The organism is Dyella acidiphila (genome assembly GCF_014863405.1).
Classification (GTDB): Bacteria; Pseudomonadota; Gammaproteobacteria; order Xanthomonadales; family Rhodanobacteraceae; genus Dyella_B; species Dyella_B acidiphila.
Window position 1 is genome coordinate 1 of sequence record NZ_JACZZA010000013.1, and the last position, 203046, is coordinate 203046.

The following is a 203046-nucleotide window of genomic DNA, read 5'->3' on the forward strand; positions in this document are numbered from 1 at the left end:
ACACGGTTCGGCCGCATAGCGCGTTGAATTATCGGCCACCGGCTCCTGAAGCTGTCCTGCCAGCCATCCAGGATGTACATCTGAAGCTCGCTGCTTAAACTAACCCTACATCTGGACCAGTTAGTGCAGGCCACTCAATGCGGGTCGCGTCGCTGCTTCGCCCGTCGGCGATCAGTGCGGAAATGCTATTGAGCGTATTGAATAGAAAATGAGGCTGAAGCTGGTATTGCAGAGCGCGCAGCCCCGCCTCGCGCGCCAGCGCGTTGGCTTCCGCTTCGCGACGTCGCGAACGTTGCAAGGCGTCGTAGTGATGCAAGATCTCATGAATGGCGCAGTATGCGATCAACGCCAGCCAGCAGCCGTCCAAGCCCATAAAAATACGGCGAAACTGATACCCAGGAAGCAGGCCCCAATGAACCGCAACGATCTCGGATAGCGCATTGCTGGTGGCCGAAAAGGTATAGGTGATGAAGAGCAACACCAAGGCACTCGACCATGCGCCGGTTTCGCGACGCCACATCGCGCGCTGCACCAAACTTGTCGGCACGACCCACACAAGGAAGCACGCGGCATAGAAGGCGCGAAACGCGCCAGCGTAGACGTTACCGAGTTCCGGTAGCGCCATCACCCCCATGCATAGGGCGATCGGCAGACTCGCCATCAGCGACGCCCGCATCGGCAGGCCAGTTTGTGAGTCGCGAGAAGGGCTGGCTACCATTGTCTTAGAAAACTCCCCCTTTCCCGAGAGACTGCCCCGGCCAACCTCGCCAGGCATCAGCGCATGCGGTCCATCGTGACGGAATAGAGCATCGCGCTGATTTTCCATCCGTCTTGCGTATGCACCAGCTGCCAGGTTTCGACGCCATGGTTCTGGACCTTGTTGTCTTCCAGGAACTGGTAGTCAAAGTACACCATGCCCACCGTGCCGTCCGTCTCAATACGTACGTTATGAAAGACTTCCTCGATCGGTTTGGGCGCCTTGCTCACAAACTCGGCGAATCCCTCATAGGTTCCCGAAGAGAACTGCTTGAGATTGGCCATTTTGGTGCGCATGAGATCCAACGACGCCTTGTCCAATCCTTGAAGCCAGGAGCCACCCGGCAAAAACATACCACGCAAGGAGGCACCGTCCTTAGCGATGATGGCGGACTTAAAGTGTTCGATGAGCTGTTGTATCTCCGCACGATCCGCAGCGCCTCCAGCAGGCTCCGATGCACGAGCCTGCGGCGGTACCAGCAGTAAAAGGGAAATCGGCAGACATGCCAGTAAATGCTTCATAACACCGGACTCCATCGAGTGGTCGCCCGGACATTAGGCACGGCGAGGAATCCGGCGGCCATCGCTATGAGGCAGGCCGTGCCAAAAATGCGGTGAAATGCTTCAGTCTCTCGAAGTCCGGCTTCCCGAGGGTCTTCGCTCGACGGCTATCTCCTGAGAATGTCCGCCACAAGCTTGGGCTGCATACGGGCCATGACGTCACATCAAACTTCCCCGAGCACCAGTCACCCCATCTAAACAACTGATTTACAAAGATATGTACAAGCCATGCGGTCCGTTTGTACCCATAGCCAGTGCCAATAATCCAATCAGGCGGTAAAAGGTGCGGCCTGTGACGTGATGTCCATCTAAGCTTTTTTCGCTGATGGCGCATCTCAAAACGTGATCGGCGTGCCAACTATCTTTAGCCTGAAAAATCCCAGTTTTCGCGAGTGCCTATGAATCATCCACGCCGCCGCCACTTCTTGAGCCTCGTCGGTATTGCTGCCCTCTTCTGCACGACCGCGCTGTTCGCAAATACGCTCACGAACGATCAGCGCACTCTCGATATAACGCTGGCGCCTGTGCTCAATGCCGACAACACCGCTACCGGCATATCCGTTCATTACGTCCTATCCCCTTCAAAAGAACCGGCAAGCAGGCCAGCCCTGGCGCTCGACACGCTGGCGCCGTCGCTGCTTCGCACGAGCGATCAGGTCACGCAGTTACGCGTGACTGACGACAAGGGCGCCGTTGAACTTGCGCCGCCTGTCGCAAAGCAGACGAACGATGGAAACTTTCAAGTCTGGACTGCAGCACGACCGACAAGCGGATCGCTGCACATTGCCTACGTTGTTCCGGTGGCAGCTGCAAAGCCATCCAAACGCGGCCCGCATATCGATCTGCAGGCCGCTGGTGGCGGCCTTTCCGGCGCGTTCGTAGGCTTCTTGCTGTTGCCTGATAATCGCAGTGAAGCTTTTCGGGTTCATTTGCATTGGCAGTTGCCGTCAGGGCAGATGGCCGTTTCTTCGAACGGCATCGGCGACTTTTCCGGTGTGTTCAACGCCGGCAAATTGGATGACATGCTGTTTCTCGCCGGCCCGGTAAAAACCTATGCGCCGAGCGGCCATAGCGACGGCTTCCATGTTTATGCCTTGGGCTTGCCAGAGGAACAGTTGAAAACCGCGGCCAACTGGACTGCGCGCGCATACGAAGCCGAACGCAAGGCGTTTCGCATACCGCCATCGCAACCGTATCGCTTTCTTATTCGATCGTATGACGGCGGCCCGATCGATAGCGGCCGATCGTCGGACAGCTCTTTCATGCTTTATTTGCCCACCGGCTTCGATGCGGGACGGGTCGAGCTGCATAATCTGGTTGCGCACGAAATGGTGCACAGCTTGATGAAAGATCTTGACGACGCACCAGGCGATGAGGGCGATTGGTACACCGAGGGCACCGCGGATTATTTCTCTGAAATATTGCCCTGGGCGGCCGGGCTTTATACCCCGCGGCAATACCTTGACCTGGTGAATGAAGAGGCCGCCGAGTACTACACCAACGCCTTGCGGGATGTCTCCAACCAGCAGTTGGCCAAGGTGATGTGGTCAGGACGCAACGCGTGGATGCTGCCCTACGCGCGCGGCGCGCTTTATTTCGCCGATCTGGATGCAAAGCTACGGCTACATCATTCCACCTTGACCGTGCTTGATTTGGTCAATGCCACCAGCGAGCGGATCGAACACGGCGCCCCGGCCACGGATGCGACGTGGACTGCGGTACTTAAAGACCAAGTTGGCGCGTGGGCGCTGGCCGATTGGCAGCACATGATGGATGGGCAATTGATCATGCCCGCTGCGGGTGCCTTTGGTACTTGCCTGGCCGGTAGCGCCACCCAAGTCGGCATCTTCGACCTTGGCTTTGCCAAGCCAATACGCGTGATGGCGAATGAAGCAGTTTCGGGCGTCGTCAAAGGTTCAAACGCCGACAAGGCAGGCTTGCGGGACGGCGATGTCATTGCCGAAACCATCGACATCAATCCCATCGCAGGAAGTTTCGTCAGCCTGATTCATATCCCGATTCGGCGGGGCACGTCTCCGCTGATGGTCAGCTACAACCCGCGTTCCGGATCGGTGCCAGGGATGAATTGGCGCCTGTCGGGCGCGGGCGCGGAGCAAAGGTGTCCGCACCAAGGCACCGCCATCGCCGCATCTCGTGACCGGTGATTTAGTTGGCGAGGGCATAAAACCCGACACGAGAGCTCGCCCAGAGCTGACCGAGAACGCCAATGTCAGCCACCGCTTGTCCCCGGTGGGCCGCCTTTGGTCCCCGTATCAAGTCAATCCGGCCCCAAGCAGGTAGTCCGGCGGTCGCTGACCGGTGAATATCTGGATTCAACGACCCAGGGGAGCTGCACGTGCATAGCCGCAACTTGTCCAAACTTCCCAGCGAGACGTTGTCTACCACTACAAGCATCACCCCGGTACTCATCATTGCCCTGCTCTTTGGCATGGCCCACATGCTGACCAACGGGCTATACGGCTTCCATCGGGATGAACTCCAGTTCTTGAGCGACGCCCAGCATCTGGACTGGGGCTTCGTGCCCTACCCACCGCTGACGTCGGCGCTGGAGCATGTGGGGCTCAAGATGTTTGGCCTGTCGCTGGTGGGGCTGCGGCTGTTCTCGGTACTGGCCCAGTGCGTGGTGATTCTGGTCAGCGGCCTGATGGCGCGTGACCTGGGTGGTGGCCGCCTGGCCCAGGTCTTCGCGGCGATCGCCGTTGGGCTGTCACCGGCGCCCATGGGGAATGCCACCATGTTCCAGTACTCATCGTTCGATATGTTGTGGTGGGTGCTTATCGCCTGGAGCGTGATCCGCCTGCTGCGCGATGACGACCAACGCTGGTGGGTGGCGATCGGCGTGTTTGCCGGGCTTGGACTGCAGACGAAGTATTCGATCGCGTTTGAGCTGGCCGGCGTGCTGGCTGGCGTGCTGCTCACCGATGCGCGGCGGTACTTTGCCAGCCGCTGGCTTTGGGCCGGCGCAGGTGTTGCGCTGCTCGTGTTTGCGCCCAACCTCGTCTGGCTCGCCAGGCACGATTTCATTTCCTATCAGTTTCTGCAAAGTATCCACGCGCGCGACGTGAATGAGGGGCGCGCGGATGGCTTCCTGCGCGATCAATTCCTCATCAATGCCAACCTGTTTGCCGCGCCGGTCTGGATCGCAGGCTTGATCGGATACTGCCGGGCGCGCCGCTACCGCATGCTGGCCTGGATGTACATCGTCCCGCTGCTCTTGTTCCTGCTGCTGCGCGGTCGCTTCTACTACGTCAGCGCGGCGTATCCGATGCTGCTGGCCATGGGGTCCGTGATCGGCGAGCGGTGGTTGCTCAGCTTGCGCCCGGTATGGCGGGCGCTGATTTTCAGTGGCGTTGCAGCGATCGGTATCTATGCGGCGCTGATCATCATGCCGATGACGGAAAGCAGCCCACTACGGGACTTCGCGCTGAAAAGGAACAACGATTTGCGCGAGAAAGTCGGCTGGAACGAGCTCGTCGCGCGAGTCGCAGCCATTCGGAATGCGCTGCCCGCCGACCAGCAGGCCGATCTGGGCATCGTGGTGGGCAATTACGGGGAGCAAGGCGCCATCGCTCTGCTCGGGCAGGCCTATGGCCTGCCGGCACCGATCACCATGGTCAATTCGGGATGGCTGCGTGGCTATCCACAGACACCGCCACGCACCGTGATCGTGCTGGGAAGTTCACGCGAGCGCGTCGATGAACTCTTTATCGGCTGCCGCCTCGCGGGCCACTCCGGTAATGCATGGGGTGTCGTCAATGAAGAAAGCGAGGATCACCCCGACATCTTTGTCTGCGGCCCCATGCGCAAGCCATGGAGCGAGCTCTGGAGTCATGGGCCCGAATTTGGGTAATGCACGAGCGGGCACCCGCCGAAATTAACAAAATTTTCCTGGATATCGTGTCGAATTCCAGCGCCGCCATCCGTCATCTTCAGTGAGTAGGGCACTCGCACCACCACCGTCCTGAAGACCCACAAGGGGAGATTTCCCATGGCAAAGCTTGTGTTCGGATTGATGCAGTCGCTGGATGGCTATGTCGACCACATGGAATTAGGCCCGCCTGATCCGGCAGCCTCCCGTTACTTCGTGGAGCAAACGCGCGGTCTGGCCGGCATGCTGTACGGCCGCCGCATGTACGAGGTCATGCGGTATTGGGACCATGATCATCCGAATTGGGACGCGGAGGATCGCGCCTTCGCTGCAATGTGGCAAAGCAAACCGAAGTGGGTGGTGTCGCGCTCGCTGACGTCGGTCGGCCCGAATGCCACGCTTGTCGCCAATGACATCGAGGCGGCAATAAGAGGATTGAAGGCCGACCTCGCCGGGGAGATCGACGTCGCCGGACCAGAGCTGGCGCACAGCCTGGCCGAGCTCGGCCTGATCGATGAGTATCGACTCTACTTCCGCCCCATAGTGCTTGGTCGTGGCACGCCATTCTTCGCCGGCCCGCGGCCACCGCTCCGCTTCGTGGCCAGCGAGTTAATCGGCGAGGACATGATCAGGTTGACGTACGTGCCTGCTTAGCGGCGCGTCGGTCCGATCGACTCACTTGGTTAACGGCAGCACACGCTGGATCAGCAATCTGTATTGCGCATCGACCATGGCCACATTGGGATCATGTCCGGTGTGCGGCACGAGCACGTAGGCCTTTTGTGGTGCATGCAGCGTGTCGAAATAGTGCTTGGTCATTGGCGGCACGGTGTTGAGATCCTCCGCGCCCTGCACAAGGAATACGGGGATGCGAAATTCGCCGCCTAGTGCCGGCAGGTTGATCTGCCAGAACATGCCGTGACCATCCTTGCCCACATACTGCAAATAGGAATAGTCCTCCCCCGCATCTTCTTCCTGCTGCACGGATGTGCCGGTATAAGCTGGCGCAGGCTGCCACCAGTCGGCGGGCGCAGCCGTGCTGGCCGACGCTTCATAGCGACGGGTAATACGCCGCAGCGCACCGAAGCTGTGCGGATCGGTCCAAGGTGGCGCTCCGAGCGCGACAAGCTTCGTAACGCTGCCGGTGTCGCCGATACGGCGCGCCCGATCCAGGGCTTGTCGATACGCCGCCGACGCATTCTGCTCGCCATCCACCAACTGGCTGGATCCCACATAGGCATAGAACAGGTCCGGCCGCGCCATCGCCATATGCACGGCCAATACCGATCCCCACGAACTGCCCATCAAGATAATTTTCTTTTGACCCAGATGCGCGGTGAGGTACTGCGCCAAGGCGATGCCATCCTGACTCATCTGCTCGATGCTCAGCGACGCCTGCGCGCTGCCGGGATTGTGCCCAAAGGTCTTGCCGGCGCCGCGCTGATCCCATTGCACCAGGGTGAACCTGGATTCCCACGATCCGTAGACCTTGGCTGCGAATGGACTCAACGGATTGCCCGGGCCGCCGTGGATAAACAGCACCACGGGGCTGTCGCAGTGCGCGCCATGGATAGTCACCCACTGCTCGATGCCGCCGATCGGCACAAAACCTTCTTCGGCAATTGCAGTGTGGTGGCATAGCGCGGCAGCCGTTGGAAAAGGCGCTTCATTGGTGCCAGCAGATGCCAGTGGCACGCTAGCTAGCGACAGGACCAGTAATGCCGAAGCAATGCGAACAAGGGAAGGGCGGCTCATCGGCAGCTCACAGTGATGGTTCGACGACACAATCAGGGCTGACGCATAAGCTCGTTCAGCTGACTCAGTTGATCCTGATAGCCCTTATAGGTCTTTTGCTGTGCCTCAGACATCTGTGAGCGATCTTTGAAGATCGAATCCATGCCTTTGATGTGCAACTGAAGACCATTGACAACCACGCCGGCGCTGATCCTTGGCATAGGCGGATCAAAAACCATCCATCGGCCGGCAGCAAAAGCCATCTCATAGACTATTGTTTCATCTTCCTCGTGCGATGAGATGGAGCGAACCCCATTTTCTGAGGAGGCCAGGGCGAGCACATGAAATACCACATTGGCGCTTACGCCATGGGCGCCAACATTTACGCTTTCTACGGTGAAGCTCTTCACTATCTCGACAGGGTCAGCCGCAATGTCAACGATCTGCCCCGTAAGGGCCCCGGGATCCTGAAGAAAGGACTTTGCTTCGGCACTTGATGGGCCGAAGGCCGCATCTTTCTGCCTCGCATCTTCACTTCCATCAAATTCACTTTTAAGAAAGTCGCCGAGCACCCGTTTAATCACAGCCTGCTGGTTCTCAGCAGCATTCGGTTCACTTTGTGCATGCACGGAGCCCATGCATGCGCAAGCAAGCGACGCCACTGTAAGTAACCATTTGAAATTTTTCACACCTGTCTTATCAATGAGCAATGTTATATCCGCACTTCGAATGACTCCGAGTAACAAGGGCACCTCATAGTCTCTTGATGACGTAAGACGTGTACTAAAAACCCAACTCAAGCTTTTTTATTTCGTGTACCACCGCTCATCCTGAAATTCCAATGGAACAAGATCGACTCCTGGATTGAAACCTTGCGCTTGCAGGCGACTGAACCATTCATCTCTCAGACTTTCGGGAAGCTTATGCCCGCTCCAAGGGCAGAACGAAATGGCTATGGAGCTTGTTCCGCCATCTAATACTTTGATCCCATATTCACGGAACTTCGGCTTGAAAGTTACCGGTGAATCAGGATCGTCGCAAGCAAGTTTCAACGATTCACAGCAATGTAAAAAGGTGCTCATATATCGATATCTTTGCCGGGAACAGGAGGCTTTGTTGATTCGCCTGTTTGACCGTCCAATGGATCGCAACGGCGACCGTTGCCGTCATATTCCTCGATGTGGGTACGCGCGTAGCCCCACTCGTAGTACCGCCTTTTACCAGATTTGCCGTTCGTTCTGCGCCCCCGCGCCATGCCGTCAAAACCCGGGTCAACCGAAAAAGGAAAATGTACCTACCCTCTTCTCCCCCTGATCCCCGGTACGCTCAATGCTTGCAGAATGCCTTAAGTTACTGAACTAGCAACTCATTTATCGCCCCATCGGGAAGGCCCTTGAGGAAATCGCACTCATAGGCGGCATCCATCGATTTGAGCGGCCGTTTATAGGCAACAAGATACGCAATCGTCTTTTCCATCAACGCATGGTTGCCCTGCTGCTTGGCTACACGGCATAAATGGCTGGCGGCATTAATAACGAAGTGGCCGACGTCCTGGGCGACGCGCAATCCTGTTTCGGCCAAAGCTACGGCTTTGGCTGGATCCGGATTTTCAAACATATAAAAGCCGCTTGCCCCGATCCAGCTCAAAGGATCCTGCGGAAACAAAGCCATAATTTGCGACCAGGTTTTTTCCTGCTCATCGGTATGGCGATAAAGAGAGTGTTGATCGGCCATCCGGTGATACAGGAAAGAGAGATCCTCGCTCCCGTCCGCCGCTTCCATCTGACATTGCAAATAGGCGATCGCGCTGGAATGAGCCGTGGCGAGGCCCGCGCGTCCGTTCTTACGGATCTCGCTTAGCACTCTTCCAACTTCTCGGTAGTTAATAGACATTGACGCAACCATCATCACGGAAGCAAGGTCGCACTTTACGCCAACAAAAAAAGTGCCCTGATTTTTTGAGCCGGACCCCTCTCAATTCAATGATGCGCGCCGGAGCCCAAGCAGCCCTGCTTGAGACTTTCAAACTTCCCAGATGGGAAACAGTTTTGAAACTCTATCTTCGAGTATGGAAAGCCGCCTTGCGCAGATTTCTTTAGCCAATAAAAGGCGCGCCTTTTCACCAGAGGATCACTGCTGTCTGAAAGAATGTTGTACTCATCAAATTGGGACGCCACATCTCCATTTTCAGCAGCAACAAGCGCCCAATATTTCCATTTGGGGTCCATATTTCTTTCATATCTAAAATAGTCACTCAGCTTCGCGGCGGCCAAGGCATCTCCTAGCGCAGCAGCCTTGGACAAGTCGTCCACACTTGACCTCATCTCTACCGGCGCAGCACTCGTGCCAGGAACAGTGTTCATCTGCCCTGCATCAAAAAAGAGAAAGGCAAAACTCAAAATGAAGCTCGTAATCATGACTAATGTCCGCCAAATTGGGCGAAATGTCTGAGACATGAAAGATCGGGTGTTGCCACATTAGCTGCCCCACACCTATCGATCTTGATACCGGCAGCCTCATCATGCCACGCCAGCCTCGCCTCAATCTCACCGGCTTTTCGCAACATGTGGTTCAACGCGGAAATAATCGGCAACCCTGTTTCCCATCCGATCAAAACTATCGACGCTATTTGCGACTGTTGCATGAGGCCGCCAAACAAGAGAAATGCGCGCTCCACACTCCGATATCCACGCACACCTTCAACGACGGCGCGCACTGGAAACCAACCGCTTCCAGGCGGTCATTGAGGCAAAGCTCGGCTGTGTGGTGAAAGTTCGACCACAAGGCAGGTCTAGAAAAGTGTTCTGACCCGTTTGGTCGCAACCCCTTTGGTCGCAGTCAACCAACCCCGTCTTTCAGCGCGAGCTCCACTTTAAGCCCATGCTTTGCCGCGTAAAAATTCAGGCAATCCAGAAGCGCAGTCAGGTCCGTGGATTGATCGTTGAAATAGATCTTCCGTGTCTTCGAGCGTGCCGCAGATGATGGCAACGCCAGGATGTTGTAGGCGGTGACATTGCGGCTGGCTCCAGCGGCACGTACTGGATAGGCCACGATGCGTTGCACGTTCGCCCATGGAATCGACTGGATTTCCTTTCCCCCCAAAAAACGCGCCACACCTTGATCATCCATGACCAGGTCCAATTTGCCGATTAAGAACACCCTTCCCAAGGCCAGCAAAAGCACGGCGACACCAAGGCAGAAAACCACGCCACCCAAGCCTCCGCCCGCCTTGGGTATCACGCAGGCGAAAAAAATCCACAGTCCCGCGAAAAGCATCAGCGCCACGAAACCCGGGATGAAACCTTTGAACTTGAAGCGGTTCCGTGACGCGACACTCATCTGATTCGATCCTCTACTGCTGGCACTGACAATCGCTTTCATCACTAGACGGACCGAACCCGTGATCAGCCTTGGGATCCATGGCTGTACCAACGGCATTGACGGCACCGGTAAGTCCGGAAAAGACATTTGAAGCCGTTCCGCCGACAGCTTCTTCGCCGGCACCGGCGGCAAAAGCCTCGCCGCTCATCAATGGCGCCATGCCTCCCAGGATCGTACCGAAGGCCCAGTCATCATTCCAATCCTTGGCCTTTTTGCAAGGCGGCCGCGTTGCATCATAGAGCAGGTTTCCGGCGACGGTTGATGCGAAACCACTGCCAGCTCCAAGCCCGACGGTGGTGCCAGTAGCAGCAAACATCCCGGCAATGCCTTCACCCGCCCACGTGGCGGCGGCAGCGGACCATTGCGGCGCAAAGAATCCAACCGCTCCACCAATCAAGGCACCGGCCACGGCGCCTTGCCAGCCGCCAGCCTCATACCCGGCGACACCACCCGCTATGCCACCAATGATGGCGGTGACCCATTCCTGCCCATTGGGATCCCGGTACATAACCGGATTGCCATCGCCATAGGCATAGAAGCTGGTCTGCCCACCACCGAATGCGAGCGGATCTTCGCTGATAAACCCTTCCATCATCGGGCTGTAATAACGCGCACGATAGTAATAAAGGCCCGGCGAATCGGCTTCGCGCCCGGTGTATTGATAAGGGTTTGTAAACCCTGTCGTGGTGTCGGTCGGCGTTACATTGCCGTAGGTGTCGTAGCTGTATTGCTGTTTTATCGCACCGTTCGGATCGGTCAGCGCGATCGTGCTGTTGAGTGCGTCGGTCAGGAAATAAGTACGTCCCGTCACATCGTTTCGCGCAAACCGCTCATCCATGCCCGGCCCAATGAGGATCGGGTTAACGCCTGTTCCCTGCATTTCCTGCACGAGATTGGTGCCGTCATATAGAAACTGCGTTGCCGTTCCCTGCACGTTTTTTGCAATGCGGCGACCCATGGCATCGTAGCTATAGCTCAACTGCACATTGCCGTTCTGGCTGACCTGGGTCAGCTGGTTGCGCGCGTTCCATGTGTAGGTATTAGTACCGTCGCTGGTCAGGTTGCCATCGGCGTCATAACTGAGCGCCGCACCATTGAAGCTGGTCTGACGATCGTTGAGGTCGAAACTTGCTGGCTGCGTGGTCGGGGTAGGCAGTGTGTCCGTGGCAAAACTGCCCGTTTTACTGATTCGGCGCCCATCGATGTCATAGCCGTAAACCAGGCTTCCCAACTGTGTGCCATTGCTTTGCGTGTAGGTCAGCCCGGTCAACTCGCTAGCCACATCGTAGCCATAGTTGACGGTGATGCCATTGGGAAGCGTCATGATGGTGCGGCGGCTGTCGGCGTCGTACCCCAGCTGCACCGTTTCATTGCCCTGGCTTATGTTCGTCAGACGATCAGCATTGTCGTACGTATAGTTGGCCACAGCTTGCGACGCGGCAGTCATACTGATGCGCCGGCCATTGGCGTCGTAGGTATAGCTGACGCTGCCCTGCGGACCGCTTGCCGCGAGGACGTGATTGAGGCCGTCGTAGGTCCAGCCCAGAGTGCCGGAGACCGAATCGGCCAAACCCGTCAAGCGGTTGCCGGCGTCATAACTGGCCTGGATACCGGAACCGTCGGCAAAGGACACCAGGCTTCTTCGGTTCAACGCGTCGTAGCTGATGTCGGCAGCCTGTCCTTTGCGGTCCGTGTGAGTGATGACGTGTCCCATGCCGTCATAGGTCCACGACTCGCTTTGATTCATCGCGTCGATGTGTTTGATCAGACGATTGCGGGCATCGTAGGCATATTGGATCACACCGGTGTTGGGCAGCGTGACGGTGAGAATATTGCCGTTGCCGTCGTAAGTGATCGCAGTGGTCTGGTTGAGCGCATCCGTGCTGGAAACGACCCGATCGTTGCTGTCGTATTGGACCAGATTGACATTGCCCATGGGGTCACGCGTGGCGGTGCGGCGCCCAAGCGTGTCCACCGCATAGTTTACGGTGCGGTTCAGCGGATCGGTCACGCTCTGCAGGTCATAACCCTGATAGGAAAACACCGTAGTATTGCCGAGCGCGTCCTGCACCGAGGTCGGTTGGCCGGCGCCATTGCACTGGATGTTGCTGCTATGCCCCAAGGCATCGGTGATTTGCGTAAGGCATCCGTCGGTATAGCTAAAGCTGATGGCATGGCCGAGCGGATCAGTAACCGAAGCGATCTGGTTGTAGAGACTCGTATAGCTGAAATGCGTAGTCACCGCGCTGGACGTTCCCGACAACTGCGTCACCGACAATACATTGCCCGTGGCGTCGTAGGTGTACGCGGTTGTGCGACTCAATGCATCGGTTTTGCTGTCGATCAAACCCGACGGCTCACGTACATAGGTCATCGTTTGCGCCAGCGGCGTGCCGTAAGCATGCGTATCTGAACTGGCGTAGCCACTTACCGGATCGAATGCCACCTGTTCCTGGTTGCCGTTCAGATCCGTGATGGTGGTGGCCGTCACTACATTGCTGCTGTTGATGGTGTAAGCAAACTGGTAGTACGTGCTGTCGGCGTAGGTCTGCTTGGTGACGCGTCCGTTCGCATCGTATTGATTGGTGATCTTGGTATTTCCACGTCGGTCCTGGATGGCCAGCATGCGATTGCTGCTGTCATAGGTGTATTGCTCGGTGGTCTGGTCCGGATAGGTCACCGTGGCCAGGCCACCGGCGCTGTTATAGGCGTAGCCGACGGTGCGGCCGCTGTTGTCCACCGCACTCTTCACCCGGTTACTGCCATCGTAGTTCAAGGTGATTGTGCGACCGCTGGGCGATACGATCTGGTCGACCAGGCCGCCGTTGTAGTTGAACAGTGTCTGGTTGCCATAGCGATCCTGGACCCATTTCAACTGGTTGGGCACGTCGCTTTCGAAGCCGTACTCCGTGCCGTCCTTCATATTCAGCTGCCAGTACTCGCCGATCGGAGTGCCGGTGAAGAACTGCAGCGTGGCGCCGTAGAACGCCGAGTTGGTGGCGGTGTGCTCCCATACATCGCCGGTCAACGGCCAGTTCGTGGAAGTGCCCGTTACCAGGTTGAAGGCAATCGCCTGCCCGCACGGCAAAATGAGCTGCGGGGTGGTGAAGGAACCATCGCTGCTATACAGATGGATATTGAAATTGGCGTTGCCGCCGATGCCGAAGACATGCGAAGTGGTGTCGGCCGAATCATAGGCGCGCGTCAGCTTCAAAGGCAGCACATCGCTGATGGCCAGGTCGTTCCATTCGTGGAAGAACGTGCCCGTCTGCGTATCTACCGGATCGCCTTCGCACTTGTTGTCGTTCTTGACTCCATTACCGCTGCTAGCACTACTCAGCGACACACCGGCACCCATTGCCCACACCAGGGCTACGCCCGGATCGGGAGCAATCTGAGCAGCGTCGCGCGTCACATGGCCGCCGCCGTACATCTGCCAGCCGTCCTTGGCGCTGTAGACCCAGAAGTTGCTGGCCGTATTCGGCTTGTTGTGACCGTAATTCGGATACACCACCCGGATGCCCTTGGCCGCATCCGGCGTCAAGCCCTGCACCACCGCATCGCCAGGCTGGATGGTGAAGTACATCGGAAAGTTGTCGGGAAGCGGGAAGGGAGCATGGTCGACTGGCGTCGGCACGATGGCGATGTGATCAAGAACGTGGCCACTACGGTCCTTGAACACGGCACCGGCCGGAATGTGCAGTTCGAGACCGGGCAACTCCGGATGGCGCAACACTACCTCGCGATTGGTAGGTGTGGGCAGCGTAATCTCGTCACGCGGCAGGATACGTGGCAAGTACATCACGTACGGCATGTGCGTGATGGTTTTCGCTTTCACATCAGCGCCGACCAAGAAGCGGCCGTAATTTAAGTCCCCGTGGCTGGCGGGGCCGCCATCGACAAAGACTTCGTTGCGGCCTGCAGCAAGGCCCTTGAGGATAAACACGCCGTGGGCGTCGGTTTTCACGACCTGGCCGCTGACGCTCACTTCGACATTCGCGACAGGTGTTTCGTCGATCTGACGGATCTGCCCGATCAGAGCCGTAGTGCCCTTTGGAAGGCTCGCTTCGAGTACGTGCGTATCGGGAAGGCTTTGATGATTCGCATATAGACGCCAGTGCGGCCCGGTGTCATTGGGGGCATTGTTCTGACCGGGATAGAAGGCGCCATCGCGCACGAAACCGTGTTCGCGGCAGAGCTGGTCCTTGCTCGCGTCGCACGCAGAAGCCCGCGCACCGCCCGCCATTACATAGAGCGGCGGCTCATTCGATACCGGGACATCCGCAGCTGTAGAGCGCGGTGTCGGCAGCGCTCCCTGCCCGGCCATCACCACGCCCGTGGCTGTCGTATGGGCGGTATCGAAGCCCACGGCCGCATACGGCAACGCCGTACCGTCGGCAGCGCGCAATCCTTTAACGAACAAGGTATAGCGCGAACCCGGATAGAGATCATCCGGCAACTGCACAAACGCCTGGCGGCCTTCGTTGGTGCCGACCACCTGAATCGGCAACGCCCCTTCCGGACCCAGCAAGGTCACGGTCTTGGTGCTGAGCGAGCGCACATCCATGGGCGTGGTGAAGCGCAAGGTCAGCGGGCCTTGGATCGGCGCCGCATGCATGTCCACATCAGGCAGCGCAAGCATGCTTGGGGCAGCCGCGGCCGCGGCGATGCCATGCGACAGCGGGCTGAAACGCGCCTGCGCAGGATCGAAGCGCACCGCACTGGACATCGCCATGCCGCGCACATCCACGCCACCTTCGATACGCACGCTGCCATCGGCTTGCAGCACAGCCAGCGCATCCATGCGCGGCGACTGCACATCGCCCAGCACTGTGGACTGATGCGAGATAGGCGCCCATGCCATGGACTGCGTAGCAGGAGTGCCGTCACTGGACCAGCCGCCGGCCATCAGCAGCCGACCATCACTGAGCACCGTCAGCGTATGGCCTGCGCGCGCCGGCAAACCCAACACGCCGGTAGGCACGAAACGAGCAGTTGAAGGATTGAACCATTCACCCGACGCCAGCACCTCGCCCCGCGCATCGATACCGCCCCACAGCAGCACCTGGCCGCCGGGCATCACGGTGACGGATGCAAAGCGCCGAGGCTCTGGCAGCGCGAGTTGGCGGCGCTTATTGCCATCGATCAGATAAGCCACCCCATCGCCGCCATGCACCTCGAACGTGCGCCCGTCCGGCAGCAATATCTGGCCGACCTCGGCCGAAGGCGGCATGAAGTAGGTGTGCTGCGCACTGCTGACGCGCTCAGGCGAGGTGGCCTGTGGCAGCGCCAGCGCGAATGCGCTCAGCGTCGCGATGCCAAGCAGGCTGATCCATCCGGCACGTTCCATTACTGTCCTTTGCGCTTTCATCACCGAGTCCCCATCAAATGCTTCGGTTGGTTCCATGTGCAATGCGTGATCACGGTTGTGCCGCCCGCTACTGCGTGGTGTAACTCAGCTGCGCCGTCGCAGGCGTGCCGTAGCTGGTGTACACCACCGCCGTATAGGTACCGGTAGCCGGCAGGCCGGATAGCGTCAGCGTGCTGGACGTAGCCGTGCTGAACCAGTTGTAGTAGTTGCCCGTGGTGATCGCGCCGGTATCTGGCCGGTATACGTTGACGGCCACGGTCTGTCCGGTCGGCGAGGTGCTGCTTACCCCCGCCAGCGTGAGCACTACGTTCTGGCCGACGCTGGCATTGAAGGTGATGCGTTGAACGCTGCCGGCGCCCAGGTTGATGGTGGAAGGAACATTGGCGGTCAGCGCACCATCGGATCCATCCGGCTGTAGCTGGGCGGTGAAGTTCATGGTGCCGCCCCAGATGGGCTCCACCTCCACCGAATACGCGCCTGCCGGCAGATTCCATAGGGCGAGCCTGCAGGCCGCACCCGGACTGGAGGCATAGCAGTAGGTGCTGGATACGTCGTTGCCGCTGACGTTGTAGATATCGACGTGGAACCCGTTATTGCTGGCGCCCACCACATTGATGTTGCTGAGCGTCAGCTCCAGGTTGTCGCCCAGGTTGGCGTTGAAATTCAGGTAGGCATTTTCGCCCGGCGTGTACGCGGCGTAATTCTGTGTCACGCCATTGCTCAATACCGTCCCTGTCAAGCCGGGCAGCATGGTCAATTGCGCAGTGCCCGGCGTGCCGTAGTTGGTGTACACCACGGCGGTGTACGTACCGGTGGCAGGCAGGTTCTGCAGATTGATCGTGCTGGAACTGGTCGCACTGAACGAGGTGTAGTTGTTGCCGGTGGTAATTGCACCGGTATCCGGGCGGTAGATATTCACATACACACCCTGCCCGGTCGGCGAGGTTGTGCTCACCCCCGACAGATTCAGCGCAATCGTGTCGCCCACGTTCGCATTGAAGGTCAGACGCTGCACCTGGCCGGCGGCAAGATTGACTGTCGCCGGCGTACTCATGGCGAGCGCCGGTCCGACGCTGTCCGACTGCAACTGCGCCGTAAAGCCGATGACCCCGCCCCAGGTCGGGCTTACCACCACCGAGTACGTCCCTGCCGGCAGATTCCACAGTGCAAAGCGGCAGCTTGCATTGGGGTTGGAGGTATAGCAGTAGTTGCCGGCGACATCGGTACCGGTGCTGTTGTAGATATCGATGCGGAAGCCGTTGTTGCTGGCGCCGGTCGTGGCGATGTTGCTGAACTGCAGCTCCAGGTTGTCGCCCAGGTTGGCGTTGAAGTTGAAGTAGATGTTCTGGCTTGCCGCGGTGGCCTGGAAGCTTTGCGCCGGGCCATTGGTCGCCACGGTGCCGGTTACGCCAGGCACCAGCGTGAGCTGCGCGCTGCCCGGCGTGCCGTAGTTGGTGTAGACCACGGCCGTGTAGGTGCCGCTCGCTGGCAGGTTCTGCAGATTGATCGTGCTGGAACTGGTCGCACTGAACGAGGTGTAGTTGTTGCCGGTGGTAATCGCACCCGTATCCGGACGATACAGATTCACGTACACACCCTGCCCGGCGGGTGCGGTGGTACTGACGCCCGAGAGGTTCAAGGCCACCGTGTCGCCCACGTTCGCATTGAAGGTAAGGCGCTGCACCTGCCCAACCCCGAGGTTGATGCTTGCCGGCGTGCCCATCGTCAGGCCGGAACCGGTTACATCGGATTGCAGCTGCGCGGTGAAGCCGATAGTGCCGCCCCAGGTCGGGCTTACCACCACCGAATACGTACCCGCCGGCAGATTCCACAATGCGAAGCGGCAACTCGCACCCGGATTGGAGGTATAGCAATAAGTGCCCGAGACATCGTTGCCGACGCTGTTGTAGACATCCACGCGGAAGCCGTTGTTGCTGCCGCCGGTCACCGTGATGTTGCTGAGCTGCAGCTCCAGGTTGTCGCCCAGATTGGCATTGAAGTTGAAGTAGACGTTCTCGCCGGCAATGTTGGCGGCGAAATTCTGCGCTGCGCCGTTGTTGGTCACCGTTCCGGTGGCACCCGGCGCCAAGGTCAATTGCGCGGTCGCCGGCGTGCCGTAGTTCGTATACACCACGGCCGTGTAGGTGCCGCTGGCCGGCAGGTTCGGCAAGTTCAGCGTGCCGGAGCCCGTTTCGCTGAAGTAGGTGTAGTAGTTGCCGGTGGTAATCGCACCGGTGTCGGGGCGATACACGTTGACATACACGCCTTGCCCGGTGGGTGCCGTGCTGCTTACCGCAGAGAGGTTCAGGGCCACCGTGTCGCCGACATTGGCATTGAAGGTGAAGCGCTGAATCTGACCGCTGCCCAGGGTGACAGTGGCCGGCGTGTTGGCAGTGAGTGCCGGTCCCGCCACATCGCTCTGCAACTGGGCATTGAAGCCGATGGTGCCGCCCCAGGTCGGGCTCGCCACCACCGAGTAGCTGCCTGCCGGCAGATTCCACAGCGCAAAGCGGCAGCTTGCACCCGGATTGGACGTATAGCAGTAGGTGCCGGAAACATCGGTGCCGTTGGCGCTGTAGACATCGACACGGAAGCCGTTGTTGCTGCCGCCAGTCAGCGTGATGTTGCTGAGCTGCAGCTCCAGATTGTCGCCCTGGTTGGCGTTGAAGTTGAGATAAACGTTCTCGCCTGCCGTCTGCGCCGCAAAGCTCTGCGCCGCGGCGTTGGTGGTCACCGTGCCGGTCGCGCCCGGTGCCACAGTGAGCTGCGCGGTGCCTGGCGTGCCGTACGAGGTGTACACCACGGCCGTGTAGGTACCGCTGGCTGGCAGGTTTTGCAGATTGAGCGTGCCCGAACCGCTTTCGCTGAAATAGGTGTAGTAGTTGCCCGTGCTGATCAGGCCGGTATCGGGCCGGTATACATTCACGTACACCGTCTGGCCGGCCGGTGCGGTCGTGCTTACGCCCGACAGGTTCAGCGCAACGGTATCGCCCTGGTTGGCGCTGAAGGTCAGGCGCTCCACCTGGCCGGCGCCAAGCGTGACGGTCGCCGGCGTATTGGCGCTAAGTGCGGGGCCGACGATATCCGGCTGCAGCTGCGCACTGAAGCTGATGGTGCCGCCCCAGGTCGGCGTTGCCACGACCGAGTAGCTGCCGGCCCGCAGGTTCCACAGCGGGAAGCGGCAACTCGATGCCGGATTGGAGTTGTAGCAATACGCCCAGGTAACCTGCGCTCCGCTCGGATCGTAGACGTCGACGCGGAAGGCATTCACGTTGCCGCCCGGCACGTTGATGTCGGCGAACTGCAATTCCAGGTTGTCGCCGGAATTGGCGTTGAAAGTCATGTTGACGGTCTGACCGGACGCCGAGGCGGTTTCGCTTACCGACGAGCCGGCATCGGTAAGGGTCGGCGTGCTGTAGGTCGGCGGCGCCGCAGCCGTGTCCTGCATGTTCAGCTGCGCATCGGCCGGCAGGCCATAACTGGGCGACACGATGACCGTGTAGGTGCCGCTTACCGGCAGATTGGACAGCGTGAGCGTTTGCGCGCCGCTCGGCGTGAAAGACGAGTAGGCGGAGGAGTTGTTGGTGATAACGCCATTATCCGGGCGATAGACCGTAAAGTTCACGCCCTGGCCTACCGGCGTGGTGGCGATGGCGGAGGCGTTGAGCGTCACCGTATCGCCCGCATTCGCGCTGAAGGTGTAGCGTTCCACCTGGCCGGCATTCAAGGAAATGCTGACGTTGTCGCCCGCGCCGATCGACGCGCCGGTGATATCCGGCTCGATCAGCGCATTGAAGCTGATCACACCGCCGTAATACGGATTCACCACCACCGAATACTGGCCGGCGGCAAGGCTCCATAGATGCTGGCTGCAGCTGGCGGACGGATTGGACGCATAGCACCAGAACGTGGCCACCGAATTGCCGGCCGCGTTGTATACGTTGACGTAGATGTTGCTGTACTGGCCGCCCACCACGGCGACATTGTTCAAGGTCAGCTCAAGGTTCTGCCCTTGGGTGGCGTTGAACGACAGGTAGACATTCTCGCCAGCCGCATTGGCGCTGTAGTGCTGCGAGGTTCCCGTGCTCGGCAGGTTGCCGGTGGCGCCGGATACCAGGGTCAATTGCGCGCTTGCGGCCAGGCCGTAGTACGGCGTCACGATCACGGTGTAGGTACCGCTCACCGGCAGGTTCGGCAGGTTGACCAACTGCCCGCTGGTCGGTGCGAACGTCGTGTAGGCCGACGTGTTGGTGGTGATTACGCCGGCATCCGGACGGTAGACCTGGAAGTTCAACTGCTGGCCAGCGGGCGTGGTGGTCACGCCCGATACGTTGAGGGCGATCGTGTCGCCGGCGTTCGCATTGAAGGTGTAGCGCCCTACCTGGCCCGCGCTCAGCGAGATATTCGCCGGCGTGTTGGCGGCAAGTGCCGGTCCGACGAGGTCCGGCTGGAGCAGCGCATTGAAGCTCAGCACGCCGCCGTAGTAGGGCGAAGCCACCACCGAATACGTGCCGGCGGGCAGATCCCACAGATGCGCATTGCAGCTGGCGTTCGGATTGGACGCATAGCACCAGAACGACGTCACCTGGCCGCCGGCCGCGTTGTACACATACACGATGAACTGGTTGTACTGCGCACCCGCCGCATTGACGTTGTTGAGCGTCAGTTCCAGGTTCTGGCCCTGGGTCGCATTGAACGACAGATACACGTTCTGGCCGGTGGTATTGGCCGTATAACTGTGCACGGTGCCGTCGGTCGACAAGGTGCCGGTCGCGCCCGTCACCACGTTCAACTGCGCCGTGGCCGGCAGGGCGTAGTACGGCGTGACGATCACCGTATAGGCGCCACTGACCGGCAGGTTCTGCAGATTCACCACCTGCGAGCTGGTCGGATTGAACGAGGTATAGGCAGACGTGCTGGTGGTGATCACGCCCGCATCCGGACGGTACACCTGGAAATTCACCGGCTGGCCCGCCGGCGTGGTGGTGATGCCCGATACGTTCAGCGCAATGGTGTCGCCGGCGTTCGCATTGAACGTGTAGCGCTCGGACTGACCGGCGCCGAGCGAGATATTCACCGGCGTGTTGTCGGTGATCGCGCCACCATCCAGATCCGGCTGCAGCAGCGCGTTGAAGCTCAACACCCCGCCGTAATACGGCGACACCACCACCGAATACGTGCCCGCGGGCAGATCCCACAGATGCGCATTGCAGCTGGCGCCCGGATTGGAGGCGTAGCACCAGAACGACGTCACCTGGCCGCCGGCCGCGTTGTACACGTACACGATGAACTGGTTGTACTGCGCACCCGCCGCATTGACGTTGTTGAGCGCCAGCTCAAGGTTCTGGCCTTGCGTGGCGGTGAACGACAGATACACGTTCTGGCCGGCGGTATTGGCCGTATAGCTCTGCGCCGTGCCGCTGGTCTGCAGCGTGCCGGTCGCGCCGGATACCACCTCAAATTGCGCGCTTCCCGCCAGGCCGTAATTGGGCGTGACGATCACCGTGTAGGCACCGCTGATCGGCAGGTTCTGCAAGTTCACCGTCTGCGCACTGGTCGGACCGAATGAGGTATAGCTCGGCGTGCTGGTGGTGATGGCGCCCGCATCCGGACGATAGACCAGGAAGGTCACGCCCTGGCCGGCCGGCGTGGTGGTGATGCCCGAGACATTCAGCGCCACGGTGTCGCCGGCGTTCGCATTGAACGTGTAGCGCTCCACCTGGCCGGCCCCAAGCGCGATGTTTACCGGCGTGTTGTCGGCAATCGTTCCGCCGTCGATGTCTGGCTGGATCAGCGCGTTGAAACTCAGCACGCCACCGTAGTACGGCGATGCCACCACCGAGTACGTGCCCGCCGGCAGGTACCACAGATGCTGGTTGCAGCTGGCGCCCGGATTGGAGGCGTAGCACCAGAACGAGGCCACCTGGCCGCCGGCCGCGTTGTACACGTACACGATGAACTGGTTGTATTGCGCACCCGCCGCATTGACGTTGTTGAGCGCCAGCTCAAGGCTCTGGCCTTGCGTGGCGGTGAAGGTGAGATACACGTTCTCGCCGGTGACATTGGCGGTGTAGGTCTGCGAGCTGCCATTGGTCGGCAGCGTGGCGGTCGCGCCGCCCACCACGCTTATTTGCCCGCTGGCGGCCAGGCCGTAGCTGGGGGCCGCGATGATCGTGTACGTACCGCTTACCGGCAGGTTCGGCAGGTTCACGGTTTGCGAGCCGGTCGGCGTAAACGAGGTGTAGGCCGGCGTGCTGGTGGTAATCGCGCCCGCATCCGGGCGATACACCAGGAACGCCACACCCTGGCCGGTCGGCGCGGTGGTAATGCCCGAAACGTTCAGCGCCACGGTATCGCCCGCATTCGCGGTGAAGGTGTAGCGCTCTACCTGGCCCGCAGCCAGCGCCACGGCAGCCGTGCCGTTGACGGGAATATTGCCGCCCGACAGATCCTGCTCGAGCAAAGCGGTGAAACTGAGCACGCCACCGTAATACGGCGTAGCCACCACCGAATACGCACCTGCCGGCAGATACCACAAATGCTGGGTGCAGCTCTTGCCCGGATTGGACGCATAGCACCAGAACGACGCCACCTGCGCGCCGGCTGCGTTGTACACGTACACCGGGAACTGGTTGTAGGTAGCGCCGGCATCGTTGACGTTGTAAAGCGTCAGCTCAAGGCTCTCGCCTTGCGTGGCGGTAAACGACAGGTAGATGTTCTGCCCCGCCACATTGGCCACATAGTTTTGCGGCGTGCCATTCAAGGTGCCGGTGACGCCGGCGGCCACTTCCACCTGCATGCTGCCGGTAACGCCGCTGCCCGGCGCGACCACCACTTGATAGGTGCCGGCGGTGGGCAGGTTGCCCAGATTGATCACGCCGGTGCTGGCGGTGGTGCCGCTGGTATAGCTGGCGCCACTGGGCGAATACACCGTGTAGGTCACGGTGTGACCGGACGGATTGGTAGTGGTGCCGTTGATCTGGAACGCCAGGTTCTGCCCGGCCGTTGCATTGAACAGCACGCGCTCGCTGGCGCCCGCGACCGTGGTCACCACGGTCGCGGCATTGCCGATGGTGAGCAGCGAATTGCTTTCCACGCCCATCGTCAGCTGCGCACCGGCGCCGCTCGGCTGGACTACCACCAGGTAGACCGCACCCGGCAGCAAGTGCGGCAAGTGCACCGAGGGTGACGAACTGGAAATCGAACCCTGCTGCAGCACGCTGTTGCCCGGCGCATACACGGTGTAATAGAGGCCGCTGGCGGTGGTGGTGATCGCACTGGCCTGCAGGCTCACCCAGCCGCTTTGCGGTGCGGTGAACGTCACCGCGCCATATTGGCCGGACGCACCGATATTGAGGTTCACGCCGGCGCCGTTGACGGCGGCATTGCCGCTGCTGACGACATTCGCCGCGCTGATGCTGGACGGCAGCACCACCACCGGCGTCGGGCTGGTGGCCATGCCGTAAGGCGTGGCCACGGTGACATTGCCGCTGGTGCCATTGCTGGGCACCGTGTACTGCACCTGCGTATCGGTGATGGCCGCGAGGCTCGGAATCTCGCGATCGCCCATCTGCACCGAGGTATCGCCCGCCACCGGATCCAGATGTGCGCCGCTCAGGGTCACCGTATTGCCGACCGACACCACCACCGGACTGACCTGGGTGATGCTCGGCGGCAGGCCGGTGTCATCGATCACAAAAGGCGTAGCGCTCGCCACCGTCTGGCCGCCTACGGTAACGCTGATCGGGCCGCTGCTCGCACCATCGGGAACGGTGGTCACCAATTGATTGGCCGTGGCGGAAAGCACCGTCGCCACCGTCCCGTTAAAGCTCACCGTGTCGGCGGCCGCGTTGCTGCTGAAGCCCTGGCCCTCGATCGTGACCTGCGTGCCGGCCTCGCCATGGGTAGGCATGAAGGCAAAAATCGCCAATTGCCCGGCGGTCAGCGGTGCGCTGACCTGGCTGACGTGGCCCAGGCTGTTGTAGCTGTATTGGACGCTGCTGCCGTTGTTGACCGTGGTGGCGACCACGCGGCCATTGGCGTCGTAGACGTAACCGGTCGATTGCGCTTGGACGGCGCCGCTCCAAAGCAGCGCAGCGCACAGCAACCAGGTGGCCCAGGTGACCAGTCGTCGCCATGTTGCACGCCGTCGCGCAAGACTCCCTCGACGGGTGTGGTCCTTGACTGCTCCGCAGCTCTGCGACTCCATACGCACGTCCTTTGTACCGCTCGATCATGAGCGGTTTGGCTGGTCACACACGACGCCCTGGCGGGCTTCCCCTACCCCTAACTCCGCGCATGGTATGCAGTACGCGGCTAACGCTCTTTCTATCCCATCACAAATCGCCGTGAGGGCTTCGTGAAGGACGCGACAGTAGTCAGCCCGCCATGCTTGGGCTCTAATGTAGGCCGTCGTCGCAACGACAAGCGGCTCACCCGAGTCCGTTACAGGGGCAGCACCATCTTTTATTGAGGGAACACATGACACGGTCAGGATTGCTTGTATGCATGGGCGCAGCGGCCTTCGCGCTGGCGGGTTGCAATCATTCCGCCCCCGGCGGCAGCGCGGCAGATACGTCGGCCGCAGCGGGACCGGCCAAGCCGGCCGCGACAGCAGATGAAAACACCTGGGGCAATTACCTTTCCGAGCAGGGCAAACTGCACGGCAAGGATGTGGGCATGAAGCCCTACATCTATGTGATTCCCGGCGGCGACAGCGTGGCGGCGAACGATCGGCGCCAGAACGAAAGCGACTCGATCGTGCACAGCATCGGCCCGATCCTGATGCCCGGCGGCATGCTGATCGTCGGCGGTCCGGATGCGAAGCAGACCACGGTGTTTATCACCGGCCTGTCCAAGCAGCTGAAAGCCGATGCCATGAAAGGCATTGTGGTGATGGTGGTGAGCGACGCTTCCGAGCAGGCCGCCGATACGTCCGCATTGAAAGCCAGCGGCGCTAAGCTGCGCTTCGTCAACATGTAAAGCGGCGCATCTGCAGGGGCGGTGCCGTGCTGTCATGGCGCATATCACATAAGCTTCGCCTGCTTGGGCCGCTGGCCTTCGCAGGCGCCATCATGCTGGGCGTGTTCATGGCCCAGCAGAAGGCGCCCGCGCAGGTCGACGCGCATGCCTTGGCAGCGCAACGCATTGCGTTGGGCAAACAGCTTTTCAACGATGCGCACCTGAGTGCCGACGGCAGCATCCGCTGCGCGTCCTGCCATATGCCCGACAAGGATTACACCGACGGACGCCGCGTGGCGATCGGCATCGGCGGCCATGCCGGCACCCGCAACACACCCAGCCTGCTGACGCTGGCCATCTCCCAGGACACCTCGTTTTTCTGGGACGGTCGGCGCCAGGCCCTGCAGGAGGCCGTGCTCGACCCCCTGACCAATCCGGTTGAAATGGGCTTGCACGATCAAGCGGAGCTGCTGCAGCGGATACAGCAAAATCCGGCATACCAAATTGCCTTTGCGCAGGCGTTCCCGGAGTCGAAGCAGGCGCTTGTACCTGGAAATATCGCCATCGCGCTTGCCAGCTACGTGCAATCGTTACGGCCCGCGGAAAGCGCTTACGACCGTTACGCACTGCGTGGCGACAAGACGGCACTGAATCCGCGCGCCTTGCTTGGCCTTGGCATCTTCCAGGGCAAAGGACGCTGCGCCGAGTGCCATTTGCTTCAAGGCTCCCCCGCCACGCTCACCGATCATGCCTTCCATCGCACCGGCGTGGGCCTGGACGGCATCGCCCCGGATCTTCCGCGCCTGACGCAAGAGGTGATCCGGCGCTCGCTGCAAGGTGGCGCCATCGGCAATCGCGTGGCCACGCATGCGGACGAAGCACAACTCGGCCGCTTCAATGTGACGCAGGATCCGGCGGATATCGGCCTGTTTCGTACACCGTCACTACGCGACGTCGCCAACACCGCGCCTTACATGCACGACGGCAGCGTCGCCACGCTGGACGATGCGATCGATCGCGAAGTGTATTACCGCAGCCTGCAGGCCGGTCATCCACTGCAGCTGACGGTGGAAGAGCGGGAAGATCTGAAAGCATTTCTGCAGGAGCTGTGAAACTCCCGCGCAGCATCGAAAGCCCTGCTGATGAACGCCGAGACCGGCCATGAGAATTGCCATCCTGTCATGTCTATGCGCCAGCCTCGCGGGATTTTCTGGTGCTTACGCATCCGAGGCCACGCCGGACCCACGCCCAGTGGTCACTGTAAACGGGAAAGTCGTGAGTTTTCAGTGGCAACACTTGACCTGGCGCATCCCGAAAGATGCCTTCGACGGTTTTTTTCTCTACACAAATAATGACCGGGAATTTTCAGTACATCTCGGATACGACTTATCACGCACGGCAATCACCGATGCCCGCATAAACAGAAACGATGTTTTTATAACGGCGCATATTCGGAAAACTGACAACGAAGACCCCAAGACCGCGCTGCTTACCATCCACCGCGCAAAACTCCGATTCGGCAGAGTTCCGCTGTTTGACGCAGCGAGCTTTCCAGGCATGAGTTACATCGGCTCGTCGAGCTCGTTTCATTACTTCAAGCTGTCGAACGAAGACGCCGATGTCGTGTGCCGCCTGGTCGTTGCCGACCGGCTACGGCCACCTGCCGTAAGTCCGGATGTACTTGGCAAGGCATTCCAATGCAGTACCGCGATTGCACTGCCATCCGGACTGTATGCATGGATCATTGCAGACAGCGTGCATCTCCATGAGGCGGCCAAAGTTCTCGTTGCGGCGCAAGAGAAAGTGGCCTCGTTCATGCTTTAAATGGCGCCTGCGTCGCCATTCTCCGCAAGTGCCAGAGCGACGGCATCCGCCCCCGCGGGAAAATGCAGTTGCCCCGTTTCATCGCTTGCTGCGCGCCAGACTTCCAAGGCCACATCGGCCTCTGTCGTCACCGCCCGGTTGCCGGTCAGCCCGGAAACGACGCGGTGAGCAAAAGGTTCGTAGGCAGCAGGAATCAACCCCTGCATGCGCTGCTGGCCGTTGGAGGTAAAGCGGGTCGATGGCCCGTAGCCCGGCTCCACCAGCTTCACGCGGACGCCGAAAGCGCCAAGTTCGTGCGCAAGAGAGGCGGTGAATCCCGCGATCGCCGTCTTGCTGGCGGTATAGGCAGCCACCAGCGGAAAGGGCGCCAGGGTGACACTGGAAGTGACGTTGACGATGATGCCCGCTCCACGCGTTCTAAATTGCGGAATCACCGCCTGGCACATCGACATGACGCCAAACGTATTGGTCTCGAAGATCTCGCGCACCGTGGTCATCGGCGTAGCTTCGAACGCGCCGAACAAGCCGATGCCTGCGTTGTTGACCAGTACATCGATGGGACCGGCGTCGTGCAAGGCATGCGCAATGCTGTCGGGCCGGGTCACGTCCAGAGCCAGCACGCGCAGATTCGCCGAGGGCGCAAGCACGTCTTCGCGTGGCGTGCGCATGGTGGCAATAACCTTCCAGCCGAGCGCCAGGAAGTAGCGCGCCGTCTCCAGGCCATAGCCAGAGGAACAACCGGTGATAAGTACCGTTTTCATATTTTCTCTCCAGGGGTCGCGTTGACGTGGAAAGAACGATAGGGGAGTGTATCCGGACTATCGATAATTATAAGTCCTTATTTATTTCGCTATAGTCCAGACATGAGCGCCCCCCTTTCCGAAGTAGTGAGGCTTCTGCGCCCCCGCGCCGTGTTCGCCAACCTGATCAGCGGCAAGGGAAACTGGGCGGTGCGCTACTCCGAATTCGGCCAGCCGAGCTTTTGCATCGTGCTGGAGGGAGGTTGCGTTCTGTCCGTTGATGGCCATGCGCCTATCAACCTGGCGATCGGCGACTTCGTGCTGCTACCGACCACACCGGCGTTCAAGATTTCCAGCCATGCGCCGGCGCCTCCCATCGAGCTGGATCCGCAGCAGGTTGCAGGCGGTGTCGCTGAGCTTCGATATGGCGAACAACGCGGCCATCCCGACATGCGATCGCTGGGCGGCTCGTTCCAGTTCAACGAAGCCGGTCCGGCGATGCTGATCGCGCTGCTGCCGCGCGTTGTGCACGTTCAAGGTTCGCGGCGCCTGACCCAACTTGTGCAAATGGTTGGCGAGGAGGTGGCAGACAGAAAGCCGGGCAACGAGTTCATGCTCTCCCGGCTGGTCGAGCTCATGCTGGTGGAGGCCATGCGCGCGGCCTCGACGGAAAATGCGCCGCCAGGCATGCTGCGCGGCCTGGGCGATGAGCGATTGGTGCCTGCGCTCAAGCACATGCATGCGCGCATCGATCACGCGTGGAGCGTTGCGCAGCTGGCAAAAACCGTGGCCATGTCACGCTCTGCGTTCTTTGAGCGATTCACGCGACTTGTTGGCGCCGCCCCCATGGAATACCTGCTGGCGTGGCGCATGGAAATCGCCAAGGAATTACTTCGCAAAAACGACCTGACTGCCGCGCAGATTGCCGAGCGCGTGGGCTATGCCTCGGCCAGCGCGTTTAGCGTGGCTTTCAGCAGGCACGTGGGGACGCCTCCCGGCAGATACGCGCGATCCGGCGAGCCGGACTAGTCCTTGCCAACCCGCGGAAGGAGGCCGATGAACGGAAATGGTCAGCGGCCGATGTCCATACCGAGCCGTGCGCAAAGAAGCGCGAGCTCTCGAGCACCGTTTTCGGTAAATAACCGCGACACCTCCTTGTGTCGCGGCCGCTGGGAAACGGTTTAGAACTCCTTGGTGAAGCCCACGCTCAGCGCGTTGTCGCTGATGTGGTTGGCGAACTGTCCCTGGTAGTCCAGATACAGATTCCACGATGCGCCAGCCTTGGCGGTAATGCGCGCGCCCACGGTTGCAGCGCCACGGCCCAGCGAGTCGCCCGGCATCGCGAACACGGTGCCGTCCTGGGTGGTTTCCTGCACCACCGGGGTGTTGGCGTTGCGCGTGTCGTAGCGATAGCCCACGTCGAACTGCGGCACGTAGCTGACACCTTGCGCCACGAACGAGGTGGCGAAGGACACTTTCGCGTAGGGCTGCAAGGTGTTGTACGTGGTATGCGCGCCGCTCACCGCAAACGCGGAGGCCAGCGGACTGGTGCTCGGCACAACTTCGCCGAACGCATCCAGCGACTGGTGCTGATACAGCGCGCCTACGGCAGGCGTGATCTGCCACTGCGCTGCCGCCAGCGGCCATGCGGCCTGCAGCGCGGCCGAGGTGGCATCGCCATCCGGCGAGGCTACGCCATGGCCGATGCCGCTCTGACGATACACGCGGTAGCTGTCGTGCCCGACATCGAGCGTGCCCGACAACACCACCGGACCCACATTGCCGAAGGCGTACAAACCGCCATGCACGGTGTCGACGTTACCGTTGCCGCCATGGTGGTCACTGCCGTTGATGCGATTGAAGCCTGCTTCCACGCCAAGGTGCGCGACATCCGCCACCGCATGATCCCAGCCGCCCTGCAAACCGAACACAGAGCTGTTCAGGCCGTTGCTGCCGCTGAGCGAATCGCTGCTGCCGCTGTACTGCACCCACAAGCCGCTGTTGCAGGCGGAGGTAACAACATTGTTGTGGTTGGCATTGGCCGAACCGCAGCCCGTTTCCGGCGTACGCAAGGTGGCATCGAGCACGCTGGTCAGCGTTTGCTGGCCGACCAGGTTCACGCTGCGCATCAGGTTGGCGTACAGGCTGCCGTCGGCCGGTGCGACCACGGTACCGGTGGTGGTGGTAGTTGTCGTGGTTGTGGTGGTCGTGGTCGCAGCGCCGCCCAGGCTCAGGTCGGCCTGCGTCGCGCTGTAGGTCACCTTCGGATCAAGCGTCGTCGGCACCGAACCGGTGGCGTTGACGGTGGCAAATTGCCCGCTCAGCGCCTTGGCCTGCAACAGCGTGTAAGTCGTGCTCTTGTAGGTGCCCGGTGCGTAGATCAGGTTCAAGCTGCCGGCAATGCTGGCGTTGCCGTTCACCAGCAGCTCGGAGGCCACCGTCGGCGTGACGTCGATCTGCAGTGCGCCATCGCTGTTCTGCGTGTAATTGCCATTGACGGTAAGCACGCCGACCGAACCGCCCGGCCAGACGATGCCGTCGTTGATCACATCGCCATCGATGCTGCCGTGGCCGCGCAGCGTGCTGCCGTTTTGCACGATCACTTGCGTGGTGGTGAGTTTGGCGGTGCTGCCGGAATCGGCATCGCCCACTTCCAGCGTGCCGTTGCTCAGCGTGGTGGCGCCGGCGACGGTCTCGGCGCCATCAAGGATCTGCGTAGCACCACCCTGCACGGCCAGCGCGCCGGCGATAAGGGTACCCGTGAAGCTGCCGTTGCTGGCCGCGCTCAGCACCAGCGTATGACTGCCGGTGGTGATGGTGCCTGCGCCGGTCAGCGAGCCCAGCACCACATTGTTGGTGATCGCCGACAGATCCAGCGTGCCCTGCGCCACGTTCCAGTCCATGCCGCTCGGCAAGGTGCCGCTGATGGACCAGGTGCTGCTGCCGGTTTTCTCGTAACTGCTGAAGCCGTAGTACTGGTTGGTGCTGCCGTTGTAGCTGCTCGGTGCGCTGGCCACGATCTGCGAAGCGTTGAAGCTGGCGTTGTTGCTGCCGCCGAAAGCCAGCGTATCGCCGCCATGCGTGCTGCCGCTGGTGGAGATCACGTTGCCGGCGAAGCTGTAGCCGCTTTCCAGCATCAGCGTGTTGCCGCCGCCGGACAAATCCACCGCATCGGCCTGCGCGCCGCTGCCGCCATTGCCGCGGCCGCCGGCAATGCTGCCTGCGTTGATCACCGTGCTGTCGCCGGTGGCGATCACACCGACACCACCGAGGCCACCGACGCCAGCAGTGCCGCTGCTACCGACGGTGCCGGCGACACCAGCCTGGCCGCTGGTACCGGCGAAGCCGCTGGAGCCAGCGGCGCCATTGGGATCGCCCATGCCGCCAATGCCACCGGCGCCACCCGTACCCGCCGCGCCGCCCGCACCCGCTGCGCCAGCTGCACCGGCCGCGCCAGCCGTGCCGGCGAGACCGCCATTACCGCCGGCGATGCTGCCGGTGTTGGTCAGGGTGAAATTGCTTCCGCTGACGCCGGCGCCGCCATCGCCACCGTTGCCGCCGTTACCGCCATTGCCGCCAACGCCGCCGTTACCGCCGTTGCCGCCATTGCCACCGTCACCACCCGTGCCGCCATTGCCGCCCGGCGTGCCCGGCAACGTCATCGACGTACCGCCCGGGCCAGGGATGATTTGCGTGGGCAGCCCCTGGCTGCCCTGGGTGCCCATGCCGCCCGCGCCGCCAGTACCGCCGGCGCCACCGTTGCCGCCAGCACCACCCGCGCCACCATAACCACCGGCGGCGCCAGCGCCACCGACGACGCTGCCGTTATTGACCAAGGCGAAGTTGGTGCCGGTGACACCGACGCCGCCGGCACCACCGTTGGTGCCGTTGTTGCCGTTGTCACCAGCCGCACCATTGGCGCCGCTGGCGCCATTGCCGCCGGCACCGCCCACGCCGGTCGTGCCCGGCACACCCGTCACACCGGGAATGCCGTTGAGACCGGGTCCTGCGTAACCGCCGTTGATGCCCTTCCCACCAACACCACCGCTGATGGAACCGGCATTGGTGATCGTGGACTGGCTGGCGCCCGCCTCCACCACCACGCCAGCACCACCGGTGCCCACCGCGCCATTGACGATGTCGGCGCCGCCCTGGCCGCCGGTAATGGTGCCCGTGCTGCTATTGGTCAGGCTGAAACTGCTGCCGTCGACACCGGCACCGCCGGCGCCGCCCGTGGCGTTGGACGACAAGGTGTAGCCGCCATAGCCGCCAACAATGCTGCCGGCGTTGTTCACGGTAAAGCCGCTGCCCTGTACGCCGGCGCCGCCCGCAGCACCGTTCTTGCCGCTGCCCGGGTTATAGGAGTAACCGCCGTAGCCGCCCTTGATGAGCGCGCCCTGGGCATTGTTCACGCTGAAGCCGGTGCCGCTGATGCCTGCACCGCCCGCACCCGCATTGCCATAGGTGCCGACGCCACCGGTGCCACCCGTGATGCTGACACTGCCACCGTTGACCGGGGCATGGTTGTTCACGGTGAAACCGGTGCCGGCCACGCCGGCGGCGCCCGCACTGCCGCTGCCGGCATTGGTGTAACCGCCGCCGCCCTGGACATTGCCGCCGTTGTTCAGCGTGTTGGCGGTGCTGCTGGCGGCGAAATAAGCGCCCGCACCCGCGCTGCTGTTCGCCCCGGCGTTCCCGCCATAAAGCTGGCTGCCGTTGGCCACCGTGGCGGTAAAGCCCGCGCCGGTGACGCCTGCGCCGGTGAAGCTGGACACGAAGCCGTTGTCGATCACCAGGCTGGTGCCGGCGGCCATGCTGACCGTGGTTTGCAGAATGCCAACGAAGCTGGCGTTACCGATCTGCAAGGTACCGCCCTGCACGCTGATGCCACCCTGCAGCGGCTCGTAGTTGGCCAGCACCAGGGTGCCGGCGTCGGTCTTGGTGAAGCCGTTGCTGCCAGTGAGCTGGGTCTGGATGGTGGCGGTCATGCCCGCGCTGGCACTGCTGCCATCGCCGACACGGATGATCGGTGCGCTGGTGGTGCCGCCACTGGTGGTGGGATCCAGCGTGATGACGCCGTTGACGAGCATGTAGCCGTCCACCGCGAACTGCATGCCGGTGACGTTCACTCGATTGGTGTTGATGGTGCCCGCGGTGCCGCCGAAGATCGCGAAACTGTCTTGCGTCCACGCGCCGTTGGGAACGCTGGCATCGGCAGTCGTCCAGTTGCTGGTGCCGGCGCCGGACGTGCTCCAGGTACCGCTGCCGCCACCCATTTGGGTGGCGCTGGCCAGCCCGTTGGCATTCCAGTAATTGAGCGTGTAGCCGGCGCTGTCGACCAGGTTGACCTGGTTCTGCGCAGTAAGCACCTGCAGGGACAGGTTCTGCCCGGCCGGCGTGCTGCCCAGGGTAAGGCCGCCGTTGGTCTCCCCGATGGAGCCCGTGGACGTGAGCACGTTATAGATGCCCGGCCCCATGCCGCCGGCATCGGTCACGTTGAGCGTGGCGCCGTTCAATTGAACGGAACCGGTTACCTGGATGCTGTCGCCGGTGCCGGCGCTCTGACCGCTGCCGCTGGATGCGCCGAACGCGAGGTTGAGCGTGCTGGACGCATCGGCGATGAAGTTGCCGTTGACCGTGAGCGTGCCCAATGCGGTATCGCCCGCAATGCCGGCACCACCCAGCGTCAGGTTGCTGCCGCCATCCAGCGTCACGCTGCCGACGCTGCCGTGGCCACCCAGCGTGGCGCCGCTATTGGCTTCCACCGCACCGGCCACGCTGGCGCCGGTGTGCGAAGCATCGCCTACCAGCAAGGTGGCGCCGCTCTGCACCGTGGTCTGGCCGCTGTAGGTGTTGGCGCCATTGAGCGTTTCGGTGCCGCCGGCAACGGTCAGGCTGCCGTTCGTACCGCTGATGACGCCGTTGAATACGCCCTGGGCCGCGGTGAGCGTCAGTGCGTTGCCACTCAGGCTCACACTGCCGGCGCCATCCAATGACGTGATGGACGTAGTGCTCTGGGCAAGGTCGAAGGTGGCGCCGCTGGCCACGGTCACGCCGGACGAAGCGCCGATGCTGCCACCACTGCTCAACTCCAGCGTGCCGCTGTCGATGCTGGTGCTGCCGGTGTAGGTATTGACGCCGGTGAGCACTTGCGTGCCGCCGTCGATCGTCAATGAGCCGCCATTGCCGCCATCGGCGATCACGCCGGCGAACATGCCGTAGTTGGTGCCCGCGGCGGTGCCGATGGACAGGGTCTGCGCGCCCAGGGACACGCTGCCGCCATTACCGCCGAGCGCCTGGATCGTCGTGGAGCCACCGTTGCCGCTGATGTCGAACGTGGCGCCGCTGGACAGGATCACGCCGGACGAAGCGCCGATGCTGCCGCCGCTGGTCAACGCCAAGGTGCCGCTGTTGATAGTAGTGCCGCCGGTGTAGGTATTGGCGCCGCTGAGCACTTGCGTGCCGCCGTCGAGTGACACGGTGCCGCTACCGGCGATCACGCCGCTGAAGGTACCGTTGTTGGTGCCCAGGCCTCCGCCGATGTACAGCACCCCCGACCCCAGCGACACCTTGCCGCTGCCGTCGAGCTGGTTGATCGCCGCCAGGCCGCCGTTGCCGCTGATGTCGAAGTTGCCGCTGGCATTGACGATGATGTCGCTGGAATTGCCAATGCTGGCGTGGTTGCTCAAGGCAAGCGTGACGCCTTGGCCGGCTGCGCTGCCAATGATCGTGGTGCCGGCGTAGTCCTGCCCGCCCGTCATGGTCAGCGTGCCGCCGCCGGTGCTGTCGATGACGGTCAGGCTGCCGTTGCCGCTGCCGACGATGGCCGAGAGCGTGGCGGCCATACCGTTGACATCGAAGGTGCCGCCGTTAGTCCCCAGCATGATCTCGCGCGCGGCGGAGAGATTAAACGCGCTGGCGAATTGCAGCGTGCCGCCGTTGAGGGTAAGCACATCGTTGGTATTGCCCAGACTGGCGTCGGACGACACTGCCAGCGTGCCCTGGGTGATCGTCCAGGAGGTCAGGGCCGTAGTGGTGCCGGTCAGCGTCCAGGTACCAACGCCGGTTTTTGCATAAGAGTCGAAGCCGGTAATGGCATTGCCAATGGCAGACACATCGAAGTCGGCGCTGCCGATGCCACCGAGTGCGAGGACATTGCCGTGACCGGCCGAGGCAACCACCTGGCCGGTGAAGCTGTAGCCCGGGTCGAGCTCCAGCGTGTTGCCATTGCCGGTGATATACACCGCGTCGGCGAGATTGTTGCCCGCACCATCCAGGCCGCCGCTGATGCTGCCGCTGGTGGCAAACGTATTGCTGCTGCCCGAGATGCCGACGCCGACACCGCCAGCCCCCACGGTCGAGCCGGCACCGCCGGCGCCGCCCGTGATGTTGCCGCTGTTGCTTAGCGTGTTACCGCTGCCGGTCACGCCCAGGCCCGCACCGCCGGCGCCACCGCCGCCACTGCCGCTGCCGGCGCCGGTCAGTCCACCGACGATGAGTCCGGCGTCGCCGCCGCGCCCGCCCAGGATGCTGCCGCTATTGGATACCTGGTTGCTGGAGCCAGCCACCACCGCGCCCACGCCACCACCACCGCCGCCGCCGGTATAGAAGCTGTAGCCGCCGGCTCCGCCCCGGCCGCCGGAGATCGTGCCGGCATTGCTCAACGATGCGTTGGCGATCACGCCTGCCGCACCGCCACCGCCGCCACCGCCGTTGTTGTAGTTGAGACCGCTACCGTCTGTTTCGCGCAAGCCATCGCTGCCGGCGCCACCCGTGATCGTGCTGCCACTGCTGACGGACACGCTGCCCGTCGCCACGATCCCCGGGTTACCGCCGCTACCGCCGAAACCGGAGCCGCCGCTGCCGCCACCGCCGTAGGTGCCGCCGCCGCCGCCCGTACCGCCATTGCTGTTGGTGCCGCCACTGTTAGCGCCAACGCCACCACTGCCGCCGAAGGCGCCGCCCGCGCCTGGGTTATTGGTGCTGCCGCCCACTCCCGATCCCGTCGCAACCGGGCTTCCGCCTGCTTCATTGCCGGGAGCGCCGCCATTGGAACTGGTCGAACCGGTGCAGGAGCCCGTCACCGTGCCCGCGCTCTGCGTGCACGTCTGCGCCCATGCCGGCAAGCTCACCGTGGCCAGTGCCAGGCTGACCGCAACCGCCAGCAGGCGCGCGCTCACACCCAGCTTCGGCAGCGTGTCCACGGCACCGACCACCGCGCTGCCGGGCGCGCTTGCCAGCTCGGACACCACTTGCGGCACGCCAAGCGTGCGGTTGAAAACGATGCGGTAGATGCGGTTCATGGTGTAGCCCCTGTGGTATTGCGATGTCGTTGTTGGCGTTGGTGTGCTCGCTCGCGATGTCGGCGAACGCGAGATCGAGCGAAGCAAGTCGGGTGGTGCAGAAACGGGGAATGGCAAACGGGTGTCAGGGCGCGCTTACCTCGCGCGGATCCAGGTCCGGATCCGGGGAGTGGCGCTGCTCGAAGCCGTACACGGCAGCGATCGCACGGGTCGGATCGCGGGTCGGCGCGTTGGACGGGTAGGCCACCAAGCCATCGGCACGGGTGCCCGCGTACAGGCACCGTCGCTGGCGCAAAGAAAAGGCTGACAACAACGTCGATCCGGACCTGGGCAGGCCCGAAATTGGGTGAAACCGGCGGTCCATCAGCCCCCCTGAAGGCCTTGGCCAAGCTCCGGATACGCGCGGCATCTGCCGCGTCGCGCCGTTCATTTATGTGAAATCCATCACGGTTTTTAGACCGTGGCCACATGCTAGGCGATGGACTAAAGGGGGCACATGTCTGTGCGTCTCAGGTTTTAGACGCCTGGACAAGAGCATGCCAGGCAATCTAAACGGGAAACCCGGCGCATCCGTGCGCCGAATTCCTCCAACCCCGGTTTAGAACGCTTTGGTGAAGCCCACGCTCAGCGCGTTGTCGCTCAGGTGGCTGGAGAACTGCCCCTGGTAATCCAGGTACAGGCTCCACGACGTACCCGCCTTGGCCGTGACGCGCGCACCCACTGTGGCCATGCCGCGGCCCAGCGAATCGGCGGGCATCGCGAACACGGTGCCGTCCTGCGCCGTTTCCTGCACCAGCGGCGTATTGCCGTTGCGCGTGTCGTAGCGATAGCCCAGCTCGAACTGCGGTGCGTAGCTCACGCCTTGCGCCACGAACGAACTGGCGAACGACACCTGCGCATACGGCTGCATGGTGTTGTAGGTGCTGTGCGCACCGCTCACCACGAACGCGGAAGCCAGCGGGGACGTGCTCGGCACCGTTTCGCCGAACGCATCCAGACTCTGGTGCTGGTACAGCGCGCCCACCGCCGGTGTGATCTGCCATTGCGCCGCCGTCAGCGGCCATGCCGCCTGCAAGGCTGCCGCGGTGGTATTGCCGTCCGGATCGGCCATGCCATGGCCAATACCCGTCTGGCGATACACGCGATAGCTGCTGTGCGACTGATCCACAACGCCGGAAAGCACGACCGGTCCCGCATTGGCAAAGGCGTACAGGCCGCCATGCAGGTTATCGATATTGCCGTTGCCGCCCTGATGATCACTGCCGTTGATGCGATCGAAACCGGCTTCCACGCCCACGTGCGCCACATCCGCCAGCGCGTGATCCCAGCCGCCCTGCAGACCGAACGCCGTGCTGTTCATGCCGTTGCTGCCGGACAGCGAATTGCTGCTGCCGCTGTACTGCATCCATAGATCGCTATTGCACGAGGTGCTGATCGCATTGCCGTGACCGGCACTGCCCGCACCACAACTACCGTCGGCCGGACGCAGCGTGGCATCGACCACCGTCGCCAGCGTTTGCTGGCCGATCAGGTTTTCGCTGCGCATCAGATTGGCGTACACGCTGCCGTCGTTCGGCACCACCTTCACCTGCGTCGAGGGGCTCGTACCCGTCGACGGCGGCGTGCTGCCGGTCGAGGCGGCCTGGAACACCAGATCGGCCTGCGCCGTGTTGTAGTCCAGGCTCACCTGTGCGCCGGTGGGCACGGAGCCGTTGGCCGCGGTGCTGGCGAACTTGCCGGTGATCGACTTGGCATTCACCAGCGTGTAGCTGCTTTGCTTGTACGTACCCGGCGCATAGACCAGCACCAGCGTGCCGCCAAGCGTGGCGGTGCCGGTCACATCCAGCTCCGACGCCTGCGCCGGCGTCATGTCGATCTGCAGCGTGGCGCCGGCGTTCTGCGTGTAGTTGCCGTCGATCGTCAGCACGCCCACCGAACCGCCCGGCCACACCGTGCCGTTATTGACCACATCGCCGTCGATGCTGCCGTGACCGCGCAGCGTGGCGCCGGCATCCACCGTGACATTGCCGGCCACAGCAGCATTGGCGTGCGCGCTGTCGCCCACTTCCAGCGTACCCGCCGCCACCGTGGTGCCGCCGGTGTAGGTGTTCACGCCGTCCATGATCAAGGTGCCGCTGCCGGTCTTGATCACCGCACCGTTGCCGCTGATCACGCCGTTGAAGGTACCGTCGCTGGCTTGATCGAAGGTCAGCGCGGGGCTGGGGCCACTCAACGGCAGGAACATCACATTGCCGACGATGTTGCTGCTGTTGCCCACCAGCACGCCCTGGCCGATCAGCCACGACTGGCTGGCGCTGCCGGTGCCGGTCAACGTCCAGGTGCTGTTGCCCAGCTTGGCGAACGTGTTGAAGCCCTGGATCGCCGCGCTGCTGCCGACGGCGCCGATGCTGCTCATATCGAAGCTGGCATTGGTGTCGCCGCCGAGCGCGAACAGATCGCCGCCGTTGGTGCTGCCGCTGGTGCTGACGACATGGCCGACAAACTTGCCGCCGGCCTCAAGCATCAGCGCATTGCCGCCGCCGCTGAAATCCACCGCGTCCGCCTGCGCGCCGGTGGCGCTCTGGCCGCCGGCGATGGTGCCTGCATTGATCACCGTGCCGCCGCCCGTGGCCACCACGCCGGCGCCACCGGCACCGCCGGTACCGGCCACGCCGGCCGTCGCGCTGACGTACATGCCGCCAGCCGCGCCGGCGCTGCCGCCGTTGCCACCGGTAATCGTGCCCGTATTGGTAAGGATGAAGTGGCTGCCGCGGACACCGGCGCCGCCGACACCGCCATTGCCGCCGTTGCCAGCCACACCGCCAGCGTAGGCAGCCGGGCCACCGGCACCGCCGGCACCGCCGTTGCCACCGGTGATCGTACCGGCGTTGACCGCGGTAAAGCCCGAGCCATAGACGCCGGCACCGCCCACGCCACCCGTGCCGCCGTTGCCCGACGCGCCCGCGGTGCCAGGCGTGCCCGCACTGTTGCCCGCATGGCCGCCGCGGTAGCCTATCTGGCCCTGGCCGCCCGTGCCGCCGTCACCACCGGTGACCACGCCGGCCGCCTCGTTATTGAGCGAAAAACCGGTGCCACTGACGCCCGCGCCACCGACACCGCCGACACCACCCACGCCGCCGATGCCACCATTGCCGGCAACGCCGTTGAAGGTGTAACGCCCCACGTAGCCGCCGCCGCCGATGCCGCCGGCACCGCCCGTGCCACCGACGAGCGTGCCTGCGTTATTGAGTGTGAATTGGCTGCCGGCGACCGCGCTGCCGCCCGTACCGCCGACACCGCCCGCACCGCCCGCGCCATTGATGCCGTCTACACCGCCGGTGCCGCCGTAGGCGCCGTAGCCGCCGGCGCCGCCGGTACCGCCCGCGCCACCTGTGATCGAGCCGGCATTGGTCAAGGTAGACAGCGTGCCGTTCACGCCCGCACCGCCCGTGCCACCCACGCCACCGGCACCGCCGTTGCCGGACGTGCCGCCCACGGTGGCGCCGTTGCCAAAGTTATAGCCGGCACCGCCGATACCGCCCTGGCCGCCGTTGCCGCCAGCACCCGCGGTGATCTGGCCATAGTTGCCGAGGGTGGCGTTGCTGGCCATCGCCACGGCATCCGCGCCATTGCCGCCCTGGGTGCCAGCAAGACCGTCAGTGCCGTTCGGGTTGGCTGACGAGCTGCCCGCCGTGCCCATCTGACCGAAGACGCCGTCCGTGCCGGCACCGCTCGTCAGCGCAATGTTCGACACGCTGCTGCTGCCGAGCACCAGGCCGGTGCCCGACGCCAGCGCGAAGCTGCCGGTAAAGGCACTGGCACCCTGCACGCTGACCGTGCCGTCCTGGATGCTCACGTTGCCGGTGATGGCATTGCTGCCGGTAAGCGTCAGCGTGCCGGCGCCGGTCTTGGTCACCGCGCCTTCGCCGCTGATCACACCGGCGTAGGTGCCGTCGGTCGCCTGATCGAACGTGAGGTTCGCATTGCCGCCCATCGGCGCCAGCTTCACGTTGCCGACGAGGCTGCTGGTGTCGCCCACCAGCGAGCCGTCGACGATCTGCCAGTTCTCGCTCGCATTGCCCAGGCCGGTGAGGGTCCAGGTGCTGGTGCCCTGCTTGGCGTACTGGTTGAAGCCCTGGATCGACGTGCCGAGCTGGCCCAGGTCGAAGCTGGCATTGGTGGTGCCGCCGAGGACGAAGGTGTCGCCGCTGTTCGACGTGCCGCTGGTGCTGACCACGTTGCCGGTAAACACATAGCCGGCCTCGACCACCAGGGTGTTGTTGCCGCCGGACAGGTCGATCGCATCGGCCTGCGCGCCCGTGGTGGAAACGCCGCCGGCAATGATGCCGCTGTTGACGATGGTCGAGCCGCCCGTGGAGACCACGCCCGCGCCACCGGCGCCCACCGTGCCGCCGGTACCGGCGTTGCCGCCCGTGCCGCCAGATATGGAACCGGCATTGATCAGGGTGAAGTTGGCGCCGGTCACGCCCGCGCCACCATTCCCGCCATTGCCGCCATTCCCGTACGTTGCGCCGGCGCCGCCGTTGCCACCGAGAATCAGAGCCGAGGTGTTGTTGGTGATCGTGGCCTGCACACCGGCGCTGATGCCGGCGCCGCCATTGCCACCCGCGCCGCCGGCCATCGACACACCGGAGGCACCCGGACCCGCGTCACCGCCGTTGCCACCGGTGCCCCCGGTAACGCGTGCACCAAGGCCACTGCTGGTAAACGAGCCACCGCTGAGGATCACGCCCGCGCCACCCGCACCACCGTTGCCGCCGATGCCGCCGTTGCCGCTATTGGCGTGGGTACCCTGGCTCGAAGAACCACCTCCGCCACCGATGCCGCCGACCCCGCCCTGGCCGCCCTGGCCACCTTGCACGGCACCGTCATTGGTCACGGTCGAGCTGGTGGCGATGATCGCTGCGGCACCGTAGCCGCCGTTGCCGGCCCTGCCGCCCGTGCCGCCAACGCCGGGCAGCGCCGAGCCGCCACTGGTCGAGGAGGTGCCTTCCGCACCGTAACCACCGGCGCCGCCGTTACCACCGGAGCCGCCAATGGCGTTGCCCCAATTGGTAATCGTCATCGAGCTGCCGCTGATGGCCGCGCCGCCCGACCCGCCATGGCCGCCGGCACCGCCGGCGCCCATGGTGACCGCGCTCGTACCGGCGTATGCCGCGCCGCCGGAACCGGCGGCGCCGCCCATGCCACCGGCGCCGCCATTACCGCCAAGCAGGATCCCGCTCGCATTATTGGTCAGCGTGATGGTGTTGCCGGTGACGGCCGCGCCACCTGCCGCGCCAGCACCACCTGCACCGCCGCTGCCGGGGTTACCCAGCATGGAAATGTCGTCGCTGGCGGTGGCGGCGATGCTAACGTGGCTGCCATTCCCGCCGACGCCGCCGATGCCGCCCGAACCACCATAGCCGCCGGTGCCGCCGGTAAGCGACCCGTCGTTGGTCAACTTGAAGTTGCTGCCTTGCACGCCGGCGCCACCCGCACCGCCAGCACCACCGGTGCCGCCGTCGCCGCCAGCGCCGCCCTGGTCGTAGCCAATGCCGCCTTTGCCGGCATTACCGCCATTGCCGCCAGCGCCGCCCGCACCGCCAAACATCGAGCTGTAGTTGCCGGCGGTAAATCCGGAACCCGATACGGCGAAGCCGCCGGCGCCGCCTTGCCCACCGGCACCGCCGGCCAGAGCATTGCCGCCGGTGCCCTGAGGATTGGCACCGCCATTGCCGCTGGCGCCGCCGTTGCCGCCGGCCCCACCCTGGCCGCCGTCCAGCAGGGCCTGATTGGAAAGTGTGAAGTTGCTGCCGGTCACGCCGACGCCACCGGCGCCGCCCGCGCCGCCCGCACCCGCTGCGCCACCCGGAAGATTCGCGCCGATGCCGGCGTTGCTGCCACTGCCCCCGTTGCCGCCGGCACCGCCCGCACCACCGGCCATATGGCCGGCATAGGTGTTATTGGTCACCGTGCCCGAACCGCTGACCGCCGCGCCACCGGCCTGACCCGCAGCGCCCGCGTTGCCGCCCATGCCGGCGCCGCCTGTATAGGTGCCGTCGCTGCCGGTACTGCCGCCCGCACCGGTCGTACCCGTCACCACGACATTTGCGGTCATGTTCAGCGTGGTGCCGGCGGCCATGCTGATGCCGCCGCTCAGATCGGTGTTGTCTGAGCCCAGCACCAGGCCGCCACCCTGGATCGACCAGACTTCGCTGGTGTTGACCGCGCCATCGAGTGTCCAGGTGCCGGTGCCGGTTTTTTCCAGAACGGTGAAGCCCTGGTACTGCCCGCTGCTGTCGTCGCTGATCGCGCCGGTGAGCGTTTCATTGCCATTGCCATCCAGATCGAGCGTATTGCCGCCGGCGGCGTTCAAGACATTGCCCGTAATGCTCGAGCCGGGCTCCAGTACCAGCGTGCTGCCGCTGTAGCTGAAGACGATCGCGTTGTTATTGTTACCGGCGATGCTGCCGTAGTTGGTAATGGAGGAGCTACCCATCGCCAGGATACCGACCCCGCCCCCGGTACTGCCGCTGCCGCCTGTGATGCTGCCGTAGTTGGTGAGCTGGAAAGAGGTACCCGCCACGCCCGACCCGCCGCCGCCGTTGCCGCCGGTGTACTTACCGCTGCCGCCGACGCCACCGTTGCCGCCACTGACCCTCGCGCCCACACCAATCGAAAAGCTCGAACCCTGGGCCGCGTAGACACCGGCACCACCGCCGCCGCCGCCACCGCCACCGCCTTGGCCGCTACTGCCGTTGCCGCCGTTGCCAAGCACACTGTTGCCGCCCGCGCCGCCCGCCCCGCCGACAACGCTGATGCCCGCCGGCAGCGCAGCGCTGCCGCCGCTGCCGATCACCAAGCCCGCGCTACCGCCACCGCCGCCGCCGCCCGCGCCCGTGCCCGAGAAAGAGTCGCCGCCGCCACCGCCACCGCCAACCCCTTGCAGCACCGAGCCGCCGGCGCCACCGCCACCGGGGCTGCCGAAAAGGTAGCCGGCGCTGCCGCCGCTGCCACCCGCGCCTTGGCCCGCGCTGCCTTTCGCCTTGTAGCCGCCGTTGCCACCCGAGTTCGCGTAGGTGCCAGACGCCACCGAGCCCTGGCCGCCGGCACCGCCGCTGCTGCTGGAGCCATCGCCGCCGTTGCTGCCACTCGTGCCGCAAATCGTGGTCGGCCCCGGCACGCAGCTCTGCGCCATCACCGGCGCTGCCACCGTGGCCAGGGCCAGGCTTACCGCCAGCGCGAGCAGGCGCGTGCTCAGCTGCGGCGTAGACACGGCATCCGCGCCCCCGGACACGCCACCTTTGGGCGCGCTGACCAGCTCCGAGGCGACCTGCATGACGCCGAGCGTGCGATTGAAAACGATGCGATAGATGCGATTCACGACAGAGTCCCCTGTAGACGTCCGATGTATTCGATGTGTGGCGTAGCGGTCAGGCCTCGGCCCTGCGCGCACGTGGCGGCAGGCCGGCGGCCATGGATCCGAAAAGTGTTCAAACCACCCGCACCTGGCGCGGGTTCAAAGCGGGATCGAGCCAGAAGATGTCGTTCTCGAAACGACGAAACACATCCGGCGGCAGCACGCTGGTGCGCTCGCGCACAGCGACTTTCTTGCGCACCGTATGCAGCCCCGGCGTGCCGGCGCGCAGGTCGAATTCGTCGGCCTGATAGCTGATGTTGTCGAAGTCGTGCGCGTAGGCCGGCTCGCCGATGAAGTCGTAGACAGCGGCGATGGCGCGCGCCGGATCGCTGGTCAGCGTCTCGTAGCGCAGCAACAGCAAATGGCCGGTTTGATCGCCGTAGAACGCCTCTTTCAGCGCGTTGTAGGCGTAGCCCACCATGCCGTCGCCATTGGCCAGGCCTTCGGCGCGCGAGTACACCGTGCCGCCGGGCTGATAGCTGAAGATGGACGAAGGCTGAAACGCGTTCTTGCGCACCAGCTGCTCGACGCTGTCGATGATCCACGACACGTGCCGCACACAGGCGATCACCTTGCCCTGCGGAAACAGCTCGTTGAGCTGACCCATCTTGGAGCACCAGGCGCGGTTCGTATCGAACACCACCTCGGCGCCGTATTCGGGCCCGTAGTAGTTATCGAACAGGCCTTTGAGCAATCGGCGGCGCTGCGCGTCGGAGACGAACACCGAATATTCGTTACGGCCGCTGAGCTCGCCCAGCAGGGTGGTGAAGGCACCGCCGAGAGGCCCGCTCATGCCAGCATGAAAACGCGGGTTCTGGCTCAGGATGGCCGACAACAACGTCGAGCCGGACCTGGGCAGGCCCGAAATAAAGTGAAACCGCCGATCCATCCGCTCCCCTGAAGGCTCTGGTCAAACTCCGGACACAAGCGATCTCCGCCGCCTCGCGCCGTTCATTTATGTGAAATCGATCACGTTATTTGAAACTAGCCAGATGCTAGGCGAGAGGTCCGAGCGGGGACATGTCTGTGCGTCTCAGGTTTAAGACGCACGGACAAGAAATGCATCGCGCGTCAGCGCAGCGCGGTCAGGCTGTTGTTCCAGCGACGCGCCATCACGTCGACCGAGGGATCCTGCGCACCACGGATGCTGGCCGCCCGGTAGGCTCCCGGTGCCACCCCGAAAATCTGCTTGAACAACCGGCTGGCGTGGCTCTCATCAGCAAAGCCGAAGGTGGGCGCCAGTTCGGCCAGCGACAGATGGTCGAAGGCGCGGTTGTCGAGCCGGTCGCGCAGTTGCTGCAGCCGGCACAGCTGGATGAAACGATTGACCCCGCCGGAGGATTCGAACAGCCGATACAGGCCGGCCCGCGAGATGCCGGTGGCGCTGGTGATGTCCTGCACGGAAAAATCCTGCCGGGCGAGATTCGCCTCGATCAGCTTGCGCACGTTTTCGACCCGCACATGTTCGAGCCGGTGGAATTCCGCACGCGCACCGGAGCCGAACGGATTGATCGCTACCGACAGCAGGTCGATCAGCGTGCGCGTAATGGCCGCGTGCGCGGCCATCGGCAAATGCGGCATCTGTTCGATCAGCGCCCCCAACATCGCGCTGAGCAAACCGCTTTCGCGCGCGTCGACGCGATAGCCGTGCAGGCCTTCCACGTCGCCGACCGCGGCGCGCACGCTGTCGCGCGCCAGGCTCAAGGTGATCATGGTGACGCGGTCGGCGCCGGTTTCGGCGGCCTCGGTGGTGTCGATCAGCAAGCTTTCGCCCGGCTTGATCAGCATGGTCTTGCCACCGATCCGGGCAGTCAGTTCGCCGCCGATCACGTGGCTGAGCACGAAGTGGTCGAAACCGTCTTCGGCCACGCGCTCGCGCCGAATGTGGCGAATGCCGCCGTATTCGCGCGCAAACAGGATCGACCGGTCCAGGCGCCAGCTGCGCACGCAGGCAAAGAAAGGTTTATCGGTGCGCTCGACATCCGCGCCGCGCGCATACAGATCGCAATAGTGCGCGAAGGCCACATCCGGCTCGTAGGTCGTGCTGTCGAACACGAAAATCTCGCTCACCCGGCTTGCTCCATGGCCACGCGGTAAACCTTGCGGCCGGCAAAAAACGCCGCCAGGGTTCCGACCAGGGCAGCCACTACGCACACATTGCACAAGGCGGTCGACAGACCGTGGCCGCCCAGGCCCAGGCCATCGCTGACCTTGCCGGTCATGAAGGGGCCGAGCGCCACACCGGTCAAGGTGATGAAGGAAAGGAAGATCCGAAACCCTGCATCATGCAGCGACGTACCCAGCATCAGCGGCAAGCCGGCCAACGCCGCCAGTGCCGCCACGCCGCCCAGCAGCGACGCCAGCGCCAGCAAACCGCAGGCCATGGATGCCGAGCTTGCGTGCGGGATCAGACATAGCAGCGGCACAGCCAGCAACAGTCCCCAGGCGACGATCGCGGTGGGCGACATGGCGGCCTTGCGCCGATCGATCAGCGCACCCGCAGTGAAATGTCCCAGCGGCTGGGCCAGCAGCAGACAGATGCCGAAGACCAACGCCGCCATCGCCGGCGTAAGCGCGTGTTCGCGATGCAGGATCGACGGCGCCCACGCGCCGATGGTCTGCACCACCAGCACGCTGGCACCGGCGCCGCACAAATAAGCGCACATCACGCCTGGCCGTTCCCAGAAAGCCGCCTGTATCTGCCGGAAAACAGCGCCAGCCGACGGCAGGGTTCCGGGCGCCAGCTCCTGGCGACGCAGCAGCGCCACGATCAACAGCAGATTCGGTGCCACCATCACCAGGAACAGCAGGCGCCAATGCGCAAACGCGGTGCCCGGCACCCAGCGCGCAAACATGGCCAGCACCGCACCGCCCAGCAACAGCGAAAGGCCGCGGCCGATCGTCGCCGCCGCGGTGAACGTTGCGATGGAGCGCGCACGCCACTGCGGCGCTGCGTGCTCAACAATGAGATTCAAGGCCAGCGGCACGTAAGCGGCCTGGCCCAGGCCGACCATCGCGCGGGCCAGCACCAGCACCATGAACGCATGGCCGAAGGCAAACACCGCCATGCCCACCGCCCACGTGGCGATGCACAAGGCCAGTACCCGGAAGCGATGCCGCGAACGGGCCAGCGGCCAGCTGCCGAGCATGCCGGCCACGTAGAGCACTACGAATGCCGGCCCGTCGAGCAGACCCAGCTGCGCATCCGACAGACCCAGATCCGTCTTCAGCAGCGGCGCGGCGACGGCCGGCAGGTTGCGATCGATAAAGGCCAGGCAATGGCCCAGTGCCAGCAAAGCAAACAGCGGTAACGCCAGTTTTTGCGATTTCGAATGGACCCCTGACACCGCGCCCCCTTTCTGGGACACCGCTACCGTGCGCTGCCCGCAATACGGGAGAGCATGTAGCAAGCCTCATGCCAGGAAAAAAACCAGCGTGGCCGCAGCCGCCCGCGGAACACCCCACCACGGCTGGACGTGGCCGGTCACCTTGTGACCACCGGATGAGACACCCTGCCGCACGCCACTGTTTGCGTAAGCTTCCCGTAAGTATGCCGTCCGGTTTGCCCACGCAGCAAAACAAGCCGGCACACCCCTCCACGCAAGCACTAGTAAATCTCGACCCCGCTCACCTTCGGCCAGTCCGCCGCACCCTGCGCGAATTGCACGCTGATCGTCCCGCTGCCCGAGGCCACTGCGTGGAAGGTCTGGATGTTCGCCTTGAAGCCGGCACCGGCGGCGGCCACGATGTCGAAGTTGGTCAGCACGCGGGTGCCGTTGATGGAGACGTTGAACTTCCGTTTGCCGGCGGCGGTGTAGTAGGTCTCGGCGAAATGCAGCCTCACCGTGTACGACTTGCCGGGAGTGAGGTTCGGCAAGATGTAGCTGAAGCTGCTGCCGTAGCGCTCGCCCTGGTACACCGACAGCGGCGCCGGACTGGCGAACGCCACCGCGCTCATGTCGATCGCATGACTGACCGAATCGGTGCCCATGCCGGCACCGGTACTGGATTGATCGCTGGTATAGGCGCCGTTGGAACTCTTCTGCCCGGCGCCGAATGCATACCATTCGTCGGCGAACGCAGCGATGTCGCGCGGCATGTCGTCGGCGCCGCCGTTGAGGCGAGCGGCAAAGGCGCCGATGCCGGCGATGCCCCAGTTGAACGACGGCTCCGCATAGTTCAGCCAACCGCCGCAGCCCACGCATTGATGCTCATACCAGCCGTAGCCATGCGTATCCGGCACGCTGGATGCCTGCAGCCAGCTCGCCGCATTTTGGGCGGCGGTGTTGTACGCCGCGTTGGCGGTTTCCAGATACAGGTCGTTGAAGAAGTAGCCGATGCCCGACGTGCCCAGGTCTTCCGAGGTGTAGTAGTCGTTGGCATCCGCACCTGAGGTATAAGCCGCCCAGGCCGCGCCCGTGCCTTGCCGGGTTTGTACCGAGAGCAGCCAGTTGCCGGCGGCTTCGGCAGTCTGCAGATCGATCGCCGCATGCGTCAGCTTGTACGCCTGCAGTTCGGCCCAGCCGATGCCGGCGGCGCCTTCGGCGATTTCGGTGGATAGCGTCTTGTTGGCATGCGTGCCGGTGGAAATCGGCCACGCCTCGCCGCTGGCCTGGGCGATGGCCTTGCTGCGCACCCACGCCATGATCCGGTTGGCATCGTTGAACCAGCGCGTATTGCCGGTGTGCTGGTAGAGGCCGTAGAACGCCAGCGCCACGCCGGCACCGCCCTGGTACAAGCCGGTGTCGCTGGCGACACCGCCACCCGGCGCTTCCGGCACGCTGCCGTCTGCGGCGATCTGCGTTTCCTCATACGCTGCCGCGGCCAGCGCATAGCTCTCGTAGGTGCTGTTCTGGGTCAGCTGGGCGATCCGGTCCAGGCTGTAGAAGATGCCGGCCACACCCGAACCCAGGCCGAGATAAATCTGGCCTTGCCCGGACTGTCGCCAATTCCAGTAGCACTGTTGCGCAGGGCACGACGAACCGGCCGGCGCCTTGGCCACCAGCAGCAGCCAGCTGAGGCCTTTCACCGCGGCGGTTTGATAAGCCGCATTGCCGCTCTTCTGATACAGGTCGAACAAGAAAGACGCCTGGCCGGCCACGCCATCGTCGAGGCTGGTAAAGCCGTAGCTGGCTGCGCCGCTGCCGGGGTTGTCGTAGTCAGGCCACCAGCCGGCCGCGGTCTGGGTCGACACCAGCCAGTTGCCGGCTTGCTCGGCCCCATTCAAATAACTGCTGCTGCCGCCGGCGTCGTACATCTGCAGCAAGGCCGTGCCGACGCTGGCCGCGCCCACATCGCGATCGGTCTGGTAGTTCGGCGCCTGGATCACGCTTTGCCAGCTCCAGCCGCCCAGTTGGGCCTGCGCGCGACTGAGCAACGATTGCCCCGCTTCACCGAGCAGCGGATTCTGCTGCGCAACGCTGCTGCCGGGAAAACCAGCCAGCGTGGCACCCAGCACAAACAAACTGGCACGCAAGTACCGCTTATAGATTTTCGCGTCGCCGCGCATACGGTGTTTCTCGAATACTGAAGCCATCTATCCAGGCCAACTCCCTGGCATCGGCCGTGGCGATCCCGCCACCCGCAAAACCTGCCCGATCGCCCGTCCCGGCAGAGGGATCGGTCCGGTCGGTTACTGAGGGTTACGGCTGCAGCACGCGCACTTTGAGGGCCGCCCTGCCGTTTTGTGACGGCCATCGCATAAGCCGGGCGGTAGCTGGCGAGGTGTCGTTCGAACGATGAAAGCGCGCTATCGCAATGGGCAATCAGCGCGGATCGGGGGCCGTCATCGAGATCGCTCGTGCACGCCGATTGAAGGAGCACGTCGACACGTCGGATTCGCCGTGAAGCGAACGCCACATCCACTGCGACGCATTTACTTCAGCGTGGCGCGCTCGGCGTCTTTTGCATCGCCCCTCAATGCATCCACGGAGCTGACCATGCTCCGGAGCTTGCCGAGCTTCATGGCCGCGTGTTCCGACCACATGATTTCGGCACCGTCTTCCAGTGGCTCATAGATCGGAATGAGGTTGCTGATGCCTTCAAAAATCCAGCGAACGGGCACACCTTCTGGGCCACCCTCGTAAGTTTCCGTGTCCAGCATCGCTTTGGCTTCGACCTTTTTGTAGGCCTCGTCGAAACTTTCGGCCCGCACAATGATGGTGTTTTCCCAGACCAGGAATTCACCCTCGGCATCATCATTGCCGGTGGCATCCAGTTCGACAAAGCGAATCAGGTATGAGCCAACGTACCAGCCGACAGGCGACGTATCTCTGCAATACGGGCTGCTCGGCGTGCGCTGGTTTTCCGGCATATGTTTTCCTCCTTGCAGACGCTTTCGACGGCCGACGCGGCATACCGAAACCAGCCAACGCATGGCGCAAGAAAATTCGACCAGCGAATCTATTTCTCAATAAATCAGTCGCGCCGATCAGGAACAAACGAATTGGCTTGTTTGCCCCCCGTACCTGGCCCCGTTTTTCACCCTTCCCGCACGAACAGCATCCTACGCTCGCGCAGCCAATTGGCACCCCTGGGGAGGGGAGCACTTCGTCGGTTACCTCGCAATCTCTTCTTCGTTCTCATTGACTACCTTGGGAGTAGGTTCAGATGAATAGAACAGATTTGACGGGAACGCTTTCATCAAAGGGATTTTCCAGCCTGCGCCGCAAGACCTGCGGTCTGTCTTTGGCCATTGCGATGGCCTTCGGCGCAACCACCGCGGCACATGCAGCGCAGTTCTACACGCATCACGTGCGGGACGCGGTAAGCCAGGCCACCGCCCAGCAAGTGGGCAGCCTGCCCGCCAGCAAGCTGATGGCTATCGATGTGGTATTGCCGGTACGCGACCAGGCCAGCCTCGACCAGTTCGTGGCCGACGTGAGCAATCCGCTCAGCCTGCAGTACCGCCAGTACGTCACGCCGCAGGAGTTCACGGCACGCTTCGGTCCCGCGCAGAACGACTACAACGCGGTCGTGCAGTACCTGACGAGGAATGGCTTTACCGTCACCGGCGGTAGCCGCGACGGCATGGATGTGCAGGCGGTAGGTCCGGTGTCGGCGGTGGAAGCTGCCTTCAACGTGAAGATGCACACCTATCAGCATCCAACCGAGAACCGCGTGTTCTACGCACCGGATCGCGAGCCGACCACCTCGCTGGCCATTCCGCTGTGGCATGTGTCGGGCCTGGACAACTATTCGCTGCCGCATCCGCAGTTCGTCAAGAAGGGCGACTACGCCGCGGCGCATGGCATTTCGCCAGACGCAGTGGTGTCGCACGCCACCACCGGATCGGGTCCTTCCGCCTCCTTCCTGGGCAGCGACATGCGCGCGGCCTATTACGGTAGCGGTTCGCTCAACGGCGCGGGCCAGACCCTGGGTCTGTTCGAATACGAGGGTATCAACGCCTCCGACATCACCCTGTATTACAAGAACGCCAAGCAGACCAATCCGAACAACCTCACCGTCGTTTCCACGGACGGCACCGCCACCACCTGCACCGGCAGCTGCAGCGACGGCGAGCAGGCGCTCGACGTGACGCAGGCGCAGGGCATGGCGCCCGGGCTGGCACACGTGATCATGTATGTCGGCTCCACCGACACCGCGATCATCAGCGCCATGACCACCACCACCGATTCCAACGGCGTACTGCCGCTGACCATCGGCTGCTCGTGGGGCTGGACGCCGGAAGACGCCACCACGCTCGATCCGTATTTCGAGAAGATGGCCGCGCAGGGCCAGAGCTTCTTCGTCGCCTCCGGCGATTCGGGCGAGTGGACCAAGAGCGGCAATGCCGAATCGTGGCCGGCTGACGATGCACACATCATCAGCGTAGGCGGCACCGACCTCACCACCTCCAGCGCAGCCGGTCCGTGGAAGTCGGAGACGGCGTGGAGCGATTCCTCGGGCGGCATCTCGCCGAACGACATCGCCATTCCCACCTGGCAGCAGATCTCCGGCGTAATCACCAGCGGCAACAAGGGCTCGACGAAGTACCGCAATGGTCCGGACGTATCGGCCAATGCCAACTTCACCTTCTACACCTGCGCCATGGGCAGCTGCCAAGCCAACGAATACGGCGGCACCAGCTTCGCGGCACCGATGTGGGCAGGCTTTGTTGCGCTGGCCAACCAGCAGATCGCCAATGGCGGCGGCACCACGTATGTGGGCTTCCTCAACCCGACGATCTACGCCAACAACGCACCGGATGGCACGGCTTATACGTCGACCTTCCACGACATCACCAGCGGCAAGAACGAGAAGTACTCGGCCGGCAAGGCTTACGATCTGGTCACCGGCTGGGGCAGCCCGCAGGCGGCGTTGATCAATACGCTTGCTCAGTAATCGCTTTACAGATAGTGCAGCGTAAACAAGCGGGCCCGGTTACGCACCGGGCCCGCTTTCGTGTCAGCACCTATTGAATGTCATCGCGCACGGTACGCCGGCTCCATGGCAGAACAAGCTGCGAGCGTTCAGGCTGCACTTTCATGCCGAACACCAGGCGCAGCACGGCAAACCGCCGTACGCACCCCTCATAAAGCACAAGACACGCGCCCATGCTGAGCAACAGGATGACGACGTATTTGGTCCACGGCGCCCACGCGTACTGGATGATGTAATAGCCGATCATCACGATGATCGTCTGGTGCAGGATGTAGAACGGATAGCTCGCCTCCCGCGCCCACCTCAGCAAGGGATTGACGAACGAAAGGTAGCGATAGCCGTAGCCCAGAAACGCCATCACCCACAGCCAGGTGAAGATATTGGCGCCGATGCCATCGGCCACCGAACCATGCAGGATGAGGCCGGTATTGAACAGCGTGATCAGCAGCACCAGCGATGCCACGCCGGCGATCAGCGACCAGCGGCGACATTCGCATAGCCACTGCCACACCCCCGGCATCGATGCCATTACATAGCCGTACGCAGTCAGCAGCAAATAGTTATTGAACACATACCAGTCGCTGACGAAGTTATGCGTTTCCGGAAACAGGGACTTCAGCAATACCTCGTTGATACCCAGCGGAAGCCCCAGCAGCACCAGCCATGGCCCCGGCGCTACGCGCAGCCTGCTTTGCTTCCACCAGAGCATGGCGGGCAGCAGCAAAAGCACATAAAATCACTGCGACCATGAGAGCTCTCCATCCGTGGGCCACCATGGCCCATTCGTCTATGGAGTAACTACTCTTGGAATTTGGATAAAAGTTTAGGGCTGCACGCCATCATTTTTGGCACAGGTGAACGCAAGTTTCACGACAGGAAACATTTATTCTACTGTGCGCCGCAGCCGCCGACTTATTGGATTGCACCAGCCTTGGCGGCCTGCCGTGTGGATCCGTAGCGGGCGATCACGGCCTTTCCCGCGTTGACCAGCGGCAGCTCAACCGCCCGATGCATCGCCGCAGCGACAGCCAGCGTGGCCATGATGCCCAGCGCAGCCGTGGCAGTTCCGCCCAGCGTCGGCATCAGCTCCACGATGAGCTGGCGCATCGGCACATGGACCAGGTAAAGCGGATAACTGATGCTGCCCAGCCAGCGCAGCACCGGCGTGTCGAGGTTCAAGCGCATAAAGCCGATAAACAAACCGACGCCGACCAGATACGCCACGATAAAGCGCCGCGGCGTTTCACCGGCACCCCAGTCCGTACGATAGGCAAGCACGCAGCAGCACATGAGTATCGCCAGCGCACCCAGCAACAAAATTCTCAGTTGCCGCGTCGACAAATAGCCGCCGTGCCGATGGTGATACAACACAAAGCTGCCGAACATCACCACCAGGCTGAAGGCGGGCGCGACCGGCGTCTTCACCAGCAACACGGCGCGCGGTACCGCCAGGGCCACCGACAGTGCACAAGCGCCCAGCAGGCACCATAGGCTAGTGCGCGGATCGGCCAGCCTGCCGGTGAACAACAGCACCGCAATCAGCACGTAGAAAATAAGTTCGACCTGCAGAGTCCAATAGACACCGATGGCATCGGGCACGCCAATAAAGCGCTGGGCCATGCTGATATTCGCCAACAGCTGGTGCGTGGCGAGCGGAAATACCAGGGCGGCAAGCGCCAGCGAAACCCAGTAGGCCGGATACAGGCGGAAGCCGCGGCTCAACAGGAACTGCCCCACCGTGGTTGGCTTGCGCAGCACCGACCACGGAATGACGTAACCGCTGATGCAGAAAAAGGCGACCACACCCATGGTGCCCGGATCGATATAGGTCGCCACCGGCCCCAAGGCCGACAGATTGAAGTAGTGCCGAATCAAGACGAGGATGGCTGCGGCCCCACGCAGCGCATCCATCCACTCGATTCTCGGTTCCCTCGCAGAGGTCATCGCCCTGCACCTTTCGATACACGAATCGGCTGATTCTTGGCATGCCGGGGTGAACCTAACAGCAATGCGCGATGACTTCTCTTCACCCGCTTCTTCACGAAGTTCGAAACGCAGCTCAAAGTCGTCGGATGGATCGCGTCGATCGGCAACTGATACTTACGCCATTTCGCCATCTACGCAGGCGCCACCTTGTCGTCGTTCCCGCGAATACAGGAATCACGGCCGCACGATTTGAAGCGTCACGTGAAAAATCGATAGCCAGATGATTTCATTGACATCGCCGCGTGGAAATTCGCTGGGTCCCAGCCGCATTGGCATCGCTATAGGTGACCGTTTTTTTGCTACTGCAGGACAGGACATCCATATTGAGATGCCCTATGGGTTCTATTCGAACAATCAATTAGACGAATTCAAGCCACGCCTGTCCTAATAGCGCGGCTACAGGTTCTGAAGACAAACGCGCCGGCTGTTGCCGATGCGTACACATATTTGGCCGGTGCGAATCAATCTTTTAAATACGTCGATCGCATGTTCATGCGCTGATCGATCGTAAGCTGCTGCGTGCCATCCGGCGCTCGTCTTTGGCGGGTAGTCGCTGGCCTGCGGACGCTGTCACGGCGATAGGCGTAAGCCCTGCGACGGCTTCGCCTGCAGGACGCAACCGATGGCGATGCTGGAAGCACATAGCCTGGTAAATCTTCAAAAACCAATGCAAACGGGGGCATTGATGTCTACGATTCATCGAAGCGCGACGATGTTGCGTGCAGCACGCGGATGCGCCGGCCTGTTATGGGTGCTGATGTCGACCGCAGCGGTTGCGTCAGGCACGGCGGCGACGGGACATGCGAACGAAGTGAGCGGGCGCGTCGCGCTGTCAGCCGGCCCCGGCCAGAATGTAACGGCAACCGATATCGCCAATACCCTGGTGTACTTCGTTCCGGCCAAGGCGCCGGTGCACGTCAAGCCCGGCCACTTTACGGTCTACACGGTCAATCACGATTTCCGCCCCGCAGCGATGGTGGTGCCGGCAGGCAGCACGGTTACGTTTACCAATCTGGACGAATTGCTGCACAACCTCTATTCGGCCACGCCTAATTCGACCTTCGACTTTCAGTTCCAGGCGTCAGGGCAGTCGACCTCGCATTCGTTTACGCATGCCGGCCTGGTGCTGATCGGGTGCAGTGTGCACCGCTCGATGGAGCTGGACTTGCTGGTCGTGCCGACGCCCTATATCGCGCAGGTCAATGCCGACGGCCACTTTGTGCTGCGCGGCTTGCCCAAAGGTGCCGGCCAACTTTATTTCTGGAATCCACGCAGCGGCTTGGTGCAGTCCAGCGTGAGCGCACCTGCGGCGGACGTGACGCAGCAGCTGGTGGCAGTGAAGCCGGCCGTGGCCACCGAACTCAATGCGGGCCGGATGCGATGAAGCACTCAACGAATTTCCTGCTGCGCGGGCTGGCGATCGTCACCTTGCTGACCGTGGCCGCCGCACTGGGCGCCAGCGCACTGCTGAAAGATCAAGCCCTGTATCTGCAGACGCAGAAGATGCAGCAGGCCGGTTTGGTCGAGCAGCAGTTGCAAAAATCCGCCCTCGACCAGCTGGCACTGCGCGCGCAAATGCTGGCCGCGGATCGCGATTTCGTCGAATACGTGGTGCAGTCGCTGGCGCCCGATCCGGCGCGCGGCGGCACGATCGACAAGCTGTCGATTACCGACCTGCTGAGCGAGCGCCGCCAGGGCTACGACGTGGCGATGGTGCTGGATGCACAAGGCCACCTGGTCAGCCAGTCGGGCGTGCTGGCCCGCGGCAGCGACAGCATTGCGCACGATCCGCTGGTCGCCGCAGCCGTGCACGACGGCGCACCGGCCCGCGGCGCCTGGCTGCAGGATGGCGTGCTGTATTGGGTCGTGGTATCGCCGCTGCTGCAAAACCATGCGCTGAAAGGTTTGCTGGTCACGGCAAGCCAGGTCGAAAGCGCGTTTTTCCAGCCGGCCACCGCGATGTCGGACAGCGATGTGGTGCTGATGACGCCGGCCTCGATCGTGGCCGCCTCGGCCCGCGACGTGGATGTGTCGGTGCAAAACGTGTTGACCGCGCGCGATGCCGAGGTGATGGCGCTGGCACGCAACGGCGGCGGCCCGCTGCCGCTGCACGGCGAGCAGCGCGATCTTCGCAGCTGGGTTACGCCGGCCCGCGTGCCCGGCCTGGAGCTTGCGGTGGTGGCGATCTACAAGGGCGGCGATACAGCCGGATCGCCGGCGCCCCTGCTGATCGGCGGCTTCGTGCTGTTCGGCGCGGTGATCGCCTTGCTCTTGCTGTTGCAGTGGTGGTTTACCTGGCGACCGCTCGACGACGTGCTGGAGGTGCTTGACCGCGCCGCCAGCGGCGACCGCACGCTGGTGCTGCGCACGCGCGGCAGCGCGATCGTGATGCGCATCGGCGAAAGCTTCAATCACATCCTCAAGCTCAACCGCTCATGACACGATGGAGATCACTATGAAATCGCATCTTTCCGCTTTGTTGGTGCTTGCCGTGGCCGTCGCGCTGCCGCTGTCGGCGAATGCTGCCGAAAACGTTTCTGCCACCGACCAGGCCTTTGTCGCCATGGTCAGCCAGGGCGGCATGTTTGAAGTGAAGGCGGGCCAGCTTGCCGCCGATCAGGGAAGCACGCAGGACATCAAGGACCAGGGCAGCACCGAAGCGCATGACCATCAGCTGGTCGGCGACAAACTCAGCACGATTGCCAAGGGCGCAGGCATTCCGGTCGCCGATACGCTCAATGCGTCGTTCCAGAAGAAGCTGGATGATCTGAAGGCTTTATCGGGACCGGCCTTCGACACGGCTTATCTGAGCAGCATGAACGACATCCATAGCAAGGACGGCGCTGCGTTCGCGAAGGAAGCCGCCTCCGGCACCAATCCGGATCTGCGTGCCTTCGCTGCCGAAACGCACCGGATCGTTGTGCGTCATCAGGGCGAACTGCACGCCAAGCCCTGAGACACAGGACGGCGACCGCGGCGGCGCGCCTGTTCCGGCATTTTCCCCTGGTGATTTGAATTTGTCGGACTATTGAACAACACTTGGCCGGTCGCCCTGAGCCAAGAGCACGTGCATGCCGCCGCTTTCTCCGATGAGCCGCCGTTCGTTTCTGCAAGGCATGGCCCTGGCGGCCGGCATGAGCGCGATGACGTACCGGCCGCTGCGCGCCGCCGCATTGCCGGCGACGGCCGGCGGCACGCCACAGGTGCCGCTGTTTCCCACGGCACCCTTGATGCAACAACCCTTTGCGCTGCTGCCGGCCGGCTCGATCAAGGCCGGCGGCTGGTTGCGGCGGCAGCTGGCGATCCAGGCGGCCGGCCTGGGCGGTCATCTGGATGAGTTCTGGCCGATCGTAGGGCCGGACAGCGGCTGGCTGGGTGGCAGCGGCGAATCATGGGAAGACGGTCCGTATTTTCTCGATGGCCTGGTGCCGCTGGCATGGCAGCTGGATTCGCCACAGCTCAAGGCCAAGGCGATGCGCTTTATCGACTGGACGCTGGATCATCCGTGGGACAACGGCATGTTCGGTCCGCGCAGCAACGACGACTGGTGGCCGCGCATGGTCATGCTCAAGGTGCTGACGCAGTATCACGAGCTCACCGGCGATGCGCGCGTGATGCCGTTGATGACGCGCTATTTCCACTATCAGCTGCAGGCGCTGCCCACGCGCCCCTTGCGCGACTGGGCGCGCATGCGCTGGCAGGACGAGCTGATGTCCGTGCTGTGGCTTTACCAGCGCACGCAGGATCCTAAACTGCTTGAGCTTGCGCATCTGCTTCGCCAGCAGGGTTACGACTGGCAGGGCATGTTCGCGCATTTTCCGTTCACGCAGAAAACCGACGCCGATGCGCTGCGCAAACAGGCCGGCGGCTCCGACGCGTTCATGCAGGATCTCGGGTTGCAGGTGCACGGCGTCAACAACGCGCAAGCGCTGAAAGCTTCGCCGGTGTGGTCGACCGTGTCCGGTACCGCCGTCGACTGCAACGCCATCCAGCATCAGCTGCAGATGCTCGATACCTATCACGGCCTGCCCAATGGCATGTTCTCCGCGGACGAACATCTTGCCGGCCGCAGTCCGTCGCAAGGCACCGAACTGTGCACCGTGGTGGAAACCATGTTCTCGCTGGAAGTGGCGCTGGCCATTACCGGCGATGCCGCGTTGGGCGATCGCCTGGAGCGCATCGCCTTCAATGCATTGCCCGCCGCCTTGACCGACGACATGTGGGCGCACCAATACAACCAGCAACCCAACCAGGTCGAATGCAGCCTGCACCGCCAGCCGTGGACCACCGACGGACCGGAATCGAACCTGTTTGGACTGGAACCGAATTTCCGCTGCTGCACGGCGAATTTCCATCAAGGCTGGCCCAAATTCGCCAACAGCCTATGGATGGCCACCGCCGACCAGGGGCTGGCGGCGATGAGCTACGCGCCATGCACGGTGACGACCGTGGTGCGCGATGTGCCGGTGACGGTCGAGCAAGTGAGCGATTATCCCTTCCGGCAAAGCGTCAGCATCATGCTCAAGCCGCAACGCGCGCTGCGCTTTCCCTTGCGCCTGCGCATGCCGGCATGGTCGCAAAACACGCGTATGGCGGTGAATGGCAAGCCGGTCGCTGCGGTCGCCGGCTTTACCACCATCGAGCGCACCTGGGCCCCCGGCGATATCGTTGAAGTGCACTTCGATGCCGAAGTGAAGACTGAGCGCGGCTACAACGGTGCCCTCAGTTTCAGCCGCGGCGCACTGGTCTACGCCCTGCCAATCAAAGAGAACTGGCTGATCTGGCGCAAGCGCGGTCCGACCAACGACTGGCAGGTGTATCCCGGCTCGCGCTGGAACCTGGGCATCGATCCCGCGGCGTCTGTTGCGGTGAGTGAACATCCCATCGGCGATAAGCCGTTCGCAGGCGCAACGCCCGCCGTGCAATTGACGCTGCAGGGTCGTTACGTACCGGCATGGAAGGCGGAAGAAGGCAGTGCCGATCCGGTGCCGGCCAAGGCCGAACCCGCCACCGATGAAGCCGCGCAATCCGTCACGCTGGTGCCTTATGCCGGCGCCAAGCTGCGCATCACGGCGTTTCCGTCGCTGGGCTGAGTGCGCCGCCTGACGAAGCATGAATAGGTGTTGCCGCGCGGGATCTCGCTGCGGCAGCGCTTCATCAATCGAATACAACGTCGTGTTCCAACATCACCCAAAGCTCGGCCGGGCATAGCAGCCGGTTCTGTTGCAGCTGAAATTCCACCGCCAATGCCACCACCTGGCAGTTGTCCAGCGTCACCTCGCACAAATGACAGCGCAGGAAATCGAGCACAAAACGCTGCAGCTCCCACGGCAGGCGCGCAAAGGGCGTGTCGCCATCCCGCAGGTGCGAACGTCTGAGCCGTTTCCTGGCAGAGGCCGCCACGACCTCCTCCCTGATCGCTTGCTGTTACACAGGGATTTGCAAGATATGTTCCAGTCAGTGCTTTCAAGTGCTTGCATCGGTGCAGGCATGTCCGCGGACATATCGGCGGACATCCGCGCGGACAGATGGGGCTATCGATTTAGCTGGCCATTCGTCTGCCTTACCGGCTTCCTGGCCAACCGCTTCTGGGATATGGCTGGAGTCACGTGCTCCATGGCCATCAGCGGTTTTTTCAACATATCGCGCTGATCGACGGCTTTGTGCACGACTGCCAGTGCTTTGCAATGCTCCAACGAGGCAAGCGGCAGCACGTCTTCGCGCAGGTATTCAATTGGCCAGCCGCGCGACCACCATCTCCATCAAGGCACGCAGACGCGCCAACCGTCGCATATCGCGGTGGTAACCGACCCAGATGTCGCGCGTAGGCGGTTCTTCGCCCAGCTCGATGCGCTGCAGTTCCGCCATCGCGTCGCCGAGCGGGCGCGGCAGCACCGCCACGCCCGCACCTTTGGCACACATGCGCGCCTGCACCGAACGCGCATTGCTGCGAAACCCGACACGGGCACGCGGCAGCATGCGTTGCAGCCACGCCACTTCGGGCATGCCGCCGAAGGCAATGTTCATCACCAGCAAGGAGGCACCCTCGCCATCGCCTGCCGCGGGCACTGGATGATCCGTGGCGACATACACGCCGTAAGGCATGCGCAGCAGCTTGCGCGACACCACGTCGGGCTCGTCGAACGGCTGGATGCGAAAGGCCAGGTCGGCCTCCCGCCGCGACAGGCTGAAGAAGCGCGAGTCGGTCAGCAATTCGATCACTACGCGCGGATACTGTTTGGCGAAGTCGGCAATCAGCGGCGTCAACAGGTACTCGGCGAACCAATCCGACGAGGTGATGCGCAGCATGCCGTCCAGTTGCTGCTCCTGGCCGGTGAGCTGGCGCTGAAATGCCAGCGCCTCTTCCTCCATGCGCTCCACGTGGGCGAGCACGGCGCTGCCCTCATCGGTGAGTACGAAGCCATCCTTGGTGCGCTGGAAAAGCTGGTGCCCCAGGGCCTGTTCCAGCGCCTGCAGGCGGCGGCCCATGGTCGGCTGGGTCTGTCCGAGTCGGCGCGCGGCAGCGCCGAGCGTGCCCTCGCGCGCCACCGCCAGGAATACGCGCAGATCGCTCCATTCCATCGTTTGTCCCTCGCTTCTTGCTACGCCGGACCGTGCCCAAGCTCATGCAATTATGCATGGACTGAATACGGTAATTTTGATTTTCATGCAAAATTATTGGGCGTAGCTTAGCCGCCAGTTCCCTCTGACGCCTGAGTTCGCCATGTCCCAACCCGCCTCCATGAAAGCCGCCGTGCTGGAAAATTACGGCGCCCCCTTCCGCCTCGCCGATATCGCCCGGCCCGTGCCGCAGCCCGGCCAGGTGCTGGTGCGCATCCTCGCCAGCGGGGTCAATCCGCTCGACCTGAAGATTCGCCGCGGTGCCGCGGAGCACGCGCGGCATCCGCTGCCGGCCATTCTCGGCATGGACCTGGCCGGCGTGGTCGAAGCGGTGGGCGCCCAGGTGAGCGACTTCCGCGTTGGCGACGAGGTGTACGGCATGACCGGCGGCGTCGGCGGTGTGCAGGGTTCGCTGGCCGAATATGCCGCGGTGGATGCTGGCCTGCTGGCGCTCAAGCCGGCGCATTTCAGCATGCGCGAAGCGGCGTCGTTGCCGCTGGTATTTATTACCGCGTGGGAAGGGCTGGTCGATCGCGCCCATGTGCACGCCGGCCAGCACGTACTGGTGCAAGGCGGTGCCGGCGGTGTCGGCAGCATGGCGATCCAGATTGCGCGCGCCTTCGGCGCCACGGTGTTCGCCACCGGCGCCGCAGCCCGCGCCGACGTGATCGAGCGGCTGGGCGCCACGCCGATCGAGCATGCGCGCATGTCGGTCGAGGATTACGTCAATACGTACAGCGCCGGCCGCGGCTTCGATGTGGTGTACGACACCACCGGCGGCGCCAGTCTCGATGCGTCTTTTCGCGCGGTGGCACGCTTCGGTCACGTGGTGAGTTCGCTGGGCTGGGGCAGCCACGCACTGGCGCCGCTCTCCTTCCGCGCCGCCACCTATTCGGGCGTGTTCACCTTGCTGCCGCTGCTGACCGGCGAAGGCAAGGCGCATCACGGCGAGATTCTGCGCGAAGCCACCCGGCTGGCCGAAGCCGGCATGCTCCGGCCGCTGCTGGACGCACACGAGTTCGATTTGAACGACATCGATGCTGCGCACGCGCTGGTCGAACAGCAGCAGGCGCATGGCAAGGTCGTGATCCGCATTGCCCACTGAGGCAACCGTTGAGCAACACCCGCCCGGCTCGCCAGCCGCGCCGGCTACTACTGCAAATCCACCAAGGAGAAACCTCATGCTGAACTGGCTTGAATATCGCAAAGAACTGATGGGCCGCATCGGCGAAATCGGCAAGCTGAGCCCCGACACTGTGGCCGGCTATCAAACCCTGTCCAAGGCCGGCCAGAAAACCGGTCACCTGGATGCAAAAACGCGCGAGCTGATTGCGCTGGCGGTGGCCGTGACCACCCGCTGCGATGGCTGTATCACCGTACACACCGGCGAGGCGCTCAAGCACGGCGCAACCCGCGAAGAAATCAGCGAAGCCTTGGGCGTGGCGGTCGCACTCAATGCCGGCGCCGCCCTGGTCTATTCCGCCCGCGTGATGGATGCGGTGAGCGAACACAGCGCGGCCAGCTGAGCATCGGCGCGAGTCGCTGCGCGAGAGGCCCTGTTTCCTCGCGCAGCGGCAGCGCGCTCGGCCATCCATCCACGTCCCTGCACCACGACAGCGCAAGAGAATCCCCATGCATGTATCTGCAACTGAAATACCCGGCTACACCTATGGCACGCCGGCCGTCGGCAGTTCGTCCGCCAGCATGGACGATCTGCAGCGACTGAAAGTTGCCACTGGCTTCAACGCGGAAGACGAACGCTATCTGCAGCTTGCCGGCGCGGTGCTGGGCGACCAGGTGGAAGCTATCGTCAAGCATTGGCGCGCCGGGATCATTGCCGGCATTCCGCATCTGGCCAGGCATTCGCGCAAGCTGGACGGATCGCCGCTGCCCGATTACCTGGCACGCAGCAACCGCCGCTTCGAGCAATGGATCCTGGATACCTGCCTGCGTCCCTACGACCAGGACTGGCTCAACTATCAGCAGGAAATCGCCCTGCGCCATACCAGCGCCAAGAAGAACCAGACCGACCATGCCGACTCGACATCGCATGTGCCGTACAGCGATATCGTGGCCTTCGTGGCCGTGCTCAACGAGACCATTCGGCCTTATCTACAGGCCAAAGGGCACGCGGAAGCGGAGGTGACGCAGATGCACGCGGCCTGGTGCAAGTCGATGCATATGCAGATGGCGTTGTGGGCCAAGCCGTATATGGAGATGGAGCGCGCGGGCCGCGAGTGGTGATTCGCCAAGCGGAAGGCAGGCGTGTTCCGCGCTAGACCTCAACGAACGGCGCATGCCGCTGGCGACGATAGGCCTGATGAAAGCCCGCTGTGTGGTGCAACTGCTCGCCATCGGCCAGCTTCTCGTTCGCACTGACCCGCGCCAGAAAGAAAGTATGCGAGCCGATGCGCTCGCTGTGCACGATCTGCAGTTCGCGAATGTGCAAAGCCGCAGCAACGGCCGGAATCGCGTACTCGTGCGATGGCCGCAGCGGAAACGGCAGCGCCGCCCAATCCGACGGCGGCTGCTTGTGGTGTTCGCTGAGCTTGTACACCGTGGCCTTCATCGCCGCAGGCACGCTGGACAACACCACCTTGCGTGCTTCACGCATGACCGGCTCGGAAATATTCGTGCTGCGCAGCGCCAGCGAATACAGCCCGCTGCGTTGCAGCGGCCCGATCAGATCCATCGGAAAAATATTGCGATGGCCGGGCACGCTGACCGATACCAGCACCACCGGCCGCGGGCACAGGTACGCAATCATCAGCTGCTGCACTGCCTGCGGCTCCATGCCCAGGTGCTGCGGCTGGCGATTTTTCAGCATGCTGCGGTTCTGCAGCCAGGCATGCCACTGGCGCTGTGGCCACGCCAGGCAGTGATGCTCGCCTGCGCTCACCTGGTATAGCGCAATCGTATGCTGATCGGTCGCGACGGAACCGCAACGCTGCAATTGCAGGCGTCCCAGCAGGCTCCCGCTGACGCTGTCGCGATACTCCAGCACCGGCTGCTCGCCCGCATCCACACTGGTGGCGATCACCAGCGGCTTGAGCGCGGCCACCGTGTGATCGGCGGTGACATCGGCTTCTTGCCCATGCCAGCGCAACGTGGCGGTAACGATCGTCGACGGCGGCGCTGCCGCGATCGTCGACCATTGCGGTAGCGGACGCAGCAGCGGCCTGATCCAGTCCTTCAACATGTCAGACGCGCCGGAACAGCAGGAACATATACAGCTCGGTGGCCAGCCCCAAGCCGCGCGGCGTCAGCCGTTCCAGCCGGAAATGCGGTGCGGCGGCGCGGGCTACTACGCGTGGTGCGAAGCGATGGATACGGCTTTCGCTCTGGATCGCATAACGACCGGTGCGCAGCAGCGTGAGCAGATTGCTGCGCCACCAGCCATAGCGTGCATCGCCGAGGTAATACGGGTTAAGCATGCTGGCCAATACAAAACCACCCGGGCGCACCACCCGCGATAGATCGTCGAACAGCGCGCGGTGATCGTCGAAATGATTGAGCACGGCGAAGTTCGCCGTAACGCCTTGCACCTGGCAGGCCAGCGGCAATTCCACCCGCACCACGGCTGCGCCGCCGATCTCGTCGCGGCAGTGATGCAGCAAGTAGTCGCGCATGCTGTCCGACGGCTCGTATACGAAGGTGCGATGCCCGTGGGCTGCGTACACCTTGGCGTCGATGCCGGTGCCGGCGCCGAAATCGAGAAGATCGTCGCCCTGGCCCAGCAGCTTCAGCGCCAGAGACTGAAACCTGCTGCGTACCTGCAGGTCCTGCTGCGAAGAAGTGAACAGTGCGTGGTATTGCTCGCCGGTATGCATTGCGTCAGCAGTCTCAGTGGCCGTTTATCGCCGTTTTGAAGGCCGTGGCGGTGCGCTCTGCGCCGCCGCCGATGGTGAGGCCGTTGTCGGCGATGGCTTCCACGCTGCTGCGATGGGAAACCACCACCAGGATCGTATGCGGCAAACGCCGCCTGACCGCCGCGAGCACGGCCAGCTCGGAAACTTCGTCCAGCGCGCTGGTGGCTTCGTCCAGCAAGGCCATGAACGGCTGGCGCAGAATCACCTGCGCCAGCAGCAGGCGCTGCAATTCGCCACCGGAAAGACGGCTGGAGGCATCGCTCAAGGCGGTATCCAGCCCTTCGCTGGACGTGGCCAGGCGCCGGTCGAGGCCAACATCGGCCAAGGCGCGCCGCATCAATTCGTCGGTGGCTTCGGGCGCCGCCCACAGCAGGCATTCGCGTACCGAACGCTGCCACGGCCGCACACTCTGGCTGAGGTAGGCACCATGCCGCACCAACTCGCGGTATTCCTCGAACCCGACCGCACGGCCGCCGATCCGCGCGGCAAACGCAGCCGGTTGCACCATGCCGGCCAGAACATCGATCAGGCTGCTCTTGCCGATGCCCGAATCGCCGCATACCAGGGTCAATGCGCCGGGCAGCAGCGAGAAATCCTGGACGTCCACGCCGGACAGCGGCGGCGCCAGCCGCAGCTGCTCGATATGCAGCACGCCGGCCGCATGCGTCGCGCGCGCAGGTGCTGCCGGCGCACGGTCGGCATCGAGCTGCATATAGCGCTGCCACAGCTCGAACGCCGGCACCGCCGAGCGCAGCTGGTGAAAGCTCTGCCTGGTAAGCACCAGATACGGCAGCAGGCGCCCCAGCAACAAACACACTGCAATCAGCGATGCCTGGTCGGCGCCATGCACGCGATACGCCAGCAGGAAAATCAGCGCCAGTCCCGCCGCCGCCAGCAATTCCAGCATCAGGCGGCCGGAGGCGATCAGCTCGAGGTGCCGCCGGTAACCGTGCGCGATCCGCGCCGACACGGCGCCGTAGCCGGCCTTTTCCGCCGGCTCCTTGCCGAACGAACGCACATGGCGCAGGCGCTGCGGAAAATCTTCGCTCAGCCAGAACAGCTGCGTCATATCCACGATGTATTGGCGGCTGACCCGCTCCTGTTCGCGGCTGCTGACGCGCGAGGCAAGCATGGCGAGCAGCGCGAACGAGGGCATGGCCAGCACCAGCGTCGGCGAGATCCAGAACGCCAGCCCTAGGCTGACGATCGCGGTGACCATCGCCACCAGCAACTGCATCAGGGCGTTGAAGCCTTGCGTGATCAGCTCGGCGTTATGGGTCAGCACATTGGCGATTTCCGCCGAGGTCGCATTCGCCAGCGACGGCAGCGAGGCATCGACCAATCGCGCATGCACCTCGCGCCGCAGCCCCATGCCGTAATGGCCGGCCAGCCGCGCACCCAGCCGCGCCGCCTGCCAGCGCAGCAGGGCGAACACCGCGGTCACCGCGGCAAAGGCCGCCACCTGCACCGCCACCCCACCGCGCACATCGAAACTGTGCCCGGCCAGGACCAGCGCGTGTCCCGGCTGTACCAACGGCACCAGCCATACCGCCGCCAAGCCGCCCGCCAGCGCACCACCCAGCGACAAGGCCAGGTAGCTCAGCATCGTCAGCGGGCTGACGCCCGCGAGCATGTGCCTGAGCACAACCGGCAGATCGCGGCTGCGCCCGGGTGCTGTCGCTGGTTGGTCTGGCATCGGAAAAGACTCAATCACCCATTCGGGCAGGCTCCTGGGTTGGGTGCCCCGGATCGGCCAAAAGGTTGTGGAAATGGGCTTGGGGCGGGCTTTGCTGGCGGGAGTGAGCCTATTACCCCATCGAATGGGCTCACTCCCCTTCTTGGAGCCCGGTATGAGCGTTGAGTGGATATGGCAGCAACCCGGCTGGCCCCGCTTCGTCTGGAATGACGAAACTCTCGCCCCCTTGCTGGCGGACTGCCGCGTCGCCCAGGGCCGCTTGCTGGGCATGGCAAGCGCCATCAGCGAAGCGGAGCTCAAGCAAGGCGAACTCAATACGCTGCTGCAGAACATCGTCACCTCATCCAGGATCGAAGGCGAACAGCTCGACGAGACCGCCGTTCGTTCTTCGCTGGCCAAGCGCCTGGGGCTGGCAGCACCCGCACAGGGAAAACCTTCCAGCCGCAGCGAAGGTCTGGCCGAGATGATGCTCGACGCCACACAACACTATGACGCGCCGCTGGACCTGAAGCGGCTGAACTGGTGGCACACGCTGCTATTCCCCGAAGAGCAGACCCGGCTGCTATATCCGCGCCTGATCATCGGCGCCCTACGCGACGGCCCGATGGAAGTGATCTCCGGCCCGGACTATCGCCGCAAAGTGCATTTCGTGGCGCCGCCGGAAGACAGGCTGCAGCAGCAACTCGCATCGTTCCTGGAGTGGTTCGGGGACAGCAAGCATGCAGGCGCGATCGATTCCCTGCTGCGCGCCGGCATCGCACACTTCTGGTTTGTCACCATCCATCCGTATGAGGACGGAAACGGCCGCATCACCCGCGCCCTGACCGACCTCGCGCTAGCGCAGGCCGAAAGCCACGCCATCCGGCTGTATACGATGTCGGCCAGCATCCTCGACGATCGCAATGGCTATTACGACATCCTGGAGCACAGCCAGAAATCCGGCCTGGATATCACGCCATGGCTAAGCTGGTTTCTGCACACGCTGAAGACCAGCCTCGAGCAAGCGCTTGCACGCATCGGTGCCGTGCTGGTGCGTGCGCGCTACTGGGCCAGCAGGCAGGCCCTGGATCTGCTGCCCGAACAGCGCCGCTTTCTGTTCCGCATGCTCGAAGACCTGGACGGCGACCGAAGCCCCGCATTCAGCGCGAAAAACTATCGCGCGATCACCCACGTTACGAAACCCACTGCAACGCGCCATCTGCAGGATCTGGTCAAGAAGGGATGCATCGTCGGCGTCGATGTAGGACGCGGACCGGGGGCCAAATATGCACTGGCTCTATAGAGATATATAGCCTGCAGGTCATCCACGCGCCTTGGCAAAAGTCGCTCAAGTTATCCTCGCAGCGGCCGAGAGCCTTGGGGAGAACCGAACGCAAAGGAATGGCCGTGTCACTCCCCATCAATCCGCTCGGCTCTGCCACGCTCCTCACGTCATCCGCCTCGCTCAGTTCGATGGCGCTCAATCAGACGTCGTCCGCGAGCACGGCGACATCGAACGTGACGATGCAGCCAAGCGTGCCGCCCGAGCAAAGTGCGAGCTTGCAGGCAGCGCTCAAGGCACTGGGTGCGGAGGGCAAACTGGCGAACGATTTGCAGGATGTGGCCAGCGCTTTGGCGCCGAGCATGCAGAAAATCATCGAAGAACGGCCCGATCTCGCGCAAGCCAGCTTCGATTTCCAGTCCGACAACGGCTCGATCAAGGTCGTTTCCACTTCCTTGAACGACCACGACAAGGCCTGGCTGCAGCAAACGCTCAATGCCAATCCCAGCCTGGTCAAAGCGGTGCAGACCTTTCATGACGATGCCACCAGCAGCTATGCCCTGTGGGCCGACGCTGCCGGCCAGCCGCTGTCCTCGCCGGATACGCAGAAAGTGTCGCAGCTGGCCGACAGCACCTTCAACTTCATGGACATGCTCAACCGCGGCAGCCAAGCCATGGCGCACGTGATGGGCAATAACGGCAGCTACACGCAGCCGGACGGCGCGTCGATCAATTTCCACCAGAGCGTGAATTCGGCGCTGAGCTTCCTGGTGTTCCAGAAGAGCAACCAATCCATTCTGCAAGGCACCGACACGGACACGGACGGCAGCCATGTCTTGTATGGCGCGATGAAAGGCAATTTCTTTTCCAGCCCCGGAGTGATTCCGGGCTTCGTGCCCGAGACCGATTCCAACTCGATCGGCGTGAGCGCCACGGCCTGACCCCAGCACCCGGCATGCAAGGCATAATCGGGCAGGAACGAGGCCGCGCCTTCGTCTCGCCCTGCGCCGTGCGCGAATCGATCACTTCGCATCGATCACACGAGGAATTCGCCGATGAAGCTGTTCTGCCGGATCATCCTGGCCGCCGCCATGTTCAGCACCTGCGCATGGGCGCAGCCCGGACCCGCCGCCCAGGCCCAGCAACCGTGGTGGAAAGGCGCGCTGTTCTACGAGATCTATCCGCGCAGCTTCGGCGACAGCAATGGCGATGGCGTGGGCGATCTGAACGGCATCACCCAGCATCTGGATCATCTGCAACAGCTGGGCGTGGATGCGATCTGGATCACGCCGATGTATCCCTCGCCGCAGGTGGATTTCGGTTATGACATTGCCGACTATCAGGCGATCGACCCGCAATACGGCACGCTGGCCGATTTCGACCGGCTGCTGAGCACTGCGCACCAGAAGCACATCAAGGTGCTGCTGGACATGGTGCTCAACCACACCTCCGACAAGCATCCGTGGTTCGTGGCGTCGGCCGCATCGCGCAACAATCCCAAGGCCGACTGGTACGTGTGGAATGACGGCGTCGATGCGCATGCGCCCGGCGTGACCCCGTTCCAGCAGCGCTATGTACATGACGGCAAGGTGCCGCCGAATAATTGGGAATCGGTATTCGGCGGCTCGGCCTGGCAATGGGTGCCGGCGCGGCACCAGTTCTATTACCACCGCTTCTATGCGCAGCAGCCGGACCTCAACTGGCGCAATCCGGTGGTGGAACAGGCCATGTTCGCCGCGATCCGCTTCTGGCTCGACCGCGGCGTGGACGGCTTCCGCCTGGATGCGATCTCCACCTTGTTCGAAGATCCCAAACTGCACGACGATCCGCAGCTGCCCGGCACCAATGACCAGGGCGATCCGAACCTGCGTTCGCAATACAGCGACAACCTGCCGGAAGTGCACGATGTACTGCGCCGCATGCGCGCCATGGTGCAGAGCTATCCGGGCGACCGCGTGCTGATCGGCGAAACCTACACGCCCACCGTGGCCGAGCTGCAGAAATGGTATGGCCGCCAGCACGACGAGCTGCAGCTGCCGATGGATACCCAGCCCGGCTTCGGCGACGGCGCGAACTTCAGTGCCAGCTGGTTCCGCCGTGCGTTGCAGGACTCGCAGCAGATCCAGGGCGAGCCGCTGATCGTGTTCGACAACCACGACAACACCCGCTCGATCGACCGCTTCGGCGACGGCCAGCACAACCTTGCGCGCGCCAAGGTGATCGCGGCCGTGCTGCTCACCACCCGCGCCAGTGCGCTGACCTATTACGGCGCACCCATCGGCATGACTACCGCCACGCCCACGCGCAAGGACGATGTGCGCGATCCGATCGGCATCACTGGCTGGCCCAAGGAAAAAGGCCGCGACGGCGAACGCACGCCGATGCAATGGACGCCAGGCTTCCAGGCCGGCTTTTCCAGTGCCAAGACCACTTGGCTGCCGGTCAACCCGAACTATCCGGACGTCAATGTGCAAACCGAACTGGCGCAGCCCGATTCGCTGCTCAACTGGTATCGCCAGCTGATTGCGCTGCGCAAGAGCGAGCCGGCGCTGCACGACGGCGCGATGCAGTTCCTGGATAACGGCAATGCCAAGGTGCTGGTGTTCCGTCGCCAGGGTCCTGAGCCGGTGACTGTGGCGATGAATTTCAGCGATGCGGGACAGCCGCTCAGCGCGGCGATTGCGCCGGGTGCGGTGAGCACGCTGGCAAGCACCGCGCCGGAGCTGGCGCATGCGAGCTCGCTGCATGGCGTGAGCCTGCCGCCTTACGCGGTATGGGTGTTCAAGCCCGCGGCCCATCCCGCGGCGCCAGGCACTCCATAACACCGCCGCGACAATCATCAAGCATCGCGCGGTTTCAGCACGAGGTGGGTAACCACGCCCGCCAGCACGGTCAAGGGCAGCGCAATCGCGCTGCCCTCCGGCCCTGCACTGCCACCCGTCAGCCAGGCCGGTCCGTGAAAGCTGGAATGCATCAGCACATCTGACGCCGACATGCCGCTGTCGGCAACGCCGGCCAGATAGGTCTGCACAAAATCCCACGCCGCGTGAAAGCCGCAGGCGAACCATAGCCCGCCACTGCGTCGAAAGCTGTAGGCGAGCACCAACCCCACCATGCCGGCTTGCACAATGGCCATCGGCGTTTCGGTGGCATGGGTCAAATGCAGGGCGGCGAATACCACGCTGGTAACCGCCGCTGCCGGCCAGAAGGATATCGCGCGACTGAGTTGCACCAGCGCGTAGCCACGCAAAAAACCCTCCTCGGCGATCGCCGTGAGCGCAAATACCGCGGCGTAGCCCAGGCCATGCACCAACGCGTCGCGTGCAGACAGCAGCGGCGAACCCAGCGAGAAAACACCGAGCAAGGCCAGGATCGCCAGCAGCAAGATCATCATGCCTGCACCCACGGCCACGCCGATGCCGAGCTGCCGCAGCCGATGCGACCGTCCCCAGCCAAAACAGGTGGCAGGCTCACGCCCTGCACGAAGCAGGACGGCCGTGGGAACCACCACCATCACCACCGCCTGCAGCGCCTGGGCGACCAGCAATACCCGCATGCTCAACGCGTCCAGGTCGACCTGCACCTTCAATACATGCTTGATCACGAACAGCGCGATGAGCGTAAGGCCGATGCCAAGCGCCAGAAAGCCGCACAGCCGCCGCCATGCCGTGCGCCGCTCGCCGGATGTTGCCGCCATGTCCAGCGGATGGGTATAAGCATTCGCCGGCTGAATCGAAGCTCGCATGCAGTTCTCGCCATGACCTTAAGAAAAGGGATCGCCATGGCAACAGCAACACTTGTTTGCGACGCATCGCCGACGGCGATGGGCAAAGATGCCGCTCGTGCGCAAAAGGTTTAGTGCATTCGTGCGAACTGCAAATGCCAGACCCGGTCATCGGAAAGAACCACACTGTTTACACTGCCATCCGCGCCGCGCACCGGACGCAACAGCACATCGCCGCTGATAAAGGCATTGGCATAGGCAGGCACAAACAAGCGGCTTTTGCCGGGGCGCCCTTCGGCCACTACCTTGAGGCCGCCGGCTACGGCAGTAACCTGATAAGTCACCGGCACCTCGTCGCTGTGAAAGCGTCCCGCGATGCGGGCCAGCTCGGATGGTGTCGGCGCATACGGCGCCTGTCGATCGTAGAACGTGGCATCGCCTGCGTTATCGAGACGAAGACGCCCATCCGCCTGCACCGCGCCCGTCATGACGATGCCGGCGCCGGCACGCTCGAACGCCAGCGCGCCTTTGTCGTCGGCCAGCACGGTGAGACCGGTATCCGACTGCAATTGCTTGCCGTGCAGGCTCAAGCGCAGCGGTGCGCCGTCGCGCTCGCTCGCATAGATGCCGGCAAGGCTCACGGGCGGCGCCGCTGTATAAGCGGCCTGCTCAGGCTTTGCGGCAGGCAGATAGCGATCCGCCACGGCATGGGCCAGCTTGCTGGTGTTGGCATCGTCGGCATTGCACAGAATGGCGATCGATACGTGCTGGTCGGGAAAGCGCCCCAGCCATGCCCGATAGCCGGCAGTAGCGCCGTCATGGAAAACTTCGCGCATGCCGCGATAGTTGCGCTCGAACAGGCCGCGCGCATACACGGTGGGCTGTCCATGGGTCAGCTGGGTGCGCGTCTGCAAGGCCTTGGTGACGAAGGCGCCAAGCCGTCCCTCGTTCAATGCCCGGTTCCAGATCAGCAGATCACCTACGGTGGTCAGCAGCGCGCCATGTCCGTAGGTATTTTCGAATGGCATCATCTGTTCGTAGACGCCATCGGAAACATGCTGGTAGGCGATCGCCCGCCCCTGTACCACGCGGCGGAAATCGTCGCGCCATTGCGTATGCGTCATGCCCAGCGGCGCAAACAGATGCTGGTGGGTGAAATCGACGAAAGACATGCCACTAACCCGCTGCACGATGATCGCCAGCAAGTTGAAGCCGGTGTTGGTATACGACCATGCCGTGCCGGGTACGAAATTCAAGGCGCGCTGACGTGCCGTCACCTGCAGCACGTCGGCCATGTCATAGACACGCTCGGTGCGCGGCCAGCCCGCCATCGCTTCGATATCGCCCCAATCGCGCAGGCCGCTGGTATGGCCCATCAATTCGCCGACCGTCACCACATGTCCGTAGTCGGGCAATTCGGGCAGGTATTTGCGGATATCGTCATCCAGCGAAAGGCGGCCTTCGCCGACCAGGATCAGCGCCGCCGCCGCGGTGAATTGCTTGCTGACCGAGCCTGCCTCGAACACGCTGTCCACGCCGATCGGCACGGCATGTTCCAGGTCGGCCATGCCGAAAGCGCGCTGCACGGGCGCATTGTCGCCCAGCTGCACGCCCACCGCGCAGCCGGGCAGATCGGCCGAGCCCGGATGCGGAAGCGCCGCATCCAGTTGCGTCGCGGCATCCTGCGCCGACACCGTTCCCAGGCAGAGCGTCAGCGCAAGCGCCAGCATCATCGTCTTCATCGACATGCCCCATCCGCCATGCGCGGAATCATCCAGACAGTCGCTGACCTTAGGCGAATGCCGCGTACTTGCAAGTGTCTTTGTTCATGCGGGCAGATGTTCCGGTATACATAGCGGCTCGGGAAGTGCAGGTCAGCTACCTTGACGCTTGCGCGTACGCGCCGCCTTTTTCGCCGCAGTGGAACGGCCCGCCGCACCCTTCGTACGCGCGGCCTTTTTTGCAGCCGCCGAACGCGACGACGCCGAACGCTTGCGCGCCGCGCTGCGCGTTTGCTTGGACAAGGATTCGTGCGACGCCGCGCTGCTGCCTTCGCGCTTCAAGGCCTGCTTGGTGGCGTGCGCACGCTTGGCCGAGGTCTTGCGCGGATGACGCGCCGCTTGCTCATCTTGTGCCGCCTTGCGTTTGGTCGACTTCTTGGCCGTTTTGCTGACCGGCGCCTTCAACCCGGCCCGCCGCGCCTTCGACAAGCCGATGGCGATGGCCTGCTTGGCCGAGCGCGCACCGTGCTTGCCCTCTCGAATGTGCTCCATCTCTTCGCGTACGAATTCGCCAGCCTGCGTACTGGCCGACTTGCCCTGGCGTTTGTCTCTGGCCACAGCTCGTTTGGTCTTGGCTTCCGGCATCTCGCATACCTCGCTATGGGGTAATGGAGCTGTACAACCGCGCGCGTCCAGTCGCTGTCAAAGAGAACCAAGCAAATAATCAATGCCGTGCTGCTGCGTGGCACGACGTAGTGCGAATGCTTGCTGCGATGTTAAAACCGCGCAGCAGCACGCGCGATCCTGTGTAACGACGCTCCCCGCGCACCGATGCGGTTTGTGCATGCTCCGTCCACGCTTTCTGAAGGTTGGGGCGTGGATGGTGGTCGCTCCGACCCGCAACCTCTGCACGCAGCAATGTGGTGCATCGATCGTGATCGTGATGGAAGTAAAACGTAATAACCAAGGTCAGACGGCCAGCGCGCCGGGCTGGCTCGTGCTTCGCGGCCTGCTGAAGATTTCGCTATGGGTAATGATGGCCGCGGGGCTACTGTATGCCGCGCTCAACCTGGTACGAGGACTGGTGCTCGCCGCGCCGTCCTGACCTCGCGCCGGCCACATGCACCGGCCGGCTTCTCAAGCGTCTTTCCGGCCACTCGGCAATGCCAGGGTGTGGTGTGTGTGGCGCACTTTGGCTTCCAGATAGCGCAGATTGTGCTGGCCGGAGAAAACACCGGTGGAACGCATCGCCACCACCTCGATGCCCTGGGCTTCGAGCTGGGTGCGCTTGTCGGGGTTGTTGCTGATCAGCGTAATGCGCGTGATGCCGAGTGACTTGAGCATCTCGGCGGCGGCGGTGTAGTCGCGCTCGTCATCGCCGTGGCCGAGCGCGCGATTGGCCGCATACGTGTCGTGTCCCTGTTCCTGCAGGCGATACGCATCCAGCTTGGCGTAGAGACCGATGCCACGCCCCTCCTGGCGCATGTACAGCAGATAGCCGCCCTCTTCATGCAGGCGCAGCAGCGATTCCTGCAATTGCGGGCCGCAGTCGCAGCGCGCGGAACCGAGCACGTCGCCGGTCATGCACTCGGAGTGCAGCCGCACCAGCGGTGCATCGCTATCGCCGTGGCCGAAACGCAGCGCAAAATGTTCGCGGCCGTCGGACAAGCCGTGAAAGCTGTAGATGGTGCTCGCCGCCTCGCGGCCATCCGCCAGATGGATCGGCAGCTGCGCAGTGGTGCGAACACCCGGTTCGGCAGAAGGAACAGCTTGCAAGCAGGAAGAAGCCATGGGATCGATCTCGTGATGCAACAGTGGTCAGCGCGCGGGAACGGGCTGCGCGCGGCGCCCACTTGGAACGGAGACGGACCCACCGAGGTTGGCCCGCTTGGATACCGCCAGAAATATGCTGGCGCGGCCGGCAATATCAATCACATCCAGCCGCCGCGCCACTACGCCCGACGGCCGGGCAGGCCTGCTGCGCGGCATGCCCGGCTGGGTAGCCCACCGGCTCGATGTCACCAGGGCAGCCTTGGCCGAGGCAGCCCATAGTTTACCGATCAATGACTTGCCTGAGCCTGGGAAGGCGGCTCCAGCCGCGACTGGCATCGAATTTTCCTCGGTGACGGGCGAGATTTGCCCGCAGGGTGGAACAGTGAGTTCACCCTGGTCCGCCATTGGTTGCGGTCGCGGAGCAAAAAGTGCGTGCGCTTGGGGACCTGGTTACCGCGCAAGCGCCGGCGGCTGGCACAGATCCCCCGGCGGCGAGACGGCCTTACACCACCACGACGTTGCGCGGATTCAATGCCGGATCGAGCCAGAACATGTCATTTTCGAAGCGACGGAACACGTCCGGCGGCAACACGCTTTTGCGCTCCCGCGGGGTGACCTGCCGGTGCACCGTATGCAAACCGGGGGTACCCGCGCGCTGGTCGAACTCCTCAGCCTGATAGCTGACATTGGCATAGTCGTGCTGATAGGCGGGCTCGCCGATAAAGGCATACACCGCCGCCAGCGCGCGCGCCGGATCGTTCACCAAGGTCTCGTAGCGCAGCAGCATCAGATTGGCCGTGTCTTCGCCGTAGAACGCTTCCTTCAAGGCGTTATAGCTATAGCCCACCAGGCCATCGCCATTGGCAAGACCTTCGGCGCGCGAGTACACCGTGCCGCCGGGCTGATAATTGAAGATCGACGACGGCTGGAAGGCATTCTTGCGAACCAGTTGCTCGATGCTGTCGATAATCCACGACACATGCCGCACGCAGGCAATCACCTTGCCCTTCGGAAACAAGTCCTTCAGCTGATGCATCTTGCTGCACCAGGCGCGATTGGTGTCGAACACCACTTCGGCGCCGTATTCCGGCCCGTAATAGTTGTCGAACAAACCCATAAGCATGCGGCGGCGCTGCTCATCGGTGATGAACATCGAATACTCATTCCGCCCGCTCAGCTCACCCAACAAGGTGTTGAAAGCTCCGCCCATCGGGCCACTCATGCCCGCGTGAAAGCGCGGATTCTGGCCCAGGATCGCGGACAGCAGGGTGGAGCCGGAGCGTGGCAATCCCGAGATGAAGTGAATTGTTTTCCCCATGAGCCCTGAACCTGTCGCGACGAATGGCATTGATTAGGTCGGGAAGCTTATGGCCTACGGGGATATTCGTGTAGTGGCTGGCGATACGAGCCTGATCTATGCGGGTGCGGTATTGCCCTTTACGTGTTTTTGCTTCGTGGCAGGTTTTATCCAATCCTGGGGCCGCCGATATTCTCCCCAATCCGCCACAACACCCCCGTCGGATCGACCAGCACAAAATCGCGGATTGCCCATGGCCGGTCTTCCGGCGGTGCAGTTTTTACGCCGTAGCGCTGCGCCAATCCAGTCGCCTGCACATGCCGCCACCATGCTTCTACGTCGGCCACCAGCATATGCATCATGAAGTTGCCGGCGTGTTCCTGGTTGTAGAACTTCTGCAGCAGGAAGCTGGTGTTGCCGGCGTGCAGATAGGCCAGATCGTCCGAAGACCAGGCCACGGTGAAGCCGAGGTCGGTGTAGAAGCGTTTGGATAGCTCGAAGTCGCGTGCCGGGACGAAGGCTTTTATCTCGATCGTTTCCATACTCATAACGGCTCCCCTGTCAGCGCCGGCCTAGGCGGCTTCTTCGCTGCGATGGCCGATACCGATCAGCGCCGCGAGCGCCTTGCGCAGGATCAGCGTTGCATCCTTGCCGATGCGGCCGAGCAGTTCTTCATCGATGCGTTCGCGTGCGGCAGCCTGGGTGGCCGCGGCGGCGGCGCCGCGTTCGGTGAGGGTGACTACCAGCTTGCGGCGATCCTGCGCATCGACGGTGCGCTGCAAATAGCCGCGTGTGACCAGGGTGTCGACTAGCTGGCCGGCGGCCTGTTTGGAGATGCGCAGTTCCTGGATCAACTGGCTGAGGGGTACATCGCCGGCGCCGAGGGCCAGGCCACCGATGACGTAGAGGCCATTGCGGGGAATGTCGTCATAGCCGGCACCCTCCAGGGCGCGGCGCATGGCGACGCCATAGGTGGTGCGGGCGTGACGCAGCAGCGCGGGGACGGGAATGGTCTCGTACCAGGGGGCTTCGGTAGCCATGAAATAAGTACCGGTAGTTGATAGTCAAATAACAGTACTATTCAACTATTCGAATGCCAAGGCCTTTTTGCTCCTGCAAGGCTCGCAAGAACATACGCTCTGGCTGATTGCATGCCTCGTATTGCGCTTGCTCAACTATTACCTGCAGCGCTGCGCGCGGCTTGCGGCGCCCGCCCATCTGATGGCCATGGCGATGGGCTTTGGCGCGGACGATCCCATTCCTTGGAAATCGCAGCAGCTGTCTTTCCCGCCAATCAGCGGTTGGCCATGCATCGGCGCGTTGCTGGCCCATGCACTCAATCATTGGCCGCTGGGGCCGATAGTTGTCCTGGTAATCAGCCACGCGGCCGTATTCGCGCAGGCATGGTGCGCTTCGCAAATTCCGCCGCCTGAAGCTAGTCGGCCATGGTGAATTCGCGGCATTTTCCTCAGTCGAACAACCGCATCAAGGAGATCAAGATGACATGGAATCCGACTTCGAAATACACCCGTTTTCATTTATTCGACGAAGTCAGCGACTGCTTTAAATGGATACAGGATCGCTCGGTTGCACTGGGTGTGCTTGGACTGGCGCTAGCCAATCTATTCTGGTTCGACTTTTCCATTCAATATCACATACCGGTCAACCTGTTCTCGACTTCCACCTTAAGCGCCCTGCCGGCGCTCCTTGTATTCATCGCCTTTTTCATTGTTGTTTTCGCCGGTGCATTGCTCATGCCCACGGTGATTCTGGTTAGCCCTATTAATAAGGAAGGCATTGCTCTGATCGATCTCAGAGGCGAGATCGTTGCATCGCCGCTCGGCTCTGGATCCAAATTCAACGCATGGAAAAGATGGCTGATAGCCACCGTGATACTTCCCGGTGTATGGATGACCATCGTGGCGGCAGTGACCTTCTTACACGAAGAAGTCAACGGCTTTATCGTAATTTTCGCGCTGATGCTGACCATCCTGGTTGGTTTACGCATACTGACCGGCAGACTGAACATTCAATGGACTGCGGATATCGCCGTCAACTCGTTTTTCGGGCTTTTTCTGCAGAGCATCATCACGCTCGAAATGATTCTTGTGAGCTTGCATTTCGTCAAGGGAAACCAATGGATTGCATACGGCGGCCCAGCCTCAGGCTTTCTTTGCGCGCTGATTTTGCTCGTCGTAGGCCAGTCTGCTGTCGCTCATATAGTTCGGACAAAAGGCATGTACCGGGGGATCTTTACGCACCTGATTATTGTGGCGGGTTGCGTGTTTTTTGTTTTGGCCATAGCCATCCCGCTAGGCGGCGAAATTGCTTCTTTGCCGATCCGACTCGCAAGCTCCGGCGCTCGAAATTGCCTTGTGCTCAAACTTTCCGACAAAGCATCCACAGCCAAGACATCCGTTCCGGATGCCGCATTAATTGACGACCAGAACAAGAGCGAAACAAAACCTCTGAGCCTCGCACTTCCTATCGATGGCAATTACTACATCAAGCTCAGAGACGATGTAAGCGACGCGGTTTACAAATTGGCTCAGGACGACGTCAGCAAGTTTCAAACCTGCCCGTCCAAGTAGCTCATGCCATGCAGCACTTCTGCGCCTGCCAAACCCGTCGATGCATTTGGGTAGTGCGCTATGTCGGCGGCCAAGCAAAGGCAGAAATGATCAAGCTGCACATAGCAGCTTGGTCAATGCCACCTCTTACGCCAACTCAGCTCTTCTTCGCCACCTGCCACGGCGCGTACTCCCAGCACGCCTGGTAGTATTTCCTGAGAATGTGATCCAAACCGCCCAGCTCGAATTCGAAGCCGTAGCGCAACATGCTGTTGCGGTCGCGCACCCAGGCGCCGAGGGTGGTGGCGCTGATCAGGCTGCCGAGCTGCGCGCCTGGATACGTGCGGGCGATAACCACGGCGTCATCTTGCACGGTGGCGTAGTCCTGTTGCGGCGGATAGCTTTCCGCGTGATTGACTTCCACGAAGGAACGCGCGCCGTGCGCCACAATTTGCTTGGCGTGTTCGGCGCCGACGGCGTTGTAGGCGGTGAACAGCACGCCGTCGCGGCGGCATTCCAGGCTCATGCGATGCTGGCCGCCGCGCTTCACTTCGGCGAGGGTGAGATAAGGCTCGCCGTTCTGGACTTGATACGTGGCAGTGAGCGGCAGCCGCCCGTTGTTGGCGATGCGCGCGGCGATCAGCTGGTCAGCGGGAAGCCACGCGGGATCGGCGTGCGCGGCGGTCAGCAGTGGCGCGAGCGCGCTCTGGTCGATGTCCATCTCTTTCAGATACGCGCTGGTGTCGTCCGGATCGGCGGAGGCCTTCGGGTCGACGGCCATTTGCGCGGGGAAGCCGATGCGATCGGCACCGGTCGGCGCCCAGCGGTAGAGCCCGCCGAGATAGGCGTAGACGCAGGCATCAGTGCAGAGCGCAGGCTTGGCCGGCGCGCCGCGCTGGCGCCGTTGCGTGCCCAGGTGGGTCACCATCGAGCCCTGGCGGAACAGGCGGCCCAGTGCGATGCCCGCGTGAAGATCCGCGCCGGAAGCGTTCAAGTAGATATCCGAACCATTGGCGATCTTGCCGCTGCGCATCATGCTCTCGAAGCGCTGCGGCGCATCGGCATCGATCACGCCGGCAAGATAGATCTGCGGCGCCTTGGCCACGGCAAGCGTCAGGCGATCGTTGTTGACCTGAATGCTGAGCTGAGTGGGAGCGGGATCTTGCGACGTGCTGTGGCGCGTGGCCGCGGACGACTGGAGGGCCGGGAGGCCGGCCAGCAGCGCCAGCGCGCCACACAAGACATGACGAAACGGCGCTGTGCGGCCACGGGAACGGCGATCGGCATGACGGTACGGCACTGCAGCTCCTGGCCCGGGAAGCAACCGGCGTTGGCGGTCGCTCAGTGTGGTCAACGGCGGATGTCCCACAGGTGAATATGGCCTTGACGGTATAGCCGCAAGCTATTGCCTGCATCGAAACAATCGAATTCATTTGCTGGAAACAGGGGTCTAGAGTGATTCACAAGCGCGATCTCGCGCCGTTCTTCCTGTTGACCATGTCCGTTTTCCGAGCCCTGTCATGAACACCCGTGTGCTGGGCGGACGCCTGTCCGTCACCGACAACGCGATTGCCTCGGTTCGCGATGTGCTCGAGCAGCGCAGGCGCGGATGGAGCGCGCTGTTGAAGGTGGCGGGGCCGGCGGTGATCGTGTCGGTGGCCTATATCGACCCGGGCAATTTCGCCACCAATATCCAGGCCGGCGCCCGCTATGGCTACAGCCTGCTGTGGGTAACGCTGATCGCCAGCCTGGTGGCGATGCTGTTCCAGGCCTTGTCGGCCAAGCTGGGCATTGTCACCGGCCGCAATCTGGCCGAGCTGAGCCGCCTGCATTTCCCCTGGCCGATCGTGCTGGTGATGTGGGGCGTGAGCGAAGTGGCGGCGATGGCGACGGACCTGGCCGAATTTCTCGGCGGCGCGCTCGGGCTTTCGCTGTTGTTCCACCTGCCCTTGTTGCCGAGCATGGCGATCACCGGCCTCGCTACCTATGCGGTGCTGTCGCTGGAGAAGCGCGGATTTCGCCCGCTGGAAATTGTGGTGGGTGTGCTGGTGACCGTCATCGGCCTGTGTTACCTGGCGGAGCTGCTGATCGCCGATGTGCAATGGCCGCAGGTGATCAAAGGGTTGGTGGTGTATCAGTTGCCGGACGCGCAGGCGGCGAACCTGGCCGTAGGCATGGTCGGCGCCACGGTCATGCCGCATGCGCTGTTTCTGCATTCCGGGCTGACACAGTCGCGTGTGCCGCCGCGCAATGAAGGCGAACGCAGCAAGCTGTTGCGCTTTTCCAATCGCGAAGTAGGCATCACGCTGACCATCGCCGCGCTGATCAACATGGCGATGATCGTGATGGCCGCCGGCGCGTTCCACGGCGAGCATACGGATGTAGCGGAGATCGAGACCGCCTATCACACCCTGGCGCCGGTGCTCGGCGGCGCGGCCGCGGGCTTGTTCCTGCTGTCCCTGCTGGCATCGGGCCTGTCCAGCTCGGTGGTCGGCACCATGGCCGGCCAGATGATCACGCAGGGCTTTATCCGCCGGCAGATTCCGCTGTGGCTGCGGCGCGCGATCACCATGATCCCGAGCTTTGCCGTGGTGGCGATGGGCGTGAATGCGACGCAGGCGCTGGTCGATAGCCAGATCGTGCTCAGCTTCGCGCTGCCGCTGCCGATGATCGCGCTGGTGTGGTTTACCTGCCGGCGCGATGTGATGGGCGATTACCGCAACAGCGCGTGGATCCGCCTGCTGGCGATTGCCGGCGTGATTGTGGTGCTGGGATTGAATGCGCTGCTGCTGATCGAGGCATTCAAATAGACGTCCATCGACGTTCCTGTCATCCGCGCGAATGACAACAACGATCTTCATGCAGCTTTGACGTGGCGTGAAATCACTCTCACATACGCAAGAACCTCGCACATTGCGCCGATGATTCCGCAGGAAAATCCGCAGCAGCATGGCCTCTTTTGCTGTTTGCTCACGACGCAGATCAAAAATAGCAAATTGTCCTGATTTCCCCCCGCAAAACATGGGTGTTTTTCACCCGAGCACCACAAAAAGCATCCTACGCTCCCGCGGCCATTCGGCACCCCTGGGGAGGGGAGCACTCGTTAGTTTCCTCGCAATCTCTTCTTTCTCTTTCGACTACTTTGGGAGTAGCAAGCGATGAATAGAACAGATTCGACCGGAAAACATGCAAAGGGATTTGCCGCCCTCGCGCGCAAGACCTGCGGTCTTTCATTCGCAGTTGCGATGGCCATCGGTGCAGCCAGCGCGGCACACGCCGCACAGTTCTACACCACGCATGTACGCGACGCGGTGACGCAAGCCACCGCCAAACAAGTCGGGACTTTGCCCGCCAACCAGCTGATGAGCATCGATGTGGTGCTGCCGGTACGCGATCAGGCCGGCCTCGATCAGTTCGTGGCCGATGTAGGTAATCCGGCCAGCGCGCAATATCGCCAGTTCGTGACGCCGCAGCAGTTCACGGCACGCTTCGGCCCCACGCAGAGCGATTACAACACCGTGGTGCAGTACCTGACCAAGTACGGCTTCAGCATCGTCGGCGGCAGCCTCGATAGCATGGACGTGCAGGCGGTGGGCCCGGTGTCGGCGGTGGAAAAGGCCTTCAACGTGAAGATGCAGACCTATCAGCATCCGAGCGAAAACCGCACGTTCTTCAGCCCGGATCGTGAGCCGACCACGGCGCTGGCGATTCCGCTGTGGCATGTGTCGGGTCTGGACAACTTCTCGCAGCCGCATCCGCTGTACGTGAAGAAGAGCGACTACGCCGCGGCGCAGGGCATCTCGCCAGAACAAGTCGTTTCGCATGCCACCACCGGTTCGGGTCCGTCGGCCTCGTTCCTCGGTAGCGATATGCGCGCGGCTTATTACGGCGGCACGGCGCTGACCGGTTCGGGCGAGAATCTGGGCCTGTTCGAATACGAAGGCACCAATCTTTCCGACCTGACGCTGTATTTCAAGAATGCCAAGCAGACCAACAACGTGCCGGTATCGGTGATTTCCACCGACGGCACCGCCACCACCTGCAGCGGCAGCTGCACGGATATCGAGCAGACGCTGGATATGACGCAGGCGATCGGCATGGCGCCGGGGTTGGCCAGCCTGGTGATGTATGTCGGCTCCACCGACACCGCGATCATCAGCGCGATGACCACGCACAGCCCGCTGCCGACCACCATCGGCTGTTCCTGGGGCTGGACGCCGGCCGATCCGTCCACGCTCGATCCGTATTTCGAGAAGATGATCGCGCAAGGCCAGACCTTCTTCGCCGCTTCGGGCGACAGCTCGACCTGGTCCAGCAGCAACGAGGCATGGCCGGCTGACGACGCGTATGTGATCTCGGTCGGCGGCACGGATCTCACCACCAGCAGTGCGGCCGGTCCGTGGAAATCGGAAACCGCATGGACCGACAGCGGAGGCGGCATCTCGCCGGACAAGATCGCCATTCCGAGCTGGCAGCAGATCTCCGGCGTGATCAACAGCAGCAACAAGGGCTCGACCAAGTACCGCAACGGTCCTGACGTATCGGCCAACGCCAACTTCACCTTCTACAGCTGCGGCAATGGCACCTGCACCGCCAACGAATACGGCGGCACCAGCTTCGCCGCACCGATGTGGGCCGGCTTCATCGCACTGGTGAACCAGCAGCTGGTAGCGAACGGCAGTGCACGCGTGGGCAGTTTCAACGCCACGATTTATGCGCAGAACGAATCGGGCGGCAAGACCACCAGCACCTACACGACTGATTTCCACGACATCACCAGCGGCAAGTCCGGCAGCTATTCGGCCGTGGCCGGCTATGACCTGGTGACGGGCTGGGGCAGTCCGAAGGCTGGGTTGATTACGACGCTGACGCAGTAAGCAGCGTGGCGAGCCCGGTGCTGCACCGGGCTCGCATTCGCAGGTTGGGTTACCCCGGACGCGATCCGGGGGTAACCCGGCCCGCGGTGGTGCAACGCCACCATGCCTTTTCGTTACCATGACTGCTGATTCAGCGGCCAGGGGCGACGGGCGATGTTCAAGATGCGTGGATCCACTTACGCGATATGGCTTGCACTAGGCCTAGCCGCCAGCGCACATGCCGGTGACACCGAACACGCCCGCTGGCAGCGCGAAGCGCAGGCGGTGACCATTACGCGCGACGACTGGGGCATTGCGCACGTGCACGGCAAGACCGATGCCGATGCGGTGTTCGGCATGGCGTATGCGCAGGCCGAGGACGATTTCAACCGTGTCGAAACCAACTACCTCAATGCGCTGGGGCGGCTGGCGGAAGCGGAAGGCGAGTCGGCGCTCTGGCGCGACCTGCGCATGAAGCTGTTTATCGATCCGGCGCAATTGCAGCACGATTACGCGCAAAGCCCGGACTGGCTCAAGCAGCTGATGAATGCCTGGGCCGACGGCTTGAACGATTATCTGGCCACGCATCCGAATGTGCATCCGCGCGTGATCACCCATTTCGAGCCGTGGATGGCGCTGAGCTTCAGCGAGGGCAGCATCGGCGGCGATATCGAGCGCGTGTCGCTGGCGCAGTTGCAGGCGTTCTATGACGGCGGCGGCCCGGCGCTGGCAAGCGTCGATACGCCGGCAAGCTGGGCCGAACCTTCCGGCTCCAACGGTATTGCGATTGCGCCCAAACTCACTACCGGCGGCCATGCGCTGCTGCTGATCAATCCGCACACGTCGTTCTACTTCCGCTCCGAGCTGCAGATGAGCAGCGAGCAGGGGCTGGATGCCTATGGCGCGGTCACCTGGGGGCAGTTCTTTATCTACCAGGGCTTCAACCAGCATATCGGCTGGATGCATACCTCGACCACCGCCGACAACGTGGATCAGTTTGCCGAAACGATCGTGCACCAGGATGGCAAGCTGTTCTACCGCTATGGCAGCGCGCTGCGGCCGGTGACCACGCGCCAGCTCAGCGTGGCGTATCGGCGCGCGGATGGGTCGATGGCCACGCGCAGCTTCACCGTCTACGCCACCCATCACGGCCCGATCGTACGCGCGCAGAATGGCAAGTGGATCGCCGAGGCGCTGATGAATACGCCGCTGCAGGCACTGCAGCAAAGCTGGCTGCGCACCAAGGCCAGCGATTACGCCAGCTATATGAAAGTGGCGGAACTGAAGGCCAATTCGTCCAACAACACCTTGTTCGCCGACGACAAGGGCGAGATCGCCTATCTGCATCCGCAGTTCATGCCGCGCCGCGACGATCGCTTCGATTACACCAAGCCGGTGGATGGCAGCGATCCGGCCACCGACTGGCATGGCCTGATGCCGCTGGACGAGCTGCCGCACGTGCTCAATCCGCCGAACGGCTGGGTGATGAATACCAACGACTGGCCGTATTCCGCTGCCGGTGCGTATAGCCCCAAGCGGGCGGATTTTCCGCGCTATATGGATACGGTGGGCGAGAACCCGCGCGGTGTGCATGCCACCCTGCTGCTGAGCAAACAACAGGGTTTTACGCTGGCGTCGCTGATCACGCTGGCCTTCGATTCCTATCTGCCGGAATTTGCGCGCCAGCTGCCGATTCTGTTCCACGACTACGATGCATTGCCGGCGAGCGATCCGCTCAAGCAACAGCTGGCCGGGCAGATCGCGCTGCTGCGCAGCTGGGATTTTCGCTGGGGCATTGCCTCGATGCCGACCTCGCTGGCGGTGTTCTGGGGCGACATCCTGTGGGACAAGATGGACAAGGCCGACAATGCCGAAGGCTTGTCGGTGTATGACCGCATGGCCGAAACCGCGGGTGCAAAAGTGCGCCTGCAAGCGTTGCTGGAGGCCTCCGACCGTCTGCAGCAGGATTTCGGCAGCTGGGGCACGCCTTGGGGCGAAGTGAATCGCTATCAGCGCCTTACCGGCGACATCGTGCAACCGTTCAACGACGCCAGGCCGAGTATCCCGGTGCCGTTCACCTCATCGCGCTGGGGTTCGCTGGCCTCGTTCGGCGCGCATCGCTGGCCAGGAACGAAGCGCTATTACGGCACCAGCGGCAACAGCTTTGTGGCAGCGGTGGAATTTGGGCCGCGGGTGCATGCGCGGGCAATTACGGCCGGCGGTGAAAGCGGGCATGCGGATTCGCCGCATTTCAACGATGAAGCGGAGCGCTACACCACCGGGAATTTGCGCCAGGTGTATTTCTGGCCGGATGAGTTGCAGGGGCATGTAGAGCGGGTTTATCACCCCGGTGGGTGAAGTCCCACCCACCGTCATCCCGGCGCAGGCCGGGACCCAGCGTCTTGCACGGCACGAAGTCACTGGGTCCCGGCCTGCGCCGGGATGACGGTTTATAGGTTCCAGTGGGATGACAGCCTGGATGACGGCTTATAGGTAGAGGTCACCGGATTGGCCGGGCCTCACGCTTCGTCCAGACGAATCTCCAGCGGGCCGTCCTTGCCGGCGCAATGCGCACGCAGCGGAATCACCTTCGCCACCTGCATCACCACTTTCGGCAGCGTTTCGCCCAGCTGCTGCCAGCGCAGTACCGCACCGGCCAGCGAATCGCACCAGCCGGTGCGGCGCTCACAGCAGCATTCCAGTTGATGCCGTTCGCCCATCACCGAAAACGCCGGCCCTTCATCGCGCGCGCTGCCGTGCGCGGTGAAATGGCGCGGTTCCTTGCGGCAGCCGGCGCAGGCCGCAAAGCTGCCTTGGGGATGGGTGATCTGTCGCTGCATCATGGGATCACACGCTGCATGGGTGATCGCGAAGCAGATGTGAATCCTGCGTGGATTCAACCTGCAAGATCGCGCCAGGCGCCGGCCAGCTCGGTGGTGCTCATGCCATAGACCGCGTTGCGACCGGAAAGCTTGGCGGTATACAGGGCGCGGTCGGCCGCCTGCAGCAGGGCGTCGCATTGCTCCTCTACGCCGATTTGCGCGTGCGGCAGCACATCCAGCGTCGCCGCGCCGATGCTCAGCGTGATGTGGCCGTACTTGCTCTTGGCGTGCGGAATCGCGAGCGCATTGATGGCATGGACGATCGCGCCGGCCACCTTGAGGGCGCCGATCGCATCGGTGCCCGGCATGATCGCCACGAATTCCTCGCCGCCGTAGCGGCCCACCACATCGCCGTGGCGATGCAGCGCTTTGCGCAGCGCGGTGGCCACCGCACGCAAACATTCGTCGCCGCGCAGGTGGCCGTAATGATCGTTGTATTTCTTGAACGCATCCACATCGAGCATCAGCAGCGACAACGGATGCCCCGAGCGCGTCGCGCGATGCACTTCTTCGGCGAGCACTTCATCCACATGCCGGCGGTTGTACAAGCCGGTGAGGTGGTCGTTGCGGGCATAGTGCTGCAGCTTGCGATTGGTTTCCTCCAGCTTGCGCTCGGCCTGTTTGCGCTCGGTGATATCCATCAGCGCCGCGGTAATGCCGATCACCTGGCCCATCAGGTTGTGCACCGGATTGGCCAGCACTTCGTACCAGCGCTCGCCATGTGCCACTTCATGCGCGGGCACTTCCTTGCCGGCATCCAGCAACAGCAGGCTGCGGCGGATGCGCTCGCCCTCGCCGGGCATCAGCTCCTCCACCCTGCAACCGACCAGGGTCTGCGGATCGCGCGCATGGATCGCGGCATAGGCCGCGTTGGCGGCCAGATAGCGGCCGTCGCGGCCGATCAGGCAGAGCGCGCTGGGCGCCGTGTTGTAGATGGCCATCATGCGGTAGACGCTTTCGCTCTGCGCCATGTCGATATCTGTCACGCCTTGCGCGATGCCGCGATAGCCCTGCCATTGACCGCTCTCGTCCTGCAGCGGCACCGCATCGGCCTCCACTGCCACGGTGCTGCCGTCCGCGCGCAGATGGCGCGAGATCACGCAGGCGAACGGCTGGCCCGGACGCGCATCGAAAAAGCGGGCGGCGCGCGCGGCTTCGTCCGGCGCCATGAAGGCGTAGATCGGCTCGCCGAGCACGCTCTCGGAATCGCGCCCCAGCAGTTGCAACACGCCCTTGGCCACCTTGGTAAAGCGATGGCGCTTGTCGATTTCCCACTGCCATTGCGGGTGCTCGTGGATCGCCGCATGCAGCCGGTCGAGCGCTTCGCCATTCACTTCCAGAAACATCGCGGATACCTCATTGCGGATCGGGCCGGCGCGTGGCCGGGATCTTGGCGGTATCGCTGCACCGTCCTGCTGCGTCCACGGCCAATATCCGGATCTCGCGCTTCCATCCGGAACCTGGCCGTGCCACGCGCACGGCATGCCGGTCCCGGCGCTGCACCAGGGCGGCATGTCTTGAACAGCATGTCTTCCTTGCCGGGTCGCCGGAACGAAGCACGGCTTCGTCCGGTTACGCTCCCTGTGCTACGACATACAGCTTCCTGGCATGGCGCCGCCTTCCCCCTTCCCTTGCCGCAACAGGATCCCGACAGGCATTACTCACAGGGGGTAGTGCATACCTGTCGCCAACGTAAGCTCGCTGACACGCATCCTTCCGTAGACACGCGGGAAAGCTCGAACGCCCCAAATAGGCGTTGCCTTATGGGTGAGCAGGATGCGTTCCCGGCGCGCGGGCCTGTATCGGAGGATTCCTAAAATGCGCGGATTACATAGCCGCGCTGGGCGCCGGTCAGAGCAGACCGTAGGCGCGTGCGTACTCGAATAGCTGCGTATTGCTGGTGACGCCGAGCTTGCGCATGGCGTCGTTCTTCTGCTGGCTGACGGTTTTGACGCTGCGGTGCAATTGCTCGGCGATCTGCGTCACCGTCAGGCCCTGCGCATACAGGCGCACCACCTCGGCTTCGCGCTTGGACAGCACCGCCGGATCGGCGCCGTGCGTGGCGGCCTGCGGGGTGGCGGCATCGCTGACGTGGTCGCGCATGGACTCGCAAATATAGGTGCGTCCGTTGAGCACCGCGCCGATCGCCAGCAGCAGTTCCTTGGTCATCGCCATCTTGCCGACCAGGCCGTTGACGCCGGCGGCGAGCATGCCGCGAGTGAGCGCGGGATTATGCACCATGGTCAGCACGATGATCGGCAGTTTCGGATGATCGCGGCGCAGGCGGCGCAGCAACGGCAGGCCGTCGCCGGTGCCGTCTTCATAGGGCATGGAGAAGTCGGTAATCAGCAGGTCGCAGGGCTCGTCCGCCAGCAGGGCCAGCAGTTCACCACCGCTGCTCGCTTCGCCCACCACCTCGACCTGGCCGAAGCCTTTGAGCAAGGCGCGGATACCCAGGGCCACGACAGGATGATCATCGGCGATGACGATCCGGGTTGTCTCGCCAGGAGGGGACATAGGCAATGCGTACGTGCTCGGTGGGCGGCCCAATGTGGGCATTCTACCTAAAGCACCCAGGCATCCCCGACTGCGCATGTCGATTGATCTTACGTAACAAACAGGCATGATGACGGCTTCAGCGCGGATCCCGGCCCTTGCCCGAAGCCTTCGTCGTGACGTTAGCCTCCTTCATCAGCACTGCGGCCAGCGGCTGGTTCGATGCCGGCCCGGAGTCCCTGGCGATCGTGGTGCTGGCTGCCCTGCTCTGCCTCACTGCCCTGCTGGCGTTGGCAGTGCTGCGTATCGCGTTTGCGCAGCGGCAGAAGCTGGCCGAGGCGGATCAGGCCCTGCAACGGCAGGCCGCGCTGATGCAGGCGCAGCTGGACGCTATTCCGTTTCCGATCCTGCTCAAGGATGCCGCCGGCAGCTATCTGGCGCTCAACCTTGCCTGCCTGCGCCGGCTGGGTATCGATCCCGCGCACACCGTGGGCCGCAGCAGCCTGGAAATCGGCGAACACCGCTGGCTGCCGCAAGTCGACGGCATACCGGTGACCGAACGCATCCACCAGCTCGGGCTGGAAGCGGTGCGCAGCGGCAAGGTGCAGCGCTGCGAACTGGATTACCTCAGCAGCGACGGCCGCCAGCGCACTGGCCTGTTTCTGGAATCGCCCACGCAGGCCGCCGATGGCAGCGTGAACGGTTCGGTGGCGGTGCTGCTGGATATCACCGAATACCGCCAGATCGAATTGAGCGCACGCGCCACCGAGCAAAGCCTGCGCGATATCACCCAGCGCATTCCGGTGGTGGTGTTCGCCGTCCGCCGCGGTCACGACCGGCTGCAGCGGCTGGCCTTTATCGCCGGCAATCTGCGCGCGCTGTTCGGCCTGCAGCAGGACGAACTGGTGGAAAACGGCGACGTGCTGCGCGACTGGCCGTTCCACGACCGCATCCATCCGGAAGATGCGCCCGCCCTGCGCCGCGTGCTGCAGCGGGCCACCCGCCATCGCGGCACCGCCACGCTGGATTTTCGCGCCTACGGCAGCGACGGGCTGCGCTGGATCCACCTGGTGATGGGTACGCGCCGGCTGCCCGCGCGCGGGGTGGAATGGATCGGCTATTTCATCGACACCACCAGCATCAACGCACACAACGAAACCTTGCTGGCGGCACGCGATGCGGCCGAACGCGCATCCAAGGCCAAGGCGGATTTTCTGGCCACCATGAGCCACGAGATCCGCACGCCGATGAATGGCGTGATCGGCATGCTGGAACTGCTCGGCCGCACGCCACTGGATCAGGAACAGCACGAGCTGGTGCATGCGGTGGAAGATTCCGCCGGCGTGCTGATGCAGGTGCTCAACGATGTGCTGGATTTCTCCAAGCTGGAGGCCGGCAACCTGCGCCTGGACGATGCTCCGTTCGATCTGCGCACGCTGATCGACAACGTAGTCGGCATGATGACCGGCCCGATGCACAAGAAGGGTTTGCAGATCGAGGTGGGTGCGGATGCGACGCTGGCCGGCAAACTGCTGGGCGACAGCGTGCGGGTCCGGCAGATCCTGCTCAATCTGCTCAACAACGCCAGCAAGTTCACCGAGCGCGGCAGCGTGGCGGTGGACTTGCGCGTGCTCGGCGACGATGGCCACGCGCAGCGCCTGCGCATCAGCGTGACCGATACCGGCATCGGCATTGCCGCGGACAAGCAGGCCAACTTGTTTACGCCGTTCTCGCAGGCCGAATCGTGGACCACCCGCCGCTACGGCGGCACCGGCCTGGGGCTGGCGATCTGCCGCCATCTGGTGCAGCTGATGGACGGCAGCATCACGCTCAGCAGCCGCCTCGGCGAAGGCACCAAGGTGACCCTGGAATGGCGCCTGCCGGTGGCGCAGCGCGAGGTGGAACGCCCGGCCGAGCTGCCGGGCCGACATGCGATCGTGCGACTGGCTTCGCTGCCTGTCGCCCATGCGCTGGCGGCGCATCTCACCGCCCTGGGCCTGACGGTGGAACAGATGCCGCCGTCGCAGCCGATGCGCAGCGGCATCGCTGCGAATCTGCTGTTTATCGATGCCGACGATCAGGACAGCGCCGCACTGATCGCCGCGCAGGCGATCCTGGTCGACTACAGCGCCAACGGCGCCAGCGGCTACCGCGACGACGAACAGATCTGGCTGCATGCCAATCCGCTGAAATGGCAGACGGTGGCGCGCGTCTGCAGCCTGGCGCTCAAGCCGCTGGCGCCTCCGTCGCACGATCGTGCCGGCGCTGCCGCGACGCCCGCGCCGGCAAGTAAGCCGACGGGCATGCACGGGCGCATCCTGGTGGCGGAAGATCATCCGATCAGCCAGTCGCTGGTGCGGCGGCAGCTGGATCTGCTCGGCTGGTCCTGCGAGGTGGTCGGCGATGGCCGCAGCGCTTTCGATGCCTTGAGCCGCGGCCGCTACGCGCTGCTGATGACCGATTGCCAGATGCCGCAGATGAACGGCTACGAGCTGGCCACCGCCTGGCGCCGGCATGAAGCCGCCACCCGGCACGGTGCGCGCCTGCCGATCATCGCCATGACCGCCAATGCGCTGGACGGCGAAATCGAACGCTGCCGCGAAGCCGGCATGGACGATTACCTGAGCAAGCCGCTGCAATTGCGCCAGCTCGAAGAAAAACTGCGCGCCTGGATGCCGCAGGCCGATACCGACGCCGGTCATGCCGCTATGCCGCCATTCGAGCAGGACGCGTTTGCCGATCCCGGCCTGCAGGACATGCGCAACGAAATGCTGCGCGTGCTGATGCGCACCAGCGAAGCCGACCTGCAGCAACTGCAGCAGGCGCTCGACCAGGGCGACAGCCAGGGCGCCCAGCGCGGCCTGCACCGGATCCTCGGCGCGCTGCAGCTGTTTACCCAGGGCAGCGTGCTCAGCGACGGCCGCACTCTGCTCGATGGCCTGGCCGCCGACGATGGCGCGCCCGCGCTGCGGCAGGTGCCGGCCTATCTTGAGCGGCTGCGCGGCACGCTGGCCGAGCTGGCCGAGCTGGCCCGGCAGGCCGACCATACTTAAATGTATGGACAGCAGCCTTGGCATTCGCCGGGCGGCTGCCCCACAATCTGCCTACAAACTAATCGGTGTTGACTGACGACCCTAGGACCAAGGCCGTCAGCCAGGTTCCGATCCGTGACGTCGGGGGCGTTTCGTTGGTGCGGCCAGTCGTACCGCACAGGGATTTAGGGGGTTCCGACGATGCATCCCATCCGGAACAGGCTGCTGCCGCAGCTTGCCATCACGCTTCTCGCCTTGCTGGCGATGTCGACCGCCAGTGCTGCCGACTGGACCTACCGCGTACGTCCGCAGGACAACATCTGGGATCTTTCCGGCCGCTACCTGCGGCCTGACGTGCCCTGGCAGAAGCTGCAGGACTACAACAAGGTGGCCGATCCGCTGCATTTGCCGCCGGGCATGATGCTGCGCGTGCCGATTGCATGGCTGCGCGTGCAGCCGGCCAGCGCGCAAGTGGTGGCCGTGATGGGCAGTGCGCAGGTACAGCTGCCCGGACAGAGCCAGGCACAGGACGTCACGCCCGGCATGACGCTCGCTTACGGCACGCATCTGAACACCGGCGCCAACGCCAGCCTCACCTTGCAGTTCGCCGACGGCTCGCGCGTGCTGATGCAGGAAAACAGCGCACTGGACCTGGACCAGATGAGCGCCTACGGCCGCACCGGCATGGTCGATACGCGCCTGCGCCTGCAACACGGCCGCGTCTCCAGCGCGGTAACGCCGATGACCGGCGTGGCGGCGCATTTCAGCGTGGAAACGCCCGGCACCATTTCCAGTGTGCGCGGCACCCATTTTCGCGTCGGCGCCGACGGCGACCACACGCAGACCGAAGTGCTGACCGGACGCGTCGACGTGGCCGGCGATCATGCGCACGTGCTGGTGCCCAAGGGCGAAGGCGTGGCCACGGTCGATGGCGGCAAGCCCGCGTCGGCGCAGCAGTTGCTGGCCGCGCCGGCGCTGCATTGCCCGGCACAGGCGGTCAGCCAGATTCCCTATCTGCTGGCCTGGACGGCCCTGGACGGCGCGCAGAGCTATCGCGTGCAGATGGCGGCCAACGAGCGCTTCGAAACGCTGCTGCTCGATCACGTCACCAGCTCGCCGCAGCTCAACCTGCCCGATGTGCCCGACGGTGACTACGCCGTGCGCGTGCACGGTATCGACGGTAACCGCCTGGAAGGCGAGGACAGCGTGTGCACGCTGCATATCAGCGGCCATCCGCAACCGCCGCTGGTGATGGAGCCGCTGCCCGGCAGCAAGGTGCGCGACACGCGTCCGCACTTCCGCTGGACCGAAAGCCTGCAGGCCGCTTCATACGTATGGCAGCTGGCCGGCGATGCGCAGTTCGCCCAGCCGCTGGCCGGCAACGACCGGCTCACCGGCGACAGCGTGCGCGCGCCGAACGCACTGCCCTACGGCCACTATTACTGGCGCATCGCCAGCCGCGACCGCAGCGGCAAGCTCGGTCCGTTCAGCGATGCGATGCCGTTCGAGCTGGTGCCGCAGCTGCCCGCGCCCGAAGTGGGCAAACCGACGTCCGCGCATCACGACGTGAGTTTCGGCTGGCCGGCCGGCAGCAGCGGGCAGCACTATCACATCCAGCTCGACCGCACGCCCGACTTCAGCCATCCGGCGATCGACCAGACCCTGGACCAGCCCTTGCTGCAGATCAAGAAGCCGGGCTCCGGCACCTGGTATGTGCGCGTGCAGACCATCGATACCGATGGCTACGCCGGGCCATGGGGCGCCACGCAGAAGATCCGCCTGGGTTGCATGCTGTGCCGTGTGGCGGCGGTGGCCGGTGGCGGCGGCCTGGTGCTATGGCTGCTGTTATAAAGAGCTGACGCATTCAGGCTCCCTCTCCCCAGCGGGGAGAGGGTTGGGGTGAGGGGGATCATGTTGGGCAACACCTTGGTTTTCACCGCAGGCGACCCTGCGCCTGCTCTGCTGTTGACGCTTGCGGCCAGCGCACTCCCCGCCGGGGAGCGCGAGCAACGCCATGCATAACGGCGCGCTCGCCTGGCTTGCCCGCGGCATGCTGTGGATGGCCGGTGTCGGCTTGCTGGTGCTGCTGATCGCCAGCGGTGTCACCACGTCGCTGGATAACGCGCTGTACGACCTGCATGCACGGCTCTGGCGCTACACCCCCGACAACAACGTGGTGATCGTAGCCATCGACCTGAAAAGCCTGGATGCCATCGGCCGCTTCCCGTGGCCGCGCTCGGTCTATGCCCAGCTGATTGATCGCCTCACTGCCGATGGCGTGCGCGGCATCGGTATGGACGTCACCATGTCCACGCCCTCCAACGATGCGCGCAACGATGCCCTGGTCGCCAGCGCGATCCAGCGCAACGGCAAGGTGGTGCTGCCGGTATTCGCCGAGGCAGTGCATCTTGGCGGCCAGTTGCAGGAAGCGCTGCCGATCAGTGCCATCGCCCAGAGCGTGGCGGCGCTCGGCCAGGTCGACGTGGCCACCGATGCGGACGGGCGCGTGCGCGGGGCCTATCTCAAGGCTGGGCTGGGCAGTGCGTACTGGCCGTCGCTGGCGCTGGCGCTGATCCAGCTCGGCACCACCCCATCGGCCGCGTTGCCCGGCATGCACGATCCGGCCCGCAACGATACGTCGCCGTATCTATGGATGCGCGACAACTATGTATTGCTGCGCTACGCCGGGACCGCCGGCAGCTTCGGCAGCGTGTCCTCCGCCGATGTGCTCGACGGCAACGTGCCCGCTCAGATGCTGAAAGGCCGCTGGGTACTGATCGGCGCCACCGCCGAAGGCCTGGGCGACATCCTGCAGACGCCGGATTCGCCGATGCCCGGCGTGGAATACCAGGCCAACGTGCTGGAGTCGCTGCAGCGCGGCTACCTGGTCACGCCGATCAACTTTCTCGCCCAGTTCCTGCTGGCCGCCGCGCTACTGACCCTGCCACTGCTGCTCTACGGCCTGCCGGTGATCGGACGCCGTGCCCCGCTGCTGCTGGCCACGCTGGCGCTGGTGCTGGCCACTTGCATCGGCTTGCTGCGTGCCTGCTACCTGTGGTGGCCGCCGACCGCCTGCCTGGCGGTGATCGCGGTCGAATGCGCGGCCTGGCAATGGCTGATGCGCGAACGCCATCGCTAGGTGAAGGGGCCGCCAGCGTTTCGCACACCTCTCGCTGAGCTTGCTGAAGCCCGCGGCCGCGTCTGGCGCGGGCCTATGAGAGGCTGACAATTTGACAACAATTTTTGAACTTCTCTCAGTCCACATTGGTTGCCAGGGGGGCATCTACTGCTCATTGCATTAGGTTGGAAAACGCCATGCGTACTGGTCACTTGTTCGGTTTCATTTCCGCTTCGCTGCTGCTGGTGGCCCTGACGCTGGTGCCGGGATCGACCCGCGCCGCCGACAATCAGTCGCTGAGCCCCGAAGAACAGCAATTCCTGACCAAGGCCGCTGCCGACAATGCAACGCAGATCGCGATGGCCAAGCTGGCACTGCAGAAATCGCAGAACCAGAAGGTGATCGACCTGGCCAATACGGTGATCCAGGAGCGCACGGCGCTCAATGCCCAGCTGGCGCAGCTCTCGCAAGACACCGCCAATGCCCCGCCCACCGCCGACAGCACCGCCAGCCTCAACATGCTGCAAGGGTTGAACGGCGATGCCTTCGACAGATCCTTTGCCGGCATCGTGGTGCGCGACCACAACCGGATCATCTCCGCCTACCAGTGCATCAAGGCCAGCTCCACCAACGTCGCCTTGCACAGCGTGGTGCACAAGGCCGTGGCCGACCTGCGCGGCAACCTGATGGTGGCGCTGGGCGTGCTGCGTTCGTCCGAATGGGCGCCTGCTTCGCATCAGCAGGCGCTGACGTCGGTCGATACGCATACGGCCAGAACCTCGTACATGGGCGAGCCGATGTCGTCGTTCGTGGCCGCGCCGTGGTAATCCATCGCTGAGTCCAGCGCATATTGAAAAAAGCCGCGATACCTATCGCGGCTTTTTTATTTTCACAGCTCCACGCGATCTGCTCCCTCTCCCCTGCGGGGAGAGGGTTGGGGTGAGGGGGCACGGCTTGCCTCAGCCTTCGCTAATGCGCGGATGCATTTTAAAAGCGCGCCTCAACCAAACATCGCGCGAGATTGCTCCCTCACCCCAGCCCGCTCGCCACAGGGGAAGGGAGCATGCTCTTCGCACCAGCATGCTCTTACACAAACACGTGCATGCATTCGCAACAACCTGCATCTTTCTCCATTACGTGTTTTCCACGTGAAGACCACGACACTTCTTTCAATGAATACGTATGCATGTGCTGGTTGCTGCACCGCGATGCTTCCTACTATGCGCCGCAGTAGCTGACGCATCGCCAATAGTGCGTGCATCGCACGCAATCGATGGGGAGATCGGTTCGGCCTGGGACACAGCTGCGGCAACACAGGCAACCGTGCCTGTTTGCACTTCGGGAAAAACATTCAACGCACGTCCATTGAACCTGGTCGCCACGACCCAGGATGGAGGCTTGCACGCATGAAGTGTCCGAAATTTCTCGCCGCCCTGCTGATCTGCGCCAGTCTGGCGCTGATACCGCCGACGCCCGCCCGCGCCACCATCAACAGCATGAGCCTGGGCGCCAGCTACAACGCTGCGCAAACGCAGATCACCTTCCGGGTGTATTCGGCCAATGCCACCTACATGGTGCTGTACCTCTACAGCACCGGTTACGGTGTGCAGGAATCGGCCAGCTATCCGCTCAGCAACGTCGGCAGCGGCGTGTGGCAGGTGGTGGTGCCGGTGTCGTCAATCAAATCGGCCGGCATCAGCGGTGCGGTGTATTACGGCTATCGCGCCTGGGGGCCGAACTGGACGTATAGCTCGAGCTGGACCAAGGGTTCCTCGGTAGGCTTCGTCTCCGACGTCGACAGCAACGGCAACCGCTTCAATCCGAACAAGCTGCTGATCGATCCGTATGCACAGGAAATCAGCCAGGATCCGCTCAACGCGAACAACCAGAACGCCGACATCTTCGCTACCGGCGGTACTGTCGATGCCACCTTCGGCGTGGCCTATCGCCTGATCGACAGCGGCACCTATGCACCCAAGGGCATCGTGCTTGCAGCGAGCGGACAGGGCACCGGCACCAAGCCCACCCGCGCGCAGAAAGACGATGTGATCTATGAAGTGAACGTGCGCGGCCTGACCAAGCAGGATCCCAGCATCGCCTCGCAGTACCAGGGCACTTATTACGGCGCCGGACTGAAAGCCAGCTACCTGGCCAGCCTCGGCGTGACCGCGGTGGAATTGCTGCCCTTGCAGGAAACGCAGAACGACGAGAACGACGTCATCCCCGATTCGACGCAGGATCAGAATTACTGGGGCTACATGACCGAAGACTTCTTCGCGCCCGATCGCCGCTATGCCTACAACAAGGCTGCCGGTGGTCCCACCGCGGAATTCCAGGCCATGGTGCAGGCATTCCATAAGGCCGGTATCAAGGTGTACATGGACGTGGTCTACAACCACACCGCCGAAGGTGGCACCTGGACCAGCACCGATCCCACCACAGCCACGGAAATCTCCTGGCGCGGCCTGGACAACGCCACCTACTACGAGCTCACCACCGGCAACCAGTATTTCTACGACGACACCGGCATCGGCGCCAACGTCAACACCTACAATCCGGCAACGCGGCAGATGATCATCGACTCGCTGGCGTACTGGAGCAATACGATGGGCGTGGACGGCTTCCGCTTCGACGAAGCGCCGATCCTCGGCAACAACTGCCTCAATCAATCCTACGAAGCGGCCGCGCCCAATTGCCCGAACGGCGGCTTCAATTTCGATGCGGCCGATCCGAATATCGCGCTCAACCAGATCCTGGCCAACTTCACCGTGCGTCCGGCCGGCGGCGGCAGCGGCCTGGATCTGTTTGCCGAACCGTGGAGCGCCAGCGGCGGCGATAACCAGGGGCAATTCCCGGCCGGCTGGTCGGAATGGAACGGTGCCTTCCAGGCCACGCTGCGCCAGGCACAGAACGAACTGGGCAATATGACCATCTCGATCGGCCAGGACGCACAGGACTTCACCGGCTCGTCGAATATCTTCCAGGCCAACGGCCGCTACCCGTGGAACTCCACCAACTACATGGATATCCACGACGGCTTTACGCTGTTCGACATCTACTCCTGCAACAACCCGAACAACACCCAGGCGTGGCCGTATGGCCCGTCCTCCGGCGGCAATACCACCAATTACAGCTGGAACCAGGGCGGCGCCGCTGCCGACCAGCGCCGTGCCGCACGCACCGGCCTGGCCTTCACCATGCTCTCCGCAGGCACGCCGATCATGGCCGGCGGCGACGAATACCTGCGCTCGCTCAACTGCAACAACAATCCCTACAACGTCGACTCCACCGCCAACTGGCTCAACTATTCCTGGACCAGCGACCAATCCAATTTCTACAACTTCGCCCAGCGCGCGATCGCGTTCCGCCTGGCCCATCCCGCGCTGCGTCCCGAGAACTGGTACACCAGCAGCCAGGTCGAATGGTGGGAACCCAGTGGCGTGCAGGCCACCAGCAGCTACTGGAACAACACCAGCAACTATGCGATTGCCTACACCATCAACGGCTCGTCGTTCGGCGACAGCAATTCCATCTACATCGCCTACAACGGCTGGTCCGGCAGCGTCACCTTTACCTTGCCGCCACCGCCCACCGGCACCAACTGGTATCGCGTGACCGATACCTGCAACTGGAACGACGGCGCCAATACCTGGGTGACGCCGGGCAGCGAAACATTGATCGGCGGCAGTGGCGCAACGTATAGCCAATGCGGGCAATCGCTGCTGCTGCTGATATCCAAATAGCGCTCCACACGATATCGGCTGGAAAAGAAAAGGAGGGGTTTTCCCCTCCTTTTCTGCCTTCGGCAGAGGAACTCAGTTCACCAGGCAGGTGCCCACCTGCGCCGCCGTAAAGGCGCCGCGGCCTAAGGTCAGGAAGGCCAGGCCGGTGCCCGGTCCGATCATCGTCACGCTGCTACGCAGGGTGGCGTTGTACGGCGACTCCAGCAAGCCGCGCGTGCTGGTCAGATCCGCGCCATTGCCATCGGCATTGCCCAGCAGATAGAGCACAGACACGATCGGATAGGTACCACTCGGCAGAATGCTGCCGCCGACACCCGCAACGGCATAGTCCGCCGGCGGCACCAGTGCGATGCATTGCGTGGTGGGTGCAGGCGAAAGCGTGCTGACCGTGCCGTCCGCGCCAACCGCCTTGTTGAACACCAGGTCGGCCGACGTGATCGTCAGCGGACTGCCGAAGTTGGTCAGCGGACTGCTGCCGTTTACATCGGCAAACTGCATGGACGGGTTTAACGCCATGGCGTTATTCGTTTCCACATAACCGATGCTGCCGGCGATGCTTTCGACCGCTGTCGCCAGGGCGCGATTGCCGCTGGAAGCGGTCCAGTTGCTGGGTATCGCAGGCAGCACGTTCGCCACCACATTGGTAAATGCCTGGTCGATGACGAAGTGACCATTGGTGATCACGCTGGCACATACGTTCACCAGATGGTTGCTGAGGCTCAAGGTAGTGCCCGTAGCATCCGCGCGATACTGCACATTGATCGGCGTGGACGGGATGGCATGGCCGGTCGGCAGGGTGAATGCGCTGGCCAGGCTCGCATCGTTCCAGTTGGTCACGTTGCCGGAGAAGATTTCGCAAAGCTGTGCATCGCTGAAATTCACTTCGGACGCCACCACTTCGGTGCCGGAGCTGTCCACCAGGTTGAACGCGATCGCAATCGCACCGACCAGCGCCGGAAATTGCGTGGGATAAGCGCCTGAGGCATGGCCGGCGATATACGCGCTGAAATTGGCCTGGCTCATGCCGTAGGCCGAGGAAATGTAGTTCGGCTGGAGCAGATCCGTGCGTCCGGCGCCGGCAGCATCGAGGCCGTGATAAATGCCACCGGTGCTGGTGCAACTATTTTGCACGCTGAAGCCCGGCGCTTTCGCCAGCAGATTCATGGCGTCGCCGTCGCCGGTCTCGCAATATGACACGCTGGGACCACCCGCCAGCAGCGTGAATTCCCCGAACAGGGAGCCGCTGCCGGCAGGATAAATGGGATTGCTGCTGCTGAAGCCCGCATAGCCGTACGCGGGCATGGTCGCGCCGCCACCGACGAGCGCGGTGCCGGCATGGCATACGGAAACAACGGCCAACGCCAACGCACCCATCATCCATTTGGCGTACTGGCCGATCTTGCTGGATTTACGGTTCATGACGCACCTCGTTGTACACAGCCTTCCGATTGAAGGCGTGTCCTCTGCTACGCCGCTGGCGTGACGCAGATATGAAGCGATAGCGTCGAAGAAGGTGTCGATTTGATGACCGCCGTGCATGTGCTCGCCGATCGCAAGCCGCGCGCAGCTATCGCCGAGCGTTTCATGCCCGGCAAGAAAACGGCCATCTCTTGCGAGATGGCCGTCTGCATCACTTCCGTAGCGGAAGAATCGTCTCAGTCCGCGTTTACCAGTTGACCGGCTGGGTCGCCACGGCGACCGGATCGTTGCCCACGTTGACCGTGGCCAGCGAGCCGCCGAACGGATTGATCACGGAAACCGTGTTGGAGCCGCTGTTGGCGACGTATACGTTGCCGCAGCTGACCGCGAGTGCATCCGGACCCACGCCCACGGTTACCGTCTCCACCGCCTTGCCGTCGAACGGGGTGATCACCGACACGGTGTTGGCGTTGTAGTTGGCGACATACATCAACGCGCCGAAGAACTGCAGCGCCAGCGCGTTCGCGCCGCTGCCTGCGCCGATCGTGGACGTCACGGTATTGGAGCGGGTGGAAATCACCGAGACGTTGCCGGCGTTAAAGGCGGTGGCATACACGTGCGCGCCATCGGGGCTGACGGCGAGGCTGTACGGATCGTCGCCCAGGGCCACGGTGGCGGACACGGTGTTGTTGGAGACGTTGATCACCGAGACATTCTCGGAGCCGAGATTGCCCACATACACATTGGCGCCATTCGGGCTCACCGCCAGGCTGAAGGGCTGCTCGCCTACCGAGACCGTGGCGGCCACGGTATCGTTGCTGGCGGCGATCACCGAGACGGTGTTGGAATTGGAATTGACCACGTACACATAGGCGCCGTTCGGGCTGACCGTTACGGCGGCAGGGGCACCGCCGACCGGCACCGTGGCGGACACGGCGTTGCTGGCCGCGTTGATCACGGAAACCGTGTCATTGCCGAAGTTGGCCACATACACGGTGCTGCCATCGGGGCTGACCGCCACGCCCGAGGGCGAGGTTCCCACCGGAATCGTGGCGCTCACCGTGTTGCGGATCGTGTCGACCACGGAAACGGTGTTGTCGTTGTAGTTGGCCACATAGGCATTGTTGTTGTGGGCGAAAGCAGGCAGCGTCGCCACCATCAGCAGCGGCAGCGCGCAACGGGCCCAACGGCGCGTATTGAACTTGGATTGACCAGTCATGATGAAATAACCTCCGTAGAAGATCGTGGGCGCGGCGATGCGCCCGGCATGAAACGCTCATATCGCGTCGGCATGCGAACTGCTGGAGGATGCTGTTCAGTACCCCTGACCGGATGGCGCGATACCCATCGCCATCCCGCCGTGCGTTCCGCGCAGCCTGACTGCCACGCGAAACACCCCCTGTTGCGCGCATGCCTGCGCTTAACCTGTCCCACCGTAATGCCGTGGTCCCTTTCGCATACCAATGCCTACGGGCCTCGCCCTGCTGCTTTGGTACCCGCCAAGCATGCGCGCCGGCTATGACGCTAGCTTGAAGTATTGGCGTCCGTGAAAATGTCCTTTTTATTACTTGGCATAATCGATAATCACAGTTGTTTCATATTCATCGTCATAAAGCACGATTTTAGAAAATGTGCCGATTCAGGCCGTTCAATAACAGCACGATTATCGCCATGCAAAAAAAGAGGGGATGCTCGCGCATCCCCTCCTTTCATGCTTCCTGCAAGGAAAGCGTGCTGCTCGACTTAGTCGACCAGGCAGTTGCCGACCTGGGCAGCGGTGAAGCTGCGCAGGCCCAGGGTCAGGTACTGCAGACCCGTGGAGCCGCCGATATCGGTGGCCGAGGCCTGGATGGTGGAGTTGTACGGAGCTTCCAGCAGGCTGCGGGTGTTGGTCAGGTCCGTGCCGTTGCCATGCACGTTACCGAACAGGTACGAGATGGCCACGATCGGATAGGAGGTCGACGGCACGATGGTGCCCGGAACAGCGTAGGTCGACGGCTGCACCAGCGCGATGCACTGCGTGCTGGGGGCGGTCTGGCTACCGGTGATCAGGGACGAGATCGTGCTGACAACGGCCTGGCCGTTGGTGGCATTGGCACCGTTGATCACGCTGTTGAAGGCGAGGTCGGAAGCGGCGATGGTGAGCGAGCTGCTGAAGTTGGCAGTCGGGCTCTTGCCGTTCACGGTGGCGATGCTGATGCTCGGAGCGGTGGCCAGAGCATTGGCGGTTTCGACGTAGCCAATGCTGGCTTCGTTGTTCTGGATCGCAGCAGCAACGGCGGCGTTGCCGCTGGCCGGCAGCCAGCCGGTGACCGGGAAGGTCTTGAACAGGCTGTCCACGTTGGTGAAGGCCTGATCGGTCACGAAGTGAGCCGAAGCGGTGCCGCTGCAGGCAAAGGCCAGATGGTTGGAGAAGCTGAAGGTGGTGCCGCTGCCATCCGAACGATAAGCCACCTTGATGGCCTGGTTCACGGTATGCGTGGCCGGCAGGGTGAAGGCGCCCGACAGATCCGAATCGCTCCAGTTGTTATCCACGCCGGAGAAGATGTTGCACAGCTGCGCGTCGGTGAAGTTCGCGGTGGTCACCGGCGTGCCCTGGTCGTCGACCAGGTTGAAAGCGATCGCGACGGCACCGGCAACGGCCGGGAACTGGGTCGGGTAGTCGCTGTTGCCGTGGGTGGCCAGGTAGTTGGAGTAGTCGCTGAAAGCGAGCGGAGAATCGCCGGCCGCAAAGTTCGGCTGGGTCAGATCCGTGCGGTTCACACCGGTCAGGCCGGCGCCGAAACCAGTAACGGTACCCGCGCTGTTCTTCACGCAGTTGTTCTGCACGTTATAGCTGGTGCCGCCGATGCTGCCGCCGGCGAGGATATCCTTGCCCGCGCCGCTGCCGGTCAGGCAGTAGGACACGTTCGGATTGCCCGTCAACGCCTGCCATGCACCGAACAGCGAATGCGTATCGAGTGGGTCGGAAGTATTGGTCGAAGAGGTTCCCCATACTTGCAGATTCGAGGCGGCGGCGCTGCCCACGTAACCGATCGACGGCAGCGTCGCGCCACCACCAACCTGCGTCTGAGCATGCGAAACGCCAGCCAAAGCCAAGGCAAGAGCAGCGGCCACCAGCTTGGTGCGGTTGCTCAGCTTGCGAATTCCGTAATTCATGGTCTTTCCCCATAGCGCTTATACCCCCGGAATTGGGGGCCGAAACTTTTTACCTCTGCGCAATGACGAGGAAATTAAGTATTGATGTCGACTAATATGCCGCGTTGATTACAGCGACGATTTATTGCTCTGATTAGAAAGTTCATCTTTTTTGTAATAGAACTTTTATGTGATGCATTGCGCACCGCTCGTCGAACGCGAGCCACGTTATCACACAAATTCACATTTTGTAGGCATTTGTATTTCTAAACTCAAGTGGGATTGCTGCAACCTGATTTGTACGATGGCAAAAGCGCAGACTTCGCCGCGGCAGCCATTCAAAGGTTTACGCACCCCCACATGTCATGCGCATCGCCGCCCCGCACTACGCGATACCAATCCGGTGAATTCAATGCGAACAGCCGCAAGACATCGGCTGATAAATCGCCTCAAATTCCCGCAGCATGGAATAAACCTCGCGATCCAGTTCGGGCACGCCGGCAAGCATTAAAAGTTCGTCGTTTTTCAGCGTGCCCAGCACGCACCGGATTGCCGAGCGGTGACCTTCCATGCACCACGCGTTCAATATTTTCATTAACTTGATCAGCAACAGGCCTTTTACCCGGCTGGTGCCGTCGCGGCTTCGTTTCAACTGCTTTTCCAGCGAATAAGTAAGTCGCTTGCTAAAAGCGCGGTCCGAAATCGCATGCAATTGCTCCAATTGCTCGCGCGTGCAGGCTGCAAATAATGATTCGGCCTTATCGTATTGGCGAAAATCGGAAAGCTGGATCAGTGTCTCGACAAGCGCAGCCTGGTTCACGTCTATTTGCCCCAGTCCATTGTTTGCGTGCATATCCGGGCAACACCCGGCCTGCCTTGCGGGCTGATCCCGCAAAGGTTTTTTCCGGCGTTACAGGTTCGGCGAGCGAGGTTGCGATGCGCGAGTAACGCATCTCAACCTGCCAGGACGGCCATACACCAGTACGTACAGCCAACCGCTTTACTCATCTTTGTTTCGGGGTGCTCCTCTTGCTACTCCGCCAACAGCTTGCGCTCGTCCATGGTCAGCGCCTGCTTGCGCGCACTGCTGAGCCGTCCCGCGCCGAGCACCTGCACGGGACTGTTGGGGTCGTAACCGTTGGAATTCTGATTGATCATTGTGCTGCCATCGCCAAAGCCAAGTACCTGCACGGCGATAATCGACGGCTGCTTGCTCAATGCATCGTTCTGTTGCTGTTGCACCATGCTCTGCGCCATCTTGCTCACCGCACCGGCGGCGGACGAAGCGGAGCTCAGCGCACCGACGTTCACGGTCTGCGCCGCCGGCACACCGATCTTGGTGCCTTGCACCTGGATGTTCACCGCGTTCAACACTTGGGCGGCGGCTACCACCAGATTGCCGGAGACGCGGATGCCCGCATCGCCTGCATCCACGGTGCCGCGCGGGGCAACCAGATAGACATTGCCCGGCGCCGCACCCGGCGTGGTCTGCAAGGTGGCGATACCGGCACCGCTCACCTCACCCTTGGCATCGATCAGACAGAAAGCGTCCAGGTCGCACAGATAAGTCGGCGGCGGTATCACGGCCACCGTCTTCGCACCCTGGCCGGCGTTGATATCGCCGTTGGAACTCCAGATCACCATGTCGCCGCCCTGCTCGGTGAAGATGCGGCTTTGCGCCAGCAGCAAGCTGCGGTCGGTGAAGATATCTACATTGCCCTGCTCCAGGGTGAGCACGCCCATGCTGTTGGGGCCGGCCACCACGGTGCCGCTGGAATTGGTGATCACCGGCGGCGCATCCACGCTGCCGATCAGCGCCTGCCCGCCAGGACCCAGAATGCTGACATTGCCGCCCTGCTGGGTCTGGATGGTGGAGCTGCGGATATCCAGATCGCCGGTGTCCACCGTCTTCGCTTCGCCATTGAGGCCGCCTGCACCGGTACCGTTGTCGGTATAGCCCAGCGCCGCGGGGAACAAGCTTTCGATGGCGGCGTAGCCGCGCGCGTACTGGTGGTAGTAGGGACTGCTCGGATCGTTGTAATCCACGCCGACCTGGGCCAGCAGCTTGAAGAATTCCTGCTGCACGAATAGCTGCTGCTTATAGGTAGGCAACTGCTGGAAGGCGGTTTCGGCCTGTTGCGTGGTCAGCACTACGTTGAGCTGGTCCTGTGCAAAGCCGGTATCCGCCACCTGGCCGTCTGCTTGCTGCTCCATGAAAGTGACCAGATCCGGCAGCAGGCTGCCGAAGCCATCCACGCCATTGGCGTTGCTCAGGTATTGCGTGAGGAAGTTGCTGGTGGCGATGCCCGGCCCCACGCCGAACAACACATCGATGCTGGCGCCATCGTGCGGCAGATACGGATTGAGCGTATTGCCGATGGTTTCGATGCCGGTCGGGATGGTGGTATTGGCTACTTCGGCGTTGGCATTGAGAATATCGGTCTGGCTGGTGAACGGGCCGATATTGCGGCCGGCTTCCACATCGAGCGTACCGACGCCGCTCAATTCAATCACCGGCACCAGCTGATAATTCAGGCCAAGCGGTGTCAGCGCATGCAGCACGCCGGGGTTGTACTGGGTGTCGTAAATGCTGCCGCCGGCGGCGACGCGGGTGACATCCGACGCATGCGTCTGCTGGCCGATCAGCGACAGATCGACGATGTCCTGGCCCGCGTAGATCAGCGCCGGCTTGTCCGGCTCGATCAGCATCTGATCCATCTGGATGCCGGTGGACGACGTGGTGCCATTGATGATGCTGCCGCTGAGTGCATAGATGCGCACCGGCGTGGTATCGGCATCGTGCAGGCCGGCCTGGTACAACTCGCTTTCGTCGTTGGTCGGCGACGTTCCCCGCTCCAGATAATGTTCCGGATTCAGCGTCAGATAGTTCTGGCTGTCGGAGCCTTCCGGCTGCAGCGGCGAGGGCAATAGCGAAGCGGCCGCGTCGATCAGGCCAAAGCCATCCGCGATCGATCCGCCCTGCTGGTCCAGATCGTAGTTCTGCTGCACCAGATTGACCGACGTCGCCGCGAGCAGGCTCAGATTGCCGATGGCCGAGGGATACAGGCCGCCTGCGGTAAGAATATTGATATTGCCGTTCAACGCGGTGAAATCGAGCGTCGAAGGCAGGATGCCGTAACCATTGCTGCTGGTTTGATTGTCGCCAAACACCTGCGCTTCCCAGGCGAGGCTGCCCAGAGTCAAGTTGCCGGTAGTGGTTACCGCGGTGACTGCCGAGTTGCTGCTATAGCTTTGATAGTCCGGCACGAGGCCGCCCGGAGCGGCGTACGACGGATCGAGGATATCGGCGATATCCACGCCACTGCGCGCCTGCACCGTCCATTGCGCATCCTGCAGCGCGAGCACGGTGGAGACCGCTACCGGCGTATTGCCGATTGCGACGCCGGCCGGACCGGTGGCATTGGCCGGCAGCACGTATGTGAAATCCGAACCGATCAGGCCGCCGGCCGCCAGGCTGCCCGTGCCTCGAGCGACAAAATAGCTGCCGCTGAGAATGTCGCCGCCCGCGTTGACGGAGAGATTGCCGCCGCCCACGGTGGTGATGGCGGTGGCCGCGGCATTGGCATACCAGGTGGTGGGCAGCGATACCGACAGATCGCTGATATTGCCGCCCGCGCTGACGGTGACATTGCCGCCCGCACTCATCACGCCCTGATCGAAATTGGCGAAATTGATCGAGCTGGCGATGGTGTTGCCGTTGGCATCGGTGCTGTTGCCGGTTTCCATCCACGGCCACCAGTACTGGCTGATCAACGCACCTTTGGTGCCGGTGATGAGGCCCGTGCTGTCGTAGACCTGTTCGATGCCGTTGATGTTGCCGCCTGCGCTGAGCAGGATGTTGCCCGCGCCGACGGGATTGACCTGGCCGGTGACCAGCATGTCCGGCATGCCGGCTACCGGCGCGGCCACGCTTACCGATGTATCTGCGCTGGTGCCCACCGCAGGCGCGCCCGCGGTGTAGACCGCGGCAGGCGCCGTCGAATCCTGCCAGTTGATATCGCCGGCCGCGACGATGTCGATCGAGCCGGTGCCGGTGCGCACCACGGTGGGCAATTCCAGCGTGTAGTTATTGGGCGCACCGCTGAGCGTGTACTGCACCGCGAAGTGGCCATCGAGATTGACGTTGCCTGCCGCGCTGTTCGCCATCACTGCAAGCGGGTCGGCGCTGGCGAAATTGGCGCCCGCGACCAGCTGGTAGGTACTGCTCGATCCGCCCAGCAAGGTGGCCGATTCCAGCGACGCCGGATTGCCGAGGCTGGGCATGTTCGACGGGCTGTTATTCGGCGCGGCGGGTACCGTTGTGACGCCTCCGGGCGTACTGTCCGCCGGCGCATAAGGTGCGTAGAACAGCTGCGATCCGCCCGGCTGGCCATTGGTGAAAGCCATCGAAACATCGCCCAGCGGCCCGGCGCTGGATACGTAATGCAGATAGGCTGCATAGCCGTTGATGTAGGCGTTGTAGTCGGTGGTATACGCACCGTATGCGCTGCTTGACGTGGGTGCCAGTGGCAGCAGCAAGGGCGAAGGCGTCTGCACCTGCGCAAGGCTGAGGTTGCCGTTGATGTCCGAATTGCTGCTGTTGAAATGGGTGGTCAGCCAGGTTTGATACGCCGCGACGTAATCGGCGTAGCTGGTAAAGCTGGCCGGCTGCGGTGCCACCATGCTGGTGGGGTTATAGGGCAGGAAGGCGACAAAAGAGCCGTAGTTGTACAGCAGGCTGAAGGTATTGCCGCCGCCCGTGCCCACTTCATTGATGTACTGCGTGTAGTTGGCGTAGTACTGCGCCGTCTGGCCTGCATCCGGCGCCATGACCGGTTTGTAATATTTATCGGTACCGGTGCTGAGAATGAAAGACACGTACGCGAACTGCTGCGGATCGTAGTAGTACTCCGTGTACTGGCCCGACGCATTGGGCTGCCAGATCGGATACGGATTCTGGGCGGTTCCCAGATAAGACGCCGTCAACAGGTATTGGTTGGAAGCCTGATAGGCCGCCAGTGCTGCATCGTAGTCAGCGGTGATCTGACCGCCAGGCTGCAATACCACCGGCGGCGCAAGATCCGCTCCGTTGTTTTGTTGATAGAAGCCATCGGTAATGCTGGCGTCGACATTGACGTTGTGCAGCGCCTGCACGGTCAGCGTGGGCGCAATACCCGACGCGGAGACCGCCGGATTGGCGCCATAGCGATAGGCCAGCTGGATGGTGCCATTGCCGGCGGTGACACCGGCGCCGAGATTCCAGTTGGTGAGTACCGAGATATCGCCGCCGTTGACGCCGGCCACCGGATTGATCAGCTCGATGCCTGGGCTGATTTGCAGATTGGCGATGCCCGCATAACGATTCCCGAAGCTATAGCCGGGCTGCTCGACATAACCCATCAAGGTGCCGGCGCCCTGGGTGGCGTCGCCGTTGACGTAGCCGTAGAACGTCTGGTGCGCGGCGTTGGCCGTATCGGGTACGAAGTAGTCGTTCTGCAGATCGTCTTGCAGTTGCGTGGCGGTGGTCGGCGCCGCGACGATGTTGCCGCTCGCGTCGTACCAGGTACCGGCCAGCAGTTGCGGCGTGCCGTCGGTGCCGGCGCCATACCAGCCGGCGGGATCGATCAGGCCATCGAAATAGAGCGCCGGGTTGGTGTTTTTGTTTTCGGTATCGGCCGTGCTCCATACCGCGTACGGCACGATGGTGACGTTGCTGGCGCCGCTGATGGTGGCGTTGTTGGCGAAGCTGATCGGCACATCGCCATCGGCCAGCAGCGGTGCGCGCAGGGAGACCATGCCGCCGATGCCGCCAGCGCCGCCCGCCACATTGACGATGGCATTGGGCCCGAACACGATGCTGCCGGCATTGCCGGCTTGCACGTCTTCGTAGCCATATGTGCTGTTGAGCTGGCCGATCGTCGCCGTGCCGGCAGTGCCGATCTCCACCAGGCCGCCCATCTGCCCGGCCAGGCTGCTGTTCGCCAGCAGGCTGCCGTTGATGGTGACGCCATTGCGACCGAACAGCTGGATTTCGCCGGCAGCGGGGCCCGCGGCATCGACCGTGCCTTCGATATCCACCACGCCATTGCTGGCATTGACGGCGCCATTGCCGCCGTTGGCGGTGAGGTATACATCTTGTGCCACCAGCCGCTGGCCGGCGGAGAGCAGCAGGTTGCCGGCGCCACTGGTGATCGCGATGCCGCCGGTGGTGCCCGCGCTGCCGGTCAATTGAGCGAGCTGATCCAGATTGAGCGCACCGCCGCTATTGAGGGTGAAATAGCCGCCCAGATAGCCATTGGCCGCGCCGCCTTCAAACGTACCGTCGAGCGTGGCGAGATTGTTCGCATTGATGATCAGGCTGCCTGCCGTGCCGCCCAGCGGCGCGCCGGCAAAGTTCACTACGGCGCCGTTAGCGACCGTCACCGAACCCTGCGTGGAAGCCAGCGTCAGATCGCCACCCGTTGCATAGGTGGTGACGTCGTAGAAGGTCTTGTTGATGCCGGCGACGTCGAGATTGGCGCTGCCGGTCAACGTGAGATCGCCGCTGCTGGCGGTAAGCGTGAGGTTGCCGGCCAGCGCGTCCACTTGCGTGCCTACGCCGAGCGCGCCGCCGCTGAGCGTCAGCGTGCCACCCAGATTGTTGTCGCTGAGCGGCGTGCCGCCGACATGGTTGACGGCAAAGCTGCCGGTGGTGGTGAGCGCGGTATTGGCGCCGCTGCTGGCCAGCAGGATCGGCGTGTTGAAGCTGACATTGGCCGCACCGAAATCCATCCCGCCATTGCCCTGGCCGGTGATGCCCTGGCTGGCGTTGGCGGTCACGCTGGCGAAGCCCTGGGTGACGCTGCTGCCGGCGGTGAAATCCAGCTCGTTGGCAGTAAGCGTCCATTGGCCCGTACCTGCTGCCGCGGCGGCGGTGCTGGTACCCACCGCGTTGCCCAGCCCCAGCGTGCCGGCCTTGATGCTGACGGTACCGCCATCGCTGACGTAGGCGTTCGCATTGAGGTTCAAGCTTTGCGGCAGGTCGATGCTGACATTGCCGAGGAAGTCGATGGCGCCGCGGCTGCTCAGCGTTACCTGGCTGGCATCGTTGAACAGGCTCAAGGTGCCGGGACCGATCACCAGGCCGCCGGTACCGCTGCCGGCCGGCGCATCGATGCCGACAAAGTTGATCTGGTTCGCCGTGGCCTGGATGTTCTGCGCGGTGAACACCGCATTCGGATCGACGCTGGTGGCGCCGGTGGTATCCATGGTCAGCGACGCGCCGCCTTGCACGGTGGCGCCGGCGGCGATGGTGAGATTGCCCTGGGTGGTGCCGGAAACATCGTTGCGCACGACCGCTGCGACACCATCCTGTGACACGCGCAGCAGCGCACCGTTGCCGCTGATGGCACTGCTGCCGGTAGTACCGAACAGCAAGGGCGTGCTGTTCGGTGTGGCGCTGCCGGTGGCGGCAAGATAGCTGCCCGACTGCAGCACGATGCCTTGCGCGCCCGCGTTGCCATCGGCGACCAGCAGGATCTCCTGCCCTTCGAGCGGATCGGCGCTGTCGTTGGAGAGCACCAGGCTGTCGGTATTACTGGTGATCTGGTAGCCGTCGCTAGTGAGCTGGCGGGTACCGCCCAGCAGCAAGCTGCCCGCGTTCAACGCAGTGAGCTGATCGGCGGAAATCTGCAGATAGTTGCTGCCCAGCGACGTAGAACCGGGGCCGACTACCTGGATCGCCTGCGCCGCGATATCCACCAGGCCGGGGCGTCCGCCGCTGGCGGGCGCATCGCTGAGTGTCGCGCCCAACTGCAATTGCTGGTTGGCGCTCAGGATCAGATGGCCGCCGTCTTCCGGCAGCTGTGGCGTGACCGTGCCGGCGCTGGCGGCCTGGCTGGCGAAGTAGCTGTTCGCTTCGGTGAAGGTGTACTGCGAGTACTGCTGCCACACCGGCGCGGACTGCACCAGGAACGTGGTGTTGGTCGACGCGTGCGCGCCATCCAGCGCGTTGGCGAAGTAACCGGTGATGCTCAACGTGCCATCGGGCAGCACCACGTTCTGGCCCAGCACAGCGTTTTGCGAACTGGTGTTCTGCACGATGCGATACGCACCCGGCAGCGTCGCGTAACCGGCCGGCAGCAAGGTGTAGTAGCCGGCCGGCAGGCCGGCGATGCCGGACAGATAGACCGACTGGCCCACGGCCGGACCGGCACCGGCGTCGGCAGCGCTGGTGAGAGCCGCATCCTGCGCGCCGACCGGCGCGGTATAACCGGGCAGGATGGCGTAGATCGCGCGCCCGTCGGCGTATTGCGATACCTGCACGCCACTGGTGCTGTTGGCGTAGCTGGTCTCGTACTGGGTCAGCACGTTGACCGTGCCGCCGGTGCCCGGCACCCATTCCGATGCCTGCAATTCGCCGCCGCCGCTGATATCGATGGTGGCGCCGCTGTTGAGCGACACATCGTTGCCGGCGATGGTGATCGACTTGGACGGCGGTGCGGTCAGCGGCGACACGGTGTAGCTGCTGGCGGAGCTGCCTGCGTAGTTCCACTCCTGGCCGTCGGTGGTGCTGCCATAGGGCACGGTTTCGCCATCCAGCGACACCGAACTCAAGCTGCCGGCGCCGAGCGTGACGCTTTGCGTGGGCTCCAGCGGATACACCGGCGCGGCGCTGCTGCTGATGCCGAAAGCGCTCAGCGTGCTGGCGGTGTTTTGCTGCGCGCCGATGACCAGCTCGCCGGCCGGCACCCACACCGTGCCGTCCTGCACGACGTTGTCCGCATCCAGCAGCAGGGCGCCGCCGGCCGAGAGCGGCACGCTGGCGGGGTTGCCGTTGCCCAGAATGGTCAGCGTGGTGCTGGGACTGAGCGCGACGCCCTGCGCGTTCTTCAGCGGACTGGCATCGATCACGAACGCGTAGTTGGTGACCGGATAGAGCTCGGTCGCCTGCAAAGTCAGATTGCCGGCACTGAACAGCAAACCGGCCAGCGGCGTGCCGCCGGCGGGATATTGCAGATTGGCCGGTTCGTAGAAACGGATGTCGCCGCTGGCCGTGTAGTTGGCATTGGCCCAGCCCTGCAGATTCATCAAACCGCCGAGGTCGATGAAGTCGGCGTGGATATCCAGCGTGCCGGTGCCGGCCACCGGGCTCGGCACATCGCTGAGTGCACCGACCAGTTCCACGTAGGGCGCGTCGATCTGTACGGTGCCGCCGCCCTGATTGATGGCCGACGTGCTGAGCGCAGACAGTTTCGTGCTGCCCGCCGGCAACGCCGACAGGCTGGGCGTATAGGCCTCGAAGCTTTTGCCCAGCGAAAGATCGACATTGCCGGAGAAGGCCACCGGCACCACCGCCGAGTTGGCGATGGCGGAAGGATTGGCAGGATCGGAGCCCAGCATGAGGCTGCTGATGCCCGAGCCATCCAGCCGGTCCAGCGCGAAATCCAGCACGCCGGTGGTGGCCTTCGCCGCCACCTTGCCGCCCGGCTGCAAGCCGGAGCCGGGCAGGAACAGTCCGGATTGCTGCAAGACAATCGCCGTGGAGTTGGCGGCCAGATGGAAGAACGTGGCCAACTGGCCAGGACTCATGCCCACGATCTGCAGGCTGCCGCCTTCCGCCTGGGCACTGCCACCCTGCGCGAGCAGAGTGCCGTCCGCATCCAGACCCGCGGCGGCGCCAAACAGGATCGAGCCGGCATTGCTCCATACCGGCGTCGGTGCATAGCCGGCGCTGGCGCCCGCGTAAGCGCCGTTGGCCACCGGCTGGTCGTAGACGTCGGAGCTGCCCGACACATCGATCAGGCTGCCCTGCTGAGTAAGTACATAGCCCAGCGGCGAAGTGAGACTGACACTGCCACCGTTCAACACCACACCGGTGCGCGTGGTGGCGTGCGTGGCCAGCCCAAGACCGAGGCTGTTGCCGGGCTCGGCCGCGGCCAACGGATTGATCAGCGACACGCCCGCGGCATTCAACACCGCCTGCGATTCCAGCCATACCTCGGGCACCGTCGAGACGGCCTGGGTCAACAGAATGTTGGCGATATCGATGCTGCCGCCGGGCGCATTGATGGTGCCGTCCACGATGGTGGACAGGCCGCCGGACAGCGCAACGGTGGCGCCTGCATCGGCCGAAATGCTCGCGCCTGCGCCCAGGTTGAGCGAGCCGGTGACGCCGGCATACGGAACCGGCCCGGCCTGCGGATTGGCCGGTATCGATTCGTAGTTCAAATACTGGCCCGCGCTCAGCGAAAAGCCGGGGCCGTTCGCGTTGCGGGTGATGTAACGCAGATAAGGCGCCAGCTGTCCCACGCTGACATACGCGCTGTCGGTCAGCGGGCTCTGGCCGTAGATATCCGTACCGGTGGTGGCGGCCAGCAGCGCCGGCATATTCGGCAGCAAGTTGTCGCGGCTGACCTGCACAGCAGTGCCGGGCGCGATGTTGGCGTCGGTAATCGACTTCAACGCGTAATTGTCGAAGCCTTGTCCGGCGAAGAAGGAGGGCGCCAGATACAGGCCGTTGCTCAAGGCCAGATCGCTGGCGCTGCCGCCGATCTGGATATCGATCGCTTGCAAGCTAAGCGTGCCGCCGCCGCTGAAGCCGTAGGCACGCAGACTGCCGTCCAGCACCAGCTGGCTGTTCTGCCCCAGCGAGGTGGGCGGCGGGAATTCGTCGTTGTTGAAAGTATTGGCGCCCTGATCCGCATAGTCGATCAGGCTGATGCTGCCGCCGCTGCCATCCGGTACGCCGTTGGTCAGCTGCAACTGGCCCTTGCTGTTGACGTAGCCGCCGCTGGAAACATCCAGCAGGCTGCCCGACTGCAGCACGATGGATCCGGTTTCATCGGTGGCTATGCCGTTAGTGCCCTTGCTGGCGACCAGGATGTCCGCCTGGTCCACGGTGAGGCTGATGGTGCCGCCGTTGATGTAGCGATCACCGATGTAGTTGCCGGCCGTAGCCTGCGCATCGTTCACCCACAATCCCGCCGTGCTCAGCACCGCGCCGGTGCCGATGGTGATGCCTTCGGGCAGATCCGCGCCGGTGAGGCTGGCCGGATCGGCAAAGTTGCCGCCCGACGCAGTCAGGGCGATCGCGCCGGCCGGCGCACTCAATGCACCGAGGATATCGATGCCGTTCGCTGCGAGAGCGATCGAACCGCCCGGCTGCACGCTGAGCACGGTGCCGGCCTGCTCGCGAATCTCGCCGCCGACGATCAGCTGGCTGGTCAAGTTGAAGGTGCTGAAGCCGCCTTGCTGCACCAGGTTTGCCGAGACCGGCACCCAGCGCGCTAGATCGTAGGGATTGCTGCCGGTCGGATCCTGGCTGGTGAGCACGCTCGACCAGGAAGTATCGGCCTGGAAATCCGGATCGAGCTGCTCGAGCGGCGTCACCGACTGCTGCAACAGGATGCCCGGCGACACGGTTACGCCGGCCGTGTTCGCGGCGCCATTCACGCTGATGGCCAGCGTACCGCCATTGGGCTGCGCGCCCTGCGCCACCTGATTGCGGCCGGCAAACGCCTGCGCACTGACCTGGCCGTCCATGACCAGGGCATCGCCGGTGCTGATATTGAGCGCGCCGGCGTTGCCGCCGACCGCAAAGCCGCTGTCCCAGCGCGTGCTGCCGGCCAACAGGGGATTGCTGTAATTGGTGCTCACGCCCCAGCGGTTGTCGATGACACTGTACTGGCCGGCGAAACCTACATAGGCGAGATTGGGATTGGCATCGGCAATGTTGTAGACCTGCCCGTTGGAAGCCACCAGGTTGGGCGTGGTGATCCAGCCGGGCTGGTAGGCGACATAGCCGCCATCCAGGTTCAACTGCGCACCGCTGCGCACGATCACCTGCGCACCGTTGAGATTGATGCTGCCGCCGTTGGTCATCAGCTGACCGACCGTGCGCGGCACGTCATCGACATAGCCGGAAATATTGAGGATGGGGCTGCCGACCCAGGCCAGGCCGCTCGCCGTGGTGCCGCTCTGGCTGCTGTCTACCGTGAGATCTTTGGTCTGGTAGAGAAAGCTGTTGCGCAGCAGCGGCGAATTGGCCAGCTCGTTCTGGCCGACCAGCGGAATGGTGACCAGCAGCGCCGACATCGGCAATTGCACATTGGCCAGGCCCGACACGTCGATCACGCTGCCGTTGTCGACATAAATGCGGCCGGCCAACGGATTGGTATAGTCCGCGGCGTTGTCGAGCACGGCATTGATGGTGAGCTTGGCGCTGGGTGCCTCCAGCAAGGAGCCGGCCTGGAAATTCACCGTTTCGCCGCTGAGCGTCAACACGCTGTCGCTGCTGTTGAAAGCGGTGGTGGCGGCGCTGGTGGAGGTGGTGGTCTCGCCGTCTTCTTCGGGCAGTACGGTGGTGACGGAATTGGGCCCGAGCGTAAGCGTGCCGCCGACCGAATAACCGGAGGCACTGCCGCCGGCCTGTGCATTCAGCACGATGCTGCCCTGGTAGTTGACGCTGGTGGACGCCAGCGCCACGCCATCCTGGGCAACGTTGAGGCCATCCATCTCCACTTCGCCGCGGCGTGCCTGCAACAGGCCGGTGTTGGTAGCCGTGCCGGCCGGCTGCGATACCACCACCGACAGCGGCTGCGTGGTCGACGTCGAATTGGCGTTCTCGAATTGTGCACCGGCGGCCAGGATTACCTGGCCTTGATCGTCCACCACGCTGCCGGCGTTGGCGACATTCGGCGCAGCCAGCAGCACGAAGCCCTGGGTACCGCCGGTGATGGAGGCGCCATCCTGCACCACCACATCGTGGTTCTTGCCGTCGGTAAACGCGCCGTTGACCAGGAACGGCAGGTAGGTCACGTTGCCCGGCGCGATGCCGGCATTGAGGAACTGGCTATTGCTGGTCGCGACATCGCTGCTGAAAAGATCCAGCGAACTGGCGATCAACGACTGCGTATTCACCTGGCTGCCGGCGCCGAACAGAATGCCGTTGTGATTGAGCAGGTACACCGTGCCCTCGGCCTTGATCTGGCCGAAGATCTGGCTGGGCACGCCGCTGGGATCGGTAACGCGGTTGAGCGCGATCCAGTTGTTGTTGCTGCCGTTGGTCTGGTTGCCGCCGCTCTGGTCGAAATACACCGTGGTGTTGCGGCCGACGTTGAAGCTGCTCCAGGTGAGGATCGCTTTCTGCGAAGTCTGCTTGATATCGACCGTGGTCTGGCCGTTCGTCACCGACTGCGTCGGCGCCTTGGCGTTCTGCCACAGGTTCGGATTGCTGGACGCACCGGGCGCCACCACCAGGCCGCCAGAGGTAAGCCCGTTGGGTACCGGCGAGGTCTGCTGCTGTGCCGCCTGTTGCGCCGCCTGCTGGGCCGAGATCTGGGCGGCCACGGCCTGCGCGGCGCGGCTCAGATTGGCCAGCGACTGCTGCACATTGCGCTGCTGCAGCAACTGGGTGGGTGTCTGCGCGGTGATGCCGCTGAGCGCCGAGGGCGTGCCACCGGCCTGCGTACCGGCCTGGTTCTGTACCTGGTTGAGCCAGGCCTGGCTGAGCGGCTGCGCGGTATTGGTGCCGGCCAGCGCCGGCAACGCCGCAAACGCCAGCACCGAGGCGATGGCGTAGGCCAGGGGGCGTCGTGGCCCCGTGAAACCTTGCGCAGAACGGGAACGCTTGCCTGAACCGACCGGTGTGATCACGAACTCTTCCCCTGGGGCATCTGCGGCACTTCGGTAAACGAGGCCTTCGGCTGGTTAGACCGCCGGATTGGGGGCCGACTGAACCATGTCATCAAAATTTAATTTGCGCTGTCGCGCCGGTTTCATCTCATTGTCGCAATCGGTTTGGACGGCTATTTGGAAAACGGAAATGCAACAAATGACCGCCGCCGTCATGCCATTCCACTCAATCCCGTCATCCCGGCGCAGGCCGGGACCCAGTAACTTCGGGCTGTAAAAGACGCTGGGTCCCGGCCTGCGCCGGGATGACGGGGTGGGGGAATTTGCGGCAATCGTTCTCACCGTCCTCAGCGGGACGACAGCGCAGCTATCCGATCATCGTGCGCGACTGTGACGATTAATGCGCCGGCACCGGCACGCCCAGCAGGGGTGGGGGCGCCGCGGCCGGCGGCCGCTGCGGATACACGGATTTACCCAGGTTGCCGCCCATGCGGATGCTGAGCGTGGAATAGTTGAACTGCCCAACCTGCTGATTGCCCGGCGCATGCGCGACGGCATCGAGTTGCGGCTGCAGGCCCGGCGGCGCCTGCGCGGAAGCGGCCAGCTGCTGATTGAGACAGGCGTAGGAGAGGGCCGGATGGTCGTTGACCGTCACATCCACGCAGGCAGCGCCCGCCGCCGCGTGGGGCGTCGCCGATGTCTGCGCCGGCAGGGGCGCAGACATCAGGGACGAGATACCGCACAAAAAGCCGATCAGAAGACGGGATGCGCGCATGGCATGCACACTCCTCTGCCGGCTCAGGCGTTACGGCGTGCCGCTGCCGGTATTGGCAGCCGGCACCGGTTCCAGGTTGAACGAAATGGTGGTGATCTTGGCGTCGAGGCCCTGCACCACGGCCGGCGTCAGGTCGTTGGCCATGTTGCCGCCGAACGCCACGTTGCGATCCAGCAGCAAACCGCACTTCTTGCTTTCGTAGGCGCTGGCGATCACCGGCTGCGCGTACTGCGCGATCTGGTCCAGCGCCTTTACGCGGGTGGCCTCGATCTGGCGACCCTTGGTCTGCTGGTCGATCTGCACCTGCTGCATGCGCTGGCCCAGCGCCTGTTCCTGCGCCTGGCGCTGATCGGCCGAGAGCGAGGAGGCCTTGGCGCGATAAGCCTGCACGTCGGTGTCGATCGGCTTGCGCTCCGCATCGATCTGGCTCTGCGCCTGCTGGGCCAGCTGCTTCAGGCGGGCGGTGGCGGCCTGGCCGACCTTGGCGTTGGCGAAGATCGCCTCGCGCGACAGCAGGCAGACGCCGGGAACGACCGGGCCGTTCAGCGACGGGCCGCCGGTGGCGCTGGTCTGGGCGTGGACGGCGGCGCCGGGCACGCCGATCAGGGCGACGGCCGCGACCGCCAGGAGGGTTCGATCGATACGCATGGTGATTCCTTCCGAGTTGATGGTGCGAAACGAATAAGATCGCACTAATTCAGCGACTTTGCAGCTTTACACCGCTGCGGGGGCGGGGATGCGGCCGGTCCTTGCTCCCGCTCCCGTCCGGGGCGAGGGAGAAAAGCGGATCACGGCTTCTTCACGGCCGCCCGCGGGTCATACCGCTGCTCGTACAACTTATCCCCGTAAGCTTGCGCCGCGTTTTCCAGCTTCACCCGCTCCGACGCCGCAAACGGCTCGCGGCTGGCCAGCACCGTACCGAACGACATATGGCTGTAGGCGTCGAGGATCTCGTTGCCGACACGGTACAGCTGCTGGTTCCTGGCGGTGCAGGTGCCGACCTGCGCTTGGGCCGTGCTCAGCTGACTGGCCAGTTCGCCGTCATGCCCTTCCTGCTCGTGCTGCCTGGCATCGGCAGCCGCCACCTGTTTTTGCAATTGCTGCACCTGTCCCTGTGCCTGCTCGCGCGCCGCACGCTCGGAAGTCAGTGCGGCGGCGTCCTGCGGGTTGCCGGTGTGCGTCTTCGCCAGCTCGGCCTTGGCCGTGTCCAGCTCCTTGCGCGCGGCATCACGCTCCTGTTCCAGCTGCGCCTTCTGTGCCTGCCACTGCGCCTGCTGGCCCTGCAGATCCTGCAGCTGGCTGCGCGTGTCGGCGAGCTGCGAGCGCAGCTGTTCTTCCAGCGTCTGCGCGCTGGCCTGCATGCCGATCGACAGCGCGCCGAGCAGCGCAACACTCAGTAGTAGACGTTTCATCGCATAGTCCTCAGAACTGCGTGCTGATCTCGAGCTGCACCACGTCGATGGTGAAGGGCGGTCCGTACACCTGCTTGGCGCCGTAGTAGCGCGCCGAGACCCAGGTGCGATCGGCAATGCCGTAGTCGCTGGTGAGAATGAAGCCCTTGGCATTGGTGCCGCCCAGGTGGAAGTTCTGGTCGGTCAGGCCGTCGAGCATCGCGTCGGGCTGCAGATACTTGTAGCCCAGCGCAATGTTCCATTCGTTGGCCGCCATCGGATGCGGATTGCCGATGATGCCGCGCAGCAGCCAGCCCACCGGGCCGCTCTTGTACGGGCCATTGGTGCCCGCCGTGCTGCTGCTCTGGTAGTTGTTCACCGGAATGCCCAGGCCGTCGGGATAGCGGTCGAACGCATCGCGCGCGTGATAGGCCAGGTTGCGTTCGTATTCGGCCTGCACTTCCATCGGCGTTTCGCCGATCTTGAAATCCAGCTTATTGGTGAAATCGGCGATGTGATAGTTGTACGACAGGCCCACGAACTGCGGCTGCGCATAGTTATCCGGCGAAGACGGATCCGGCACGATGTCGCGCAGCAGGAATACCGTATTGCCCCACTGCATGTAGTCGGGCGCCGTATCGTCGGTGCTGCAGTAATTGATGCCGGTGTAGATCGCGCACGGCGCCGACAGCTGTCCGCGCATGCCGTCGAAGTAATAGTAGGCCAGCGCGGATTTGAAGCTCACATCCTGCGCCAGGTTCCACTTCAGGCCGAACTGCACGGCGCTCAGCCAGCGGTTGTCGGAGTACTTCTGATTGCTGAAAGCCTGCGCAGGCGCTTCGTTGCCGGTGGTGCCGCCGGTGTACTGGATCGGGAACCCGCCGATGGTGGCGAACGAGGTCAGGTCGTCGGTCAACGGCAGCTCGCCATGGCTGGCGATACCGTCGAAGTTCAGCTCGGTGGAATAGATCAGGTCGGTGACCATGAACGGATCGGGCATGCGGCCGGCGGTAAGCGACAGATCCTTGTACGGCTGCCAGCGGATATACGCCTGGTCCAGCCAGAGATCCTTCTTGATCAGGCCGCCGCCGAGCGTCTGCGTGGTGGATACCGGATTGTTGTCGCCGCCCGAACCGATGCGCACGCCTGCGGTGATGGTGTCGCCCAGCTTCACGTCCATGCCGATATGCGCTTGCAGGCGCAGCATATTGGTGCGGTTCTGGGTGGAGTTGAGAATCGGCGGATACACGCCCGAGGTAATGCTGTTGATGTCGTACGGCCCGGTGCGGTTGAGTGTGCCGTAGTCGATGAAGTCGTTGGCGTTGTTGCGGCTGTACAGCCAGGACTCGTCGCGCACATGCACATCGCCGTACCAGCTGATGCGGTCGAGCCAGCCGGGCAGCGCGTTCGGCTCGGCCCAGTGCTCGTCCTTGGCCTGCGCGATCACTTCCTGCTTCACCTGGTCGCGGATTTCATTGCGCACACTTTGCGGCACATAGGTAACGCGCACATCGCCCGGCTGCGCGCCGTCGGTGGTGGTGGCCACGGCAGCCGGCTGCGAAGCCGCGCTGGCGCGCGCCTGCGCGGCTTCGTCGTCGGCCTGCTTGATCAGGCCGTCGGCTTCGGACTGCGTGATCAGGCCTTTCTTCACCATCAGGCGGATCAGGTTGATGGTGGCGTTGGGCGATGGGGCTTCCTGGGCGAACGCGTTCGCACCCAGCAGCAGGCCGACAGCGATGCATAGCGCTTTCACACCGAGCGCCGCTTTGTTTCCCCGCTCCCCGGAGCGGAGACGGGACTGGTTCGCCGCACCCTGCACACTTGCGATTGGCAACTTCATTCCATTCTCCAAAAATAAATTCGATAACTTAGCCGGGCCGATAGCCGCGCATCGCAACGCGCACCGGCATACTCAAATGCGGGGGTGGTGGCGTGTCGATGCGCACCGTGCGCAGCACGTCGATCAAGGCATGGTCGGTATTGGGCGAGCCGCTGGAACTCATCAGCTCCGCGCGCGTCACTTCGCCCACCGGCGACAGCCACAGGTTCACGCGCACGCTGAAGACCAGGCGGCGCGTGCGGTCGTCGCGCTGGATCGCTTCCTGCAGCGCGTAGCTCAAATACTGCTCGTACGAGCCGCCGCCGATCCCGCTGCCGCCGCTGCCGACCATGCCGCCGCCTTCGCCGGCGCCGATGTTGAACGAGTCGTTGCCCGCCTGTGCCGGACCGTTGATGGTGATCTGCTTGGCCTGGTCCGGCGCCTGCTTGGGTGCTTCCACCGGCTTCACCGGTTCGGCCGGCTTGGGCACTTCTTCCTTCACCACTTCTTCTTTCTTCGGCTCCGGCGGCTTTTCCTTCGGTGGCGGCGGCGGTGGCGGCAGCGGCGTGATGGTGGCGATGCGCGGTGCGGAACGGCGCACGCCTACTTCGTGGCCCGCCAGCATCCACACCAGCCATGCAGCCGCCAGCACCGCCACCACGGCAATGATGCGTCCGCGCCAGCGGCGCCAGCGGCTTTCGTCGGTGTAACCGGGCTCGAACATCGCGTCAGCTCGATTGCTTGCCGGTCACCAGACCGACTTGGGTGAGATCGAGGCGGCGCAGCAGATCGAGAATATCGATCACCTTCTGGTACTGCACATTGGAATCGCCCTTCACGATCACCGGAAAATCCGGTGTCAGGGCTTTCTGCTGGCGCAGGCGCTCTTCCAGTTCGCCGATCGTCACCGGAAACGCATCCAGGAAAATCTGTCCGGTGTCGGACACCGTGATCGCCTTGGTCTGCGGCTTGGCCAGGCTCACCGAGGCGCTGGCCTTGGGCAGATTCACTTTCACGCCCTGCACTGCCGCGGTGGTCATGATGATGAAGATCACCAGCAGCACGTACGCCAGGTCCAGCATCGGCGTGATGTTGATGTCGTCGTACGGCTTGTCGTCGTCATTGACCTGCATGGCGCACCTCGCGGGCCTCGATCGTGGATTGGTCGATCGGGCGGTGCAGTTCGGCCAGGCGGGTGACGAATTCGTCCACGAACACCTGCATGTTCGCGGTCACCGACTTGTTGCGGGTCAGCAGGTAGTTGTAGCCGAACAGCGCCGGGATCGCGACGAACAGGCCGGCGACGGTGGCCAGCAGCGCGGCCGAGATGCCCGGCGCGATCGCGTTGATATTCACGTCGCCCGCGGCGGCAATCGCCGCGAAGGTGATCATCACGCCGACCACCGTGCCGAGCAGGCCCAGGAACGGACCGCCGGAGATGGCGATGGTCAGCATCACCATCGAGCGCGAGAGCGCCTGGTTTTCGCGCACCAGGGTGGAGTCCATCACCGCGCGGATCGCTTCGATCGATTCGGAGGCGATCACCATGTGGCCGTGCGTATCGCGGCGGCGCCACACTTCCTTGGCGCCGGTTTCATACAGGCGGTACAGCGAAGAGGCGCCCAGTTCTTTGCGAATCGCCGGCGAGGCGTCATTGCCGGACAGGCCCAGCAGGTTGCTGCCCAGTTCGCGATAGCGATGGATAAAGCGGTCGTTGGCGGCGGCCACCGCGGACACATAACTGCCACGCTGCCACATCACCGCCCAGGAAATCACCGCCATGATCATTAGCAGCGCGATGACCACCCAGGCATCCACCGTCACCGACTTGACGATGATGCCGAAGTAGCCGAAGCCGAAGCCGGATTTCTTTTCGTCGTCGCCGTAGCCGATCAGCTTCGACTCGGCACCCTGCGACAGCACATCGGCGGCAATCACCGTCGCCTGCCGCGCCACGCGCGACAGGCGCAGCTCATCCATCTGGCCGAGGAAGGACGCAAACGGCACCGCGGCGCCGGTGCTGCCGGGCGCAGCCGCTACATCGCCGCCCACCGTGGCGCTGCCGCTCAGCGCCGGCAGTGCGGCAGCGAGGCTGGCGTAGGGACGGCCATCCACATACAGCTGGATCTGGCCGTTGGCCGCGGTCACCGCAAGATGCGTCCACTGCCCCGCTTTCAGCGGTTCGCCGGCGGTGCTGCGCAGCGGCTTGTCGCCGCCATCCACTTCCACAAACGGTGCGCCGCCATCGATGCCGATCAACAGTGCCTTGGCATCCTGGCGATGGCCGTAGATCAGCGTGGGCGTAGTCGGCAGCGCATCCAGCTTGATCCACGCGCTGAAGGTGAACGCGCCGCCGTCCTTGATATCCAGCGAGGAACTGGTCGGCAAGGTCAGCACCGTGCTGCCGTCGAAACGACCGGCGCTGCCGGCAATGCCGCCATCGACCGTACGCAAGGCGCCGCTCTGCGCGTTATTGCCGTAGGCGGTGGCGTCTTTCGGCGGCTGCCCGCTCTGTTCGTCGAAGTGATAGACCAGGGTGTAATCGGCATCGAAGCTGGCCGGACCGCTGCTCAGCGCGGGCGCCTTGCTGTTGCCGTAATACATCCAGATGGTCTGCTGGCCGTTGGCCGGCATCTCCGGCACGTCCAGCCAGATCTGCGCCACGCCCATCACCGGATCGAAGGTTTCGATCTGGTAGTTGAGCGGCGTCTTGCCGTCGCTGCCGACAAAACGCAGGTCACTGCCGGTCTTGCTGATGCCGTCGAACTGGAAGTTGCCCGGATGCAGGCGGATCAGCAGCGGCATGCGTCCGGCCGCATCCGGAAGATTGGCGCCCTTGGCGCTGGTATCGAGCGTGATCGGCTTGCGGTACGACCAGTCGTCGTTCCACCACGAAGCCTCGGCGGCGCTGCTCAGGCGTGGCAACAGCAGCAGGCACAGTGCGCATACATAGATGAAATACCGCATGGTTGAACCCCTATCGAAGATGATCACTGCACGAACGCCGCGTGATGGTTGGTCGCCCGTTGGCTGTCATTCCCGCGAAGGCGGGAATGACAGTGGAAAAGGCGGAGGTTTCGTGTGTATCTGGACATATCCGCGCCCTACAGCCCCGCCTTGACGCTAAACAGCAAATGCCCGTCATGCGCCCGCGTTTCCACGCCGTCTTTGAGCGGGTAGGCGTATTCCAAATTTCCGTTCAAGTAATGGAACACGGTGAACTGCGTGCCGATGCCGGTGCTCAGCAAGGTGAAGCGGCCGCGCTGTTCGGGCAGCGGATCGATCAGCATCAGGCGGGCGCCATCGACGAACACATGGAAGCGCCAGTCGTTCGCCCACGAGCCCAGCCAGGCGTGGACCGACGGGCTGCGCACTTCCACCGAGGCGATCGCGCCGTTATCGCCGGTGTCTTCCGCCGACAGATAGCCGCGCACGCTGCTCATGCCGCCGGCCGCGAACTGCTCGCTCGAGACCAGCGGCGAATCGGTGGCCTGTGCGCTGGCGCGCGTGGCCAGCGCAAAATCATCGCCCAGGCTGTGCACGTAGTTGATGTCCAGGTGCAGGTCGGCGAAGTTGTCGCGCGCGTTGTAGCGCTGGTTGTCGAACGCCGTATTGCTGCTGCCGGCGCCGCGCAGCCCGAAATTGCCGGTCAGCGTGAAACTGGAGGTGGCGGTATCGGTGACGTGCTGGCCGGTATACGCCGCGGTCAGCGGGTAATACGTCAGCGGTGCTTCGGAGGTCTGGCCGCCGAGCGTGATGTTCTGGTCGAAGTGCTTGCGGCTGAAGCCGAACGAGACCATTTGCGTGTAGTCGCCCAGCACCGGCAATTGCCGCGTCGCCTGGAAGCTCACCGCATTGCCCTTGCCGAGCACGGTGGTGCCGCCGAGCGTGTTGGCATTGCTGTTGGACTTGTACGCCGAGCCGAGCAAGCTCCAGTCCGCACTCAACGGCGCCAGGTACGACAGCGCATACACCTCGGTAGCGTGCGGATCGTCCGGCGCCACGATGTAGGAAGCGGAAAGGGTGTGGCCGAGCTGCCACAGATTGTTGTAGCTGACATTGGCGATGGTGCGCAGATCCGGTGTGCCGGCGCTGTGGTCGTTGTTCACTTCCACGCTGCCGTGCCACGGATTGCTGTCGTCGACCTTCAGCGTCACGTCCATGGTGTCGGGTAGGCTGCCCGGCGCCAGCACCGGCACCACCTGCCGTCCGGGCTGGGTGCGATTCAACTGCGTCAGCTGCTGCTGTGCCTGGTTGAAATTGGGCACGCTGCCTTCGGCCAGCGCCGGCACCGCATCGCGGATTTCTTGCGGCGAGTGATACTTCGCACCTTCCACGCGCACGCGGCCGATGCTGTTTTGCACCACCTGCAGCAGGATCACGCCGTCCTTCACCTGCTGTGGCGGCAGCTGCACCACCACCGACTGATAGCCCCTGGACTGATACAGCTTCTGCAGCGCGTTCTGCGCAGCATGCACATCGTTCATGCTGCGGCCGGGCCCGAGGAACGGCTCTACCGATTGCTCGATATCCACATTGCCGAGCAGCGTATTGCCGCGGACCAGATATTCATTGACCTGGAAGGTGGATGGCGCCGACGCGGGTGCCGCCTGGTTCTGCGCATGCACACACAGCGGCAGCGACAAGGCCAGCGCCAGCGCAAGTTGCAACGAAGCACGCCGACGCACGTGCGCGCCAATTCCCTTTCGCATGCTCATTCGCCCCGTTCCTGCGCCGACGCGTCGGCTCGCCCTGTCCGAGGCAAGAAAGCTACTGCGCTGTTGATAACCGAATCACGACAAAAAGGTGTCCGTTGTTGCCGGCAAACGTGAAGACTTTGTCGACGGGCAGCTGCTGCATGCAACGACCCATGCAGGCTGTTCCACGCCTGCACGCCACGTCCTTGTGGCGAGGTGGATCGCGATCCCTGCGGCCGCTTTCTCATTCGCTTGATCACGCAACACATATCCTTATCGCAGCGGCATTCAGCCGTCCGTATGCACAAGTCAAAAAGTCCCCGCACGCGTACGCGACTGCGTTGCGTGATGCGAATACCCGATGGAAGGGGCATCCCTGCCCGCCCACGACTTCCTTGCTGGGATAGACAGGCGGCGTTACGCCGGACTGAACCGTGTCACGAAAATTTAATTTGGCGCGGGGAAACGGGGGATTTTTGGCTGCTGGTGACACGGAAGTGTCATGTACATCGACACACGAATGCGCAGCGCAGGCGGAGGTAGGTTGGGTTAGCGCAGCGTAACCCAACGATGTCGCTACGAAGAAAGATTGTTGGGTTACGCTGCGCTAACCCAACCTACCCCAGCCTGCGGGCGGGGATCAGCTCAGGATGACAATACCGCCCGGCAGCGACGTCACTTTCGCGCCGTAGGCATCCTGGATCAGCGCCGCCACGTCGGCGAGCTGGTTGAGCGAGAAGCGCGCCTGCACCTTGCGTGCGGCGAGTCCGTCGTTGGCCAGGATGAGGCGGCCGGGGCGGTAGCGATTGATTTCTTCCACCACCTGCGCCAGCGGCTGGCCGTCGAAAATCAGCACGCGGCGACGCCAGGCCATGGTGGTTTCCAGGTCGGCCGGCAACACCTGGCCGAAGCGGCCATCGCCATAATCGGTCTGCTGCGCTGTGTTAAGCACCACGCTCTGGCCGTCATAGTGCAGCGTGGTCGAACCATCCAGGCCGGTCACCTGCACCTTGGAGCTATCGCAGCGCACGTTGCAGCGCGCCTGCACGCCCACGTCGATGCGGCCGCCGCCGGCAAACACGCTCAGCGGTGCACTGGCATCGGCCGTGGCCTTGACCTGGATCTCGCCACCGATCAAATCGATGCCCACCACCCGTCCCTGCACTCGGCGCAGGTTCAAGGCGGTCTGCGTATTCATGTGGATCACCAGGCCCTGGCCCAGCTCCACGTCGCGCTGTTCGCCGGTGGCGGTGCGGTAGTCGGCCACCATATCCGACAGCGACGGCCAAAGCTGCAGCGGCGGGTGCACCACCAGCGCGGCCGAGGCGGCCACGGCTGCGCCGAGAAAGGCGCGCCGGGTCATGCGCGGCTGACGGCGCGGCAGTTCCACCACCTTCGCCTGTTCGCGCTGGCGCCAGGCCTGCGCGGCCGGGCCGAGGTTTTCCCATAGGCGCCGCGTTTCCGCAAACGCTTCCACGTGCGCCGGGCTCTGCCCGCACCACAGTTCGAAGGCGCGCGCGTCCTGGGTAGTGGCCGCGCCCGAGGTCAGGCGCAGCAGCCAGTGCTGCGCTTCTTTATGCAGCGCAGTGCGAGGGCCGGCGATGTGTTCGGAAATCCGCATACCCCTAAGACTCTTTTCCTGCACCCGGACCGAACCGCTGGGTTACTTTTCGGTCCAGCCGGCGGCCGCAGTGCTCCAGCGCCTTCTTCAGCTCCTTGCCGACCATGCGCACCGAAATGGCGAAGCGGCGGGCCAGATCTTCCTGCGAGACGTCATCCACCCGTGCCGCGATCAGGATCGCGCGCTGGCGCGGGGTGAGCTCCTGCATGGCCAGTTCCAGCGCCTCCACTTCCAGCCGGGCGTGCACGACGCGCGCCGGGTCCAGCGTGTCGGCACCCACGTTCAACAGCTCTTCCACCTCGCTGCCGGTGAGGTAACGGCCTTCGGCCTGACGCTGGTCGGCGGCCACGTTGATCGCCATGCGGAACAGATAGCCGGCCGGATTGCTCGACACTTCCGAGTGATGGCCCATGCGCTTGATACGCAGATAGGTTTCCTGCAGCGCATCGTTGGCCAGTTCTTCCGAGCCCAGGCGCAGCTTCAGGCGGCGGCGCAATTCCTGGCGCCGCTCCATGAACAGGCGCAGCAGCGGCAATGAGGTGGATTCCATCGCGCTGCCTCAGCCTTGCGTTGCGGCAGCGTCGGCGCAGGCGGCCGCACTCAGCTGGCGATCGGGCAGCAGCAACAGGGTCACCGGCTGCGGCATCTGCGGCGAAGGCGGCGCCAGCGTCAGCTGATCCAGCGCGGTGCGGATCTCGCTTTCGCGCTGCGTATCCTGCATGCGCGTCAGCAGCCGCGTGCGCAGCACCTTGCCGGACGGCGCGATCCACAGCTGCACCGCCAGCCGGTAGGTACCCGGCCGCGTGTTGCTGGAACGGCACAGGGCCGCTTCGATCGGTTGTTGAATCGCCCCTGCATAACGCTCAGTCACGACCTCGGTCCCCCCGCCAACATCTGCTTCCGGTCGTTCGCGCACAGGCGCAAAGCCGGCTTCGCCCGGCTCCGCGAGCTTCAACGTAAAGGCCTGGTCGCTGGAATAGCTGGCCACCAGCCCAGTGCCGGCCAGCAAGCGCTGCAATGCCTCGACCTTGTCCAATTCCCCGCGGACGCCCGGGGACTGCCGCCCCGTCGCCAGCGTGTTGTCCACCAGCACCGCCTGTCCGGTGGCCTCGCCATACGCGCGCAAGGCCGTCAGCAGCGGCTGCGGCGCGATGTCGAAGGCGACGGTCTGCGCCTCCGCTGCGGCCTGTTGCTCATCGGCGGCATTGGCCGCTGCATAAGAAGCACACGCCCATGCGGCAAGCGGCACGAAGCACAGCACCGAACCCAGCACCAACCCAGTAAAACGCTTTACCGCAACGACCTTAGGACCCTTCATGCGCGACGATGCCTTGATCCCGCGGCCGTCATCACTGACGAAAAGCCCCTTGGAACCCAGTCCAGAGACTATGCCGACAATATGACAATGGATGACATTGCCCGCCATGCAGGTCCCCCTGGAGCCCTCCGCGCAGTCGCCTGGTGAAGCACGAATCGGACCACGGAGCATGCGTCCGGGCGGCAGGCCGCACAAGTGGCACTCGCTTACCGGCTAGCTGGGCAACAGCATCCAGCGCCCCTGCCCGGCATCGATGCGCTCAAGGCCCAGCGCATAGATTTTCGATAAGGCCTGCGGATCCAATGCGTACTCGGGGGTGCCTGCACGCAACAGCCGACCCTGCGCCAGCAACGCCACCTCATCGGCATAACGCGCGGCAAGATTGAGATCGTGCAGCACCACGATCACGCCGTAACCACGGCGCGACAGCGCCCGCATTTGGCGCAACATGTCGTGCTGGTGCGCGATATCGAGCCCGGCTTCCGGCTCGTCCAGCAGCAGCCAGGCCGGCCCTTCGTCCTGCTCCCACACTTGCGCCAGCACGCGTGCCAGCTGCACGCGCTGCTGCTCGCCACCGGACAGCTGCAGATAATTGCGGCCGCGCAGATGCGCCGCTTGCGCCAGCTGCAGCGCCTGCTCGATCACCCGCGCATCCTGCGCCTGCAGATGGCGCCGGCCGTTCGGCGTACGCCCCAGCATCACCACTTCTTCCACGCGGAACGCAAAATCCAGCTGCACGTTCTGCGACAGCATCGCGCGCCGGCGGGCCAGCGCCGGCGACGGCCACAAGGCCAGCGGGCGACCGTCCAGCGACACCTCGCCCCGGTTCGGTGCCAGCGCGCCGGCCAGCACACCGAGCAAGCTGCTCTTGCCGGCACCGTTCGGACCGATCAGCGCCAATACACGGCCGGGATGCGCGGTAAGGTGGATGTCCTGCAACACATCGCGGCCGTGACGCGAGAGATGCAGATCGCGCACCGCCAACACGCCGCTGCCGCTGCCTGCACGCCAGTCCAGCGGCAGATTCATGCGCGCACGCCGCCATCGCGTGCGCGCAACAACAGCCACAGGAAAAACGGACCACCCAGCAATGCGGTGAGGATGCCGATCGGCAATTCGGCCGGCGCCACCATGGTGCGCGCCACCGTGTCGGCGCCGATCAACAGGATCGCTCCGCCCAGGGCCGAAGCCGGCAGCAGCAGGCGATGGTCCGGTCCCCAGGCGAGCCGGATCGCATGCGGCACCAGCAAGCCGACGAAACCGATCACGCCGCAGCTGGCCACCGCCGCGCCGGTGGCCAGGGCGGTCAACGCAATCAGCCGGCGCTGCAGCGGCCGCGTGCGGTAGCCGAGCAGGCCGGCTTCGCGCTCGCCCAGCAGCAAGGCATTGAGTGCGCGCGCATGCAGCGGCAACCACGCCAACGACAGCACGATCCACGGCGCCGCAGCCAGCAGTCGCCGCCAATCGGTGCCGCCCAGGCTGCCCAACGTCCATAGGCTGAGATCGCGCAGCTGCCGTTCGCTCGCCATATACGTCAGCACGCCGATGCCGGCCATCGCGATCGCATTGATCGCCACGCCGGCCAGCAACAAGGTGGCGATATCGGCGCGGCGACGGCCCAGCATATACACCAGCGCGGTGGTCAGCAGGCCGCCGGCAAATGCCGCCGCGGTGACGCCAAATGAGCCCAGCCAGCCTACACTGGCAGCACCGCCCAGCACGATCACACTGATCGCACCCAGGGCGGAACCGGCCGAGACGCCGATCAATCCCGGCTCCACCAGCGGATTGCGAAACATGCCCTGCATCACGGCGCCGCTGCAGGCCAGACCCGCTCCCGCCAGCGCCGCCATCAACACCCGCGGCAGGCGCAGGCTGAGCACGATTGCGTCGTCGCCTTGCGCCGGGTGTGCGCCGATCCAGCGCAACAAGGCGCCGAGCACGTCTTCGGCACGGATCGGCATGGCGCCGCAGCCCATCGCCAGCGTGGCGATGATCAGCAGTGCCGCGCACAAGCCGGCCAGCACCACGCCATGTCCCATCCTGGCGCGCGCTGCCGGCAATACCGCGCCGACACTGTTCATGGCTGCACGGCGGCCAGCCGGCTTTGCAAGGTCAGCTCGCTCTGCGCATTGCGCGGACCGAAGCCGAGCAAGGCCTGCCCATCGACAAACACGATCTGCCGGTGCTTCCCTGCCGGCGTCTGCGCCACGCCCGGCAAGGCCAGCACGGCGGCGCTATCGCCGCTGCCGTCGCTGCGCTCGCTCATCACCACCAACACCTGCGGCGCAGCGGCAACCAAGGCTTCGGCCGAAAGCGGTTTGTAGCCGCTATATGCCTGCACTGCATTGCTGCCGCCGGCCAGGGCGATCGCCGCATCCGCCGCCGTGTCGCGTCCCGCGGCGAGGAACTGGCCAGCACCGGCGGAAAGCAGAAACACGACACGCGGATGCTGCTGCATTGCCGCCACTCGTGCGTGCAAATCCGCGTACGTATGGGTCAGCCTCGAATTCAACGATTGTGCCTGTGCGTCGGCGCCGAGCAGCTGCCCCACTTCGCTGACCTTCGCCAATACATCCTGCGGTGCGCGCGACGCAGGCAACAGATGGAGCGTGACGCCCGCACCGCGTAATTGTTCCAGCACCGCGGCCGGTCCTGCATCATGCGTGGCGATCACCTCGGTCGGGCGCAGCGCCAGGATGCCTTCCGCATTGAGCTGGCGCACATAGCCCACGTTCGGCAGCTTGTGTGCGGCATCCGGCCATTCGCTAGTGCTGTCCACGCCGACCAGCTTGCCCTGCGCCTCCAGCGCATAAATGGTTTCGGTGATATCGCCGCCCAGCGATACCACGCGCTGCGGCGCATCGGCGGCCGGCATCGACGGCGTGCACGCCGCAAACAACAGCAGCATCGCAAGATACTTACGCATGGCCCTGCTCCGTCCGGGGCAGGCTGTCGGCCAGCGCACGCCACGCCTTCAGCTCGGGAATGCCGGGCTTGCGTTTGCCGAACAGCTGCACGATCTGGCGGCCGCGCGCGTCATACAGATCCAGCGAGGTCACCGGGCCTTCCGGCGTGGGTTTGCGCACCACCCAGCTTTCCGCAATGTGGTCTTCGCGCAGATGCAGGTTGAAATCGGCATCCAGCACATTGAGCCACGGCCCCATGCGCTTGATCGTGTGCACCGGCCCGGTATGGATCTGCACCACGCCGGGCGAACCGACAAACACCATGATCGGCAGCCCGCTGGCTGCCGCGCTCTCCAGCACGCTGCCGATGGCGCCGTTATCCACACGCTGCGCAAATTCGGCACCGGCCAGGCGCAAGGCCTGCGTGCGCGTGACGCGATGCTTGCGCAACAGGGCGAAGAAATCGTGCGGATCGCGCATCGCACGCCAGCCTTCGCGCAGGGCTTGCGCATCGATCTCGTGATCCTGGCATGGCGCCGGCAGCGGATCGGCCACCGCTTGCGCGTCGAGAACCGGCGACTGCACCGCAGCGGTGTAGCGGCCGACCAGGTTGTCCCAGGCCAGGGCGTCGGTTTCTTCCTGGCGATAGATCTTGTGCACCGCCTGGCCGTCGGCATCGAAGAACTGCAGGCTGTGCAGGTCGCGTCCGTGCGACGCTTCGCTGACCGCAAAGCCGTGCACCCAATGGCTGAGGAACAGGCGCAGGTCGATCGCCTCGTCCAGCACCACGCCCATCGATCCGCCGATTTCGATGTTGGCGAAGCTGCCTTTCTTTTCGTGTACGCAGCTGTCATTGCGGGTAAGCACCATCACACGGCCCAGCACCGGCAACGCATGCAGCAGTCCGGCCCACGGCCCCTGCAGGCGGGTAATGCCTTCGCCGCAACGGCTGGCCACCAGTTCGCCTTCGCTGACGCCGATGCGCTCGGCCAGATCGCGTGCGCGCAGGTTCGGCTCGCTTTCGCGCAGGCGCTGCCAGGCCCGGCGTACTTCCAGTACCGGCATCGCGATGGATGTAGCGGATGAGGATTCATGCAACATGGCGATCTCCCTGGCCTCAATAAGCAATACGTGCGGCGACGCTGAAGGTGCGGCCGGGCATGGTGAAGCGGTCGGCCGGCAGGCTGGCGGTGCCGGCATCATTCAAGCCGTTGCCGCTGATCAGGTTGCCGAGTGCACCGCTGTTGAGATTGCCCCAGTCCCAATACTTGCGATTGGTGAGGTTGCCGATGCCTGCATACAGTTCGAGGTAGTCGGTCGGCGTGTAGTGCGCGTACAGATCCAGCTTGCCGTAGCCCGGCGGGCGGAAAATGCTGGGATCGCTCAGCCGCGTATGCCGGCGCACCGCGGTGCCGACCAGCTCGGCGCCCCAGTGCTCCGCGTCATAGCTCACACCTGCGACCAGCTTGGCCGGATCGACCGTATTGAGCGGCGTGTAGCCGCTATCGCCCGGCTGGATGAGCCGCCCCGACGCAAGCGCTGCACTGCCTTTCAGCGACCAGCCCTTTAGCGCATCGCTGAAATGCGCCAGCTGCAGTGCACCCGTCGCCTCCAGGCCCTTGATGTACGCCTTGCGTGCATTCACCGCCTGGAAGAATTCGTTGAAGAACGCGCCAGGTGCGATCTGGTACGCCCACGCTGGCACCGCATTCGGCGCCAGCGCATAGCCGGACCAGATGAAGTTGCGGTAGGCGTTGTAATGGCCGTCCACATTGAACCAGCCCGCATCGCCCTTGCCGCGCAGGCCGAACTCCGCCCCGCGGCTGGTCTCCGCACGCAGGTTGGGATTGGGCAGATAGGCGATATTGACGCCCGCCACCGGCTGCTCGTTCCAGGCACCGGCGATCTCGCTATACAGCGGCGGCCGGAAGCCGTAGTCGAAGTTGGCGTAGGCACTGAGCGTATCGGTAAAGCGCCAGATCACGCCGAGCTTGGGTGAAACATGGTTCTGTTCGTAATTGCTCTGCACGAAGCCGCTGTTGTATTTCAGGTACAGCGCATCGTTGTCCGGCTTGTACTCATAGCGGTCCGCACGCACACCGGGGGTGATCAGCAGGCGCTCGTCGAACAGGCTGATTTCGTCCTGGCCGAATAGCGCGTAGCGATACGTGGCGCTGTCGGGAATCAGGTGCAGCGGATAGTTGCCCGGCATAAAGGCATCGCTGCTGCCGCTGGCGCCGGTCAGCATATTGACGCCGTAGCCGCCGACATTGGATTGCGCACTGGTGCGCGACAGTTCCACGCCATCGCTGATGGTTTGTCCAAACGCGGTGCCATCGCCCAGATGTCGCGTGGCCACCAGCTTGCCGCCGAACACTTTCTCCTGCAGCGGCAAGCTTTCGAAATAGCGGTCGATCGGCCCATACGTGGTCTGCGTATGGGTGCGCGTCACGCTCTTCTGCCAGTACGCATGCCAGTCCAGCGTATCGGCCAGCACGCTATGCAGTTGCGGGAACCATTGGCCGACGCTGGCGCGCACGCGCTGGTTCTCGTCCTGCGAGTAGTAATAGCTGGGCGTGGCGCCGAATGCCGGCATCAGCTGCGACAAGCCGTCGGTGCGCGTGCTCATCTGCGAGCCGTCGACGATGAAGCGATCCACGCGTCCGCTGTCGGCGGTATGCACGTATTTGCCAAGGAAGCCGTTGAGCGTGTAGTCCTGCGGATCCGGCCGCGTGCGGGTATTGCCGACGCCGCCCACCTCGCCCATGTCCTGGGTTTCGTGCCCTGCGCGATGGTTGAACACAAACATGATGCTGTTGCGCCGATCGCCGCCGGCCAGGGTGGCGGTGGTGGACAGGCTGCGATCGGTGCTGTCGTACTGCTCTTTCAGCGCGCTGTAGACATCTTTGCCGGGGCGCAGGTAATCGGCCGGATCCTTGGTGGTGAGGCTCACCACGCCGCCCAGCGCATCCGACGGATACAGTGCCGACGACGGCCCGCGCACGATCTCCACCTGCTTGATCTCGTCCAGGTCGATGAAATTGCGGCCCGCGCGAAAGCTGCCGCCGGCCACATCGGCGCCGAACGAATCGGGCAGCGACACGCCATCGATATCGATATGCGTGCGATTGCCCGACAGGCCGCGGATATTGAAGCTGTCCAGCCCGAAGCGGCCGGGCGAACCGATCGCCGATACACCCGGCTCGTACTCCACCAGGCTGCGGATAGTGGTGACCAGATGACGATCCATTTGCTGGCGGCCGATCACCGTGGTGGTACCCGGCACGTTCAACAGCACCGACGGCGACGCCGCCGTCACCTGCACGCCCGGCAGCTGGGTCGTGTTGCTGGCCTGCGGCACCGGCGCGGCGGTGGTATCGGCAGCATGGGCGGAAAAACTCAGCGCGGCCGTGATGAACACGGCCAGCGGGGTGAAGCGCAGCATATGGGTAGATTCCTTTGCCTGTGCGTGATGACACGCGGCGTTGCTGGCAAAGGCGGCGCAGGAACTGCGCCTGGTGCTGGCGGCCGTCTGGACGAATGTCCAATGCAGTCGTCGCCAGGATTGGCGACGTCACAAATGAGAATCTATCTCATCTAGAGATAGCTTGTATAGATCCCCGCCGAAGCTTACTGATCGCTGGAATGGATCAGCGAAAGCCCGGCACTGGTGAGCTGCAGCGAGGCCGCCTCGCCTTTTTGCACAAGGCCCAGCGCAAGCAGGCGATCCGCCGTAGTTTCCGGTAGCGAGGCCGCACGGCCTTCCGCTACGCGCTCCAAGCCGAACAGATCATTCCTATCGAGTTCTACGGATAACGTCACGACCGAAATCCTTGTGCACGGCGAGGGACGACAAGCCTGCATCCTAACCTGTGACAACTTCTTTTCCGGTGATGACAGCGCGTTGCTGTTCAGCGCATAAATGCCTGAAAAGGCCGGGCCTTGCGGCATTGTTGGGTTAGGCTGCGCTAACCCAAGCTACGAAAATCTTCGAGAAGTGGTCTGCCTGGCGGGCCATCGTGAATTTTTATCGACAGGGGATACACGATGCGGCGTTTCTTTTTCAGTGGTACGCAACTACGCGCCATCTGGGGCATTCTGCTGTTCCTGCTGATCGTGGTATCGCTGCGCTTTGCTCAATACTTCGCCTTTACCCGGCAGCTGTCGCCGCAGGCGCTGATGGGTCCGTTCGGCATGCTGGCCGAAGAAGCCATTCGTGCCGCCATCGTGATCTTTGCCACCTGGGTGCTCGCCCGCGTCGAAGGCCGCAACTGGCTGGTATACGGTCTCGGCGGATCTTGCAGGCTGAAGCTGCTCGTCTCGGGTGCAGCCATGGGATTTCTGACGCTGTCGGTGCTGGTCGCCGTGCTGATGCTGGGCGGCCACGCCACGCTTGTCGCCGAGCAGCTATCGGTTTTGCAGATCTTGTATGCCGGCGTCACCTGGCTGCTCGCGTTCCTGGCGGTTGCGCTGTTCGAAGAGCTGCTGCTGCGCGGCTATCTGCAATACACGCTGGCCCGCGGCATCGGTTTCTGGTGGGCCGCCCTGGTATGGAGCGCCGTCTTTACCTGGATGCACATGGGCAACGGCGGCGAAAGCACGCTCGGCCTGCTGCAGACCGGCTGGATGGCCTTGTTCTTCTGCTTGAGCCTGCGCGTGACGGGCTCGTTGTGGTGGGCGATCGGCTTCCATGCGCTGTGGGACTGGGCCGAGTCGTTTTTCTACGGCACGCCCAACAGCGGGTTGCGTTTCAGCCAGCGGCTGCTGACCGAAACCGCGCACGGCGATGCCTTGTGGAGCGGCGGCAGTACCGGGCCGGAAGGAAGCCTGTTCTCGCTGTTTGTGCTCGTCGTCCCGCTGCTCTGGCTGCTACTGAAATGGCGCCGCCGGGCCTGAACCGGGCCGGCGGCGAATGTCCTCCTTCGCCCTTGTCCGCCCGCACTGGCTGCCCGATGATCGCCCCGCTTTGCAGGCCGGGGCGATGGGCGCTCCCCTGGCCGCCGGTGCGCCTTCCTGCAGCAGCGCCCGCAACAGCAGGGATACATGTCATGAAGAGCTTTTTCGTCGGACTGGTTCTGATCGCCACGGCGCTGGCCGTGAACGCGGGCGGCACACGCAGCATGAGCTCGCTGCCGTATGTGCATGGCAATGCGCCGGTGTGCCCACCGGGAGAAAAGGCGGTGCCGTACGTGGTCGATGGCAAGCTTGAATGGGTATGCATGCCGGTTTCCTGATACCGCAACCTGCATGGAAAAACCGAAGGGATCAGCACGCGCTGATCCCTTTTTTTGCAACATCGAGCGCCGTTCCATGTCAGGCAGGTGACAGCTTGCAGCAAGCTGCGCATCCGGGCGGCCAGATTGTGACCAGGAACGTTGCAAGCAGCGCAAAAGCTGGATGAAATGGAGCTCGGGCACGCTCCTGCCCGACTTCCTGCTACCGCTGATCGGAACACGATGATGACCACCGAAAACGTCAACCCGCCGATGATGGATTTCGTTGGCGTGCTAGCCAACTCGATGATCAAGGCGCGCACCCTCGAAGAACTGGTGCGTCCGTTGCTGGAACTGCTGGAAGCAGTCACCGGCCTCAGTTCCACCTACCTCACCACGGTCGATGAGGAAACCGGTTACCAGCACGTGCTGTTCGCCCGCAATACCCAGACTTTGCAAATCCCCGAAGGCCTGTCCGTAGTGTGGGAAGACACGCTGTGCAAACGCGCGCTGGAAGAAGGCCGCCCCTATACCGACGATGTCGCCAGCTGCTGGGGCGATTCGGAGGCGGCGCGGGCGCTCCGTATTGCCACCTATGCGAGCACGGCGGTGCGCAATGACGACGGCAGCCTGTACGGCACCTTGTGTGCCGCCAGCGATCAAAAAAAGCCGCTCGCACAAGGTGCTGAATCTGTATTCCGCATGTTCTCGCGGCTGATCTCCCAGCAGGTCGAGCGCGAACGGCTGCTGCAGGCGCTGCGCCAGGCCAATGACATCCTGGCCGTGAACGCATTGACCGATACCACCACGCAATTGCCCAACCGGCGCGCGCTGATGAGCGAGATGACGCGCCGGCTTGCCGCGAGCGAGACAGATGGCAGCACCTTGATCGTCGCCTTCATCGATCTGGACAAATTCAAGGCGATCAACGATCAGTTTGGACACGACACCGGCGACCATTTCCTGATCGCCATCGGCCGCCGCATCCAGGGCGCATTGCGTGCCGGCGACTTTGCGGCGCGCCAGGGCGGCGACGAATTCGTGGTGATCGCCAGCGCTCCGCGCGCAAGCGCCAGCGAAGTGGCCACCGCGCTGCAGACCAGGTTGCAGACGGCAAGTACCAGCCGCTTCCATGTCGGTGGGCATGTGATCGACTATGCCGGCCCCAGCATCGGCGTAATTGTCGCGCCACTCGCGGTGGTCGATCCCGAAGCGCTGCTGGTGCAGGCCGACGCGGCGATGTACGCCGCCAAGCGTGCGCGCAAGGAAGCGGCGGGAGCGCATTCGCGCTGAAGATGCATCGGGCAAGTCATTCGCTGGAGCTGTGCCATGCCCTGGATCGTCACCAAATACTTGATTACCGCGGCCATCGTGGTGGCGGTTTCCGAAGTGGCCAAGCGCAGCGACCGGCTCGGTGCACTGCTTGCCTCATTGCCCCTGGTCACCTTGCTGGCGCTCACTTGGTTGCATCTTGAAAAGCAGCCCGCGCAGAAAATCACCCAGCACGCCTGGTATACCTTTTGGTATGTGGTGCCGACGCTGCCCATGTTCCTGGCGTTTCCGCGACTGTACATGCGTTTTGGATTCTGGCCGGCGCTGGGCCTCAGCGCCCTGATCACCATGGCGAGCTTTGCTTTATTCGCTTGGCTGGTTCGCCCCTGGGGCATCAAATTGTTTTGAACGGGAAACGATCCGGGCCGGCGCAGCGTTATGCCGGCTTGAGATCACCGACCAGGGTGGGCAGCAATTCCGACACCGTCGGGTGAATCGGCACGGCCCACTGCAAGGTGTCGAAGGGCTGATCGGCATTCATCATGTCCAGCACGCCGTGGATCGCCTCGTCGCCGCTCACGCCCAGAATCGCCGCGCCCAGGATGCGCCGCGTATCGGCATCGGCCACCACTTTCATAAAGCCTTGCGTCTCGTCGCGCTCCACCGCGCGGCCCACGCGCGTCATCGGGCGTTTGGACAGCAGCAGGCGTTTGCCGCTGGCGCGTGCCTGCGCCTCGGTCAGGCCGACCCGGCCCAGCGGCGGATCGGTAAACAGCGCATAGCCGGGAATGCGCGCCGACACACGTCTCTGCGCGCCATCGAGCAGGTTGGCGGCGATGATCTCGAAATCGTTGTACGCGGTGTGGGTGAAGGCACCGCGGCCATTGCAATCGCCCATCGCCCAGATGCCGGACACGCTGCTGGCCAGCGTGTCATCGACCACGATGTAGCCGTGCTGGTCGGTGGCAACGCCGGCATGCTCCAGGCCCAGGTCGTCGGTATTGGGTAAACGGCCGATCGCCAGCAGTACGTGGCTGGCGACGATTTCCTTGTCGCTGGTACTGCAGTCGACCTTCACCACGGCGCCGTCGGCGTGCGGCGCAAAGGCGATGCATTCGGCACCGGTGCGCACGCGGATGCCTTCGGCCTCGACGATGGCGCGGATCGCTTCCGATACGTCTTCGTCTTCGCGCCCGATCAGCCGCGACTGGCGCTCGACCACGGTGACCTGGCTGCCGAAGCGGCGAAACATCTGTGCATATTCCAGGCCGATATAGCTGCCGCCGACTACCGCCAGATGGCGCGGAAGTTCGTTGAGCTGCAGGATCGAGGTATTGGTGAGGTAATCGATATCGGCCAGGCCCGGCATATCGTCCGGTACGCGTGCACGGCCGCCGACGTTCAGAAAAATGCGCGGTGCGGTGATGCTTTCATCGTTGACGCGCAGGGTATGCGGCGCTTCGAAACGGGCATGTCCGCGCAGCACCGTCATATGTGGCATGCCGGTGAGCCAGCGCTCGACGTTGCCGCGGGAGGTTTCGCTGACTTTGTGCGCGCGTGCCATCACGCGCGGCAGATCGATGCGTACATCGCCTTGCAGCATTACCCCATAGTCCGCTGCGCGGCGCGCCTGATGTGCGACGCGCGCGCTGGCCACCAGGGTCTTGGTCGGCATGCAGCCGGTATTGACGCAGGTGCCGCCGAAAAGATGGCGCTCCACCAGCGCCACCTGCATGCCGGCGGCGGTGAGGCGGCCGGCCAGAGCCGGGCCAGCCTGTCCGGCACCGACGATGATCGCGTCGAAAGCACGGCTCATGCGTCCTCCGTTGTGCGTTGGCGATGGGATGGATCGAGCAAGAGCGCCACCATAACGCGACGCACCATGGCGACTGTTAAAGCGTTGCTATGCTGGGCGCCATGGGCGGCGCCATCCGTGCATGCCCATGCCGATCCCTCACCCAGCCTGCGTGCACACCTTATGCGTTATTTGTCCCTGCTGCTGCTCGGCCCCTGGCTGTTCCTGCTGGCCTGGGTTTACTGGGCGGCATGGAAACGCTCGCGCACCCAGCTGCAGCACAAGGTGTATGACCTGGCGGTGGTGATCATTGCGCTGGTCGCGGCCTATGCGTTTGCCCTGGGCGGCTACGATCAGATCGCGGTGCAGAACGTCGGCAATTTCGGGCGGGAAAGCGGCAGCATCTGGAAGCAGGTGATGCCGGCCCTGTATGGCTACGGCGCGTTTGCCGCGGTGATGATCGTGGGCATTGCCGGGCGCGTGCTGTTTCGATCGCGCAAGCCGCAGGGCCCCCGGCACTAGGCACGCACCCGGGCTTGCAACAGGCTGACACCGCCTGGCCTCGGCGTTTTAAATGCCCAGGCCGCAGCCATCGCCTGTTTGCTGCGGATTTATTGCAAGTTGTCCCTGTTTGCTGCACATTCGACCGGACCTTGGGTGAGTTGGCACGAATTCGGGGATGGAAAATAAGCGGGAGACTGCGTCGATCGTACCGTTGCCGGAATCTCCGGCGCTGGAGGTGCGAGCCGATGCGCAGAGTTTCGAAGCCTTTGTCCGCAGCCAGTTCCGCGCCCTGGTGCAGTTTCTGCGTGCGCGCACGGCCTCCGAGCAGGATGCCGAGGATGCGGCGCAGGAGAGCATGGCCAAGCTGCTGCGCTATCGCGATTCCGAGCCGCCGTCGGCCTGGAAGCAGCTGCTGTACCGCATTGCGGTGAACGTGGCGCACGACCAGTTCCGGGTCTCGCTGACCCATCACCGCAAGGAGCATGTGGCGCTGGACGGGCTGGATATCGCCGCCAGCGATCACGATCCGGAGCAACGCGCGGTCTACGAGCAGCAGGTGGCACGCCTTTCCAAGGCCATTCTGGAACTGCCGCCCAAGTGCCAGCGCGTCTACCTGCTCAAGCGCGCACATGACCTTAGTCACGCGCAGATCGCCGAGCGCTGCGGTATTTCAGTGAAGATGGTGGAAAAACACCTTGCCACCGCCCTGTCACAGCTGCGGCGCAAGGTAGGCGATTCGTCGACGGACACGTTTTAATGGACATGGACAGGCGGCACGCAAACGGGGGGACCGCGACGGATTCGTATGACGAAGCCGAACGCTGGTTCGTGCGTCTGCTGGCCCCGGACTGCACACCCGTACAGCGGGCCGCCTTCGAGCGCTGGCGCGATGCGGATGCGGCGCATGCGGCGGCCTATCGCGAAGTAGCGTTGCTGTGGAAGTTGAGCAAGGCCGCGATGCAGGACCCGGCCCTGGCCGCCGCCGCCCGGCGCGCCTTGCAGCCGGAACCGCGCGCACGCCAGCGGCGCTGGCTGATACCGGCGTTTGCGGCAGGTTTTGCGGCACTGGCCGTGGCGGCGATCGTGCCGCGCTGGCTGGCGCCGCCGGCCGATCCGGCCGGCATCACCTACACCACCAGCGCCGGCCAGCAGCGCACGGTAACGCTCAGCGACGGCTCGTCGATTCTGCTGGATACCGATTCGGACGTGGTGGTGCGCTACAGCGCACGTACGCGCCGCGTGGACCTGCTGCGTGGGCAGGCGCAGTTCTCGGTGCAGGGCAATCATGCATGGCCGTTCGTCGTGCATGCAGGCGCCGGCACGGTGACGGCGGTGGGCACGCAGTTCCAGGTCCGGCTCGACGAGCAGGTGACCGAAGTGGCGCTGCTGAAGGGTAAGCTCGCCATTGCCGCGCAGGCACCCGGCGGCGCCACGCAGGATGCGTCGCTGATCGGCGGACAAGGTCTTTGCTACGACCAGAGCGGGCAGATCTCGCCCGTGCACAACGCGGATCTGCAACAAGCCAAAGGCTGGACGCAAGGCCAGCTGTTTGTGCACAACTGGCGCCTGGCCGAACTGGTGGCGGAAATGAACCGCTACAGCGATACCAAGCTGCAGCTTGGCGATCCGTCGCTGCAGAACGTGCGTATCAGCGGTGTGTTCCGCACCAGCGACCAGCGCACCTTGTTGCTGTTGCTGCAGCAGGGCTGGGCAATTCGCGCCAGGCGCGTCAGCGATACGCAGATTCAGTTGCTGCGCTAGCTTTGTAGGTTGGGTTAGCACAGCGTAACCCAACGATGCTTGATGGCTTCGATGAGCTTTCGTTGGGTTACGCTGCGCTAACCCAACCTACGTCACTCGTTCACGGTAGCGTCGACATGCTCGCGGAAGCGGGAATGACGGCTTCGGCATGAGGCGACTTCGCGCACTGCGACACAAACCTGAAATTCCTCGCGCCATGCAGGTGGGGTTTCCGCAAGCCTTTACGTCTTACCTATCGGCGGCGCTGCTGCGCGCTCGGCGTTGAGGGAACACACAAGGGGACGCCGATCGCCCGAGTTTTTTTGCGTGCCGCCGGACACGCACGTGATTCCAAGCTGCCGCATGAGCGCGGCAATAACTAACGCATGGGGCTTGCGGGCCGCATCGGGTTCGTTTGCCCCAACACAAGGGAGTTCACCAATGTCGAGTCGTTTCGGGTTTTCGGGGAATCGCCAGTTGCTGCTGCCGGCGGCGCTGTCGCTGGCCTTGCTGTCGCTGTCGGCGCATGCCGGCGATAGCTGGGTGTCGACGCGTACGCACGCAGGCATCCAGAGCAACGGCAGCAAGTTTTCCACGCTGGTGATGACGGGGCATCCGTCGATCGAAGCCGCGCAGATCATGCCGCTGGAACAGAGCCGCAAACTGCACGTGGAAGTAAGCCTGAATCTGCGCAATGTGGATGCGCTGCAGAATTTTCTCGACGCGGTGAACCAGCCGGGCAGCCCCAGCTATCACCAGTACCTGACGCCCGCGCAGTTCAAGGCCAGCTACGCGCCGACCGACGCGCAGGTGCAGGCGGTGGTCACCCACCTCAAAGCGTACGGCTTCAGCAATATCACGGTGGCGCCCAACAACATGTTCGTGTCTGCCGACGGCACCTCGGCCGGCGCCAACGCGGCGTTCAACGCCAACATGAAGACCTTCAGCTACAAGGGCAAGACGCATTTTGCCAACGCATCGGACGTGACCGTGCCGCAGGCACTGGGCGGCATCGTCGACGGCGTGCTGGGCCTGCAGGACTACGCGCGCCCGCATGTGCTGTCGCATCGCATCAGCGCCGACGCCGCCAAGGCACAGGCATCCGGTTCGCAAGTGGGTCACAAGCCCACCGATTTCGCCACCATCTATGACGCCGGCAGCACGCCGACCGCGTCGAACACCGTGGTCGGCATCATCACCTGGGGCGACATGACCCAGACCATCAAGGACCTCAAGCAATTCACCACCAGCGCGGGCCTGGCCACGGTCAACACCTCCACGGTGGCCGGCGGCAGCGGCACGCTGGCCAGCGATGGCGATCCTTCCGAATGGGATCTGGACAGCCAGGACATCATCGGCGTGTCCGGCGGCGTGAAGCAGCTGATCTTCTACGCGGCGATCAACGGCGACAGCCAGGACAGCCAGCTCACCGACGCCAGCATCACTGCCGCCTACAACAAGGCCGTGACGGCCAACGTGGCCAAGGTGATCAACGTCTCGCTGGGCGAGGATGAAACGGCGGCCAACAATTCCGGCACGCAGGCCGCGGACGACAAGGTGTTTGCACAGGCCGTGGCGCAGGGCCAGATCTTCTCGGTCGCCGCGGGCGACGCCGGTGTCTATCAGTGGTCCAGCGATCCGACCGAAGGTGCGCCGGGCTACATCGCCAATTCCAGCGGCACCGTGCAGATCGATCTCACCCACTACGGCGTGAGCGAGCCGGCCAGTTCGCCGAACGTGGTGGCGGTAGGCGGCACCACACTGAGCACCACCAACACCACCACCTGGTCGGGTGAGACGGTGTGGAACGAAGGCCTGGCGCAGATCGATCCGCAAGGCCTGAACAACAACGGCACGCCGGATGACAACGAGCGCCTGTGGGCCACCGGCGGCGGCATCAGCCTGTTCGAAACCGCGCCGAGCTGGCAGACCACCGCGCTCGGCGCCTCGGCCAGCAAGCGCGAATTGCCCGACGTGGCATTCGATGCGGCCTCCAGCACCGGCGCGCTGATCGTGATCAACGGCCAGGCCAACCAGCAGGTGGGCGGCACCAGTCTCGCCTCGCCGCTGTTCGTGGGTATCTGGGCGCGTATCGAGTCGGCCAACAACAACTCGCTGGGCCTGCCCACGCAGAACATGTACACCTACTTCCCCAAGGATGCGACGCCGCTGCATGACGTCACCTCGGGCAACAACGGCTACAGCGGCCACGGCTACAACGCCGCCGCCGGCTACGACAACACCACCGGCTGGGGCAGCCTGGACATCAGCAAGTTCAGCGCCTACGTCACCAAGTACTGGGGCGGCAGCAGCAGTGGCGGTGGCGGCACCACACCGCCGGCCGGCAATCCGGTGGCGAACTTCAGCGATACGGTGAGCGGCCTGAGCGTGAGCTTCAGCAACAGCTCCACCGATACCGGCGGCACCATCAGCTCGTACGCGTGGAATTTCGGCGACAGCAGCACGTCCACCAGCGCCAGCCCCAGCCACACCTATGCCGCGGCCGGCACCTACAGCGTGACGCTGACGGTGACCGACAACACCGGCGCCACCAGCACCAAGACCGGCTCGGTGACGGTGACCAGCAGCAGCGGCGGCGGCGGTACCAGCGGCGTGTTCAGCAACAGCAAGGCAGTGACGATCAATGACAACGCCACCATCACCAGCAGCATCGCGGTGAGCGGCGAGTCGGGCAATGCGCCGTCCAACCTGCAGGTGCATGCCAGCATCACGCACAACTGGTCGGGCGATCTCACCATCGAGCTGGTGGCGCCGAACGGTGCCTATGCCGTGCTGCAGAACCCGAACTACGACAACAACGGCAACATCAACACCACCTGGACGGTGAATGCCTCGTCGGTCACCGCCAACGGCACCTGGAAGCTGAAGGTGATCGACAACGATCCGGAGTATTACGGCGACTACGGCACGCTCAACAACTGGAGCCTGACGTTCTAACGATGTGCTGATTTGTTCTGATCGACCGGCGCGCACGGAAGCGTGCCGTGGAATGCAAAGCCCGGCTGTCATGGCCGGGCTTTTTTTACTTGGGCAGACAATATGAGCACAGCCATGCCCTATGATCGGACATAGCCGGCGGGCACGCCGGCGCAAGTTCGTACAGGGGCAGGCAGCGGGAGGCACAGGCAGGAATGGCAGGCAATTTCCGGCGAAGGCTTGCGCGCGCGTTCCGGCGCGATGCGGCCACGCCCGGAACCTCGCCACGCCCTGCCCCGCTGCACCATTCGCTGCTGCTGGCGGCGTTGTGCGGCGCCGGCCTGGCGCTGCCGCTGTCACCGGTGTCTGCGGCCGACACGCCGGCCGCCCAGCATGTGTATGCGATCGGTCCGGGCAATCTGCGCGATGCGCTCGATGCCCTTGCCGCGCAGGGCAATCTGCAGTTGGTATATGCGCCGGCACTGATCGACGGCAAGACCACGCGCGGCGCCTCCGGCCGCCTTACCTCCAGCCAGGCGCTGCGGCAGTTGCTGGACGGCACCGGGCTGACCTGGACCACGCTCGACGCGGCCACCTTCGTGCTGCAGCGATCGCCGATGTTTCATCCGCCTGCCGCCAAGCCGGTGCCGGTGCGTGCCGCGGCGATGTCGACCACCACCTTGCGCGCGGTGAACGTCAGCGGCTCGCTGATCGGCAATGCGTCGATCCAGACCGCCACGCCCACGTACACCATCACCGCCGCGGAAATCAAAGCGCGCGGCTTCAACAATATCTCCGACGTACTGCAAAGCTCGGTGCTGGCCACCGGCTCGGTGCAGGGTCCGCAATCGGCAGCCACCTTCACCCAGGGCGCGCAGGCGGTGAGCTTGTTCGGCCTCAGTCCGGAATTCGCGCTGATCCTGATCGACGGCAAGCCGTTGGCGAATTTCGGCCAGCTGTACAACGGCACCAACAACTTCACCAATCTGTCCAACCTGCCGGTCAGCATGGTCGACCATATCGACGTGATGCCCGGTGGAGCTTCATCGATCTACGGTTCGCAGGCGATCGGCGGGGTGATCAATATCGTCACGCGCGCGCATCTGGACGGCGGCGAAGTGTCGGCGCGCCTGGGCGGCTACACCGATGCCGGCGGCGCCAACCAGCGCCTGAGCTTTGCCTACGGCCACGACTACGGTGCGTTGCGCGTAATGGCAGCCGGCGAATTCGACAACGCCTCGCCGATCTGGGGCTTCCAGCGTCCGCTCACGGTGGCCACGTATGCCGGTCCACCCGGCAACAATGCGTTCAACACGCAAGCAGCGATTTACAACTACGGCCGCGCCGGCGGCGGTTTCACCGGATATCCGCTGGGTTATTTCAGCCCGCCGGCCGGATGCGACAACCGCCTGTTCGGCGGCAGCACCGTGCTGATGGGCAGCGCCGGCCTGCTAGGCCAGTACTGCGGCTCGGACAAGCTGGTGGGCTATGCCACCTACAGCAATCAGCTGCGCAGCTACAACGGCATGCTGAAACTCGAATACCGGGTCAGCGATGCGCTGCGCCTGTATGCCGACACGCTGGTCGACTGGCAGCAGCAGCGCTGGTATCCCGGCGTGGATACCTGGCTGCCGGCCGACTATCCACACGGCCTGATCGAAGATGCGAACAGCGGCGACCTGCTCAGGCTGTACAAAACCTTCGCCCCCGAGGAAATGCCCGGCGGCGTGGTGACGCAGATGTATCGCCAGCAGGATCTGCTGTATCAGGCCGACATCGGCGCCAGCGGACGGCTGGGCGCATCCGGCTGGAACTGGGATGTCTACTACGTGCGCTCGGGCGACCGCACCAATGTGGTGGAGCCGCTGTGGCTGGATACGGCGGTGGATCGCTATTTCAACGGCATCCTCGGGCCGCAGGTCGGGGTCAGTCCGGTCGGCGGGGTGAATCTCTATCACCCCAACTACAACGCGTTCTTCCAGCCGGCCACGCCCACGCAGTACGCCAGTTTCAGCCAGGATGTGAGCGAGTTCAGCACCACCTGGATCAACGACACGCGCGCCACGCTCAGCAATGCTTCGCTGTTTGCGCTGCCCGGCGGCGATGCCGGTTTTGCGGTGCTCGCCGAGGGCGGCAGCGAAGCGTGGTACGAGCCGGTCGATCCCTTGATTGCGCAAGGTGCGGTGTTCAATCACGCGGCCGCCGGTGGCGGCGGGCGGCGCTCGCATGCCGCCTCCGCATTTGAATTGAACCTGCCGCTGCTGAAGTCGCTGACCCTGGATCTGTCCGGCCGTTACGATCACTACGCGCTGGACCAGGGCAGCGACAATCACAAATTCACCTACAAGATCGGCATCGAATACCGGCCGTTCGACAGCCTGCTGTTCCGCGGCAGCTACAACACCGCGTTCAAGGCGCCGGACCTGGCCGCCATCTATCTCGGACCGACCGACTACTACGCGCAGGTAACCGACTACTACCAATGCGCGCAGGCACACAGCAGCACCTGCGGCAGCGACTACCAGTACTACGTAAAAGACACCGGACTGGCCAACAACAAGCTGCAGCCCACCGCCGCGCAAAACTGGACGCTGGGCACTGCATGGTCGCCGCTGGACGACATCAGCGTCAGCGTCGACTACCTGCATATGGCGATCCGCGACGAAGTGGTGCAGCAGGATCTGAACCTGCTGATGCATACCGAATCGCAATGCCTGCTCGGCCAGCTCGATAGCGCTTCGGCCGCATGCCAGGCAGCGATCGCCCAGGTGCAGCGCAGCAGCAATGGCGTGGTGCAGAACGTGACCACTTATTACGCCAATCTCACCGACGAAACGATCCGCTCGCTGATCGCCAGTGCGCGCTATCGCTTTGCGCCCTGGCATATCGGCCGCTTCAGCGTGCAGCTCGATTACAACGACATGCTGGGCCACACCTATCAACTCGCGCCGGGCCAGCCGCCGATCAACCTGCTGGCCAATCCGCTCTACAGCACCGAATTCAAAAGTGTGGTCAGCGGCAGCATCAGCTGGACCAGTCCCGGCGGCAGCTGGAGCAGCACGCTATACGGGCACCGCTATGGCCCCTCGCCGAACTATGCGGCGCAAACCGACGGACCGGGCACCCCGGGCGCAAGCCGGCTGCCGCCGTGGATCACCTTCAATGGCAGCGTGAGCTACCGGCCCACGCGCAACCTGGAGTTCTCGCTGCTGCTCAACAATATCGCCAACAAGATGCCGCCGGCCGATCCCACCTACAACGTCTACCCGTATTACAACGTGGAGAACTACAACATCTACGGGCGCGAAATCATGCTGCAGGCGGACCTGAAGCTGGGCAACGCCGCGCCTTGAGGCGTGCGCGCCACGTTCGATGATGGATCAGCGCGGTACGCGCAGCGCGGAATCGCGCAGGGCCGCGTCATGCAGCAGTTCGTCGTGCGCGGCGACATCTTCGGTATCCAGTGCGCTGTGGCCGGGACGATGCATGCTGCCTGGCGAAGCCGGCGTGTCGGCGATGGCTGGCTGCTCGATCGTGGTTTCGGTGGCCGGCTTGATGCTCATGCGCAGTTCCTGGGCGGGATAAACGGCGCCGCCTGCTGGAACAGCAGGCGGCGCGCAGGGGCGGAGTTTACAAGGAGCAACTCAGCTCTGCCGACACCTGCCGTATCGCCTCACCGTCATCCCAGCGAAAGCTGGGATGACGGTGAGGTAGGTGGGAAGCGTTGGCGGAGCTTGGAGTTCGCTTTGCACCCTTATTTACGCGCCAACTGCTCCACCGACCAACCACCGCCCAGCGCCCGGATCAACTGCACGCTGGCGCGCAGCCGCTGCGTATCCAGCTGCAGCAAGCCGCGCTGCTCCTGCAGGGACACCGTCTGCGCCTGCACCACGTCGAGATAGCTGACCGCGCCGTGCTTGTACTGCGTCATCGACAGATCCAGCGCGTGCTGCGCGGCGTCGGAGGCATCCTTCTGGTTGATGCCGGCCGTGCCCAGGTGATCGAGCAGGGCCAGGTTGTCCTGCACCTGCTGGAAGGCGGTCAGCACCACGCCACGATAGGTGGCGCCGGCTTCGTCGGTCTTGGCCTTGGCAGCGGCGATAGTCGCCTTGCGGTAACCGCCGTCGAACAGGTCGTAGGCCAATGCCGGGCCGAGCGCCCACATGCGGCTGGGCGCGGTGAACAGATTGGCCCAGCCGCTGCTCTGGTAGCCGCCGCCCGCGCTCAGCGTCAGCGCGGGGAACCAGGCTGCACGCGCCACGCCGATACCGGCATTGGCGGCGGCGACGCGTCGTTCGGCCGCGGCCACATCGGGACGGCGCTGCAGCAGGCTCGAGGGCAGATCCAGCGGCACCGTCGGCAACGCGATCGCCGCGGTCTGCGCCGGCAGGTTGAACGTGGCGGCGTTCTCGCCGACCAGCACAGCGATCTGATCCTGCATCAATACCCGCTGGGCCACCGTCTGCGACCACTGCGAGCGCGCATCGGACAACTGCGTCTGCGCCCGTGATACATCCAGCCCGGACACGATGCCGCCGGCATGCAGCGTCTGCGTCAGCTTCAAGGCTTTCTGATAGGCCTCGATGGTCTGCTGCAGCAATGCGAGCTGCTGGTCGTAGCCGCGCAATTGCATATACGCATCGGCCAGCTGCGCCTGCAGGCTCAATTGTGCAGACGCCAGATCCGCCTGCGCCGCAAGCGCATTGTCGCGGCCGGCCTCGACCGTGTTGCGCACCTGACCCCACAGATCGACTTCGTAGCTGGCTTGCACACCGACGGTGTATTGGTTGTATTCGGACGGCGCGGCGTAGTGCGGCGTGTGATTGGATTCGCGCTGACGCTGGCCATTGGCATCGACGCCGACCTGCGGGAACAGCTCCGAGCGTGCTTCAGCGCTGTACGCCTGCGCCTGCTGGTAATGCGCCAGCGCGGCGGCGAGATCGGTGTTGTTGACCAGCAATTTGGCTTGCAGCTGATCGAGCTGGTTATCGGCGTACAGCTGCCACCAGTTTTCGCGCGGAGCCCGGTCGGCCGGCTGCGCCGCCACCCACGGACCGACATCGCGGTAGGCCTGCGCCGGCGGCGTGGCCGGCGGCTTGTACGCGGGTGCGAGCGAACAGCCGCCCAGCACCGCCGCAACTGCCAGTGCAAGGACCAGATCAGGCTTTTTCATGGGGCTTGGCCGTTGCGTCGTCGCTGGCGATTTTTACCGGGTCGCCGTTCTTGATGCCGTCGGGCGGGCTGTCGATCACCCGATCGCCCGCACCGAGGCCCGAGCCGATTTCCACCGTCTTGCCGTAGTCGAACAGGATGCTGACGTTCTTGAACATCACCTTGTTGTCGCCGCCTACCGTGGCGACGCGCAGGCCGGCGTTGTCGAAGATCAGCGAGCTGGCCGGTACGCGCAAGGCCGCGCTGTCGACCGGCAGGCTGAAGTGCACATGGGCGAAGCTGCCCGGCATCAGCTTGCTGTCCTGGTTGTCGACCATCAGCTGCACCAGGGTGGTGCCGGAGGTGGCGTTGACGGCATTGGAAGTGGCGATCACCTGTGCGTGGAAATCGCGGCCCGGATATTCCGGCACCACCAGCACGGCATCGCTGCCCGGACGAATCGACGGGCCATACGCCTGCGGCACCTGCACGTAGACACGCAGCTTATGGATGTCGGACACCACGAACAACTCCGGACCGGTGCCGCCGCCGGCATTGATCAGTGCGCCGACATCGGTATCGCGCGCCGTGACCACGCCGTCGAACGGCGCCACCAGCCGCGCAAAGGCCTTGGTCGCCATCAGCCGATCCACATTGGCCTGCGCGGCATTCATCATGGCCATCTTGGCGGCGTAGTCGCCGGTGCGCTGGTCCACATCCTGCTGCGCAACCGAATCGCTGCCCAGCATGGCCTGCCAGCGCTTGGCGGTAATCGCGGCCAGGTCGGCGTTGGCTTTGGCGCTGGCCAGATCGGCACGCGCCTGCAGCAGTTGCTGGTCGATTTCCGGGGTGGAGATTTCGCCGAGCAATTCGCCGGTTTTCACCGGCGCGCCGATATCGGTTTTCCAGTCTTTCAGATAACCGCTGACCTGCGCGTAGATCGGCGCACGCACGTAGGCTTCCAGACGGCCGGGCAGATCCAGCACCGGGCCCTTGCTGCCGGGCTGCGGCGTGACCACGGTTACCGACGGCACCGCCTGTTCCTGCGTCCAGGTCTTGAGGTTGCTGGCCTGCGATGCGCGCGTGACCAGACCGATCACTACGACGGCAGCCAGCACCACCGCCACGACCAGACCGGCGACGCGCAGACCGCGCTTGGAGAGCTGCTGGGAAGGATGCATAGAGGCTTCAGACGACATAGCTGGGTGCTCCGGAAGCAGGCGCTTCTTTCGAGGCGTGACGCGCATGGATGATGCTGAACACCACCGGCACGAACAGCAGGGTGGCGCAGGTTGCAAAGATCAGACCGCCGATGACCGCGCGGCCGAGCGGCGCATTCTGTTCGCCGCCTTCGCCCAGGCCCAGCGCCATCGGCGCCATGCCGATGACCATCGCCAGAGCGGTCATGCAGACGGGACGGAAGCGGGTAAAGCCGGCTTCGAGCGCGGCCAGCGTGGCATCGCCGTGTTCGGCCAGGCGCTCGCGGCAGAAGCTCACGACCAGGATCGAGTTGGCGGTGGCCACGCCCATGCACATGATTGCGCCGGTCAAGGCAGGCACGGATAGCGGCGTATGCGTAGCGAACAGCATCCACACAATGCCGGCCAGCGCGGCGGGCAACGCGGTGATGATCACGAACGGATCGCTCCACGACTGGAAGTTCACCACGATCAGCAGGTAGATCAGCACCACCGCGCCGAGCAGGCCGAAGATCAGGCCGGAGAAGGCGCTGTTCATGGTCTGCACCTGGCCCAGCAACACCACGTGCGAACCCTTGGGCTGCTCCTTGGCGGTGTCGTCGATCACCTTCTGCACATCGGCGGCGACCGCGCCAAGATCGCGGTCCTGAGTGGCGGCGTAGATCTGCACCACCGACTGGATGTCGTACTGGTCGATCACCGCATTGGTGTTGTCGCGCTTGAGCGTCACCAGGCCGCCGAGCACTTGCGGCTGGCCGTTGACGCCATTGACCGGCAGGTTGCGCAGCTCCGCCAGGCTGTCGAGCGCGTACTGCGGCGTCTGCATCACGATCGGATACGACACACCATTGGCCGGATTCAGCCAGAACGTCGGTGCTACCTGGCTGGAACCGGCAAGATTCACCACCAGGCTGTTGGTGACATCGCGTTCGGTAATGCCCAGCAATTGCGCCTGGGTGCGGTCCACATTCACGTCGAAGCCCGGATTGGCCTGCGATTCCTGGATACGCGCATCCACCACGCCCGGGATCTGCTTGATCCGGCCGAGCACGGTATTGGCGTAAACGAAATTCGCCCCGAGGTGGGGGCCGCGAATCTGCAAGTCGATCGGCGCGGGCGAACCGAAGTTCAGGATCTGGCCGACGATATCCGCCGGTGGAAACGAGAAGGTTGCACCCGGAAATTCGCGCGGCAGCAATTCGCGCAGCTTGCGCACGTATTCGGCGGTGGGATGGTGGCCTTCGTTGAGCGCGATCTGGATGTCGCCGTCCTGCTCACCGACCAGGCCGGTGTTGTTGTACGTGGTGTTGATGCCGCTGCCCGATACGCCGATGTTGTCCACCACCGCGCCGAGCTCTTCGGGCGGAATCACCTTGCGCACGCTGGCCTCGACGCTGTTGAACAGGTTGGCCGTGTCTTCCACGCGCGTGCCGACCTGGGCGCGCACGTGCATCAGGATCTGGCCGCCATCCACCTCGGGGAAGAAGTTGCGCCCCAGGAACGGCACCAGCAGGAACGACACCACCACGAAGGCGAGGAAGCCGATCACGAAGGGTTTGCGGTGGCCCAGGGCCAGGTCGAGCATGCCGTGATAAGTGGCGCGGATGCGCTCGAAGCGCGCTTCGAAGCCGCGCTGGAAGCGCACCAGCGGATTGCGCGAAGGCGCAGCAGCCACGTGCTCCTCGCCGTGCGGCGCGTGTGCCTTCAGCAGGAAATTCGCCATCGTCGGCACCAGCGTGCGCGAGAGGATGAACGAACAGATCATCGCGAACATCACCGCCTCGGCCATCGGCACGAACAGGAAGCGCGCCACGCCCTCGAGGAAGAACATCGGCACGAACACGATGCAGATGCACAGCAGCGACACGAAGGCCGGCGTCACGATCTGCTTGGCGCCGTCGATGATCGCGGTCTCCACGTCCTTGCCGTGCTCAAGATGCCAGTTGATGTTCTCGATGGTGACCGTGGCATCGTCGACCAGGATGCCCACTGCCAGCGCCAGGCCGCCCAGGGTCATGATGTTGAGCGTTTCGCCGAAGGCCGAGAGCAAGGCGATCGCGCCGAGAATCGCCAGCGGGATCGAAACGGCGATGATCACCGTGGAGCGCCAGCTGCCGAGGAACAGCAGGATCATCAAGCTGGTCAGCGCGGCGGCGATCACGCCTTCGCGCGCCACGCCGGCAATGGCCGCGCGCACGAACAGCGACTGGTCGCCGATCGGATCCACCTTGAGATTGTCCGGCAGGATGCCCCTGGCATCGGCCAGATGCTGTTTGATGCCGGCGACGATCGCCAGCGTCGAGGCGGAGCCGTTCTTGAGCACGGTCAACAACACCGAGCGATGGCCGCCCACGTGCACGATATTGGTCTGCGGCGGCGCGCCGTCGCGCACATGCGCCACATCGCGGATATAGATGGTGGTGCCGTTGACTTGCTTGACCGGCAGGTTGCCCAGCTCGTTGATATCCGAGGGCGAGTTGTTGAGGTTGAGCGTGTATTCGAATTTGCCGATCTTCTGCGTGCCAACCGGAATGATCAGGTTCTGTGCCGCCAGTGCATTGGCCACGTCCTGTGCGGACAGGCCGCGCGCCTGCAGCGCGGCGGAATCCACGTCGATCTGCACCTGGCGCGTCTTGCCGCCATAGGGAAAGGGAATCGCCGCGCCCGCCACCGACACCAGCTGCGGACGCAGGATGTTCTGCGCCAGGTCGCCCAGGTTCTGTTCGCTCAGGCCGTCACCCGACAATGCCAGCTGCAGGATCGGCACCGTGGAAGCGTTGTAGTTGAGGATCAGCGGCGGCGTGATGCCCGGCGGCAGCTGCTTGAGCAAGGTCTGCGATACCGCCGTGACCTGCGCGTTGGCGGTAGCGATATTGACCGTGGGCTGGAAGAAGATCTTGATGATGCCGTAGCCGGCGATCGACTTCGCCTCGATATGTTCGACATCGTTGACCGTGGTGGTCAGCACGCGCTCGAACGGCGAAGCGATGCGGCCGGCCATCTGGTCCGGCGGCAGGCCGGTGTACTGCCATACCACCGCGATCACCGGAATCTTGATATCCGGAAAAATATCGGTGGGCGTGCGCAAGGCCGCCAGCGGGCCGACGATCAAGATCAGCAGCGCCAGAACGACAAAGGTATAAGGCCGCTCCAGCGCAAGCCGTACAATCCTAAGCATGGATGTACTCCAGGGGGTTTTAAGCGGAGCAGCGGAAAACCAATAGCCGCATACGGCGTCCATGGCGCATGCAGCAAATAGGACTCCCCGCGACTGCTGGCAGCAGCCGTACGCTCCGTTTGCAAGCAAAATCCGGTTACACGGACCCTGACGCAGGGGAAAGACGTCAGACGAACGTGAAGGTTAGTTGTACGACTTGCTAAGATCGATATAGGCAGGCGAATGGCTCGATACACATGACGAATGAATACCTGGAGCTGCGGCACCTGAAATATTTCGTCACGGTGGCCGATGAACTGCATTTCGGCCGCGCGGCCGAACGGCTGGGCATTTCACAGCCGCCGCTTAGCCAGCAAATTCATGCACTTGAGCTGCGCCTGGGGGCCAAGCTGTTCGAGCGCAAGGGCCGCGGCATCAGCCTGAGCCATGCCGGCAGCGCCCTGCTGCCGCGCGCCCGCGGCATCCTTGCGCAGGCCGAGCGCGCGGCCGAATCGGTGGCGCGCTCGCAGCGCGGCGAGCTGGGCGAACTGCATCTGGGCCTGATGTCTTCCGGCCCGTTCACCTTTGTGGTGCCGCGCGTGCTGGCCCGCTTCCGCGAGCGCCTGCCCGATGTGCGGCTGCTGATCCATGAGCTGGCCACTTCGCAGCAGATCGATGCACTGGAGCAAGGCATCATCGACGTGGGCGTGATCCGCCCCGATGCCCTGCCCGACGGCATCCGCGCGATCGAGCTGTTCAAGGATTCGCTCACGGTGGTGATGCATGCCAGCAACCCGCTGGCGTCCATCCCCGGGCCGATCGATATTCGCGAGCTGGCGCGCGAGGATTTCATCTTTTACCAGCGCCACCTGGGCGTGCGGCTCTACGACGAAGTGATCGCCTTGTGCACCAAGGCTGGCTTCAGCCCGCGCATTTTGTATGAGGTGCGTGAACTGCCGACCATTATCGGCCTGATTTCCGGCGGCTTCGGCGTGGCCGTGCTGCCCGGCTCGGTGCAGCGCATGATGGTGGAAAACGTGGTGTATCGCCCGCTGGCGAACATGGACGTGGCCACTGCGGTGTGGGCGATCTACCGCCACGATGTGCAGGATCCGATGGTGAATGCGTTCCTGGAAATCGCGCAGTGCATGGCGTCCAAGCAGGCCGCCAACCGCGAGCGCGGCGTGGCCTGAGATCGGCCTAGCACGCAGGCATTGCAACGGGCGCTGGCGTGCCCATAACAACGCAGATGAACTATCCGGCTGGCTTACGCGCAGCTGTCGTTTCATTTCGCGCTTTTACGCGACGCAGTGTTGCCGCAAATGACGCAAAAAGTTGCTGGTCACGCGCCTTAATAATTTGTAAACTTGTAAGTTCATAAACGTCATTCCACCCCTTCCCCACAGGTATTTCGAATGCGTATTCACCCACTCACCCGCGGTCTGGCTGCCGTATTGCTTTGTACTCTTCCGGCGCTGCCCGCCATGGCGGCGCGTTTCGAATTGCAGGGCGGCGTCAGCTATATGGGCAATCCCTCCAATAGCTACACCACGCCGGTTGCATTCGGCGAAGTGGTGTTCGATCCGCAGCAGATCGGCAGCAGCAATTTCACCTGGTCGCCGGATGTCACGGCCGGCTGGATCGATGGCCGCAACGTTGCGCAGTACAACAACGACCGCCCCACCACGCGCGACAACGTGTGGCTGGTAGCCGGCGGTGCGCGCCTGCATTACGGCCCGACCAATGCGTGGTACCAGCCGTTCTTCCTCAGCTTCCAGCCGGCCGTACATACCGGCCGCACGCAGGCGCTGAGCACCGTGTACGAGTTCGTCACCACGGTCGGTTATCAAGGCGATCACTGGAGCCTGGGCATTCGCCATATTTCCAATGGCAGCTTCCACGAGCCCAATCGCGGCGAGACGATGGTGGTGGCGGGTATCGCGTTCTGATTTGACGCGCTGCTGCCATGCATAAAACAACGGCCCCGATTGGGGCCGTTGTTGTTTGTGGATCTACATCCCTCGAAGGCGTCATTCCCGCGTAAGCGGGAATGACGGCGTTGAGGATTGGGGCAAGCTTGAAGTTCGGGCTAAACCCAAAAGTTTCGTGCAATGGCGAAACTAAGCGGCGAACACCTCAGTGCCCACCCGCCCCTGCCCCGGCCTTCGCCGCAAACGGCGGCTTGGCCATCCAGATCACCACGATCAGCGACAGGAAGATCCAGCCCAGCATGTGGAACACTTCGTTGAAGGAAATCTGCAGGCCCTGCAAGGTGATCGACTGATTCAAGATCGCCATGGTGGTCGGCGAATCGCCGGTCTGCGCGATTGCCTGCTGCACTTGCGGATTGTACGGCGTGATCTGCTCGGCCAGGTGTTCATGGTGCACGATGCCGCGATGCTGCCACAGGAAGGTGGTGAGCGAGGCGGAGAAACTGGCGCCGACCGTGCGCAGGAAGGTAGCCACGCCGCCACCGGCGGCGATTTCATGCGGCTGCAGATCCGACAGCAGGATGGTGGTCACCGGCATGAAGAAGAATGCTACGCCCAGGCCTTGCAGCAGCTGCACCAGTGCCACGTGTTCGAAATCGATGCCGATATAGAAGTTCGAGCGCAGGAAACAGGTCGCGCCCATGATCACGAACGCACCGCTGGTCAGCAGGCGCAGGTCGAAACGGGTGGCGTACTTACCGACGGCGAAGGTGAGCAGCACCGGCAGCACCCCCAACGGCGCGGTGGCGAAACCGGCCCAGGTAGCGGTGTAGCCGAGATTGAGCTGCAGCCACTGCGGTACCAGCAAGCCGATCGCGAAGAACGCGGCATACGCCAGCACCAGCGCGATCGTGCCCATGCGGAAGTTGCGGTGGCGGAACAGCTTCAGGTCGACGATCGGATCCTTGTCCGTCAATTCCCAGATCAGGAAGATCGCGATCGCAATGGCCGAGATGATCGAGGTGATGATGATGAAGTTGGAATTGAACCAGTCATCGTCATTGCCCTTGTCGAGCACCACCTGCAACGCACCCACGCCAACCACCAGCGTGATCAGGCCCACGTAGTCGATCTTCGGCAGGCTGGTCACCACTTCGCGCAGGCGCAGCTGGTTGGCCACCACGGAGCTGGCGAAGATGCCGATCGGCACGTTGATAAAGAAGATCCACGGCCAGGAATAGTTGTCGGTGATCCAGCCGCCCAGGATCGGGCCGGCAATCGGCGCCACCACCGTCACCATCGCCAGCAGTGCAAGCGCCATGCTGCGTTTGGCTGGTGGATAGATGGAGATCAGCAATGCCTGCGTGATCGGATACATCGGACCGGCCACCGCGCCCTGGATGGTGCGGAACAGGATCAGCATGCTCATGCTCTGCGCGATGCCGCACAGCAGCGAGGCGAGCGAAAACAACACCGTCGCCCACACGAACAGCTTCACTTCACCGAAGCGGCGGGTAAGAAAGCCGGTCAGCGGCAGCGCGATGGCGTTGCTTACCGCGAACGAGGTAATCACCCAGGTGCTCTGGTCCTGGCTGACGCCTAGGTTGCCGGCGATAGTCGGCAGCGACACGTTGGCGATGGTGGTGTCCAGCACCTGCATGAACGTGGCCAGCGACAAGCCGATCGTCGCCAGGACCAGGTTGGGTGGACGAAAATGGGTGTTCATGAATAGCTACCTGAGCGATGACCCACTCCCCGGTTGGGGAGTGGGGAGAGAGGAGGCTCAGCGCCCGCCCATGTTGTCGTGAATGATCTGCTCGATCTTCGCGTTCGCATCGGCGAGCTGGTGGTTGTAGACGTCGGTACTGAACAGCGGCGTGGTGCGCGGCGTTTGCGACAGCATCGCGCCGTTCTGGTTGTGCAGGTCCACCTGCGTGTCCAGCGACATGCCGATGCGCAGCGGATATTTGTCCAGCTGGCTCACGTCGGTGAACACCACGCGCACCGGAATGCGCTGCACGATCTTGATCCAGTTGCCGGTGGCGTTCTGCGCCGGCAGCAGCGAGAACGCACTGCCGGTGCCCACGCCCAGGCTCTGCACCTGCGCCTTGTACTTCACCGAGCTGCCATACACGTCGGCGGTAACTTCCACCGGCTGGCCGATGCGCATCTGGGTGAGCTGGGTTTCCTTGAAGTTGGCATCCACCCACACTTCATGCAGCGGCACCACCGCCATCAGCGCGGCGCCCGGCTGCACGCGCTGGCCGACCTGCACGGTGCGCTTGGCGACGTAGCCGGTGACCGGCGCGATCATGGTGGTGCGCACGTCATCCAGATACGCGGCGCGGTACTGCGCAGCCGCTGCCTTCACGTCCGGGTGCGAGGCGACGACGGTGTCGTCCACCAGCACCTTGTTGGTCTGCAGCTGCTGCTCGGCGGTGTCGAGGCCGTTCTGCGCGGCGGTCAACGCATCGCGTGCGTGCGACAGCTCTTCGGCAGAGATCGCGCCGCTCTTGGCCAAGTCGCGGCGGCGGTTGTAGTCTGCCTGCGCCTTCTGCAGGTTGACCTTCTGCACCGCCAGCTGCGCCTGCGCACCGGATACGGTGCTGTACAGGCCGCGCACCTTGCGCACAGTGCTGGCGAGATTGGCCGAGGCACGCTGCAGTTCGACATCCGCATCGGAGCGGTCGAGCTGCACCATCACATCGCCCTGCTTCACCAGGTCGCCGTCGTCGGCGCCGATGCTGATCACGGTGCCGGCGATGCGCGGCGTGATCTGCACGATGTTGCCGTTGACGTAGGCGTCGTCGGTGCTTTCGAACCAGCGGCCATCAAGGAAATACCACGCGGTCCATGCGATGGCCGCGAGCACCAGCACCACCAGCAGCAAGCGCAGCAGCAAGCCGCGGCGATTGCTGGCCGGGGGCGCCTGGACAGCTGGCGTGGCGGCAGTGTTGGGATTGGGACTGGACATGGGGCTGCCTCAGGAAGATGAAATTATTTGGAGGAGAGTTGGGTGTCGGCCTGCGGGCGGAAGCCGCCGCCGAGCGCCTGGATCAGTTGCACATTCACGTCGGCCTGCTGCGCGTGCAGCCCGGCCATGCGCTGTTCGGCGGCGAGCAATTCCTGGCGCACGCTGAGCGCTTCCAGGTAGTTGCCGATGCCGGATTTGTAGCGCTGCTCGGACAGTGTCCAGGCATCGTTGGCCGCATCCAGCGCGCGCTGCTGTGCGTCGATCTGATCTTTCAGCGAATGCAGGGCGTCGTAGTCGTCGGAGATTTCATTCACCGCCGACACCAGCGTCTGGTTGTACTGCGCCACGGCCAGGTCGTATTGCGCATCCTTGCTGCCGAGGTTGGCGCGACGACGGCCGCCGTCGAAGATCGGCAGACTGATGGCCGGCGCCACTTCATAGAAGCGGTTGGTGAGCGAGAACAGATTGCCGCCGCCCAGGCCGATCAGGCCGGCCATCGCGCCGATATTCACGTTCGGCAGGAACTGCGTCTTGGCAGCCTTGATGTCCTTGCCCGCAGCTTCCACGCGCCAGCGCGCGGCAACCAGGTCGGCGCGATGGCCGAGCACATCGACCGGCACATTCGCCGGCACCGCCAGCTCGCCGGCCGGCACCAGTTGCGGACGACCGATGTCGAGACCGCGATCCGGTCCCTTGCCCAGCAGCACCGACAACGACGAACGCGCCGCGTCGATGGCGCGATCGGCCTGCGCCTTCTGCCCTTGCGCGCTGGCCACTTCGGAATCGCTCTGCTTGAGCTGCATCAGATTGTCGATGCCGGCCGCGACGCGCTGGTGAGTGAGATCGCGCGCTTCGGTGGCGCGCTTCAGTTCGTCACCGGCCACATCCTGCTGCACGTAGGCGTAGCTGAGCTGCACATAGGCGCGCGCGACATTGGTGGACAACTCGATGCGCGCAGCCTGGGCATCCACTTCGCTGGCCCGCTGCTGGCCCAGTGCGGCTTCCCACGCAGCGCGCTGGCCGCCCCACAGGTCCAGATCCCATTTGAAGCTGCCGTACACGTATTTGGCCGGGGCCGGACGGCCTTCGCCGAAGGCCGGGAAGTTCTTCGGGATAAAGGCTTCGGCAACGCTCGCACCGACGCCGACCGTCGGCTGGCGCGCGGCATCGGCAGCGCCGGCAGCCGCTTCCGCCGCGCGTGCGCGCGCATCGGCCACGGCCAGGGTCGGGTTGTCGTGCAGCGCTTCGGCGATCAGGGCGTTGAGCTGCGGATCGCCCAGCCCGGTCCACCAGTCCTGTTTCGGCCAGGCCGCGTCGGATACCTGCAGGTTCGCCAGGCTGCGCTCGGCCTTGAGCGAGGATGGATTGATCGGCGTGCCATCCGGATGGATGCCGCCGCTGGTGGCACAGCCCGCCAGCGCGAACGTCAGTCCGACAGCAGCCGCAAGAATATGCAGACGCATGGCTTTCAAGTCTCGATATGTATTAGCAAGGTGTCGGGAAGATGCGTTCCAGCCTCTGCCCTACTCGCCGGCTCCGGTACCTCTCCGGATCCGGCTCCCGCGAAACCGGCACGAGTGCCCGTTTCGCCGCAGACCATCCATGGCCCGCAGGAACAGCGTGATGTCAGTGTTTGTCGCGCAGTGCGTGCAGTACGCGCCCCAGGTAGTCGTGCAGTTGCTGGCTTTCGGTTTCGCTCAGCGAACGCTGGGCTGCCTGCAGAACGCGTTCGTTACAGCCTGTCAATTGCTGCCACAGCGCATCGCCGGATTCCGTCAGCTCGATACGCAGTGCACGCCGGTCTTGTTCATGCGGCAAGCGGCGCAGATAACCCCTGCCCTCCAGCTGGTCCAGCTGGCGCGTCATGGCGCCGCCGTCCAACTCCACCGACCGCGCCAGCTCGGTGGCCGTCATCGGGCCGAGCGTGGCGAGCCGCTTGAGGATCAGGAACTGAGTAAAGCGCAAATCCAGACCCTTGGCAGCCATTTCGGCCTCGATGCCGCGTACCAGTTCGGCGCGGATGAGGCTGATCAGCACGCCAAGGCTTTCCTGGCTGGTGGGGATGACGAGGGGACCGGGGTTCATGGGTGCGCACTCTATTGCCGGTAACAATATTTGTCAAGGCAAATATAGTTTGCGCACCTATTGTTTCAGCAAATGGACAGAAATGAATTACTTACGCTGACCAGTGAGTTCGGCCAGTTCGTCGTCCAGCCAGGCGCGCAGCGCCGGGTCGCGGACTTCGAACAGCTCGAACACACCCAGTGCCCGCAGCGCCGGCAACTGCGCCAGCAGCCGTGGCTCCATCGCCCGGCGCAAGGGTTCCGGGGTGGTGGGGTCGAGCATCTGGTGGGCGCAGGCAACGAAGGTTTCCAGCGGGGTCTTGGAAACCTGGGGTTTGAGGGAAACGAGTTGGATCGGGGACATAGCCTTTTCCTTTCTTATCAGTGTGGCGGGGGTGCGGCCGCAGGGGTCGCTCATATAGACGGACGAATGAGACGTGCCGTGACAGACATTGAGCGCATCCAGATCACGGAAGTTCGCGCGAAGAAGGCGCATCTAGATCGATCTGGGGGACGGGAGGCGACCGCGGGCGATGGCAGCGGCCGATCCGGTTCGAGCACCGGATAACGCACAGCTTAGGCAAAGTCCCGCCGAAGCTGATAACGTTATTTGGCCAAATAATGTCGAGATCCGGCCATGACACGCTCCAAACAGGAGTTCTACGAATACATCGAGAAGTCCGAAGGGCCGCCCATCGTGGCCTATTGGAGCGAGGGCGAGGCTACCGGCGAATACAGCCAGGAGACCCATCGCTACGACTGGCACAGCCACGTGCGCGGCCAGTTCTGGTGCGTGGAAAGCGGCCTGGTGCATATCCACACCGCGCGCGGTTCCTGGCTGCTGCCGCCGCACCGCGCCGGCTGGATGCCGCCGGGCGAGATGCACACGGTCACACTCAATGGCGTGATGAGCGGCTGGGGCGTGTTCCTCACCCCGGAGATCAGCCGCTGCCTGCCCGATCATCCCTGCGTGATCGGCACCAGTCCCTTGCTGCGCGAGCTGGTGCGGCGCGCCAGCTCCTGGGCCTGGAATCCCGAGCTGGACGAGCGCCAGGAACGGCTGATGGCGGTCTTGCTGGACGAAATGCGCGGCTCCACCCACGAACCCTTGCACCTGCCAATGCCGCTCGACCGCCGCCTGCTGCGCATTGCGCGCGCCGTGCTGGAGCAGCCGCAGGACAACCGCAGCCTGGAAGACTGGGCGACCTGGGCCGGCCTTTCGCCGCGCACGCTCAGCCGCCTGTTCCGTACCGAAACCCAGCTGAGCTTTGCGCAATGGCGCCAACAGGCGCGGCTGAGCAAGGGCCTGGAGCAACTGGCCGACGGCATGCCGGTAGCCAGCGTGGCCGATGGACTGGGCTACGCCAGCACCAGCGCCTTTATCGCCATGTTCCGGCGCTGCTTCGGGCACCCGCCGGCACGCTATTTCGGGCAGCGGAGCGCGGCCTGATCGACGCGGGACTTGCGATCCGGGCATCCCACCCCTATAGTTGAGCACTCACTCATCTATAGAGCACCGGCCTTGGCCCGCCCCCGCAGCGAAGACAAGCGCAACGCCATCCTGGAAGCCGCCACCGAAGTGGTAGCAGAGCAGGGTGTCAGTGCGCCGACGGCGAAGATCGCCAAGCGGGCAGGGGTGGCCGAGGGCAGCCTGTTCACTTATTTCGAGAACAAGGATGTACTGCTCAACCAGCTGTACTTGGCGCTGAAGGAAGAGCTGCGCCACGCCATGCTGGACGGCTTTCCGGCCGCGGAACGGCTGGCCGCGCAGGCGCACCATGTGTGGAACGGCTATGTCGACTGGGGCGTGGCCAACCCGCTCAAGCGCAAGGCCATGTCGCAGCTGACGGTATCGGACCGGATCACCGCGCAGACCAAGGAGGCCGGCAGCGCCGGTTTTGCCCGGGTCAGCGCAATGCTGCAGGAAAGCCTGGCCGGCGGCGCCCTGAAGGACCAGCCGCCGTCGTTTGTCGGCGCGATCCTGTCCTCGCTGGCCGAAACCACCATGGATTTCATCACCCGCGAACCCGCCCTGGCCGAACGCTACAAAAGCGCCGGCTTCGAGGCGTTCTGGGCGGCGATCGCCAAGCACTGAGCTGCTTTTTTTTGCTCACTTAATGAGTGTGTACATACTCAATTAATTTCCACCCACAACGGAGCATTCCCCATGTCCAAGATCTGGTTGATTACCGGTAGCGCCCGCGGCCTGGGCCGCCATCTCGCCGAGGCCGTGCTGGCCGCCGGCCACCGCCTGGTCGCCACCGCGCGCCAGCCCGAAAAACTGCAGGATCTGGTCGACCGTTATGGCGACCGCATCCGCGCGGTAGCGCTCGACGTGACCGATGCCAAGGCCGCCCAGGCGGCGGTCGATGCGGCCGTGGCCGCCTACGGCCGGCTCGATGTGCTGGTCAATAACGCCGGCTTTGGCTACGCGGCCCCGTTCGAGCAGACCAGCGACGCGGATTTCCGCGCGCAGATCGACACCAACCTCTACGGCGTGGTGAACCTCACCCGCGCCGCCTTGCCGGTAATGCGCAAGCAGCGCGCCGGACACATCTTCCAGATCTCTTCGGTGGGTGGACGCATCGGCACGCCCGGCATGAGCGCCTATCAGGCCGCGAAATGGGCGGTGAGCGGCTTCACCGAAGTGCTGGCCAAGGAAGCGGCGCCGTTCGGCGTGAAGGTGACGTCCATCGAACCGGGCGGCATGCGCACCGACTGGGCGGACATCGCCCGCGGCGCCGTGCCGGACCTGCTGCCGGACTACGAGCCCTCGGTTGGCGTCATCAGCAAGCTGCTCAACAGTTACGCCGGGCATGAAGCCGGCGATCCGGACAAGGTGGCGCAGGTGCTGCTGCAACTGGCCGAACATGCGGCGCCGCCGGAGCACCTGCTGCTGGGCAGCGACGCGCTGCATTTCTTCGAGCAGGTCGACAACGGGCGCCGTGCCGACGCCGAACGCTGGCGCGCGGTCAGCCTGTCCACCGATGCCGACGACGCCGGCCCGCGGCCGGAGATCTCGCTGGTGCGCGAAACCGCGCTGTAAACCGCTGCGGCCGCGAGTGCGGGCGTCTCATCCGCTGAGACGCCCGCACCACAGCATGCAAGCGGCTGGCACCGCGTCAAGGCGTCGGCCTTTACCGCGCTGCCATCGGACCCTATGTATGATCGACGAACCGCACCCGCCCCAGCGCGGGACTTCGACCATGCCGCTGCAAACTTTCCACCCCGCCGTTTCCGCGTGGTTCGACGCCACGTTTCCCGCGCCCACCTCGGCGCAGGCCCGTGCCTGGCCGCAAATCAGGGCAGGGCGCCACACCCTGGTCGCCGCACCCACCGGTTCGGGTAAAACCCTCACCGCCTTTCTCGCCGCGATCGATGCGCTGGTGCAGGAAGCGGTCGCGCGCGGCGGCACGCTGCCGGACGAAACGCGCGTGGTGTACGTATCGCCGCTGAAAGCGCTGTCGAACGACATCCACATCAACCTCGAAGCGCCGCTGGACGGTATCCGCGCGCAGCTTGAACAGCTCGGCCTGCCCGACGCGCCGATCCGCACTGCCGTGCGCACCGGCGACACGCCGCAGCCCGAGCGCAACCTGATGCGCAAGGCGCCGCCGCATATCCTGGTCACCACACCCGAATCGCTGTACGTGCTGATGGGTTCGCTGTCCGGGCGCGACATGCTCAAAAGCGTGCGCAGCGTGATCGTGGATGAAATCCACGCGGTGGCGGCGAGCAAGCGCGGCGCGCATCTGGCGTTGACGCTGGAGCGGTTGGAAGCGCTGTGCCAGCGGCCGTTGCAGCGGATCGGTTTGTCGGCGACGCAAAAGCCGATCGAGGATGTGGCGAAATTTTTGGTAGGGGAGGGCACTGGCTTGTCGCCATCTCCCCTGCGGGGAGAGGGTCGGGGTGAGGGGGCAACCTCGCGTGAAAGCCAACCAGAACCACAACCTCGCACAGCAGATCTCTTCGCAAGAGCGGCCCCTCACCCCAACCCTCTCCCCACAGGGGAGAGGGAGCCGGAGTTCCCCGCAAAGGAGAGAAACCAAAACTGCAGCATCATCGACATCGGCCACACCCGCGCCCGCGATCTCGCCATCGAAGTGCCACCGGTGCCGCTGGAAGCGGTGATGTCCAACGACAGCTGGGAACTGGTCTACAACCAGCTCGCGCAGCTGGTGGAGCAACACCGCACCACCCTGGTATTCGTCAACACGCGGCGCATGGCCGAGCGCCTGGCGCGCCATCTGTCCGAACGCCTGGGCCAGGACATGGTGGCCGCGCATCACGGCAGCCTCGCCAAGGAGCACCGGCTCGACGCCGAGCAGCGCCTGAAGCGCGGCGCGCTGAAAGTGCTGGTCGCCACCGCTTCGCTGGAACTGGGTATCGATATCGGCGACGTGGATCTGGTCTGCCAGCTGTCGTCGCCGCGTTCGATCGCCGCCTTCCTGCAGCGCGCCGGCCGCTCCGGCCATGCGGTGAACGGCACGCCCAAGGCGCGGCTGTTTCCCAGCAGCCGCGATGATCTGATCGAATGCGCGGCGCTGCTGGACTGCGTGCGCCGCGGCGAACTCGACACCCTGGTGCAGCCGCCGCAGCCGCTGGACGTGCTTGCCCAGCAGATCGTGGCGGAAATTGCCTGCGCCGAATGGGACGAAGATGCGCTGTTCGACCTGGTGCGCCGCGCCTATCCCTATCGCACGCTGGCGCGCGAACAATTCAATGCGATCGTGCGCATGCTGGCCGACGGCTTCACCACCCGCCGCGGCGCACGCGCGGCGTATGTGCATCGCGATGCCGTGCATCACGAACTGCGCGCGCGCCGCGGTGCGCGGCTTACCGCCGTCACTTCCGGCGGCACCATTCCCGACACTGCCGATTACCTCGTAGTGCTGGAGCCGCAGGCCACCATCGTCGGCACCATCAACGAAGATTTCGCGATCGAAAGCATGGCCGGCGACATCTTCCAGCTCGGCAACACCAGCTATCGCATCCTGCGTGTGGAACGCGATCGCGTGCGAGTGGAAGATGCGCAGGGCGCGCCGCCGAGCCTGCCGTTCTGGCTGGGCGAAGCCCCCGGGCGCAGCAACGAATTGTCGTTCGGCGTATCGCGCCTGCGCGAGGAAATCGTCGCGCATATCGATGCCGGCGGCGTGCAGGCCGCGTTCGAATGGCTGCGCGATACGCTGGGCCTGAACGAATCCGCCGCGCAACAGATCGTGGAATACCTGGCCAAGGCCAAGGCCGCACTGGGCGTGCTGCCGACCCAATCCACACTGGTGTTCGAGCGTTTCTTCGACGAGTCCGGCGGCACCCAGCTGGTGATCCACACACCCTGGGGCAGCCGCATCAATCGCGCCTGGGGCCTGGCGCTGCGCAAGCGTTTCTGCCGCCAGTTCAATTTCGAATTGCAGGCGGCGGCGACCGAAAACGCGATCGTGCTGTCGCTGTCCATCAGCCACAGTTTTCCGCTGGAAGAAGTGTCGCGCTATCTGCACAGCAACAGCGCCGAGCATGTGCTGATCCAGGCGCTGCTCGATGCACCGCTGTTCCCGGTGCGCTGGCGCTGGAACGCCGTCACCGCACTGGCGCTGCCGCGCTACGCCGGCGGCAAGAAAGTGCCGGCGCCCTTGCAGCGCATGAAAAGCGAGGACCTGCTCGCCTCGGTATTCCCCGATCAGGTGGCTTGCCTGGAAAACATCGTCGGCGAACGGCAGATTCCCGATCACCCGCTGGTCAACCAGACCCTGCACGACTGTCTGCGCGAAGCGATGGACATAGATGGCCTGCTGGACATATTGAAGGGCCTGGAATCGGGTGCGATCACCGTGGTGGCGCGCGATCTCACGGCACCGAGCCCGCTGGCCAGCGAAGTCCTCAATGCCGCGCCTTATGCGTTTCTCGACGACGCGCCGCTGGAAGAACGCCGCACGCGTGCGGTGCAGACGCGACATTGGAATGGCATCGAGGATACCGATGACCTGGCCAGGCTCGATCCCGATGCGATCGCTGCCGTACGCGCCGAGGCGTGGCCGGAAGTGCGCAGTGCGGATGAAATGCACGAAGCACTTAACGTGCTTGGCTTTGTGACCCATGAAGAAGCCGAGGCGAATGCCGGTTGGCACGAGTGGCTGCAGAAACTCGCCAAATCACACCGTGCCACGCGCCTGAATCCTTGCGGGCAGGAAGGACAGCCATTACCGGCAAGCATGTGGATCTGCGCCGAAAAGCTTCCGCTGTGGCAGGCCATTCATGCCACTGCAGCCATGCAGCCTCCGATCGAAGCCCCCGCCGAATACGCCGCACAAAGTTGGACCCGCGAAGACGCCCTGCTCGAACTGGCCCGCGGCCGTCTCACCGGCCTGGGCCCTTGCAGCGTCGCCGCGCTCGCCAGTTCCATCCAGGTGGAGCCCGGCGACATCGACCACGCCCTGCTGCGCCTGCAATCCGAAGGCTATGTGATGCAGGGCCGTTTCACGCCCGATGCCAGCGACACGGAATGGTGCGAACGCCATCTGCTTGCGCGCATCCATCGCTACACCATCGGCCGCCTGCGCCGTGAAATCGAGCCGGTCAGCCGCCGCGACCTGATGCGCTTCCTGCTCGAATGGCAGCACGCCACGCCGGGCACGCGCCTGCAGGGACCGGATTCGCTCAACGCCATACTCACCCAGCTCGAAGGCTACGAAGCCGCCGCTGCCGCCTGGGAAAGCGAACTGCTCGCCACCCGCATCGAGGACTACGCCAGCCGCTGGCTGGACGAAATGTGCCGCGCCGGCCGCATCGGCTGGAACCGCCTGCGCAGTGGCGGCGGCAGCGGCGGACCGGTGCGCGCCACGCCGATCATGCTGCTGCCGCGCCGCCAGCTCGGCCTGTGGACCGGCATGGCCGATCGCAATCAGGAGCAGGAACTGTTGCTGTCTTCGCGCGCGCAAGCCGTACTCGATGCACTGGTCGCCAACGGCGCATTGTTCTTCGACGAACTGCTCGACGACACGCGCCTGTTGCGCACCGAACTGGAAGACGCGCTCGGCGAACTGGTTTCCGCCGGCCGCGTCACCGCCGACAGTTTCGCCGGCCTGCGCGCCCTGCTGACGCCCGCGGCCAAGCGCGAATCGCCGCGTCACCGCCGCGTGCGGCGACATGCTTTAAGCGAGATCGAAGATGCCGGCCGCTGGTCCTTGGTGCGCAAACCCGCGGCGCGCGATGCCGCCGACAACAGCGCCGACGAAACCATCGAACACATCGCCCGCACGCTGCTGCGCCGCTACGGCGTGGTGTTCTGGAAACTGCTCGAACGCGAAGCCCCGTGGCTGCCGTCCTGGCGCGAACTGTTGCGCGTCTATCACCGCCTCGAAGCACGCGGCGAAATCCGCGGCGGCCGCTTCGTCGAAGGCCTGGTCGGCGAACAGTTCGCGCTGCCCGAAGCCATCGGCCAGTTGCGCAGCATTCGCCAGCGCCCGTACGAGCAACAATGCATCTGCCTGAGCGGCAGCGACCCGCTCAACCTGGTCGGCACCGTTCTGGCTGGCGACCGCCTGCCCGCTCTCGCCGGCACCCGCGTACTTTACGAAGACGGCATGCCGGTCGCCGCGCTGGTCGCGAGCAAGCCGCAGTGGCTGATCGATAGCGACCTGGCGCAGCAGCGGCGCTGGTTCAATGCCTTGTTGCGGCGGCCGGAGCCGGATGGCACTAGCGATATCAGTTATGTGCGGCGTTAGACTCGGGCGTTAGGGCAGTAACGATCTCCCGCACAGGGACGTTCATGCCGGCAAGCGGTGTTTTATCCAGCAAGCGGGGCGATGCTTCAACTCATCAACGCATAGGGGAATCAGCATGGAATCCGTAACAGGCATAGGCGGGCTGTTCTTTCGCGCAAAGGATCCGGAACTGCTGGGCCGCTGGTATCGCCAGCATCTGGGCGCCAACCTGATTCCCTCCGACTACTCCGAGCCGCCGTGGCAGCAGCAGGAAGGCCCTACGATCTTCATGCCCTTCGCGCAGGACACCACCTATTTCGGCGATGCACAGCGCATGTGGATGGTGAACTTCCGCGTGAGCAACCTCGATGCGATGGTCGCCCAGCTGCGTGCCGGCGGAGTCGAAGTGGCCGTGGATCCGGAGGCTTATCCGCATGGCCGCTTCGCGCGCTTGCAGGATCCCGAAGGCAATCCGATCGAGTTGTGGGAGCCGGACGGTCAGGACTAGCCCCCTAACCCAAGTCGCGCCGCCAGTGAACGGCGGCGCCATAGCTGCTTATTCCGGAACAACCATGCTGACGTATACCTGCTCTTGTTGCGGCGAGACGCATGCAGGCTCGCCCAGTTTCGGCTACAAGGCGCCGCATTATTACGATCTGCTCAGCGATGAGGACAAGACGCAGACCGCCGAGCTGGATGACGATATCTGCGTCATCGGCACGGACGAGCAATGCGATCGTTTTGTGCGCGCCATCCTCGAAGTACCGATCCTGGGTAGCGTCGAACCCTTTCTGTGGGGCGTATGGGTGTCGCTGAGCGAGGCCAGTTTCAAGCGTTATCTAATGACCTGGGATGAGCCGGACGAAAGCGATAGCTACTTCGGCTGGTTCAGCAACCGACTTCCGCACTATCCCGATACGCTGAACCTGAAAACCAGTGTGCGGCCGCGCAAGGGCGGCCTGCGCCCATGCCTGGTGTTAGAACAGTCGGATCACCCGTTGGCCATGCATTTTCATCAAGGCCTCAGCGCTGAAGAAGCACAGCAGATCGCCGAGCGCGTCATGCATCCGCAATAGCGAGGCGCAACGTCAGTCGCTGTGGTCAGCGATGTAGATCAGCAGACCATCGCGTTCGCGAAATTCGCTGCGCCCGGGCATCGCCATGCGCTGCCCGGCGCGTACGCCATTGGGCAGGTCGATGGCGAAGGTGCCTTCGAAGAAAATCTGCACATGCGCGGTGCCATCGGCTTCGTGGTAGCCGGTGATGGTCTGGTGGCGTGCCGAAAACAGTCCACGTGAGCTTTGCGCGAGATGGCGCAATTCCTCGATGCCCAGGGTGCGCACGCTGAGCTGGCTGCCGGTGCAGTTTTCGAAAATCACTTCGCGATGCATCGCGGTAAGCATGGCGTCGACGTCCATGCGGTTGTAGGCGTCGATGTAGCGGTCGATGAGGGCGCGCATGAGGATGGGTCCGGTTTTTGCTCGTCATCCCAGCGAAGGCTGGGACCCAGCGACGTTCTCGCTACCGAAGGCACCGGATCCCAGCTTTCGCTGGGATGACGGTGAGGTACCGGAGAAGGTCTCGGCCGATTTTAGCGTTTTACGTTATCGGTCTGCTCGATAAACGCTGCCACGTTGTCATGCAACTGCTTCAGCGAGGGCTCGTTGGCGTAGACCATGTGGCCGGAGGGATACCAGTGGTAGCTCACGTTGTTCATCAGCGCGGGCTGCACCGGCATGTGGTGCATTTCGTAGTCGGCAGCGAAGAACGGCGTGGCCAGGTCGTAATAGCCGCCGTTGAGCAGCACCTTCAGATCCGGATTGGTCTTCATCGCCTTGGCCAGGTCCGGCATCACGTTCAAGGTGCCGTCGTGGCCGTTGTGCTTCATGCCCCAGTCGGTCATGTCGGTGGCGAATTCGCGGTAGGTCTGGTCTTGGCCGAACTTCAGATCCTTGCGCACGTAGTCGTTGAACGCGGCGATGTAGGCCGAACTGATCGCCGAGGATTGCGGATCGTATTCCGCCTCCTTGCTCAGCGGATCAAGCGAGGGGCCGGCGAAGCGCGAATCCAGGCGGCCGGTGGTATCGCCGCTGTCGCCGAGAAGTTCGTGCTCGAACATGCCACCGGTAACGCGCAGGTCGGCCTTCAGCAGATACGCGACCGACAGGCCGGTGTATTGATGCAGCTTCTCGGCAATCGCCTGCTTGTGCGCGTCGTCCAGGCGCGAACCCTGCATCAGCGCCTGCGCGTACTCGCCCAGCGCAAACTGCTCCACTTCCTGCAGGAAGGATTCCAGTTCACCCGGCTGCTGCGGCAGCTTGTGATGGTAATAGGCGGTGGCCGCAAACGTCGGCAGCGCCAGTTCGTAGGGCAGGTCCACGCCGGGGTTCTGGTCGGAGCCGTCGATGCTGGTGTCGAAATTGAGGATCTGCGACAGCAGGATCACGCCGTTCAGATCCACGCTGTTCTCGTTCTCCAGATCGTTCGCCACCACGGCCGAGCGAGTGGTGCCGTAGCTTTCGCCGAACAGATACTTGGGCGAATTCCAGCGGCCGTAGCGGCTGAGGAACTGGGTGATGAACTGGGCGAAGGCGTGGCCGTCGCCATCGACGCTATAGATATCCTTGCGCCGCTCCTTCAGTTGTTCCTCGCGCTTGGACGCATCCTGTTCGTCGGCTACCAGACGGCTGAAGCCAGCGCCGGGCGCATCGATAAAGACCAGGTCGGAGGCATCCAGCAGGCTGTAGTTGTTGTTGATCAGCTGGTACGGCGCGGCGGGCGTGTGGCTGTCGTCCTTGGTGACCACGCGGCGCGGACCGAACGCACCCATGTGCAGCCACACTGTGGCCGAGCCGGGGCCGCCGTTGTAGACAAAGGTGATCGGGCGCTTGGCCGCGTCTTCGCCTTTCTTGAAATAGGCGACGTAGAACATGCTGACGGTCGGCTCGTTTTCCTTCTCGTCCTTGCCGTGCAGCACGATGGTGCCGGCCACTGCCTTGTACGCGATGTGCCTGCCTTCCACCGAGACTGAGCCTTCGCTCTGCGAAGCCTGCGGATGCAGCAGGGCGGCTTCGGGTTTGGTGTCGTCCGATGCCTTGTCCTTCTTGTCGGCTGCCACGGCGGTGCCGAGCAGCAAGGTGGCAAGGGCGATAGCGAGCGGAAGCTTGCGCATGGAGTGATCTTCCCCGGTAGTGGCACAGGATGCCGACCGCCCAGCTTAGGCAGCCGGGCGGGGAGAATCACACCCCAGAAGTCACAGGTTTGGGGTCGTGAAATCTTTCATCCCGAAGTCACCGGTTTGGGCGCCCTGAAATTCTTCATCGCCGTCATCCCGGCGCAGGCCGGGACCTGGCGACTTTCTGGCAAGAAGACGCTGGGTCCCGGCCTGCGCCGGGATGACGGGTTGGAGTGATCAGCAGTTTGGAGTAATCAGCGGTTTGGGGGTGATCGACGATTTGGGGCGGTCAGAAGGCGGGCCTGGACGGTCAGGCAACGACGCCTTTGAGCAGCGCAGCTTCACGTGCCAGCTGTTCGATACCGGCCCAATCTCCGCGCTGCAATCGATCCGCTGGCGTCAACCAGGAGCCGCCCACGCACAGCACGTTGGACAGACCCAGGAAATCCGCCGCGTTCTGCAGCGAGATGCCGCCGGTAGGGCAGAAGCGGATCTGCGGCAATGGGCTGGCCCAGGCGCCGAGCAGCTTGGCGCCGCCGGCCGGCACCGCCGGGAAGAACTTCAGATGGCGATAGCCGCGCTCCAGCAGGTTCATCGCTTCGCTGGCGGTGGCGATGCCGGGCAGCAGCGGCAGCGCGCTGTCTTCGGCAGCATCCAGCAGCTTGGGCGAGGTACCGGGCGATACCGCGAAACGCGCACCGGCCTGTTCGGCTGCGTGCAGGTCTTTTGCGGTAAGCACCGTGCCCACGCCCACCACCGCGCCTTCCACTTCGGCGGCGATCGCGCGGATGGCGTCGAGCGCGGCCGGCGTACGCAGGGTCACTTCAATGGCCGGGATGCCGCCGGCCACCAGGGCGCGCGCCATCGGCACCGCGTGTTTGGCGTCGTCGATGATCACCACCGGAATCACCGCGGCAAGGCGCATGGTGGCTTCGACTTGTTGTTGCTTGGTTTCGATGTTCATGGGCTTATGCTCGAGATTAAGGCTGCGCAGACGACTACACGCTTACGCGATCTTCCATCAGCGCCGTCATTCCCGCGAAAGCGGGAATGACGGCATGGAGAAGTGACGTTTCATCGGCAAATATGCGGACTGGCGTCAGCCAATCAAAGCACACCCGCACCCAAGTCCGCCGCCATCGCATTGCGCCGGAACATGCCGAATAGTTCACGTCCCATACCGTGCTGATGCCGGGACAGATCCTCGATCGCCGGCGTGCGGGCGGCGAATTCGCCCGCGTCCACCAGCACATCCAGGTGGCCATGCACCGCATCCAGGCGAATGATGTCGCCGTCGCGGATCTTGGCGATCGCGCCACCGTCGTCCGCTTCCGGCGTGATATGGATCGCCGCCGGCACGCGGCCGCTGGCGCCGGACATGCGGCCGTCGGTGACCAGCGCGATGCGATGGCCGCGGTCCTGCAGCACGCTCAGCGTCGGCGTGAGCTTGTGCAACTCCGGCATGCCGATTGCGCGCGGACCCTGGAACCGCACCACTGCGATGAAATCGCGATTGAGCTCGCCACGGTCGAAGGCGCGCTTGATCTCGTCCTGGTCGTGGAACACCACGGCGGGCGCTTCGATCACCAGCCGCTCGTCCGGCACCGAGGACACCTTGATCACGGCGCGGCCGAGATTGCCGTGCAGCATGCGCAGGCCGCCGTCGGTGCGGAACGGTTCGTCCATGCCACGCAGCACGCCGCGATTGCCGCTCTGTTTGAGCACCGGCGTCCAGCTCAGCGCGCCATCTTCGTTCAACGAGGGCACCTGGTTGTACTCGGCCAGGGTGCCGCCGGTAATCGCGTGCGCATCGCCATGCAGCAGGCCGGCACCGAGCAACTGATCGATCAGGAAAGCCATGCCACCGGCTTCGTGGAACTGGTTCACGTCGGCATAGCCGTTCGGATACACGCGCGCCAGCAGCGGCACCACCGAAGACAAGGCGTCGAAATCTTCCCAGCGCAGCGCAATGCCTGCCGCCTGCGCAATCGCCACCAGGTGCAGCAGGTGATTGGTGGAGCCGCCGGTGGCATGCAGGCCGATTACGCCGTTGACGATGGCGCGCTCGTCGACGATATGGCCGATCGGCAGGTTCTCGCCATGCTTGCCCAGCGCGGCCGCGCGGTGCACCGCTTCGGCCGTAAGCGCATCGCGCAACGGCGTATCCGGTGCGACGAAGCTGGCGCCTGGCAGATGCAGACCCATGATCTCCATCAGCATCTGGTTGGAATTGGCGGTGCCGTAGAAGGTGCAGGTGCCGGGCGCGTGATACGAGGCGGCTTCCGCTTCCAGCAGTTCGGCGCGGCTGGCCTTGCCCTCCGCATAGGACTGACGCACTTTCGATTTCTGTTCGTTGGTGATGCCGCTGGGCATCGGGCCGCTGGGCACGAACACGCCGGGCAGATGGCCGAAGCTCAACGCACCTATCAGCAGCCCCGGCACGATCTTGTCGCAGATGCCCAGGTACAGCGTGCCGTCGAACATGTCGTGCGACAGCGCCACCGCGGTGGCCATGGCGATCAGGTCGCGCGAGAACAGCGACAGCTCCATGCCGGAGCGGCCCTGGGTAACGCCATCGCACATCGCCGGCACACCACCGGCCACCTGCGCGGTGAAGCCCGCATCGCGCGCGATCTGGCGGATCAGCGCCGGATAGCGTTCGTACGGCTGATGCGCAGAGAGCATGTCGTTGTATGCGGTGACAATGCCGATGTTCGGTACGTGGCCTTCGCGCAGCGCGGCCTTGTCGTTCACGCCGCAGGCCGCAAAACCGTGCGCCAGGTTGCCGCAGGAAAGCCGCGCGCGATGCGTGCCTTCTACCGCGGCGCCATGGATACGGTCCAGGTACGCGGCGCGCGTATCGCGGCTGCGTTCGCGCAGGCGTTCGGTAACTTCGGCGACGACGGGGTGCAAACTCATTTCAGACTCCAGCCGAGTGGATTCGGCGTTGACGCGTGTTTTGCCTGCAAAGGAAACATCATTGGCCTGATAAAGCTCATCCTCGCGTTGCCGTCATTCCCGCGAAAACGGAAATGACGGCAGGGTGCGCAGCAGACGCAAATAATTCAGCCAGCTTCACGGGCACCAATAAATATCCAACTGCCGCCCGGCACGCAGCACGTTGGCGATCGGCAATGCGCTGCCAGGCTGTTCGGCCTGCGCCAGCACATCGCGCTTGTCGTTGCCCTGCACATGCAGATACAGCGTGTGTGCCTGGAGCAACTCGCGCAGCGTAAAGGTGATGCGCGGCTCGCCCGCGCCCGGTGCGCGCATCGGTAGCACTTGCGCGGTATTGGACAGATCCAGCGCTTCGCGCAAGCGATCGCCGCCGGGGAAGAACGAAGCTGTGTGGCCATCCGGGCCCATGCCCAGCACCACCACGTCGAACGGATGCTTGAGCGCACCCACCCGCGTACGCACTTCGGCGATGCCGGCTTCGGGCGTAGCCGCTTCGACATAAAGCGGCACGAATTCCGCATCCGCCGCCTTGTGCTGCAGCAGCAGCGCTTCGACCATGCGCGCATTCGAGCGCTCGTCGCTATCGGGTACCCAGCGCTCGTCCACCAGGGTGATGGTTACGCGCGACCAGTTCAGATCTTGCTGCGACAGCAGCTCGAACAGACGCTTGGGCGTGCTGCCGCCGGACACCGCCAGCAAAGCTTCGCCGCGCGTCTCGATGGCGACGCGCAGCTGGCCGGCGATGGCGCTGGCCAAGGCCTCGGCCAGCGCCTGGCCATCGTCGAACCCATGCAGTTGTGGCGAGCTGGACACTATTCGTAATCCTCGTCCCAGGTGCGGCCGTCGCGCTCGATCAGGGCGACCGCAGCGCTCGGGCCCCAGGTGCCGGAGGTGTACGGGCGCGGTGCTTCGCCGCCGGCCGACCATGCGGCCAGGATCGGACCGGCCCAGCGCCATGCCGCTTCCACTTCGTCGCGGCGCATGAACAAGGTGGGATTGCCGCGCACCACATCCAGCAACAGGCGTTCATAGGCATCCGGCTGCTGCACGCCGAAGGCTTCGGCGAAGCTCATATCCAGCGGCACATGGCGCAGGCGCAGCCCGCCCGGGCCCGGATGCTTGATGGTCAGCCACAGCTTCACGCCTTCGTCCGGCTGCAGCCGCAGCACCAGGCGATTCTGCGCCAGCGGGCCTGCAGCGGCGGTGAAAATGGAGTGCGGCACCGGTTTGAACGCCACCACGATTTCCGACACACGCTCGGCCAGCCGCTTGCCGGTACGCAGGTAGAACGGCACGCCGGCCCAGCGCCAGTTGCCGATCTCGGCCTTCAGCGCCACAAAGGTTTCGGTATTGGATTTGTCGACCTTGGACTTGCTGTCCGCATTCAGGTCTTCGATATAGCCCGGCACGCTCTGGCCTTCGGCCGCGCCGGCGCGGTACTGGCCGCGCACGGTGAGCTGCGCCGCATTGCCTTCGTCGATCGGCTTGAGCGAATGCAGCACCTTGAGCTTTTCATCGCGTACCGCATCCGGCTCCAGCGACGAGGGTGGCTCCATCGCCACCATGCACAGCAGCTGCAGCATATGGTTCTGCACCATGTCGCGCAGGGCGCCGGCATGGTCGTAATACGGGCCGCGGCGGCCGACGCCCAGCGTTTCGGCCACGGTGATCTGCACGTGGTCGATATGGCCGGCATTCCACAGCGGCTCGAACAGCGCATTGCCGAAGCGCAGCGCCAGCAGGTTCTGCACCGTTTCCTTGCCCAGGTAGTGGTCGATGCGGAAGGTCTGCGACTCGGCGAACACCGCGCCGACGTCGTCGTTGATGCGGTTGGCGCTGGCCAGGTCATGGCCGATCGGCTTTTCCAGCACCACCCGCGATTCACCCTGGTTGAGGCCGTAATGGCCCAGGCGCTGGCAGATGTCGACGAACAGTTCCGGCGAGGTGGAGAGATAGAACACCCGCACGTGATCGGGCTCGTCGCCCATCAGCTTGGCGAAGTCGTCCCAGCCGTCGTCCTTGCGCGCATCCAGCGAGCGGTAATGCACCAGCTTGAGGAAGGCGTCCAGCTTGGCCGGCTGCGCATGGGCCGCGCCGTTGAGGGCCGAGCGGATCTGCCCGCGATAGCCATCGTCGTCCAGCGCTTCGCGCGCCACGCCGACGATGCGGCTGCCGTCCTGGATCTGGCCGTCGACAAAGCGGTGGAACAGGGCAGGGAGGAGTTTGCGCACGGCGAGATCGCCGGTGCCGCCGAAAATCACCAAGTCGAACAGCTCGACCGGTTGTGCAGGTGCAGTCACAACTCACCTCTATCTATGCGGGCAGCCACGGGGGTGCAGCCGCCGGGGAAGCTCGATCGTACCAATGACATACCAGGCAATACCAGTCTTTTGTGCATTGCAATCGTATGCAATTTTTTCCTAAGCGCCGCCCGGCGCCGGGATGTACCGGAGTTGTACCAGTGGTTCGGCATTGGTATTGTGCAGCGATGCAGAATGCCCTGGCCGAGGAATACCGGCGGCTCAGCCGCGACACCACCACCCACCAGCCGCTGGCCTACCTGCGGCTGCGCCGGGCTATTCGCAATGTGATCCAGCACCGGGATATCGAGCCCGGCCAGACCCTGCCCAGCGAACGGGATTTATCGCAGGTCCTGGGTTTGTCCCGTGTGACGGTACGCAAGGCCATTTCCGGCCTGGTCGAGGAAGGCCTGCTGACCCAGCGCCATGGCGCCGGCACCTTCGTGGCCGAGCGCATCATCAAACCGATGTCGCGCCTGACCAGCTTTACCGAGGACCTGCGCGCCCGCGGCCTGCACCCGCGCTCGGAGTTTTTCGAGCGCAGCGTGGGCGAGGTGACGCCGGAAGAATCGATGGCGCTGAACCTGTCGCCCGGCGTGCTGGTAGCGCGCCTGCACCGCGTGCGCTATGCCGAGGACGAGCCCTTGGCGATCGAGCGCACCGTGGTGCCGGCCAGCATCCTGCCCGATCCGCACGAGGTGCACGATTCGCTGTACGAGGCGCTGGGCAAATACGACTGCCGCCCGGTGCGCGCCCTGCAGCGGTTGCGTGCGGTGCTGCTCGGCGCCCGCCAGGCGCGCCTGCTGCACGTCACCGCCGGCAGCGCCGGCCTGCATATCGAGCGCCGCGGCTTTCTCGACGACGGACGCGTGGTGGAATTCACCACCTCCTGGTACCGCGGCGACATCTACGATTTCGTGGCGGAATTGCAGACCGATTGAGGCCTGATCGACCCCGTTTCCCGCCGGAAGCGCGCATTTCCATTGCCCCGACCGGCGCCACCGGCTACAGTTCGCCCGTTTCGGGTGTCCCTGGCCGCATGGCCAAGGGGATGAAACGGGAAGCCGGTGCGCTGATCGCAGCAAGGCCGGCACTGCCCCCGCAACGGTAAGCGAGCGTTCGCGAACGATCACGCGCCACTGTGCGTCACGCATGGGAAGGCATCGTTCGCTGGCATGCACGGCATGTCCCTCGCGAGTCCGGAGACCGGCCCGATTCGATGGTTCTGGCACTCGCGGTGGGCGAGGATTCGGAGCGCGTGCTGCGATCGTCACCGCCTGCCCGCCATTCCGTTTCCCCCGTTTGTCGCTACGCCGGCTTATTTATTCACGCCGCGCGGGGACGCACGGCAGGGGAATCCACATGTTGAAGAAAACCACGCTGGCCGCGCTGCTCGGCCTCGCCCTGGCCAGCCAGGCCGGCCATGCGCAGACCGCCACCGACCCGAACAGCACGCTCTCGCCGGTGATCGTCACCGCCACGCGCACCGCCATCACCGAGAACGATGCACTGTCTTCGGTCAGCGTAATCACCCGCGAAGACATCGATCGCCTGCAGCCCACCTCGGTCTCCGACCTGCTCAACGGCCTGCCCGGCGTGTCGATCGCGCAAACCGGCGGTATCGGCGAAGCCACCTCGCTGTACCTGCGCGGCACCAATCCCACCCACGTGCTGGTGCTGATCGACGGCGTGCGCATCGGCTCGGTCAGCCTGGGCCTGGCGGCGCTGGAACAGATTCCGGTGAGTGCGATCGACCGCATCGAGCTGGTGCGCGGCCCGCGCGCCAGCCTGTACGGCTCCGATGCGCTGGGCGGCGTGCTGCAGATCTTCCTGCGCCACGGCCAGCCGGATGGCGGCGTGAAACCCGAATTCAGCGTCACCGGCGGCAGCCATGGCTACATCAACGGCCAGGCCGGCATCTCCGGCGGCGATTCGCACCTCTGGTACAACGCCAGCCTCGGCGGCGAATACACCGGCGGCATTCCGGCCTGCCGTATGGGCGCAGCCGAACTGGGCGTGGCCTGCGGCGTGGACGACCCGCGCAACGACGCGTACCGCAACTGGAACGGCTTCGCCAATTTCGGCTATCGCTGGGATAACGGCACCGAGCTGTCCTTCGACTGGATGCGCAGCAAGAGCAACGTGGAATACGCCGGCTCGCCGTACGGCGGCAACGACGCGATCGAAGAGCAGTACGTGGCCGGCGCGCGCCTGAGCTTCACGCCGGTGGATATCTGGAAAGTCACGCTGAGCGCCGGCCAGAGCCGCGACGACGACGACACCTTCTATCAGGGCACCTATTTCGGCGAGTACTACCCGCGCATGCCCACCGGCTTTTTCGATTCGCGCCGCAACCAGGCTTCGTGGCAGAACGACATCACCCTGGCCAGCAACCAGCTGCTGACGGTGGGTGTGGATTACCAGCAGGAACACATCTACAGCGATACCGCGTTCCAGCAGACCACGCGCGGCGATACCGGCACCTTCGCCCAGTACCAGGGCACCTTCGGCCAGAACGAAGTGCAGGCCTCGGTGCGTCACGATCACAACGACCAGTTCGGCAATCACAACACCGGCGCGCTGGCCTGGGGCTATCACTTCGACCAGGGCCTGGTGCTGTCGGCCAGCTATGGCACGGCCTTCCATGCGCCGACCTTCGACGACCTGTATTTCCCGGCCTTCGGCGGCGTACCCACCGCCAATCCGGACCTGAAGCCGGAGACCTCGCGCAGCGCGGAAATCGGTCTGAACCAGCAGCTCAGCAACTGGAACTGGGGCGTGAACGCCTACCAGACGCGCATCACCGATCTGATCGGCTTCAATAGCGAATTCATCCCGTTCAATCTCAGCAGCGCGCGGATTCGCGGCCTGGAAGGCCAGTTCGGCTTCAAGCTGGACGACTGGCGCGTACAGAGCTACCTCACCCTGCTGCAGCCGAAGAACAACGACGGCGGCCCCGACAACGGCAATGTGCTGCCGCGCCGCGCCGAGCGCACGGCACGCGTGGATATCGATCGCCAGTTCGGCAAGTTCGGCGTGGGCGCCACCTTCTTCGCCGCCGGCAAGCGCTACGACGACGTGGCCAACACCGAACGCATGGGCGGCTATGCAACCACCGACTTCCGCGCCAGCTATACGTTCGCGCCGGGCTGGCAGGTGGAGGGCAAACTGGCCAATGCCTTCGATCACCGCTACGAGACCACCTACTACTACAACCAGCTGGGCCGGACCTGGTATCTCACGCTGCGGTATACGCCGTAAGCGCCGCGATCTTCTTCCTCTCCCTTGGGGAGAGGACTGAGGTGAGGGGGCAGGCTAGCCTCGCACCACCATCAAGCGACGCTCCGATTTAGCTTCTACGCAAGATTGCTCCCTTTCCCCGTCGGGGCGAGGGAGCAAAGCGGCGACGCTTTCGCGTTCGTGAAGAACAAACCCGCCATGCCTTTCGGCACGGCCGGACTTCAGGCACATTCAACGGGATAGGATCCCGGGGCATAAGGATGTCCATGAATGCGTCTTTTCTTTTCCCTGCGCCCCCTCCGGCGCGGTATCCGCGCGGGCGCAGCTTGCGCAACGCTGACACGCGGGTGACTGCGTGAACGTTTTCGCGCCCATCATCCGCCGGCCCACCGGCACCTCGCTGCTGGCGATCGGCCTGGTGATCGCCGGCTTCTGCGCCTACCTGCTGCTGGGCGTGGCGGCGCTGCCGTCGCTGGATTTCCCCGGCGTGGTAGTGGTGGCGCAGTATCCGGGCGCCGATGCGCAGACCATGGCCGCCACCGTAGTGGCGCCGCTGGAACGCCAGCTGGGCCGCATTCCCGGTGTTCAGCAGATGACCTCCGACAGCAATGCCGGCGGCACCCAGATCCAGATCCTGTTCGACTTCGGCCGCAATGCCGACAAAGTCGCGCGCGATGTGCAGGCGGCGATCAACGCCGCGCAAGCCGACCTGCCGTCCGGCATGCAGCCGCCGCAATATTTCAAATTCGATACCGCCTCGATTCCGGTGCTGCTGATTTCGCTGACCTCCACCAGCATGCCGCCGGACCGCCTCTACGATCTCACCGACACCTTGCTGATGCCGGCGGTAGCGCAGATTCCCGGCGTGGCGCAGGTGCAGGTGTTCGGCGGCACGCCGCATGCGGTGCGGGTGAACTTCAATCCAGCCGCGCTGACTGCCAAGGGCCTTACCGCCAACGACATCGCCAACACCCTGCGCGCGGCCAATGTCACCTCGCCGCAAGGCATCATCACCGACGGCATCACCCAGATGACCGTCACCGCCAACGATGCACTGCACACGCCGCAGGACTTCGCCCGGCTGGTGATCGCCAACCAGAAGAACGTGCCGGTGTATCTGTCGGACGTCGCCACCATCACCAGCGGCGAGCAGGACAAATACCAGGCTGCGTGGTTCAACGGCCAGCGCGCGGTATCGATGCAGATCAGCAAGCGGCCCGAAGCGAACTCGATCGAGGTGGTGCAGGAAATCCGCAACCGCCTGCCCGGCCTGCGCAACCTGGTGCCGGCAGACGTGAAGGTGACGCCGATCTTCGACCTCACCCAGTCCACCAAATCCGCCCTGCACGAAGTGGAAGTGGCGCTGCTGCTCAGTATCGTGATGGTGGCGCTGGTGATGCTGGTGTTCCTGCGCCGCGTGCGCCCCACCCTGATCGCCATGCTGAGCGTGCCGCTGTCGCTGGCCGGCGCCTTCGTGGTGATGTACGCGCTTGGCTTTACCCTCAACGTCTTGTCGCTGGTGGCGCTGGTGCTGTGCATCGGCTTCGTGGTGGACGATGCGATCGTGGTGATCGAGAACATCGTGCGCCACATGGAAAACGGCATGCGTGCGCTGGATTCGGCGCTGCTGGGCGTACGCGAGATCGGCTTCACCGTGATCTCGATCACCGTGTCGCTGATCGCGGTGTTCGCGCCGATGGTGTTCGGCAACAACACGCTGGTGATGCTGATGCGCGAGTTCTCGGTCACGCTGATTGCGACGATCGTGATTTCCGCGCTGGTCTCGCTCACCCTCACGCCCGCGCTATGCGGGCGCTACCTGCTGCCGGAACTGTCGGCCGAACAGCGCAAGCCCGGCCTGCTGGAAGCCCTCGCCGAACGCTTCGACCGCCGCATCCTGCGCATCTACGAGCGCGGCCTGAACTGGGCCATGCATCACCGGCGCATCATGCGCTGGCAGCCGCTGATTTTGCTGATCCTTACCGCCACGCTGGCCACGGTGGTGGCCAAGACCGCCGGCGGCGCAATCATGCCCAAGGAAGACACCGGCATGATGATCGCGCAGATGGAAGCGGAGGCGAATATCTCGCCGGCACTGATGGCCAAGCGCACCGAGGCGATCTCCGCGATCATGCAGGCCGATCCGGCGGTGATGGATGTCACCACCATCCTGGGCGGCAACAACAACAACGGCGCGGTGGGCAACAATTCCACCTTGTTCGTCGACCTCAAGCCGCTGGGCCACGGGCCCGGGCAGCGGCCCGATTCGGTGGACAAGGTAATCGCGCGCCTGGACGAGAAGTACAAGCACATTGCCGACATGAAGGTAACCATGCGCGGCATGCAGTTCCTCGGCGGCGGCAATAACAAGGGCGGCGGCGAATTCGCCTTCAGCCTCGGCAGCAACAGCGGCGCGCCGTTGCAGCCGGCGGTGCTCAAGCTGGCGCAGACGATGCGCAAGATGACCCAGTTCAAGAACGTCAGCACCAGCTACGACAGCATCGGCAAACAGCAGCTGCTGGAGGTGGACCGCAATGCCGCCTCGCGCCTGGACGTAGGCATGGGCCAGATCGACCAGGCGCTGGCCAATGCCTTCGGGCAGACGCCGGTATCGGTGATCTATTCGGACGTGAATCAGTACCGCGTGGTGCTTACCGCCACCAACGCGGAAACGCTCAGCCCCGATACCTTGCTCAATACTTACGTGCGCAGCACGCAGAACAAGATGGTGCCGCTGTCGGCGCTGGCGCACGTGGCGCCGTATATCGCGCCGGTGGAAGTGGAGCATTACAACCAGGTGGAATCGGCCACCATCAGCTACAACCTCGCCGACGGCGTGACCCAGGCCGATGGCCTCAAGTATGTCGACCAGGCGATGGTCGCCGCACAACTGCCCGAAGGGATCAGCCGCCAGTACACCGGCGACAACCAGAAACTGGTCGAGGCCATGACCAACGCGTTGATCGTATTCGCGGCAGTGATCCTGGTGATGTACATCGTGCTGGGCATTCTGTACGAAAGCCTGATCCATCCGCTGACCATCCTGTCCACCTTGCCCGCCGCCGGCATGGGCGCCTTCCTGGCCATGCTGATCACCCACACCCAGCTCACCATGATGTCGGTGATCGCGGTGCTGATGCTGATCGGCATCGTGAAGAAGAACGCGATCCTGATGGTGGATTTCGCCCTGGTGGCCGAACGCGAAGGCGGTCGCACACCGCCCGAAGCGATCCGCGAAGCAGCACTGGTGCGCTTCCGCCCGATCACCATGACCACCTTGGTGGCGATGGGCGCGGCGCTGCCGCTGGCGATCGGCTTCGGCAGCGGTTCGGAAATGCGCCAGCCGCTGGGTATTGCCATTCTCGGCGGCCTGTTCGTGTCGCAGTTGCTGACCTTGCTCAGCACACCGGCGATTTACCTGTGGCAGCACGACCGGCGCGAGCGCAAGGCCAAGCGAGCGGAGAAGCGGCGCCTGCGGCGCTTGGGCAAGCAAGCGGCGGCGACGCACTGAGCTTTGCTTGTCTTCCTCTCCCCTGTGGGGAGAGGACCGAGGTGAGGGGCCACGGCTTGCCTTGGATCGTATAAGAGCGACGCTTCGATCGAGACATCCCCGCAAGGTTGTCCCCCTCACCCCGACCCTCTCCCCGCAGGGGAGAGGGAGAAAATCATCAGCGCCATGCCTTGTGGCACGGATGGACGAACGACACATTCGCGCCGCTGTCGATAGGGCTATCACATGCATATGGAAAAGTGCGCATGAACATCTTCGCCCCGATCATCCGCCGTCCGGTGGCGACATCGCTGCTGGCGATCGGCCTGGTGATCGCCGGCTTCTGCGCCTATCTGATGCTTGGCGTAGCGGCCTTCCCCTCGCTGCAGTTTCCAGCCATTACCGTGCAGACCATCGTGCCCGGCGCCGATGCGCAGACCGTTGCGGCGACGGTGACCGCGCCGCTGGAACGCCACTTCGGGCGCATCCCCGGCATCGTGGAAATGAATTCCGATGCCAACCCCGGCGGCACCCAGATCAATATCCGCTTCGAAATGTCGCGCAGCGCCGACGATGCCGCGCGCGACGTGGAAGCGGCGATCAACGAGGCCCTGCCCGATCTGCCGCCCGTGGTGGCGCTATCGCCTCCGCAGTTGTTCAAAGCCGATACCACCCAGATCCCGGTGCTGATGCTGGCCTTGAATTCCGCCAGCCTGCCCTCGGACAAGCTTTACGATCTGGCCGATACGCTGATGCGCCCGGCGATCGCGCAGATTCCCGGCGTCGCGCAGGCCCAGCTGCTCGGCGGCGCGCCGCACGCGGTGCGCATCTCGATCAACAGCAGCGCGCTGACCGCGATGGGTCTTACTGCCAACGACGTTGCCAATACCTTGCGCGCGGCCAATGTCACCTCGCCGCAGGGCGTGCTTAGCGACGGCATCACCCAGATGACCGTCACCGCCAACGACGGCGTGCGCACCGCCCGCGATTTCGGCGCGCTGGTGATCGCCAACCAGAAGGGCGTGCCGGTACATCTGGCGGATGTGGCCACGGTGACCGACGGCCAGCAGGATGCGTATCAGGCTGCCTGGTTCAACAACCAGCATGCCGTGCTGCTGCAGGTGATCAAGCGCCCGGAAGCCAATGCCGTGCAGCTGGACGAGACCGTGCGCAAGATGATCCCGCGGCTGCAGACCCTGGTGCCGGCGGATGTGCAGATCACGCCGATCTTCGATCTCACGCAATCGACCAAGTCGGCGCTGCACGAGGTAGAAGTGGCGCTGCTGCTCAGCGTGCTGATGGTGGCCCTGGTGATGCTGGTCTTCCTGCGCCGCGTACGGCCCACCTTGATCGCCATGCTGAGCGTGCCGCTGTCGCTGGCCGGCGCCTTCGTGCTGATGTACGCGCTGGGCTTCACCCTCAATATGCTGTCGCTGATCGCCCTGGTGCTGTGCATCGGCTTCGTGGTGGACGATGCGATCGTGGTGATCGAGAACATTTTCCGGCATATGGAGCAGGGCGCCGAACCACTGGATGCCGCGCTGACCGGCGTCAGGGAAATCGGTTTCACGGTGATCTCGATCACCTTGTCGCTGATCGCGGTATTTGCGCCAATGGTCTTCGGGCATAGCGCGATGATCATGCTGATGCGCGAGTTCTCGGTCACGCTGATCGCCACCATCGTGATCTCCGCGCTGGTGTCGCTGACCCTCACGCCCGCGCTGTGCGGGCGCTATTTGCTGCGCGAACAGGCCGCCGCGCAGCCGAGCCGGCTCGAGCGCGCGGTGGAGCGCTTCGACCGCACGTTGCTGCGCATTTATGCATCCGGCCTGGATTGGGCCATGCGCCATCGCCGCGTCATGCGCTGGCAACCGCCATTGCTCTTGATTCTGACCGTGGTGCTGGCGATGGCCGTGGCCAAGACCGCCGGCGGCGCACTGATGCCCAGCGGCGATACCGGCCTGGTCGAAGCGGACCTGGTCGCCGATGCGAACATTTCACCGACCTTGCTGGCGCAGCGCACGCGGGCGATGGAGGCGGCCATGCTGGCCGATCCGGGCGTGCTCGATGTCACCTCGTTCCTGGGCGGCAACGACACCAATGGCGCGGTCGCCAATGAAGCCACTTATTTCATGGACCTCAAGCCGCGCGGCGACGGCGCCGGACAGCGCAGGGAATCGGCCGACAAAATCATCGGGCGCCTGACCAAGCAGCTGAAGCAAATTCCCGACGTGCGAATCTCGCTTACCAGCCTGAACTTTTTCGGCTCCGATTCGCGCGCCAGCCCCAAGGGCAAGTACGCCTTCGACCTGACCAGCAACAACGGCCTGTCGCTGCAGGCGCCGACGCTGAAACTGGCGCAGACGATGCGCCGGATGAAACAATTCCAGGATGTCAGCACCAGCTTCGACAGCATCGGCAAACAGCAGCTGCTGGAAGTGGATCGCGATGCCGCGTCGCGTCTCGACGTCAGCATGGGTCAGATCGACCAGATGCTGTCCGATGCCTACGGCCAGACGCCGGTGTCGGTGATCTATGCCGATCTCACGCAATACCAGGTGATTCTTACCGCCGACAACGCGGCCACGCTGAGTCCACAGGCGCTGTTGAACATGTATGTGCGCAACAGCCAGAACAAGATGGTGCCGCTGTCGGCCATGGTGCATATCCGGCCGTTTATCGAACCGATCGATATCCAGCACCACAACCAGCTCGAAGCGGCCACCATCAATTACAACCTTGCCAATGGCATCACCCAGTCCGACGGCCTGAACCTGATCGACCAGGCCATGTTCGCCGCGCAGCTGCCGCAGGGCGTGATGAAGGCGTTTACCGGCGACAACCAGCAATTGGTAGAAGCGGCCACCAATGCGGCAGTAGTGCTGATCGCGGTGATTCTCACCATGTATATCGTGCTGGGCGTTCTCTACGAAAGCCTGATCCATCCGCTGACCATCCTGTCCACCCTGCCGGCCGCGGGCATGGGTGCGTTCCTGGCCATGCTGGTCACGCATACGCAACTCACCACCATGTCGGTGATTGCCGTGTTGATGCTGATCGGCATCGTGAAGAAGAACGCGATCCTGATGGTGGACTTTGCGCTGGTCGCCGAACGCGAAGGTCGCCTGACGCCGCCGGAAGCGATTCGCGAAGCCGCGCTGGTGCGCTTTCGCCCGATCACCATGACCACCCTGGTGGCGATGGGTGCAGCCTTGCCGCTGGCAGTCGGATTCGGTAGCGGCTCGGAGATGCGCCAGCCCCTGGGCATTGCGATTCTCGGCGGCCTGTTCGTATCGCAACTGCTGACCTTGCTCAGCACCCCGGCGATTTACCTGTGGCAGCACGACCGGCGCGAACGCAAGGCCAGGCGTGCCGAAAAGCGGCGTCTGCGCAAACTGGGCAAGCAGGCCATAGCCACCGCGTAGGTTGGGTTAGCGCAGCGTAACCCAACAATGGCCCGTGCCCCGAAGATCGCCACGCCATGGCGGCACCCACGCAATACACAACGATGCGGAGAACGTTGGGTTACGCTGCGCTAACCCAACCTACGTCGATCCCTCTCCTCGGCGAGGAGAGGGGTCGACCTTTTACAACTGCTTCTTCAACCCGAACTTGATCATCTGATCGTGCGCATGCGGCTGCGCCATGAAGTCGTATTCGGTGGTGATCAGCCAATCGCTCCACAGCCGCAGGTCGCTGCCGAAGCCCACCTGCACGCTATTGCCATTGGCGCTGTAGGGATTGGTGGTCACGTTCCACGAACCGGCCGAAGGCACGAAGGCATAGCTCAGGGTGGTGTCGGTGGTGCCCTGGAAGTTATGCCCCAGCTCGAGCCGGAAGTGCGGAATCACGATACCCCAGCTCTCTTTGTACTCGCCGCTGGCGCGCAGGCCCAGGATCGCCTGCGTGGTGCGCACCTGCTCGCTGCCATAGGTCAGCGCTTCGGTCACATCGCCGGTTTCCGAGTACGCATTCAAGCTCGACAGCGACCATTGCAGGCGCGTGTACGGCGATACCAGCCAGCTGCTCCACTTGAATTCGTAGCCGCCGGTCAAGGACGCAAACCACTGGTCGCCATAACGGTGGCCGAGCAGGTCGTCGCCATAGTTCTCGCCACGGCGCTGGCTGTCGAAGCTCAGGCCACCGCCGCCGAGTACGCCGTCGATATAGGTATTGGCCGAAGGCGCGAAGCTGCCGTACAGCGCCGCGCTATAGCCCTTGGCGATGCTATGCGTGCCGTCGTTGGAGATGTCGCTGTTGTCGTGGTTGTAGCCCAGGCTCATGCCGAGCACGGCGGTGTTGCCGATGCGCTGGTCGACACCGACGGTCACGGCGATATTGTCCGAGTCGAAACCGGCCGCCTGGCGATACGAATCGAAGGTACCGAAGTTCGCCGTACCGCCGATCCACACGCCCAGTCCTTGCGGGCCGCCCTTCACGATGGTGGTCGGCGTCGGCGCGGCCGAAGGATCGGAGGACGCGATCGGCGTACCGTCCGGCGCTTCGCCGGCACCGATGCCCGGGCGCATGAAGCCACTGCGCTGCGGCCACATGGCGGTTCCTGCCGCGTCGCCGGGCTGCTGCGGCTGTCCGTTCGGCGCCTGGCCGGGTAGTCCATTGGCGCCGCCGCCACTCATCGGCTTGCCGTCGAGGCTGACCGACAAGGTGCTGCTGAACAGCGAACCGCCGCCGTCATGCAGGCTTTCCAGGCGGCCACGGATATTGTCGAGCTGGCTCTGCGCGAACATTTCCGCTGCATTGGTCTGCGCATTGATCAGCCCGAGCACGTCCGGATTCTTGGACGGATCCGGCTGCTTGGTGACCAGCACCAACACATCGACCGTGACCGGACTGCCGCTGGCGGAGCTGAGCACCGCGGTGATCTGCACCATGCCGGTGAAGCTGCCGGTCGGCGTAAACGTGAGTGCGGTCGGCTGATTGAGCGACACATTGCCGGCGCTGCCCGGCGAGAGACCGAGCAAGCTCGATCCGCTATAGGTACCCGGCACGATGCTGCCCAGGTTGACCGATACCGGCGTGCCGGGCGAGGTAATCACCGTCTTGGTATAGCCGCTGGCCTGGCCGGCCTTGGTCACGGAGACGGTGATGCTTGCCGGCTGCGACTGGCCGAAGTGGTTGGACACCACATAGTTGAAGCTGTCGGTGCCCACGAAGCCGGCTGACGGCGTGTAGGTGATCTGTTCGCCATTGGCCGCGGCGCTGCCATGCGCAGGCTGGGTGGCGACGCCGACACCGACGAACGGCTGCGGACCGGTGGCGCCTTCCACCGCCTGGATCAACACGGCGACGCCGGAGGTCGTGGCGATAGTGTGGCTCGCAGCCACCGGCACGGCGGACGGCACCACCGTGACGGTCACCGTCGCGGGCGCGGACGTGCCGCCGGGATTGGTGGCGGTATAGGTAAAGCTGTCAGTGCCACCGTAGAAGGTCGAGGACGGTGTGTAGGTCACGCTTTGGCCCGACACCGTCACGGTGCCGTGCTGCGGCGCCTGGGCGATCGCCACCGAGGTCACGTCGATACCGGCGATCTTGCTGCTCAGATTGACCGTCGTGGCGGTGTTGTAGTTGGTGCTCGCACTGGCGTTGCTGACCGTCGGCGGCGGCGGATTGGTGATGCTCACCGCCAGCGTTGCCTGCGGCGCGGCCACATGGCTGCCGTCGCCGGCCTGGTTGGCGGTGACGTTGCAGGTACCGGCCGAAAGCGTGGTTACCGTCGCGCCCTGGATGGAACACACCGATCCCGGCGGATTCGTCACGGCGAACACCACCGGGCTGCTCGAACCGGTGCCGGTGGCCGATACGGTGAACGTGCCGCTGGGCTTGAACACCGGCGCCGCGGGGTTGGCCGCGAAATTGGTGATCTGCGCGGACACCTTGGGCGTCACGCTGTTGGATGCCGCGGAGGCCACGCTGGTGCCGGCCGCATTGGTCGCCGTGACCGTGAAGGTGTAGGCCGTGCCATTGCTGAGGCCACTCACGGTGCAAGGCGAGTTGACGCAGGTGCCGGTCACGCCGCCCGGGCTGCTGGTCGCGGTGTAGCCGGTGATCGCATCGCCGCCGGTCACGGTCGGCGGCGTAAACGTCACGCTCGCCTGCGCATCGGTGGCGGTGGCCGTGCCGATGGTCGGCGGATTGGGCGCTACGCCCGCGATGGTAAAGGTCTGGCTGACTTGCGCCGCCGCCAGGTAAGCATTGTTGCCGGCCTGGTTGGCGTTGATGGTGCACGATCCCGGCGTGACGATGGTCAGCACGCCGCCCGTGGTCACCGTGCACACGGCCGTCGTGCTCGACGTGAAGCTCACCGGCAGGCTCGACGTCGACGAGGCCGTCAGCGTCGGCGTGGTGCCGTAATACTGCGTGCCCGGATTGGCGAAGGTGATCGTCTGCGAGCCTTTCGGCGTCACCGCATTCGATGCGGCCGACGCGCTGCCGGTGCCGGCGCTGTTGGTAGCGGTCACCGTAAAGGTATAGGCCGTGCCGTTGGTAAGGCCGGTCACCGTACACGGCGACGCGGTACAACCGGTACTGGTGTTGCCGCCGGGGCTGCTGGTGGCGGTATAGCCGGTGATCGACGCGCCACCCGACGAGGCTGGCGCGGTAAACGTCACCGTCGCCTGCTGATCGCCTGCAGCGGCCGTACCGATGGTGGGCGCGCCCGGTACGATCGCGTTGACGTTGAACGATTGGCTGACTTGCGGCGCAGGCAGGTAGGTTCCGTTGCCGGCCTGATTGGCATTGATGGTGCAGGTGCCGTCCGTAATGAAGGTGAGCGTGCCGCCGCTGGTGATCGTGCACACGGCCGTGGTGCTCGACGTGAACGTCACCGTCAGGCTGGACGTCGCCGTCGCCGTCAGCGTCGGCGTGGTACCGAAGTTCTGCGAGCCCGGATTGGAGAAGGTAATCGTCTGCGCGTTCTGCGGTGTCGTGCTGCTCGACGCAGCCGAGGGCGCGCCGGTGCCGGCCGAATTGGTTGCCGTGACCGTGAAGGTATAGGCCGTGCCGTAGGTAAGGCCGCCCACCGTACACGGCGACGCGGTACAGCCGGTACTGCTGAGGCCGCCCGGGCTGCTGGTGGCGGTGTACTGAGTGATCGACGCGCCGCCGGTGAAAGCCGGCGGGGTAAAGTTGACCGTCGCCTGCTGGCCGCTGGTTGTGACCGCACCGATGGTCGGCGCGCCCGGCACTACTGCCTGCACGGAGAACTGCTGGCTCACCTGCGGCGCGGCGCTGTAGGTGCCGTTGCCGTTCTGGTTGGCATTGATGGTGCAGCTGCCGGTCGTGATAAAGGTGAGCGCGCCGCCGCTGGTGATGGTGCACACCGCCGTCGTGCTCGAGGAGAAGTTCACCGTCAGGCCGGAGCTGGCGGTGGCCGTCAGCGTCGGGGTCGTACCGAAATTCTGCGTACCCGGATTGGAGAAGCTAATCGTCTGCGTTTCCAGCGGCGTGACGCTGTTCGATGCCGCCGACGGCGCACCGGTACCGGCGGAATTGCTGGCGGTTACGGTAAAGGTGTAGGCCGTGCCGTAGGTAAGCCCGGTCACGACGCAAGGCGTATTGGCGCAGGTCCCCGTCAGGCCGCCCGGGCTGCTGGTGGCGGTGTACTGGTTGATCGAGGCACCGCCGGTGAAGGCGGGCGCCGTGAAGGTCACTGTCGCCTGGGTGGTGGTCGTCGAGGCGGTGCCGATGGTGGGCGGCCCCGGTACGACAGCCGCAACCGGGAACGTCTGCGGGACCGTCGCCGCAGCCGCGTAGACGCCGTTGCCGCCCTGGTCCGCATTGATGGTGCAGCTGCCGGCGCTGACAAAGGTAAGCTGGCCTGCGGTGGTGATCGTGCACACCGCGGTGGTGGTCGAGGAGAACGTCACCGTCAGACCGGAATTGGACGATGCCGTAAGCGTCGGCGTCGTGCCGAAGTTCTGCGTGCCCGGATTGGCGAAGGTAATCGTCTGCGTCGCCTTCGGCGTCACGCTATTGGAGGCCGGCGAGGCCGGGCCGGTACCGTCCCCATTGGTCGCCGTCACCGTAAAGGTGTAGGGCGTGCCATTGGTCAAGCCGGTGATCACATGGCTGAGCGAGGTCGTGCCCGCGCTGGAATCGATGCCACCGGCAGGGCTGGAGGTCACGGTGTAGCCGGTGATGGCCGAACCGTTGTTGTTGGCCGCACTGAAGGTGACGGTCGCCTGCGCCGGCGCACTGCTGCTGGCGGTCACACCGGTGGGCGCACTGGGCACGCTCGAGGGCGTGACACTGTTGGAGGCTGCCGATGCCGTACCCGTGCCGACGCCATTGGTGGCGGTGACGGTGAAGTTATAAGCCGTACCGTTGGTCAGGCCGGTGACCGTACACGGCGACGCGGCGCAGCTGCCGGTCAGCCCGCCCGGGCTCGAGGTGGCGGTATAGCCGGTGATGGGAGAACCGCCATCGCTGCCTGGGGCGGTGAAGGTGATCGAGGCTTGGGCGTTGCCAGCCGTCGCGGCGCCAATGGTCGGCGCGCCAGGGGCAGTGGCGACAATGTGGATGGTGATGTTGGCGGTGTTGTTGTAGACCACCGAGATACCGTCATCGCCGTAGAACGCAATCGACTCCGTATAGCCGGTCGACACGGAGGAGGTCGGCGTATACAGGATCCACTCGTTGCCGTTGCTGTCGTATTCGAGCGTGTAAGTGCCGTGCTGTCCGGCGATTTGATCGCCAGGATTGCCGCTTCCGCCACCCGAAACCGTCGCGCCTGGCGTTGCCTGGATATCGCCGTTGGGGCTGCAGGCCTCCGCTTCCCCGGTTCCGCTGATGACGTTGCCGGTCAAGTTGTAGCGCTGCTGCGTATTGAGCGGGCTGGCGTTGAACGTGATCGTCAAGGTGCAGCCGGTCTGGGTCGTATAGGCCGCCGCTTCGCGCGGCCAGAGGCTCGCCAGCGTCATCAGGCACAGGAGCAAGCCCATGCCGAACACGGAAGTGAACGCACCGAATAGCCCGGCGCACGCCGCGCGATGGCGGGCGAAAATAGTGTGAATCATGGCCCCTACCCCTGAGACAACCCGCAGCGCTTGGCGCGCACATGCCAAATACGCTAAGCCGCGCATCGGCGCGTAGCGAAAAAACTTGAGATTTCCCCAATGCCTACAGCGCGGAAACTTGAGTAAGAGCCTGCATCCTTTTGCAGGGGTCCCTACTCAACGCTGCATAACGTCGTCGAGAGGGTACCTGCAAGTCAAGTGTTATCTTCGTCACAGTTTCATCACATCTGCTGCACCGGGCGTCGCTACCATGCGGACGCCTCGGCAGGGGCTGCGGTAAGCAGGGGACATCGACTGGGACACGCCGCAACGGTGGTCATTGCCATCAAGGACGGTGTAGCGTCGCGCGGTGTCGGGATGTCATTGCAACCATCCATCACAGGGGGAAGTCGCATGTCGGAGTTCTATGTCGGCCAGATCATGATGACTGGCTTCGGATTTGCTCAGCGCGGTTTTGCATTTTGCAATGGGCAACTTTTGCCCATCCAGCAGAATACGGCGCTATTTTCGTTGCTCGGCGTGCAATACGGCGGCAACGGCACCACCAACTTTCAATTGCCCAATCTGCAGGGACGCACGCCTACCGGCAGCGGTCCTTCCGCGGACCCGGGCTGGCAGCCCTCTCCCTATACGATCGGGGAAGTGGCCGGCGTGGAAAACGTCACGCTGATCGGGCAGCAGTTGCCCATGCATACGCACCCGGTCAACGCCACGACCGCCACCGGCAACAGCAAGACCCCGGCCAATGCCCTGCTGGGTACGAGCAACAGCACCACCATTCCGGTATTTGCAGCCGGCGGCACCAACACCGTCCCGCTCTATCCCCCAACCATCAGCATGACGGGTGGATCCGGCCCGCATGGCAACATGCAGCCGTTTCGCGTCATCAACTTCAATATCGCTCTCACCGGCATATATCCATCACGCAGTTGATGGCTTGATGACTTGATGACCCATTCGTTTTCGGGAGGAGAATTAACGTGACGACACCATACGTCGGCGAAATACGCCTACTTGCATTTCCACGCATCCCCACCGGCTGGTTTGCCTGCGACGGCAGCCTGCAGTCCATCGCCAATTACCAGGTGCTGTTTACCTTGCTCGGCACCACCTATGGCGGCGATGGCGTGACCACCTTCGGCCTGCCGGACCTGCGCGGCCAGGTGCCGCTGCACCAGGGCACCGGCCAGGGGTTGACCCCCCGTGTGCTCGGCCAAGCGGGCGGCAGTGAAAATGTCACCTTGCTGAGCAACCAGATGCCGGCGCACAACCACAACCTCACGGCCACCACCAATGCTGCCACCGCCGTGGGGCCAGGCACGACGGTACAGCCCGGCGCGTTGCCCAGCGACCATATGTATCTGCAGAACATCACCGGCACGCCTACCGCTGCCGCGATGGCCGCCGCCATGATCGGGCAATCGGGTGGAAATCTGCCGCACAACAACATCATGCCTACGTTGACGCTGTCTTTCTGCATTGCCTGGATGGGGATTTTCCCCTCACAGAGCTGACAACTGCGCGCAACCTTATTTGGAGAATGGCATGACCACACCTTTTCTTGGCGAAGTACAAATCTTCGGTTTCAACTTTGCACCGGTCGGCTGGGCGCTGTGCAACGGTGCGACCGTGAGCATCTCGCAATACTCAACGCTTTACTCCTTGCTGGGCACCGCTTACGGCGGCAACGGGACGTCCACGTTCCAGTTGCCCAACCTGACCACGCGCGCACCCTGCAGCCAGGGCACCGGGCTGGGGCTCACGCAGCGCGTTATCGGGGAGGCGTTCGGCGAAGCGGCGCATACGCTGATTTCCAACGAAATGCCGATGCATAACCATTCGGCCCAGGGCTTCGGCGGCACCGGTACGCGTTCGCCGCAACCGGCGACCAATGCGGCGCTTACCAGTTCCAGCGTGTTCGAGGACTACAACAACAATCAGGCCGCCAATACCACGCTGCTGCCCGCCACGCTCGCCACCTCTGGCGGCAATCAACCGCATGAAAACCGCCAGCCTTATCTTGCCTTGAACTTCTGCATCGCATTGAGCGGCGCCTATCCGTCGTTTTCCTGACGTTTTTGCGCGCGCAACAGACCGCACTCCGGTCTGTTGCGTCCGCGCCTAGCATGTTTCCTCACGTGCAGACACTTCCCGCGTTTCCGCCCGAACAGCTCTTCGCCACCGAACTGCCGGAACGGCTTCGGCACGAGGGCTACGCCCTGCGCTGGGCGGTCGAAAGCGATGCGGCATTCTTGCGCGAGCTTTATGCGTGGTCGCGTGCCGAGGAAATGGCGCAGGTCGTATGGCCCGAGGGTGCGAAGGATGCGTTTCTGGATAGCCAGTTCGCCTTGCAGCACCGGCACTTCGTGCACTACTTCGCCCAGGCCGAATTCCTGGTGCTGGAACACCGGCACGCGCCGGTCGGCCGTCTGTATGTGTCGCGCCAAAAAGAAGATTGGCTGGTGGTCGACATCGGGCTGATGCCTGCCTATCGCGGCAAGGGTGTAGGCAGCGCGCTGTTGCAGCAGCTGCTCGCTGCTGCAGAACGCCATGGCGCCCGCAGCGTCGCCCTGCACGTCGAGCAGCACAATGTTCGCGCGCATAAGCTCTATCGGGAACTAGGCTTTCGCGACGAGGCCATGGAAGGATTCCACCAACTCATGCGTTGGCAGGTGCCGGCCGGCAAGACTCAGTTGAATACGGCCTGATAGATAAAGCCGTCCTGGTTGCGCGCGATCGGCACCAGGAAGATGCCGAACTCGCCGATACCCGGCGCTTCCATCTGGTAGATGCGCTGCGGAAACAGCACCGCCGCGCTGTGATGGAACAATAGCGAAAACGGCGCGCGCACCAGGCCCGGTATGGCTGTCACCGGCAAGGACCGCGCCTCGACCAGCACGAACGGCGACTTGCCGTGGCCGAGATCCACGGTGAACGTCTCGTTGATATGGCCGGCAAAATGTTCCAGCGTGAGAATTTGCACGCCACATCCCCCCTGTGGTTCGGCGAGGCGCAAGTGTCGCATGGATGCCACAGGCACAACAGCTCCAATGAGCCGGGAAAGCGCGAAAAAAAGCCGGGCCGCGCATGTGCGCGGCCCGGCGACGTCACGCTCGGTCAATGAATTTCGTTAAGCGACGGATCGCGTTCCACCTTGAAGACCTTGGCCGGCGGCGTCGCCGACTTCATCAGCTTCAAGCGGTAGTTCTTGGCCTGCTGGCAAGCATTGGGCCCTTGCACGAAGACGCCATCCTGGGTGCACTTCCAGTCGTAGAAATTCTGGATGCCACCGGCAAGCTGCAGGCTGTAGTCGGTGCTTAGCGCTGCCGCATCGAACGGCACGCCGGCGGGCTCGTTCTGGAACCAACGCATCCAGGCGACGGAACCGACCGGCGGCGGATCGGCTTGGAAGGTGGGATTCATCGGCGACAGCTGCGGGCTTTCGGCCGTCATATGGCAGCTCATGCACGCGCTGACCGGATTATCCACCGGACCGTCCAGGCGCCCGTTCCAGCCCAGATGCGTGGGCGGCAGTTCGGGCTTGGCGTTGATCGCCGATTCGAGGATCTTCGGATTGATCTTGGTCACCGCCGGCTTGGGATTGGTGAAGTCGTTGCCGGTGTTTTCCGGATCGTTGCCCCACATCACGCCGACCGGCACCAGGTTGTCCCAGCTGGCCTTGCCGGTCACGGCGCCGTTGTACTGGAAGGTGCCGAAGATCCAGCCGGTGCCGGGTATGCGCGTATCGCGTACCGCGAAGTCCATCTGGATCAGGGCGACGCTTTTGATTTCGCGGTTGGCGGAGTTGAAGTCGTCGGTGACGTAGGCTTGCCACAACACCGGATTGACCAGGAACGGCACCTGCTTCAGGTCCACATCGGCGAACAGCGCTTTGCACACCACCGTGCCGTTGTGAAAGCTATTGGGCTTGCTGGTAACGGAAGGATCGGGATTTTGCGGGTCCTTCCAGACCTGGCCGATGGTGTAGGCGCCGACATCGTTGTAGATGCCTACCGCAAAGGTCTGGCCGGTGGTGGTCTGGGTGATCGCCAGCTGCTGCGATTGGATCTGCGCTTCCTTGGTCAGGCCGTGAATACCCTCGCGGCCCAGCGGGCCGTAGTGCTGCCACGGTGCGTGATACCACTTGCGCACGAGGTTCTTCTGCACATACCAGTCGCTTTCCACATTGCCTTCCAGGCAGTACTTGCCCACCGCATCCACATACGGCCGCCATTGCTCGAAGTCGTTGCTGAGCTTGGCGGGCAGCAGCTTGAAGAACGCCGGCGTTTCCTTCGGCAAGCTGGTCGGATAACTCTGGCTGAGCTGAAAGATCGGCCCCTTATAGGTATCCGGTGGCTGGTAGCCGTAATCCGGAAACGTCCCTGCATAAGCGGCACTCGTCATCATCACGAGCGCCGCCACGGCACCCGCGACCCTGCCTTTTCCAAAAAGCATGGTTGATCCCCCGTTCTGAATTCGTACGCGCGCAGCGGCGATCGTGCGGCCCGCTGCGATCCCCCGTCCGACGCAACCGGACGGGCCGTACGATCTCCTTAGCGGCGTAGGAGCGGCGTGAAATTTCGACGCTGCCGCGGGGGTGCCAGCGGCCAGAATAAGTGGGGCAGGTAGCTTGGGTTGGCGCAACGTAACCCAACGATCTTTCTTCGTAGCGACATCGTTGGGTTACGCTGCGCTAACCCAACCTACGCACTGCGCTCAGTCGCTTGGGCCGGTGCAGGCGGCGTAGCGCTTGCCTTCCACCTGCAACACATCCTGGCCGTTCACGTTGACGCTGCCGGTGTAATGCTCCGCGGAATCCAGCGTGATCCGTCCATGTCCGCTGTGCGCGCCGCAGCTGACGTTCCACGCCAGCGCCGTGCTGGTGCGATGTCCGTCGCTGCGTTGGCAATCCGGCTCCGGCGCCATCACGTCGACAAAGGTCGGCCACGGATCGCCGCCGTCGTACAGGCATTTCCACTTCACCAGATCCGCGCCATGGCCGCCCTTCACCGTGTGCAAGGTGATCTTCCACAAACCCGGCATCGCGCCGAAATCACCCGGATCGGCATGCGCACGCGGGCTGATGGTGCTGGCGGCGCCGATCAGCAGCATGGCTGCAACGGGATTGGACCAGCGGCTGAAGTGACTGACGGAACGGGCAAACAGGCTCATCGTAGCTATCCGCTTCAACGGGAAAAAAACATACCCCGCCCACCTGGGTGAGCGGGGTATGCACGGCAGGATACTCAGTTCTGTGTTGCGGCAACGCTACCGTTGGCTTCCCAGCCGCGATGGAAATTGAACATGTCCATCAGGTCGCCGATCGCTGGCGAGTTCACCGGTACATACGGGTTGTTGTTGAACTGGATCGGGTTAGGCAGGTTGTCGCGGCTGCGGCCGGAGATCGTCTCGCGGATACCCCAGTTGGCCTCGACAAACTTGTCGAACGACACGTGATCGAAGTAAGTGTGCACCACGCGACCACCGGTCGAGTACTTGGACACCACCAGCAGCGGAATGCGCGTGCCGTCGCCGAAGAAGTCGATCGGCTGCACATAGCCGGAGTCGTAGTAGCCGCCGCCTTCATCGAAGGTGATCATGATGGCGGTGTTGTCCCACAGCTTCGGATTGGCCTGCACCATCTGCACGATCTTCTGCACATAGCCTTCGTACAGCTCCAGCTTGGACGAAGCCGGATGACCGTCCAGCAGTCCGTCCGGTTTGGCGATCGCCACCGCCGGCAAGGTGCCGTTCTGGATGTCGCTGTAGAGGTTGTTGATGTCCTGGTTGTTCGCACGCAGGGTCGGGTTGGTCATCACCTGGGTGGAGTACAGGAACGGATCGCAGATATTGCAGAAGGTGCCGGCTTCGCCGGATTCCGCACCGTTGGCCCAGCCTTCGCCGTAATACTTCCAGCTCACGTGGTGGCGGTTGAGCAGCAAGGCGAGGTTCTGCTGCTTGGTCGGCGGCACCGTGTACTGGTCATCGCCCAGCGGCGCGGGTTCGCCCGTGCCCAGATAGCCCGGGTTGTAGTTGTTCACCAGGTAGTAGGCGCCCGACTTGCAGTCGGTGCCGCGGAAGGTGTGGTACGGCAGGCTCTTCAAGTACTTGCGCACTGCACCCACGCCCGGCTGCGTGTCATCCGCGCAGTTCACATAGGAACCGCCGCTGTAGCCGTCCTGCACCCACCAGTTGTTGGTGCCGCTCTGCGAGTTCGGGTTTTCGATCTGGTTGCTCGGCGGTACGGCCGGATCGCCATTCGCGTCGGCGTAATAGATCGCATCGCCGAAGCCCAGCATGATGTGGTTGGCACCCGTGCCGCCCATCACCGACTGGTGGAAGTTGTCGCTCAGCGCATACTGCTCGGCCAGCTGCTTGAAATACGGCGCATCGCCCTGGGCCATGTTGAGGAACTGCATCGAGGTGGAACCTTCACCCGTGCTCTGGTCGGTGTAGTTGGCCGGGAAGGCCGCACCGTTGTTGCCCGCACCCATGGTCACTTCCACCCACGGGAACAAGTCCGCGCGGCAGCCGCTGGGATTCTTCGCACTGGCATTGGCCACGTTGCAGTCCAACTGCTGCCACATCTGGAAGAAGCGGTGCACGGGGCTGTTGGCGTAGTCGTTGTAGCTGATCGAAGCGTGCATATCGACCGGCGCATTGCCCAGCGTCGACGGGAAGCGCGTGTCGACCACATCGTTCGGCAGTCCAGTGCCGCCTTCGGCCAGTTCGGCGTAATCGGTGCTCGGCAGTGCCGGCTCGATCGCTTGGGCCTGCGCGGCGGAAGCCAGGTACGGTTGGGTCGGCGCACCGCCGGTATTCATCTGCGGCAGGTTGCCGTATGCACTGGTGCGCGTGGGCGAGTTGGAATAATCGCCGGTCTGGCTGGCCTGCCACTGCGCGGCCTTGGTCACGTTCTTGCCCGGCGTGCCGTCGGCCTTCACGATGCCTTCGGAAAGCAGGTTGTTGACCGTCTGGCCGGCCGGCGGCGTGTAGGTGGCGAACACGTGATCGAAGGTGCGGTTTTCACCGATCAACAAGATCACGTGCTTGATCGGCGTGCGCGTGTGATCGCTGGCGTCCTGCCCGTTGTTGGGGTTGTACAGCGTGACGATGCCGCCCGGCTGGCCATGCACCGGCGTGGTCGCGGTGGTCGGCACGTTGGCGCGGAACGGAGCATCGTTCGGCGGATTGGAAGTTTGTGCATTGGCCAGGCCGACAACGCCGGTCGCCAACAAGCACAACGCAAAAGGTTTCAAACGGGTACGGCCAAACTGCGTGGGCATGACTGGTGTCTCCTGCAAGTGCTGCAAACTTGCAATCGAAGTAATCCCCCTGATTACGCCTGCGCGCATGCGAGCCTCACGCAAGCGGCGAAAGTGTGCGCCGCTTAGATGACGCGACGTTGGCAGCTCCGCGACATGGCGTGAGCGGCACATGACAGTGCGACTACAAACGTGATGCGCCACCACGTTGCGTTCACGCCCGTTTTACGAATTCGTCAGCAGGTCGTAAGGTCGCATCATGTCGTTGTCCTCGTGCTCGAGGAAATGGCAATGCCAGACATACCGGCCCGGCTCGCCGTCGAAGCGCATCGCAATGCGCGTGACCATGCCCGGATCCGCACGCACCGTATCCTTCCAGCCCAGCTCGTGCGGCTCGGGTGCCACCGCGGGGCCGGTGAACGTCAGCTCGCGCCGTGCATTCCAGGCGAACAGATCGAAGGGGCGCCGGTCCAGTATCTGGAAGCGCACCAGATGCAGGTGGATCGGGTGCGCATCGCCGGTGAGGTTGACGAAGCTCCAGGTCTCCAGCGTGTGCTGGCGCGGATTCTCGCTGACCGGGTCGGACCAGCGCTTGCCATCCAGCTGCATGCTCAACGCATTGCCATTGGCATCGTCCACTTCGTTCAAGGTCATCACGCGATGCTTCACCGCGCCGGCCGGATCGAGGCGCGGCACCTCGCGCAGACTCGCCGGCACAACGGAGCTATCGCGCTTGCCGCTGCCGCGCACGCGAAATTCCAGAATGCCCTGCGATTGATGGCGCAACTGCATGGTCTTGCCAGCCAGCGCGGAAAAGTCGATCACCACATCGGCACGCTCGGCCGGATACAGCTCAATTCGCGCCCGCTCCACGGGTTTGGCCAGCAGGCCCTGATCGCTGGCGATCTGCTGGAATGGCTGCTGCTGCGACAAAGTGAGATCGAAGAAGCTGGTATTGGCGATGTTGATCAGCCGGAAGCGGTACTTGCGTGGCTCCACCTCCAGATACGGAAAAATCTTGCCGTTGCACAACGGCAGATTGCCATTGCATTGCATCACCCACGGCGCATCCGGATCGTCGGATACCGGGTAATACAGCTGGCCGTCCTGCGCCAGCAGGCGATCGCACAGCATCAGCGGAATGTCGTAATCGCCGGACGGCAAGTTCAACGCCTGCTCCTGCGCATCGCGCACGATAAACGTGCCGGCCAGGCCCGCATAAACATTCAGGCGCGTGATGCCCATCGCATGATCGTGGTACCACAGCGTGGCCGCATCCTGTCCGTTCGGATACAGATACGTCGCCGAATGTCCCGGCGTATACCAACGTTCGGGATAACCATCTGCGTCCGCCGGCACGCGCGCGCCATGCACATGCGTCACCGCGCGCACGTCCGGCTGATTTTTTTCCGCGCCATGCAGGTTGTGGTCGATCGGCAGGAAATGTTGCGCCGGCAGCGCATTCGCCCATTCGACCAGCAAGGGCTCGTCGCGGCGCGTTTCCAAAGTAGGCCCCGGAAACTGGCCTTCATAACCCCAGAGCGGCGTGGCCGGCACATCGCGATGCAGCTTCGCCTTGAACGCACGCATCTGCAGGCGGTAATACGGCAGCTGCCTGCCCGGATCGTGCGGATGCGCCCGCTGCCCCGCCGCACGCATTACCGGCGGAATCGGCAGCGGATCGACAAAGCGCGCCAGCCCCGTGGGATTGATCAGCGGCACCTTCGGCGCCGCCAGCATCGCCGCTGACGTGCGTGAGGCCATCGGCATGCTCATCGGCATCGGCGCAAACGCCTCTGCCTTGCGCCAGGCATCGGCCAGGGCATACACGCCGATCAGGCCGCCGGCACCGCGTAGGAATCCGCGTCGTGAGAGCGTCATGTGTGCGCTTCCCGAAAAGGGAGTGGATACGCAGCGACGACGCTGCGGAGGCGGACAGGCGACGGTCCGCGGGCATGGCATGCGAGAGTCATGGGCTCACCCTAAGCAGCCGCGATGACAGAAATGTTGCAGCGCCGGCGGCCTGTCTCTTACACGGCTGGCATACCTGCCTGCACGATGTCGTCCGTTTGCCTTACATAGCGCCGCGCCGATATCCGGATTTAGCCGACAGACAAGCTGGTCACTACGAGGTTAACTTGCACTGTCGGGCGCGCTTTTACTGTTTGGGACCAAGCAGCGCGCCCGACATGATGTAAAGAAGCGCGGATTGCACGGTCTAGACACCGAACAATCCGCTGGCCACAACCAACTAACGTGGAGTTAATCATGGTTACATTCGATCATACGGCACGTGCACGTCTCAGTGCCTTCGCAGTGCCCATCCCCGCTGCCTCATCGTTGTCCAACTCAGACAATGTCGAGCCCCCAAGGGCGTTGTGTCGAACCGGAAGCGCAGCTTTCCGGCGTTGACCGCAGGATTTTTCCTGTATGCCCTGCACGCCGTGCGCAAGGTGCGGCGTGTTTACCAACATGGAGCAAAGACAATGAACGATGCACGACATGCAGCGGCAGCCGGGGTTTGCCTGGCACTACCGGAACAGGCTCATAGCAAGCTGACGCAATTGCGCGATCACTTGGGTCTATTGGCGCAAATGACTTACGCAGTAACGAAAGAAGAGGAAGACGAACTGCTGGAAATTCGGCGTTCCGTGTTGGGCACGTGTTTCGAAATGGCCGCCGTGCAGCTCGAAGATGCCCTGCACGCCGTAGAACACGCCACCCGCACGAACCACCGCTCTTCCTCCTCTCCCCTGCGGGGAGAGGAGCGAGGTGAGGGGGCACCCTCGCCATAAACCAACATCGAAGCCGCGCTTCGAACCACTATCGCCGCAAGAGTGTCCCCCTCACCCCAGCCCTCTCCCCGCAGGGGAGAGGGAGCAGAGCACGGCGAAACATAATCGCCACGCGAACCACCGCTCTTCCTCCTCTCCCCTACGGGGAGAGGATCGAGGTGAGGGGGCACCCTCGCCATAAACCAACATCGAAGCCACGCTTCGAACCACCATCGCCGCAAGATTGCCCCCTCACCCCAACCCTCTCCCCGCAGGGGAGAGGGCGCAGCGCGCGCCTTGCTTACGTCCTCACGTGTGCAGAAAGCATCACGTGTGCAGAGCGCCACGCCTTTACCGGCGCAACGCGCCGGCAAACAGTGCGCGCCAGGATGGCGCGCTGCTCTACCCGGGGCCCCTGGGGAGCGGTGAAGGGTGGGAGGACAAGGCCCCGCAGGGGGCATGGGCACGACGCCCATGCCTTTTCGTCAGCACAGGATGTGCT

The 203046-nt window shown here is 63.6% G+C and carries 137 protein-coding genes and 1 riboswitch; of the genes, 55 read left to right on the top strand and 82 right to left on the bottom strand.

Features of this window, described 5'->3' with window-relative positions:
• Positions 1-94: 94 nt before the first annotated feature.
• Positions 95-826, bottom strand: coding sequence for a histidine kinase (locus IGX34_RS18300; protein ID WP_192557189.1), 732 nt, complete (start codon positions 824-826; stop codon positions 95-97).
• Entirely contained in the window at positions 775-1278 is a 504-nt protein-coding gene (locus IGX34_RS18305; RefSeq protein ID WP_192557190.1) for a Cif family virulence factor, read from the bottom strand. Before IGX34_RS18305 ends, IGX34_RS18300 begins: the two co-directional genes overlap by 52 nt.
• 437 nt (positions 1279-1715) lie before the next feature.
• On the opposite strand from IGX34_RS18305, the gene IGX34_RS18310 reads away from it, so the two are divergent.
• The 3 genes from IGX34_RS18310 (at position 1716) to IGX34_RS18320 (ending at position 5860) form a co-directional block, all read left to right on the top strand.
• Complete coding sequence (locus IGX34_RS18310; protein WP_192557191.1) at positions 1716-3482, top strand: M61 metallopeptidase family protein; 1767 nt, start codon at positions 1716-1718, stop codon at positions 3480-3482.
• 191 nt (positions 3483-3673) lie between these two features.
• On the top strand, positions 3674-5188 hold the full coding sequence (locus tag IGX34_RS18315) for a glycosyltransferase family 39 protein (RefSeq protein WP_338015504.1): 1515 nt from the start codon (positions 3674-3676) through the stop codon (positions 5186-5188).
• A 138-nt stretch (positions 5189-5326) separates the two neighbouring features.
• Positions 5327-5860: a dihydrofolate reductase family protein gene (locus IGX34_RS18320; RefSeq protein WP_192557192.1), complete on the top strand. Its 534-nt coding sequence runs from the start codon at positions 5327-5329 to the stop codon at positions 5858-5860.
• A gap of 21 nt (positions 5861-5881) precedes the next feature.
• Here IGX34_RS18320 and IGX34_RS18325 read toward each other — a convergent pair whose 3' ends face one another.
• The 9 genes from IGX34_RS18325 to IGX34_RS18365 form a co-directional block, all read right to left on the bottom strand.
• A complete protein-coding gene (locus IGX34_RS18325; RefSeq protein ID WP_338015505.1) occupies positions 5882-6991 on the bottom strand; it encodes an alpha/beta hydrolase in 1110 nt (369 codons plus the stop codon).
• 2 nt (positions 6992-6993) lie between these two features.
• Positions 6994-7629: a hypothetical protein gene (locus tag IGX34_RS18330; protein WP_192557193.1), complete on the bottom strand. Its 636-nt coding sequence runs from the start codon at positions 7627-7629 to the stop codon at positions 6994-6996.
• A gap of 117 nt (positions 7630-7746) precedes the next feature.
• Positions 7747-8022, bottom strand: a complete 276-nt coding sequence (locus IGX34_RS18335; RefSeq protein ID WP_192557194.1) for a DUF6980 family protein — start codon at positions 8020-8022, stop codon at positions 7747-7749.
• Entirely contained in the window at positions 8019-8195 is a 177-nt protein-coding gene (locus IGX34_RS22530; protein ID WP_192557195.1) for a colicin E3/pyocin S6 family cytotoxin, read from the bottom strand. The genes IGX34_RS18335 and IGX34_RS22530 overlap by 4 nt, the downstream gene beginning before the upstream one ends.
• 95 nt (positions 8196-8290) lie before the next feature.
• Positions 8291-8833, bottom strand: coding sequence for a hypothetical protein (locus tag IGX34_RS18345; protein ID WP_192557196.1), 543 nt, complete (start codon positions 8831-8833; stop codon positions 8291-8293).
• Between the two features lie 86 nt (positions 8834-8919).
• Positions 8920-9357, bottom strand: a complete 438-nt coding sequence (locus tag IGX34_RS18350; protein ID WP_192557197.1) for a hypothetical protein — start codon at positions 9355-9357, stop codon at positions 8920-8922.
• Positions 9358-9778: 421 nt separating this feature from the next.
• Entirely contained in the window at positions 9779-10279 is a 501-nt protein-coding gene (locus tag IGX34_RS18355) for a hypothetical protein (RefSeq protein WP_192557198.1), read from the bottom strand.
• Between the two features lie 13 nt (positions 10280-10292).
• A complete protein-coding gene (locus IGX34_RS22160) occupies positions 10293-15071 on the bottom strand; it encodes an RHS repeat domain-containing protein (protein ID WP_338015506.1) in 4779 nt (1592 codons plus the stop codon).
• Positions 15072-15759: 688 nt separating this feature from the next.
• On the bottom strand, positions 15760-23901 hold the full coding sequence (locus tag IGX34_RS18365; protein WP_192557199.1) for an IPT/TIG domain-containing protein: 8142 nt from the start codon (positions 23899-23901) through the stop codon (positions 15760-15762).
• A gap of 299 nt (positions 23902-24200) precedes the next feature.
• Here IGX34_RS18365 and IGX34_RS22165 point away from each other — a divergent pair, with 299 nt between their 5' ends.
• From IGX34_RS22165 to IGX34_RS18380, 3 genes are all read left to right on the top strand, one after another.
• The gene (locus IGX34_RS22165; protein ID WP_225737585.1) at positions 24201-24674 is read left to right on the top strand and encodes a hypothetical protein; all 474 of its coding nucleotides are present in this window, start codon (positions 24201-24203) and stop codon (positions 24672-24674) included.
• 92 nt (positions 24675-24766) lie between these two features.
• Positions 24767-25765 (top strand): cytochrome-c peroxidase, encoded by a 999-nt coding sequence (locus IGX34_RS18375; protein ID WP_192557200.1) that lies wholly within the window; start codon positions 24767-24769, stop codon positions 25763-25765.
• A gap of 49 nt (positions 25766-25814) precedes the next feature.
• A complete protein-coding gene (locus IGX34_RS18380; protein ID WP_192557201.1) occupies positions 25815-26477 on the top strand; it encodes a hypothetical protein in 663 nt (220 codons plus the stop codon).
• Here IGX34_RS18380 and IGX34_RS18385 read toward each other — a convergent pair.
• Complete coding sequence (locus IGX34_RS18385; RefSeq protein ID WP_192557202.1) at positions 26474-27238, bottom strand: SDR family oxidoreductase; 765 nt, start codon at positions 27236-27238, stop codon at positions 26474-26476. The genes IGX34_RS18380 and IGX34_RS18385 overlap by 4 nt on opposite strands.
• Before the next feature lie 102 nt (positions 27239-27340).
• Between IGX34_RS18385 and IGX34_RS18390 the strand changes: the two genes are divergently transcribed.
• Positions 27341-28246, top strand: a complete 906-nt coding sequence (locus tag IGX34_RS18390) for an AraC family transcriptional regulator (protein ID WP_192557203.1) — start codon at positions 27341-27343, stop codon at positions 28244-28246.
• A 152-nt stretch (positions 28247-28398) separates the two neighbouring features.
• Here the strand turns inward: IGX34_RS18390 and IGX34_RS22390 are convergent, their stop codons facing one another.
• From IGX34_RS22390 to IGX34_RS18430, 8 genes are all read right to left on the bottom strand, one after another.
• Positions 28399-35520, bottom strand: coding sequence for an ESPR-type extended signal peptide-containing protein (locus tag IGX34_RS22390; RefSeq protein ID WP_192557204.1), 7122 nt, complete (start codon positions 35518-35520; stop codon positions 28399-28401).
• A 124-nt stretch (positions 35521-35644) separates the two neighbouring features.
• Positions 35645-35830, bottom strand: a complete 186-nt coding sequence (locus IGX34_RS22185) for a hypothetical protein (protein WP_225737586.1) — start codon at positions 35828-35830, stop codon at positions 35645-35647.
• 288 nt (positions 35831-36118) lie between these two features.
• On the bottom strand, positions 36119-42907 hold the full coding sequence (locus tag IGX34_RS22395; protein WP_192557205.1) for an ESPR-type extended signal peptide-containing protein: 6789 nt from the start codon (positions 42905-42907) through the stop codon (positions 36119-36121).
• A 109-nt stretch (positions 42908-43016) separates the two neighbouring features.
• Positions 43017-43832, bottom strand: a complete 816-nt coding sequence (locus tag IGX34_RS18410) for a sulfotransferase family protein (protein WP_192557206.1) — start codon at positions 43830-43832, stop codon at positions 43017-43019.
• Between the two features lie 182 nt (positions 43833-44014).
• Positions 44015-45013 (bottom strand): helix-turn-helix domain-containing protein, encoded by a 999-nt coding sequence (locus tag IGX34_RS18415; RefSeq protein ID WP_192557207.1) that lies wholly within the window; start codon positions 45011-45013, stop codon positions 44015-44017.
• Positions 45010-46290, bottom strand: a complete 1281-nt coding sequence (locus IGX34_RS18420; RefSeq protein ID WP_192557208.1) for an MFS transporter — start codon at positions 46288-46290, stop codon at positions 45010-45012. Before IGX34_RS18420 ends, IGX34_RS18415 begins: the two co-directional genes overlap by 4 nt.
• A 260-nt stretch (positions 46291-46550) precedes the next feature.
• Positions 46551-48419 (bottom strand): malectin domain-containing carbohydrate-binding protein, encoded by a 1869-nt coding sequence (locus IGX34_RS22210; protein WP_225737587.1) that lies wholly within the window; start codon positions 48417-48419, stop codon positions 46551-46553.
• 399 nt (positions 48420-48818) lie between these two features.
• Positions 48819-49256, bottom strand: a complete 438-nt coding sequence (locus IGX34_RS18430; RefSeq protein ID WP_192557209.1) for a DUF4288 domain-containing protein — start codon at positions 49254-49256, stop codon at positions 48819-48821.
• Positions 49257-49552: 296 nt separating this feature from the next.
• Here IGX34_RS18430 and IGX34_RS18435 point away from each other — a divergent pair, with 296 nt between their 5' ends.
• Positions 49553-51286, top strand: a complete 1734-nt coding sequence (locus IGX34_RS18435) for a S53 family peptidase (protein ID WP_192557210.1) — start codon at positions 49553-49555, stop codon at positions 51284-51286.
• Positions 51287-51356: 70 nt separating this feature from the next.
• Here the strand turns inward: IGX34_RS18435 and IGX34_RS18440 are convergent, their stop codons facing one another.
• Positions 51357-52055: an acyltransferase family protein gene (locus IGX34_RS18440; protein ID WP_192557211.1), complete on the bottom strand. Its 699-nt coding sequence runs from the start codon at positions 52053-52055 to the stop codon at positions 51357-51359.
• 182 nt (positions 52056-52237) lie between these two features.
• The gene (locus IGX34_RS18445) at positions 52238-53236 is read right to left on the bottom strand and encodes an acyltransferase family protein (protein ID WP_192557212.1); all 999 of its coding nucleotides are present in this window, start codon (positions 53234-53236) and stop codon (positions 52238-52240) included.
• 787 nt (positions 53237-54023) lie between these two features.
• Here IGX34_RS18445 and IGX34_RS18450 point away from each other — a divergent pair.
• The 4 genes from IGX34_RS18450 (at position 54024) to IGX34_RS18465 (ending at position 58404) form a co-directional block, all read left to right on the top strand.
• The gene (locus IGX34_RS18450) at positions 54024-54695 is read left to right on the top strand and encodes a cupredoxin domain-containing protein (protein ID WP_192557213.1); all 672 of its coding nucleotides are present in this window, start codon (positions 54024-54026) and stop codon (positions 54693-54695) included.
• Entirely contained in the window at positions 54692-55750 is a 1059-nt protein-coding gene (locus IGX34_RS18455) for a hypothetical protein (protein ID WP_192557214.1), read from the top strand. The genes IGX34_RS18450 and IGX34_RS18455 overlap by 4 nt, the downstream gene beginning before the upstream one ends.
• 16 nt (positions 55751-55766) lie before the next feature.
• On the top strand, positions 55767-56267 hold the full coding sequence (locus IGX34_RS18460; RefSeq protein WP_192557215.1) for a DUF4142 domain-containing protein: 501 nt from the start codon (positions 55767-55769) through the stop codon (positions 56265-56267).
• 115 nt (positions 56268-56382) lie between these two features.
• The gene (locus IGX34_RS18465) at positions 56383-58404 is read left to right on the top strand and encodes a beta-L-arabinofuranosidase domain-containing protein (protein ID WP_192557216.1); all 2022 of its coding nucleotides are present in this window, start codon (positions 56383-56385) and stop codon (positions 58402-58404) included.
• 64 nt (positions 58405-58468) lie between these two features.
• Here the strand turns inward: IGX34_RS18465 and IGX34_RS18470 are convergent, their stop codons facing one another.
• Together IGX34_RS18470 and IGX34_RS18475 are read right to left on the bottom strand one after the other, a co-directional pair.
• On the bottom strand, positions 58469-58714 hold the full coding sequence (locus IGX34_RS18470; protein WP_192557217.1) for a hypothetical protein: 246 nt from the start codon (positions 58712-58714) through the stop codon (positions 58469-58471).
• 327 nt (positions 58715-59041) lie between these two features.
• Positions 59042-59893, bottom strand: a complete 852-nt coding sequence (locus IGX34_RS18475; RefSeq protein WP_192557218.1) for a LysR family transcriptional regulator — start codon at positions 59891-59893, stop codon at positions 59042-59044.
• Between the two features lie 142 nt (positions 59894-60035).
• Here IGX34_RS18475 and IGX34_RS18480 point away from each other — a divergent pair, with 142 nt between their 5' ends.
• The 3 genes from IGX34_RS18480 to IGX34_RS18490 all read left to right on the top strand — a co-directional run bounded on the left by IGX34_RS18480 (position 60036) and on the right by IGX34_RS18490 (position 62176).
• Positions 60036-61037 carry a zinc-dependent alcohol dehydrogenase family protein gene (locus IGX34_RS18480; protein ID WP_192557219.1) on the top strand — a complete coding sequence of 334 codons (1002 nt, stop codon included), beginning with the start codon at positions 60036-60038 and terminating at the stop codon, positions 61035-61037.
• 76 nt (positions 61038-61113) lie between these two features.
• Positions 61114-61458, top strand: a complete 345-nt coding sequence (locus IGX34_RS18485; protein ID WP_192557220.1) for a carboxymuconolactone decarboxylase family protein — start codon at positions 61114-61116, stop codon at positions 61456-61458.
• Positions 61459-61564: 106 nt separating this feature from the next.
• Positions 61565-62176 (top strand): protoglobin domain-containing protein, encoded by a 612-nt coding sequence (locus IGX34_RS18490; protein WP_192557221.1) that lies wholly within the window; start codon positions 61565-61567, stop codon positions 62174-62176.
• A 31-nt stretch (positions 62177-62207) separates the two neighbouring features.
• Here IGX34_RS18490 and IGX34_RS18495 read toward each other — a convergent pair whose 3' ends face one another.
• The 3 genes from IGX34_RS18495 to IGX34_RS18505 are packed head-to-tail and all read right to left on the bottom strand — an operon-like array spanning position 62208 to position 65497.
• Positions 62208-63131: a flavin reductase gene (locus IGX34_RS18495; RefSeq protein ID WP_192557222.1), complete on the bottom strand. Its 924-nt coding sequence runs from the start codon at positions 63129-63131 to the stop codon at positions 62208-62210.
• Position 63132: 1 nt separating this feature from the next.
• On the bottom strand, positions 63133-63762 hold the full coding sequence (locus tag IGX34_RS18500; protein WP_192557223.1) for a class I SAM-dependent methyltransferase: 630 nt from the start codon (positions 63760-63762) through the stop codon (positions 63133-63135).
• A 13-nt stretch (positions 63763-63775) separates the two neighbouring features.
• The gene (locus tag IGX34_RS18505) at positions 63776-65497 is read right to left on the bottom strand and encodes an ATP-binding cassette domain-containing protein (RefSeq protein WP_192557224.1); all 1722 of its coding nucleotides are present in this window, start codon (positions 65495-65497) and stop codon (positions 63776-63778) included.
• A gap of 154 nt (positions 65498-65651) precedes the next feature.
• On the opposite strand from IGX34_RS18505, the gene IGX34_RS18510 reads away from it, so the two are divergent.
• The 3 genes from IGX34_RS18510 to IGX34_RS18520 all read left to right on the top strand — a co-directional run bounded on the left by IGX34_RS18510 (position 65652) and on the right by IGX34_RS18520 (position 69580).
• Positions 65652-66779, top strand: coding sequence for a Fic family protein (locus IGX34_RS18510; protein ID WP_192557225.1), 1128 nt, complete (start codon positions 65652-65654; stop codon positions 66777-66779).
• Positions 66780-66883: 104 nt separating this feature from the next.
• Positions 66884-67699, top strand: a complete 816-nt coding sequence (locus IGX34_RS18515; protein WP_192557226.1) for a hypothetical protein — start codon at positions 66884-66886, stop codon at positions 67697-67699.
• A 114-nt stretch (positions 67700-67813) separates the two neighbouring features.
• Positions 67814-69580 (top strand): alpha-glucosidase, encoded by a 1767-nt coding sequence (locus tag IGX34_RS18520; RefSeq protein ID WP_192557227.1) that lies wholly within the window; start codon positions 67814-67816, stop codon positions 69578-69580.
• A gap of 17 nt (positions 69581-69597) precedes the next feature.
• On the opposite strand, the gene IGX34_RS18525 is transcribed toward IGX34_RS18520, so the two are convergent.
• From IGX34_RS18525 to IGX34_RS18535, 3 genes are all read right to left on the bottom strand, one after another.
• A complete protein-coding gene (locus IGX34_RS18525; RefSeq protein ID WP_192557228.1) occupies positions 69598-70503 on the bottom strand; it encodes a CPBP family intramembrane glutamic endopeptidase in 906 nt (301 codons plus the stop codon).
• A 110-nt stretch (positions 70504-70613) separates the two neighbouring features.
• A complete protein-coding gene (locus IGX34_RS18530; protein WP_192557229.1) occupies positions 70614-72230 on the bottom strand; it encodes a serine hydrolase domain-containing protein in 1617 nt (538 codons plus the stop codon).
• Positions 72231-72356: 126 nt separating this feature from the next.
• The gene (locus IGX34_RS18535) at positions 72357-72848 is read right to left on the bottom strand and encodes a DUF6496 domain-containing protein (RefSeq protein ID WP_192557230.1); all 492 of its coding nucleotides are present in this window, start codon (positions 72846-72848) and stop codon (positions 72357-72359) included.
• A gap of 199 nt (positions 72849-73047) precedes the next feature.
• Here IGX34_RS18535 and IGX34_RS18540 point away from each other — a divergent pair, with 199 nt between their 5' ends.
• Positions 73048-73308, top strand: coding sequence for a hypothetical protein (locus tag IGX34_RS18540; RefSeq protein ID WP_192557231.1), 261 nt, complete (start codon positions 73048-73050; stop codon positions 73306-73308).
• A gap of 32 nt (positions 73309-73340) precedes the next feature.
• On the opposite strand, the gene IGX34_RS18545 is transcribed toward IGX34_RS18540, so the two are convergent.
• The 4 genes from IGX34_RS18545 to IGX34_RS18560 all read right to left on the bottom strand — a co-directional run bounded on the left by IGX34_RS18545 (position 73341) and on the right by IGX34_RS18560 (position 76313).
• Positions 73341-73994: a GTP cyclohydrolase II gene (locus tag IGX34_RS18545; RefSeq protein ID WP_192557232.1), complete on the bottom strand. Its 654-nt coding sequence runs from the start codon at positions 73992-73994 to the stop codon at positions 73341-73343.
• Between the two features lie 484 nt (positions 73995-74478).
• Entirely contained in the window at positions 74479-75294 is an 816-nt protein-coding gene (locus IGX34_RS18550) for a sulfotransferase family protein (RefSeq protein WP_192557233.1), read from the bottom strand.
• A 146-nt stretch (positions 75295-75440) separates the two neighbouring features.
• Positions 75441-75821, bottom strand: coding sequence for a VOC family protein (locus tag IGX34_RS18555; RefSeq protein ID WP_192557234.1), 381 nt, complete (start codon positions 75819-75821; stop codon positions 75441-75443).
• Between the two features lie 24 nt (positions 75822-75845).
• Complete coding sequence (locus IGX34_RS18560; RefSeq protein WP_192557235.1) at positions 75846-76313, bottom strand: MarR family winged helix-turn-helix transcriptional regulator; 468 nt, start codon at positions 76311-76313, stop codon at positions 75846-75848.
• Between the two features lie 405 nt (positions 76314-76718).
• Between IGX34_RS18560 and IGX34_RS18565 the strand changes: the two genes are divergently transcribed.
• Entirely contained in the window at positions 76719-77864 is a 1146-nt protein-coding gene (locus IGX34_RS18565) for a hypothetical protein (protein ID WP_192557236.1), read from the top strand.
• A 136-nt stretch (positions 77865-78000) separates the two neighbouring features.
• On the opposite strand, the gene IGX34_RS18570 is transcribed toward IGX34_RS18565, so the two are convergent.
• Positions 78001-79143 (bottom strand): hypothetical protein, encoded by a 1143-nt coding sequence (locus tag IGX34_RS18570; protein WP_338015507.1) that lies wholly within the window; start codon positions 79141-79143, stop codon positions 78001-78003.
• A 220-nt stretch (positions 79144-79363) separates the two neighbouring features.
• On the opposite strand from IGX34_RS18570, the gene IGX34_RS18575 reads away from it, so the two are divergent.
• From IGX34_RS18575 to IGX34_RS18585, 3 genes are all read left to right on the top strand, one after another.
• The gene (locus tag IGX34_RS18575) at positions 79364-80653 is read left to right on the top strand and encodes an Nramp family divalent metal transporter (protein ID WP_192557237.1); all 1290 of its coding nucleotides are present in this window, start codon (positions 79364-79366) and stop codon (positions 80651-80653) included.
• Positions 80654-81088: 435 nt separating this feature from the next.
• Complete coding sequence (locus tag IGX34_RS18580) at positions 81089-82720, top strand: S53 family peptidase (RefSeq protein WP_192557238.1); 1632 nt, start codon at positions 81089-81091, stop codon at positions 82718-82720.
• A gap of 153 nt (positions 82721-82873) precedes the next feature.
• Positions 82874-85057 carry a penicillin acylase family protein gene (locus IGX34_RS18585; RefSeq protein WP_225737589.1) on the top strand — a complete coding sequence of 728 codons (2184 nt, stop codon included), beginning with the start codon at positions 82874-82876 and terminating at the stop codon, positions 85055-85057.
• Between the two features lie 161 nt (positions 85058-85218).
• Here the strand turns inward: IGX34_RS18585 and IGX34_RS18590 are convergent, their stop codons facing one another.
• From IGX34_RS18590 to IGX34_RS18600, 3 genes are all read right to left on the bottom strand, one after another.
• Positions 85219-85542, bottom strand: a complete 324-nt coding sequence (locus tag IGX34_RS18590) for a hypothetical protein (protein WP_192557239.1) — start codon at positions 85540-85542, stop codon at positions 85219-85221.
• A gap of 53 nt (positions 85543-85595) precedes the next feature.
• A complete protein-coding gene (locus tag IGX34_RS18595; protein ID WP_192557240.1) occupies positions 85596-86927 on the bottom strand; it encodes a sensor domain-containing diguanylate cyclase in 1332 nt (443 codons plus the stop codon).
• A gap of 505 nt (positions 86928-87432) precedes the next feature.
• Complete coding sequence (locus tag IGX34_RS18600) at positions 87433-88098, bottom strand: response regulator (RefSeq protein WP_192557241.1); 666 nt, start codon at positions 88096-88098, stop codon at positions 87433-87435.
• Between the two features lie 155 nt (positions 88099-88253).
• Here IGX34_RS18600 and IGX34_RS18605 point away from each other — a divergent pair, with 155 nt between their 5' ends.
• The 5 genes from IGX34_RS18605 (at position 88254) to IGX34_RS18625 (ending at position 97970) form a co-directional block, all read left to right on the top strand.
• The gene (locus IGX34_RS18605) at positions 88254-91130 is read left to right on the top strand and encodes an ATP-binding protein (RefSeq protein WP_192557242.1); all 2877 of its coding nucleotides are present in this window, start codon (positions 88254-88256) and stop codon (positions 91128-91130) included.
• A gap of 180 nt (positions 91131-91310) precedes the next feature.
• Positions 91311-92960, top strand: a complete 1650-nt coding sequence (locus IGX34_RS18610; protein WP_192557243.1) for a FecR domain-containing protein — start codon at positions 91311-91313, stop codon at positions 92958-92960.
• Between the two features lie 163 nt (positions 92961-93123).
• The gene (locus IGX34_RS18615) at positions 93124-94248 is read left to right on the top strand and encodes a CHASE2 domain-containing protein (RefSeq protein WP_225737590.1); all 1125 of its coding nucleotides are present in this window, start codon (positions 93124-93126) and stop codon (positions 94246-94248) included.
• Between the two features lie 176 nt (positions 94249-94424).
• Positions 94425-95054, top strand: a complete 630-nt coding sequence (locus IGX34_RS18620; RefSeq protein WP_192557244.1) for a DUF4142 domain-containing protein — start codon at positions 94425-94427, stop codon at positions 95052-95054.
• Positions 95055-95633: 579 nt separating this feature from the next.
• Positions 95634-97970, top strand: a complete 2337-nt coding sequence (locus IGX34_RS18625) for an alpha-amylase family glycosyl hydrolase (protein WP_192557245.1) — start codon at positions 95634-95636, stop codon at positions 97968-97970.
• Between the two features lie 72 nt (positions 97971-98042).
• Here IGX34_RS18625 and IGX34_RS18630 read toward each other — a convergent pair whose 3' ends face one another.
• Positions 98043-99389 carry a substrate-binding domain-containing protein gene (locus IGX34_RS18630; RefSeq protein WP_192557246.1) on the bottom strand — a complete coding sequence of 449 codons (1347 nt, stop codon included), beginning with the start codon at positions 99387-99389 and terminating at the stop codon, positions 98043-98045.
• A gap of 105 nt (positions 99390-99494) precedes the next feature.
• On the opposite strand from IGX34_RS18630, the gene IGX34_RS18635 reads away from it, so the two are divergent.
• Positions 99495-99647, top strand: a complete 153-nt coding sequence (locus IGX34_RS18635; protein ID WP_192557247.1) for a hypothetical protein — start codon at positions 99495-99497, stop codon at positions 99645-99647.
• Here the strand turns inward: IGX34_RS18635 and IGX34_RS18640 are convergent.
• The 21 genes from IGX34_RS18640 to IGX34_RS18740 all read right to left on the bottom strand — a co-directional run bounded on the left by IGX34_RS18640 (position 99637) and on the right by IGX34_RS18740 (position 134493).
• On the bottom strand, positions 99637-100608 hold the full coding sequence (locus tag IGX34_RS18640; RefSeq protein ID WP_192557248.1) for a YVTN family beta-propeller repeat protein: 972 nt from the start codon (positions 100606-100608) through the stop codon (positions 99637-99639). The genes IGX34_RS18635 and IGX34_RS18640 overlap by 11 nt on opposite strands.
• A gap of 524 nt (positions 100609-101132) precedes the next feature.
• Positions 101133-102548, bottom strand: a complete 1416-nt coding sequence (locus tag IGX34_RS18645; protein WP_192557249.1) for a substrate-binding domain-containing protein — start codon at positions 102546-102548, stop codon at positions 101133-101135.
• A 388-nt stretch (positions 102549-102936) separates the two neighbouring features.
• Complete coding sequence (locus IGX34_RS18650) at positions 102937-103347, bottom strand: hypothetical protein (RefSeq protein ID WP_192557250.1); 411 nt, start codon at positions 103345-103347, stop codon at positions 102937-102939.
• Positions 103348-103559: 212 nt separating this feature from the next.
• A complete protein-coding gene (locus tag IGX34_RS18655; protein ID WP_192557251.1) occupies positions 103560-116162 on the bottom strand; it encodes a filamentous haemagglutinin family protein in 12603 nt (4200 codons plus the stop codon).
• A 376-nt stretch (positions 116163-116538) separates the two neighbouring features.
• Positions 116539-116916 carry a hypothetical protein gene (locus tag IGX34_RS18660; RefSeq protein ID WP_192557252.1) on the bottom strand — a complete coding sequence of 126 codons (378 nt, stop codon included), beginning with the start codon at positions 116914-116916 and terminating at the stop codon, positions 116539-116541.
• A gap of 30 nt (positions 116917-116946) precedes the next feature.
• Entirely contained in the window at positions 116947-117564 is a 618-nt protein-coding gene (locus IGX34_RS18665; protein ID WP_192557253.1) for an OmpH/Skp family outer membrane protein, read from the bottom strand.
• A 140-nt stretch (positions 117565-117704) separates the two neighbouring features.
• Entirely contained in the window at positions 117705-118328 is a 624-nt protein-coding gene (locus IGX34_RS18670; protein ID WP_192557254.1) for a hypothetical protein, read from the bottom strand.
• A gap of 10 nt (positions 118329-118338) precedes the next feature.
• Complete coding sequence (locus tag IGX34_RS18675; protein WP_192557255.1) at positions 118339-120060, bottom strand: putative porin; 1722 nt, start codon at positions 120058-120060, stop codon at positions 118339-118341.
• Between the two features lie 115 nt (positions 120061-120175).
• A complete protein-coding gene (locus IGX34_RS18680; RefSeq protein ID WP_192557256.1) occupies positions 120176-120850 on the bottom strand; it encodes an energy transducer TonB family protein in 675 nt (224 codons plus the stop codon).
• A gap of 4 nt (positions 120851-120854) precedes the next feature.
• On the bottom strand, positions 120855-121259 hold the full coding sequence (locus tag IGX34_RS18685) for an ExbD/TolR family protein (protein ID WP_192557257.1): 405 nt from the start codon (positions 121257-121259) through the stop codon (positions 120855-120857).
• Complete coding sequence (locus tag IGX34_RS18690; protein WP_192557258.1) at positions 121246-123093, bottom strand: DUF2341 domain-containing protein; 1848 nt, start codon at positions 123091-123093, stop codon at positions 121246-121248. Before IGX34_RS18690 ends, IGX34_RS18685 begins: the two co-directional genes overlap by 14 nt.
• Before the next feature lie 137 nt (positions 123094-123230).
• The gene (locus tag IGX34_RS18695) at positions 123231-124838 is read right to left on the bottom strand and encodes a ShlB/FhaC/HecB family hemolysin secretion/activation protein (RefSeq protein ID WP_192557259.1); all 1608 of its coding nucleotides are present in this window, start codon (positions 124836-124838) and stop codon (positions 123231-123233) included.
• 625 nt (positions 124839-125463) lie between these two features.
• The gene (locus tag IGX34_RS18700; protein WP_192557260.1) at positions 125464-126444 is read right to left on the bottom strand and encodes a FecR family protein; all 981 of its coding nucleotides are present in this window, start codon (positions 126442-126444) and stop codon (positions 125464-125466) included.
• Positions 126445-126448: 4 nt separating this feature from the next.
• On the bottom strand, positions 126449-126994 hold the full coding sequence (locus tag IGX34_RS18705; protein ID WP_192557261.1) for an RNA polymerase sigma factor: 546 nt from the start codon (positions 126992-126994) through the stop codon (positions 126449-126451).
• Between the two features lie 9 nt (positions 126995-127003).
• Complete coding sequence (locus tag IGX34_RS18710) at positions 127004-127762, bottom strand: STN domain-containing protein (protein WP_192557262.1); 759 nt, start codon at positions 127760-127762, stop codon at positions 127004-127006.
• Between the two features lie 213 nt (positions 127763-127975).
• Complete coding sequence (locus tag IGX34_RS18715; RefSeq protein ID WP_225737592.1) at positions 127976-128791, bottom strand: heme ABC transporter ATP-binding protein; 816 nt, start codon at positions 128789-128791, stop codon at positions 127976-127978.
• The gene (locus IGX34_RS18720; protein ID WP_225737593.1) at positions 128788-129846 is read right to left on the bottom strand and encodes a FecCD family ABC transporter permease; all 1059 of its coding nucleotides are present in this window, start codon (positions 129844-129846) and stop codon (positions 128788-128790) included. Before IGX34_RS18720 ends, IGX34_RS18715 begins: the two co-directional genes overlap by 4 nt.
• Complete coding sequence (locus IGX34_RS18725; protein WP_192557263.1) at positions 129843-130691, bottom strand: heme/hemin ABC transporter substrate-binding protein; 849 nt, start codon at positions 130689-130691, stop codon at positions 129843-129845. Before IGX34_RS18725 ends, IGX34_RS18720 begins: the two co-directional genes overlap by 4 nt.
• Positions 130684-131772: a hemin-degrading factor gene (locus IGX34_RS18730; protein WP_192557264.1), complete on the bottom strand. Its 1089-nt coding sequence runs from the start codon at positions 131770-131772 to the stop codon at positions 130684-130686. The genes IGX34_RS18725 and IGX34_RS18730 overlap by 8 nt, the downstream gene beginning before the upstream one ends.
• 16 nt (positions 131773-131788) lie before the next feature.
• Entirely contained in the window at positions 131789-134116 is a 2328-nt protein-coding gene (locus tag IGX34_RS18735) for a TonB-dependent hemoglobin/transferrin/lactoferrin family receptor (RefSeq protein WP_192557265.1), read from the bottom strand.
• A gap of 185 nt (positions 134117-134301) precedes the next feature.
• Positions 134302-134493: a hypothetical protein gene (locus IGX34_RS18740; RefSeq protein WP_192557266.1), complete on the bottom strand. Its 192-nt coding sequence runs from the start codon at positions 134491-134493 to the stop codon at positions 134302-134304.
• A 225-nt stretch (positions 134494-134718) separates the two neighbouring features.
• Between IGX34_RS18740 and IGX34_RS18745 the strand changes: the two genes are divergently transcribed.
• The 4 genes from IGX34_RS18745 to IGX34_RS18760 all read left to right on the top strand — a co-directional run bounded on the left by IGX34_RS18745 (position 134719) and on the right by IGX34_RS18760 (position 137564).
• The gene (locus tag IGX34_RS18745; RefSeq protein WP_192557267.1) at positions 134719-135567 is read left to right on the top strand and encodes a CPBP family intramembrane glutamic endopeptidase; all 849 of its coding nucleotides are present in this window, start codon (positions 134719-134721) and stop codon (positions 135565-135567) included.
• Positions 135568-135719: 152 nt separating this feature from the next.
• Complete coding sequence (locus IGX34_RS18750; protein WP_192557268.1) at positions 135720-135905, top strand: hypothetical protein; 186 nt, start codon at positions 135720-135722, stop codon at positions 135903-135905.
• 222 nt (positions 135906-136127) lie between these two features.
• Positions 136128-137177 carry a sensor domain-containing protein gene (locus IGX34_RS18755; protein WP_225737594.1) on the top strand — a complete coding sequence of 350 codons (1050 nt, stop codon included), beginning with the start codon at positions 136128-136130 and terminating at the stop codon, positions 137175-137177.
• Positions 137178-137213: 36 nt separating this feature from the next.
• Positions 137214-137564, top strand: a complete 351-nt coding sequence (locus tag IGX34_RS18760; RefSeq protein ID WP_192557269.1) for a DUF3147 family protein — start codon at positions 137214-137216, stop codon at positions 137562-137564.
• Positions 137565-137592: 28 nt separating this feature from the next.
• Here IGX34_RS18760 and IGX34_RS18765 read toward each other — a convergent pair whose 3' ends face one another.
• Entirely contained in the window at positions 137593-138972 is a 1380-nt protein-coding gene (locus tag IGX34_RS18765; RefSeq protein WP_192557270.1) for an FAD-containing oxidoreductase, read from the bottom strand.
• A 162-nt stretch (positions 138973-139134) separates the two neighbouring features.
• Here IGX34_RS18765 and IGX34_RS18770 point away from each other — a divergent pair, with 162 nt between their 5' ends.
• From IGX34_RS18770 to IGX34_RS18790, 5 genes are all read left to right on the top strand, one after another.
• Positions 139135-139473, top strand: coding sequence for a hypothetical protein (locus IGX34_RS18770; protein WP_192557271.1), 339 nt, complete (start codon positions 139135-139137; stop codon positions 139471-139473).
• A 157-nt stretch (positions 139474-139630) separates the two neighbouring features.
• Positions 139631-140212, top strand: coding sequence for an RNA polymerase sigma factor (locus tag IGX34_RS18775; RefSeq protein ID WP_192557272.1), 582 nt, complete (start codon positions 139631-139633; stop codon positions 140210-140212).
• A gap of 5 nt (positions 140213-140217) precedes the next feature.
• Entirely contained in the window at positions 140218-141216 is a 999-nt protein-coding gene (locus IGX34_RS18780; protein ID WP_225737595.1) for a FecR family protein, read from the top strand.
• Positions 141217-141636: 420 nt separating this feature from the next.
• Positions 141637-144153, top strand: a complete 2517-nt coding sequence (locus tag IGX34_RS18785; RefSeq protein WP_192557274.1) for a protease pro-enzyme activation domain-containing protein — start codon at positions 141637-141639, stop codon at positions 144151-144153.
• Positions 144154-144347: 194 nt separating this feature from the next.
• Entirely contained in the window at positions 144348-147485 is a 3138-nt protein-coding gene (locus tag IGX34_RS18790; protein ID WP_192557275.1) for a TonB-dependent receptor, read from the top strand.
• Positions 147486-147512: 27 nt separating this feature from the next.
• Here IGX34_RS18790 and IGX34_RS18795 read toward each other — a convergent pair whose 3' ends face one another.
• The 4 genes from IGX34_RS18795 to IGX34_RS18810 form a co-directional block, all read right to left on the bottom strand.
• A complete protein-coding gene (locus IGX34_RS18795) occupies positions 147513-147695 on the bottom strand; it encodes a hypothetical protein (RefSeq protein ID WP_192557276.1) in 183 nt (60 codons plus the stop codon).
• A gap of 191 nt (positions 147696-147886) precedes the next feature.
• Positions 147887-149305 (bottom strand): efflux transporter outer membrane subunit, encoded by a 1419-nt coding sequence (locus tag IGX34_RS18800; RefSeq protein WP_192557277.1) that lies wholly within the window; start codon positions 149303-149305, stop codon positions 147887-147889.
• A complete protein-coding gene (locus IGX34_RS18805; protein ID WP_225737596.1) occupies positions 149292-150464 on the bottom strand; it encodes an efflux RND transporter periplasmic adaptor subunit in 1173 nt (390 codons plus the stop codon). Before IGX34_RS18805 ends, IGX34_RS18800 begins: the two co-directional genes overlap by 14 nt.
• Positions 150465-150471: 7 nt before the next feature.
• Positions 150472-153660, bottom strand: a complete 3189-nt coding sequence (locus tag IGX34_RS18810; RefSeq protein WP_192557279.1) for an efflux RND transporter permease subunit — start codon at positions 153658-153660, stop codon at positions 150472-150474.
• A 236-nt stretch (positions 153661-153896) separates the two neighbouring features.
• On the opposite strand from IGX34_RS18810, the gene IGX34_RS18815 reads away from it, so the two are divergent.
• Entirely contained in the window at positions 153897-154832 is a 936-nt protein-coding gene (locus IGX34_RS18815; protein WP_225737597.1) for a LysR substrate-binding domain-containing protein, read from the top strand.
• Between the two features lie 222 nt (positions 154833-155054).
• The gene (locus IGX34_RS18820; protein WP_192557280.1) at positions 155055-155588 is read left to right on the top strand and encodes an acyloxyacyl hydrolase; all 534 of its coding nucleotides are present in this window, start codon (positions 155055-155057) and stop codon (positions 155586-155588) included.
• Between the two features lie 187 nt (positions 155589-155775).
• Here IGX34_RS18820 and IGX34_RS18825 read toward each other — a convergent pair whose 3' ends face one another.
• From IGX34_RS18825 to IGX34_RS18845, 5 genes are all read right to left on the bottom strand, one after another.
• Positions 155776-157296, bottom strand: a complete 1521-nt coding sequence (locus tag IGX34_RS18825; RefSeq protein ID WP_192557281.1) for a DHA2 family efflux MFS transporter permease subunit — start codon at positions 157294-157296, stop codon at positions 155776-155778.
• Between the two features lie 57 nt (positions 157297-157353).
• The gene (locus IGX34_RS18830; protein ID WP_192557282.1) at positions 157354-158544 is read right to left on the bottom strand and encodes an HlyD/EmrA/EmrK family protein; all 1191 of its coding nucleotides are present in this window, start codon (positions 158542-158544) and stop codon (positions 157354-157356) included.
• Between the two features lie 23 nt (positions 158545-158567).
• The gene (locus IGX34_RS18835; protein WP_192557283.1) at positions 158568-160007 is read right to left on the bottom strand and encodes an efflux transporter outer membrane subunit; all 1440 of its coding nucleotides are present in this window, start codon (positions 160005-160007) and stop codon (positions 158568-158570) included.
• A 163-nt stretch (positions 160008-160170) separates the two neighbouring features.
• Positions 160171-160629 carry a MarR family winged helix-turn-helix transcriptional regulator gene (locus IGX34_RS18840; protein ID WP_192557284.1) on the bottom strand — a complete coding sequence of 153 codons (459 nt, stop codon included), beginning with the start codon at positions 160627-160629 and terminating at the stop codon, positions 160171-160173.
• Positions 160630-160716: 87 nt separating this feature from the next.
• Positions 160717-161103, bottom strand: a complete 387-nt coding sequence (locus tag IGX34_RS18845) for a hypothetical protein (RefSeq protein ID WP_338015508.1) — start codon at positions 161101-161103, stop codon at positions 160717-160719.
• Between the two features lie 141 nt (positions 161104-161244).
• Here IGX34_RS18845 and IGX34_RS18850 point away from each other — a divergent pair, with 141 nt between their 5' ends.
• The 6 genes from IGX34_RS18850 to IGX34_RS18875 all read left to right on the top strand — a co-directional run bounded on the left by IGX34_RS18850 (position 161245) and on the right by IGX34_RS18875 (position 169383).
• Positions 161245-162057, top strand: a complete 813-nt coding sequence (locus IGX34_RS18850) for an AraC family transcriptional regulator (RefSeq protein ID WP_192557285.1) — start codon at positions 161245-161247, stop codon at positions 162055-162057.
• Between the two features lie 72 nt (positions 162058-162129).
• Positions 162130-162702 carry a TetR/AcrR family transcriptional regulator gene (locus tag IGX34_RS18855; RefSeq protein ID WP_192557286.1) on the top strand — a complete coding sequence of 191 codons (573 nt, stop codon included), beginning with the start codon at positions 162130-162132 and terminating at the stop codon, positions 162700-162702.
• 72 nt (positions 162703-162774) lie between these two features.
• A complete protein-coding gene (locus tag IGX34_RS18860) occupies positions 162775-163653 on the top strand; it encodes an oxidoreductase (RefSeq protein WP_192557287.1) in 879 nt (292 codons plus the stop codon).
• Positions 163654-163813: 160 nt separating this feature from the next.
• Positions 163814-168328 carry a DEAD/DEAH box helicase gene (locus IGX34_RS18865; RefSeq protein WP_225737598.1) on the top strand — a complete coding sequence of 1505 codons (4515 nt, stop codon included), beginning with the start codon at positions 163814-163816 and terminating at the stop codon, positions 168326-168328.
• 115 nt (positions 168329-168443) lie between these two features.
• Complete coding sequence (locus tag IGX34_RS18870; protein WP_192557289.1) at positions 168444-168815, top strand: VOC family protein; 372 nt, start codon at positions 168444-168446, stop codon at positions 168813-168815.
• A 64-nt stretch (positions 168816-168879) separates the two neighbouring features.
• Positions 168880-169383, top strand: coding sequence for a DUF2199 domain-containing protein (locus IGX34_RS18875; RefSeq protein ID WP_192557290.1), 504 nt, complete (start codon positions 168880-168882; stop codon positions 169381-169383).
• Between the two features lie 12 nt (positions 169384-169395).
• Here IGX34_RS18875 and IGX34_RS18880 read toward each other — a convergent pair whose 3' ends face one another.
• The 6 genes from IGX34_RS18880 to zwf all read right to left on the bottom strand — a co-directional run bounded on the left by IGX34_RS18880 (position 169396) and on the right by zwf (position 176740).
• Positions 169396-169767: a nuclear transport factor 2 family protein gene (locus IGX34_RS18880; protein ID WP_192557291.1), complete on the bottom strand. Its 372-nt coding sequence runs from the start codon at positions 169765-169767 to the stop codon at positions 169396-169398.
• A gap of 131 nt (positions 169768-169898) precedes the next feature.
• Positions 169899-171479, bottom strand: a complete 1581-nt coding sequence (locus IGX34_RS18885) for a S10 family peptidase (protein WP_192557292.1) — start codon at positions 171477-171479, stop codon at positions 169899-169901.
• Between the two features lie 313 nt (positions 171480-171792).
• Entirely contained in the window at positions 171793-172446 is a 654-nt protein-coding gene (eda, locus tag IGX34_RS18890; RefSeq protein WP_192557293.1) for a bifunctional 4-hydroxy-2-oxoglutarate aldolase/2-dehydro-3-deoxy-phosphogluconate aldolase, read from the bottom strand.
• Positions 172447-172589: 143 nt separating this feature from the next.
• Positions 172590-174401, bottom strand: coding sequence for a phosphogluconate dehydratase (edd, locus tag IGX34_RS18895; RefSeq protein ID WP_192557294.1), 1812 nt, complete (start codon positions 174399-174401; stop codon positions 172590-172592).
• A gap of 156 nt (positions 174402-174557) precedes the next feature.
• Positions 174558-175253 (bottom strand): 6-phosphogluconolactonase, encoded by a 696-nt coding sequence (gene pgl / locus IGX34_RS18900; protein ID WP_338015509.1) that lies wholly within the window; start codon positions 175251-175253, stop codon positions 174558-174560.
• Positions 175253-176740, bottom strand: coding sequence for a glucose-6-phosphate dehydrogenase (gene zwf, locus IGX34_RS18905; protein WP_192557296.1), 1488 nt, complete (start codon positions 176738-176740; stop codon positions 175253-175255). Before zwf ends, pgl begins: the two co-directional genes overlap by 1 nt.
• A gap of 188 nt (positions 176741-176928) precedes the next feature.
• On the opposite strand from zwf, the gene IGX34_RS18910 reads away from it, so the two are divergent.
• The 4 genes from IGX34_RS18910 to IGX34_RS18925 all read left to right on the top strand — a co-directional run bounded on the left by IGX34_RS18910 (position 176929) and on the right by IGX34_RS18925 (position 186895).
• Positions 176929-177681 (top strand): GntR family transcriptional regulator, encoded by a 753-nt coding sequence (locus IGX34_RS18910; protein ID WP_192557297.1) that lies wholly within the window; start codon positions 176929-176931, stop codon positions 177679-177681.
• A 65-nt stretch (positions 177682-177746) separates the two neighbouring features.
• Positions 177747-177969: riboswitch (cobalamin riboswitch) on the top strand.
• A 133-nt stretch (positions 177970-178102) separates the two neighbouring features.
• Entirely contained in the window at positions 178103-180001 is a 1899-nt protein-coding gene (locus tag IGX34_RS18915; RefSeq protein WP_225737599.1) for a TonB-dependent receptor domain-containing protein, read from the top strand.
• A gap of 334 nt (positions 180002-180335) precedes the next feature.
• Positions 180336-183491, top strand: coding sequence for an efflux RND transporter permease subunit (locus IGX34_RS18920; protein ID WP_192557298.1), 3156 nt, complete (start codon positions 180336-180338; stop codon positions 183489-183491).
• Positions 183492-183736: 245 nt separating this feature from the next.
• Entirely contained in the window at positions 183737-186895 is a 3159-nt protein-coding gene (locus IGX34_RS18925) for an efflux RND transporter permease subunit (protein WP_192557299.1), read from the top strand.
• A gap of 162 nt (positions 186896-187057) precedes the next feature.
• On the opposite strand, the gene IGX34_RS18930 is transcribed toward IGX34_RS18925, so the two are convergent.
• A complete protein-coding gene (locus IGX34_RS18930) occupies positions 187058-192505 on the bottom strand; it encodes a fibronectin type III domain-containing protein (protein ID WP_192557300.1) in 5448 nt (1815 codons plus the stop codon).
• Positions 192506-192898: 393 nt separating this feature from the next.
• On the opposite strand from IGX34_RS18930, the gene IGX34_RS18935 reads away from it, so the two are divergent.
• From IGX34_RS18935 to IGX34_RS18950, 4 genes are all read left to right on the top strand, one after another.
• Complete coding sequence (locus tag IGX34_RS18935; RefSeq protein ID WP_192557324.1) at positions 192899-193438, top strand: phage tail protein; 540 nt, start codon at positions 192899-192901, stop codon at positions 193436-193438.
• A gap of 47 nt (positions 193439-193485) precedes the next feature.
• Positions 193486-194019, top strand: a complete 534-nt coding sequence (locus tag IGX34_RS18940; protein ID WP_192557301.1) for a tail fiber protein — start codon at positions 193486-193488, stop codon at positions 194017-194019.
• A 31-nt stretch (positions 194020-194050) separates the two neighbouring features.
• A complete protein-coding gene (locus IGX34_RS18945; RefSeq protein WP_192557302.1) occupies positions 194051-194578 on the top strand; it encodes a phage tail protein in 528 nt (175 codons plus the stop codon).
• A 65-nt stretch (positions 194579-194643) separates the two neighbouring features.
• Positions 194644-195213 (top strand): GNAT family N-acetyltransferase, encoded by a 570-nt coding sequence (locus IGX34_RS18950; RefSeq protein ID WP_192557303.1) that lies wholly within the window; start codon positions 194644-194646, stop codon positions 195211-195213.
• Here IGX34_RS18950 and IGX34_RS18955 read toward each other — a convergent pair.
• The 5 genes from IGX34_RS18955 to IGX34_RS18975 all read right to left on the bottom strand — a co-directional run bounded on the left by IGX34_RS18955 (position 195195) and on the right by IGX34_RS18975 (position 201651).
• Positions 195195-195488: a DUF6916 family protein gene (locus IGX34_RS18955; protein WP_192557304.1), complete on the bottom strand. Its 294-nt coding sequence runs from the start codon at positions 195486-195488 to the stop codon at positions 195195-195197. The two genes, IGX34_RS18950 and IGX34_RS18955, sit on opposite strands and share 19 nt — an antisense overlap.
• A gap of 134 nt (positions 195489-195622) precedes the next feature.
• Entirely contained in the window at positions 195623-196912 is a 1290-nt protein-coding gene (locus tag IGX34_RS18960) for a hypothetical protein (protein ID WP_225737602.1), read from the bottom strand.
• A gap of 309 nt (positions 196913-197221) precedes the next feature.
• A complete protein-coding gene (locus IGX34_RS18965; RefSeq protein WP_192557306.1) occupies positions 197222-197677 on the bottom strand; it encodes a DUF3617 domain-containing protein in 456 nt (151 codons plus the stop codon).
• 74 nt (positions 197678-197751) lie between these two features.
• A complete protein-coding gene (locus IGX34_RS18970; RefSeq protein ID WP_192557307.1) occupies positions 197752-199791 on the bottom strand; it encodes an alkaline phosphatase family protein in 2040 nt (679 codons plus the stop codon).
• 204 nt (positions 199792-199995) lie between these two features.
• Positions 199996-201651: a multicopper oxidase family protein gene (locus IGX34_RS18975; protein WP_192557308.1), complete on the bottom strand. Its 1656-nt coding sequence runs from the start codon at positions 201649-201651 to the stop codon at positions 199996-199998.
• Between the two features lie 605 nt (positions 201652-202256).
• Between IGX34_RS18975 and IGX34_RS18980 the strand changes: the two genes are divergently transcribed.
• Entirely contained in the window at positions 202257-202565 is a 309-nt protein-coding gene (locus tag IGX34_RS18980; protein WP_192557309.1) for an XAC0095 family protein, read from the top strand.
• Positions 202566-203046 lie beyond the last annotated feature (481 nt).

What these genes read in the sequence shown, in the direction of transcription:
- IGX34_RS18300 (WP_192557189.1), bottom strand. Translation starts at nt 826, where the DNA reads ATGGAAAATCAGCGCGATGCTCTATTCCGTCACGATGGACCGCATGCG.
- IGX34_RS18305 (WP_192557190.1), bottom strand. Translation starts at nt 1,278, where the DNA reads ATGAAGCATTTACTGGCATGTCTGCCGATTTCCCTTTTACTGCTGGTA.
- IGX34_RS18310 (WP_192557191.1), top strand. Translation starts at nt 1,716, where the DNA reads ATGAATCATCCACGCCGCCGCCACTTCTTGAGCCTCGTCGGTATTGCT.
- IGX34_RS18320 (WP_192557192.1), top strand. Translation starts at nt 5,327, where the DNA reads ATGGCAAAGCTTGTGTTCGGATTGATGCAGTCGCTGGATGGCTATGTC.
- IGX34_RS18335 (WP_192557194.1), bottom strand. Translation starts at nt 8,022, where the DNA reads ATGAGCACCTTTTTACATTGCTGTGAATCGTTGAAACTTGCTTGCGAC.
- IGX34_RS22530 (WP_192557195.1), bottom strand. Translation starts at nt 8,195, where the DNA reads ATGGCGCGGGGGCGCAGAACGAACGGCAAATCTGGTAAAAGGCGGTAC.
- IGX34_RS18345 (WP_192557196.1), bottom strand. Translation starts at nt 8,833, where the DNA reads ATGTCTATTAACTACCGAGAAGTTGGAAGAGTGCTAAGCGAGATCCGT.
- IGX34_RS18350 (WP_192557197.1), bottom strand. Translation starts at nt 9,357, where the DNA reads ATGATTACGAGCTTCATTTTGAGTTTTGCCTTTCTCTTTTTTGATGCA.
- IGX34_RS18355 (WP_192557198.1), bottom strand. Translation starts at nt 10,279, where the DNA reads ATGAGTGTCGCGTCACGGAACCGCTTCAAGTTCAAAGGTTTCATCCCG.
- IGX34_RS18365 (WP_192557199.1), bottom strand. Translation starts at nt 23,901, where the DNA reads ATGGAGTCGCAGAGCTGCGGAGCAGTCAAGGACCACACCCGTCGAGGG.
- IGX34_RS22165 (WP_225737585.1), top strand. Translation starts at nt 24,201, where the DNA reads ATGGGCGCAGCGGCCTTCGCGCTGGCGGGTTGCAATCATTCCGCCCCC.
- IGX34_RS18375 (WP_192557200.1), top strand. Translation starts at nt 24,767, where the DNA reads ATGCTGGGCGTGTTCATGGCCCAGCAGAAGGCGCCCGCGCAGGTCGAC.
- IGX34_RS18380 (WP_192557201.1), top strand. Translation starts at nt 25,815, where the DNA reads ATGAGAATTGCCATCCTGTCATGTCTATGCGCCAGCCTCGCGGGATTT.
- IGX34_RS18385 (WP_192557202.1), bottom strand. Translation starts at nt 27,238, where the DNA reads ATGAAAACGGTACTTATCACCGGTTGTTCCTCTGGCTATGGCCTGGAG.
- IGX34_RS18390 (WP_192557203.1), top strand. Translation starts at nt 27,341, where the DNA reads ATGAGCGCCCCCCTTTCCGAAGTAGTGAGGCTTCTGCGCCCCCGCGCC.
- IGX34_RS22390 (WP_192557204.1), bottom strand. Translation starts at nt 35,520, where the DNA reads ATGAACCGCATCTACCGCATCGTTTTCAACCGCACGCTTGGCGTGCCG.
- IGX34_RS18410 (WP_192557206.1), bottom strand. Translation starts at nt 43,832, where the DNA reads ATGGATCGGCGGTTTCACTTTATTTCGGGCCTGCCCAGGTCCGGCTCG.
- IGX34_RS18430 (WP_192557209.1), bottom strand. Translation starts at nt 49,256, where the DNA reads ATGCCGGAAAACCAGCGCACGCCGAGCAGCCCGTATTGCAGAGATACG.
- IGX34_RS18435 (WP_192557210.1), top strand. Translation starts at nt 49,553, where the DNA reads ATGAATAGAACAGATTTGACGGGAACGCTTTCATCAAAGGGATTTTCC.
- IGX34_RS18445 (WP_192557212.1), bottom strand. Translation starts at nt 53,236, where the DNA reads ATGGATGCGCTGCGTGGGGCCGCAGCCATCCTCGTCTTGATTCGGCAC.
- IGX34_RS18450 (WP_192557213.1), top strand. Translation starts at nt 54,024, where the DNA reads ATGTTGCGTGCAGCACGCGGATGCGCCGGCCTGTTATGGGTGCTGATG.
- IGX34_RS18455 (WP_192557214.1), top strand. Translation starts at nt 54,692, where the DNA reads ATGAAGCACTCAACGAATTTCCTGCTGCGCGGGCTGGCGATCGTCACC.
- IGX34_RS18460 (WP_192557215.1), top strand. Translation starts at nt 55,767, where the DNA reads ATGAAATCGCATCTTTCCGCTTTGTTGGTGCTTGCCGTGGCCGTCGCG.
- IGX34_RS18465 (WP_192557216.1), top strand. Translation starts at nt 56,383, where the DNA reads ATGCCGCCGCTTTCTCCGATGAGCCGCCGTTCGTTTCTGCAAGGCATG.
- IGX34_RS18475 (WP_192557218.1), bottom strand. Translation starts at nt 59,893, where the DNA reads ATGGAATGGAGCGATCTGCGCGTATTCCTGGCGGTGGCGCGCGAGGGC.
- IGX34_RS18480 (WP_192557219.1), top strand. Translation starts at nt 60,036, where the DNA reads ATGTCCCAACCCGCCTCCATGAAAGCCGCCGTGCTGGAAAATTACGGC.
- IGX34_RS18485 (WP_192557220.1), top strand. Translation starts at nt 61,114, where the DNA reads ATGCTGAACTGGCTTGAATATCGCAAAGAACTGATGGGCCGCATCGGC.
- IGX34_RS18490 (WP_192557221.1), top strand. Translation starts at nt 61,565, where the DNA reads ATGCATGTATCTGCAACTGAAATACCCGGCTACACCTATGGCACGCCG.
- IGX34_RS18495 (WP_192557222.1), bottom strand. Translation starts at nt 63,131, where the DNA reads ATGTTGAAGGACTGGATCAGGCCGCTGCTGCGTCCGCTACCGCAATGG.
- IGX34_RS18500 (WP_192557223.1), bottom strand. Translation starts at nt 63,762, where the DNA reads ATGCATACCGGCGAGCAATACCACGCACTGTTCACTTCTTCGCAGCAG.
- IGX34_RS18505 (WP_192557224.1), bottom strand. Translation starts at nt 65,497, where the DNA reads ATGCCAGACCAACCAGCGACAGCACCCGGGCGCAGCCGCGATCTGCCG.
- IGX34_RS18510 (WP_192557225.1), top strand. Translation starts at nt 65,652, where the DNA reads ATGAGCGTTGAGTGGATATGGCAGCAACCCGGCTGGCCCCGCTTCGTC.
- IGX34_RS18520 (WP_192557227.1), top strand. Translation starts at nt 67,814, where the DNA reads ATGAAGCTGTTCTGCCGGATCATCCTGGCCGCCGCCATGTTCAGCACC.
- IGX34_RS18525 (WP_192557228.1), bottom strand. Translation starts at nt 70,503, where the DNA reads ATGCGAGCTTCGATTCAGCCGGCGAATGCTTATACCCATCCGCTGGAC.
- IGX34_RS18530 (WP_192557229.1), bottom strand. Translation starts at nt 72,230, where the DNA reads ATGTCGATGAAGACGATGATGCTGGCGCTTGCGCTGACGCTCTGCCTG.
- IGX34_RS18535 (WP_192557230.1), bottom strand. Translation starts at nt 72,848, where the DNA reads ATGCCGGAAGCCAAGACCAAACGAGCTGTGGCCAGAGACAAACGCCAG.
- IGX34_RS18540 (WP_192557231.1), top strand. Translation starts at nt 73,048, where the DNA reads ATGCTCCGTCCACGCTTTCTGAAGGTTGGGGCGTGGATGGTGGTCGCT.
- IGX34_RS18545 (WP_192557232.1), bottom strand. Translation starts at nt 73,994, where the DNA reads ATGGCTTCTTCCTGCTTGCAAGCTGTTCCTTCTGCCGAACCGGGTGTT.
- IGX34_RS18550 (WP_192557233.1), bottom strand. Translation starts at nt 75,294, where the DNA reads ATGGGGAAAACAATTCACTTCATCTCGGGATTGCCACGCTCCGGCTCC.
- IGX34_RS18555 (WP_192557234.1), bottom strand. Translation starts at nt 75,821, where the DNA reads ATGAGTATGGAAACGATCGAGATAAAAGCCTTCGTCCCGGCACGCGAC.
- IGX34_RS18560 (WP_192557235.1), bottom strand. Translation starts at nt 76,313, where the DNA reads ATGGCTACCGAAGCCCCCTGGTACGAGACCATTCCCGTCCCCGCGCTG.
- IGX34_RS18565 (WP_192557236.1), top strand. Translation starts at nt 76,719, where the DNA reads ATGGTGAATTCGCGGCATTTTCCTCAGTCGAACAACCGCATCAAGGAG.
- IGX34_RS18575 (WP_192557237.1), top strand. Translation starts at nt 79,364, where the DNA reads ATGAACACCCGTGTGCTGGGCGGACGCCTGTCCGTCACCGACAACGCG.
- IGX34_RS18580 (WP_192557238.1), top strand. Translation starts at nt 81,089, where the DNA reads ATGGCCATCGGTGCAGCCAGCGCGGCACACGCCGCACAGTTCTACACC.
- IGX34_RS18585 (WP_225737589.1), top strand. Translation starts at nt 82,874, where the DNA reads ATGTTCAAGATGCGTGGATCCACTTACGCGATATGGCTTGCACTAGGC.
- IGX34_RS18590 (WP_192557239.1), bottom strand. Translation starts at nt 85,542, where the DNA reads ATGATGCAGCGACAGATCACCCATCCCCAAGGCAGCTTTGCGGCCTGC.
- IGX34_RS18595 (WP_192557240.1), bottom strand. Translation starts at nt 86,927, where the DNA reads ATGTTTCTGGAAGTGAATGGCGAAGCGCTCGACCGGCTGCATGCGGCG.
- IGX34_RS18600 (WP_192557241.1), bottom strand. Translation starts at nt 88,098, where the DNA reads ATGTCCCCTCCTGGCGAGACAACCCGGATCGTCATCGCCGATGATCAT.
- IGX34_RS18610 (WP_192557243.1), top strand. Translation starts at nt 91,311, where the DNA reads ATGCATCCCATCCGGAACAGGCTGCTGCCGCAGCTTGCCATCACGCTT.
- IGX34_RS18615 (WP_225737590.1), top strand. Translation starts at nt 93,124, where the DNA reads ATGCATAACGGCGCGCTCGCCTGGCTTGCCCGCGGCATGCTGTGGATG.
- IGX34_RS18620 (WP_192557244.1), top strand. Translation starts at nt 94,425, where the DNA reads ATGCGTACTGGTCACTTGTTCGGTTTCATTTCCGCTTCGCTGCTGCTG.
- IGX34_RS18625 (WP_192557245.1), top strand. Translation starts at nt 95,634, where the DNA reads ATGAAGTGTCCGAAATTTCTCGCCGCCCTGCTGATCTGCGCCAGTCTG.
- IGX34_RS18630 (WP_192557246.1), bottom strand. Translation starts at nt 99,389, where the DNA reads ATGAACCGTAAATCCAGCAAGATCGGCCAGTACGCCAAATGGATGATG.
- IGX34_RS18635 (WP_192557247.1), top strand. Translation starts at nt 99,495, where the DNA reads ATGACCGCCGTGCATGTGCTCGCCGATCGCAAGCCGCGCGCAGCTATC.
- IGX34_RS18640 (WP_192557248.1), bottom strand. Translation starts at nt 100,608, where the DNA reads ATGACTGGTCAATCCAAGTTCAATACGCGCCGTTGGGCCCGTTGCGCG.
- IGX34_RS18645 (WP_192557249.1), bottom strand. Translation starts at nt 102,548, where the DNA reads ATGAATTACGGAATTCGCAAGCTGAGCAACCGCACCAAGCTGGTGGCC.
- IGX34_RS18660 (WP_192557252.1), bottom strand. Translation starts at nt 116,916, where the DNA reads ATGCGCGCATCCCGTCTTCTGATCGGCTTTTTGTGCGGTATCTCGTCC.
- IGX34_RS18665 (WP_192557253.1), bottom strand. Translation starts at nt 117,564, where the DNA reads ATGCGTATCGATCGAACCCTCCTGGCGGTCGCGGCCGTCGCCCTGATC.
- IGX34_RS18670 (WP_192557254.1), bottom strand. Translation starts at nt 118,328, where the DNA reads ATGAAACGTCTACTACTGAGTGTTGCGCTGCTCGGCGCGCTGTCGATC.
- IGX34_RS18680 (WP_192557256.1), bottom strand. Translation starts at nt 120,850, where the DNA reads ATGTTCGAGCCCGGTTACACCGACGAAAGCCGCTGGCGCCGCTGGCGC.
- IGX34_RS18685 (WP_192557257.1), bottom strand. Translation starts at nt 121,259, where the DNA reads ATGCAGGTCAATGACGACGACAAGCCGTACGACGACATCAACATCACG.
- IGX34_RS18690 (WP_192557258.1), bottom strand. Translation starts at nt 123,093, where the DNA reads ATGCGGTATTTCATCTATGTATGCGCACTGTGCCTGCTGCTGTTGCCA.
- IGX34_RS18695 (WP_192557259.1), bottom strand. Translation starts at nt 124,838, where the DNA reads ATGCGAAAGGGAATTGGCGCGCACGTGCGTCGGCGTGCTTCGTTGCAA.
- IGX34_RS18700 (WP_192557260.1), bottom strand. Translation starts at nt 126,444, where the DNA reads ATGCGGATTTCCGAACACATCGCCGGCCCTCGCACTGCGCTGCATAAA.
- IGX34_RS18705 (WP_192557261.1), bottom strand. Translation starts at nt 126,994, where the DNA reads ATGGAATCCACCTCATTGCCGCTGCTGCGCCTGTTCATGGAGCGGCGC.
- IGX34_RS18710 (WP_192557262.1), bottom strand. Translation starts at nt 127,762, where the DNA reads ATGAAGGGTCCTAAGGTCGTTGCGGTAAAGCGTTTTACTGGGTTGGTG.
- IGX34_RS18715 (WP_225737592.1), bottom strand. Translation starts at nt 128,791, where the DNA reads ATGAATCTGCCGCTGGACTGGCGTGCAGGCAGCGGCAGCGGCGTGTTG.
- IGX34_RS18720 (WP_225737593.1), bottom strand. Translation starts at nt 129,846, where the DNA reads ATGAACAGTGTCGGCGCGGTATTGCCGGCAGCGCGCGCCAGGATGGGA.
- IGX34_RS18725 (WP_192557263.1), bottom strand. Translation starts at nt 130,691, where the DNA reads ATGCGTAAGTATCTTGCGATGCTGCTGTTGTTTGCGGCGTGCACGCCG.
- IGX34_RS18730 (WP_192557264.1), bottom strand. Translation starts at nt 131,772, where the DNA reads ATGTTGCATGAATCCTCATCCGCTACATCCATCGCGATGCCGGTACTG.
- IGX34_RS18735 (WP_192557265.1), bottom strand. Translation starts at nt 134,116, where the DNA reads ATGCTGCGCTTCACCCCGCTGGCCGTGTTCATCACGGCCGCGCTGAGT.
- IGX34_RS18745 (WP_192557267.1), top strand. Translation starts at nt 134,719, where the DNA reads ATGCGGCGTTTCTTTTTCAGTGGTACGCAACTACGCGCCATCTGGGGC.
- IGX34_RS18750 (WP_192557268.1), top strand. Translation starts at nt 135,720, where the DNA reads ATGAAGAGCTTTTTCGTCGGACTGGTTCTGATCGCCACGGCGCTGGCC.
- IGX34_RS18755 (WP_225737594.1), top strand. Translation starts at nt 136,128, where the DNA reads ATGATGACCACCGAAAACGTCAACCCGCCGATGATGGATTTCGTTGGC.
- IGX34_RS18760 (WP_192557269.1), top strand. Translation starts at nt 137,214, where the DNA reads ATGCCCTGGATCGTCACCAAATACTTGATTACCGCGGCCATCGTGGTG.
- IGX34_RS18765 (WP_192557270.1), bottom strand. Translation starts at nt 138,972, where the DNA reads ATGAGCCGTGCTTTCGACGCGATCATCGTCGGTGCCGGACAGGCTGGC.
- IGX34_RS18770 (WP_192557271.1), top strand. Translation starts at nt 139,135, where the DNA reads ATGCGTTATTTGTCCCTGCTGCTGCTCGGCCCCTGGCTGTTCCTGCTG.
- IGX34_RS18775 (WP_192557272.1), top strand. Translation starts at nt 139,631, where the DNA reads ATGGAAAATAAGCGGGAGACTGCGTCGATCGTACCGTTGCCGGAATCT.
- IGX34_RS18780 (WP_225737595.1), top strand. Translation starts at nt 140,218, where the DNA reads ATGGACAGGCGGCACGCAAACGGGGGGACCGCGACGGATTCGTATGAC.
- IGX34_RS18785 (WP_192557274.1), top strand. Translation starts at nt 141,637, where the DNA reads ATGTCGAGTCGTTTCGGGTTTTCGGGGAATCGCCAGTTGCTGCTGCCG.
- IGX34_RS18790 (WP_192557275.1), top strand. Translation starts at nt 144,348, where the DNA reads ATGGCAGGCAATTTCCGGCGAAGGCTTGCGCGCGCGTTCCGGCGCGAT.
- IGX34_RS18795 (WP_192557276.1), bottom strand. Translation starts at nt 147,695, where the DNA reads ATGAGCATCAAGCCGGCCACCGAAACCACGATCGAGCAGCCAGCCATC.
- IGX34_RS18800 (WP_192557277.1), bottom strand. Translation starts at nt 149,305, where the DNA reads ATGAAAAAGCCTGATCTGGTCCTTGCACTGGCAGTTGCGGCGGTGCTG.
- IGX34_RS18805 (WP_225737596.1), bottom strand. Translation starts at nt 150,464, where the DNA reads ATGCATCCTTCCCAGCAGCTCTCCAAGCGCGGTCTGCGCGTCGCCGGT.
- IGX34_RS18810 (WP_192557279.1), bottom strand. Translation starts at nt 153,660, where the DNA reads ATGCTTAGGATTGTACGGCTTGCGCTGGAGCGGCCTTATACCTTTGTC.
- IGX34_RS18815 (WP_225737597.1), top strand. Translation starts at nt 153,897, where the DNA reads ATGACGAATGAATACCTGGAGCTGCGGCACCTGAAATATTTCGTCACG.
- IGX34_RS18820 (WP_192557280.1), top strand. Translation starts at nt 155,055, where the DNA reads ATGCGTATTCACCCACTCACCCGCGGTCTGGCTGCCGTATTGCTTTGT.
- IGX34_RS18825 (WP_192557281.1), bottom strand. Translation starts at nt 157,296, where the DNA reads ATGAACACCCATTTTCGTCCACCCAACCTGGTCCTGGCGACGATCGGC.
- IGX34_RS18830 (WP_192557282.1), bottom strand. Translation starts at nt 158,544, where the DNA reads ATGTCCAGTCCCAATCCCAACACTGCCGCCACGCCAGCTGTCCAGGCG.
- IGX34_RS18835 (WP_192557283.1), bottom strand. Translation starts at nt 160,007, where the DNA reads ATGCGTCTGCATATTCTTGCGGCTGCTGTCGGACTGACGTTCGCGCTG.
- IGX34_RS18840 (WP_192557284.1), bottom strand. Translation starts at nt 160,629, where the DNA reads ATGAACCCCGGTCCCCTCGTCATCCCCACCAGCCAGGAAAGCCTTGGC.
- IGX34_RS18845 (WP_338015508.1), bottom strand. Translation starts at nt 161,103, where the DNA reads ATGCGCCTTCTTCGCGCGAACTTCCGTGATCTGGATGCGCTCAATGTC.
- IGX34_RS18850 (WP_192557285.1), top strand. Translation starts at nt 161,245, where the DNA reads ATGACACGCTCCAAACAGGAGTTCTACGAATACATCGAGAAGTCCGAA.
- IGX34_RS18860 (WP_192557287.1), top strand. Translation starts at nt 162,775, where the DNA reads ATGTCCAAGATCTGGTTGATTACCGGTAGCGCCCGCGGCCTGGGCCGC.
- IGX34_RS18865 (WP_225737598.1), top strand. Translation starts at nt 163,814, where the DNA reads ATGCCGCTGCAAACTTTCCACCCCGCCGTTTCCGCGTGGTTCGACGCC.
- IGX34_RS18870 (WP_192557289.1), top strand. Translation starts at nt 168,444, where the DNA reads ATGGAATCCGTAACAGGCATAGGCGGGCTGTTCTTTCGCGCAAAGGAT.
- IGX34_RS18875 (WP_192557290.1), top strand. Translation starts at nt 168,880, where the DNA reads ATGCTGACGTATACCTGCTCTTGTTGCGGCGAGACGCATGCAGGCTCG.
- IGX34_RS18880 (WP_192557291.1), bottom strand. Translation starts at nt 169,767, where the DNA reads ATGCGCGCCCTCATCGACCGCTACATCGACGCCTACAACCGCATGGAC.
- IGX34_RS18885 (WP_192557292.1), bottom strand. Translation starts at nt 171,479, where the DNA reads ATGCGCAAGCTTCCGCTCGCTATCGCCCTTGCCACCTTGCTGCTCGGC.
- eda (WP_192557293.1), bottom strand. Translation starts at nt 172,446, where the DNA reads ATGAACATCGAAACCAAGCAACAACAAGTCGAAGCCACCATGCGCCTT.
- edd (WP_192557294.1), bottom strand. Translation starts at nt 174,401, where the DNA reads ATGAGTTTGCACCCCGTCGTCGCCGAAGTTACCGAACGCCTGCGCGAA.
- IGX34_RS18910 (WP_192557297.1), top strand. Translation starts at nt 176,929, where the DNA reads ATGCAGAATGCCCTGGCCGAGGAATACCGGCGGCTCAGCCGCGACACC.
- IGX34_RS18915 (WP_225737599.1), top strand. Translation starts at nt 178,103, where the DNA reads ATGTTGAAGAAAACCACGCTGGCCGCGCTGCTCGGCCTCGCCCTGGCC.
- IGX34_RS18925 (WP_192557299.1), top strand. Translation starts at nt 183,737, where the DNA reads ATGAACATCTTCGCCCCGATCATCCGCCGTCCGGTGGCGACATCGCTG.
- IGX34_RS18930 (WP_192557300.1), bottom strand. Translation starts at nt 192,505, where the DNA reads ATGATTCACACTATTTTCGCCCGCCATCGCGCGGCGTGCGCCGGGCTA.
- IGX34_RS18935 (WP_192557324.1), top strand. Translation starts at nt 192,899, where the DNA reads ATGTCGGAGTTCTATGTCGGCCAGATCATGATGACTGGCTTCGGATTT.
- IGX34_RS18945 (WP_192557302.1), top strand. Translation starts at nt 194,051, where the DNA reads ATGACCACACCTTTTCTTGGCGAAGTACAAATCTTCGGTTTCAACTTT.
- IGX34_RS18960 (WP_225737602.1), bottom strand. Translation starts at nt 196,912, where the DNA reads ATGATGACGAGTGCCGCTTATGCAGGGACGTTTCCGGATTACGGCTAC.
- IGX34_RS18965 (WP_192557306.1), bottom strand. Translation starts at nt 197,677, where the DNA reads ATGAGCCTGTTTGCCCGTTCCGTCAGTCACTTCAGCCGCTGGTCCAAT.
- IGX34_RS18970 (WP_192557307.1), bottom strand. Translation starts at nt 199,791, where the DNA reads ATGCCCACGCAGTTTGGCCGTACCCGTTTGAAACCTTTTGCGTTGTGC.
- IGX34_RS18975 (WP_192557308.1), bottom strand. Translation starts at nt 201,651, where the DNA reads ATGACGCTCTCACGACGCGGATTCCTACGCGGTGCCGGCGGCCTGATC.
- IGX34_RS18980 (WP_192557309.1), top strand. Translation starts at nt 202,257, where the DNA reads ATGAACGATGCACGACATGCAGCGGCAGCCGGGGTTTGCCTGGCACTA.